Genomic DNA, 229,608 nt, shown 5'->3' with positions numbered 1-229,608 from the left:
GGCCAAGCGGTTGGTTGAGGGAGAGGTCTTCCGCTACCTGGGGCGGACGTACCGGCTGGCGATCGTGCCGGACTCACCCGTTCACGGTGGGGTCCGGCTGATCGCGGGGCGCCTCGTCATGGGCCGGGACGAGGCCGAGGACCCGGCCCGTGGCCGGATGGCACTGGTCGACTGGTACTGCCGAGTGGGACGTGCCTGGACGGCGGGACGGCTCCAGCCGTGGGCAGCCAGAATGGGCGTGTCCGAACCCGCGCTGGAGGTCTGTGACCTCGGGCAGCACTGGGGGAAGTATCGGCCGGGCGGAGAGGGCCGTGAGCCGGGCCGGATGAGCTTGGGGTGGCCACTCTTCCAGCTCCCGATGCATTTGGTGGACTACGTCGTGGCGCACGAGCTTGCTCACGTGCGGATTTCGGGCCACCGCGGCGACTTCTGGCGGTTGTTGGGGCTCGCGCTGCCTGAGTACGAGGAGCGCCGCACAGAGCTCGATGAATTGGGCCGACGTATGTGGATGGGGCAGATCGAGTAACTCCCTTTCCGGGGGCGACTTACAAGTGGCGCAGCGCCAGCCACAGCTCCGTGCGTACGTCCATGTCGTCCAGGTCGGCGGCGAGCAGTGTCCCGCAGCGGGCGATGCGTTGGCGCACCGTGTTGCGGTGGACGCCGAGGGCGGTGGCGGTGCGGTCCCAACTGCCGTTCAGGGACAGCCAGTTGCGCAGGGTCGTGCGCAGTGGCTCGTTGAGCGGGGCGAGGAGGCCGCGGGCGTACGCGTCGGCCTCGTCCGGGTCGAGCAGCGCCGCGAACCCGGCCGGGCGGTGGCGGACCAGCGGAGCCCGGGTCGCCTCGGCCTGGGCCAGGGCGCGGGCGGCCTGGGTGTCGGCGACGGCCAGAGCGTCGAGCCCGGCCGGCGCGCTGATGCCCAGGGTCCAGCCGGAGTGCGGGGTGACCTCGCGGTCGGCGGGGACGAGGGCGCGTACGGTCGGCCCTGCCGTGTCGATCAGCGGGGTGCCCAGGTCGGGCGGGGTGCCCGTGCCCGAGGCGCGCACGACGACCCAGGGGCCCGCCCCGAGCAGCGCCCCGGTCTCCTCCGGCGCCCCGCCGAGCAGCATCCGCACCAGTGCGGCCGAGCGGGCGGCCTCGTCCGCGCCCGGCCGCTCGGCGGTGAGCAGGGAGAGCAGCACGGCCGCGACGCCCGCGATGGTGTGGTCGCCCGGCGCGCGGAGCGGGGTCGCCACGGCGAGGGCGAGGGGGCCGGTGAGGGCGTAGGCGGTGAGGTGGGTGCCGTCGGCGCTTGCGCTGGCGGTGAGGGGGTGCGCCTTGGGTGAGCTCTCCCCGCCCCGCCCCTTCCCGAAAGCCTCCGGCGGCCGGCCCGCGGCCCGCGCCCCGACGCCCACCCCAGAAACTCCGCCCTCGGGCCCCAGCTCCTCATGCGTCGGAGGGGCTGGCTGGCTCGGCCCGTGCGTGGTCCGCGTCCCGGCCCCCACCCCAGCTCCGCCCCCGGACCCCGGCTCCTCATGCGTCGGAGGGGCTGGCTGGCTCGGCCCGTGCGTGGTCCGCGTCCCGGTGGTCGTCCCAGGGACTCCGCCCCCGGACCCCGGTTCCTCGAACGCCGCAGGGGTCGACTCGCCCGCTCCCTCCTCCGGTGCGGGGCTCGGCCCTTCCGGTGAGGATGTCGGGCCGTCCGGCGTCAAAATCAGCCCCTCCGGCATTTGAGGAGCGGGGTCCGGGGCGGAGCCCCGTGGTCGACGGGCCGCGGTCGACGGAGCCGCGTCCCCCGCCGTATCCGCCGGAGGCTTTCCGTGGGGAAGACCCACCGAAGGCGCCACCACCCGCACCAGCCCCCGCACCCCCGCGAGGGACCCCGGCTCAGGCCCCGCCGCATCCACCACCGCCCCCTCCGGCGTCACCAGGGCCGCCCACCCCCCGAGCCGCCCCGCCAGCACCCGCAGCACCGCCGCGACCGGCGCGGAGCGCGACGACGCCGTGGCCAGCGCGCGCTGGGCCTCGCTCACGCGGCGCAGCTCGTCCTCGCGGGCCCGGGCCATCAGGAGCCACACCGCCCGCGCCACGCCGGAGAATGTCGTACGCGGCGGCACCTCAAGCAGCGGAAGCCCGTGCCGCGCACAGGCCGCCACCAGCGCGGGCGGCACCTCCTCGTGCACCGGCGCCACCCCGAACCCCAGCGCCGCCGCCCCCGCGGCCACGGCCCGCGCCACGTACACCCCGGGATCACTCAGCTGGACGCCCGCCGTCATCAGCAGCTCCCCGCCGAGGAGGTACGGGAAGGGGTCGGCCATCTCCGAGGTGTGCACCCAGCGGATGGACGCGTGCGGCGGCCCCGCGAGCTGCCGCAGGCCCAGATCGGTCCGGGCGAGCAGCGCGGCGAGGGGGATGGGCGGTGTGGGCGGCTCGGTCGGGTCCGGCATGGTGGACGATCCATCCATCGGCGGCATCAGAAGTGGAGGAAACGTACACTTCAGTGTGGCTGCCCGGCCACCTAAGGTCGTGCCGACCGGCGCACGCGGAGGCATCCGGGGGAACGGACAGGCTCCCCGCGCCGCCGGACCCGACACCGACCCGGCCCGTTCCGATCCGGTCCGGTCCGCGACACGCTCCGCCACACCCGGCGCGGCCCGCCGGCCCGTGGTGGCCACAACACGCTGAGAACGAAGGGCACTTCACATGAGCAGCAACGAAACGCCGCGCGGTCCGATCGACTCGTCCCGCATCCCGCGGTACGCCGGGCCTGCGACCTTCGCCCGGCTGCCCCGCCTCGACGAGGTCGGCACCGCCGATGTCGCCGTGGTCGGCGTGCCCTTCGACTCCGGCGTCTCCTACCGGCCCGGCGCCCGCTTCGGCGGCAACGCCATCCGCGAGGCCTCCCGCCTGCTGCGCCCGTACAACCCCGCGCAGGACGCCTCCCCCTTCGCGCTCGCCCAGGTCGCCGACGCCGGTGACATCGCGGCCAACCCGTTCAACATCAACGAGGCCGTCGACACCATCGAGGCCGCCGCCGACGACCTGCTCGGCACCGGCGCCCGCCTCATGACGCTCGGCGGCGACCACACCATCGCGCTGCCGCTGCTGCGCTCGGTCGCCAAGAAGCACGGCCCGGTCGCGCTGCTCCACTTCGACGCGCACCTGGACACCTGGGACACCTACTTCGGCGCCGAGTACACCCACGGCACCCCGTTCCGCCGGGCCGTCGAGGAGGGCATCCTCGACACCGAGGCGCTGTCCCACGTCGGCACGCGCGGCCCGCTGTACGGCAAGCAGGACCTGACCGACGACGAGAAGATGGGCTTCGGCATCGTCACCTCCGCCGACGTCTACCGGCGCGGCGCCGACGAGGTCGCCGACCAGCTCCGCCAGCGCATCGGCGACCGCCCGCTCTACATCTCCATCGACATCGACTGCCTCGACCCGGCCCACGCGCCCGGCACCGGCACCCCCGAGGCCGGCGGCATGACCTCGCGCGAGCTCCTGGAGATCCTGCGCGGCCTCGCCTCCTGCAACCTGGTCTCCGCCGACGTCGTCGAGGTCGCCCCGGCCTACGACCACGCCGAGATCACCAGCGTGGCCGCCTCGCACACCGCGTACGAGCTGACCACGATCATGTCCCGCCAGATCGCGGCGGGCCGCGCCTGAGGCGCGGGAGGGGCCGACAGAGGGCCGGGCTGACAGAGGACCCGGCCGACAGAGGACCAGGCGGACAGAGGACCCCGGTCCGCGACCCGGAACCGGCGGCGGGGCGATCCGCCGCCGGTTCCGGGCCCGGGCCAAGTGCCACAGGAGAGGACGCGATGACCCACGACCACCACGATGTCGAGCTGCGGCCCACACCGCGCCAGGTGGCGGCGGCCCTGAACCCTCCGCCCGGCCGCACCGGCGGTGACCTGGTCGTGGAGACGCTGGCGGGGCTCGGCGCGACCACCGTGTTCGGGCTGCCGGGCCAGCACGCGCTCGGCATGTTCGACGCCCTGCGCCGCTCCGACCTCACCCATATCGGGCTGCGCGTCGAGAACAACGCGGGCTTCGCGGCCGACGCGTACGGGCGGATCACCGGCGAGGCGGCCCCGCTGCTGCTCTCGACCGGGCCCGGCGCGCTGACGGCGCTCGCTGCCCTACAGGAGGCGGCGGCCGCGTCGTCACCGGTCCTCGCGATCTCAAGTCAGGTTCCCACCACGGGACTTGGCGGCAGGCGGCGCGGCCATCTGCACGAGCTGCGCGACCAGCAGGCCTCCTTCCGCGACATCGTGAAGTCCGTCCACCCCGTGCGCAGCCAGTCGCAGATCCCCTCGGCGATCGCGGCCGCCTGGGAGTCGGCGCTCACCGCGCCGCACGGCCCGGTGTGGGTGGAGATCCCGCAGGACGTGCTGGACGCCGACACGGCGCTGCCCGTCGTCACCGCGATGGACGCGTTCCCCGAAGACGTCCTTCCGCGCCCCGAACTGACCGCCGTGGCGGCCGAGTTGCTGGCTCGCGCGGCCCGACCGGTGATCATCGCGGGCGGCGGTGTCGTACGCGCCGACGCGGCGGGCAAGCTCCGCGCGCTCGCCGAACGCCTCGACGCGCCGGTCGTGACGACCTTCGGCGGCAAGGGCGCCTTCCCCTGGGAGCACCCGCTCTCGCTCCAGTCCTGGCTGGAGGACCGGCACACCACCGACTTCCTGGAGGACGCCGACGTCCTGCTGGTGGTCGGCTCCGGGCTCGGCGAACTCTCGTCGAACTACCACACGTTCACCCCGCGCGGCCGGATCGTCCAGATCGAGGCCGACCTCGGCAAACTGGAGTCCAACCACCCCGCGCTCGGCATCCACGCGGATGCCCGCATCGCCCTCCAGGCCCTGCTCGAAACGGTCCCGGAGCGTACGGATCCGACGGCGGCCGAGCGGGTACGTACCGTCCTCGGCAAGGTCCGCGCCCGTATCGACGCCCAGGACCTCGGCGAGGAGCGGCGCATCCTGGCCGCCGTGCGCGAGGCGCTGCCCACCGCGGCCCCCAGCTTCTGGGACATGACGATCCTCGCCTACTGGGCGTGGTCGGCGTGGCCCGGCGCGATGCACTCGGCCCAAGGCGCCGGTGGCCTGGGCTACGCGTTCCCCGCGGCGCTCGGCGCGGCCGTCGCCGACCCCGCCACCCCGGTCCTCGCGGTGTCCGGCGACGGCGGGGCCATGTACTCCCTCGCCGAGCTCGCCACCGCCCACCAGCACAGCCTGCCCGTCACCTGGCTGATCGTGGACGACGGCGGCTACGGCATCCTGCGTGAGTACATGACGGACGCCTACGGCGAGGCCACCGCCACCGAGCTCGCCCGCCCCGACTTCGTGGCCCTCGCCGAGTCCTTCGGCGTGCCTGCCGTGCGCACGAGCGCGGACACCCTGGCGGCCGACCTCGCCAAGGCGCTGGCCGCACCGGGCCCCTCGGTGGTGGTGCTGCCGGCCCGTCTGAAGATGTTCGCGCCGACCCACCTGTGACGCACACCCAGCTGCGAGGCGCACCCAGCTGCGACGCGCACCCACCCGTGACGCGCAAGCACCTGCGCCTCGCACCCAGCTGCGCCTCGCACCCACCTGCGAGGCGCACCCACCTCTGATGCTCACCGACCTCTGATGCTCACCCTTCTCTGACGCGCAGCCTCCTCTGACGCTCACCCTCCGAGGTGGGGCGCCCCCGGTGGCGGGCCGGTGCCGCCCCCGGCCCCACCTCCCGTATTTGTTGCGGCGGGATGAAATCCGCAGGCCCCCGTGTTGGGCCTTGCGGCAGGACAGGTACCAACGGGAGGAATCACGTGACGGAGGGTGCGCAACAGGGGTGGGGGCGCAGGCTGACCGGGTACGCCTGGCGGTACCGGCGCAATGTGATGCTGGCGCTCGGCTCCTCGCTCGGCGGCATGGCCGTCATGGCGCTCGTACCGCTGATCACCAAGGTGGTCATCGACGACGTCATAGGTGACCACACCCGCTCCCTCGCCGTGTGGACCGGACTGCTCATAGCCTGCGCCGTCGTGGTGTACGGGCTCACCTACATCCGGCGGTACTACGGAGGGCGCCTCGCCCTCGACGTCCAGCACGACCTGCGCACCGAGATGTACCGCACGATCACCCGGCTCGACGGGCGGCGCCAGGACGAGCTGTCCACCGGACAGGTCGTCGGCCGGGCCACCAGCGACCTCCAGCTGATCCAGGGCCTGCTCTTCATGCTGCCGATGACCATCGGCAACATCCTGCTCTTCGTCATCTCCGTCGTGATCATGGCGTGGCTCTCGCCGCTCCTGACCCTCGTCGCCCTCGCCGTCGCGCCGGCCCTGTGGTTCATCGCCAAGCGCAGCCGCACCCGCCTCTTCCCCGCCACCTGGTACGCCCAGGGCCAGGCCGCCGCCGTCGCCGGGGTCGTCGACGGCGCCGTGTCCGGGGTCCGGGTCGTCAAGGGCTTCGGCCAGGAGGACCAGGAGACCGGCAAGCTCCGCGAGGTCGGGCGCAGGCTCTTCGCCGGGCGCCTGCGCACCGTCAAATTGAACGCGCGCTACACCCCCGCCCTCCAGGCCGTCCCCGCGCTCGGGCAGGTGGCGATGCTGGCGCTCGGCGGCTGGCTCGCCACGCGCGGCCAGATCACGCTCGGCACGTTCGTCGCGTTCTCCACCTACCTCGCCCAGCTCGTCGGGCCCGTCCGCATGCTCGCGATGGTGCTCACCGTGGGCCAGCAGGCCCGGGCCGGCGTCGAGCGCGTCCTGGAGCTCATCGACACCGAACCGTCCATGCGGGACGGGATGAAGGAGCTGCCCGCCGACGCCCCCGCCACCGTCGAATTCGACGACGTGAGCTTCGGCTACGACGACGAGCGGCCCGTCCTGAACGGCTTCTCCCTCGACATCCGGCCCGGCGAGACCGTCGCCCTGGTCGGCGCGTCAGGCTCCGGCAAGTCGACCGTGTCGCTGCTGCTGCCCCGCTTCTACGACGTCTCGCACGGCGCCGTCCTCGTGGGCGGCCACGATGTGCGCGAGCTGACGCAGGCCTCGCTGCGCGCCGCCATCGGACTCGTACCGGAGGACTCCTTCCTCTTCTCCGACACCGTCCGCGCCAACATCGCCTACGGAAAGCCGGACGCCACCCAGGAGGAGATCGACCGGGCGGCTCGCGCGGCCCAGGCCGACCGGTTCATCGCCGAGCTTCCCAAGGGCTACGACACCACCGTCGGCGAGCACGGTCTGACCCTCTCCGGCGGCCAGCGCCAGCGCATCGCGCTGGCCCGCGCCATCCTCACCGACCCGCGCCTGCTCGTCCTGGACGACGCGACCTCGGCCGTCGACGCCCGCGTCGAGCACGAGATCCACGAGGCACTGGCGTCGGTCATGGCCGGCCGCACCACCCTCCTCATCGCGCACCGCCGCTCCACCCTCGGCCTCGCCGACCGCATCGCCGTGCTCGACGGCGGCCGGCTCGCCGCGATCGGCACCCACGACGAACTCCAGCGCGACAGCGCCCTCTACCGCCGCCTGCTGACCGACCCCGACGAGCTCGGCGCGGTGTCGCCCGGCCACGTCCCCGTCGCCCCGCTCGCGGAGGACGACGACCACTCCGTACGCGACGAACTGGACGCGGAGTACGACGTGGAGCGCGGCATCACGCCGCCGCTGTGGGTCCGCGAGGACAAGGCCGAGTCGGCGGCCCCCGGCGGCATGCCTTCCCCCAAGCTCTCGACTTCGTTCGAGCAGGGGAGGCCCCAATCCCCCGAACTGCTCGCCCAGGTCGAGGCGCTGCCGCCCGCCACCGATGTGCCCGCCATAGACGAGGCGAAGGCGGTCCAGGCCGAGGAGTCGTACGGCCTGCGCAGGCTCCTGCACGGCTTCGGCCTGCCCCTGCTCGTCTCGCTCCTCCTCGTGGCGATCGACGCCGGAGGCTCACTGATCCTGCCGGTCCTGATCCGGCACGGCATCGACCAGGGCGTCACCAAGCTGGCGCTCGGCGCGGTGTGGGCGGCGGCCGGGCTCGCGCTGCTGACCGTCGCCGTGCAGTGGCTCGCCCAGACCGGCGAGACCCGCATGACCGGACGCACCGGCGAACGCGTCCTGTACACCCTGCGCCTGAAGATCTTCGCGCAGCTCCAGCGGCTCGGACTCGACTACTACGAGCGGGAGTTGACCGGGCGGATCATGACCCGCATGACGACGGACGTGGACGCGCTGTCCACGTTCCTCCAGACGGGCCTGGTCACCGCGTTCGTCTCCGTCGTCACGTTCTTCGGCATCATGGTGGCGCTGCTCGTCATCGACATCCAGCTCGCCCTCGTCGTCTTCGCGACGCTCCCGCTGCTCGTCGTCGGCACGTACGTGTTCCGCAAGAAGAGCGTGCAGGCGTACGAACTGGCCCGCGAGCGGATCAGCGCCGTCAACGCCGACCTCCAGGAATCGGTGTCGGGCCTGCGCATCGTGCAGGCGTTCCGGCGCGAGCACGACGGCGCCGACCGGTTCGCCGAGCGCAGCGACCACTACCGCCAGGCCCGGGTGCGCGGCCAGTGGCTGATCTCGGTGTACTTCCCGTTCGTGCAGCTCCTGTCGTCGGTGGCGGCCGCTGCCGTACTGATCGTGGGCGCGCACCGGGTCGACGGCGGCACCCTCACCACCGGTGCGCTCGTCGCCTACCTCCTCTACATCGACCTGTTCTTCGCCCCTGTACAGCAGCTCTCGCAGGTCTTCGACGGCTACCAGCAGGCGGCGGTCTCGCTGAAGCGCATCCAGGAACTGCTCCAGGAGAAGACGTCCACCGCGGCGGTCGCCGAACCGCTCGGCGTCACCTCGCTGCGCGGCGAGATCGCCTTCGAGGACGTCGACTTCGCGTACGGCTCCGCGGACGAGCCCGAGGAAGCCCTCAGCGGGATCGAGCTGCGCATACCGGCCGGGCAGACCGTCGCCTTCGTCGGCGAGACCGGCGCGGGCAAGTCCACCCTCGTCAAGCTGGTGGCGCGCTTCTACGATCCGACGGGCGGCCGCGTCACGGCCGACGGCCAGGACCTGCGCGACCTGGACATCACCGCCTACCGGCACCGGCTCGGCGTCGTCCCCCAGGAGGCGTACCTCTTCGCCGGCACGGTCCGCGACGCCATCGCCTACGGCCGGCCCGGGGCGAGCGACGCCGAAGTGGAGGCGGCGGCGCGGGCGGTCGGCGCCCACGACATGATCGCGACGCTCGACGGCGGCTACCTCCACGAGGTCGCCGAACGCGGGCGCAACCTCTCCGCCGGGCAGCGACAGCTCATCGCGCTGGCCCGCGCCGAGCTCGTCGACCCGGACATCCTGCTGCTCGACGAGGCGACGGCGGCGCTCGACCTCGCCACCGAGGCCCAGGTCACCCAGGCCACCGAGCGGCTCGCCGGGCGGCGCACCACGCTCGTCGTCGCCCACCGGCTGACCACGGCGGCCCGGGCGGATCGGGTGGTCGTGATGGACGGGGGGCGGGTCGCGGAGGACGGTACGCACGACGAACTTCTCGCGCTGGACGGCACGTACGCCCGACTCTGGCGCACCTTCATCGGCGCCCCCGACCCTGCCCCCCTCCCTACGCCCTGAGACCCCGTACCCGGGGCTGCGCCGCCCCCGACCCCGGGGGTTTTCCCACCCACCCGCCCGTGCAGCGGGGTTGAACCGGCTGACCCCTGGGGCTGCGCCCCAGACCCCGGGCGGGGGCTCCGCCCCCTGCACCCCCGTTCGCGCCTTGGAGTTGGGTGATGTCTCGGCAGGATCTACTGTGTGCCCGCTGATCTCGTGCCTGATGACCTGGGGGAACGCGCTGGTCCGCTGCTACCGGTTCGTCCGCCCCGGCGGCACCGGTATCCCGGGCGGTTGCCGGTGGACGACCGTGACGCGCTTCGTCGAATCGTCCACGTACTGCTCAAGGGTGTGAGCTGGCGGGACGTTCCCGCGGAACAGATCGGCTGCAGCGGGGTGACGGCCTGGCGGCGCCTTCGGGACTGGACTGAAGCGGGGGTCTGGCCCCGCCTGCACGAGGCCTTGCCGGCGGAACTCCGCAAGTCCGGCCTGCTGGATATGCTGGATATGGATGATGCCGCGATCGACGGCTCACACGTCCGGGCACCCAAAGGGGGGCACACACGGGACCGTCGCCGGTCGACCGTGCCCGCCTCGGCAGCAAGCACCACATCATCGTCGACCGCTACGGAACCCCACTCGCTGTCTCTGTGACCAGCGGAAACCGCCACGACGTCACCCAGCTCATGCCGCTGCTCGACTCGATTCCCCACATCCGTGGCCTGCGCGGCCGGACACGCCACCGGCCCCGGCGACCGTTCGCCGACCGCGGCCACGACTTCGACAAGTACCGGCGCCTCATCCGCGCTCCAGGAATCACCCCGAAGATCGCCCGCCGAGCACACCACACGGCTCGGGCCTGGGCAAAACCCGCTGGGTGGTGGAGCTGACCTTCGCCTGGCTCCACCAGTTCAAACGACTCCGCATCCGCTACGAGATACACGGCGACCTCCACCTTGCACTCCTCCAACTCGCCTGCAGCATCATCTGCCTGAGACGACTCAGAACCTCATTCTGAAACGATCAGTAAGAGCACGGAGCCGGGGCGGCATGATGTCCAGCGTGACGAACAGTGCCGATCTCCATCCTGCCCGGATACCGGGTTACGACGGTGGGCCCCTCACGCACCAGACGGGGCTGCTGGATGAGCCCCTGTTCTGGCTGGGACACCTCTACTCGTGTGCCCAGAGCGAAGAGGCCGAAGAACTGCTGTCCGGCGCGGATTACGATGCAGCCGGCGACTTCCAGCGGCGGCTGTGGGAACGGGCCGAGTGGCCGACCTTCACGGTCCCCCTCGCCCATGGGCACCGTCTGCACGTGGTCTACCGCACGCTCACGGACGATGCCGGCACCGACTACCTCCTCCACCACCCCGACTGGGACCAGGCTGAACTCATCGCCCGCGACGACGGGCACTTCATGGGGCCGGGACTGTCCTGGCCCGAGCTCGTTGCGGCTGCGGACAACGCGCTGCCTGGCGGCAGCACCACTGATCCGCACGCCCGCCTGCTGCTCCTGCTGCCGGCGTTCGGGGACGACGCGGTACCCGACGATGCCGTTGACCGCCTAGCGAACGCGCTACGCGCCCGCACCGGTGTGGAAGACCCCAGGTCCCTCGCCGCTGTTCTCCTGGATGATCAAGGAGCTCCCGGCCCCGTGTGCTGGACGACAGCCGGGTCCGACATCTCCGTCAACGATGGCGAGTACTCCTTCCGAAACCCTGCCAACCGCTTCGCGCTGTCGGCCGGTCACCTGGCCCGGGTGGCCAACGCGCTGGCACCGTGACCCGCACGCACACCCTGCGGTCGGCCGCATCATCGGCCACCTCGGTCCGTTGCTCGCACTGCGATCCCGGCGCCGTTTCGCCCGAGGCTCGGTACTCATTGTCGATGGCACGCTGGTGCCCACCCGCGACCACTCGGTCGCCGAGCAGCCCAAGAACTATCGGTACTCCGCCAACCATCAGGTCGTCATCGACGCGGACAGCCGCTTGATCGTCGTGGTCGGCAAACCGCTTCCCGGCAACCGCAGCGACTGCAAGGCATGGGAGGAGTCCGGTGCCAAGGCCGCCGTCGGCAACACCATGACGATCGCCGACGGCGGCTACCCGGGCACCGGCCTCGTGATGCCCCATCGGCGCCGCAAAGGCGACGGCGTCCACCACGCCATGAACGGCATCGCCCGCCTTCACAATCTCGCTCTCACCGGGTAGACGAGAGAACCGGCCGACGGGCACTCGAAGATCAGTTACGGGACAAGCCCTGGCCCGACGGCAGCCGGTACGCGAGGTCCCCGGTCAACTGCCGGGCCTCGTACAGGTCGTCGTCCTGAACGGCCTTGTCGGCCATGGCCTGGAGTAGCCGCACAATGTCCGGCGCCGCCACCAACGTGATCAACGGCTCGCGCGGAGCATCGGAATACGTGCCCGTCACGGGAGCAGCGATGTCGTCCATGGCCGGTCGACTCCCGCACGGCCCACAGGGTTACGTTCCTTGGACCCGCGCGCCGCCGCTGCTGAAGTACCGGGCGGGGCGAATCACTCGCCGTCCACTGCCTTCATGTGCTCGGCGAGGGCCGCCCGAACCTCCTCAAAGCCCCCGCCGGCGGGGATCACCCACTCGCTGTCGTCCCCACCCTCCAGTGCCGGCTCGCTGCTGAAACGGACGAGATCAGGGCGAGGCGCGAGTCCACTGCGCAGCCACAACGCGAAGTGCGCGGCCTCTGTGACCGTCGCACCGACCACCGTGATCACGGCACTGTTCTCCACCGGAGTACTGGCAACGCCCTCCACCCATACCTGCGGCAGGACTTCGGCCTCGAAGTCCACGACAGAGTTCCCGCGGAGGCTGCTGGTGCGGTACTTCGTAAACGCCCCAGGAAATGCCCGGGACAGTGCGTGTGCGAACCCGTCGACTGTCATCTGCCAGGCGCCGGCATCGTCAACGGGCGGGTAGAACATGAACATATACCTGAGGTCGTCTGCCTCACTCACCTCTTGCTTCTCCTTCATGGCACATACCGTGCCGTTCCAGTGACCCGATCTGCGCATTGCGTGGATCGGACATCGCGGCCTTGGAACGCTTCAACTCGCGCTCGTCTCCCGCATACATGCCATCGATCAACGGGATACCGGTGCCGCCGGGGCGGAAGAACCGGTAGCAGCGGACCAACGCGTTCCCACAGGTCATCAGGCACGAGATCAGCAGGCACACAGTAGATCCTGCCGACACATCCCCCAACTCACAGCCCACCAGGCAAAGTTCATTCTGAAACGATCAGTTAAGGGCGCTCGTCCTCAATCGCCGGACAGGCTGAGGATGCCCGAGCAGACCGGCACGGCCCCTGCACCAGTGCCGCCGGGGGCGCGGGGAACTGCGCGAGAAGCGACCACCGCCCGCAGGGGACGACGAAGTTAGGAGCGCGGGGAACTGCGCGACCAGCCACGCACGGCGCGCGCCCGCGCCCGCGAGGAGCACCCCGGGCCGCCCGGGACGGAACCGGCTCCGCCACCCCCGCGTCCCCCATCGCACCCGCATGATCCTCGTCGCAGAAGGACCCCACCCATGACCCGCACCGCCGCCCGTTACCTCTACCTCACCCGCCACGCAGAGGCCTCCCCGGACGAAAGCGACCTCACCGACGCCGGCCGCAGGCAAGCCGTGCTGCTGGGGCAGCGGCTGCGCGCGGCCCCGCTGGCCGCGATCCACCACGGCCCCCTGGCCCGCGCCGAGCAGACCGCACGGCTGATCGGCGACCAGCTCGACGGCGTCCCCCTGCACCGCTCCGAAGAGGCCGGCGACTACATCCCGTACGCGCCGGCCCGCGACGAACTGCCGGAGGAGATGGCCGACGCGTTCACGAAGTTCCTGGACCAGTTCCCGCAGGAGGAGCGCGAACAGGGCGCCCGGCTCGCGGCGACAGCGCTGGCCGAGTTCACCGGCCCCGTCGCGGGCGACGAACCACGCCACGACCTGCTGGTCACCCATAACTTCCTCGCGGGCTGGCTCATACGCGCCGCCTTCGACGCACCCAGCCGGCGATGGATCGGCATCAACCACGCCAACGCGGCCCTGACCGTCATCCGTTACGCACCCGGACGCCCCCCGGCAGTCCTCCTCTTCAACGACATGGCCCACCTCCCCACCGAGCTGCGCTGGACCGGCTTCCCGCAGGAACTCCACATCTGAGATACCGGCCCGAGGCCGCCTGCGGGAGTGCGCTAGAAGTCTGGGGGGACCAGGCGGCCAGCTCCCCCACCCCGACGAACGGAAGAGGGACGACCGGAAGAGGGAAGAGGGGAGAAGAAGGGAGAAGAGGGGGAGGAGAGGGGAGGAGAGGGGAGAGGTGTCCAAACACAGGGGGAGCGCAATGAGTCTGGGAACAGTCGCGATAACAGGAGCGGCCGGCACCATCGGTTCCGTGGTGCGTGAGGCGCTGCGGCCCGACGCGGCACGTCTGGTGCTGCTCGATCGCGTACCGATCCGCCCGGAGGCCGAGAACGAAGACGTGCACACGGTGGACCTGCGGGACGCCGCCGCGGTGGAATCGGCCCTCGCCGGAGCCGACCGCGTGCTCCACTTGGGCGGCGTGCCCGACGAGGCTCCTCTCCCGGACCTGCTCGAAGCCAATGTGCTGGGCACGCACCATGTCCTGGAGGCGGCGCGGCGCATGGCCATCGAGCGGGTGGTGCTGGCGAGCAGCAACCGTGTGACCGGCTTCTACCCCATCGGACATCTCACCGGCCCACAGGAGCCGGCCCGCCCTGACGGCCTCTACGGGGTGAGCAAGGTGGCCGTCGAGGCCCTGGGGCAGTTGTACGCCGACAAGTTCGGCCTGTCGGTGATCTGCCTGCGCATCGGCAGCTTCGAGCTCAGGCCCACCGAGCCCAGGCACCTGGCGACCTGGCTGAGCCCGCGCGATGCCGTCGGCTACATCCGGGCCGCCCTGACGGCACCGTCCTCCACCCGCTTCGCCACGGCGTACGCCGTCTCCGCCAACAGCCGCCGCTTCTGGAAACTCCCCGACGTGACGGAACTGCCGTACGCCCCCGCCGACAACGCCGAAGCCCACGCCGCGGACATTGCCGCGGACGTTCCCGGGGATCTCTCAGCCGATCCGACGGCAGCCCAGGCCGGTCCCTATGCCGAGCCCGAGTTCACCCTCAAGCACCTTCGGCCCTGACTCACGTCGCACGTGGGCCGGGGTGAGAACCGTCGGGCGACTTCTCGCGTCCCTCCCCCCGTACGCGCAAGTGGCGGAAGGGTGCAAGCGTGTTCGGTGCGAAGTTCGGTGCGAAGTTCGGTGCGATGTTCGGTGTGAAGCCCGGTGCGATGGTCGGCGGGGCGGGGAGCAGGGGGCTCCTCGGGCCGGCCCTCGCGGTGTTCGTGGCGGCCGGCGGCCTGGTCGTGTTCGGGCCGGCCGGCGGCAGCGCGGACGCGGCGGCCGCGTGCGCGGGGCGGCCCGTGAAGACGGCCGGGTTCAGCACGGGGGAGCTGCGCCTGTACAAGGGCAACGGGTACGCGTGCGCGGTCACCGTCGCCGACAATCCGGGCCCCCGGCGCCAGATGTCGGTGACCATCCAGGCCCGGGGCGGCGCCCCTGCGGGTGACTCGGGCGCCTATACGCAGCGGGCCGGCCCGATCACCGTGTACTCGGGCAACCGTTGCGTGCGTGCCACCGGCGCGATATCGGGAAGCTCGGCGGCGACGGGCTGGGTCTGCTGAACTCCGGGCGTGTAGAGGGAAGTTGCGGGGACATCGTCTACGCGCGAACGGCGGGCCGGGGCTGATGCGTCCGCGCGCCGACTTGCGTACCCCTTGTGAAGGTCAACTTCCGGGCTCAACCGGGTCTGGCGGGCCCGGTGTTGGCGCGGTTAGGTTCGCGGGGCCACGTTCCGAGCCCACAGGGGCCCCACAGGGGAGTGTGAATGCGCAAGGCGCTCAGATGGCTGTTGTCGCTGGTCGTGCTGATAGGCACGATATCCGCGACGGCGGCCACGGCAGGGGCGGCCACCGCCGCCGAGCCGGACATCAAGGACCGCATCCTGGCGATACCCGGGATGAGCCTCATCGAGGAGAAGCCGTACAGCGGCTACCGCTACTTCGTACTGAACTACACGCAGCCCGTCGACCACCGCAACCCGTACCGCCGGGCCACCTTCCAGCAGCGGATCACGATCCTGCACAAGGACACCGCCCGGCCGACGGTGATGTACACGAGCGGCTACGACGTCTCGACCACCCCCAGCCGCAGCGAACCGACGCAGATCGTGGACGGCAACCAGGTCTCCGTCGAGTACCGGTTCTTCCCGCAGTCGCGGCCCACGCCCACCGACTGGTCCAAGGACGACATCTGGCAGGCGGCCGGCGACCAGCACGCCATCTTCAAGGCCCTGAAGCCGCTCTACTCGAAGAACTGGCTGACCACCGGGGGCTCGAAGGGCGGCATGACGGCCACGTACTACAAGCGCTTCTACCCGCGTGACATGGACGGTGTGGTCGCCTACGTCGCCCCCAACGACGTGGTGAACAAGGAGGATTCGGCGTACGACCGGTTCCTGGCGAACGTCGGCACCAAGGAGTGCCGTGACCGTCTTGAGGGCGTACAGCGCGAGGCGCTGGTGCGGCGGGGCTCGCTGGAGAAGAAGTACCAGCAGTACGCGGCCGACAACGGCTACACCTTCACGACGGTCGGCTCCCTCGACAAGGCGTACGAGGCGGTCGTGCTCGACTACGTGTGGGGCTTCTGGCAGTACCACCTGATCGCCGAGTGCCCGACGATCCCGGCGGACGCGGCACACGCCAGCGACCAGGCGATCTGGGACTCCGTCGACACGATCTCCGGCTTCTCCTTCTACACCGACCAGGGTCTGGCCCCGTACACGGCGTACTACTACCAGGCCGGTACGCAGCTGGGCTCGCCCACCATCAAGCAGCCCTGGCTCGGCAACCTGAGCCGGTACGGGTACCAGCCGCCGCGCGACTTCGTGCCGCGGGACATCCCGATGCGCTTCCAGCCGTGGGCGATGCCGGACGTCGACTCGTGGGTCAAGCACCACGCGGACCACATGCTGTACGTGTACGGGCAGAACGACCCGTGGGGCGCCGAGCGGTTCTCCCTCGGCGCGGGGGCACGTGACTCCTACGTCTACACGGTGGCGGGCGGCAACCACGGCTCGAAGGTGGCCCTGCTGGCCGCCGACCAGAAGGCGAAGGCCACGGCCTCCATCCTCCGCTGGGCAGGCCTGAACCCCGCTCCGGCGAAGCCGGTGGCGAGCTTCGACGCGAAGCTGGACGCGCCGCAGCCGCAGAAGGAACTGGCCCTGCGCCCCTGACCCCGGGGCACCCGCCCCGGCCGGCCCGGGCACCCAGCCCGGCGGGCCGGGGTGGGCTCCGCCTCTTGGGCTGCGGGCCGTGCGTGGCCTGGTCGCGCGGTTCCCCGTGCCCCGGGCGGTGCAGGCGCCGGCCGGGGCACGGGCCGGGCTAGTACGACAGGCCGTGGCCGATCGGGTAGAGAGTCCGGGCCGGGTCGTCGGCGCGGGGGACGGGCACCGGGAGGCGGCCGCGCGGATCGGCTCGGCCCGCCAACACCCGCACCGCCGCCCGCAGTTCGACATCGGTCCAGGAGTACGTCGCGAGCGACGCCCCGAACCCGCTCAGGTACGCGATGTCGTACGGGTTGCGCAGGGCGATGTGGACCACCGGCACACCGCTCGCACCCAGGGCCGCCACCAGCCGGCTCTGCGCCCCGTCCGGCCCCGCGTTGTACGTGCCGACGATCACCGCGTCCTGCCCGGCGCAGGCTGCCACCGCCGCGTCGATCCGAGCGGGGGACGGCAGGGACCCGGTGCTCAACGCCGTTGCGCGGAAGCCCAGTTCGGTCAGTGCGGCGGCCAGGACGGCTGTGGGCGGACCCGTCGTGCCGGACGGGGAGTCCGGATCGGCGCCGACGACCAGCACGCGGCCGTGCCGCCGCCCCGACAGCGGGAGCAGCCCGCCCGGGTTGGCGAGCAGCGTCGTCGTGCGCTCCGCGATCGCGTCCGCCGCGCGCAGGTGCGCCCGCGTACCCACCACCCGGGCCACGCCCCGCGCGGACACGTACGGCCGGTCGAACAGTCCTCGCCGCTCCTTGAGCCGCAGGATGCGCAGCACCGACGCGTCGAGGCGGGCCTCGCTCAGCTCACCGCTCGCCACCGCCGCCCGCACCCCGCCGAACGCCACGTCCAGCTTCGGCGGATCCAGGAGTTGGTCCACGCCCGCCTTCAGGGCCAGCACCGGCACCCGGTCGTCCCCGTACTTGTCGCGTACGCCCTTCATGCCGAGCGAGTCCGTGATGACGACCCCGTCGTAGCCGAGCTGTTCGCGCAGGATGCCGGTGAGGATGGGACGGGAGAGCGTGGCGGGGTCGTTGCTCGGGTCGAGGGCCGGGAACTGGATGTGCGCCGTCATGATCGCGTCGATCCCGGCGGCGATCGCCGCCTTGAACGGCGGTGCGTCGAGCCGTTCCCATTCCTCCCTGGTGTGGGTGATCACCGGGATGCCGGTGTGGCTGTCGACGCTGGTGTCGCCGTGCCCGGGGAAGTGCTTGGCGGTGGCCGCCACCGAGGACTCCTGATAGCCCCGCACCTCGGCCGCGACCATGCGGGCCACGGCCGCCGGGTCCGCGCCGAAGGACCGTACGCCGATGACGGGGTTGGCGGGGTTGATGTTCACGTCGGCGTCGGGGGAGTAGTCCTGGCGGATGCCGATCGCGGCGAGCTCGGCGCCCGAGATCCGCCCGAGCGTACGGGCGTCCTCGGTCGAACCCCCGGCCCCCATCGCCATCGCGCCAGGGAAGAGCGTGGCGGGCTTCCCGACCCGGCACACGGTGCCGTGCTCCTGGTCGGTGGCGATGAGCAGCGGCACCGGCACGCGCTGGGCGAGCCCGGCGGCCTGGATGCCGTTGGAGAGGGCGGCGATCTGGTGCGGGTCGCGGGTGTTGTGCGCCCAGGTGAAGTAGATGATGCCGCCGACGTGGTACGTCGAGATGAGTTCGGCGGCGTCGCGCACCCCGATCTCGCGGAGGTTGGCGTCGATGTCCGCCTGGTCGGGCGCGGTCGCGGAGTCCCCGTAGATCCGCATCACGAAGAGCTGGCCGATCTTCTCCTCGACCGACATCCGGGCGATGATGGCGCGCAGTCGGCGGTCGACGGCCGAGCGTGTGCCGTCCATGGCCCACGCGGGGAGCCGGGACCCGAGTGCGGTCGCGGCGGCCACGGCTGCGGTGGTGGTCAGGAGGCTGCGTCTTGAGGTGCGGTGCTGCACGTGCGGCTCCTTCCGGCGAGGCGGTGCTGCCAGGGCGTGGCAGAAACTTCCACGTCCGCACCGTCGTCCGAAAGTAATTGCCGGTCAAGGTTCTGCGCACGACCCCCCACCCCGGCGCGCCGCGCCCACCCCGGGCCCGGGGGGTGCGGGGCCGCGGGATCCCCACCCCGCCCCTTCCCGAAACCCTCCGGGGGTGGGAGAGGGGCTGAGGTCCAGGCTTCTGGGGCTACGCCCCAGACCCCGTTCGCGCCTGAACGGCGTTCGTCCTCAAACTCCCCCAAGGCCTTAAGGGCCAGGGTGGACCCCCATGACAGGCTCGCTGTGCCCATGCCGCCCGGCATGGAGTGGTTGAGGGGCGCGGGGAACTGCGCGACCAGCCGCGTACGGCCCGCGCCCGAAAGAGGGGTTCCCGGGGCTCCGCTCCGGGCCGGACGGGCCGAAAATGTACATGCGGTCGCAAGGTCGCCGAACACTTCGCTGAGGCGCTGGAGTTCGAGCAGCAGGCCACGGTGATTCACCAGTACGCACCAAAGCTGGTGCCGGGGTTTTTGCAGACGGAAGCGTATGCGCACGACGTACTCAGCTCCGGCCACCCGCCCAAGAGTGACCAGGAGCGTGACCGGCTTCTCGAAGCGCGGCTGGAACGTGCCGGGGTCCTCCACAACTTCGACAAGCCGGTGGTGTGGACGATGCTCGACGAGGCGGTGTTGCGGCGACCTATCGGTGGGCCACGCGTGATGTGCCAACAGCTTCGGCACCTGCTGGCGCTCGGGGAAAGCCGTCGGATTCGCCTCCATGTACTCCCGTACGACGCGGGTGCGCACGCGTTGCTGGAGGGGCACCTCTCGCTGCTCTGGTTCAGCGACCTGCCGCCCATCGCGTATGTGGAGGGTCTTAAGAGCGGCAGACTGTGGGAACTTCCCTCCATCGTGCGCCAGTGCCAGGAGGTCTACGATCACGCTCTGGGCGACGCGTTGTCGCACCGAAGGTCCCTGGCGCTGATCCGGTCTGTGGCGGAGGATTACGAGAATGAAGCGCAGTGAGCACATCGTGCCCAACGCCTCGGCTCTGGCCGGTTGGCGGAAGTCCAGCTACAGCGGTGGCGACAGTGGCGAATGCCTGGAGTTCAGCGACGCCTGCTCCGGGTGCGTGCCCGTGCGGGACAGCAAGAACCCGACCGGGCCGGCCGTCGTGTTCGGGACGGGTGCGTGGACCTCGTTCGTGGATGCGGTGAAGGGCGAAGCGCTCAGCGGCTGACGCCGCCCACGCCTCCCGGAACGCTTGTCCCGCCGCCCTGACCCCGGGGCGGCGGCCTCACCCCCTTGCCTCTGCCAGGCCGGTCAGGAGGTCGTGGCCCGCCCGGAGCAGTCCGGGAAGGGGGGCCGCGCGGGGGTACCAGCGCTTCTCGTACTCCCAGCACAGCCAACTGTCCTGCGGGAGTTGGGCCACGCATGGGCCCAGGGGGAGTACGCCGGTTCCGAGGGCGAGCGGAGTGGTGTCCTCGGCGGATGCGATGTCCTTCACCTGGGTGTAGCCGAGGTGCGGGGAGAGGTACGTGAACGACTCCGCCGGGGTCTCGCCGCCGAGCCATGTGTGCATGACGTCCCAGAGCGCGCCGACGCCCTCGTGGCCCACGCGGTCCAGGACGCGGGCGGTGGCTCTGCCCGTGCGGTGGGAGTCGTGGGTTTCGAGGAGGAGGCGGATGCCGTTGCGGTGGGCCAGGGGGGCGGCCTCGGCGAGGCGGCGTACGGCGGTGTCGTCGTCGGCGGGGGTGTTGTTCCCGCCGGGGAACACGCGGATGTGGCGGGCGCCCAAGTCGGCTGCCAGCGCGATGAGTTCGGGGAGGTCCGTGGTGTCGGCGGGGTCTGCGACCCGGGCGTAGGCGGCCAGGGCCAGGATCTCGATGCGGGCGGCTTCGAAGCGGCGGGTGACGGCCTTGCGCTGGGCGGCGTCGAGGCCGGGATGGACGGGTTCTTCGGGGTGGGTACGGAGTTCCACGCCGTGGTAGCCGGATTGGGCGGCCAGGTCTGCGACGCGGGGGAGGCCGGTGCCGGGGAGGCCGAGGGTGGAGAGGGCGAGCTTCATGGGGCCGGGCCTTTCCGGTGGGGTTTCTTTTCGGGGGCGGGGTTCCGGAGTGCGGGGTTGCAGGGTGCGGGGTTGCAGGGTGCGGGGCTTCAGGGTGTGAGGTTTCAGGATGCGGGGTGGTGGGGGCGTTTGCGCAGTTCCCCGCGCCTCTGACTCCGGGTACGTGTGCGGATCGCGCTGGCGCGCGGGGTGGTGGGGGCGTTTGCGCAGTACCCCGCGCCCCTGACTCCGCATACGTCTGCGGACCGTGCTGGCGTCTCGCGCAGTTCCCCGCGCCCCTGAACTACTCGGTGCGGGGCGGCATGGGCATCTTCAGACTGTCATGGGGGTCCCCCCTGGCCCTTAAGGCCTTGGGGGAGTTTGAGGACGAGCGCCGTTCAGGCGCGAACGGGGTCTGGGGCGGAGCCCCAGGAGCCTGGACCTCAGCCCCTCTCCCGCCCCCGGAGGGTTTCGGGAAGGGGCGGGATGGGGCGACTCCCGGGGTCTGGGGCGAAGCCCCAGCAACCCCGCCGCCTTCAGGTGCGGACCGTGCGTGGCTGGTCGCGCAGTTCCCCGCGCCCCTGTAGGGCGCCCGGGGTGCCAGGGCCCGCGCCCCTGTAGGGCGCCCGGGGTGCCAGGGCCCGCGCCCCTGTAGGGCGCCCGGGGTGCGAGGGCTCGGCCCCTTGTAGGGCACCCGGGGTGCGAGGGCTCGGGTCACCGTAAGCACCCGGGGCGTCAAGGCTCGCCCCCCCCCGTAGGGCACCCCGGGTGCCAGGGCTCGGGTCACCGTAGGGCACCCCGGGGGGTGCCAAGGCCCGGCCCCCCGGGGTGCGGGTCATGCCAGGAGGGGCGTCGCGCGGCGGGCCGTGTCCTCCAGCAGCGCCACCCCGTCCCCCGCCCACAACCCGGCGTTGAACAACTCCACCTCCACCGGCCCCGCGTAACCCGCCGAGCCGAGCAGCCCGCACCACTCCGCGAGGTCCACGCAGCCCTCCCCCAACTGGCCCCGCCCGAGCAGCGCGCCCGCCGGCAACGGCGTGACCCAGTCCGCCAGTTGGAACGCGTGGATGCGGCCCGACGCGCCCGCGCGGGCCACCGCCGCCGGCGCCGCCTCGTCCCACCACACGTGGTACGTGTCGACCACCACCCCCACCTGGGACGCCGGGAAGCGTTCCGCGAGGGACAGCGCCTGGTCGAGCGTGGACACGACGCAACGGTCCGAGGCGAACACGGGATGCAGCGGCTCGATGGCCAGCCGTACGCCCCGAGAGGCCGCGTACGGCGCGAGGGCCGACAGCGCGTCGCCGACCCGCTCCCTCGCGGCGACCAGGTCCTTGGAGCCGGGCGGGAGGCCGCCCGAGACGAGTACGAGCGTGTCCGTGCCCAGGGCCGCCGCCTCGTCGATCGCCGCACGGTTGTCGGCCAGCGCCGCCGCCCGTTCGGCGGGGTCGATCGCCGTGAGGAAGCCGCCACGGCAGAGTGAGGTCACGTCAAGTCCCGTGCCACGGAAGAGTTTTGCCGATGCCTCAAGGCCGTACGCCGCCACCGGCTCGCGCCACAGCCCGACCCCCCGCACCCCGAGCCGTACGCACGCGTCGGCCAGCTCCGGCAGGGAGAGCTGCTTCACCGTCATCTGGTTGATGCTGAACCGGGCGGGAGGCGGGGGAACAAGGGTCACTGGGATACTCCGTACACCGTCAGGAGGGACCTCATGCGGGACTCGGCCCGCCCGGGGTCGGGGAACAGGCCGAGCCGGTCCGCCAGTTCGTACGCCCGCGCGAAGTGCGGCAGCGAGCGCGCCGACTGGAGACCGCCGACCATCGTGAAATGCGCCTGGTGCCCCGCGAGCCACGCCAGGAACACCACGCCCGTCTTGTAGAAGCGGGTCGGGGGCCGGAAGAGGTGGCGGGAGAGGGCGACCGTCGGATCGAGGGCGGCGCGGAAGGCGTCGGCGTCACCCTCGTCCAGGAGCCGGACCGCTTCTGCCGCCAGTGGGCCGAGCGGGTCGAAAATGCCCAACAGGGCGTGGCTGAAGCCCTGTTCGTCGCCCGCGATCAGCTCGGGGTAGTGGAAATCGTCGCCCGTGTAGCACCGTACGCCGTCGGGAAGGCGCCGCCTCAGCTCCACCTCCCGGCGGGCGTCCAGGAGGGACACCTTGATGCCGTCGACCTTGTCGGGGTGGGCGGCGATGACGGCGAGGAACGTCTCGGTGGCCGTATCGAGGTCGGTCGAGCCCCAGTAGCCGTCGAGCGCCGGGTCGAACATCGGGCCCAGCCAGTGCAGGATCACCGGCTCGCAGGCCTGGCGGAGCAGATGCCCGTACACGGCGGCGTAGTCCTCGGCGCTCCGGGCCGCCGCCGCCAGCGCGCGCGACGCCATCAGGATCGGCTGCGCCCCCGCTTCCTCGACGCAGGCCAGCTGCTCCTCATACGCCGCCCGCACCTGCGCGAGACCGCCGGAGCCGAGCTGATCGGTGCCCACGCCGCACGCGATCCGGCCCCCAACTGCTGTGGCTTCGGCGGCACTTCGCCGGATCAGCTCCGCGGCGGTCGGCCAGTCGAGACCCATGCCGCGCTGCGCGGTGTCCATTGCCTCCGCCACGCCGAGGCCGTGCGACCACAGGTGGTGGCGGAAGGCGAGCGTGGCGTCCCAGTCGAGGGCGGCGGCACCGTCGGGCGAGGTGTCCGCGTACGGGTCGGCGACGACATGGGCGGCCGAGAAGACCGTACGGGAGAGCGGGGCCGGTCCGGGTGTGAGCGAGAGCGGGCTCGCGCGGGGCTCGTACCGTACCGTCGTCCCGTCGGGGCGCGGCAGCAGCAGGCTCACAGCGCGATCTCCGGCACGTCCAGGCGGCGGCCCTCGGCGCAGGAACGCAGGCCGAGCTCGGCGAGCTGGACGCCGCGCGCGCCCGCGAGCAGGTCCCAGCGGTACGGCTCGTCCAGCGCCACATGCCGCAGGAACAGCTCCCACTGGGCCTTGAATCCGTTGTCGAACGTGTCGTTGTCGGGCACCTCCTGCCACTGTGCGCGGAACGACTCGGTGGCGGGGAGGTCCGGGTTCCACACCGGCTTCGGTGTCGAACTGCGATGCTGGACACGGCAGTTGCGCAGCCCGGCGACCGCAGACCCCTCGGTCCCGTCCACCTGGAACTCGACCAGTTCGTCACGGTTGACGCGGACCGCCCAGGAGGAGTTGATCTGCGCGACCGCGCCGCCCTCCAACTGGAAGATCCCGTACGCGGCGTCGTCGGCGGTCGCCGCGTACGGTTCGCCGTGCTCGTCCCAGCGCCGGGGGATGTGCGTGGCGGTCTGCGCGGTCACGGCGGTGACCCGGCCGAACAGTTCGTGCAGGACGTACTCCCAGTGCGGGAACATGTCCACGACGATGCCGCCACCGTCCTCGCGCCGGTAGTTCCAGGACGGCCGCTGCGCGCTCTGCCAGTCGCCCTCGAACACCCAGTAGCCGAACTCGCCCCGCACGGACAGGATCCGGCCGAAGAAGCCGCCGTCGATCAGGCGCTTCAGCTTCAGCAGGCCCGGCAGGAACAGCTTGTCCTGGACGACGCCGTGCTTGACGCCGGCCGCGCGGGCGCGCCGGGCCAGGTCGAGCGCGCCGGCCAGACCGGTGGCGGTGGGTTTCTCGGTGTAGACGTGCTTGCCCGCCGCGATCGCCTTGCCGATCGCCTCCTCGCGGGCGGACGTCACCTGCGCGTCGAAGTAGAGGTCGACGCTCGGGTCGGCGAGGACCGCGTCCAGGTCCGTCGACCACTCGGTGAGACCGTGCCGGTCGGCCATCGCCTTCAGCGCGTGGTCCCGGCGGCCGACCAGAACCGGCTCGGGCCACAGCGCGGTGCCGTCGCCGAGATCGAGGCCGCCCTGCTCGCGGATGGCGAGGAGGGAACGTACGAGGTGCTGGCGGTAACCCATGCGTCCGGTGACGCCGTTCATGGCGATGCGCATAGTCCTGCGTTCCGGCATGTGATCCCTCCGGGGCTGAGACGTGGGCTGAAACGTGGGCTGGTACGGGGTGGGGCGGGCGGCGCGGCGCATGCGGCCGGGCGTGCCGAAGGGGAGGCGCCCGACAGCGCACCCCGCCGTGAGATGCCGAATGCTGAACAGCAAGCGCTTTCTACAGGACGGGACGCTAGCCTGCGCACAGCGCCTGCGACAAGAGGCCGAAGGCTTGAACGGCGTGATCATGGCCCGACCGTTTCGGAGGCAGAGATGACAGCGACCCTGGCGGATGTGGCGGCCCGGGCCCAGGTGTCCCCGGCGACCGTCTCGCGGGTTCTCAACGGCAACTACCCGGTGGCGGCGGCCACTCGGGAACGGGTGCTGCGCGCGGTCGACGAGCTGGATTACGTCCTGAACGGGCCGGCCAGTTCGCTCGCCGCGGCCACCTCCGACCTGGTCGGCATCCTCGTCAACGACATCGCCGACCCCTTCTTCGGCATCATGGCGGGCGCGGCCCAGGCCGCGATCGGCGAGGAGCGCGGGGCGCGCGAGAAGCTGTCCGTCATCTGCAACACCGGCGGCTCGCCGGAACGCGAACTCACCTATCTGACGCTGCTCCAGCGTCAGCGCGCGGCGGCCGTCATCGTGACGGGCGGTGCGCTTGAGGACCCCGAGCACCAGGCGGCCGTCGGCGCGAAGCTCGCGCGGCTCGCCGACGCGGGCACCCGGATCGTGCTGTGCGGCCGGCCGCCGCTGCCCGGCGACAGCGTCTGCGCGACCCTCGCCTTCGACAACCGGGGTGGCGGCAGGCGCCTGGCGGAACACCTCATCGAGCTCGGCCACCGCCGGATCGGCTACATCGCGGGGCCCCCCGAGCGCACGACGACCCGGCACCGCCTCGAAGGCCACGAGGCCGCGCTCGAAGCGGCCGGGCTGCGGTTGGACGATCTGGTGGTGCACGGCTCGTACGACCGCCGTTCCGGCTATGAAGCGGCGCTCGAACTCCTGCGCAGGGAGCCGGAGTTGACGGCCATCGCGGCGGCGAACGACACGGTGGCGCTGGGTGCGTGTGCGGCGCTGCGGGACCAGGGGCTCTCCGTCCCCGAGGACGTCTCGGTGGCGGGCTTCGTGGACCTCCCCTTCAGCGCGGATGCCGTCCCGGCGCTGACGACGGTACGGCTTCCGCTGTATGCGGCGGGGGAGCGGGCGGGACGCCTCGCACTCGGCCTCGACCCGGCTCCGCCGGGGGGGATTGCCGCGGTGCGGGGGGAGTTGGTGGTGCGGGGGTCGACGGCGGGGGTGCGGGGGGTGTGACCCCGGCCCATGATGCGCACCCCGGCCCCATGATGCGCCGTTCCCCGCGCCCCGGGGTGGATGCCTACCCGTGGGCCGTGCGGGTTTCGCGCAGTTCCCCGCGCCCCTGAGAGGGATGTCCATCCGCGGGCCGTGCGGGTTGGTTGCGCAGTTCCCCGCGCCCCTTGAGGGACCGGCTTTCGGGTGCGGGTTGTGGTCGCTTCTCGCGCCGTTCCTCGCGCCCCCCAAGCCCCCTCTCGGCTGCGGGTCGTGGTCGCCTCTCGCGCAGTTCCCCGCGCCCCTTAAAGGCTGGCCTTCGGCCGCGGGTCGTGGTCGCTTCTCGCGCAGTTCCTCGCGCCCCTGGCTACTCGATGTGGGCCGGCGCGGACATCTTCAGCCTGTCCGGCGATTGAGGACGAGCGCCGTTCAGGCGCGAACGGGGGTGCAGGGGGCGGAGCCCCCGCTCGGGGTCTGGGGCGGAGCCCCAGGGCGCTGCACCTTCAAGTAGCCGCACGGGCGGGTGGGTGGGGAAACCCGCCCGGGGTCTGGGGCGGAGCCCCAGGGAGCCGCACCCTTCGGCATCCGTCACGGGCGGGTGGGTGGGCGAATCCCCTGGGGTCTGGGGCGGAGCCCCGGGGGCCGCACTCTCAAGTAGCCGCACGGGATGGGGGTCCCCCCTGCTCCTTAAGAGCTTGGGGGAGGGTGGGAAAACCCCCGGGGGCCGGCCCCGGCGCCGAGGGCTAGCGGGGCGCCGGCAAGAGGGACGTGCAGGCCCGCAACGTGGCCAGCCGATCCGTGACCGCCTTCGCCGCCGCCCCCGCCTGGGGCATGGGGACACCCCGCCCGTCCACCACCGCCGCAGTGAAGCCCTGCTTCACCACCTTGCCCCGGGCGATCGTCAGCGTAGCGATCCCACTGTCGTCGGAGCGCGGGTACGGCGACGTCCCGTACCAAAGCAGGTTGCCCAGCCCGTAGTTGACGTACGTCGGTCCCAGCATCCCCGACCCCAGCATGACGTGCGCGTGCGTACCGACCACCGCCGTCGCCCCCGCCGCCGACAGCTTCGCGGCGATGGACTTCTGCTCGGCGCCCGGGCAGCTCTGCCCCTCCGTGCCCCAGTGCAGGTACACCACGACCACGTCGGCCTTCGCCTTCGCCCGCTTCACCGCCGCGACCAGCTTCGTCGGGTCGAGCGCGGAGGCTATGCCCGGCTTCTTCGGGCCGGCCCGGAACTTGTCGTTGGTCAGATCCATGACCTGGCTCGCCGCGACGACCGCCAGTTTCACCCCGCGGATGTCCTTCACGTACGGCTTGTACGCCTCCGCCTCGTTCGCCCCGATGCCCAGCACCGGTATGGGGGCGTGGTGCACGGCGTCGAGCGTGTCGGTCAGGCCCGCGGGACCGTAGTCGACGGCATGGTTGTTGGCCATCGACACCGCGTCCACGCCCGACTTCTGGAGCGCGGTCAGGGCGCTGGGCGGCGTACGGAAGTGGTACAGCTTGGGCTCCTCGGAGCCCCGCGTGGTGATCGCCGTCTCCAGGTTGACCATCGCGAAGTCGGCGCTCGCGACGGTCCTGGATATCGGGCCGAGGGCGGGGTCGGCGGGGGTCCCGTTCAGCCGGACCGCGGTCCGCTCGGTGAAGTGGACGTCGCCGCCGAACGCGAGCGTGATGGTGCCGGGCGGAAGCGAAGGCGTAGGCCCGGCGGTCACGTCGGCCCCCGCGCCGGGGCTCGCGGCGGCGGACTTCCCGGCCCCGGGCCGTACGGCGGCGGGGGCCGCGGACGGCGAGCCCGAGCACCCGGCGCACGCCAGCAGGGCGCCGACGGCCAGCAGGGAGGCCTGGGCGGCGACGGAGTGACGCGAGCGGGGGCGGGTACCGGCGGGCGGGATCATGCGGGCCAGAGTATTCGCGCGGGCGTACGAGTCTCGGCCAGGGTCTCGCCCACGCACCGCTTGCCGCGTCGGCGGCCAGGGTCTCGCCCCCGCACCGCTTGCCGCGTCGGCGTCCAGGCGCCTCCCCCGCACCGCCTGCCGCGTCGGCGGCCAGGGTCGCCCCCGCACTGCCCGCCGCACCGCCCAGTGCGTCCGGTTCCTGGTCCATCTGCACGCATACGGGAGCATGTGCGGCGCGAAGGGGGGAAGTGATGCCGAAGACGGGGCACGATCACGAACGGAGGCGGACAGTCATGGCAGGTTTTCTCGACCGGGCCAAGGAGCAGGCGCAGAGCGCCATGCAGCAGGGCAAGCAGAAGGTGGACGAGGTCCAGCAGCAGCGCGCCGGGAACGATCTCCTGAAGCGGCTCGGCGCGGCGTACTACGCGGAGCGCAACGGCAGCGGGTCGGCGGCGGCCACGCAGCAGGCCCTGACCGCTCTGGAGGTGCACATCGCCGCCCACGGCGACGCCTTCCTGCGCAGCGGCGCCTGATTCGGCCCGGAGCACGGCCTCGGCACGGCCTCGGCACGGCCTCGGCACGGCCTGCTCTCGGCGCGGCCCGGGCGGAGTTCGGATTACTGCCCGCAGTCGTGCAACCCTTCCGGCGTGACGGATGTCTAAGGAAGCGTCGGTGTTTCAGGGGAGGGATCCGGGGGGATTTCGGGAAGCGCCGACGGGGAGGGAAATCAAGGGGCCCGGTCGACGGACCGGGCCCCCTTGAATTGTCCCGCGCACCGCGCCGCCCCCTCGGCCCGCCAGCCCCGGCCCCCGGCCCGCCACCCCGGCCCGCCACCCCGGCCCCCCGGCCCGCCACTTCCGGCCCCCGGGCCCGCTCGGACTCCCTTGCTACGCAACCGTGTTGTCCGCTGATACGGAACCGTGTTGTCCGCGTTGTCAGTGCGGGGCGGTAGCGTCGGGGCATGTCCAGTCTCACGGGTATGGCGGTGGTGGAGGGGGTCCTTGAGCGGATCACGTATGCCAACGAGGAGAGTGGGTACACCGTCGCCCGCGTCGACACCGGCCGTGGCGGCAACGATCTCCTCACCGTGGTCGGCTCGCTGCTGGGCGCGCAGCCCGGGGAGTCGCTGCGCATGGAGGGCCGCTGGGGCTCACACCCGCAGTACGGCAAGCAGTTCACCGTGGAGAACTACACGACCGTCCTGCCCGCCACCATCCAGGGCATCCGCCGCTACCTCGGCTCCGGTCTCATCAAGGGCATCGGCCCCGTCTTCGCCGACCGCATCACCCGTCACTTCGGCGCCGACACCCTCGACATCATCGAGCAGGAACCCAAGCGGCTCATCGAGGTGCCGGGCCTCGGCCCCAAGCGGACGAAGAAGATCGCGGCCGCCTGGGAGGAGCAGAAGGCCATCAAGGAGGTCATGGTCTTCCTCCAGGGCGTCGGTGTCTCCACCTCCATCGCGGTGCGCATCTACAAGAAGTACGAGGACGCGTCGATCTCGGTGGTGAAGAACCAGCCCTACCGGCTGGCGGCCGACGTCTGGGGCATCGGGTTCCTCACCGCCGACCGCATCGCGCAGGCCGTCGGCATCCCGCACGACAGTCCGGAGCGGGTGAAGGCGGGCTTGCAGTACGCGCTGTCGCAGTCCACCGACCAGGGCCACTGCTTCCTGCCCGAGGAGCGCCTGATCGCCGACTCGGTCAAGCTCCTCCAGGTCGACACGGGGCTGGTCATCGAGTGTCTGGCCGAGCTCGTCGCCGAGGAGGGCGCCGTACGGGAAAAGGTGCCGGGGCCCGACGGGGGCGAGCCCGTCACCGCCCTCTACCTCGTGCCGTTCCACCGCGCCGAGCTCTCGCTGGCCGCCCAGGTGGGCCGCCTGCTGCGGACCGGCGAGGACCGCATGCCGGGGTTCTCCGGCGTCGATTGGGACAAGGCGCTCGGCTGGCTCGCCGGGCGCACCGGCGCCGAGCTCGCGCCCGAGCAGCAGGAAGCCGTGAAGCTGGCCCTGACCAGCAAGGTCGCGGTGCTCACGGGCGGCCCGGGCTGCGGGAAGTCCTTCACCGTCCGCTCGATCGTGGAGCTGGCCCGTGCCAGGAAGGCCAAGGTGGTGCTGGCCGCGCCGACCGGCCGGGCCGCCAAGCGCCTGGCCGAGCTGACCGGCGCCGAGGCCTCCACGGTGCACCGCCTGCTCGAACTGAAACCGGGCGGCGATGCGGCGTACGACAAGGACCGGCCGCTGGATGCCGATCTGGTCGTCGTCGACGAGGCGTCCATGCTCGATCTGCTGCTCGCCAACAAGCTCGTCAAGGCGGTGGCGCCCGGCGCCCATCTGCTGATGGTCGGGGATGTGGATCAGCTGCCCTCGGTCGGCGCAGGCGAGGTGCTGCGCGATCTGCTCGCCGAGGGCGGTCCCGTGCCGAGTGTGCGGCTGACCCGGATCTTCCGGCAGGCCCAGCAGTCCGGCGTCGTCACCAACGCCCACCGCATCAACTCCGGTGCGCATCCCATCACTTCGGGCCTTGACGATTTCTTCCTCTTCGTCGAGGACGAGACGGAGGACGCGGGGCGGCTCACCGTCGACGTCGCCGCACGCCGCATCCCCGCGAAGTTCGGGCTCGACCCGCGCCGCGACATTCAGGTGCTCGCGCCGATGCACCGGGGCCCGGCCGGCGCCGGCACCCTCAACGGCCTGCTCCAGCAGGCCATCACCCCGGCCCGGCCCGACCTTCCGGAGAAAAGGTTCGGTGGAAGGGTCTTCCGGGTCGGCGACAAGGTCACCCAGATTCGCAACAATTACGACAAGGGGCAGAACGGCGTCTTCAACGGCACCGTCGGCGTGGTCACCTCGCTCAACCTGGACGACCAGTGCCTGACGGTCCTGACGGATGAGGACGAGGAGGTTCCGTACGACTTCGACGAGCTGGACGAGCTGGCCCACGCGTACGCCGTGACGATCCACCGCTCCCAGGGCAGCGAGTACCCGGCCGTCGTCATCCCGGTCACCACCGGTGCCTGGATGATGCTCCAGCGCAATCTGCTGTACACGGCGGTGACCCGCGCCAAGAAGCTCGTCGTCCTGGTGGGGTCCCGCAAGGCGATCGGTCAGGCGGTGCGCACCGTTTCGGCGGGAAGACGCTTCACCGCACTGGCTCACCGGCTGGCAGGGGGCACTTTGGTGGGAAACGTCCCGGATGATCGGCCCAGGACTTTCCTAACCGGGGCGAACGGGGCAGGATGAGCAGGTTGACGGCACTGAGTGCCGTGAATAAGCCCAATGGGCGACCCCGAGTGCACTCTGCTGAGCCAAATGGGGGATGGTAGAGACAGTCAGGGCACCTCGAAGAAGAGGCACTACGTCGGTGAGGGATGACGTGAGCGAGAACGCGAACAACGCTGTAGTACTGCGGTTCGGCGATGGCGAGTACACCTACCCGGTGATCGACAGCACCGTCGGCGACAAGGGCTTCGACATCGGGAAGCTCCGAGCCCAGACCGGGCTGGTCACCCTCGACAGCGGATACGGCAACACAGCCGCCTATAAATCCGCCATTACCTACCTGGACGGTGAGCAGGGCATCCTGCGCTACCGCGGGTACCCGATCGAGCAGCTGGCGGAGCGCTCGACCTTCGTCGAGGTCGCCTACCTGCTGATCAACGGCGAGCTGCCGACCGTCGACCAGCTCTCCAGCTTCAAGAGCGAGATCACCGGGCACACGCTGCTCCACGAGGACGTGAAGCGGTTCTTCGACGGCTTCCCGCGTGACGCCCACCCGATGGCCATGCTGTCGTCGGTGGTCTCCGCGCTGTCCACGTTCTACCAGGACAGCCACAACCCGTTCGACGAGACGCAGCGCAACCTGTCCACGATCCGGCTGCTGGCCAAGCTCCCGACGATCGCGGCGTACGCGTACAAGAAGTCGATCGGCCACCCCTTCGTCTACCCGCGCAACGACCTCGGCTACGTCGAGAACTTCCTGCGCATGACGTTCTCGGTGCCGGCCCAGGAGTACGAGCTGGACCCGGTCGTCGTCTCGGCCCTGGACAAGCTGCTCATCCTGCACGCGGACCACGAGCAGAACTGCTCGACCTCCACCGTGCGTCTGGTGGGCTCCTCGCAGGCCAACATGTTCGCGTCGATCTCGGCCGGCATCTCGGCCCTGTGGGGCCCCCTGCACGGCGGCGCCAACCAGTCCGTCCTGGAGATGCTGGAAGGCATCCAGGCCAACGGCGGCGACGTGGACTCCTTCATCCGCAAGGTGAAGAACAAGGAGGACGGCGTCCGCCTGATGGGCTTCGGCCACCGGGTGTACAAGTCCTTCGACCCGCGCGCGAAGATCATCAAGGCCGCCGCGCACGACGTCCTCTCCGCGCTCGGCAAGTCCGACGAGCTGCTGGACATCGCGCTGAAGCTCGAAGAGCACGCGCTGAGCGACGACTACTTCGTCTCGCGCAACCTGTACCCGAACGTGGACTTCTACACGGGTCTGATCTACCGCGCCATGGGCTTCCCGACCGAGATGTTCACGGTCCTGTTCGCCCTCGGCCGCCTTCCGGGCTGGATCGCCCAGTGGCACGAGATGATCAAGGAGCCCGGTTCGCGCATCGGCCGCCCGCGTCAGATCTACACGGGCGAAGTGCTGCGGGACTTCGTGCCGGTCGAGGGTCGCTGAGGCCGACTGCCGACTGCGGAGGGTCTGGGGGTCCGGGGGTCGTCCCCCGCACCCCGCCCCGCACATCGGAAAAGCGCCCCGCTGCCAATCCCCCCACGGGTTGGCAGTCGGGGCGCTTCCCTGTTTCCCGGTGCGGATTCCCCCCACGGGATCCGAGCCGGGGGTCTAGGCGGTCCGCCGGGGTACGTACCTGTCGGTGGGCCGCTCAAAGCTCCCGACGTACGTGCCCCGGCCAACGCGTTGCCTGGAACGTCCCCCAAGACATTCCATGGACGTCCCCCAAGACATCCGTGGCATCGCCCACTTAGACTCCCGACCCCTCCCGATGGTTACCTCAAAACCTCTGTGATCTAGATCTCTTTGTGGAGGTCAGGTGAAGGAACGCAACCGTAGGCTGTTGGTTACCACGAATACCGACGAGAACGCCATAGCCGCGCCCGCGATCATCGGATTCAGCAGGCCGGCGGCGGCCAGCGGGATCGCGGCCACGTTGTAGCCGAATGCCCAGAAAAGGTTGCCTTTGATGGTGGCAAGGGTGCGCCGCGACAACCGGATCGCATCGGCGGCAACCCGCAGGTCACCCCGTACGAGTGTGAGGTCGCCCGCCGCGATGGCGGCGTCCGTGCCGGTGCCCATGGCCAGTCCCAGATCGGCGGTGGCCAGCGCGGCCGCGTCATTGACGCCGTCCCCGACCATGGCGACCGTGCGGCCCTGCTCCTGAAGACGCGTGATCACGGCGGCCTTGTCCTCGGGAAGGACCTCCGCGTGCACATCGTCGCCAGGAATGCCGACCTCCGCGGCCACCGCCGCCGCCACCGCGCGGTTGTCCCCGGTGAGCAGGACGGGGGTCAGGCCAAGCGCCCGCAGCCGGGCCACGGCCTCGGCGCTGGTCGCCTTCACGGTGTCCGACACGGTGAGCACGCCGCGGGCCACCCCGTCCCACGCCACGACGACGGCCGTACGCCCCCGCTCCTCGGCGGCGCTCTTCGCCGCGGCCAGCTCCGGCGGGAGCTCCAACGCGGCATCCCGGCCCACGAACACCCGGTGGCCCTCGACCGTGCCCGCCACACCACGGCCCGCGAACGAGCGGAAGTCCTCGGCGGGAGGCAACGTCCCGGCCCGGTCCTCGGCGCCCGAGGCGATCGCGCGGGCGATGGGGTGCTCCGAGGCGTGTTCCAGCGCGCCGGCCAGACGCAGGAGCTGCTTCTCGTCGGTGTCCCCGGCCGGGTGCGCCTCGTGCAGGCTCATGCGTCCCGTCGTCACCGTGCCCGTCTTGTCCAGGACGACGGTGTCCACGCGGCGGGTCGACTCAAGCACCTCCGGGCCCTTGATCAGGATGCCGAGCTGCGCGCCACGGCCGGTGCCGACCATGAGGGCGGTCGGGGTGGCCAGGCCCAGGGCGCAGGGGCAGGCGATGATCAGTACGGCGACGGCGGACGTGAAGGCGGCGGTGGCGTCGCCGGTGAGCAGGAGCCAGGCGCCCGCGGTGGCCGACGCGATCACGAGCACCACCGGCACGAAGACGCCCGCGACACGGTCCGCGAGGCGCTGCACCGCGGCCTTGCCGTTCTGGGCGTCCTCCACCAGGCGGGCCATCCGGGCGAGCCGGGTGTCCGCGCCGACGCGGGTGGCCTCGACGACGAGGCGGCCGCCGGCGTTCACGGTCGCTCCGGTGACCGGGTCGCCCACGCCCACGTCCACCGGCACGGATTCGCCGGTCAGCATCGACGCGTCGAGCGCGGAGGCGCCCTCGACGACCGTGCCGTCCGTGGCGACCTTCTCGCCGGGCCGCACGACGAACCGGTCGCCGGTACGCAACTGGCTTACGGGGACGCGTACTTCGGTGGCCCCGCGCAGTACGGCCACGTCCTTGGCGCCCAGTTGCATCAGCGCGCGCAGTGCGGCGCCGGACTTCCGCTTGGCGCGGGCCTCCAGGTACCGGCCGAGCAGGATGAACGTGACGACGCCCGCGGCGACTTCGAGGTAGATCGTCCCGGCGCCGTCGGCGCGGCCCACGGTGAGGTCGAAGCCGTGACGCATGCCGGGCCTGCCCGCCGTCCCGAAGAACAGCGCCCACAGGGACCAGCCGAACGCCGCGAGGGTGCCGGTCGACACCAGGGTGTCCATCGTCGCGGCGCCGTGCCGCAGGTTGGTCCACGCGGCGCGGTGGAAGGGGAGGCCGCCCCAGAGGACGGCGGGGGTGGCGAGGGTGAGGGCCAGCCACTGCCAGTTGTCGAACTGGAGCGGGGGGATCATCGTCAGCGCGATGACGGGGGCGGCGAGGAGGGCGGTTGCGGTGAGGCGCGTCTTGAGGGGGGTTGGGGGGTGGTCCTGCGTCGTGCGGCTTGGTGTCGGTGGTGTCGGAGGCGTCGGTGACGGCGGTGGTGTCGGGGGCGTCGGTGTCGGTGACATTGGCGGGTGCGGGCCGGTGGTCGTTCCCGGGGCTCCGCCCCGGACCCCGTTCGCGCCTGAAGGGCGCTTGTCCTCAAGCGCCGGACGGGCTGGGGTGGTGTGCGCTTGCTCTGGGTTGCTCGGCTGCGGGCCGGTGGTCGTTCCCGGGGCTCCGCCCCGGACCCCGTTCGCGCCTGAAGGGCGCTTGTCCTCAAGCGCCGGACGGGCTGGGCTGGCCGGGGTTGGGTCGGCTGAGGTCGCCGGGCCGGGTGGGGCGGCCGGGGTTGGGTCGGCTGGGGTCGGGTTGGCCGTGTAGCCCGTTTTCACCACCGTCGCGACGAGGTCTGCCACCTCCACGTCCTCACCGAAGGCGACCCGCGCCTTCTCGGTGGCGTAGTTGACCGTCGCCTCGACGCCCGGCATCCGGTTCAGCTTCTTCTCGACGCGGGCCGCGCACGACGCGCAGGTCATGCCGCCGATGGTCAGTTCCACCCGGCGGGCGGCGGTATCGGGGGATTGCACGAGGGGCTCCAGGAAGCGGGCCGGGCCGCACCGGGCCGGCGTGGAGAGCCGGCCGGGTACGGCCCGTGGGACAGACGGAAGGGTGCCCTGCGGGTCAGGCCCGGCCGACCAGCTCGTAGCCCGCCTCGTCGACGGCGGCGCGGACGGCCTCCTCGTCGAGCGGGGTGGCCGAGATCACGGTGACCTCGCCCGTCGCGGCGACGGCCTTCACCGAGCCGACCCCCTCGATCTCGGAGATCTCGGCGGACACCGCACCCTCGCAGTGGCCGCAGGTCATGCCGGAGACCTTGTAGACGGTGGTGACGGCGCCCACCTGGACGTCGCTCGCTCCGCCGCCGTGGCAGGCACCGGCGGGCGAGCAGCAGGAACCGGTCGCGGCAGCGGGGGTCTCGGTCTCGGCGGTCATGGCGTTCTCCTCTTCACGGGCGGTACGGATCCATGGTGCATCAAGGCGTCAGGGCAACAGGGGCCACGGGGACACCGCGGATGCCCTCACGCAGGAAACAGGTTATACCCCTAGGGGGTATTGTGCGAGCGCGGCGCGCACGCCCGGCCCACCGCCTCCACCGCCTCCACCCGGCCCCGCCTCCGCCCGGCGCCGTCGACGAGGGCGACCGGGTCCTGGCCGCCCGCGGGGCCGGGTGCGCCGGAGCTCAGCCGTCGCGGCGTCCGCGATTGCCGGGGCGGCGGGCGACCCAGGTGCGGATCGTGTCCGCGAACCAGAAGGGCTTTCCGTTCTCCACGAGGTCCGGGGCCGGAAGGAGCCCGTGTTTGCGGTAGGAGCGCACGGTGTCCGGCTGCACCCGGATGTGCGCGGCGATCTCTTTGTAGGACCAGAGCCTTCGGTCGGTCATGTAACGGCACCTCCCTGCGTCGCCGCAGCGGCGGCCGGAAGGCCGTCGGGGGAGCTGCGGCGGGAACGCTTGGCGATCAACTCAGCCTGTGCCCGTTGAACGACGCAGAGTGAGCTCAGGGGAGCTCCTGTCGACCGCCTGTGACGCAAGACCCGCGTAATCGAGACATGTGTGACGGGAAGGAGATCCTTGTAACGGACGTGATGAAGAGGGCTGTTGGGGCAAATGGGTGAGCGCGGGTACGGTGCGCGGGCACGGCGCGCGGGCACGGCGCGCGGTGCGGCGCCCAGGCGTGGGGCGTCGGCGTGGGTCGTGTCGGGCGTCGGCGTGGGGCTGCCGTGTCCCGGGGTCCCGCCATCCCCGTGTTCGGCGCCGGCGGGTGCGCGGGCTGCGGTGGGCTACGCGTACAGGGCCGGGCGGTCCGCCAGTTGTACGGGGATCCGTTCGCCGGACCGCTGGGCGCGCACCCCCGCCTCGCAGACCTCCGCCGCCGCGTAGCCGTCCCACGCGCTCGCTCCCGTGACGCGGCCCTGCCGGGTCGCGTCCACCCACGCCTGCACCTCGCGGTCGTAGGCGTCGGCGAAGCGCACCGTGAAGTCCTGCGGGATCGCGCGGCCCGCCCGCCCCGCCGAGCGGGTGACCGGGCCGTCGGCGCCACCGATCGAGGCGGTGCCGCGCTCGCCCACCGCCTCACAGCGCACCTCGTACCCGAAGCCGCAGTTGACGAAGATCTCGACGTCCACCACCGCGCCGCCGGACGTCTCGAACAGGACCAGTTGCGGATCGCCGAGCCCCTGGGGCGCGAGCGAGGAGGGCCGCGGGCGCAGGACCTGTACGGAGGTGATCTCCTGGCCGAGCAGCCAGCGGGTGGCGTCCGCCTCGTGCACCACCGAGTCACGGATCAGCATCTCGGTGGTGAAGAAGGATGGCGACGAGGCGTTGCGGTGGCGGCAGTGCAGCAGGAGGGGGTGGCCCAAAGTGCCGTTTTCCAGGAGGAGTTGGAGCTGTTGGTACTCCCTGTCGTGCCGGCGCATGAAGCCCACCTGAACGAGCCGGCGGCCCAGCCGTCGCTCGGCCTCCAGGACGCGCAGGGCGGCCGCCGGGTCCGGGGTCAGCGGCTTCTCGCACAGCACCGGCAGGCGGTGTGCGAGCGCTTCGAGCAGGGCCGGCTCGTGGGCCGGGCCCGAGGACGCGATGAGGACCGCGTCCACGCCGGGCGCGGCCATCGCGGCGGCCGGGTCGGTGTGGACGGAGCACCCCTCGATGCCCGCCGCCACGGCGTTCGCGCGGTCCGCGTCCAGATCGGCGACGGCGGCGACGCGGGCGCCGCCGATGACGGAGTCGATGCGGCGCACATGGTCGGCGCCCATGCGTCCGGTGCCGATGACGGCGACGCCGAGCGTCATGTCAGGCCCCGCAGGAACGCAGGAAGGCGCGGGTGCGCTGGGCGATGGGGAAGGGCTTGTCCGGATCGCACGGGTACATGTCCTGCTCGACGATCGCGAAGAGGTCGACGTCCAGGGCCCGGGCCGCGGCCAGAACCGGTTCGAGCGCGGGCACGCCGCGCGGCGGCTCGCACATCACGCCCTGCGCGACGGCGGGCCCGAACGGCGTTCCGGCGGACCGGACTTGGGCCAGGATGTCCGGGTCCACCTGCTTGAGGTGGAGGTAGCCGATCCGCTCCCCGTACGTCTCGATCAGCTTGACGCTGTCACCGCCGCAGTACGCGTAGTGCCCCGTGTCCAGGCACAGCGAGACTAGGTCCGGGTCGGTGGCGTCGAGGAAGCGGGCCACGTTCTCTGCGCTGTCGATGTGGGTGTCGGCGTGCGGGTGCACGACGACGCGCAGGCCGTGACGGTCCCGCACCTCGCGGGCGAGCCGTTCGGTCTGACCGGCGAGATCACGCCACTGTGCCGCCGTCAGGGTGGCGTCCTCCAGGACCTCGCCGCTCTTGTCGTCGCGCCAGAACGACGGGATGACGACGAGATGCCGCGCGCCGGCCGCCTGCGCCAGCGCGGCGACCTGCGAGACGTGCGCCCACGTCCGCTCCCACACCGCCGGGCCGTGGTGCAGCCCCGTGAAGACGGTCCCGGCCGAGACCCGCAGGTCGCGCGCTGCGGTCTCCTCGGCGAGGCGCGCCGGATCGGTGGGGAGATAGCCGTACGGTCCTAGTTCGATCCAGCGGTAGCCCGCGCCTGCGACCTCGTCGAGGAAGCGCCGCCAGGGGACTTGGCGGGGGTCGTCGGGGAACCACACGCCCCAGGAGTCGGGGGCCGAACCGATCCGGATGCGGGTCTTCGCCGTCGTCATGGGGCCAGCCTTTCGGGGGCGCGGGAGGCGTGTCAAGGTAACGTCCGAATGTAAGGACAAAGGATTGACAGGGGTGGGCGGCGACGGCTAGACCTGGGGCATCGGCGACCTGGCGAACCGAGGGGACGTGCATGGACGAGGCTCCGTACGGCACCGATGGGGCGAGCGGGCTGGACTCCGTGCCCGCGCCCGGCTCCCGGCGGGGCTCCGAGCGTGGCCTGGAGCGCGGCCCCGAGCGCGGCCCCGAGCGCGGCCCCGAGCGCGGCCCCGAGACCGGCCCCGAGCGAGGCCCCGAGGGCGACGCCGCGCGGGACGGTGCGTACGACGTGATCACGATGGGGCGGATCGGCGTCGACCTCTACCCGTTGCAGACCGGGGTGTCGCTGGCGGAGGTCACCTCGTTCGGCAAGTTCCTCGGCGGCTCGCCCTCCAACGTGGCGGTCGCCGCGGCACGCCTCGGGCGGCGGGCGGCTGTGATCACCCGTACGGGGCGCGACCCCTTCGGGCAGTATCTGCGTGCCGCGCTGGGTGAGTTCGGGGTGGATGCGCGGTGGGCGACCCCTGTGGACGGGCTGCCCACGCCGGTCACCTTCTGCGAGGTGTTCCCGCCTGACGACTTCCCGCTGTACTTCTACCGGCTGCCCAAGGCGCCCGATCTGGAGCTGCGGGCGGAGGAGTTGGATCTCGCGGCGATCCGGGCGGCGCGGATCTTCTGGGTGACGGGGACGGGGCTGTGTGCGGAGCCCAGCCGGGCGGCGACGCTGGCCGCGTTGGGGGCTCGGGGCGGGTCCTTCCCCACCCCGCCCCTTCCCGAAACCCTCCGGGGGAGTGGGTCGGGTGCGGCCCGGTGGTCGCCCGGGGCTCCGCCCCCGGACCCCCGCTCCTCAAACGCCGGAGGGGCTGGAATGCCCCTCCGGAACGCCGGACGGGCTGGGGTGCGCCCGGGGGACGTCGGAGGGGATGAAGCGTTTTCCGGGGACGCCGGAGGGGGCGGGGCGCCTGCCGGGCCCGAAACCCTCCGGGGGAGTGGGTCGGGTGCGGCCCGGTGGTCGCCTGGGGCTCCGCCCCCGGACCCCCGCTCCTCAAACGCCGGAGGGGCTGGGATGCGCCCCGGGCCCGAAGGAGCTGGAATGTACCCCGGGGACGCCGGACCGGCTGGGATGCGCCACGGCCATGCCAGAGGAGCTGAGGTGCCCCTCGGGCACGCCGAAGGGGCTGGGATGCGCCCCGGGCACGCCGGACGGGCTGAGGTGTCCCTCGGGCACGCCGAAGGGGCTCGGGTGGCTGCCGGGCGCGCCGAAGGGGGTTGGGCTGGTGCTCGGGGGGTTGGCTCGTTCCGCAGGGTCACCGTGTTCGATCTCGACTGGCGGCCCATGTTCTGGGACGCGCCCGAGACCGCTCGTGCCCTCTACCGCGAGGCCCTGGCCCGCGCCACCGTCGCCGTCGGCAATCTCGACGAGTGCGAGGTCGCGACCGGCACACGTGAACCCCGGGCCGCCGCCGAGGCGTTGCTCGGCGCCGGGGTCGAGCTCGCCGTCGTCAAGCAGGGGCCCAAGGGCGTGCTCGCCGTGCACCGGGACGGCACGGTCGTCGAGGTGGCGCCGGTGCCGGTCGACGTGGTCAACGGGCTCGGCGCGGGCGACGCGTTCGGCGGGGCGCTCTGCCACGGGCTGCTCGCCGGGTGGGAGCTGGAACGCGTGATGCGGTACGCCAACGCTGCTGGGGCCATCGTCGCCTCCCGGCTCGCCTGCTCCTCCGCCATGCCCTTCCCCGACGAGGTCGAGCGCGTCCTGGAAGGCGGCCGGGCATGAGGGTCGACGGGGGGCCTGGCGGGCTCGCCCGCCTCCGGGCCCGCCACCCCGAAGCCGTGGCCGAGGCCGCCGCCCGCCGCAGGCGCAGACCGTTGCTGCGGGGCGATCGCGCGCGGCTCATGGTGATTGCCGCCGATCACCCCGCCCGTGGCGCGCTCGGCGTCGGCGCCGACGCGCTCGCCATGGCCGACCGGGGCGACCTGCTCGACCGGCTGTGCCTCGCCCTGTCGCGGCCCGGCGTCGACGGGGTGCTGGCCGGCGCCGACGTCCTGGAGGACCTGCTGCTGCTCGGCGCCCTCGACGACAAGGTCGTGATCGGCTCCATGAACCGCGGGGGCCTCGCCGGGGCCGCCTTCGAACTCGACGACCGCTTCACCGGGCACCGTGCCCAGGACCTGGCCCGGCTCGGCTTCGACGCGGGGAAACTGCTGCTGCGGATCGACTACCAGGACCCGGGCTCGCTCGACACGCTGTACGCCGCCGCGCGCGCGGTCGACGACATGGCCGAGCGTCAACTCCCGGTGTTCGTCGAGCCGTTCATCTGCCACCGTCGGGACGGAAAGGTCCGTAACGACCTGTCCGCCGACGCCGTGACCCGTTCCATCGCCATCGCGTCGGGCCTGGCCGGCACGTCCGCGTACACCTGGCTGAAGGTGCCCGTCACCGAGAACCCCGACGACATGGCCGAGGTCATGGCCGCCAGCACCCTGCCCGCCGTGCTGCTCGGCGGCGACATAGGGGACGACCAGGACGCCGCCTTCGAGAAGTGGCGCGGCGCGCTGCGGCTGCCCACCGTGCAGGGCCTGGTCGCCGGGCGCTCCCTGCTCTATCCGGCCGACGGCGATGTGGCCGCCGCCGTCGACACCGCCGTCGCACTGCTGTAGGGGGTAGGGATCGGACATGGATCACCGGAAACTGCTGGTGCGGGCGGGCGAGACGGCCCGTGCCCCGTACGCCCTCGACATCGACCCGGAGCGGGCCGGCTGGGCCCACTGCTCCCTGCGGGTGCTCGACCTGCCGCCCGGCGGCTCGCACCGGCTCGACGCCGGGGACAGCGAATGGCTCGTGGTGCCGCTCAGCGGCGGCGCCACGGTACGCGTCGACGGCCTGGAGCTCCACCTGGCGGGCCGCGAGCGCGTCTTCGACGGGCCCACCGACTTCGTCTACGTCCCGCGTGCCACGCACGCCCAGATCTCCTCCGGTGCGGGAGGCCGGTTCGCGCTGACAGGAGCGCGGTGCGAGCGACGACTCCCCGCTCGCCACGCCCCCGCACCGGAGGTACCCGTCGAAGCGCGCGGTTCGGGGAACACCGCCCGTACCGTACGCAACTTCGCGGCGGCCGACGCCTTCGTCTGCGACCGCCTGATCGCCGTCGAGGTGATCACCCCCGGCGGCCACTGGTCCTCGTACCCGCCGCACAAGCACGACGAGCACCGGCCGGGCCGCGAGAGTGAACTGGAGGAGATCTACTACTTCGCGTTCGAACGCCCCGACGGCTACGGCTACCAGCGGATCTCGCCGTCCCGCCCCGGCGGCGCCGACCTGCTCGCCGAGGTGCGCTCCGGGGACGCCGTCCTCGTGCCGGACGGCTGGCACGGGCCGTCGATCGCCCAGCCCGGCAACGCCATGTACTACCTGAACGTCATGGCGGGCCCGGGGCAGGAACGGGAGTGGAAGATCTCCTTCCACCCCGATCACGTGGAGGGATACCAGTGACCGGTACGACGCGCCGCCTCACCACCGCCCAGGCGCTGATCGCGTTCCTGGCCCGCCAGTACACGGCGTGCGACGGCGTCAACCAGCGTCTGATCGGCGCCACTTGGGGCATCTTCGGGCACGGCAACGTCGCCGGGATCGGGCAGGCGCTGCTGGAATCCGGGCCGGAGGTCATGCCGTTCCACCAGGGCCGCAACGAGCAGACGATGGTCCATGCCGCCGTCGGGTACGCCCGCCAGTCGGGCCGGCTCTCCGCGCACGCGGTGACCACCTCGATCGGGCCCGGCGCCACCAACCTGGTCACCGGCGCGGCCCTCGCCACCGTGAACCACCTGCCGGTGCTCCTGCTGCCCGGCGACACCTTCGCCACCCGCCCCGCCGACCCGGTCCTGCAACAGCTCGAAGTCCCCTACGCGGGCGATGTGTCGGTCAACGACTGCCTGCGGCCCGTCTCGCGCTACTTCGACCGCGTCGCCCGCCCCGAGGCGCTGATCCCGGCCGCCCTGAACGCGATGAGCGTCCTCGCCGACCCCGCGAACACGGGCGCGGTCACGCTCGCGCTGCCGCAGGACGTGCAGGCGGAGGCGTACGACTGGCCCGATGAGTTCTTCCGCGAGCGGGTGTGGCCGGTACGGGCCCCTGCCGTGGACCGGGATCAACTAGCCGACGCGGCGCAGGAGTTGAGGCGGGCGCGGCGGCCGCTCATTGTCGTGGGCGGCGGGGTGCGGCACGCCCGCGCCCAGGACGTGCTCGGCGCGCTCGCCGAGCACACCGGCATCCCGGTCGCGAGCACCCAGGCCGGCAAGGGCGCGCTGCCCCACGACCACCCGCAGGACGTCGGAGGCATCGGCCACACCGGGACGGCCACCGCCGACGCGCTGGCCCGCACCGCCGATGTGGTGCTCGGCGTCGGCACCCGCTGGACCGACTTCACCACCGCGTCCGCCACCCTCTTCGCCGACCCGGACGTCCGCTTCGTCAACCTCAACATCCGGCCCGCCGACGCACACAAGATGGGCGGCCGCCAACTCGTCGGCGACGCCCGCACCGGTCTTGCCGCGCTGGGCGACGCGCTGAAGGGGCATCGCGTACCGGCGGATTACGAGGCCGAGTACGCGCACCTGAAGGGGGAGTGGGAGCGCCGGGTCGACGTCGCGTACACCCCCGCCTCCGACGCGGCGCGCCCCACGCAGGCCCAAGTCCTCGGCGTACTCGACACGTTGGTCACCGGGGACGACATCCTGATCAACGCGGCGGGCTCGCTCCCCGGCGACCTCCACCAGCTGTGGCGGGCCCGCTCGCGCGACCAGTACCACGTCGAATACGGCTACTCGTGCATGGGCTACGAGATCCCCGCGGCCATCGGCGTCGCCCTCGCGGCGCCCGGCCGGCCGGTCTGGGCACTGGTCGGCGACGGTACGTATCTGATGAATCCCACCGAAATCGTCACCGCGGTGCAGGAGAACATCCCCATCAAGGTGGTGATCCTCGACAACCATGGGTACGCCTCGATCGGCGGGCTCTCGGAGGCGGTGGGGGGTGAGCGGTTCGGCACGGCGTACCGGTTCCGCGCGCCGGACGGCGCCTGTGACGGCGCGCCCCTGCCGGTGGACCTCGCGGCCAACGCGGCCTCGCTCGGGATGCGGGTGCGGCGTGCCGGAACCGTGCGTGACCTGCGAGAAGCCCTCGCATGGGCGCGCTCGGCTGACGGTCCCACATGTGTCTACGTGGAGACCGAAACGCCCGACACAGTGTCGGGCCCGCCCCCGTCCCAGGCGTGGTGGGATGTGCCCGTGGCCGAGACCGCGACGCGAGAGCCGGCGGTCACGGCCCGCGAGGAGTACGAACGGCACGTCACCGCCCGACGCCGCCATCTGTGAAGGAGCACTTGGACATGACGAAGACCGTCCACCACTGGATCGGTGGCAAGGCCGTCGAAGGCACGTCGGGCGAGTTCGGCCCCGTGACCGACCCGGCGACCGGCGCCGTCACCACCCAGGTCGCCTTCGCGTCCGCCGAGGAGGTGGACCGGGCGGTGGCCATCGCGCGAGCGGCGTACACGACCTGGGGCACGTCCTCGCTGGCGCAGCGCACCACCGTCCTGTTCAAGTTCCGGGCGCTGCTCGACGCCAACCGGGACGCCATCGCCGAGCTGATCACCGCCGAGCACGGCAAGGTGCACTCGGACGCGTTCGGCGAGGTCGCCCGCGGCCTGGAGATCGTCGACCTGGCCTGCGGCATCACCACCCAGCTCAAGGGCGAGCTGTCCACGCAGGTCTCCAGCCGGGTGGACGTGGCCTCCATCCGCCAGCCGCTGGGTGTCGTCGCGGGCATCACCCCGTTCAACTTCCCGGCGATGGTGCCGATGTGGATGTTCCCGCTCGCCATCGCGTGCGGCAACACCTTCATCCTGAAGCCGTCCGAGAAGGACCCGTCGGCGTCCATGAAGATCGCCGAACTGCTCGCGGAGGCGGGGCTGCCCGACGGCGTCTTCACTGTCCTGCACGGCGACAGGGTCGCGGTCGACGCGCTGCTCGCCCACCCCGACGTGGCCGCGGTCTCCTTCGTGGGCTCGACCCCCATCGCCCGCCACATCCACACCACCGCGTCCGCCAACGGCAAGCGGGTGCAGGCGCTCGGCGGCGCCAAGAACCACATGCTGGTCCTGCCGGACGCCGACCTCGACGCGGCCGCCGACGCCGCGGTCTCGGCCGCGTACGGTTCCGCCGGTGAGCGCTGCATGGCGATCTCCGCGGTCGTCGCGGTGGGCGCGATCGGCGACGAGCTGGTCGAGAAGATCCGCGAGCGCGCCGAGAAGATCAAGATCGGCCCCGGCAACGACCCGTCCTCCGAGATGGGCCCGCTGATCACGGCGGCCCACCGCGACAAGGTGGCGTCGTACGTGAAGGGCGCGGCGGCCCAGGGCTGCGAGGTCGTCCTGGACGGCACCGGCCTCACGGTCGAGGGCTTCGAGGACGGCCACTGGATCGGCCTGTCCCTCCTGGACCACGTGCCGACGTCTTCGGACGCGTACCGCGACGAGATCTTCGGCCCGGTCCTGTGCGTGCTGCGCGCCGAGACGTACGAGGAGGGGCTTGCGCTCATCAACGCGTCGCCCTTCGGCAACGGCACCGCGATCTTCACCCGCGACGGCGGCGCGGCCCGCCGCTTCCAGCTGGAGGTCGAGGCCGGCATGGTCGGCGTCAACGTGCCGATCCCGGTGCCGGTGGGCTACCACTCCTTCGGCGGCTGGAAGGACTCGCTCTTCGGCGACCACCACATCTACGGCAACGACGGCACGCACTTCTACACCCGCGGCAAGGTCGTCACCACCCGCTGGCCGGACCCGGCGGACGGCCCGTCGGGCGTCGACCTGGGCTTCCCGATGTCTCGATAACGCTGACGCCTGCCCCTCGTCCCCGGACACAGGACCCTCGGCCAACCTTCACCGGCCGGGGGTTCCTGCTGCCCTACTCAGGAGCTTGGCTGTACCGCTCCAAGGCCGCCTTCGACGTCGAGCGGTCCACGAGCCGCAGTTCCCACGGTCCCGTGTTCACGTCGAAGTCCTTGCCGAAGCCGACCCACTTCCCGGCCATCCGGCGGCCGGTCGGCTCGACCGGCAACTGAATTGCTCCGTGGTAGCGCGCCCCGTTGTAGTAGCCGTCCGAAGCGGTCTGCTCGATCCATGACCCGGTGACCACGTTTTGATCAACGGTGAGATCCAGCGTCAGCGGGCTGTCCGGGTTGCTCGACGCCCCGGGCAAGCTCTGAGCGGTAAGCCGGTTCCCGTGCTGGACGATCACTACGTAGTGCTTGCCCTCGTACGTCTCCGCGCGGCTGGATGAGTAGAACTCGTACCGGCTGAGCCAGATCCCGGAGAACGTCTGGTCAGCCGCCTGCATGGCGGTCTGTGCGCCTACAGAGGCGGAGGTGACTTTGCCTGCCCCTGCGTCCATGTCGTGCCCTCCTGACGTGTCTGTGCGGACTCTTGCCATCGGTACCGGCAGGGTGAACCCCAGCGCTTCGACTGGACGTCCCGTAACTCGAGCTAACGCCCGGGCGTACACGCTCCGTGGTGTCTTGCTCGTCCCGGACTCCCAGCGCTGTACCAGACGCTTCGAAGCCTCGTTCGGCTCTCCCAGCTCCTGTCCTGCCCGGCGGAGCGCCTTGGCAAAGTCGTCTTGGCTCATGCGCAGGCCGATGCGCACGGCCCGCAGCACATCATTCGGCACCACGGCGGTCGTCATCATGACGTCAAAGCTAGGCCGAACAGCCTTTCAATGACACCCAATTGACGCCCGGAGGGTGTCATTGACGCCCCTCCCGGTGACGCCCCGACGACGCCCCTTACGTCGTCGCTCCGACGTAGCACCGAGGGGGAGCATCGGTGCATCAAGGAGCGACGCGGCGAGAGGACGGCAAGGGGCGGAACGGCAGCGTCACCGACTGCAAGATCAAGATCCGTGACCATCCCCACGCGGAGGAGAAGCTCTCGTGAGCACGATCCTCCGCTTCATCCCCCCGGACCATCAGACACCCCGCGCACCAGCCGACTGCCGGTGCCAGGTGCCTGCGGGAACCCGGAACGATCACGCACGATCCGCAGGGACCGGCCACGGCCGTGCCCTTGACCAGGAAGGCACAACGTGACGACCACCCACCTGCACCCGCGCGAGGTACTCGACCTCATCAGCCCCGACCTGCGGGCCCAGCTCGTCAAGGACGTGCGCAAGGACTGGCCGGAGCTGACCGACGACCTCGGCGAGCGCGGCGTGAGCCAGATGGCCGCGTACCTCGCCGCCACCGTGACCACGGAGGAGCCGCTGACCCCCTCCCTGCGGGTGGACCGGTTCTGGCACGAGTTCCTCAAGCGGAGCGTGCCCTACCTCGCCTTCTCGCGGGCCCTCGGTGTGGACTACATCCACCATGTCCCCAACGAGGACGAGGGCGGATCGGACCCCGAGGCCGGCCGGGCCGCCATGGCTGTGACGACGACCGTGATCCGTGAGGCCGGGTTCACCGTCGACGCCGAGTTCTGGCCGAACGAGGGCGCGGCCGACTGTTCCCAGTGCCACGCTGGGTGCACCGACAGCCCCGTCGGCGGGAAGTAGCGCTTTCTGACCATCACAGCCGCCCGGTGACCCTGCCGGGCGGCTGCTCGCCGGTACCCGAAGGACGTGAAGTGTCAGACACCCGCAGTGCCGCGTGGGACGACTACTCGAAGACCAAGCCCCAGCGGCGTACGACGAACGCCGACGGCGAGACCACGTGGTTCAACTGGACTCAGTACGCCGACCACGGCCCGGGGGTTGAAGTGCTGGCGTTGCAGCCGGGTGACTGCGTGCTCGACCTCGGGTGCGGGTCCGGAGGGAACCTCGCTCACGTGGCCACCCTCGGCATGAAGGCCGTGGGTATCGACCTTTCCCCGAAGCAGCTGGCCAAGGCACACGAGCGCTGGCCCGACGTGGACGGGATGGAGCTGCACCAGGGCGACGCCCTCCAGTTCCTCGGCGACACGTTCACGATCTTTGATGCGGTCTACAGCGTGTTCGGCGCCGCATGGTTCACCGACCCCCGCCTACTCCTGCCGATCGTGCACGCCCGCCTCAAGCCCGGGGGAGTGTTCGGCTTCTCCCAGCGACCCCCTGTCGAAGGCTGCTATGGCTGCCAGGCTTCGTACATCCCGCGCGGCGACGACGAAGACCCCGCCGTCGTGAAGCGATGGGACTACCAGCCCGACATCTGGTCCTCCCTCCTCAAGGAATACGGCTTCCCCGAGGTGACGGCAACTGTCCTCCCCGCCTCCGAGGCGGACCAGCGAACCACGGGCACGCTCCTGGTCCGTGCCGTACGCGGAGTCCAACCGCAGCTGTTCTGAGTTGAGCCATGCCCCATCGCTTCTTCCGGACCGCCCTGAGCTCAGCCAGAGCTCGGATGATCTCCGGGGCGATGGCCAGGCGCGGCGCGATCACCGGAGCGGCTGAGCGGGTGGGTGGACGAGCGGGTGGGAGAGGTGCGGGCGGCTGTCGGGGCGGGTCGGCTGCGCGTGGCCGGGGTGGAGGGGCGCTTGGGCGCGGAGGCGGGCACGGAGGGCGAGCAAAGCGTCCGCACTGCGGAAAGTTGTCGACGAACTTCGATGCGGAAGCTACGGTTCCCGTACCGGTCGATCCTCGTGCCTTGACGCGCTCTTAACGCCGAAATGCGGCGTCCAGCGCGGCCGGATCTTCGGATTCCGCAGGTAACCCGCTATTGACCTGCGGTTCTGCGAAGGATTGCATAACGGCACCCCGGGAGCCCCGAACCACTTCACCACCCGCCTCTGGAGGCGATACCGCTCCCGGTGACCGGACTCCGCACCAGTCGATCGGAACCCGCACGATGACGGAAACGCTCAGCGCCCCCCAGGCGCTCGCCCCCGCGACCGGACCCACCCCGCAAAAGCTCAAGCGGTCCATCGGCGTCGTGGGCGGCACCCTGCTCACGCTGTCCTGCGTGACACCCGCCTCCACCCTGTTCGTCGTCGTGCCGGACCTCTTCTCCACCCTCGGCACCTACACCGCCCTCACCATCGCGATCGGCTCGCTGCTCTGTGTCGCCGTCGCGTTCTGCTACTCGGAGCTGGGCACCCTCATCCCCAGCGCGGGCGGCGAGTACGCCATGGTGTCGACGATGGCGGGACGGCTCGCGGGCTGGCTGGTGTTCGTGCTCTCGCTGCTCGTCGTGATGATCGTGCCGCCCGTCATCGCGATGGGCACCGCCGACTACCTCGCGCCGATCGTGCACATACCGGCCCCGGTCGCCGGCGGCGCGGTCATGCTGCTCGCCACCCTGGCCGGCCTGCTCGACCTGCGCGCCAACGCCTGGATCACCGGCATCTTCCTGGTGCTCGAAGTCATCGCGGCCGGTGTCGTCGCCGTCCTCGGCTTCGCCCACAGCCAACGCGGCGCCTCCGCCCTGGTGCACGGCACGGTCGCCGGCGACGGCCACACCGTCTCCACGGTCACCGCGATGATGGTGGTCTCCGGGCTCGCCATCGCCCTCTTCATCACCCAGGGCTTCTCCACCGCCGTCTACCTCTCCGAGGAGCTGGAGCACCCCCGGCGCAACGTCGCCCGCACCGTGCTCGCCACCCTCGCCATCTCAACCGCCGTGATCCTGGTGCCCGTTGTCGCCATCACGCTCGGCGCCCCCGACCTCGCGGCCCTCACCAGCGGCAACCTGAGCGACATGGTCAACGCCTGGTCGAACTCCGCGGTCGGCACCTTCGTGAGCCTCTGCGTCGCCCTCGCCATCATCAACGCGGGCATCGTCATGGTCATCCAGAACTCCCGCGTCCTGTTCGCCTCCGCCCGCGACAAGGCCTGGCCCGAACCCGTCAACCGCGGCCTGTCCCGGCTCGGCCGGTTCGGCTCCCCGTGGGTGGCCACCCTCCTCGTCGGCGTCCCCGGCGCGGCCCTGTGCTTCGTCAACCTCGACACCCTGTACGGCGTCACCGGGGTCTCCGTCACCGCGATGTACCTCCTGGTCGCCGTCGCCGCCCTGCTGTGCCGGCGCGGCGCGCACAAGCACGCCACCGCCTGGCGGATGCCGCTGTGGCCCGCGGTGCCGGTGCTGCTCATCGCCGTACTCGCCTACATCCTGACCCAGCAGGAGACCCAGTACCTGGTGTGGACCGGCGGCATCACCGCGGTCGCCACCCTGTACTGGGCGCTGTACCTGCGGCCGCGCCGCGACACCCGCTGGCTGGTCAGCATCCCCGAGGACGAGGTGGGCCTCCCCGAGGACGCACAGGCCCGAGGCGTTGCCTAAGGTGTCGCCATGACTCTTGATCATGCGACGTACTGCGACGAAATCCTGCGTGAGAGCGCCGAGTTGAGGTCCCAGCTCGCCGGCGCCGACCTCTCGGCGCCCGTGCCGACCTGCCCCGAGTGGACCCTGCGCGACCTCGCTGTGCACGTCGGCGGGGCCCAGCGCTGGGCCACCGAGATCGTCCGTACCCAGGCCACCGAGCCGTTCCCGCCCCAGCAGGTACCCGGTGCGGCCGGTCCCGACGGCGACGATCCGGCCGCCCTCGACGCCTGGCTCGCCGAAGGCGCCGAGAACTGCGCGAAGGTCCTGCGCGAGGCCGGGACCGACGTGCCGGTGTGGTCCTGGGCGGGCCCGACGACCAGCGCGTTCTGGGCCCGCCGGATGACGCACGAGACGATGGTGCACCGCGCCGACGCGGCCGGCGCGGTGGGCGCCGCCTTCACCGTGCCTGCCGAGGTCGCCGCCGACGCCATCGACGAATGGCTCGACGTCCTCACCTTCGCCCGGGCGTTCAGGACCTCCGACGCCACGCTCGGCGAGGCCGGCAAGACCCTGCACCTGCACGCCACGGACGTCCCCGACGCCGAGTGGTTCATCGTGCTCGGCGACGAGGGCTTCACCTGGAGCCGCGCCCACGAGAAGGCGACGGTCGCGCTGCGCGGTCCCCTCACCGACGTGCTGCGTGTCTTCTACCGCCGCCTTCCCACCGACACCCCGGCCGTCGAGATCATCGGCGACGCGGGCGTCCTGGAGGGGTGGCTGGCCAAGGCGTCGTTCTGAACCGCTACTTCGCCCTGCCCCCGCCAAGCCCTCGCTGAGCACAAGCCGGACCCGCGGGCCCGCCGGGTCCGGCACGCGTGCCGCGCCGCCCTACTCCCGACGCGGTACGGGAGCGGCCGGCCGTACTCCCCGAGTACCGCGGGCAGCTCCACCCGACGGCAGCTTCGGTTGTCGGTGCGGGCGCATACGGTTGGGGGATGGAGATCAGCATGCGCAGACGCCGGTGGCGGACGGCCGCGGCGGCGGCCGCCCTCGCCGCGCTGGCCGGCGCCGGCGTCTGGAGCGCCGCAGGCGCATCGGGCGCCCCCGCCGTGCACCGTGAGGACCGGGTGCTCGACGTGCCGGGAGCGAAGATCGACACCTCGTTCTTCACGGCGGGCAGCGCCAAGGACAAGCGCCCCGCCGTGCTGATCGGACACGGCTTCGGCGGCAGCAAGAACGAGGTGAAGGGTCAGGCCGAACAGCTCGCGCGCGACGGGTACGCGGTGATGACGTGGTCCGCGCGGGGCTTCGGCAGGTCGACCGGCCGGATCGGCCTGAACGACCCGCAGATGGAGGTCAAGGACGTCTCGCGCCTGATCGACTGGCTCGCAAGGAGGCCCGAGGTGCGGCTCGACGGCGCGGGCGACCCCCGCGTCGGCGTGACCGGGGTGTCCTACGGCGGGGCGGTCTCGCTGCTCGCCGCCGGATACGACAAGAGGGTCGACGCGATCGCCCCGGAGATGACGTACTGGAACCTGTCGGACGTCTTCTTCCCCAACGGCGTGTACAAGAAGCTCTGGGCCGGGATCTTCGTCTCCACCGCAGGGGGCTGCGAGAAGTTCGAGCCGCGGATCTGCGCGATGTACAACCGGGTCGCGACGGCGGGCGCACCCGACGAGGAGGCCGAAAAGCTCCTGGAGTCCAAGAGCCCTTCGGCCGTGGGCGACCGGATCAAGGTGCCCGCCCTCATCATGCAGGGCCAGACCGACTCGCTGTTCCCGCTCGGCCAGGCCGACGCCATGGCGAAGGCGATCGCCGCCAACGGCGCCCCGGTCTCCGTCGACTGGATCGCCGGCGGCCACGACGGCGGCGACCGCGAGAGCGGCCGCACCCAGGCCCGGGTCACCCAGTGGTTCGACCGCTACCTGAAGGGCGACAAGGGCGCCGCGGGCGGCAACGGCGACGGGGGCGACAGGGGCGCATCCACCGGCCCCGCCTTCCGTGTCACGCGCACCGGAGGCCTCAACTCCACCGACGGGTCACCCCAGTTGAGGGGCGCGTCAAGCGACAGCTACCCCGGCCTCGGAAGCGGACGGCAGCCGATCGCGCTGGCCGGGCGCGAGCAGAGCTTCGCCAACCCGCCCGGCGGCGCGCCGCCCGCGATCTCGGCGGTGCCCGGCCTCGGCTCCGGCCTCGCGGGCCTCTCCTCGCTCGGCGCCGGCCTCTCCCTCGACTTCCCCGGCCAGTACGCCGCCTTCGACTCGGCGCGGCTGGCCACCGGCGTCCACGTCACCGGCTCACCGACCGTCAAGCTCAAGGTCACGTCGAGCGATGACACCGCCGTGCTGTTCGGGAAGGTGTACGACGTCGGCCCCGACGGCAAGCAGCAGGTGCTGCCCTCCCAACTCGTCGCGCCCCTCCGGGTCGACGGCGCGAAGGACGGCAGGACCGTCGAGCTGACCCTGCCCGCCGTCGACCACAACGTCGAGGCCGGCCACCGGCTGCGTCTCGTCGTGGCCGCCACCGACCTCGGCTTCGCCTCCCCGGCCGCGCCCGCCACATACACCGTCGCCCTGGCCGGCGGCGGCCTGAGCGTGCCCACCGTGCCCGCCCTGCGGACCGCGTCGGCGGGCCTCGCCTGGTGGGTGTGGGGACTGCCGCTCGCCGGGGCCGTCATCGGCGCGGCGCTCCTGATCACCCGGCGCACCCACACCCCCGCCCCCGACCCGGAGCTGGCCGGGGTGCCGCTCCAGATCACCGGCCTCACCAAGAAGTACGCCAAGTCCAGCGGCAGATATGCCGTACGGGACCTGTCCTTCCGCGTCGAGCAGGGCCAGGTCCTCGGCCTGCTCGGACCCAACGGCGCCGGCAAGACCACCACCCTGCGCATGCTGATGGGCCTCATCCGGCCCGACGGCGGCGAGATCCGCGTGTTCGGCCACGCCATCCGGCCCGGCTCGCCCGTCCTGTCCCGGGTCGGCGCGTTCGTCGAGGGCGCGGGCTTCCTGCCGCACCTGTCGGGCCGCGAGAACCTGGAGCTGTACTGGGCGGCGACCGGCCGCCCCGCAGGCGACTCCCGCATCGAGGAGGCCCTGGAGATCGCAGGGCTCGGCGACGCCCTCCAGCGCGCGGTACGGACGTACTCGCAGGGCATGCGCCAGCGGCTCGCCATCGCCCAGGCCATGCTCGGCATGCCGGACCTGCTGATCCTCGACGAGCCCACCAACGGGCTCGACCCGCCCCAGATCCGCGAGATGCGCGACGTGATGATCCGGTACGCGCGGGGCGGCCGCACCGTGATCGTCTCCAGCCACCTCCTGTCCGAGGTCGAGCAGTCCTGTACGCATCTGGTGGTCATGGACCGCGGGCGGCTCGTCCAGGCGGGGCCCGTCGCGGAGATCACCGGCGCGAGCGACACGCTGCTCGTCACGACCGCGGAGCCGGTCCCCGAAGCGGTCGTCGACAAGGTGGCGGCTCTCGCGGGCATCGGCTCGGCGCTGCCCACCGACGAAGGCCTCCTGGTCCGTCTGGAGGGGGCGACCACGCCCGAGCTCATCGCCGAACTGCTGCGCCTTGACGTGCCGTTGACGGGCGTGGGCCCGCACCGCCGCCTGGAGGACGCCTTCCTCACCCTGATCGGAGGGTCCGCATGAGCACCCTGATGGAGTCCCCGGCCGGCGAGACGGCCCCCGGCTACCGGGCGGGGCGCACCCTGCCGCTGCGCGTCGAGGCCGTACGGCAGCTCAAGCGCCGGCGCACCCTGGTGATGGGGGCGGTGCTCGGCGCGCTGCCCTTCGTCCTGATCGTCGCGTTCGCCATCGGCGGCACCCCGAGCAGCCGGGGCGGCCGCATCACCTTGATGGACACCGCGACCGCGTCCGGCGCCAACTTCGCCGCGACCTGCCTGTTCGTCTCGGCGGGCTTCCTGCTGGTGGTGCCGGTGGCGCTGTTCTGCGGCGACACCGTGGCCTCGGAGGCGAGCTGGTCCTCACTGCGCTACCTGCTCGCGGCGCCGGTGCCACGGGCCAGGCTGCTGTGGTCCAAGCTGGCGGTGGCGCTCGGGTTCAGCGCCGCGGCGATCGTGCTGCTGCCCCTGGTGGCGCTGGCGGCGGGCACCGCGTTCTACGGCTGGGGTCCGCTGGAGATCCCGACCGGCGGCGCGCTCGGCGCGGGCCAGGCCATACCCCGCATCGCCGTCGCGGTCGCCTTCGTCTTCACGTCCCAACTGGTCACCGCGGCGCTGGCGTTCTGGCTCTCCACGCGCACGGACGCGCCGCTCGGCGCGGTCGGCGGCGCGGTCGGCCTGACCATCGTCGGCAACGTCCTGGACGCGGTGACCGCGCTCGGCCACTGGCGTGACTTCCTGCCCGCGCACTGGCAGTTCGCCTGGGCCGACGCGCTCCAGCCGCACCTGGAGTGGAGCGGCATGCTGAAGGGCTCGGCGGTCTCCGTCGCGTACGCCCTCGTCCTGTTCGCGCTGGCGTTCCGCGGGTTCGCCCGCAAGGACATCGTGTCGTAGGACCGGCGTCCTTGCGGGCGGCAGGACCGCGGGGCGGCCCGCTCGTTCGGGGCGCCGGTCAGGCCGCGCCCAGCTTCTCGTAGCCGACGAGCCGCACGCACGCGGTCAGCCCGAGGATCGCCTGCTCCAGCTCCGCGAGGCCCGGGTAGCTGGGCGCGATGCGGATGGTCGCGTCCTTCGGGTCGTCGCCGTACGGGTGCGTCGCGCCGGCCGGGGTCAGCACCACGCCCGCCGCGCCGGCCCGCGCCACGACCTCCTTCGCGCAGCCCTCGGGCACTTCGAGGGTGACGAAGTAGCCGCCCTTGGGGATCGTCCAGCTCGCGAGTCCCGTGCCGCCGAGCTCGCTCTGAAGGATCCGCTGGACCGTCTCGAACTTCGGCTGGAGCAGGGCGCGCTGGCGCTCCATGTGGGCCCGCACGCCGTCCGCGTCCCGCAGGAACAGCACGTGGCGCAGCTGGTTGACCTTGTCGGGGCCGATCGAGCGCTTGGAGTTGTTGGCGAGCAGCCACTGCACGTTGGCGGGCGAGGAGCCGAAGAAGGCGACACCGGCGCCCGCGGCCGTGATCTTCGAGGTGGAGCCGAAGACGAACGCCCGGTCGGCGTGACCCGCGGCCGCGCAGGCACCGAGCAGGTCGGCGATCTCGTCGGGCTCGTCGGTGAGGTGGTGCGCGGCGTACGCGTTGTCCCAGAAGATCCGGAAGTCGGGGGCCGCGGTCGGCATCCCGGCCAGCCGCGTCACCGTCTCGTCGCTGTAGGTGACACCGCTCGGGTTGCTGTACTTCGGCACGCACCAGATGCCCTTGATGCCCGCGTCCTCGGCGACCAGACGCTCCACGGCGTCCATGTCCGGGCCGCCGTCGGTCATCGGGACGGGGATCATCTCGATGCCGAACCGCTCGCACAGCGAGAAGTGCCGGTCGTAGCCGGGCACCGGGCACAGGAACGCCAGGCGCTCCTGGTCGGCCCAGCGGGACTCGGCGCCCGGCAGGACGCTCAGCAGCGCGTGCACCAGGCAGTCGTGCATGAGCTCCAGGCTGGAGTTGCCCGCGGCGAGCAGCTGCCCGGCCGGCACCTGGAGGACCCCGGCGAATATCTCCCGCAGCTCCATGAGGCCCTGGAGGCCGCCGTAGTTGCGTACGTCCGTGCCGTCGGCGGAGGTGTAGCGGCCGCCGGGGAGGCTGAGCAGGTCCTCCGAGAGGTCGAGCTGCTCGGGCGCGGGCTTGCCCCGGGTGAGGTCGAGCTTGAGCCCTCGGGCGGCCAGCGCCGCGTAGTCCTGCCTGGCCTGGTCGAGCAGCCCTGCGAGGGCGTCGGGGCTCAGCTCGGTGGTCATGGTGTTTCCTCTCGCGGGGCCGCGGGCGGGCCGGACGGCGTGGGTGGGGTGCGGGTGCGGGTGCGGTCTCGGGTGCGGGTGCGGGTGCGGGTGCGGTGCGGTGCGGGTCTGGGTGGGGTGCGGTGCGGGTTCGCTCCCGAGAATACAAAGAGCACCTGGACCCCCGGACGGCCAAGGGGGGCGTCCATGATGCGGGTGTGCCCCGGATCGGGTGGGGCGGGTGTGGCAGGGGAGGCGCCCCCACCTGCTCCTATAGGGTCGGGCCCCATGGCCCCGCAGGAGAACACCAAGACATCCCCGCCGCTGCGGCGCGACGCTTTGCGCAACCGGGACCTGCTGGTCGCGGCGGCCCGGGAACTCTTCGCCGAGCAGGGGCTCAACGTCCCGCTGGACGAGATCGCCAAGCGCGCGGGCGTGGGCAACGCCACCCTGTACCGGCGTTTCCCGGTCAGGGGCGACCTCGTCGAGGCGGTGTTCCACGAGGACCTGGCGGCGGTGATGGCTTTCGGGGAGCGGGCGCGCCTGATGCAGGACGCGTGGGGCGCGCTCACCGCGTACCTGGAGGTCGTCTGCGCGCTGCTGGCCCGGGACCGTGGCGTGAGCGACCTGATGACCACCCGTATCGAGGGCGTGCCGACCCTGGACGCGATCCACGCGCACAACCACGCGACCCTGAGCGGCCTGATGCGCCGGGCGGCGGCCGACGGCGAGCTGCGGACGGACGTGGTCACGGAGGACCTGCTGTTCGCCCTCGGCGCCCTTGGTGCGTCGCTGCCCGCGACGGAGACGGTCCGCCCCGGCTCGTGGCACCGTCACCTGGCCCTGCTCCTGGACGGCTTCCGTGCCACGGCCCAACGCCCGCTGCCCGAAAGGCCCCTGACCGCCGAGGAAACCAGAGACGTGCACCGCGAACTGGGCGGGGAGCCGCCGCAGTTGTGACCGGGCCGAGGGCGTCCCGTGACCGGGCCGGGGGCGTCCCGTGACCGGGCCGGGGGCGTACCCGTGACAGGGTCCGGGGGCGTACCCGCGACGGGGTCCGGGGGTGCTCGCGTGACGGGGTCCGGGGGCGCAGCCGCCCGTCCCGGCGCACCGGCCACGCCCGTCTAGCATCAAAGCTCCGTCGACCGCTGGAGTCTGCCGTCATGTCGTTGCCGCGTATCGGAGTCGTCATCGTGACCATGGGCATGCGCCCTCGGGAGCTGGCGGCGCTGCTCGCTTCGGTGCGCGCACAGGACGTGCCTGCGGCGCGGGTGGTGCTGGTCGGCAACGCGACGCCGCTCACCGGGATCCCGACGGACGCCACCAAGCTGCCCCTGAAGGAGAACCTGGGCTGCCCCGGAGGCCGTAACGTCGGGCTGACGGCGCTGCTCGACTCGGGCGAGGTCGATGTCGTCGTCGAACTGGACGACGACGGCCTGCTCATCGCGGATGACGTGTTCCGCAGGATCCGGGATCTGTTCGCCGCCGACTCGCGGTTGGGCGTCATCGGCTTCCGGGTCGCCGACGAACACGGTCACACGGAACGGCGGTGGGTCCCCCGGCTCCGGGCCGGCGACCCGATGCGCCGGGGACTGGTGACCGCTTCCCTGGGAGGCGGTCACGCCTTCTCGGTGCCCATGCTCCGGCAGATCGGCCTGTGGCCTGCGGAGTTCTTCTTCGGGCACGAGGAGTCCGATCTGGCGTGGCGTGCGCTCGATGGCGGATGGAAGATCCTCTACGAACCCGAGCTGGTCCTCCAGCACCCCAGGACGTCCCCCGCCCGGCACGCGGTCCACTACCGGTTCACCGCCCGCAACCGCGTCTGGCTGGCGCGGCGCAGGCTTCCGATCGCCCTGGTCCCGGTCTATCTGGGCGTATGGGTGCTCCTCTCCATGATCCGGATGCGGTCCCTGGGCGGCCTGCGAGCGTGGTGGGGCGGCTTCGTCGAGGGCGTGCGGAAGCCGTGCGGTCCGCGCGGGCCCATGGGGTGGGGCACGGTGTGGCGTATGACCCGCTTGGGGCGCCCGCCCGTTCTGTGACTGCGGAATGCGTCTTCGGCGCCCGTCGGTTCTGTGAGCGCGGACAGGCCCCGGGCCCCGGGCCCCACCCTCCGCCGTCGCGCCCGCCGCACCCCGGAGCAACGCCGTCACCGGGCGGGCCATGCGGTCATCGGGCGGACCGTGTCGTCATCGGGCGGGACATACGGTCATCGGGCGAGACATACGGTCCCGGGCGGGCCATGTCGTCATCGGGCGGGCCATGCGGCCGGCTCGTCCCAGTTGATGCGGTGGGAGTACTGCCAGGCCGCCCGCTTCGCGGGGTTGAGCAGTTTCATCAGCGGCGGCATCAAGAGGTCGCGCAGGACCCGGGCGACGGGCCCGGCCGCCTTGTCGTTGTTGATCCGGGCCGTCTCGGCGATGATCCGCTCAACGCGTGGCCGGCGCAGTTCCTCGTACGCCGCGAACGCCTGCCCGTACGGCAAGTCCCGCAGGCAGCGCGCGAGTTGGACGGCGCTCTCGGCGGCGAGCGAGGCGCCCTGGCCGGAGCTGGGTGAGGCGGCGTGTGCCGCGTCCCCGATCAGGACCATCCGGCCGCGGCTCCAGTGCGGCACCGTGAGCATGGCCTCGACGGGACCGGTGAACGCGAGGTCCGCGGGCTCGGTACGGGCCAGCAGTTCCCTGGCGGGTGTGCGGTCGCCGGCCACGAGGGCGCCGAGGTCGCTCAGCCACCGCTCGGCGCCGAGCTCCGCGGCGCGGCCCGCCGGGACAGGTTCCGCGCTCGGCACATTGACGAACCAGACACCCGAGGAGTCGTCGAAGACCTGGTAGCCGAAGAAGACGTGACGGCCGTACGTCATGTGCATGGAGCCGCCGCTGGAGGGGAGCCCGGTGTCCCGCACCCGGGCGCCGATGCCGACCAGGCCCGCGTAGGTGGGCCCGGGGGCGGTGGGATCGATCAGGGTGCGCACGGTGGAGCGGATGCCGTCGGCGCCGATCAGGAGGTCGGCGCTCGCGTGGGAGCCGTCGGCGAAGTGCGCGGTGACCGAGTCGGCCGACTCCCTCGCGCCGGTCAGCCGCTTGCCGTGGTGGACCCGTACACCCCGCCGGGCCGCCTCCTCGTACAGCGAGGCGTAGAGCTCGGCGCGCCAGACGAACCGGCTGGGCTCGCCGCCGGTGGCGAACTCGGCCAGCCTCCGGCCGTTCCCGCTGTGCACGACGATCGAGCGCACCGGGGTCCCGACGGACCGGACCACGTCACCCGCGCCGATCGCGTCGAGCGCGGCGACGCCGTTGGGGGCGATGCTCATCCCCGCGCCCACGCCGTCCGACCTGCTGTCGTGCGCCTCGTACACCTCGGCGTCGAGGCCCGCCCTGCGTAGGGCCATCGCGGCGATCGGGCCCGCGATGCCGCCGCCGACGACCAGCGCGGTGCGGGCGCGAGGAGCGGTGCTCATGACGTCCGCGCCTTCGTGGCCTCGTGGGCGCGGCGCATCGAGCGCAGGTGGGCGCGGTCGGTCATCGCGGCGAGGATCGCGATGCCCCCGCGGGCGACGCGGATCTCACCGCTGTCGACACAACCGGTGAGGGTGATACGGCGGTTGACGGTGGACGTCGCCGAACGAGCGGCGCTCTGCGCGTCCTTGACCCGGCCGCGGCCGGTCCAGCTCAGGTCCCAGTGCTCGACGGCCGTGTCGTCACCGACGAGCAACTTGACGGTGGCGCCGCGCAGTTCGAGGTGGACCGTGACCTCGGCGGGGAGCGCAGGGGAGCGCAGGTCGAGGACGGCGAGGCCGGAGCGCGCGCGGATCTCGAACCGGCCCGCGGTGGTCCAGTCGCCGATGTGCTTCACGAGCCGGTGGTCGGCGTGGACGCGCTCGACGCGCTCTACGCGTTCGTCGCGCTCGGAGTCCTTGGTGGGTGTGGTGGTGGTCATGACCGCCGCCTTCTTTCGGTGGGTGAGGTGATGCGCGGGACGAACGAGCCGGCCGAGGCGGTCGGCAGACTGCCCTGCCTCCCCGGCCCTTCAATAGTCGCATCGCAACTAGTCTCAGGTCAACTAGTTCCCCCGGGAGTAGAATGCGGACCATGACGTCCCTCCCCCGAAGCTCGCCGCTCGCCCTGACCGTCCTGGCCCTGCTGCACCACAAGCCGCTGCACCCGTACGGAATCCAGCGGCTGATCAAGGACTGGGGGAAGGAGCAGGTGGTGAACGTCGGTCAGCGCGCGAGCCTGTACCGGACCATCGAGCGGCTGCTGGAGGCCGGGCTCATCGCCGTGCGCGAGACGGAGCGCGACCAGCAGTACCCCGAACGCACCGTGTACGAGGTGACGGACGCGGGGCGGGAGGTCGCCCGGGGCTGGCTCGACGAGATGCTGGCGGCGCCCAGGGCGGAGTTCCCGCAGTTCCCGGCGGCCCTGTCGCACGCCCTGATGCTGGCCCCGGGCGAACTGCTCGACGCGCTGGAGCGCCGGCTGGCCGTGGTGGGTGCGACGCTGCAATCCCTGGAGGCGGGCCTCGCCGCCGAATCCGGGAGCGGGCTGCCCCGGATCGCGTCCCTGGAGAGCGAGTACCTGCGGGCGGTGACGGCCGCCGAGGTGTCCTGGCTGCGCGCGATCACCGACGACCTGCGCGAGGGGCGGCTGCGCTGGTCGGCGGCCGACCTGTTGGCGTTCGCCGCGCAGCAGAACGACGCCGCCGCGACCCGCAAGGACTGACACGCGGGCCCGGCGGGCCACCTCGCAGGGTGTGGCGCGCGGCCCTGCGGGCCACCTCGCAGGGAGTGCTGCGCCGGGTGGCCCGCCACCAAAGGCGTACGTCAGACGAGGAGGCGTACGCCGGAAGAGGAGGCGTACGTCAACGGAGCGGGTGACGTGACTCCATGACGTGCGACGCAGGGTGCCGGCCGGGCTGTTCTCGACCCGCCGCGGGCCGTCCGTGGTGACCGTCACCGGCCTCGACGACCTCACGCAAGCAGAAAGGCCCTCCCGAAGGAGGGTCGAACGCCCGTGGAGAAGGGCGCCCCCGGCAGGACTCGAACCTGCGGCCAAGCGCTTAGAAGGCACGTGCTCTATCCGCTGAGCTACGGGGGCTGACCTGCGTAAACGCAGTTCCCGGGTGCTGTCCCCCGGGCGGCGGGGGACGCATGGGGGAATCGTGGTTTCCCGGTGATCGGGGGGGCGTGGGCGCTCCCCGACCGGCCGTACGCAGGGTCTCACACTATCTTCACGTCCCCGAAGTCTCGCGCGGAAACAATCCCGCACCTCCTCGGTGTTGTTGATCTCCTAGCCGAGGAGGGGAAGGTGTCGGACCTGAAGCTGTTCCGCACGGACACGACGAATGGCGGCATGACTGAGGTCATGCCGCGTCTTGCTGAGATCGAGGCGGATGTGCAGGGTCTCGTCGAGACGCACATGGAGACGCTGTTGGGCGTCCGGTTCCTGGCGAGCGAGTACAGCACCGGACCCGTGCACGGGGGCCGGATCGACTCGCTCGGGCTGGACGAGAACGGATCGCCGGTCATCGTCGAGTACAAGCGCAGCACGGATGCCGGCGTGATCAACCAGGGCCTGTTCTACCTGGCCTGGCTGATGGATCACCGGGCTGAGTTCGAGCACCTGGTCCGCGACCGGCTCGGGGGGACGGCCGCGTCCCAGGTGCTGTGGAGCGGTCCGCGCCTCATCTGTATAGCCGGCGACTTCACTCGGTATGACGTGCACGCCGTACGCGAGCACCGGCGCTCGATCGACCTGGTCCGCTACCGGTACTTCGGCAGCGATCACTTCGGCCTTGAGACCGTGGCCTCCGTCACCGGGCATCCGGCACTGGTTGAGCGGGTACGCCGCCGTGGGGCTGGGGTGTCCCCGGTCCGGAAGCAGGGCGGGCAGATGGTCGAGCTTGCCGATGCGGTCGACGAGGTTCTGGTCGGACTCGGGGACGGCGTCACCCGGGTGCAGCGCAAGCAGTACCGCGCCTATCGACGGCTGCGGAACTTCGCCAGCCTCTGCCCGCCGCAGCAGACCAAGCTCCTCGTCTACCTCAAAGCCGACCCGAAGGAGGTCGACCTCGTCCCCGGCTTCACCCGGGACGTGACGGGACTCGGTCACCACGGCACCGGCGACCTGGAGCTGCAGCTGCGCACGGAGCGCGACCTGGAGCGCGCTGGAGACCTCCTCCGTCTCAGCTACGCCGCGGCATGAACTTTCTCGCCCGGGTGGGGCCAACTGAGGCGGAGTGAGGCGTTGTGGGCTGTCGTCGTGGTGGCCTTTCGACGTGACGGGCAGAGCGTGGCGGTGGACCACTAATGGTCCGGCGGATCCCCGGTTTTGCTAACCGGGGATCCGCCGTTATATTGCCGCGTTCACGTCGCTGGGTCGGTTGTCAGCGGAGCGGACTGCTGCTGAGCGTTGGTGGTGGTCTGCCTACAGGGGGACGGTATGGGCTGGAAGCGCACCCGGACCGAGCTGCTGCACGAGGGCCCCTTCGTCTCTCTGCGTCGGGATGATGTGATCCGTCCCGACGGCAGCCCGGGTACGTACGAGCACGTGTCTGTCGTCGACAGTGTGCGAGTGGTCGCCATCGATCGCGAGCAGCACGTGGCCCTCGTGGAGGACGATTTCTATCTGCAAGGTCGCCGCGTCCTGCACCTGCCGGGCGGCGGGACGGACGGTCAGGCCCCCCGTGTTGCGGCTGTGCGGGAGTTGGAGGAGGAGACGGGCCTGGCCGCCAACGTGGTGCGGGCCCTGGGCGTAGTCGACCCGCTGCCGGCGACCACGGCCGCGCGTACGTACCTGTTCCTGGCCACGGGGTTGGCGCCGGGCGCCGCGCATAGGGACGCCAGTAAGGCTGGTATGACGCTGGAGTGGAGGCCCCTGTCGGCCGTGCTCAACGCCGTCGAGAACGGTGAGATCACGGAAGCGGGGAGTGTGGTGGCATTGCTCCTGGCTGAGCGCCTTCTTCGCTCTAGGCCACCAGCAACGCTGATGCCGTGACGTCGCGACCGCAGAACTCGGCCAGCTCTGCTTGGAGTTGCGCGATGCTCGCGGTCGCCCGCCCGTGCGCGGCCTGTCCCTCGGCGAATCGTGGCCAGGCGCGCACGAGGTTCGCGGATACCCACTGGCGGGACATCTCACTTCGACTGTCGTCGGCGTCCTGGGCAAGGGCGAACGTGTCGTTGCAGTAGGTGATCCATGAAGGCCGTAGCACCAGCAGGCTGGATACCGCCGAGAGCGCGGCGACTGTCGACACGGCCGCAGGCCGGGTGGGATGGAGGCCATAGGCCAGCGTGGTGAGCGCCGCGTGGACTGCTTCGCTGTCGTACACCGACTCGCCGATCAGCGAATCTTGGTCGTCCTGCGGCGATGCTGCGACGGTAGGTGCGAATGGTGCGCAGATCGCGATGGATACCTGGGTCTGCCAGGCCAGATCGCGCTCCTGCTTGGGCCCGACGAGCATGGTGCCCTCCCCTCGTAGACAGCACATGCGGCGCACGGAATGTCTACCTGACTACGTGGCCTCCTCACAATGAGGGGAGGCGGGTCGAGCATGTTGCCTTGCTGTCCTACCGGCCGAAACTCAGTAACACGAAGAGCGCGCCCAGCAGGGCGAAGATCCCAGTGATGAGGACGCAGAAGAGGTGGCCGAACAGGGGCGACCAGGTGCCGCCGCGGCCCATGATTGTGGCGGACCGTGCGGGGTTGTTGGGCCGGTACCGCACGGTGACGGTGTCGCCCGGTTCGAGGAGCACAGCGTCCTCCTCGAACTCGACGTGCTGCCCGTCGAGGGTGGTGAAGGCATGGACGTGGTGCCAGGAGGTGTTGCCTTCGCTGCTGTCTGACGAGTATCGGCGGATGCAACGGCCTTCGACAGCGATGCCGCTCGTGACGGAGCGCAGGCGGCCGATGAGCTGCCGCGACAGGCAGAAGCAAAGGACCCCGAAGACGGCAAGGACGGCGAGGCCCACCCAGAACATCGTCGTCTGCTCCGGGTAGAGGCTCACCGGCTACGCCCGGAAGGCTGCGCTGCGGGTGGCGCTCCTGCCACCGGAATGGCAGCGTGTGCGAACCGGAGCTCTGGCCCGCCAACTACTGGCTGCACGAGACGGTTTACTTGCCCTTCGGTCATCTCGAAGGTGATGTTCTGCATCAACGCCGTCGGTGCGTGCGCCGACAACTGGAGCGCCCAGGTGGGCTGGTGGACGGCGTTGCCGCCCCAGACGGTCCATGCGGGACGGATGCCGTCGGGGTCCTGGGAGGCGAAGGCGTCGAACTGTACGCCCCCCGTGTAGGCGCCGGGGGCCTCCCAGGCGATGAAGCGTCCGTCGATGGATCGCTTCCAGCCCGCATTTGTGAGCGGACCGGTCGCCTCTGCGATGGCAGCCTCGGTAACACGGATGGACGGGCTGCGGCCCCCCGCATTATGGCTGGCAAGCGTGTCCAGCAGGGCGCCGATGATCGCGGCTGGTGTGGAGGCGGTGACCGTGGCGTGCCACAGGCGGTCACTCACCGGGGTTTCGTAGGCAGCGACGGTCCAGCTGATGTCACGCGGCCCGGCCTCGTGCACGAACTCCATGCGCAAGGTGAGGGATTCGTGGCTAACGATGGTGGTCTCGTCGTACGGGCGGTATTTCTCCCAGGTCGGTTGGGAGTTGAGGAAGTCCTTGAGGAGGGTCTCGTGGTCCCCGGGGTCGGCGGCGTACACGGGCACCCACTCCGCCTTCGCCGCCTGCGGTTCCGCTGGCGCGTCAGCGGCCAGGGCCGCCTCCGACGTCGATACACCGGTGAGAGCTTCGGCAGCCTGCCGTTCTGTGTCGGTGGGCGGCGGCGGACCGGGACGGACGGCGTCGCCGTACAGGCGCTCGAAGTCGGCGATGGCTTCGCTCGGTGTGTCGTAGGAGCTGCTGACGACCCGCGCGTGGTCCTCGCCATGGAGATGGACGCTGTCGGCATGCCGGTAGCTCCCGACCGCGACCGTGGTGTGGCCGTCGTGGGCGTGGAGGTGAACGGTCAGCAACCCGGATCGAATGTCGTCGTGGATCTTCTGAGCGTCTGCGGAGACGAGCCGGATCTCATCCCGGTTGAGCCAGGTCATCGGGTGGCTCGCCCAGGTCCACTCGGTCTCGATCTCCTCCCGCAGCTGCTCGGTGATGTCCACGGGGACGCCGGCGTCGCGCAGGAGACCCGCTGTGATGTTGGCGTAGTAGGACTCCTCGTGATCGATCCGGACGAGGACCATCGTGGTCTCGGTGACCGGTTGGAAGCCCTCTGAAGCGAGGGTGGCGCGGGCGGTGTGGAGCGGGCTGCCGGCGAGGGTGGCGACGACGGCGCTGGGGTGCTGAGGGTGGAGGGCGAGATGAACGTGAGCGGCAGGTGCGGTGTCGGGCATGCGTGGGGTCTCGTTTCACCGGTCCAGGGACGATGGGGAGATCGAGCCCGCACCGGGGGTTCTAGCGGGCGGCTCGTACGGGAGGTGGGACGGTGCGTGGTGGTGGCGGCCCGGCCCACGGGGCAGCCGGGGTTCGGGCCGGCCGAGCCATGTGGGGTGCGGCTGTGCGGATGGCCTGGTGCCAGCGGGAGCGCACGGTGGTTAGTTCCGCCAGTGCCCGTCGGCTTCCGGTGATCAGCTGGTGGGGGCTGTTGGCCGGGTCGTCGGTGAAGGCGGCGATGCGGTCGGCGACGGTGTGTGCGCGGGCGAGCAGGGCGCGCTCAAGGACCTGCTCGCCCCAGTGTTCGGGGGAGCCTGCCGAAGTGGAGAGCAGGGCCAGCAGGTCGGCGGGGGCGGTGTCGTGGGTGAGGACACCGCGGTGCTGGGCTTCCCAGAGCACGGTGATCGGGTCGACCGGGTCGCCGCGGTGCGTGAGCGCGGTTAGGCACTGCCACAGAGCCGCGTGCATCGGCAGGGCGAAGTCCTCCGGCACGAGCCAGCGCATCTGGCCGACCGTGGCAGGGTGGGCGGTGGCGGTCGCGAGCAGCAGACGTTCCTCGTCGAGAGCTTCTTCGCTGGTGTCGCGGGCAGGCGCCGGCGGGAGGGATGTGCGCGGCAGGGACCCGGCGTGCGCGGCGAAGAGGCCGGAGAGACCGTCCAGGAAGTCGGCGAGGGCGTCGGCCTGCTGGACGGTGGCCTTCGCCCGGTGGGGCAGGGTGCTGTCTGCGGCGGTCTGGGCCAGGCGCCCCGCGTGGAGGCGCAGGCTGCGGCGGGCATGGTCGGCGCGGATCATGCGGGCATACGTGGCCGCGTGGCCAGGCCAGGGACAGACCTGGATGAGGGCATGCAGGTAGACGGCGGTCAAGACGCGGGCATGGGGGCGGGCCGCGTCCAGGACGGCGTTCAGCCACGCGGGGCTGGAGCGGTGCTGCTCGATGTCGGGGGGCGGCGCCGTGCGCATGGCGCGGAACAGTTCGGCGTGGGCGGGATGGGAGAAGTGTCCTGGCTCCAGCGGGCCGGTCTCGTCGAGGCGGTAGGGCTCCAGGAGGAGGGCGCCGAGCAGGGCCTGTTCGACGTAGTGCACGGCGGACGGCGGCGCCAGGCCGTCCAAGTTAACGCCCTCGTAGGGGATTTCGGGGTGGGGCATCAAGCGGCCAGGGTGAAGTCGTCGGGTGTGAGGGTCTTGCCGAGGTGGGGGGCGAGCAGGTGGGCTGCGAGGCGGGGCGGGACGGCGTTGCCGACCTGGCTGAAGATCTGGCCCTTGTTGCCCTGCCAGGGGTAGTCGGCGGGGAAGGTCTGAAGGATGCCGGCCTCGGCGGCGGTTATCCGGATCGGATCCGGGGTGGGGGCTGTGTCCGGCGCGGCGGGCGTGACCGGTTCGGCCTGCCACACGCATTCGTTGACGCGGTGGCCGAAGAACAGGGTTCCGGCCGGCTGGTCGAGGGTGCGGGTCGTGGCGTTGGCCTGGCTGTTGCTGCGCAGACTCCAGCGCCACGCCGGCGCCGTGCCCGCGGCAGGGTGAGGCAGACGGTCGGTCTTCTCCACCGGACAATGCGCCTCGGATTTGGCGGAGTTGGCGGGCGGGGGCGGTTTCCAGGTGCCGCGGTCGCGAGCGTCGCTGAGGGTCTTGCGGGAGCCGGAGGGAAACGGCTCGGGCCCGCCGCCGGGACCGCCGCCGGCACACACGGTGGGGACGGGGCGGTCGGTTGCGCCCCAGCCGAGGGCTTCGGCCATGGAGATCCATCGGGCGCGGCCCGGTCCGAACAGCGAGTCGGGCTCGGCGAGTTTGGCGTGGGTGGGCGCCGGCGGCGCGGCGGTGTGGGTGCGGGAGGCGAGCAGGATTGCCCGCCGCCTGGTCTGCGGGACCCCATAGTCGGCGGCGTTCAAGATGCCGGTCCATACCGAGTACCCCCAGGTCCGCAGGATTGCGGCGTACTGGCGCCACAGCGGAAGGACGTCGGGGACCTCCTCCATCGCGACCCATTCCGGCTGGCCGTGCTGGTGGAAGGCATGCAGGTAGCGCATGGGTTCGGCGGCGAGCAGACTCCGCGGATCCTGGCAGGCGGCCAGGAGCTTGGCACGGGTGTCGAAGCCCCGGGCGAGGTCGGCGACGGCCTGGTGGACCAGGGGCTGGTCGAGGAGCCCGAGGCGTTTGCCGGCCATCGACCATGCCTGACAGGGCGGTGAAGCGATCAGCCCGGTGATCCGGCCCAGGAACGGCCACAACGGATAGGCCGCGACATCGGTTTGAATCGTCAACTGCCCTGCCGCTGCACGCGTTTTGCACGCCCATGCGTCCCATTCCAGGCCCACGTCCCGTGCGCCGAGCACGGTCAGGGCCTGGCTCCATCCGCCCGGTCCGGCGAACAGATCAAGTATCAAGAGGCCAGTCCGAAGTCGTCCTGAACCGGCTCGACTTCACCGCGGCAGGCCCACGGGGAACAGCCGTCGATCACGCCGCCCTCCAGCTTCTGGGCGTCGGCTTCGCTGGCGCCGAGTTCCTGCTGCATGGCAGCCCATTCGGCGGCGGTGACGTGGTCGATCGGCGCTTGGTCGAGCGGCACGCGTGAGCGGTGCAGGAATGCCTCGCCCAGCAGCCGGTTGCCGCTCGCGTTGGCGCGTGCGTTGCCCTTCCGGATGGCCGCATCGAAGGCCACCACGTCCTCCCACTCCTGCGGCGAGGAGTCCCGGATGGATCTCCACTGCGCGTTTCCGTGGAAAGGGCATCCCAGGCAGCTCGATTTGGGTGTATCCGCCAGGCCGAGTGACGTCAGGTATTTGATGCAGTCGGCCCTCGACCAGCCCATATCGATGAGAGGGTGCCGGTTGCGCATGTATTTGACGTCCGAATCCTTGGCTCGGTGGAATTCGTCCGTCGAAATGCCGACCCACTGCTCCACGAAGACGTCTCTCGGGATGCGCGCGGGATAGGGGTATCCGAGGAGTTCGCGCACCTGCTTCTTCAATGGCTTTATTTTGTACTCGCCAGTACATTGCCGCCTGGTCATCCCAGGTTTGCCATCCTGGTTAAGGATGTACAAAGGCATGGACGCGAAGCGGTGGTGCGGGTCGAGTGCGTCCTGTCGAATGTTGCCGGAAGAGACGCGCAGGATGGGGATTCCGGCGGGTGCGGCTATGTCCCGCTCCAGCCGGTCCAGATGCCGGTAAACAGCCTGCGGCTCCCATCCTGTATCGGCGAATATCGCGTAATCGACTTTGGGGAGGGCGCCCTTGGCGGACAGGGCGAGCATGGCGCTGGACTGCACTCCAGCACCGAGTGAAATTGCGGTGAATGCGGGGGTTGCGGAAATGGGTGAATCCTTGCGGCGGGGGCGTGTGTAGGCGAGTCAGCGCAGTGTTCGGCCCGCGTCGCGAGGTGACGCAGCGGTCATGCGGGGCAGCGGGCGCGGCGTGGGTGCGGTGCGGGCGGGACTGGGCCGGCGGGCCTGTGTGGTGACTGCGATGTAGTGGGGGATGAGGCGGTCGGTGATGCGCCAGGCAGCCCGCGCCGCTTCGGCGGGCACGGCCACGGACGGTGGGGCGCTCATCCGGTCGGTGATGTCCTCGTGGAGGTCGTCCGGGATCAGGGGGCAGATCAGAATGCGGTTGGTGCGGTGGCCCAGGAGGTAGAGGCGGAGCCCGTCCGGGCCGGTGAGCACGGCATCCTCCAGGCGGTGGAAGGCGGCGAGGGACGGTCGGTCGCTGCTGGGCGTCCAGACACGGGCAGTGCGTTCGAACCGGGCGGTGATGGCGTTGTGTTGCTGGACGTCTGCGGCCCAGTGGCCGGGCAGCCTGGCCGCCAGGTTGCTGGAGAAGTCGGCAAGGTCAGGGATGGGATGCCTCTCTTCAAGCGGGCATGCGGGGGCTTCGGTGGATGTACGGGGGAGCGCGGGCAACCGTGTGGAAGTCGCTCGGCGTGGGGGGCAGTTGTACGGCGGTGTCGGCACAGAGTCCCCAGGGAAGGGGGGCTTCAGGAGACGGGCCGCGCGAGGAAACCGGGCAACAAAGCCGTCCGGGAGAGCCTCCTGTTGCTGCTCGCCGTGTGGGTGAGGCACCACAGCCGCAGAGCGGCCAGATCGTTCGACGGCGGATCGCGATCCGTAGTTCGGTTGTGTGACCGGGTGCTATGCGGCGGTGTCGAAGTCGGACTGCTGCGGGGCGGCCTTGGCGACGGCTCGCTCGGTGATGCCCTTCGAAGCGCGGGCGGAGGCGGCGGACAGCTCGTCGGCACCGGGTTCGAGATACCAGGGGCGCAGGTCGAGCATGGCGGCACGCAGGCCGGTGGCGAAGCAGAGCGCGGTGCCCTTGGGCAGGGCGCGGATGGCGTCGGCGGCCAGGATCCGCTCCTGGCGCATGGAGACGGAGGTGCTCTTGCCGGAGTCGGAGTGCGAGGTGGAGGTGGTCTCGACGTCGTGGTCGCCGATCAGACGGGAGAGCTTGTCGGCGAAGTCGGGATCGTCGATGCCGGACCCGATGACCTTGATGGTGGAGGCGGACCACATGGCGTCCATGCCCGCGTCCCCCCAGACCTTCTGCCCCTGGCGATAGGACTGCAGGATCGTGATGGGGATGATCCCGCGACTGCCGAGGTGGGAGTACAGGTCCGGCAGGTCACTGATCTTGCACACGTTCGCGGCCTCGTCCAGGATCGCGAGCATCGGCGGGTCGAGGCGTCCGCCGGCGCGTTCGGCCTGGGTGGTCGCCGCCCGCATCACGGAGTCCGCGCACGCGGCGATCAGGGCGCTGGCTCCGCCGCCGCCGTCTTTGGAGAGCAGGTACAGGGTGTCGGTCGAGGTGACGAACGCCTCCGGCCGGAACTCCTCGGCGTCCTTCTGCGGGGTCACCCACGCGGCGATCTCCGAGTTCAACAGTGCGGAGGCGTACTGCCTCGCGGTCTCGTAGATGCCGTCCCTCGTTTCGGGCGGACCCTCCACGGTGCCCTTGAGCTGGGCGGCGACCGCGGTGAAGCCGTGGTCGCGCAGGATGTCGAGAGGGGTGCGGTCGGCGGGGAAGGCCAGCCACTGCATCACGTCGGTGATGGGGCGCTCGTCCAGGGCTGCGGCGAGGAACAGCTGGGAGAGGATGTTGGATCCGGCCTTGGACCAGAAGTCGCCCTGCTGGCTCGCGTCCACGCTCGCGGCGAGGAAGTGGCCGGCGAGCCTGCCTGCCCCGTCGAGGGTTTTGGCGGTGGCCAGGGGATTCCACCACATCACGCGTTGGGCGTGGGCGATCTGCTGCGGGTCCATCGACCAGGTCCGTCCGACCGCCGCCCGCGCGTCGAGCGTGGCGGTGAAGGCGTCGCCCGCCGCCTTGTTCGAGGTGAGTATGACTGGGCCGGGCGCGCTGAGGATGGAGGGGATTGCCAGGGAGGTGGTCTTGCCGGAGCGCGGCGCCATGATGGCGACGGCGACGTCCTCGTACCCCATGCGTACCTCGTACTTGGTGCCCTGGAGATTGCCGAGGAGGATGCCGGTGTCACGGGCTTCGATGTGCTTGGCGTTCTTCAGGCTCGGGCGCAGCGAGCGGGCTTTGGAGGCGATGGCCTTGGCCATCAGCGGCTCGATGTCCGTGTGCTTGGCCATGCCGTCGATGCGCTTCCTGCGCCCGCCGCTGCCGGCCTTGTACCGCTTGTAGAGCACGGCGGCGGTGATACCGAGGGCGAGCAGGACGGCGCCGGGCAGGACGCGCGTGCCGAACAGCAGGGACGTTTCTCCCAGGTCGGGCCAGAGCTGGGCGGGGTGCAGGAGGGCCTGCACGGGCTGGTAGGGGGCGCCGGGCCCGGAGTCGGTGGCCCAGGTGGTGATCTGCCCGCCGACCCAGGCGAGGTTGGACAGGGGAACACCGACGGCGAGCGCTCCGAAAAGAATTTTGAACGCGATGTCGGTCGCGTCGGTGGACTTGGTGGAGGGCTGGGGCAAGAGGGCGGTTCCAGTGGGGAGTTGGGGCGCCTGCGGGTCAGCGGGGCCGACGGGGCTTGGGCATCCTCGGCGAGGAGGGTCCCGTGGCCGGTGGCGGAGGGGTGCGCCGCTTGGCGAGGGCGGTGGTGCGGCGTTCCAGCGCGAAGGCGAAGGTTTCGGCACTGATCCGGCTGGGGCTGGTGCGACCGTGGGAGGCGGCCAGGTGAGATACGCGGTGCGGTTCGCGGACCAGGGGCGTCGTGTCGGCCAGCGCGCCGAAGAGCGCCGCGACCAAGTGGGGCGGGGTGTCGCCGTCCACGTATCCGCGCCAGATGGAGGGGAGGTCGTGGACGGAGGTCTCGACGATCCAGCTGGCGGTGCGGCCATCCTCGTGGACGGTGGCGTCGACGCGGGCCAGACCGTCGGGCGCGGTCATGCCCTGGGGGGAGGTGTGACCGTCGTGGTGGCGGGGAGCGTGCCAGCCCGCCGCGCGCAGCGGCTCGTACGGGTCGCCCGCCACCATCGGCCGCGGGCCGGGGGCGGTGAGGGCGTCGGTGACCGCGGCGATGATCTCGACCGGAGTGCAGGCGTCGAAGGCCATCGACCAGGCCCGCTGCCCACCGTCGTGCGCATGGCGCAGGGTCCACCACGGCTCGGCCGGGTCCGGGTCCGGGGTGATACGCAACTGGGCGAGCTGGTCGGGGCTGGTCAAAATGACCCGCGGGACCAGCGGGTCCCCGGCGGTGCTCCACCCACTGGCACGGTGGAGCGGGACGGTGACCCAGGCCGGGTCGCCGGGGCCGGCGAGGTAGCGGGGCGCGACCAGGACCACGTCGATGTCGTGCGGCACGCCGGTCACCTCCGGGCCACGGAGGATGGCGCTGCGGCGGGAGCCACCGGGCGTGCGTGCGTTGTGGCTGGGGCCAGAGCCGGTGAGCGCGGCTGGAGGTCCTGGGCGGCGGCGTGGATCTCCAGGAGCGCCTTGCCGTGGGTGGACCAGTCGTCGAGGTAGGACCAGGCTTCATCGTTGCGTTCGGCGACCGCGTCGTCGTACGCGAAGGTGCCCGGCCGGGCGGTAGGGGGCAGCGCGTCCCGGGTTTCGAGCCAATCCTGCTCAAGCGCGCCGAGCTGCGTCAGGGCCCCATCGAGAACACTTAGCTGCCAGGGCCAGCGGGATTGGAGGTGGGCGGCGTTGAGCTGCTGCACCTGGGCTTCAGCGGTGGCGACCAGTTCCTTGGCGAAGGCGCGGACGCGGTGGAAGGACCGCCAGGTGTCTGCGTCGCGTTTGACGGCACGACGGCTGTGCTCGTCGTCGTCGAGGGGCCAGCCGTCAAGATCACTGTGCTCCTCTCGCCAGGCATCGAAGTCGGCGAGGATCTGCTCGCTTTCGCGCAGGAAGACAGCGAGCTGATTCAAGCGCTCGCGTTGGATTTCATCGGGGGCAGGGGCAGTTGGGGACAAGAACGCTCTCAGAGACGGAAGCGGGAAGAGGGGGCGAGCCGGGCGGGGGCGCCGCCCGGCTCATCAGTGGGTCCGGCCGGGGGAGGGAGTGGCCGAGGTGACGAGGGGCGTCGGGGGAGAAGTGGTGAGCGCGGCGGCTGTGCGGCGGGCCTTGCGCGCCACGGCACGCATCGTCTTGAGCCGCGCCTCGTGCGCGGCGGCGAGCTGCTCGCCCTGCCAGCCGTGCTGCTCTTGGGTGACCAGGTGGGTGTGCGGAACGTCGTCCATGCCGCGTTGGACGGGCTCGCCGTCGGCCAGTGCGGTGGTGAATGCGGCGATCAGGTGGGGCGGCATCTGTTCGTCGAGGTAGGCGTGCCAGATGCGTCGGAAGCCACCGCCGCCGTTGGGCAGGGCGGCCTGGGCCCGCCAGTGAAAGGTCTCGCCAGGCTCGACGGCCCACCGTTCCAGGCTGAGGATGTTGTCGGGGTGGCGGGCGATCTCGTTGCCGCGTTCGTCGCGCTCGTAGGACCAGCCCGCCGCCGTCAGGGGCGACCAGACGGGGGGAGCATGTTCGGGGATGGGTTCGAGCAGCGCGTCGGTGAGGTGGGCGAGGATCTCCACGGGGGTGTGCGCGCCGAACTCGGTGTACCAGCGCCGACCGTCCTGTTCCTGCCCGCGGATACGCCACCATGCCCCGTACGGCTCGGGTTCGGGCTCCAGCACCACGGTGTGCCGGTAGTCGGGGCTGACCAGCAGGACGTGGGGGAAGTCCGGATCGGAGCGGTTGGCCCAGCCTGCGGCCCGCAGCGCCTGGGTGATGTGCCGGGGATCTCCGCCCCCGGCGAGATGGCGAGGCTGGGTCTCGAACCAGATGGTGCCGTGCGGGGAGTTGGCGCGACTGGCGACGTAGGGGGTGCTCACAGTGCGGCTGGCGCCTCGGCGGGGAGGTCGAACTCATGACTGCCCAGGCGGCGGACGTCTTGGTGCAGCGCATGGCAGTCGGTCACTTCGGGGGCGGCGGCTCGCATCCGGGCGATGATGTGACGGATCTCGACGGGCCATGGCCCGAGTGCGTATCCCTCGATGAGGCCGGCGGTGGAGCGCAGGATGTTGCCCAGGGCCATGGGTACCCCGCCCTCCTCGTCGAGGACCTGGGCCAGGACCCTGCGGGCTTCGCCGAGTGACGAGGGCTGACGGAGATAGTCGTCGACCTCGTCCAGGACGTGGAGTGCCTCGGAGATCTCCTCGGCGCTCGGCGCGCGACTGGCGGGGCTCATCGGCCGCTCACCGCAGCGGTGTGGCCGGTGTGCTGGGCGTTCAGGCGCTGTACGTCCCAGTGCAGGATGTGCCAGTCCGTGAACTCCTGGGAGGCTTCGCGGAAAGATTCCATGATCTGGCGGGTCGTGTCGGGCATGGGGAACTCGGCCTGGCGGCCGATGAGGTGCCCGGTGCAGCGCAGCGCCTCGCCGAGCAGGATCGGGACGCCGTCGTCCTCGTCGAGCAGCGGCACGAGCAGCGGCAGTACGTCGCCCAGCGGGGGATGAGTGCGCAGATAGGCCGCGAGGTCGGCGAGCGTGCCCGTGGCCTGACGGACCTGGTCGGGGGTGGGTGCTGCGGGGAGAGCGTGGGGCAAGAGGGAGGCTTTCTGTAGGGGAGGCGGGGTGGTCGGCCGGTCAGCGGCGGCCTCGGGTGCCCGCCTGGGCGTACGGGCCGGCGGTGGGTGTCTGGCGTCGTGGCCGGGTGGTGGCCCACGAGTTGCGGGCCCAGGTAGCGGCGCGTGCGGCCCGGATGCGGGCCTGCTGCCACGCGGACAGCTCCTCGGGCCGCACGGACACCGAGGTGGTGCGGATGCGGGTGGAGGGCGGCACATGGCCGCGCGGACGCATGACCTGCTGCGGGTCGGACAGGGCGGTACTGAACGCCTGGACGAGGTGCATCGGCGTGGTGGCGGTGAAGTGGGCGTCCCAGACGCGACCGTGTTCGTTGCGGGCGCCGGCCCACCAGTGCGCTTCGCCGGGCTTGGACTGGTGGAACTGCATCCAGGCGCCGCCGTCGGGGCTCATGGCGGTGACGTGCTGGCCCTTTTCGGTCGTCCAGTGCTGCTCTTGCAGGGGCGCCCACATGTTGGGTGCGTGCGCGGTGCGGGGGCGGGTGAGGGCGTCGGTGAACCCGGCGACGATCTCCACGGGCATCTGACGGGTGAAGGTCGCATGCCACGCTTCCTGGCCGGGGGTGGCCCTCCCGGAGATCGTCCACCCGCCGGGCTGGGTGAACGGGTCGTATCCGAGGCGGACGGACTTGTCCGGGCTGTCGAAGACCAGCGGCCCGCCGGTCTTGGACTTGTCATTCCAGCCGGAGGCACGCAGGAACTCGCTGACGTAGCGGATGTCGCCGCCCCCGGCGAGGTAACGGGGCTCGACCAGGTAGTGCTGTTCGGCCTGTTGGGTGCCGGGGCCCCAGCCGGTCCACTGCTGCTGCTTCACCGGCTCCTCCTGACGACCATGGCGGAGGCGACGGGGCTGGGCGGCAGGGTGCTTGCCGTGGTGGGCGTCGCCCCGAGCTGCTTGATCGGGTCGGCATGGTCGTCAAGGTCCATGGCGACGCTGTGGAGTTCGTTGGAGGCCCGCCCCATGGCGAGCCATACCTCGGGCGGGAGCATCCCGCGGTGGGCCTGGCTCTGGGCGAACCGGGTGCCGGTCTCCACCAGGTCGGTGACCCGGGTCAGGACGCCGTCCTCGGGGTCGAGGACTTTGCCGAGGATTCGGGCCGCTTGGTGAGGGGTGGCCTGGTCGAGGTAGTCGTCCAGGGTCTTGATGAGGCCGGCGATGTCCTCGGCGAGGCGTATGGGATAGGACGACAGGTCGGTCATGGGCCTCCTGGGGGCGAAGGGAAGGGGGGTCAGCTGCGTCGGCCGAGGCGGCGGGCTTCACTGAGGGCGGCCTCTGGCCGGGCGCCGGCCAGAGGGAGGGGCCGCTCTGGGCTGCCGACAGCGACGGCGCGCAGGTAGCGGCGGAACAGGGCTGCGGCCAGGCGTGGGTTTCTGCTGGTGGCGATGGGCGGCGGAGTGCGGTCGGGCGTGGGGATGGGGGTCTCTCTCGAATGACGGGCCGACCCCCGGCAAGGGGCCGGCCGGTGGACGGTTACGGGGAGCGGCGGGAGGAGCGGCTGTCCGCTGAGGGCGGTGTTGCCGGGCGCTGGGCGGGGTGGGCGCGGCCGGGGCTCTTGGGCGCGGGCTGGGCGGCGGCCGGGGGCACGACGGCGGGACGGCTGGGGTTGCGGATGACCGCGACCGCTTCCTGGTAGGCGGTGGGGTCGAAGAGGTCGTCGGGGATGTTGACCACGTATCCGGCCAGGAGGAGTGCGGGGATGGCCCGGGTAGCGGCCTTCTTCTGCTCGTCCTCGTTGAGGTGGCTCGGGACTTCGTGCCAGACGTAGACGGGTCCGGCCGTCACCGAGGTCTTGCGTTCCAGGCCGAGCGTGTCGAGCAGAGCCAGCAGATGCTCGGGCGCCGCGGTGCGCGTCTCGGCGTAGATCGTGTTGGCCAGGGGCTTGCGGTAGATCTCGACGTCGCTGCCGTACTCGTCGGCACGGTTACCCATAGGGGCCTTCTCCGTTCTGATGGGGTTATCGCCGCCGGACAGGCGACTTGGACGGGGCCGTGACCGCAGCGGTCTCCAAGGGCGGCTTGGTCTGCGCAAGCCGCACGCTGACGCCGATACCGAGCCGGTCCAGCTGTGCTGCCGCGCGCTGGATCGCCTGGGCCTGTACGGCGGTGTCCTCACCGGACAGCACGAACGCGTCCAAGTCCTGGTCGTAGACACAGCCGTTGTCGGTGAGGATCTGTGCGGCGTCCGCCCGTTCGGGCTTGGCGACGTGGAAGTCGCGGCCCGCCAGCGTGATCACCACAAGCTCCGGCGGCGCAGGCGCAGTGAGACGGCCAGCGTGGTCGTGGACCTCGGCGAGGGCCTTGTCGTAGCGGGGCAGCAGGTCGGTGGTGATGTCGGCCGCCGCCTTGACCGGGTCGTCGGGGACGACGATGCCGTCGGGCTCGCGTACGGTGCGGAAGGCTTCCGCGGGGATGCCGGCAGGAGCAACGGCGCCGACGAGGAACTCCTCGCCGCTGCGGGGGCGCGCGATGACGTACAGGCGGGTGCCGTTGCCGTCCTCGCGGGTGAGGACCGCATCCTGGTCCAAGACGTGCTCGGCAATCGCGTGGGCGAGAAGGTTCATGTCCCACACGTGTTCCGCGCGGGCGAACTGGTCGGGGTACTGCGCATGCGTCTGGTGCTCGCTGATCCAGTTGCCGGGGAGTTCATCGGCGAGGGCGATGGCGAAGGACGCAAGATCAGGGGTGGGGTTGTGGTCGGGCATGGGTTCCTCGGGGAGGGGGATCAGCGCCGCCGTCCGGTCAGAGCCGTGAGTGCGGGCGGCGGGCTGGGCGTAGTGGTCCGCGGTGGGGGCGGGCAGCTGCACACGACGGACACTTCGTGCTCGGCGGGGCCGACTTCGGCGCTGCACACGCTGCGCTGCGGGTGGGGTTCGTGCCGGTCGGCGAGGTCGGCGCGTACGGCGGCCAGGTCGGCGCGGATGGCGTCCAGGTGGCCTTCGGCGAGGTGGCGCAGCCGGGCGGCGGTGGCGATGTCGGCTGGTCCGCCGAGGCCCAGGTGGAACTCGGCCGTGGCCGTGAGGATCTCGTCGAGGGCGGCAAGGACGCCGTCGTGGGAGGCGGTGAGTTCGGTCAGCGCGTCCGCGGCTTCCTCGGTGGTGGTCGCCTGGCGGATGAGTTCGGCCTGGTGGGCGACGGAGGCGCCGAGGGGGAGGTAGTGAGCCTCGCGCAGGTCGGTCTCGAACGCTGTGTCGCAGGCGACGTGGTACTGGACGGCGCGCAGACGTGCCACGGCCCGGGTCGCCAGGCGTACCTCCTCGGCTTCGTCGAGGCCGGTGGGTAGTCGGTGGTAGCTCTCGTGGACGCGGACGACGGGGACGAAGCCGGTGCGCTGAAGGATGCTGTGCGCTTCCGGGTCGCCCCCACGGGCGAGGACTTCGCCTGAGTGCACGTCGCGTTGCAGGGTCAGGTAGCGGTTGGCAAGGGCCAAGGGCGTTGCTTTCTCCGGGTGTTCAGCGGGAATGACGTGGGGGAGTGGAGCGAGGTGCGGGCGGTGTGACGGAGCGCGCTGTGGCGCGCTGGCTTGCTCCGGGCAGGTCAGCGGTGGTGGCGTCGAGGTCCTGCTGGATGCCGTACAGGCGGCCGGCGATCCACCCCAGCTGGTGGGCCACGTGGGGCCCGTAGGCGTGGGGCAGGTCATCGAGGCGGTGGGCGGCCTGTTCGATCAGACCGCGTACCGAGGCGATGGGTCCGTTGGCCTCGTCGGCGAGCTGGTGCATCAGCGTGGCGACCTGGGCCGCCATCGCAGGCGGCGACTGATCCGGCGTTGGGCGCGGCAGCGCCGGGCGTTGCGCCGGCAGACGGGCGGTCGACGGGCGTCCGCCGTGGCTCTGCGTTGGCACCAGGCCCAGGTCGGTTTCGATGCGCCGGCACTCTTCACTCAGCGTCCGCGCGAGTAGGCGGGGCTGCTGGGCCCAGGCGCCGTCACCTCGGATGCGATTGGCAATCACGTCGAGTCGGCCGGGACGGGCCTGAAGCGCGACCCACCGGCATGCGTGCTCATCTCCGGTGGGTGCGAGACCGGCGACGTGAGTCAGCCGTTGGGCGATTCGTTGCCACTCCGGCCGCCGCAGTGCCCGGTCGGCGGGGTGCAGCCGGACCGCCATGTGGAAGATCTCCGGCTCCATCCCGGTCGGTCCGTCTGCGTGCGGATGGAGATCCCGCGGTGCCTGCAAGTAATCCTCCCAGTCGGCGAACATCCACTCCTGGGGGCCGCCCTCGGCGACGGTGGGGTCCAGGGGCGCGTGGGCCACCACGGCATCGCCCAGCACGTCCTGCTCGGCGACCGGGATGCCCATCGCCGACGACAGCGCGATGGCAGGGAAGAGCTGTTCTCCAACGATGTGCGGGATCACCTGACACCCTCTGCATCCAGGACGTGCACGAGCTGATTGAGCGCGGTGACCGAGTACCAACCGCAGTCGATCAAAGAGGCCGCGTGGGCGAACTTCGGGATCAGGTAGTCCTCCAGAGCACGCAGGTAAATCAGGCAATCGGGGCAGCGCCGCGAGAGATGGACCAGATACCGGGGATGACCGGTGACGAAGGTCTGCTGCCCGCCGTTGGGGTCGCGCAGCCGCCACCCGTCCTCGTCGGTGGGCGTATGCCATGACGGCGCCACCACCGTCATGGCATCGCCCCACAGCTCGCCGCCTGCGACGCCCTTGAGGACGACAACCTGGTCGCCAGGCCGGAAGTGGCCATGAGACATGTCCCTCTCAGGCGTGAGGGTGTCGGCAGGGACATATGGCGGACGAACAGCTTCGGGCACAGCGGGGGCTTCCTTCCACGAACGGCACAGGGTGGCGGTGGGAAGGACAATGGTCCGGAGGATCCCCGGTTTTGCTAACCGGGGAACGTGGGGTACAAGGCATGCCCCGGTGACGCCGCCGGCCCCTTAGCGGAACGGATTTTCGTTGCCCCGGTCGGCTTCTGTGGCGGCGTCGAGAAGCTCGGGGAGGTCGTTTCCCTCGGCATCGCGCTGGTCGATCCACCACCCGGCGCGAGTGATCGTGCGGATCGTCTCTTCGAGCGCGGACCAGTCCGCCTCGTCCCAGGTGCCTTCGGTGACCAGCGCGGTGTAGGCGGCGGTGACCAGTTGGTGGCGCGTGCGTTCGCCCCACTCCAGAGCGCGGTCGGGGCCTTCGAGCGCGGGCATGTCGAACTGGGCGGCCCAGTCGGCAGCCGCCTGCTGTTCGGCGGCGCGACGGGCGGCAATCCATTCCTCCTTGCCGGCGCTGTCGTTGTCGCGCGCGGCCTTCCAGCAGTCGGTGCAGTCCTTGGAGGCGAGCCAGCGTGCGAAGGCGGCCCGCTTGTCGGCGGGTCGGTCGGACAGGTTGTGGGTTATGGCGTGTCCACAGGTGTGGACAACTTCATAGGACGTTCGGATTGCCAAGTGGTTGTTCCTGCTTTCTGTCTTCTGTGGTGTCTCAGCGTGTCCTGCGGATGGCGTCTGTGGCCGCCGTGGCGATGGCGGCGGGAGCGCTGGAGGGCCGGGGCAGGTGCAACAAGGTGGTCCCCGGCAAGTGGAGGGACCGCGGAGTGAGGGTGAGTTGGAGTACGGCGCAGCCGGCGGTTGTGAGCTGCTTGACGCGGGGGACGGCTTGGGCGGTTTCGTCGCTGTTGTACTGGGCGTCGGTGACGATCACGAGGAGGCGGCCGGCGCCGGGGCGGCTGAGGTCGAGGCCGTGGTCGAGTGCGTCGATGGCGTCACCGAGGTTGTGGTGGCCGCCGTTGGCATTGAACGTCGTCACACGCTCTGGTGCTCGGTGGGTGGGTCGGGTCAGTGCGGTCAGGTGCTGGTCGTAGGCGATGGTGGCGGTGCGGGAGTCGGGGTCGGTCAGGGCTGCTGCGCGTGCCACGATCCAGGCAGCGGACGCGACGGGCGCGCAGGCGGCACGCATGGAGCCGGAGACGTCGACGGCGATACCCACCCGCAGCGGTGGGGTGGGCGAGCTGCGGCGGCGGGTGTGGGTGAACGGTTCCGCGGTGGGGACCGACCCGGCCGCGCGCTGAGCGTCGCGGGCGAGGGCCGCGCGCATGTTGAGGCGGCCGGGCGGGGTGGGGCTGGTGGTCCGCTCCTCGGTCCGCTCACGGTAGGCGGCGGCACGCAGGGCGCGGCTCAGGCGAGCTGCGGCACTCTGCTCGGCGGCAGTGGGCCTGCGGGTGCCGGTGACGGGGTTACTGGAGGGCGCGGGTGTGCCGTCGGGGTTGACGGTGCCGCCGCCGGAGTTGAAGACGGACCTCGCGGTGGCGGCGGCCTGGCGTCGCCGACTGGCCTGCTGGGCACGGTCGTTGGCCTGTGCCCTTGACCGGGTGGCCATGGCGGTGGTCGCTGCGGCCTGTGCCGCGAGGTCGGCGGCGTCGGCGGCTGCCGCGCTGTCCATGACCACTGCCACCGCGCCGGACAGCAGATCGGCGAGGTTCTCCGGCACGGGCAGGGTAGGGGCCGCGGTGGCCAGGGCGTCGCACCATTCTTGACCGTGCGCGAGCATGGTCGTGGCGTCGTGGTCGGCGCACTGGTGAGCTGCGCTCCAGATGCGGGTGAGCGTGGCCAGCAGGTCTGCGCCCAGCACCTTTTCGCATAGATCGGCGACGGCCCGGGTCTCGCCGGCGTCCAGGATGCCGACGTCACGGCGGCCGAGGATCAGGGCCGCCACTCCGGCGGCGTGCTCGATGCCCTGGAGGGTGGGGTGGGCGATATCGGGCATGACCAGGGTTCGGGCACTGGTGCGCAGGTACGTGCGGTCCGTGGGCCGCGCGATGAGGTGTGCGCCTTCGACCCGGCTCTCCTCCAGCAGGAGCGCGGCCTCGACGACACGGGGGTCCGCTCCGGCAGGCTCCGTCCAGACGGAGTGGGCCGCGTGCGCTGCTTCGTGGACGAACACTCCCCAGGCGGCGGGATACCGCTCCTCGTCGCCCACGATCCGCGGATGGATCTCGTGGGGCTTAAGCGGGGCGAACAGGCCGGCGTCGAACTCGACCTCGCCCCGGCTGGGGAAATAGGCAGCCGGTGCGCCGCTGCGGGTGCCGGGGCGGCAGGTGACGAGGAGGTCCTGGCGGCCGGAAAGGGCGACCAGTCGATCGCCGAGTTCGGCTCCCACGCGCAGCCACGCGGCCGGGGAGGAACGGGGTTGCGCGGGGGGCGCGCCGTCGTCGTCCCATCGCGCGAGCGCGGCAGCGTCGTCTGGCGTGGACTGGACGTGGCGGTGGGCGCTCATCGCGACCGTCCCCGGTGCGCGGAGACGGTGCTGTTCGCGGGCTGCCGGACGGCCGAGGCGGAAAGCTGCTTGCCGAGGGTGAGGGGGCGGATCTCCTTGACGCCGGCAGCCTTGATGACGGCGGCAGCGACGGCGTCGCGATCCTCCACAGGGGCGATGCCGACCAGGTTTGCGAGGGCTGCTTTGGTGCCGAGGACGGCCTCGGTCTTCTGGTAGCTGAGCAGCTCGCGCAGCTGGGGGGCCCAGCCCAGCTCGCCGAGTTCGACCTGGCGCGAGAGGTGCCGGGCGACCCGGACCACCCGCGCATCGATCCTCAGCGCCAGCGCGAGGTCATAGTCCGTGCCGATTTGGATCTGCACGCTGAACCGGCTCGCGAGCGCCTCCGTCAAAACCGCCCCGTGGACGCCGGGATTGTGGCCCGCCACCACGTAGAAGCCAGGCTCGGCCTTGATGGTCTCGCCCTTGTGGGCCTTGACCTGGATCTGCCTGCGCCCGTCCATCGCGGGATACAGCGCCGCGAGGACCTTCGGTGAGATCAAGGTGGCATCGTCGATCAGCAGGGCGCGGCCCTCGGTCATCGCGGTGACCAGCGGACCGTACTGGAAGACGTAGGCTCCCGCGTCGTCCTGTGTGTACTCGCCGATCAAGTCGCCGACCGTGGTGTCGCCGTCACCGGCGACGGTGAGCAGGTCCGGGAACGCCGCCTCGACCAGACTCGTCTTGCCGGTGCCCGGAGGGCCGTAGAGCAGCACCGGCACGTCGGCGTCGCGCAAGCGGTTCAACGCCTCGACGTCGGGCAGATCGGCCAGCTCCCGGGGGTGGTAGAGCTGGCCCCCCGCGCGGCGGATCGGGCCGGTCTGCCTGGGCGTGGCTGCTGCGGGAATGGTCGTGCGGGCCGTGGCCGCCTGGACGCGGGGAGAGTGGGTGCCCGGTGGGCTGATCACAGCGGTCTGCGCGGCTGCGGCGGTCTTCGCGTTCGCGCGGAACTCCGGTTGCCCCGCTCCACCTTGGTCGGCCTCGCCACGTCGCACCAGGGTGAGGGCGGCGTTGCGGACGGCGCCATGGGAGTGGCCCAGCTGCCTGGCCATGTGCCCGATGGTGAGCGTGTCCGCCGGCCGGTCGGCCAGCAGTCGGGCCACTTTGGCCCGCAGTTCGCCGCCCTTGGTGCGCGCTGGACCGGTAGGCGTTCCGGGTGTGGTCAAAACGAAGATCCTTCAACAAGTGCGGGTGCGAGTGGGGTTGGCGATGCGCCGGAGAGGCTGGCCGGTCTCGGAGCGGATCACGGACTGTGCCGACAGCGATGACCGGGCCCGGCGCGTACCGTCAGCGCTCACCGGCCGACCGGGGGCTCGGTCCAGGGGCACGGGGTGGTCGGCGACGAGCAGCTCGCTGGCTGCCGAGCAGGCCCGGGAGTCTGTTCCGTCGCCCGGCAGGTGCAGGCTGGCGCCTCTTCGAAGCCGTCCTGGAGCAGGATCCGCCGGGCGGCGGCGTTGTAGCCGGTGGTGGTGATCTCGCCGGTGATGGCGTGCCGGATCGTCATGAAGGGCTCTGCTGGCGCTTCGGGCAAGGCGGATCTCCTATCGGTGGTGGCGGGAAAGCGGTGGGGGGTGTTGGGCGAAGACGAGGCGGCCCGGAGGTTCCAGCACATCGACGGTGCGTGGCTGGACCACGAACGATGGCAATGGCTGCCGACATGCTCCAGGGCGGGCCTCACTGGCCCGCAGCTACCTGACTCGCCTTTCCGCACGTTCCAACAGCCGGGTGCACCAACGACGGCCGGAGACGAATCTCCGTGTAAGTAGACGGAGTTCAGCGGGCCGCGTGTGCCGGGGTGCGGCGGTGCCGGCCGCGGCGGCGTGTGCCCGCGCCGGGAACAGTGAGGTGGCGGTGGGCGGCGAGCAGGACGATCAGAGTGAGGCCAGCGCCGGCCGCGGGGAGGCCCGCACCGACGTGGGGCCGCTCGGCGAGCGCGCCGGCCACGGCGGTCCCGGCGGCCTGGCCGGTGCCGACGGCGGCGATCAGCCAGGCGTACGCCTCGGTCGTGGTGCCGGCCGGGGCCAGGGCGTCCACGGTCAGGAACGCCGAGGTGATCACGGCGGTCAGCAACAGGCCCGGGACTGCCGCCAGCGTCACGGCCGAGACGGGGCCGGTGGCCGCTACCAAAGGCACCCAGCCGACGGCGAACAGGAAAGCTGACACGAGGAGTTGTCCGGTGAGCGTGCCCGGCCAAACCCGGCGCCCGTACAGGAAGCCGCCGGCGAGGCTGCCGGTGGACAGCGCGGCGGGGATCAGTCCGGACAGCAGATCCATGCCGAGGGTGTCGGCGAGCGAGACGGCCCACACGTTCATCGCGCCCAGGGCGAAACCCACCCCGCTCACCGCGACGAAAAGCCCCCGCAGCCCTGCATGGGCCAGGGGCCCGACCGTCCCGGTGCGGTGGGCCTTGGGGGCGGGGCGCCAGTGGCGGGAAGGCGCGGCGCTCAGCACCACTGCGGCACCGACCAGCCCCAGCGCGGCGCTCACCACCATCGCGGTGCGGGGCCCGGTCGTCGTGGACAGCACGGCGACCAGCGGGGGCCCGGTGACGTAGATCAGCCCCTGGGCGCCGGTATCGAGGGCGAGCGCGGCCCGACGGCGTGCCTCGTCGGGCAGGACCACGGGCCACAGGGCACGCAACCCCGCCTCCAGCGGCGGAGTGCTCATCCCGGCGAGCGCGACGAGAGCGGCCGCGGGGCCCGGCCGGGCCGCCACCTCCACCACCGACAGGCCCAACAGGCAGACCGTGGTGAGCAGGACCGCGGTGCCGGTGACCAGACTCTGTCCACGCCGGTCGACCATGCGGCCCAGGACCGGCTGCCCAACGGCGGACGCCAGTCCGTACAGCGCGCACAGCAGCCCGCCTGCCTTCAACGAGCCGCCCTGGTCGGTGACGAGCAGGAGGATCGCGACGGGCGCCATGCCGCTCGGCAGGCGGCCGATCAATGTGCCGAGAAGCAGCCGGGCCACGTGACGTTGCGCGAGCAGCGGTCCTGAGCCGGTGGTGGAGGTCAACGCGTGCTTTCTGGGGTGAGGCACCCCGGTGGTGCGGGGGCGCTAACGACGGCGGGCAGCGCCAGGGGGCGGGGGCGCGGCAGGGCCCGTGAGCCCGGGTGGCGCAGGCGTCCGGGGCAGGGGAGAGAGATGGAACAGAGGGCGTGGTGTGCGGTGGGGTGGCAGAACGCCGGCCCCCAGTCCCTCGGCCACGGACTCGATCTCTTCTCGCAGCGCGCCCAGCTGCCGCGCGAGGACGGACAGGCGGGCGGCTGAGCGCTGCCCCTGCTTCGTCTCCAGCGCGTCGGCGAACGATGCTGCCCGGTCCAGCAGTTCGGTCAGGCGGGGCAGCGGGCCGCGGGAGCGGCCGGAGGTGTCGACGGCGTCGAGCAGCGCCATGGAGACGTCCCCGGTGTGCCGTGCCTCGTCGACCTGCCGCACAAGCTTCGCGACCGATACCTCCGCTGCGGGAGGCTGGGGTGCGAAGGGTGCGAAGTTCGGGTTCAGGACGCCGGCGGGCACCGCGGGTGGGGATGCCTGGACCGCCTCGTTCAGAGTGTCGTAGTGGCCAAGGACCCGCATCTGCGCGCTGCCGGGCTCACCGGCCAGTACCACCACGGTCGGCTCACCGTGCTCGACGAGATGAGCCACCGTAATCAGCTCGTTGTCGGCGCTGTACCAAACGTCGTCGGCATCCAAGTCGCCGCGGCGCCATGCCGCCTGAACCCGGTCCGTCCAGAACTGTTGCTCCTCGGATGCCAGCGCCTGGCCAGCGGGGCGGTGCTGCTCGGCGAGCTCGCTGATAATGAAGGAGCGTTCGGCCCAGGCAAGGACGTAGGGCCATAGCTGGAGGTGACGTACGCGGGAGGCTTCGGGCTCGGGATGGACGGTGGGCTCGGACCGGATGCGGTGGATCTGGCTGGCGGCGTGGGCCATGTCGTCGATCAGCTCGCGCCAGGTGGCATGGTGCCTAGCCGGCGGCATGGCATCCACGGCGCTGCGCGCGGCGGACAGCAGCGTGTTCGCGTGCGGCGCCACATAATGCTTGAACGCCTCGGCGCCCTCTCGCCGCCGGCCCTGTGCAATGACTGCGGCGGCCTGTGAGGCATCCGCGGCCGACGCTTGGGACCATGCGCGCTCATAGCGCGCATGGATTAGGGCCAACTGCGTTTGGTAGCGGTGCAGTTCGTCGAGGGCGGTGCGAAGTTCTTCGGCGGGGATGTCGGAAATGAGGTGCTCCGGGGGCGGGGGTCAGCGGCGCGGGCCGGGGGTGGTTACGGCCACGGCCGGCGGGGGCAGCACGACGGTGGGGGCGGCGCCGGCATCGAAGGTGACGTACGTGGCGGCCACCCGTTCACGGGTGAGCGATGGCCGGCGGCGGGGAGCAGGCTCGGGTCGAGATCGACGTGATAGCCCGCCGCGCTGAGCATCCGCGCGGCATGGGTGGCCTGCTGGTTCTCGTGCTCCTGGCCGGTGTCGAAGTGCAGCCGGATCCACATGCCGCGCAGGGTCGGACGGAAGATGAAGCCGGCACGGTCGAGGATCCGGGACGCGAACTCGTCGACGGGGCCCTCGACCTCGACTTCGCCCCCGCTCTTGCGGGCGATGCGGATGGGCTCGGCGTCCATGCTCATCGTCCCCGTGCCGACGCGGGGCCAGGGGAGCGAGCGACCGTCACGGCGGCCGGGTGCGCCGAAGGACGTGCAGAGGTGGTGGCCAGCGTGGGGGTGCGCTGCGGTGAGGCCGCGGCGGCGGCTCGGGCGATGCGCTGGCGACGCTCCAGCAGCCCGTTACGGACGTACGGGTGGGCGGGCTCAGGAGTGATCGCGGGGTCGAGCGAGTAGTCGGCCTGGACGGTGAATCCGTGTCGTCGCAGGTCCTGTACGGCCTGGCGGGTGCGGCGCCGGCCGTCCTGTTCGGGTTGGGTGATCCGGTACAGACCCGGGAGGTCGGGGACAGGCTCGAACTGCTCGCGGGTGAGGAACCACTCGGCCAGATGCTCGGTGACCGCCGAAGTGGAGGCGGCAACGAAGCCGTGTTCAGGGTGGACGGCGAAGTGGAAATGGTCTGACAGGTGGCGGTCCTTTCTGCGGGGGTCAGCGTGCAGTCCGCGACACGGAGCCCGTGACTGCGGGGGATGAGGGCTGAGCGGGCCGAGGTGCCATGAGCGTGGCCAGCCGAGGCGGTTGAGCCCTGCCGCCGGCCTCCGTATGGAGCTGTGCGGCCGTGGCGACCAACTGGGTCCGGGCCGCGTTGCACTTCTCGGCCGCGATGATTCGCAGCGCCTTGGGGTCGCCTCTCAGGTGCGAGGTCGCCAGCTCAGGGATGGCTTCGCAGTAGAAGCCAGTGGACGCGCAGGTGAGGGCTTCGGTGAGGTGGCCCATGGCGCGGGTGACAGCGGCCATCGCCTCGGCGAGCCGCACCAGGGTGTGGCGCTCGGGCAGATGCACTGTCTCGGGTGCGGCGAAGCGTTCCTCGGTGCGTTCGCCGACGTAGGTGAGGTGATGGGCCAGCAGGGCGATGTCGTCGGTGAGCGTCCTGGGGTCCACATCCGAGTGGGTGGTGGGCAGTTGCGAGGCTATGTCGTTGAGCTGCCGGGCGAGATGGTCCAACGTCGCCTGGGTGACGCCGGAAGTCATCAGACGGCCAGCTCAAGAGCGGGGCGGCGGGAACGTCTCAGGGCGGTCCGCAGTGCCTGGCCGTGCCGGAAGGCGAACTCACGGGAAGGCCCCTCCAGATCGAGGAACGCCGTGCCGCCGGCGGTCATCTGGGCGGGGTGCTGTCGGTAGTAGTAGACGACGTGCGGCAGCAGCTCGCCTGCTGCGAGGTTGGTGACACCGTTGACCATGACGAAGTCCTCGCCCTGGGGCAGTCCTCCGTGCCCGCCGACGGCAACGACCAATTCGGTGCGGGCCAGGAGCATGGTCTGGCCGAGCGGGATCTGGGCTTCGGGACTGGTCCAGTACCCGGTCACGTCACCGGGCTGGTGCACGCCGGGTGGCGTCGGGCAGCGCCAGATCGTCGTGGAGCCGTCGGGATGCAGGTCGGCGCTCCAGCCCGCGACCCAGCCCAGACCGGTCTCGGTGATCCTCCGGTGCCGCACGGCGAGGCTGTCGTCCGGCACGAGATCGTCGTCGTCCATGTAACACACCAGGGGGGTGCGGACGGTGCGCAGGCCCAGATTGCGGGCGGCGGCAGCGCCGACCGGGCGGGGCAGTTCGACCACGCGGATGCGGGCATCGGCGGCCAGCGGTTCGGGCAGGAGCGCGCGATCGGCTCCGTCAAGGACGAGGACGGCCTCCCACGGAACGGTCTGCCGCATCAGGCTGGCGTGCAGTTCGGTGAGGTAGCCCAGGCGTTCGGGCCGCAGACGGGTGGCGATGACGACCGTGATGTCGGGGCGGGAGTGCGAGGACAGGACATTCTCCAGGGCGAGGGTGCGAAGTCAGCGGTGGGTGGCGGGCCGTGCGGCCGGGAGGCTGGGGCCGGCGCGGCAGGGGGGGTGGGGCAACGATGTGTGTGGGGCTTGCGCCGCGTAGGGGGCGAGACGGGGTCGGGCGTCGGCTGTGGGGACGCGGCCGGGGTGGGGCGACGGTGAGGTGGGCGGCGCCTGCGGGTCAGTGCTCGGGGTGGCCGGCGGCTGCGAGCCCATGTGCGGTCAGTTCGCCGAAGCCCGCGACGGCGAGGACAGCCGTGATACCGACGACGCCGGACAGGGCCATGTGCGGGGTGCCGAGGAGCGATGCCATGAGGTGAATCCCGGCCAGGGCAACGCAGGTGGCCCACATCGCGAACCGGGGCGCCGGGGATGTACGGCCGGTGGCAGGGATGAGCCGGCTGATGAGATAGGGCCCTGCTGAGAGCAGAGCGATGAGGGCGAAAATGAACGCGGTCCCGAAGGCGCCGGATTCGTCCCACGGCCGCGCGGTGCTGAGCGCGACGGTCATCGAAGTCGTGTAGAGGGCTGCGGACAGGAGTGCGCAACCGCCGCTGAGCCAGAGGGCCAGTTCGTTCAGGGGGACCAAGGGACTGGTGGCTGGTTCCGCTGGGGGGTTCGCATTGCCGCTGTCGGGGTGTGCGGTCGTCACTGCGTACGGTGGTCCTTCGGGTGGGGTCTAGGAGCGTGCGCGCTACACGCTGGGCAGGGACGCGGAGTTCACCGGCGGGCCGGAGGCATCGGTGCGGGCGCAGGTGTAGCCCACGAGTGTGGATGGGCCGGCCTTCGCGGGGACGGTGGCAGCGTCGTTGCAGACGAACTCGTACCGGATGCTCGTGCGTGGGATGTCGTGCAGCCAGGCCCGGTCGTCCTTGCCGGGGTTGAGCTGCAGCCCGTGGTGGGTGACCGCGTCGGTCTGGGTGTGAGTGTGGGAGAAGAAGACCAGCGCGCCACCGTCGGTGGTCTTGAGCGCGTAGGCGTCGCCGTACCGGTTGGTGGCGCCGGCGAACGTGCTGGTGCCCTGACTGCCGTACTGGGTGACGGTTTCGTCGTGGACCTTGATTTGCAGGCTGCTCGCCTTGCTCTCGTTGAAGGTCTTCTTCCCGGAGTTCTGCCCGCCGGTGGTGAAGTTGTCCAGGACGCCCTCCCTGAGCTGATCGGCCCCGACGGCGAGGTCCTTGTTGCTGTTGGCCGCGACGGCGGTGGCGTATCCGTCAGCATCCAGCACGATCTTGGGCAGGTCGGTGCCGTACAGATCGGCGGCTGCAACCATCTCCCACTGCTTGTGCTGAGGCTGTTCGGCGAAAACGGCGAGCCGACTGGGGGCCTTGCCCGGGGTGGCGGAGAGTGCGGCGGCGAACCAGCGGGGCTGGCCGGGCGCGATCCGCGGGATGTACAGCTGGGCGCTCTGCGTGTCGTACGCCCACGGCTTGTATGGCTTGCGTTCGGAGGCGGTCAGACCCTCGGACTCCTTGAACTCGGAGACTGACATGGCATACATCGGACCGTCCTCGACGGAATCGAGCAGGGCGCGGTCGTTGTCGGCGTTGGCCTTGTTGTTGACCTGCGAGTACCGGTCGATCGCGGCCAGAGCCTGTTGCTTGGTGAGCGCGGGCAGCAGCTCCCGCTGCGTGTCGGCACTGGCGGACGGTGCGGGGCTCTTGGCTTCGGGGCTGTTGTTGCCACTGCCGCTGCCGCTGCCGCAGGCGGTTGCGGCCAGCGCCACGCAACCAGCGGCGATGGACAGAGGGAGTCGGTGGAGGATGCGGCGAATGAGGTTCTCCTGGGGAAGGGGGGTAGGTGATTCGCCTCTAGGGTCCGGGCAATCCCCGGTTTTGCTAACCGGGGATTGCCCGCTATGTTTCGCCCCCTGGCTGGTGACGCAGGGGCGAAGCTGGCCCGCAGCGGGTCGGCGCATGATCTCCCCCAGGTCAGCGGAGGGTTCTGGAGGAGTTGGGCGATACCGGCGGAGACACGGGCGCCGCGTCGGGCGGCCAAGTCCGGTGAACGGGAGAAGGAAGCCCTGCACGGCCTGTGCCGCTGGCCGCGGCAACGAGCAGGTCGGCGTTCCGGTGCAGGGTGCTGGCCGCGCCGGTCAGGTGCCGGTGAGCGCTCTGGAGCCGTTCGTCGAGGTCCGCGCGTGCGCGGCTGAGTGCCTTGGTCCGCTCCGGCGTACGTGGGCCGGCGCTCATCTCATGGAGGCGACCGATCTGAACGACGGCCTCGCCCAGCTTGGCCAGGGCCCAGCCGAGCGGATCGGCCGCGCGGGTCATCAGGACGACCTTGTGGTGGACCAGGGCGTCCGGTGCGCCGCGATGCCGCTTCGGCGCCCGGCCATGGACGGCGGCTTCATGCGCGAGCGAGGAGAAGATGCTGGCGACGACGCGGACTTGGTCCTCTACCTCCTCGCTGATGCTGGCGAGCGAGTGCGCGGATTCCGGAGCAGGCAGATCGTCGGCGGCATGATGGATGCGCTCGGCCAGCGAGTGCAGGTGCGCTGCCTGGTCCAGGCCGGTGAGCGGACCGGGCAGCTCGGGCGGCGTCACCGGGTGCGACCAGCTGGGGGCGCCACCGCCGCCGGCAGGCCGACGCCGAAACCGGCCCCAGCCACGCTGGCCGTCTGGCGCGATGGAGGGCGGGGGGCCAGGGCGCGCATGCGGTCGACGGCGACGTGCAGATCTTCGCCGAGCTCGCGCAAAGTGGACGCGGCGTCCTCCAGGTCGTAGTGGAGGTCGAAAGCGTCGTCGTGGTCGGACTCTCTGACCTTCTCGGCTGCCGCTTCGAAGAACTCAGCGAGCCGCTCCAGCAGGCCGTCGGTCGGCTCCAGGACCTGTTCGGCGAGGTCTGCGGCGTGCTCGTAGGACGTCGTGCCGTTGAGCAGGTCGGTGAGCGCGAGTACCTGACGGCCGTACACGTAACGGGCGTTGGGGTCGGTGGATGTGGTGAAACCCGGGGTGGGGATTGAGGGGGTGGACAGGTGGGATCTCCTGACAGCGGGGCGGGCAGCTAGACCCGGTGCGGTGCGACGTCGGTGGGCGGACTGCTGTAGAGCGGTTCCATCAACGTGAGGGCTCCAGAGGGGAAGGGAATGACGCGGCCGTTCGGGAAAGTCCTTGAGCGGGCGATGCTTGTGAATGTGGCAATACGCCTTAGTGCCGACGCGTGTTGGGTCGGGTCGGTGGTGCCGCCGGGTTCTGCTGTCGGGCTGACGCGGGGAAGAACCGGTGGAAGTCGAGGTGGGCGTCGAGTTCGTTCGACGCGTTGCGAAGCGATTCCGAGGCGCGTCGCAGGTAGGCGCGGGCGGTGGCGTGGTCAATGACCATGCGATTCCCCAGGTGCTCCTGGGCAGCCTCGCTGGAGGTCCGGGGCAGGGCAAGGGCGCTCTCGGCGGTCTCGGCGAAGTACGGCGCCGCGTGGGTCGACATGGCGGCTGCCGTCGCGAGATGGGCGAGGACAGCACTGCCGGCACGGTTCGTGCTGTAGGTGCTCCTGGCGAAGTCGGCAGTTAGCTGGAGGACATCGCGGGAGAGGGCTTGTGCCCCCACGGCGTGCTGTAGGAGGTCCGCATAGGACGGGGCGGATGGCACATGGCCGGTCTCGTCCAGCAGCTGCGATTGCTCAGCGGCAGCCATGAGTTTGGTCTTCATGGCGTCGAGCGTGTCGAGAAGGTGGAGGGTGGTGTTGCGGGGGATCAGTTCGCGCTGCACATCGAAATTCATGGAACTCCCGGGCGGTCAATGCATTCGGGCATCCGTATCGAATAGGGCCAATTCATGTGGATGTAGTTGGTGTTGCACGATGAAGGATCTGCCCGCGACTTTCCAGAGACCCCTTCCGCGGTTGAGGTGGGAAATGGCGTCGCTCTCCACGGAGGTAAGGCCCAGCAGGACTGCTGCGGCGTGCAGTTGGTCGGTTTCCTGGCGGTAGATGATGCGGGTGGAACAGTCAGCGAGCAGGCCCTCGGCCAGAGCGCGCCCGCGGGATCCTGCGTCTCCGGCGGTGAGCAGGTCGGACAACCGGTGGATGACCATCAGGTTGGCGATGCCCAGGCCGCGGGACAGCTTCCACTGGGACTGCATGCGCTGGAGCAGGCCGGGGTGGCGCATCAGGCGCCATGCCTCGTCGTAGACGATCCAACGCCTCCCGCCGTTGGGGTCGGAGAGTGCGGACTCCATCCAGGCGGAGGCGCAGGTCATGGCGAGGACGAGTGCGGTGTCGTCGCCGGAACCGCCTAGGCGGGACAGGTCGATGGTGAGCATCGGGCTGTTGGGGTCGAACATCACGGTCGAGGGGGCGTCGAACATGCCGGCCAGGTCGCCGTGGACGAGCCTTCGCATGGCGTGGGCCAGGTCGCGGGAGGCATCGCCGAGACGGCCGGACATCAGGCCGCCGGCGACGTCGAGGTCGTCGGGGTTGTTGAGCATGGTGGCGATGTCGCCGAGCAGCGGGGTGCGGCCGGTGGCTGTGGCGCGGGTGACGACGGCGTCCAGGGCGACGTCGAGTCCGGTGTGTTCCATGGGCAGCAGGTCCCGTCCGAGGACGGTGCGGGCCAGGGAGCCGAGGAGCAGCAGGCGCCGTTTGCGGATCTCGTTTGCCCAGTCCGTTTCGGAGACCGACGGCGGGCGTGGGGCTGCGTCCAGGGGGTTGAGCTTGCCGGGCAGTCCGGGGCCGAGCGCGATGGAGGTGCCGCCGAGGGCTGCGGCCACGGGGGTCCATTCGCCCTTGGGGTCGCACGGGACGTAGACCCGGTAGCCGAAGGCCACGGACCGCAGTGCGAAGGACTTCGCCAGGGCGCTCTTGCCCTGGCCGATGACCCCGGCGAGCAGGACGTTGGGGTTGGTGAAGCCTTCGATCTTCCCGTACAGCGCGAACGGGTCAAAACAGAAACTCGCCTCGGCATGCATGTCCCGGCCGATGTAGATGCCCTCGGCGCCGAGCCCGCCTTCGGCGAGGAAGGGATAGGCGCCCGCGACGGTGGCGGTGGTCATGCGGTGCGCGGGCAGCTTGAGCTTGCTGCCGCGTGCGGAGGCGGGTCCGGGCCGGCCGCCGGGTGGGAACAGGGCGGGCGGCGTCTGCTGCTCACCCTGTTCGGGGCTGGCGGGGTGCAGTGCGGCTTCGGCGCGGGCCTTGGCGGCGGCCTCGGCGAGCTGTTTGCGGGCGGCCTTGCGGCTGGCGCGGTCGGTGCCGTTCGGGGTGAAGAGGGGGCTGGCAGAGGCGCGGCGAGCGCGGCGGGCGGGCCGGTGGGTCACAGGTGGTGCTCGATTCGGCGGGGCTTGCTCATATGGCGCAGCCGGTGGTGCGGGTGTGGCCGTGGAGCGGGGCATTGAGGTCGGTGGGGGTGGTCTTGCGGCGGATCGCGTGGCCGGAGATGAGGTGGCGCTGGCAGATGGTCAGCACCGGCGGCCCTTCCGGTAGCCGATCGGGCTCACACGGGGTGCCGCCGGCGTCGTCGGGCGAGGTGGGCAGTACGTGGAAGGCGTCGTGGATGGCGGCGGTGGCCTGCCAGAGCCGCAGGTGTGCGGTGCTCAGGTGGCGGCCCGCGGTGGGGTGCGCGGGGCGGCTCGCCTCAGCGAGGTGGTCGAGGAGGCGGTGCAGGGCGGTGAGATGGGCGTGCAGCGCATCCAGGTGGACACGGTCGGCCGCAACGGCCGGGGTTGTTTGGGTGAGGGTGCGAGTGTGGTGGCGCAGTCCTGTGGAGGCGGCACGCAGGTACGGGTGTGCGTCAGCGACGTACGGAGTCGAGGTCAACGAGGAAGTCCTTCCTGCCCGCGGGCAGGGATGAGAAGAGGTCACCGGAGGCGACCGGGGCCCATGGCGGGCGGGCCGGGCGGTAGTGAAGTGTGGTGCGAGGTACGGGCGGAGTGGCCCGGGGCCTGCTCGGCGCGCAGGTCGATGTACGAGCCGGAAGCGCACACACCGGGATGGCTCTCGGCGGGCAGGTAGGTGCCGGAGCCGTCGGCTGCGCCCACGATGTCGTACTCCTCCAGCCAACGACGGAGACCGGGCAGTTCGAGCAGAGGGCGATAGGCGTCGTCGAGGTCGCGGTCGTTGGCGACGAAGAGCGTGGACCGCGCGCCCTCCTTGAGGCTAGGACTGCGCAGTGCGATGGTGAAGGCGCGGGAGGGCCGCGGGGTCAACACGAGCTCCAACTGCGCCGCCAGAGAGTCCAGGGCATCGGCGGCTTCGACCGCAGTCTCGTAGCGCACGTCCTCGTAGGCGGCGTACTCGCCTTCGAGTACCGCACCGTCGGCGTCGCGGTGGACGTCGAGGCGCTGCCGGTGGCGCCGTTGCATCTCCTTGACGGACGCGAGCAGCGCGACCAGATCGTCGTACCCCGCTGATGCGAGCGCGTCCGGAGCGGGCCGGGCCGTCACAGGGCGGTCCTGGCAAGGGGGAGGGCTGCGAGAGTGAAGGCGTCGGGCTGCTGGTAGTAGAGGCGGCGCAGGTCGACCTGGGCGGTGACGGCGGCGGTCTCGATCTGCGCGCACGCAGCATCCAGCGCCGCGTCGGTCCCGGCGGAGACGGTGAGCAGGCCGGTCAGGGCGACGTCGGCATGGCCGGCGATGAGCTGGCGTTCGCGGGCCTTGACGTCGGCGTACTCGACGCTGTCGGCCTCGCTGTCGACCTGCCCGCGGCGGGAGCGCTCGGCGGCATCCGAGATGATCGCCGCCTTCTTCCTCTGGACATCGCGCATCGCCGACTCCAGCCCCTGGGGCACGTAAATAAGGGACAGGCTGCGCCGGACCCCGGCGGTGAACATCAGCCCGTGCAGGAATCCGGCACCGGTCTCCGTGCGCGGCCAGTCCTCGACCCAGTACGTGGCATGCCGGGCGGAGTCGGTGGCGAGGCGGTCGTACTCCTCGACCTGGACGACCGGTCCGGCAGCGGCCGGGTCGGCTTCGGCGCGCCCGCTCGGGGACCACTGCTGCAAGGCGGAGAGTGCCTTGGGATCGTAGGCCGTGCGGATGACGGCGGCGATCTCCCGTGCGCTAAGCCAGCCGGTCACCATCAGTCCCGCGCTGCGGGCGGCCTGGGCGATGGCGCTGGTGGTCTGTTCCATGACCGTGAACGCACCTGGGAGGCCGCCACCGGCCTGGGAGATGAGGCGCTTGGCGGCTTTGAGGTCGAGGGAGATGGCCAGATACGCCTCGTGTGGGGCGGCGGCCGGCCCGGCGGAAGCGACCAGGTCGGAGTACACCTGCCCGGCGACCGGGGCGTTGGGGTAGCCCTGCTGGGTCCAGTGACGGGCGAGGGTGTCGCCGCTGTCGGGCACGGTGCGCTCCAGCACCTGTACGGAGGCTACGTGGCCGGTCCGTGCGATGCCCGCGAGCGCTCGTCCCCACCCGCTGACGTTGTGGTTCTGGGTGGCGGGGTCGAGCAGGGCGAAGGCCCGGCTGGAGACGCGGGCGACGGCGGTCAAGGTCTGGTGGTGCGGGTCGTGGACGGCGGCGGCGCCGTTGGCCGAGTCCGAGGGCGTGACGACGCGTAGGGAGGCGGCGGTGCCCGGCAGGTGGAGGGTGCCGTCGTGGCGAGGGCGGGTGACCGGGCGGGCGAGCCACAGGGTCTGCCCGCTGCGGCGGCGTCGGGTGAAGCGGACGACGATCGGCGCCCAGTCGATCAGTGACTTTCCTTCTCGGCGGATGGCGACCAGGGCGGTGACTGCGGCCCACAGCGGGGCGAGCACGATCGCGCCGAGCAGCCCGGTGCTGACGAAGGTGGCCAGCAGCAGTGCCAACGCCAAAGACACCAGGGTGAGTTGGGGGAGGGTGAGGCCGAGCAGGATGCCGCGCTTGGACCTGTGGGGGAATTTGACCGTGAGGGGAGTGATCGAGAGTTCAGACAAGGGCCGTTCCGGTGGTGCGCGGGCCGGGCCGGAGCAGCGCACACGAAGTGCATCGTGTGCGCCGCTCCGGCATGAGCGGGTCGGGGTCAGATGCCAGTGGGCGGAGGCGGGGGCGCTCCGGCGCCGCCGGCACCCAGCGAGGATGCGGAGTTCGGGGCCGGGGGCGCGCCCTGGGGCGGGGGCATGGTGGAGCCTGCCGGGTTCGACATGAACCCGCCGCCGGACGGGGAGCCTGAGCCGGGCCTGCCCTGGCCGGGACCGCCGCCGAACTGGCCACTGGTGTCATCAGTGGCGCGCGTGGGCGGAGGCTGGACGGCCTTCTCCAGACCGCCCTTCATGCCCTGGCCGCCCGAGCCGCCGCTGTCCTGGCCGCTGCCACCGGACGGGTTGGAGGCGATATCGCCGGGGAAGCCGCCGGGCACCGCGTCAGGTCCCTGCGGGGCGGCGCCCGCTCCGGCTGCCGCGCCGCCGGTTCCGGCGGTGGCCGACATCGCGGCGGCCTTCCGGCCCGCGCGTTCGGTGTGCTGACGGGCGAGCTGCGCGCCGGCACCACCCGCACGGTGGATCGTTTCGCCGTCCGAGCCCTCTGCGGCCCAGTGCACGAACTTGAACGTGGCGTACGGGCACAACAGGACCAGCACCATGATGACGATGCCGGACATGACGTCGGCGAGTGCGTCCAGGCCGTCCGCGGCCTGGGTCTTGCCCATGGCGGAGATGCCAAGCACGAAGATCACAGTCATCAGGAGCTTCGAGACGACCAGGGTCGCGGTCGCTTCGATCCAGCCGCGCCGCCAGCGGCGGGCGGCCTCCCAGCCGCCGCCGGCACCGGCGAACACGGCCAGGGTGACCATGACGAGGATGCCGACCTTGCGGACCATCATCACGCACCAGTAGAGGAACGCTCCGATGGCGGCTCCGACGGCGGCGAAGACCGCGACGAGCCAGCCCATCCCGTTCAGCGCGGGAATCGCGCTCACCTTCACGATGCGCCGGACCGCCGATTCGATCGACAGGTGGGAGGCTTTGAACAGACCGTCGGAGAGGGCGTCGACCACTTCGATGGCGACCGTGGTCAGGGCGATGGCACTGAAGGCGAAGATCACGCCGGATGCTGTGCCGGTGAATGCCTGGGTCAGGGCCTGGCCGTCGCGTTTCATCGCGGCGCGGACCAGCTGGGCGCAGAAGGTGGCGACGAGGATGATCAGGCCGATCGGCAGCAGCAGCTCGTAGTTGGACCGGAACCAGCCTGCGTTGAGATCGACGCGGGTGGTGGCGTTGACGGCCTTGGCGGCGAGATCGGCTGCTGCGGAGGCGAGTTCGCCGGCGGACTTGGCCATCCAGTCGCCGATGACCTTGCCCGGATCGGTGGCGAAGTCGACCGCGCCCTTGGTGGCGCCGGCCAGGCCGCACATTTTCTCGGCGAGGGGTATATCGCAGAAACCCACGGGGAGTTGGTCTCCTTTCGTGTGTCAGGCGCGGGTCACTGCGTGACGCTCGGGGCGATGGCGGCCAGGGTGCAGTCCTGGCCGGGGCGGCACTGGACGGCCAGGGTCACGGCGCGGTCCTCGGCTCCTGCGCCGCCCTTGTTCCAGGCGATCTGCTGCTTGCCGTTGACGGTGACGACGTAGATGTACGCCTTGGTGATCGCGGACGGGTCCTCGGTCAGGGCCGCCTTGAACGCGGAGGGGAAGTGGCCTTCGGTGACCGTCGCGCTGGCGTGCTGGGCGTTGTCGGCCATGCGCGACCACAGCGTCGGATCCGGAACCTGAGCGGTGACCGACGTCCAGTCGGCGTACGTGACTTCCTTGGTCATCCACGCGTTCATGCCGGCGAGCTGCTGGTCGCGCGTCGTGTTGCGGGTGTCGTAGGACCAGAGCATCTGGGCGGCGGCCTTGGCGTAGGCCACCGGCTCGGCGACCTGCGGCGGCTTGGGCACCGACCCCGTCCCCGTGCCCGGCTTCGGCGCCTGCTCGGAGGGCGAGGCGCTGCTCGTCGAGGACGGCGTACCGGCTCCGGCTTCTGGGCCACTGCTGTCGTGGCCGGCGAAGAGCGCGACGGCTGCGGCGAGCGCCAGCAGGACGGTGAGGGTGATCGCGATGATCGCGATGCGGCGGTTGGCCGACCAGCCGACGCCGTAGGAGGACAGGGAGAGAGAGGGGAAACGTTTCATCAGTGGACCTGCGATCCCAGGGCGCTGAAGAACGCGACAATGCCATTGGCCGCGCCCAAGCCGAGGGCTGCGCCGGCGGAGACGAGTGCGCCCTTCTTGCCGTTGGCCTCGGCTTGGTGGCCGCCGGTGTGGTGGCCCCAGGCCCACACGCCGAGCGAGACGGCCAGGGCCCCGACGACGGCGATGATCCCGAACATGTTGATCGAGTTGACGACGTTCTTCAGCACGCTCAGGCCGGGAAGGCCGCCGCCCTGGGGGGAGATGCCGGGGTCGTAGGCGAGCCGGATGAAATGGTCTGACAGAGGCAGGGGCATGGGTGTGGCGGGACTCCTTGCGTGCGCAGGCCGCGTGCGGCCCGGCGAAGAGGGGAAGAGGCGAGAGGGGAAGTCGCGCGGACGGCGCCGAGAAGCGGCTGGCCAGGCCCGTGCGGTGCTTCCTGGCTGGTGGGCGGCGTCAGGTGACGCGGCGGGCGGCAAGAATCGCCCAGTCCTTCAGCGGGGTGATGCGGACCGGTTTACCGGTGCGGGGTGCCTCGATGACGAGGCCGGCCCCCATAAACATCCCGACGTGTTCGGGTACGGCGGCACTGCCGCGGCTGAAGATCAGGTCGCCAGGCCGTAGCTTGTCGGGCGAGACGGCTTTGCCCTCGTTGACCTGCGTGTACGTGGTGCGGGACAGGTTGATACCGGCCTTGGCGTACGCCTGCTGCGTGAGGCTGCTGCAGTCGCAGCGGCCCATCGGGTCGGGACCGTGCGCGGCCGTGCAGCTGCCGCCCCACTGGTACATCGTGCCGAGCTGGTGCATCGCCCAGTCGATGGCCGTACGCGCTTTAGGATCGGCGTCCTTCGGGATCGTGTAGCCCTTGGGCACGCTGCCCTCGGGGATGCGTCCGTAGGCGGATCCGTCCTGAGCCGGTCCGCAGCCGGGCGCTGGGGCCTTGGTGTCCTTCGCCGTGTCGCCGTCCTTGGCGGGCTGGTCCTTCTCCCCGCCGGGGAACGTGGCGGCGATGGCCTTCTGCAAGGCAGTGGCCAGCGGCTCCCACTGCGCGTACGCGTCCGGGAAGCCCGACTTCTGCACGGCCTGGGCGGCCTGGGTGACGGTCATCTGTTGCCACCCCTTGACCTCCAGCAGCGCCTTGTAGAACCGCTCGCTGGCGTAGACCGGGTCGCGGATCTGCTGGGCGGTGCCCCAGCCCATGCTGGGACGCTGCTGGAACAGCCCGAGGCTGTCGCGGTCGCCGGAGTCGAGGTTGCGCAGACGTGATTCCTGCACCGCGGTGGCGAGCGCGACGATCTGCCCGCGCTGGGGCACATCGAGCGAGCGGCCGGTGGCAACGATGGTCCGCGCGTTGGGGACCTGCTCGGCGGGCAGGGACAGGCCCTCGACCTTCACGTCCGTGCCGGACGCACCGTCGAGGATCTTTGTCACCTGCTGGGTGACGGCGTCCGTGTCGACGTCTCCCAGGCAGTTGCTGAATGAGCTGGTGGTTTCGGCGGCTTCGCTGGAGGCGGCGGCCACCATCATGGCCGTGCCGGCGAGCAGCATGGGGGAGAGGAAGACGACGCCGATGCCGGCGGCTATCGCCTTCAATCCAGCACGCCTCCCGGCGGCGGAGTGTCAGGCAGGGGAGGGGAGAGAGGTGTCACGAGGCGTCCTTGAAGGGTGAAGTCCTGTCCGCGCGGGCGTGCTTGGGCAGGGCCGCTGCGGCCGGAGGGGGGAGATCCGAGGTCCGGCGCACGCGGCGAGTTGCACCTCGCGATGCGTGCGGCGGTCAGGCTCAGGCGGAGCTGGGCATGGTGGACTTCGGTTCGGGGGGCGGGGGAAAGAGCCGTCGACAATGGCTGCCGGGCTCCAAAACCGTAGCCACAGATCCCCGGTGAGCGGCATAACGCTCTGTCAGGAAACAATTTCCCGGGAATTTCGCCCAACGGCACCGCTCCACCGGGAATCGTGCCCTACGGTTTGGGCTCCTCCCTCGCACACTCCGCATCGCGGACCGCGGGCATCACCGTGCCCGCGTCCTACCGCCGGGTTTCGTGTGCGAGCCGGAGCAATTCAGCCCACTCTCACCCGAGCCGATTTGGGGTATCTCTTTGTCTTTTTCCCTGCACCAGGGCGACGCGCTGAGCGTCCTTGCGACACTGCCGGACCAGTGTGTGGACTCCGTCATCACCGACCCGCCGTACAACTCCGGCGGGCGGACGGCCAAGGAGCGCACCAGCCGCAGCGCGAAGCAGAAGTACACCTCGGCTGACGCGCAGCATGCACTGCCGGACTTCACCGGCGAGAACATGGACCAGCGCTCCTACGGCTTCTGGCTCACCCAGATCATGACCGAGGCACACCGGCTGACGAAGCCGGGCGGCACCGCTCTGCTGTTCACCGACTGGCGCCAGATGCCGACGACGACGGACGCGTTGCAGGCGGCCGGCTGGCTGTGGCGCGGCGTGCTGGCGTGGCACAAGCCGCAGGCCAGGCCGCAGAAGGGCCGTTTCACCCAGAACTGCGAGTTCATCATCTGGGGCTCGAAGGGTGCCATCGACGGGTCCCGTAACCCGGTCTACCTGCCCGGCCTTTACTCCGCCTCCCAGCCCAGCGGCAAGAACCGCCAGCACATCACCCAGAAGCCAGTGGAGGTGATGCGGGAGCTGGTCAAGATCTGTCCCGAGGCCGGCACCGTCCTGGACTTCACCGCCGGATCCGGGTCCACCGGTGTCGCAGCCCTGCTGGAAGGCCGCTCGTTCATCGGGGTGGAGAAGACCCGCGAATACGCCGAGATCGCAGCCGACCGGCTGACCCAGACCGTGCAACAGAACCTGTCCCAGGACGACTTCGACCTGTCCGCCTAGGGCTTTACCGCCGCCCGGCACGGGCGATAGCGGACTGATGCCCCCGTCTGGCCCCGTGCCGCGCGATGCGTTGTAGCACCGGATCCCCGGTTAGCGAAACCGGGGGTTCTCCGGATCGTGGAGCCGTCATTCACACACCAACGGCTGCGGCTTCAAGGAGACCCCTTTCGTGCCCGAATCCATAAACACCCCTGACGACGGGGAAATGGAACCCGTCCGGCTGCCGGACTCGAATCTGGAGAGCGTCGAGGCCACCGTCCGCAAGCTCATGGAGCAGCAGGCCGAGCAGGCCCGCCAGCTCGACAGCCTTTCCGCCCCTCCGGACCCCGCGGCCTTCGCCGCGTTCGGCCTGCCCAGCCTGCCTGGGATGCCGGGAACACCGCTCCAGGCGCCGCCCGAGCCGCGCCCGATCCTGGAACTGGAGGGCGAGGAGTACGAGGACGAACTGGACGCACTGACGGACTGGGTCGACGGCTTCCTCATCGACACCTACGGCGCGGAGGTCACCACCGCCGCCCCGTGGTGCAAGCAGTGGCAGGAACACGACGACGTCGTCGCCTGGCTGCACGCCCTGTGGATGGCCTACCTGCAGCACAAAGACCCCGAGGCCGGGCCGTCCGGGATGTTCGTGTGGCACCGCGACTTCCTCACCCACTGCCTGGCCCACGTACGGGCGGCGGGCGGACCGCTCTCGGCCTGCCAGACCGACCCCGACCGCGACGCACACCGCCTGCTGCCCGGCCCCGCCTCCTCTCACCGCACCGTCCGTGCCGCCGCCGGCGACCGGCCGGAGCCCGGCAAGCCGGACCAGGCCGCCGGATGAGCGGGCCCGAGCACCAGCCCGCCTTCGGTCTCTCCTTCGACCCGCGCGCCCTGACCGACCTCCTGGCCGCCCCAGGCGACATCCGCGACCTGGCCCTTGCCCAGATCCAGGACGTGGTCAACGCCCAGCGGTTCGGCCCCAAACTGCTCGGCGAACTCGCCGACTACCGCAAGCTGTACGTCGACAGCCGCAAAGCCTGGCGCATCGTCTACGCCCAGCGCCCGGCCCCGCCCACCTCGGCGCACCGCACCGAGATCCATGTGGTGGCCGTACGCCCGCGTGACCGCCACGAGGTGTACACCGTCGCCCGCAAACGCCTGGGCATCACCCGGCGCCCCACCAGTGCGCTCGCTCACGCCGCCCGAACGAGCTCTCCGCAACTGGAGGCCCGCCGCGCACTGCCCAAGCCGGGTCCGCCGCCCTCCGCAGTGCCTGGTCTGCCCCGCCCCGCCCAGCTCTCGACCCCGAAGGACCGCACTCTTTGACGACCCCCTTCCCCTCCGTCCCCAACGACCGCACGGCCGCACCCACCGGATTCGGCATCCCCCAGGACAACCCGCACCACCGGACCATCACGCACCCCCGACGCCGCGGCAGGCAACTAGACGTGCAGATGCTCCCCGTGGCCGGCGTTGAGCCGACCCGCTACCGGGCGGGGAAGCGTGAGCAGTTCACCGACGTCTTCCTCCTGCGGGCTCCCGCCGGCGACGAGCTGTAGGAGGTCTGCAAGTGCCCCGCAACACATCCGTGCCAAAGGCTCTCACCCAGCTGGACCTCCGGATCGAGGCGGCTGTCGGCCACAGCATCGACCGCCTGTGGCAGCACCGCGACCGCGACCTCCTCGACGAACCGCACACGCGCCTCGTCGACGCACACCGCGCCCTCGTCCAGGCCGAGCTGAGCGTGACCGTCTACCGGTCCCAGCTCAACAGCCTCTCCTCCGGTGAGTACCCGGTGGACAGCAAATGGTTCGAGCGCATCGACCGAACGATTGACCTGCTGGAAGAGGCGGCCCGCACCCGGGATGAGCGGCAGGCGCATGCTGTTGCCGCGCTTGAGCCCGTCGAAGCCGCCGCCCGCGACAAGGCTCCCCGCAAGGTGCCCGACCTGCCCGCACCCGACGTTGCCGCACTGCTGGCCATCACCCAGGGCGCCAAACTCCACCGGAACCTCCTGACACAGCAGATGTACGTCGTCACCGCATCCGGCACCCGCATTCCCTACAGCCAGATGCAGCGCCTCGAAGAACACGGCCTGGTGGACCGCGACACCTCCCACCACGTCACGGCAGGCCAGCCCGTCACGCTGACCGACACCGGCCGCGCGGCCCTGACCGCCCCGCGCTCGACGTCGGCACCGGGAGCCGCTCCCGTGCCTAGGCCCGGAGCCTGGCCCGCGGCTGCTCCCGCCCGCCGCTGAACACGCACACCCCGCCGGCCCCTCCTCCCCCCGAAAGCCCTATGCCCTCATCTCCTGACTTTCGCCTCGACGGCTACAACGCCGTCAACGACCGTGTCGCCGAGCGGTTCTGGCAGCACATCGAGATCGAAGAAGGCGACCTCTCCGTGCTCGCCGAGCACCACACCGACGACCAGCGTCACAGCTACTACGTCATGCACAACGGGGCGGTGACCTGGGGCATCCCCGGCGAACCGCAGCTGGTGGCCCTTCACCTTCAGCGCGACGTTGAGGCCGCCACCTTCCGATTCCAGCACGAGCAACTGCCCTTGGTGGCCATGGCCCAGAGCTGGCTGATCGCCCGCGGCTGCCCGGAGGAGGCCATGGCCCTGCGCCCGGGAATCGGTGCGGACCCCGCTGACGAGGCCACCAGGGCGCTGGAGGCTCGCCTCACCTCGGACGGCGACCATTTCGCCCTGGTCACCAGCTACACCTCGGACGATCCAGACCGTACGCAGATCACGGCGCTCCTGGCCGCCATCGACGAGAACGCGCCGCAGCGCTTTCGGGTCCTGCTGGAAGATGTCGACACGGAGAACTGGACGCGCACCCTGCGCGAAGGCAGCTTCTCGACCTACGAGGAGGCCACCGCCTGGTGGCAGGCCCACTGGTCCAGCGACGGCGTCCCCCTGCCGACCGCCCAGACAGCGGCCCGGCCCAGCGCACCGTCCGCGATGCCCGGTCTTCCTGCGGCTCCCACGTCGCGCACAGGCCCAACTCGCTGACACCACAGCCGACTTCCCTCGGAGGCAGCACCTTTTCGTGAGGACTCCGAGAGGCGCCGGCGGGCGGCGAAGCGCGAAACATAGCAGCACATCCCCGGTTAGCAAAACCGGGGATTCTCCGGACTCTTGAACCACTGCCCGCACGGCGCCAGCCGCGGGCGTGTATCCGCGTCCCTTCACTCTTTCCTGGAGGTCAATTCCTCATGCGCTCATCCCGCATAGCCGTTTCTGCTGCCGTTCTCGGCGCACTGGCCCTGCCGCTCGTCGGTGCCACGTCCGCGAGCGCCGCACCCGTCCAGGCGCCGGCATCCGCACCGACCAGCCGCGCGTGTGACCGGCCCGGACCGTGGGCCGTGCACACGCAGGCGGTGACGATCCGCTCCCAGGCGAGCGCGAAGTCCACAGCCGTCGGCGTGCTCTACCGCAGCCACACGTTCACGGTCCACAAGACCAGCGGCAACTGGCACTACATCACCGACAGGAGCACGGGCGTAAAGGGCTGGGTCTCGGGCTCGTATGTCTACCGCGACGCCTACATGTGCCTCGACTAGTCGTCCGGACAAGCGAGTTCACCGAACTGCCAGCACCACTCTTCTGCCTTTGTCGGTGAACAGCGAATGCAGCGCCGTTGATTTGCCCCACGGATTTCCGAGGAAAGGAGCAGTGCCGTGCCCGAAGACGCCGACGATGTGATGGGCGTCATCACCCATCAGATCGAGGCCCGCTTCCAGATGCCGCTGGCCGACCTGCGACGGGCGGTGGCCGCCGCCCCCCGCGCCAGCGACGACGCGACGGTCGTCGTGAAGTGGTACGGAATGCTTGCCGAGGCCCAGGAAGCACTGAACAAAGCCGAGGACGCCCTCGTCGCGGCCCTCGACGCCGCCCCGGGTGACGTGCTGGACGATCCGGTCATGGCGCTGGCCCACCAGGTCAACGCCGCCGTCGCGGTACGTGACGGGCGGGCGATGGTGGTTCGCCACTACACCGACCCGAACTCCCCGGGCCGCCGGGGGCCCGGAGCATGGCGGGGGGCCGAAACTGCCCCCCGGCGTGGTCCGGCCCTGACGACGGCCCCGGCGCCGATCATGCCTGCGCCGGCCGTCTCTGTGCGAGGAGCGCAGAGGTGAGCGTCGTACACAAAATCACCAGCCAGGACGAGGTCCTGGTCCGCGCCTTCGGTGCCTCGTTGAGCGAGTTGTACACACAGGCCGCCGGCCCCGAGGCATCTGCCGCTCTCACGCGCGCCGTGGAGCTGCGCTCCTGGCTGGCGGTGGCCGAAGAACAGGTCGCCCGGGTCCGCGACCGCATCCACGACGCCACGGCCGCCGACCGCGACATGGGCGAACTGTCCGCCGAAGACCTTCGCTTCGACGCGCAGTGGCTCGAGGCGGCCCTGTCCGCCCGCGACGGATACGCCACCGCCCTGACCGGTCTGCTGAACACCATGCCGACGCCCGGAAACCGCCCCGAACGACCGGTGCAGCTCGCCCAGCCCAGGCTCCACACCACGCTTCCGCCCGCCCCGGCACCCGCCCATGTCGGGGCGGTGCGGGCCCGCCGCCCCTGAAAGCCCCGCCGATTGCCCCACAACCTCTCCCAGACCATCGCCGAACGCATCGAGGACCTGTACGGCCAGCCGATAGCCGCCCTCGAAGCCCAGGCCGACACCCATCCACGCGGCAGCATGCTCGCCGCCCTAACGAACAGCTACAGCGATGTGCAGCTCGCCGAGCGGAACATCGCCTTTCAGCTCCAGCGCTTGCGTGAATTCGCCCAACCAGAGCGCGAGATAGGCAAGTTCGAAGCGGGCCACCTGCTCGACTGCGCGCGCCGGATCGCAGAATCCGTCGCCACCCGGGACGCCCACGCCAAGACAGCCAGCGCCGTCCTCGCCGGCCTGCACCGCGTCCCGGCCACACCCTCCCCGCCGTCCGCGGCACCCGCGTCCGCTCCAGCGACCGCTGCCACCCGCACCCGCTGATCCGCCCGTCCCGCCCTAGGAGTTACCCCCTTGGCCACCACCGGTCTGCCCCGCTCCACCCAGGTTGACGTCGCCCGCGTCACCGAGTCGCTGGAGATGATCGCCCCGCTGTGGAGCGTGTGGATCCTGATGACTCTTTCCGCTCAGCCCCTGCGCTACGCGGAGATCAAGCCGCGCCTGCCCTGGCTGAATGACGGCACCCTCCACCCCAAGCTGCGCCGTCTCGCCGACGCCGGACTGGTCGAGCGCACCGAAGTCTCCCAGGGCCACGTCACCTACGGCCTGACCGCACGCGGCACCGACCTGATGCCTGTCCTGACCGTGATCGCGGCCTGGGGCGAGACGTACCTGGAAAAGCCGGTGGTGAAGAACAAGGACACCGGAAAGCTGGAGCCGCTCGCCACGGTCGCGCCGGCGCAGAACATCGAGGATGCCCTCGCGCTGATCGGTCCCCGGCACGCCACGCCGATCCTGTGGGTGCTCAAGGACCGCGGCGCCTCCAGCGCCAAGGCGCTCTCAGCCGCGGCGATGCCGGGCTACCGGCTCAGCAACGTCTACCCCCAGGTGGACCGCCTGGTCGGGGACGGCCTGGTCCGCAAGAACGGCCGGGCCTACGAGCTGACCGCCACCGGCCACGCGCTCGCCCCGGTCTACCGGGCTCTGAGTGCCTGGGCCGCGGGACGCCCGCTCGACGACGCCGACACCCACCCCCTGTGGGGCACGGCCCCCGTCCCGGTGGTGACGCAAGCGGCGTCCGGTCCCTGGCTGACGACCCAGCCCCGCGTATCGGCACCTGCCACTGCCGTGACCCCAGCCGCGCACCCCGCCGCGCTCGCCATTCAGCCTGCGGCCTCATCGGCCACGGCCTGGAAGGGCGGCGACCTGTTCTCGCACCAGATACCGGCACGCCCCATCGCCCTCCCGCAGACGCAGGGGCCGCGCCGATGACCCACATCATCCTCGCCGACCAGCCGCAGGCACGCCGCGCGATCCGGGCATTGTCGCTGCCCGCACTGGTCCGCCTGGTCACCGAGATTGACGACAACGGCCCCATCAGCCGACGCCGCGGCAGCCTGCAGAGCGCCTTTGACGACCTCAGTGCCCACCAACTGCGCCACGCCATCGACCGGGCTCGCGAGTTCGGCCTCGTCTACGGCGACGAGGACGAACGAGTCCGCTACCGGCTCACCGACCGCGGCGAGGAACTGGCCGAGGTGTACGACACGGCCGCCCGTTGGGCCCGTGCCCACCAATTCCCCACGGCGGCCACGGACTTCGTCACCCGGGTCCAGCACACCCTCGACCTGCTCAGCCACACTGAGGCACTCGCACACGCCACTGCCCGGTCCGGTGACGCGAGCGGCATGCTCACCCCTGGGGGAGCAGTCCTTGGCCGTGACGCCATCGTCGCCCTCGATGGCCCGCAGAGCGCCTTGGGCGCCTGGCTCAAGTCACATGCGTACGCCCTGCACCACACGGCCCTCCACTCCTCCCTCGCGGCGGATGAGTGGGAGATCGCTGCGTGAGACCCAGTGCCGGGCCCCGGCATGCACGCCGACCGGCCCCCACCCTGCTGCGGGGCATCTACCTGCCCCGCAGCATGGATGCCGGCGCCTTCGCGATGACGACGTACGGGATCCCACTGCTGGTGCTCGCCACCACCAACTCCGCTTCCCTGACAGGACTGGCGTTCGCGCTTGAGTGGGTGCCGCGCCTGGGCGCGTTCGCCGTCGCCGGAGCGATAGTCGACCGCCACGGCACCACCCGCGTACTGCGCACGGCTTCCTTCCTGCGGGCCTTGGTAGTGGTGGCCGCCGCCTTCGCCCTGCCACAGATGGCGGCCGGGGTAGCCACCACCGCCGCTGTCATGCTGCTCGCCGCCACGAGCGGCGTGCTCACGGAGTTCTCCTACATCGCCGCCGAGACGGCGGGAGGCATCGCCAGCCGCCAGGCCGGCGAGCGCGCCCACCGGGTGCAGTCGGTGCTCCTGGGCATTGATCAGGTCGGCACTCTGGCCGGACCGGCTGTCGCCGGCCTGCTGCTGGAGCGGGCGGGGGCCGCCGGAATGCTCGTCACGATCGCTGTCTTCTCGCTCCTGGCGTGCGCCTTCGCCCCCCGGCAGTACACCACCCGGGCCGAGAAGCCGCAGCCGGTCCTGGCGGGGCTTCGCACCGGATGGACGACCTTGCGCGCGCTGCCCGCGCTGGGCTGGCTGGTGTGCGGACTGACCCTCTCTAACCTCGCGGTCGGTCTGCTTCAGGCCGCAGCCCCGGTGATCGTGGTGAAGGAGCTCGGGCACTCCAGCGCCGACGTGGGCCTCATCTGGTCGGTGGCCGCCATCGCCTCCCTGCTCACGGTCACCCTGTGCCGCCGCGCGATCGACCGTTTCGGCCTGTGGCCGGTCGGTGCGCTGTCCGCCACCGTCGCGGCCAGTGCGTGCCTGGCGGTCTCCCTCGCTCAGACCTACACCGCGTATCTCGTGCTCATCGCGGTGCTCATGGCCGGCGAGGGCGGCATGACAGTGGTGCTGCGCACCCTGCGCTCCCACCTCATCCCGCAGCAGGTGTTCGGCGCCACCCTCTCGATGACGATCCTGCTGCTCCTGCTGCCGTTTCCGCTGGCCGGTGTCCTGGTCGCATCGGTGCCGCCCGCCCTGCTCGGCCACGTGATCACCGCCTGCGCGGTTCTACAGGCCCTGGGCCTGCTCACGGCCTTCTCCCGGCTGCGCACCCTCCCTGTACTGCGCGCCTCGCCTGACCTCACCCCACCCCTGCTGTCCGCTCTCCCGGAGACCAACCCGATGCCCATGCCCGCCACCCAGGCCCTCATACCCGTCGCCCGCCCCTCCTTTCGCGCGGGATCCAGGCCCACGATCACCGATCAGTTCCTCGCTTTCGACGCCGCTCATCCCTACGTCTACCGGGCCCTGGAAAAGCTGACGGCTGAGCGGATGGCTGCCGGTGCCACCCGCATCGGGCTGAAGGAGTTGTTCGAGGCCCTGCGCTGGCGTCTCCCGCAGGGGCTGCGCGGGCTCAACAACAACTACACCGCGCTGTATGCGCGGCAGCTGGTCGCGGACCACCCCGAGTGGGCCCACGCCTTCGAACTGCGCCGCCGGCGCACCCCCTGAACCGCCACGCCGTAACCGAACTGCCCTCTACATGAACCTATTTGGAGCGTTCTTGCCCACGATCCTCGTCGTTGCCACCACGGGCCCGGAGGCTCAGGACTACCGCGGGTACTGCCTCGAAGCCGTCGCCCAGCGGTACGACATCGTCCTGATCACTCCCGCCGAACCCACGTGGGAGCGAGAGTTCATCATCGACTTCGAGATCGCCGATCCCGACAACGCCCAGGCATTGGTTGACGCAGGCCAGGCCCTCGCCGAGCGCCACGACCTGGCGGGGGTGGTGACGTGGACCGAGTGGTACTTGGCCCAAACCGCGCGTCTTGCCCGGCGTCTGGGCCTGCCGTCGAGCGGACCCGAGGTGATGGAGGGCGCCCGCAACAAGGCAGTGGCCCGCTCCCTCTTCGCCCGCCACGGCGTGCCCTCCGCAGCCTCGATGACCGCACATTCTCTGCTGGAGGCGGCGCTCGCCGCCGAGACGATCGGCTACCCCATCGTGCTCAAGCCCGCCGCCCGTGCGGCCAGCATCGGCGTCATCCGCGTCGACCGCGTCGAAGAACTCCCCGACGGCTTCGCGTTCGCCGCCGCCGGCGCACGCGACGGCATCGAAAGCACCAAGGTCCTGGTGGAGGAGTACCTCGACGGCCCCGAAGTCTCCGTCGAATGCGTCACCCACCGTGGCCACACCACCGCCGTCGCCGTCACCCGCAAGACCCTCGGAGCCCCACCGTTCTTCGAGGAGATCGCCCACAGCGTGGACGCCGCCGATCCGCTGCTCGACCAGGTCGCGCCCGTCGCCGCCGCGGCCATCAAGGCGCTCGGCATCACCGACGGCGTAAGCCACGTCGAGATGCGCCTCGTGAACGGCCGCTCCCGCCTGATCGAGGTCAACGCCCGCATCGGCGGCGACATGATCGGCCACCTCGTGCAGCTGGCCACCGGTGTGGACCTGGCCTGCGCCGCCGCCGACACCGCCTGCGGCCAGACCCCCGACCTCGCCCGCACCCGGCACAGCGCCGCCGCAATACGGCTGCTCTACCCGAACACGTCCGGCACCCTCACCCACTGCCACCTCGACGACGACTTCGCCACAGACGCGCCCTGGCTGGACCAGATCACCTTCCAGCGCACGCTCGGAGACACGGTCGCCCTGCCGCCCGACGGCGGCGACATGTTCAGCGCCCGCGTCGGATTCCTCATCACCACGGCGGCCACCGCGGCAGAGGCCCAAGAACGCGCCCGGACCGTGGAGGAACATCTCGACCTCACCACCGAGCCGCACATTCCCGGCGCGCGGTCCGCCCGCACGGGACACGCATGAGCGGCGGCCGTGACTACCCCTTCTTGGGCCTGCACCCCTTCGTACCGGCCGACGCCGCGTCCCGGCAGCAGTACGACGTACTGATCTCCCTCGGCGACCGATATCAAGTCCGGGAGACCCTCAGCACCCAGGACGCCCACCACACGTACGCCCTGCTGCTGGACAAGGCCGGACGCTGGGGCCTGGCGGGCGGCAGCCCGATCGTGGCCGTCCACGTGCTGCGCAACACCATCGCCGGGACCTTCCGTATCGAGCGCGCCGAATTGCCAACCCTCGCTGCGGCACAGGACTGGTTCGAGCAACGTGAGATGGGCAACCACCGGATCCTGAGCGATAGCTATGGCAGGCGGCCGGCCGACGGCCTTACCGAGGCCATTGACCATGAACGCGGCCGACACCACCCGCAGTACGACCTGACCAAGGACACGCTCACAGGTCCCGACCCGAGCGACACCTACTTCCTGTTCGAGCCCTCGGGAGCCGCCACTACGGAAGTGCACTGGCTCATCCAGCACAGCCAACTGGGTGACGGCTTCTTCAGGTTGCGCGACGTCCTCCTGCCCAGCGCCCTGGCCACGCACCACTGGCTTACCGACCACGGCATCATCCGCACGCCACCGCGGCGCTCCCGAGCCAGACTCGCCACAGCGCCCAGCGCCGCGCAGTCGACAGCGCGCCGGACTGCCGCACGCCGCTGAGCCGCCGAAGGCCGCACACCTGCTCACACCCTCACGACCGCACCCGCCCGCTCGGCACGCCAAGCGTCCCGCGCTGGAGCGCGGCCATCCGACCGGCCCTGCCCAGCCCGCCGCTGGCCCTGCCCGGCCTGCGCCGATGACGCCGGGCGCCATCCCTATCGGAGCCACCTCGTGTTGATGCATGCCCCCAAATTCTTCGCAGAACTGTGCCTCCCCTTCGCGCACAGCACCGTTATCGGCAACACCTACTACGCCACCCCCGTTTCGGGGGCACCGCTGAGGCTGAGGATCAGCTTCACGCAGACCGTCCACGCGGACACGTACGGCGGCCTGCGCCTGGCGATCGTCCATGCGGACCGAGGCGAGATCGACGCCGTGGCGCTCAACTTCGTGGACCACGGCACCTTCCACCGCCGAGACGAAGCCCAGAACACCCCCGAACGCAGCAAGCAGTACGGCACGTTCGGCCCGTACGGACCCGTCGGCCGCCCGCCCTGGGAGGGCGCCGTCACCGGCGGGCTCCGCGACGCCATCGAGCAGTGCACCGCCGTCTGGTTCCCCGGCGCATGGCAAGCGCCCGCGCCCCACCGCACCGAGGGCCGTACCGCCCACTCCACCCCCGCTCCGCCACCCACACGCGGCGCCGCCCGTGCCGGCTGAACCTCTCCTCACCCCCGACAGACCCGCATCAACCTGGAGTTCCTCCTTGCCTACTTGCTCCGCGCGTTCTCTCTCCGCTGTCGCCTTCACCGTCGCCACTACCGTGACCGGCACGCTGGCCTGGGTCCCTGCCGCTTCGGCCCATGCCCCCGAGCCCACCCCGTCCGCCCCGGCCACGGCCGCCCCGAGGAGCATGGTCGAGTACGGCGGCATCAAGATCCTCAAGAAGGATCCCGGCGGTGACCTGATGGCCGGCGCCGTCTTCGCTCTCCTCAACTCCTCCGGCAAGGAGGTGGCCGACGGTAAGACCGACGCGGCTGGCCAGCTGGTCTTCAAGGACCTCGCCGCAGGCGTCTACCGCCTCAAGGAGACCAGCAGCGGCAGCCCAATGCACAACACCGTCGCCGACCAGGACGTCATCGTCACCCCCGGCAACGGCACACCCCTGACCGTCATCGATCCCTTCAAGCCCGCCGACTTCACCGTCACCAAGACCGACAAGGACAGCGGCAGGCCGCTGCCCGGCGCCGTGATCAACATCATTCCGGCGGGCAATGGCGGCGACCCGGTGACTCTGACTACCGGCAAGGACGGCACCGCGAAGGCCCAGCTCCCGGTCGCCTCCCGCAACGGCACCGCCTACACCGCCACCGAGACCAAGGCCCCCGAGGGCTACCAGCTCGACTCCGCGCCGCAGAAGTTCACGGCCAAGCCCGGCTCACCCATTGCCATCACCCTCACTGACACCAAGAAGGAGAAGCCCACCCCGCCTCCCACCGTCCCGCCGACGGTGCCGCCCACGAAGCCGCCGGTTACCCCGACGGACAAGCCGACGCCGCACACCACACCCTCACCGTCCGCGCCGGCATCCCACACGCCGACTCCGGACGAGACCCCTGCGGCCCCCGAGACCCCGGCCCCGGAGGGCTCCCTCGCCCACACCGGTGCTGACGCCACTCCGTGGCTGCTCGGCGGGGCCGCGGTTCTCCTCGCTGCCGGCGCAGGTGCCGTCCTGGTCGCTCGCCGACGCCGGTCGGACGACTCCGACCACGACGGCTCCACGGAGAGCTAACACCCGCCCCCTTCGAACACAGCCCCCGGAATTCGCCTCGCGAATCCGGGGGCTTCGTCGTGCCCGGGGCACGCATCGGCAGGCCGTGACCTGCGCACGGTCCGTCCCTCCAGGGTGATTAGGCTGCGGCGGTGACCGAACCCTCGCCGCTCCCTGGCGACCCCACCGAGCTGCACCTGCGTTTCGTCTACGCCGACATGCTCAGCGACACCCCGCACGCGGACACCCTCGAAGAGTGGCGCGTCGAGGTCCTCCACCGGCGCCGCACGCACGACAACAGCCGTTGTCCGACCGCGCCCGGTGAGTGCGAAGCGGACCATTGTCCGGCGCACACCTTGAGCGACAGCGCCGTCGGTTCTATGACCTTCTTCCGCGTGCACTTGGACCGCGGTCGCAACGCGTACGCCGCGCTGGCAGATGAATCGGAAGACCTGAACGAGATTGCACAGGTCCTCCTCGACCCCGTCACCGGCTACTTCACTGACGAGGTCAGCGAACTGCTGGAATACAGCGGATCAGCCTTGCTCGTCATGGACCGGGTCACTCTGCGCGAGGAGTGGCGTGGGCAGGGCCTGGGCACGGTCCTCGCCTCGGAAGCCATCTTCCGGCTCATGCCCGGGTGCCGGGCCGTCGCCTGCGCGCCCGGCGTCACCGACCTCGGCAGCCGGAGCTTGAAGAATCGAGCTGAATGGGATCGCGTGAACACCAAGATCAGCCATGGGTGGAAGAGCATCGGGTTCCGCCTCTACCGCGACAACATTTATCTCCTCTCACCCGTCTCCGAGGACGTGGAGGAGCAGCGTGGCGCACTGCGCGGACGGCTCGTGGAGCTGGCCGTATCTTGGCGTACGGCCGTCTCTTGACGGGCCCGCCGCTACGACCAGGACCCCTAATTGCCCTCGCCGTGAGCTGTGCCCGTTCACCGAATGGAACGGGCACCCACGGGACAGTCGGTGCTCACTACTTCCTACGGAACACGAGACCTGCCGCGCTCGAGCCAGCGGTCGACCCACGTGGGCACAGAGAGGGCAAGGCGCTGTTGGGCAGCGTAGGTCGCTGGGCGCCGGTCCCGAATTTGTTTCAGGCGGTCGCCGCAGCGCTGGATGGCGCGAACTTCCAGCACTCCGCGCCACTCGGCCTGGCCGACGGTGACGGTGGTGCACTGGTCGCTGTAGCCGGGCGGCAGATAGCAGGCGCAGTGTTCGTCCAAGGGGGTAAGGGGCAGGCCCCAGCCGGGCGCCGCGAGCAGTGCCATCAGCCGCCGGTGGCCGGTGGCGCCGGCGCCTTCCGCGAACGTGGGGTCAATGATCCAGCGTTCGCCGCCGTTGCGTTCGTGGTGACCGAGCCAGCCGGTCACGGCCAGCGGCGTGCCCAGGGTACGGATCAGGCCGATCCGGCGTAGCAGCCCGCTGGTCAGCCAGGCCGATGCCGCGGCGCCTCGGCGGCCCGGCCGACGGTAGGGACGCTCGGCCTGGTGCCACCGTGCTGGCTGGTCGCGGTGGCACGGGGTCATGCCGTAGGCGCCCAGTTGCCGATCCTGGACGTCGACGGCGCGCAGCCAGTCGTCGGGGTCCAGACCCAGCAGAGTGACGGAGGCGGATGTGTCCAGCACGCGCAAGACCACCTGACCGCCCTCGACGTGGGTACGGGCCCCTGGCACCCCGTTGACGTCGCCATACTCGTCGGCGCGCGGCAGTAGTGCCTCAGCCAGGTCCAGGGCCTGGGTCTCGTCTGGGTCGGACCGCTCGACAGGGTCAGCCTCGAAGCGGATCAGGAGGCGGTCGGGTCGCGGATCAACGTATTCGATGCCCCAGGGGTGCAGCGTGGTGATCCGACGCCAGGCCAGTGCGGCCATCACCCGGGCCTCCAGCAGCAACTGGTCCGCTCCCGGTTGCGGGATGAGCAAAGAGCCGGGCGAGGCGGCTTCAACCCGGCGCCGGGCGGATTGCCAGGGCAGACCGGTGTACAGACGCAGCAGTTCGGCGCGTCGTTCGACGGCGGTTGTCTTCATAACTCGAAGCCCCTCAACACCGCGCGGCTGTCCCGACACAGCCCGCGGCACAGAGCCACGAGGAACAACCGGACCATGCAGCGGTACCGGCCGAGTTGGCTTCTCCACGGCGTGCTCGATGTCGGGTCAAGCACAGGGCACGGACCCCGCCGGGCCCATGGAAATTCGACCACATCGGGCGAGGGCCGGGTCCCGTCACGGGCATGGCGCGCCGTCTCGTCACTCCAATGCCGCCCTACACGTGTCCAAGGGGCAGTTCGCCGGGGGCAGACAGGAAAGGGCACGAAAAGACTGGTGCAAGCCGCCAGGGGCATGTCAACGTAGACGACCTTCCCCGAAAAAACACCAGGTCAGAGAGGTGATGCCTGTGACCGTGGATGCGTCCACCCCTGGATTCTCCATCACCACCGAGGCCCTGCGTCTGCGTTCGTGGCAGTTGGGCCCAGGCCAGCCGACGCTGGTCACCGACCTATTCAGCGCCGAGTTCTTCCACCTCGTCGTGGACGATCGGGCCGATGTCCACGTCAGCAGCGAGGACGGGCGTTTCTACCTCGGATGGTTCCCGCTGGGGCGCCCTGGCTCCGACGGCGACGGCTGGGCCCTCGCCGTCACCGGCACTGCCACAACCCCCGGCTACCGGATCCGTTTCGACACGGAGACGCCGGCGGAGATCGTCGCGGCCACGGTGCAGCGCGTGCTGGCCACGTCCCGGCCGCTGTGACCCCGCTGCCACCGCGCGGCTCGGATCTGCTGCTCGGCCACGGCACGTACCCTGCCCTCGTCCCCTGGTGGGGCGCCCATTACTGCAAGGAGATGCATCTTGGCCCCGGAGCTGACCGTCGGCGTCCTGCTGGCCCGCCTGTCCGCCAGCGACCGTGACACGGTGGTCCGTCTGCGGATCAACCCCTTCGCCCCCACGGTGCGTCGGCACGGCGGCGTGGTCCCCACCCGTGACGACGCCGACCGGCCGGTGGTGTTCATCGCCGAGGCCAAGGACGCCGAGCCGCTCGGCGCATTGCCCGAGCCGACCGTCGGCGACCTGCTCGACCAGCTTTCCGCCTGCGACCGCAACGCCGTCGTGCAGTTCGCCCTCAACCCCGACTTTCCGATGGCCCACCGTGCGGGCCCCGTCGCGGCTGCAAGTGACGAGAAGGGCCGCCCCGTGCTGTTCCTCACCGAGCCGGACGCGGATGAGGCCGAACAGTTCGGCCCGCTGCTGCCCCACGTCGCGGTCGCGCTGGGATGGCACGAGCCGACCGAGGCCCCGCCGCGCCGCCGGCGCGGCACGCGCCCCAGCGGCGGACAGTGAACCAACCACGAGCCCACGGAGGCGCCCCTGCACCCGCACCATCCCTCTGACTCCTCCTTCCCAGCCGCCTCGCCGGACCCGGTGCACTGGGTCACCCCGCGCCATCTGGCCGGCGACGATGACGTGCTCGCCGAGCGGGTCGGCGACACCCTGACCGGGCTGGGCTGGCGCATGTGGCCGACCTCCCGCGACACCCTGCTCTATGTGAGCCCGGACGAGCTGCGCGGCGCCGAATGGATCCTGGCCAGCAGCCCGTTCACGCTCGGCGGCCTGCGCGTTGCCCTGCAGATCTCTGCTCGCCCGGACGGCAGCAGCGCGCTGGTGCAGTGGAACGCCTACTTCACCACCGGCGTGCCGCCCGAGGCACTGCACGACTTCCTCGTCGCGCTCGATGCCAGCTCGGTGCCCGATACCGGCTTCGAGGAGCCCGAGGCGGTGGTGGCGGCACTCAGTGCGCAGGGCTGGATCCGTGACGTGGACCGCCCTCGCACCGCCGCCACGGACCCCGGCTTCGCCTCGCACGTCTCCCTTGAGATGCTGCCGGACCTGATCGCGGACGCCGATCTGCGGGAGGACCTGATGGGCTGGCAGGCATGGGCCGAGCCCACCTTCGGGGCTCCCTACCTGTGGTGCGCGAACTTCAGCCCGAGCGTCCCCCACGAGCTGGTCGCCGTGTTCGCTTCCTCGCTAGCCTCGCCGGCCCCGGTGGCACGCCACCGGCTGCCACACGGTGCGGAAGAGCGCCTCACGATCGTCCGCCGCAGCTGACACCGGGACCCGGCCAACAACACCGGCCGGGCCCTGTCGTCTGCGTGCCGCGTTCCCACGCGCCCAGCGCCACTATGTGGCCGAGATCCTCGGCCGCCGGTACGCCGGCCACTCGTCGTACACCTCGACGGCGAGGACCGCCTTGCCGAGGTCTGTCTTCGCCGTGAGCGCCTGATCTCCGTTAAACGCCCCGATCTCCGGACGCCGGGCCTGACGCCCGAACTCTGAGCGCGTGAGCCAACTGCCCCAGCCCGTTGCTCGGCAGGCCCTGTGGCCTGCCGAGCCGTTCGCGTATGTCGGGTGATGTGCGCCCTTGGAAGCACGGCCACCGTGGTGGTCAGATGGACTCATGATCACGCCGCACCGCAATGGCCCTGTCGAGGAGACGGCTTGGCCCGGTCCGCGTCCCTCGCTCTGCAGTCTGCTGAAGTGGATGGCATCTGACACCCACCACTGGCTCCGTGACGGATACGGTCAGCACGCTCCGCCGCCCGGCGAGGAGACCTTCACGGACGTCCATATCCGGCACCTGCGGCAAGCCATGGGCAGCCGCTTGAAGATCATCCAGTTCACCAAGAGGCAGGAGACTCTTAACGGGGCCGACTGGGAACTCTGGATCCACAACAAGACCCACGGAATCGGGCTGCGCATTCAGGCCAAGAAGCAAGACCGAAGAGGCCAATACGGATTCTGGTATTGGCCGAAGGGCAGCCCTGCTCTGCAGTGCGACATGCTCATCCACCACGCACTCGCCACCCAGTGCGTTCCCGTATATCTCCTGTACAACTACCGCCAGCCTTGGCCCATCGATCAGGGCTGGGCGAGCGTGTTGTGCGGGCATACGGCACCAGACCGCTCGCACTACGGATGCTCGCTGTTGTCCGCCTTTCACGTGCAGGCGTCCCTCTTCCGGTTCGTTATCGGCTTTGACGTGCACGACAACTACCGTCAGATATCCCATCAGCGGCTGAGAGGGCTCTCTACGCCGTGGAATCAGGTGCTGTGCGACCTGCAGACATCCAAAGAGAAACGGAGGTCTCGCGGTGTTGCCGTGCTGACGGATATACAGAAGCGGGCTGAGACGTTGGAACGCTCTGGGCTGGCTGCGCTGGGGCATGTTGACACCGAAGGGTTCCCCACCCCGAGCCACGTGCGGCGATCCAGGCACGGGCGAGACGTGCCAGACCTTCGAACCCGGTTGGGCGAGACGCCCACCGAGCAGCCCAGCGAGGTAGCGCTCAGGCCGCTTCCCGAGCGTGTACTCCGCCTGCTGGAGGCGGACCCAGCACGTCCGCCGGAGCAGGAGATCCCCACCCGCGCGGTGGTGCTGTACGACGTGACAGACGCCGGGGAACTCGCAGCGCAGCCAGGCCAGGCATAAATGCGCTGCGATTAGCGGGCGCCGACATGGCAATGCCCCTGGTGCCGGTGAACAGCATCGCCAGGGGCACATACGCGGAGAGGGCTATCGGGACTGAGCCTTGGCGAGGGCCTTGGTGAGATGGGCGTTGACGAGGGCCGGCGAGCCAGAGATGATGACCACTACGTTCCCGGTGCGGATCGCCGTCTGCTTGACGACGCTGCGCTGCCCCGCGGCGGAGTAGGTGAGCATCTGGCTCCACCGCTCGTCGCCGAGGTCAGGAACGGCCGTCTTCTGGGTGGTTACGTCGATGGCGGTGCTGCCCGAGACGACCTGATACGTCGGGCAGGACGTCATCGCGTCGAAGATCTGGCCGACGCCGTCGGACAGCTTCTGCGCGGTGTCGCTGTAGAGCTCCTCGCTCACCTCGGAGGTGCTGCTCGCGCTGTAGGTGAAGGCGACCTTCGCCTTGCGCGGGAAGCCGAGGCTTCCTCCCGTGGCTGCGTCGCCTCCCAGCTTGTCCAGCTCTGGGCAGCCGATCACGGTGACGTCGTCCGTGTTCTGGGCGCGCTCCGCCTTGCGCGCATATCCCTCGCCTAGGTCCTTCTCGGTCAGCAGCCGCGTGCTCAGCACGGCCGAGGACAGCGGCGTCGCCGCGCTGCCTGCGCTACGAGACGCAGAGGATGCAGACGGCGAGGTGCTGGCGGAGCTGGAGCTGGCGTCGGAGCAGCCCGCGGTAACGAGTCCGACGAGCGTGGTCAAGACGAGAACGGCGGTGGTGCAGCGACGCATACGGAACCCCTGGAGTGTATGGAGCGGACGGTCCGACTTGGGCCGACAGACGATCCGCTGCCGGCGAGTAGGGGTCGCGGGTGGTCAGTGGCCCAGGTAGCGCAGGCCGTCGTCCAGCGTGGGGTGGAAGTGGTCCACGGGACCGGAGTTGCGGTTGTACCAGGCCGGGTCCAGGCGCGGCTCGGCGGTGTTGTGGCCGGCGCGGCAGCGCAGCCAGATCGTGTCGTCGCGCATGCTGAAGACGATCCAGTCCCGGTATGCGCCGCACTGCGGGCACGCACGGACCTCGCCGTCGATGACGAGCGGCTGCTCCCAGCGCATCATCAGTCCCTCGACCTCGTGGCGGGAGGGCACGCGAAGGTCCGCCGGCGGGAAGTCGGGCACCTCCTCGATGCCTCCGCCGTGGGCGGGAGGCGCCGGCTCGGCGGCCGGGCCGGCGAAGTCAGGCGCTGGCCAGGTTGCGTGCATCTGCAGCAGCGCCTGGCCGGCGCGCTGGGCGTCACGGAACTCGCGGTCCGCGCGGCGTCGAAACATATGTCCCCCTCTTCGTCGTTCATCGGCCACACGGAGAGTGCCCCAGGTCTCTGACCTGCTGCAACTTGCCCATTCGGGAATCATCTCGCCTTCGGTGGACGGGTATTGCGGCCGGTGGCGGGCCGCTTCGGGTGCCCAGCGCTCTGCGGTGTGGCGGTACCCGGCTCGGGCATGGCGGAGGCGTCGGCGGGCAGGTCGGCCAAGCGTCGTAGCCGCCAGATCAGGACGTCGCTGACCGACTCGGCGGTGTCGAGTTCGCGGCGGGCGACGGCCTCGGCGAGCAGGGCGCCGGGTTCGTGGCCGGCGGCTTCGACGTCGGCGAGGGTGGCGGCGAGCGCGTGCCAGCCGGGCTCGGCCAGGATCTGCTCGGCCAGCTCCGGCACTCCTTGGTGCAGGTGGGCCGCCTGGCGGCGCTGGAGCGGCTGGGAAAGGCACTGGCCACGGTGGCGCAGGACGGCCATCGGGTGCTGGGCGGCGGACTGGTAGGCGGTGCGCAGGTGTTCGGCGGCCTGGTGGGCGGCAGCGGCCTGCTGGGCGTGGTTCTTCCGGCCGTGCCAGTTGGCCGCGGCGATGACCAGGAAGGCGACCATGTCGATCACCATGGCGGTGGTGGCGCCGTCCTCGCCGCGTCCCAGAGCGGGGCCGCCGTAGACGAGGTCGCGGGCGGCCTGGCGCAGCGCGCGGTCGTGGCCCCGCTCGGCGCGTACGTGGGAACGCGAGGCCCGCTCGAAAGCCCCTGCAGCCTCTTGGAGTTGCTTGCGCGTGTGGGCGCCGGAGGTCTTGGCGAGGGCGTCGAGGACCTCCCCGGTTGCCGCGATGTGCGCGGCCACCTGGTGGTCGTCGACGTGGTCGATGACCAGGAGCGCCTGCCAGGCAGCGGCTGCTGCGCGGCGCCGTGCCCAGGCCGGACCGCTCGGTGCCCCGGCACGGACCTCACGGGGAGTGGCGGGGTCTTGCTGCGTGGCGGACCAGCGCTCGCGGATGCGCGGCAAGGAGAGGTCGGGGGCGAGTTTGGAGCCGGGATAGAACACGGGCTCGCCGTCCTTGTTGTGGTCGCCGGGCAGCGCGACCGTGTAGCCGAGCAGATCGCCGGAGGGCGCGATGCGTCGGCGGATCAAGAGGCCGGCGGCAGCCAGACGGTCGAAGAACTCTGGTTCGCTTTCGGCGCCGGCGACCGCGCGGCGCACGGCTTCGCGGAGTTCCTCACGGGCGGTCCGCACTCGGCCTTGGCGTTCAGCCTTGTGGCGTTCGGCGCTGGTGGGCCGTTTGGCTGCTGTGCCGTCGCCCTTGTTGAGGACGCGCAGTCCCAACTTGGTCTCCAGCAGACGGGCTTCGGCCTGGACACGGGCGGCGTCGAAGTTGAGGTCGGGCTTGTAGCCGTCTTCACGCACGAGGGTGGCGACGATGTGGATGTGATCGTCCGCGTGGCGCACGGCCGCCCAGCGGCAGCCCGACTCTTCCTGTGGGGCCTCGATGCCGGCGGCAGCGACCATGCGGCGTGCGATGTCGCCCCATTCCTCATCCGTGAGGATCCGGTCTGCGGCGTCGTTGCGTACGGACATGTGCCAGACATGCTTCTTCGGGCGGTCGGCCTCGTCGACGTTCTCGACGGGCTGGTCGAGCAGGTGCTGGAGCTGCTTGAGGGTGGCGTTCGGATCGCGGCCGGGATCAGGGGCGCTGTTGTCCCACGAGGCGACCAGATGCGGATCGATGTGCTCCTCGAATTTGCCCGGCCCATACAGGTAGTACAGGAGGCCGATGGTGCGCTTCCCGCGCTTCTGAATCCTGGGAATCATGCCGGTCTGGTTGTCAGTTCTGCTGGAGGAGCTGGTCAGTGGCGTCCTGGACGCGCTGGACTGCCCGCTGGGTGGCGGCGAGGACGGCGTCGAGTTCGGCCGGCCAGGCACCGGAGTTGATGGCTCGGGCGACCTGGTTGAGGTTGTTGCCGACCTGGCGGAGGTGGCGACGGGCGGCGAACAGCTCGGAGACGGTCTCCCGGCGTCCGGCGATGGCTGCGGCAGTGTTGTCGAGATCGTGCGCGGCGGCGAGACCGCTGCGGGCGAGAAAGGCAGGCAGGCTCGTACGGGCGGCGGTCGCGGCGGCGGTGAGCACGGTCTTCTCGCTGTCGTTGAGCCGGACGTAGATGACACGGACGCGCTTGTCGGCGCCGGACTTCGGCGAGCGCTTGCGCGCGGTCGTCTTCGGAGCGCTGCGCTTGCGGCGCGGCGACTGCTTCTCCGGCTGCGATCCGCCCTCGGTCGCTGCCTCCCGGACCTGCACCCCCTGGTGCTGGTCCGCTCCCGCCACCCCCGGGGCGGGCGTCGCCGAGGCCGCCTTCCCCAACGGGGAAGACGGTCTTGGCGGATAACTTGCTCCACGCGAGAGCGAGTTGATGCCCGGCTTGACGGAGGTGTCGGGCCGGGGTTCGTTCGGGTTCGTCATCGGATGCGGTTCCTCGTGGTGCGGGTGTGGTGCTGGATCTGCGCGGCGAGTTCGACCATGGCGGCGGCTCCGTCCAGGACGCGGACGCTGTCCTGGGGCGCGTGCTGCACGAGCCACTGCCCGTTCGGGACCAGGACGGCGGTGTGCAGGAGGCGGTGGCGGACCAGGACCTCGGCCCAGGCGCCGGCTTCGGCTGCGGTCGGGATCGTCGTACGGGAGTGGATGGCGGGGCCTCCAGGGTCGGGGCGGTGGTCCGGCGCCGGCCCGGACCACCGATTCACAGAGATGACATAGGCCCTTTGACCTGCGGTTATCGTCTGGTCATCCGCAGATCGGGCAGGCTGCGAAGTGCCGGCCGAGGGCTTTGGCCATGCGGGACTTCACCGCTAGGGCGTTGGTCGCGCTCGTCTTCGCCGCCTTTGTGTCCGCGCTGCGCTGCGAGTGGTTGCGCAGGTAGGTGATGTCCTGCTCGTAGCCGCTCTTGATGCGCGCGAAGCGCTCGCAGGTCTTCATCGCGATCTCCTGGTGTCTCGGGGCAGGTGGGCGAGCGCAGGGTCTGCGTACAGCTGGTCCTGAAGGACACGGAAGTGCTCGTTGCTGACGGTGATGTTGGCGTTGCGCAGGTGAGGGCGGATGGCCCGTCGGGTCATCCGGCCTTCTTCGAGGGCGGCTTTGCGCGCGACCTCGACCTTCGCTTCCCACGGGACCTCATCCTGGTCCGCAGGCTTGGTCTGCGAATCCGGCGCCGAGGCGTCGCGGTCCGTGGTCCGGGCACCGTGCGGTCCGCCCGCGGAGCCGCCCTCTTCCTGGTCCGCCGAGGGGGCAGCGTCCTGGACTGCTCTGTGGTCCGGCTGGTGCGGGGTGGGGGTGGTCTGCTGGTCCGCGGGGGTGGAGTCGGCCGCTTGGTCCGTGGTCCGCGTGTCGTGGTCCGCGGTCTCCGGGTGCTCGCGGTCCGGCATCTGGTCTGCCGGGGCTCCTTGGTCCGTGCCCGACGGACCGGGTCCTTCGGCCGGACCGTGTGCGTGGTCCGCCCGGTCGTGGTCCGTCGGGCACGGACCACGACCGGGCGGACCAGGAGCTTCTTGACCTGCGGCGTTGCTGGTCCGGCCCTCGCTACGCGCTGTTTCCGGGCCAGCTGTGGGCTGCCGGTCCGCAGGGCGCTCACCGGGGCCCATGACCTGGTCCGCGTGGTCCGGTCCGGGGTCGGTCCGCTGGTCCGCGGGGGTCGAGTCGGCCGGTCGATCTGTGGTCCGCGTGTCGTGGCCTGCGGCATCAGAGTGCTCGCGGTCCGGCGTTTGGCCCGCCAGGCCACCCTGGTCCGCCCCCACCGGACCAGACCCTTCCGGCGTACCAGGGTGGGTTGCTCGTCCGTCACCGTGGTCCACCCCGGCGTGGTCCGCGCGCAGGTGCCCGGCGGACCCCGTCGCCTCCATCCGGACCGCCGGGTGGTCCGTCGGGACCTCGACAGGGTCCTGGTCGGCTGGGTGGTAGCGAGTGATGAGGATGTACAGGTGAACCGCACCGGCCAGCGCGAGTGGGGCGAGGGTGGAGAGCACGGCGACGACCGTGTCGCCCAGCTGCAAACCGGTGCGGACCGTCTGCTGGTTGAGGCGGACCGCGTGCAGGGCGTTGGCCCAGATGCTTGCTGCGGTGGCTGTACCGAAGAGGACCCAGACGTAGAGCCGGGCGCGCAGCGGCGCCTCGGAGAGGACCAGCAGGGCCCGCACCCCGTAGGCGATGAAGCCGTCGATCACGAGCGGGAAGAGGTAGGTGAGGAATCCGCGGATGTGGATGGCGACGGCCATCTGCTGCAGGGCGTCGTAGCTGAGGGCGCATCCGGCCAGGCCCAGGACCACGATGGCCAGGCGGTCCCAGAAGCCGACGGGCGCGACGGCGGGGTGTGCTGAGGTGCGATGGGTCATGCGGCCTTTCCGAGCGAGGAGATCAGGGCGTGGGACTGCACCTCGCGACCGTGCGTCGCCATGTGCTGCTCGTCCGGGTCGTCGGGGTGAGGCTCGCGGAGCTTGCCGTCGTGTTCCTCCACGAGGTCCCAGTACAGGTCGCGGGTCTCGATGGCGCGGGCGGCTTCGCGCATCAGGTCGCGGGTCCAGTCGAGGTCGGCGTTCATCCGGTGGGCTACGCGCTCCGGGCTCCAGCCGCGCAGGCACAGTTGGTGGATGACGGTGCTGCGCTCCGCGGTGCTCAGCGGCACGTCGCGGCCCTGGAGGGTGGCGCGGACGCGGTCGTAGTCCAGGCGTTCACTGCGCTTCCTCAGCCACTGCTGGCGTTCCTTGTCGGTCAGGCCGCCCCAGATGCCGAAGATGACCTGGTGGTCGATCGCGTAGTTGAAGCAGTCCTTCTTCACCGGGCAGGTGGCGCACATCCGCTTGGCCTCGGCGATGGACCGGCGGTCGCGGATCGTGTGGAAGAACAGCTTGTCGGCGCGGGCAGGGTCCATGCCGTGGCAGGCGCCCCGGGCGTGCCAGCTGTGGTCGCCGGTTCCCCGCAGGCCCGGTGCGGGGGAGTCGTTGGTGGTCTTGTAGCGCATGGGAGTCTCCGAGGTCGCCTCGCGGGAAGGCGGGCAGGCAGCACCGCGGTGTGGCGGTGTGCGGCGAGGCGGGACAGGGTGCGGCAGACGGGGCCGCACGTGTGATCGGTGGCGCGGGGGCAGGTCAGGGGCGCTGGAAACGGCGGTCGGGCCCGGTGAACTCGACGGCGGTGCACATGCCGGACAGGCGGGAGAGCACGCGGTCGCCGACCTTGTCGCGCAGCACTGCCTGGCGCGCGGGCATCCGGTCGGTGCGCACGGGCGGCATGTTGCTGGTGAAGATCGTCGGCAGCCGGTTCTGGCAGCGCCAGTTGACCAGCCGGAAGGTGATCTCCTCGGTCCACTCGCTCGGCTTGGCCGCACCGAGGTCGTCGAGCAGCAGCACCGGGACCCGCATGATCCGCCGCAGCAGGTACTCGGAGTCCACTCCGGCGCGCGGGCGCAGATCGGCGTACAGGTCGGCAGCCGTGGTGGCGTGCCAGAGCACGCCGCACCCGGCAGCGGTCAGCGCGCGGATCGCACCGAATGCCTCGTGTGTCTTGCCGGCGCCGGTGGGGCCCCACAGCAGCAGGCTGGGCCCGTGGGTGATCTCCCTGCGCCCGGCGGTGCCGTAGTGCGGGTTGGTCCCCTCGGCGTTCGGCACCCTGGCGTTGCCGGCGATGGTATTCACCCAGGCGGCGACGTCCGGGTCCTCGGGCAGGGCCGCACGGTAGTCGACCGGGATGCGGGCCTGGGCGGCTTCCAGGGCCGGGATCGGCTCCGGGGTGTCCGGCAGGGGACGCTCTAGGCACGGGTCCAGGCCGCGCTCGGCGAGCTTTGCCTCCAGGCGCTCACGCAGCCGCTCGGAGATCGCGGGCTGCGGGGTGGCGTAGCGGGCGCGGGTCACAGGCGGCCTCCAAACGTCGTCGGCTCGGCGGTGGGGTTGAGGTACGGCGTGTAGGCGTTGCCGGTGCTGGCCCAGGGCCCCGCGCCGGAGGCGGACGACAGTGCGGCGGCCGACTGCGGTGCGGCGTTGACGACCTCGTTCACCAGGCTCGGCAGGACGCTGGGGTTGAGCCCCTTGGCCCGCAGCTTGTCGAGCGCGGCGCGGATATCGTCGGCCTCGAACCGCTCGTTGAGCAGGGTGTTGACCTTCCGGCCGAGATGCCCGAGGAAGTCCTCCGGAGGGCGCCGGTTGCAGCCCCGGACGTACTCGGCCACCAGATGCTTGGCTGAGACCTTCACCGAGGGGGCGTCGGGCGCGGGCGCCTCGCGCCCCGTAAGGAAAGATCCAGGATCCAAGATCCTAGATCCAGGACGTGACTCCTCCCGTGGTCCTCCCGTAGTCCTCCGGGAGGATTCCGCCATCGGGGTCTGACCTGCGGCTTTACCTGTAGGTATGGAGTCGGCGTCCTCAGCGCTGCCGAGCGTTGCTGCCTCGTGTGCCGCAGCCCCCTCCGAAGCGTCGGAGGTGCGGACGGCAGAGCTGGGGAGGGCACCGGGAGTGTTCCGGGAGTCGTCCGGGAGTCGTTCAGGAGGAGCCAGAGCCACCGTCGCGGGCGTCTCTTCCCGAGTGCTGCTGGAGCAGGCCGCACCCTGGCACTTGCCGCAGTGCTGGCGCGCCTGGTGACTGGGGCATCGCGGCAGACGGGAAGCAGTCGCCTTGTTGATCTTCTGATGCTGGTCCCAGGTCACGATGTGCAGCCAAGTCCGACCGTCGCATCCGGTGTAGCGGCACAGCAGCCCGGCGGAGGCGAGCTCGTCCAGGTCGCGGGCGACGTGGGTGGCGGTGTGCTCTGGACGCAGGGCCCACAGCCGACCGGCGATGATGGCGGGGTGGTCGCGGTGCCGGCCAGAGTCGTCGGCCTGGGTCAGGAGCCCGAAGAAGGTCCGCTCGGCGGTGATGCTGACCGAGGCCAGATCCTCCGACTCGAATGCCTCCGGCTTGATCGTGCGGATGCGTGCCATCAGGCCACACCTCCGGCGCTCTGCCGGAGCGGATTCCGTCGGCCTCGTCCGCGGGCGCGGGCGGTGGACAGGGGGCAGCCTGCCGCGCTGGCCGGGCGAACCGACCTTTTGCGCAGGGCAGCGCGCATGCAACACTCTCCTCTGAAGTGAGAGCCGCTCCGGGGCGTGTTAGGGAATTGGCCCGGCGCGGTGAAGGTGGGTAAATCTCCGGCCCTTGCACGGGCAGGAGTGTCATATGGCGGTCGGCGTCCGGGAGTTGCACCTCTCGGGCGCCGCCGCTGTTTCCGGGCTACTTTGCCCGGATGGCTCGTGGGAACCGCATGCCGCTCCTTTTGGCGTCTGACGCCGGGCGGAAGCCCGGCGAGGGACGACGAACATATGCGGGCCCCGCCACAAGATCCAGACTTAGCTAAAGGCTGCGGTACAAGTCGCAGAGGGAGGGCGCCGGCACTTGCGCCTGCGGGTGGAGGCCGCTGGTCGTGACGCCGACGGCCGTCGGAGCCCTCCGAGCATGCCGGAGATGGTCTGCACTGCGCCCCCCTCGGGCCTCTGCCACAACGTGTTGAACCGGCTGGTCAGGAGGATTTAAGCCAAGCCGCATGAGGGGAGTCAACGATGATCTTTTGCCCGATTTACGCGCATAGATCATGTGGCGAATGCGTGGCCCGTCGATTGGCCTGAGAAGCCGCAAGTTGCTTGGTCCGCAAGGGGAATGGGCCGATGTTCTGCGGTGCGCTGCGAATTGTGGGAGCTGGTCTAGACCGGCTGCCGGGAGGGTGAACGAAAACCGGCAATCTTTTGCCGGTTTCACGAATTGATCATGAATCCGGCACGAGGATGCCCGATTCGGCAGGGAATGTCGCCCGGCGGGCTGAGTTCCGTTCAGGAGTAAACAACCATTCGGAGCGATATGTGCGCGAGGTCACACGTGGTCAAGATCGACTAAATCTGCGCGTATGGTCGTATATGGGGAGACGACAGGGTGGGGGTCAGCCATCGCGTTGGCTCCCCTTTTTCATGCCCGAAATCAGGTGTCTCCGGCCCGTACGGATGAGGAAGGATCTCAATGCTCGCGAACGAACCGGACCAGCCCAACACCAACGGTGCTGCGGAAGAGGAGGCGTCCGGCACAGACGCAGAGCAGCACCTCGAAGGGGCCCGTGCTGAGGCGAAAGCCGTGCCCGCACGACCCGCCGGCCAGTTCATAGGCTTCGGCGCGATGCTCAAGCGCTGGAGGAAGGCCGCCGGCGTCACGCAGCAACGTGCCGCGCGCACCCTGGGAATCAGCGAGCGCAAGCTGCGCGGCATCGAGTCGGGTGCCACGCCACGCTTCACACAGGAACAGTGCGACGCTCTGGTCGACCTGTTGGAGCTCGACTCAGAGGACCGCCGTGCGCTGTTGCTCCACAACATCGGCACCTATCTGCGCTCCGCTGAAGGGCAGCCTGAGGTGGGGCCCGCTCTGCGCCTGCTCATCGACCAGCAGATGCCCAGTCCCACGTACCTCAGCGACAGGAACTGGAACATCCTCGCCTATAACCAGGCGATGGCCGAGACCTGGCCGTGGGTTATGGAGCCGAAGGCCAACCTGATCCGCTGGGCCCTGACCACGGCCGAGGGACGCGCGACCTATCACGACTGGCACAAGCACGCCACTGTCTTCGTGCGGATGCTCCGCTTCGCGGACAGCACCCACGGTGACGATCCCGATCTTCGAGAACTGATCGCGGATGTCAAGAAGAACCCCGAGATCCGCCGCCTCTGGGACGCGGATGAGGACTTTGTGGAGCACCGCGACGGTCACGTATTTCTCGCCACCGTGCCGACTCTCGACTACCGAACGATCGAGATCGTCAGCCACGTCGCATATCCGGCGATCATGCCCGATTGCCGATTCGTCGTCATGACATGGGTCGAAGCCGGCGCCGAAGTGGCGCCGGACGCCCAACGGGACGCCCTGGGCGGCGTCCGCGGCGCCTGGGCGAACGAGACGCACAACGGCGCGTTGGAGCGGGACCGGGCCCAGGACCGCATAGCCGAGGCAGACCGCCTCCGTGCCGAAGACCTGGGCACGGCCCGACGCATGGTCAGCAGCGCAGCGCAAGCTGCAGCCCAGGCGGGCAAGGACCGCATGCCTCTTCCGGCGCTCAGCCACCTCATGGGCCCCGACGCCCAGCTGACGCTCTCGCCCTCCAAGCGCAGCGTGTTCTGGGCCGTGGAGGAGAGCGCTGGCCGGTGGGGTGTTACCGAGGTGGCACCCACGACGGTGATCGCACGCGTCCCGCGTGACGGGCTGTCGGGCGCGAGGCTCAAGGAGATGAAGCAGCTCGTACGGGCGGGCCTGCCCGCCGACCCTCGTGCAGCCGCGGCACGCATTGAGCAGCTGCTCGAGGAGCGTGACGTCGAGCAGCGCGTGCTCCGCGACATTCTGGCCGAGCTGCCGTTGCAAGACAACGACCCGTCGAACCCACACGACGAAGCCAGCTAGGTCTCGGCTGACGAATCGCCGGAACGGTTCGGCGGGCGTGATTGCAGCCCCGCCTGCCGCAGCTCCGCCCTTCTTTCCGAAAGAATCCACACGTGCACAGGTACACCTACCCTTGCCCGCTGCGCTGGGCCGACGCCGACGCATACGGGCACGTCAACAACGCGCTGTACCTCCGCTTCATGGAGGAGGCGCGCACGCGTATGTTTCAGGAGGTGCTGCCCGCGAACGATGCGGACCGTCGCCTGAATGCGTTCGTCGTGAGCCGTGCCAGCCTCGAATTCCGAGCCCCCCTGCACTACCGCGAAGACCCGGTCGACGTGCACGTCTGGGTGACGCATAGTCGCGCAGTCTCATTCGAGCTGGCGTACGAGATTCGGGATGCCGACCAGATGTACGCCGAAGGTGCGACCACCATCGCCGCGTACGACCTGGTCACTAGTCGCCCTCGTCGTCTGTCCGCCGTTGAGCGTGCATTCCTGTCGCACTACGAGGGGTCCTCTTCATCCGCCTGAACATCAGTGAACGGACAACTCACGCTAGTCCGGGACGGGCGAACTTCGATGCTCGTCCGCTGAAGTCGTGCGGAGCCAATGGCGAGTTGGCCACTTCGCATCCGCGCCCCTGCACGTTCTAGCTACGGTGGGGACCATGGTGGGGGCGGTCGAGGCGTGGGACGGGCAGCATCAGGTCGCGTACGGTAAGTGCGCGTGGGAGCGTGCCGCCGAAATGGGCGACTACCTGCACTGCTGGCATGTGGAGCGCACCCTGGGCCTTGTCGACGGCCGTGCTCGCAAGCGGTACGAGAAGAAGAACAAGGGCTTCCAAGACGCGTGGCGGACCGAGCGCAGTGTGCTCGCCCTCCTCTTGTGGCGCACCGCCCTGAAATATGACGTCCTGGTCGACCGCGTGCTGCTTACGGACACTCTCTCCCGTACCGAACAGAACCTGTTTGCCGCAGAGTTGCCCACCGCCCCATTCGGTATCACTCCCGTGCCCAACAGCACCATCGACCTCAACGTTTTCGAACGCTCTTCCCAGTGGTTGACAGACCTGGGCCACAACTACGAAAAGCCGGACGTCCCGATCGTGCCGAGCATCGGACACCTGGTCCGCGACCTGCGTGCAACCCCAGGTTGGACGTTCGGAGATTGGGCGGGGACCCTCGACCGCGCTCGTAACCACATCGACCTCGCCAGGACTTTCAGCACCACGGTTGGCGCCGGCGACCGGGCTGCGATCAAACGTGCCGGGCTCGACCAAGAGCCGTCCTATGACTACCCGGCCGCTACCGAGCCCTTCGACGATTTGCATCCGTCCTGGTTGCAGCGCGCCTACCGCCTGATCACGCTCGCCGCCACTCTGCGTACCGTCACGACTGCCGCACCGCCGGGCGGCCACTTCGTCAGTGAAGTGCTCGCCGTGGCGTTCACGAGCAACGCCGACGCCTACGAGGCGCTGGCGGAAACGGTGCAGGAACTGGAGCAGGAGCGGGCAGCGCAGGCACTGGTCCCTGACGAGACACCGACCCCGTACGGTGATTGGCAGACCCAGACCGTTTCCAGTGCCATGTGGAAGCAGGTTGAGGCGCTGGAGAGTCTCGCGCGTGACCTGGTCTCGTTCCTTAGCCAACTCGAAACGGCCGCGTAGACCATGGCACGACAGGCAGAGGAGACAGATGTGGGGTGGGCGTGGAGGGTCGCCGAAGCCGAGCTCGGCCAGTCGCTGCCCCGGCGCTGGGCCCATTCGCAAGGCGTCGCACGAGCAGCAACCAGCCTCGTCAAAGTAGTGAACGATGACGCTGCCTTGCTCGTATCGGCCGCGGTGCTGCATGACGTGGGCTACGCCCCGAGACTGGCGGCGACGGGCTTCCATCCACTCGACGGGGCCCGGTACCTTCGGGACGTCCACCACGCCGATGTTCGGTTGCTACGTCTGGTAGCCAACCACTCGTTCGCCCTGCTGGAAGCCGAAGAACGAGGCTTGCGCGAGGCCCTTGAGGCGGAGTTCCCGCTCCTGGAAGACCAGCTGCTGGTGGATGCGCTGGTGTGGTGCGACATGACCACAACCCCCGACGGTTGCCGCACCACCGCCGAGGACCGCATCGCGGAGATCGTCAGTCGCTATGGGGGAGACAGTCTCGTGGGCAGATTTATTCGCAAGGCGTCACCTGAGATCTTCGCGGCCGTATCCCGTGTGGAGGAAGCGCGGGCGGCTCAGCCCAGGTAGGGGTAGGTGCCGGCCAGGTAGTCGCCGATCTGCTGGCGCATGCTGGGGTGGATGTCGTAGTCACCGAGCTCGGCGGGTTGCACGAAGCGGACGCCGTCTGCCTCATCGTTGATCGTCGGTTCCCCGCCGACTGGGCGGCCGATGTAGGCGTTTTCGTATTGTTGGCGGATCTCGCCGTCGGTGTAGGCGACGATGTGGTGGGGGTTGGTGTAGACGCCGAGGAATCCGGTGATTTCGGCGATGATGCCGGTTTCCTCCAGGCATTCCCGAACAGCGCATTGAGCTGCGGTCTCGCCGATGTCCTGGGCTCCGCCTGGGAGTGCCCACTGGCCGGTGTCGCGGCGTCGTTGCAGCAGGATGGCGCCCCGGTCGTCAACGACGAGCAGGTTGCTGGCCGGGATGAGAGTGTTGGCCTTGGGCGCCTTCGGGTCGTTGTAGTACTCAGTCCTGCCCATGGGCGGCACGCTCCTCCTGATCGGGTGTCCAGGGCCGCGAGCTGGCCCAGACGGTGTCGAAGCTGTCGGCGTAGGTATCGAACCAGCCTTCGGAGCCTGCTCTTTTGAGATGGAGCAGCGGGTTGGCGCTGGCGGGCTGGCCGTAGACGTGAGGGTTGACCAGCAGGGTGTCGTCGTAGCGGAACAGTGAGGTGTACAGGGTCGTGTCGTGCAGACGCACCTCGCAGCTGGGGTGGGGCAGCAGCGGCCGGTAGTAGGTGAGGGATGCGCGGATCTTGGCGGCGAGGGTGTCGCCGATGCCTTCCTCCCGGCCGCGTACAGCAACGGCCTGGCCGGTCGGGTCACCGAAGCAGAGTCTCACCCGCACTCCGTCGTCGGCGCGTGCAGAAAGCATCTTGGCGACGTGCGGGTTGGACTGGGCGAAGAAGGTGCCGGAGAAGACCAACACGTCAATGGCGGTCTCAGCCTCGTGTAAGAGGGAAAGCCATGTCTCTCGCGGGACACTGGCCCGGTTCTGGTAGGTGCCGACCAGATCGGATCCGACTCCGCCGGGCCGCTGCGGTCTGCGTTGCGGGGCGGGCCACAGGAAGTTCTCCTCGACGCGCAGATGCTGGGCGACGTTGAAGCGGTGCCGTGCATGCGGTACCCGCCCACCGAGCCAGCGTCCGACCGTCTTTGGGTCGACTTCGCAGGCTTCCGCGAGCGACTCGGGGGAGACGCCGCGCTGGGCGAGCACGGAGTGAAGCCGCTCATTCACAAGGGTCATCCAAGCCGAGTTCTCCGCGGGCACGCAAGGCAGGCTTTGTAGCTGTTGGGGTACGTGGCTGGTACTGAACGGTGCTTACGCTGACGGTATGCCGCTCATCGTCCTGTGGGACATCGACCACACGCTCATCGACAACGCCGGTGTAAGCAAGGAGATTTACGCCGCCGCATACGCCGCTCTGGCTGGAATCCCACCGGTCAGGCCAGCGTCGACCGGGGGCCGTACCGACCGCTTGATCATGCGAGACATGTTCCTGGAGCACGGCCGTCCGGAACCCGAGTGGGCTGCTATCGAGGAGGCCCTAGCCTGGGCGGGAGAGCAGCGACTCGACGAACTCCGTAAGCGCGGAGCGGCTCTGCCAGGCGTACGTGAGGCGCTCCAGACCGTCTCGGTGCAGGACGGTTGGGTGTCCTCGGTACTCACCGGCAACATCATGCCCAACGCCCGGGTCAAGCTGTCCGCATTTGACCTCGATCCGCTGTTGGACATGCCCGTCGGGGCCTACGGGGCTGATGCTATGGAGCGGCCGGCGCTGGTGGATGTTGCCCGGCAGCGCATTCGCGACCGGCGCGGGCTGTCGGCCGAGACGCCGGTCGTCCTCGTCGGGGACACGCCACGGGACGTGGAAGCAGCCCTCATGTCTGGGGCCGAGATCATCGCGGTCGCCACCGGCATCCACAGCCAAGCCGAACTCGCCGCAGCGGGAGCTCACATGATTCTGCCCGACCTCACAGACGCCTCGGGCCTTCTTGAGCTGCTGAAGACACTCGCGGAGCAGCGAAAGCGTCCTAGGACGTCCCAGGACGGTCCCCGTATGCGGTGACGCTGTCCCCACATCCTCAGCCAGCATCGGAGCTCCCACCGGGCAACTGGCCACGGGGGCTCACATGATCATCAGCGTCGGCATCCAGCAAATTCGGATGCCGTGCGCACTGTTCGGCGCGGAGTTCATGATGCTCTCGAAGAGCACCATCACCTCATCTAGCACTACACCTCACCCGAGAAGATCAGCCGCCACTTCGCCGATAACTGGAACATTCAGATGACGCGGCGGACGAACGAAATTCACCGAACGCGCCCACGTTCACCAACTCCAGGACCACCGGCACCGCATGGGCCTGGTGCTCGCGGCCACGCCTCCAAGTGACAGCGCAAGAATCGAAGAAGGAGAGTATGAAGAACGAGTACGAGGCCAAGTTCCTGTCCGTCGACGTCGCCGACCTCCAGGCCAAGCTGGCCAAACTCGGGGCCGTTCAGGCGTTCCCCCGTACCCTTCTCACCCGCAAGATTTTCGAGAACGACAACCTCGATTCCGGCGCGTGGGTCCGCCTGCGCGACGAAGGCACCCGCTCGACCCTCACCCTCAAGCAGGTCGCGGACGCCACCACGATCGACGGCACCACCGAAATCGAAACCGAGGTCACCGACCTCCAGGCCATGGCCGAAATCCTCCACCACGTCGGGCTGCGGGAAGTCCGCTATCAAGAGAACTATCGCGAAGAATGGTGCCTAGGAGAAGTCGCCTTCGACTTCGACACCTGGCCCGACCTTCCCACCTTCATCGAGATCGAAGGACCCGACGAACCCTCCGTCCGCCACGCCGCCGCCCTCCTCGAACTCGACTACTCGCAGGCGAGGTACGGCAGCGTAGACGAGATTTACAAGAGCGAGGCTGGCCGCGACATCCTCGCCGAACCCACGCTGCTGTTCTCCATCGAGCTCGAACCGCACTGAGCTGGCACGAAGTTCGCGTAGGCACGCTTCGTGTCACACCATGCTTCACCCTCACATATGTGCGCGGAAGGCGTTCTCGTCCTGTCCGCCATGCGTGAGGGCAGGGTTGGCTCAAACTCCACTACGTTGTTCTACGGGACAGGGTGAGCTCTTTGTATCGTTCTCTCGCCCAGGGGCGCAGGGCGCTGCGGTGGCCTCTAGGGTTGCGGCATGGCTACGCATCCCCTTGCTGACCTGGCCGCCAGCCTTCGCTCCAGGACTCTTGCTTTCTTGCGTGCCCCGCTGGCGCGCGAGTTCTACGGCATGCTCGCCGACCACGGGCACACCTTCGTGATGCCGGCCGCGTGGTCGGCTCTGCCCCGCTCTCGTCAGATCGAGGGGGTGCTCGCCGCGGAGGGGAAGCGGGTCGCGGAGGGCACGACGTTCGCGATGGCCGCCGACCTTGTGCGGGCAGCCCGCGAGGTCGGCCAGGACCAGTCGGCCCCGCTCCCGTTCACCCCGGACGTACTGCCCGCACCGTCGGGCATGCTCGTCTTCTCCGCCGGCGAGCCGCTTGCGCATACCCTCTCGGGGGAGCCGGTGGTCGCGGTCACCTGGGGCCCGCCCATGGAGGGCTTCTCCCCGGGAGTGCACCTGACGTGGTGGGCCTCGATGCGCGAGGACGAGCAGGAGAAGGACGCCGCCGCCCGGGGCCGAGTGATCCCGATCGTGCCGGACTTCGACCTCCACCTGTCCTTCCTCCCGCTCTTCGACACCCGCCTACACCAGAAGCAACTGCCCTCCGGGCTGATCTACTCGGCGGTCCCGCTGCGCAGCGTGGTGGCCGCCTGGTACGCCCTCACCGCGGACAGCACCACGCTGCGCGAGGAACGGCCCCAGGCCACCCTCACGCAGGCACTGAGGGAGCAGAAGGCCAAGAAGCGCGGCGTCCAAGTCGCCACCACCAGCGGAGACGACACCGCCCGCCGGGGCATCACCGAACGCGCCGCTCGAAAGATGGCTGAGCTGAGCGAGGCCAATGTCTTCGAGCCTGAGCCGGAGCTCGCCGCCACCCCACGAAGGGCCGATCACGGGGTGTTCGACCCAGCCCTCGACCACCAGCTCGACGCCGCCCACCGACGCCTCGCCCACGTTTACCGCGAAGCGGCCGACCACTGGCACCGCCTGGAGATGCAGGTCACCCAGCGGTACCCCGGAATCTTCGAGGCCCTGGAAGAATTGCGTGCGAGCGAGGGATCGCAGTGGCAGCCGTGGTGCTGGATGCCGAGCATCCGCGTATCCGCGTGGCTGATGAATATGTACAACGCCCCCATCGAACAAGCCTCGTGGGACGGTCCTCGGATCGCCGCGCTGGGGGCTTGGCGCAGCGGAGGCCGCCACAGTGTCTTGACCACCCTTCCGCTATCGGCCACGGCCAGCGACCGTGTCCCCGCAGAACTGACCGAGACGATGCCCGCCCCCGGGGTGGGACTGGTCATCGACGACAACGGCACCGTCCACCTGATTCTGGCATTCCTCGACGAGGTCGGGGACCACGGCACCGTGGACGCCGAACTCGTGCTCATCTCCAACTACGGTGAGCCGAACCACATGATCGAGGACATCACCAAGCTCACCGTCTTCCTCACCGGAAGCGACCTCCTCAATGCAGTGAAGATCACGCAGTCGTATTACGACCACGCCGCGGTCCAAAACGGCACGGAAACCCATCCCGCCGATGAAGCGCTGTACGTCGAACATGCCTACGCCCTTGGCCTGTTCACCGGGCTGCTGGCCAGTATCTGTAACCCGGGGGCTGAATTGCAGGACGCCGGGGCGCTGACCGGACGCAAACTGCCCGCGCCGTGGCCGCCGGAGCCGAACGTGCTCTCCGAGACAACGCTCTGGCTGCTGACCGACACGCCCGCGGCACTCTGAGATGAAGCATTTGAGCTAGGCGGGACCCGGTGCCGGTTTCGGCCCCTGACGTGGGGGAGAGGCGGGGTGCATTAGCGTGGGGAGCTGGACTCGAACGGACACTGGGATCATCCATCGGGGTGCGTTCGTCGAGCTGCACCGTGATGCGGTGGTGAGACCGGACGGCAGCACCGGAACCTATGAGCATGTCATGGTCGACGACACCGTGCGCGTGGTCGCGCTCGACAAAGACGGCCAGGTCGTGCTCGTCGAAGACGCGTTCTACCTCCAGCGGGGCCGCGTCCTGCACCTGCCCGGCGGCGGCACCGGCGGCCAGACCCCACTTACCGCTGCCCGACGGGAACTGGAGGGAGGAGACCGGACTGAGCGCCTCCGCCCTCCAGTTGCTGGGCGTCATTGACCCGCTCCCCGGGATGACGGCGGCACGCACCCACCTCGTCCTCGCCACGGGACTGCGTCCCGGCGAACACGAGCGCGAGCCCACGGAAGTAGGGATGAGGGTCGTGCGGTGGCCGCTGGACCAGGCCGTGGACGCCGTGCAATCGGGCAGCATCACCGACGCGGGCAGCGTCAGCGCACTCCTCCTCGCCCACCTCGCGCGGTGGACGGGCCAGCCGCCCCCGCCCGCTGCCCCACAGCAGGGCGATCTGGCCGGCTGACTACGCTGCCACGCTGGTGCCCGGGCTGGCGGACCGGAGGATTTCAGAGTGCGGTGAGGTCGGTGAGGTCCGCCCCCGAAAGGGGGGTGAGCGCCTGGCAGAGCCGTTCGAGCAGCGGCATCACGGCGATTACCAGGCTGACGGCCTCCTCCTCGTGCTCCCAGTGCTCCAGGAGGAGCCCACCGAAATCGAGGTCGATGGCGAGCCGGTGCGCGTGCCGCGGCGTCCCAGCCGCGCGCGCAGCCTCGCTCTTCAGCACTGCCATCCAACCGGTCTGGAGAGGGAGGAGCGGCCTCAGCGCGCCCTGGGTCTGATGAAGGATGTCCGCGAGCGCCGGCTCGGGGGCCAGTTTCAGGACGGCATGGATGGCGCCGGTCAACCGGTCCGCTTGGGAGAGCAGCGGCCCGGCAATCACCCGCAACGCCTCCGGGCCGCGCCACTGGTGCGGTCCTCGGTGGCTGGTTTCCTGCCAGGCGGCTGTCCACGCGCTGTAGCCCGCGTTGGTGCCGATTACCCACTGGAGCTTGTAGGCCGCGCTCGGCAACGCCTCAGCCTGGCATCCCTGTCGCCGCATCTGGCCCACCCTGTTCAGCACGTAACCCGGGCCTCAGAGTACGGCCCGCTGGCCTTGCCAGGTCAAACAGCTCCGAAGAACCCACTGGAACACAAGACCATAGAGATAGCGCGGCATGATCCGCCCCACCTGGTCACGTGCGGGGAACCAGGTGGTTGCACCGTCATCGACCGTGCGCGACGGGTCAGCGCGCGCTCCGGTAACTGCGGGCAGCCTGGTCGAAGGCGGCGGAGACGCGGTCTCGCTGCGCTGCGGGACCGGTAACGAGGAGGATGTGGAAGCGGCCGTCGACGATCGTCACGCGGTTGCGGATGTACTGTGCGGCCCCTTCGGCCCCGGCGCAGGTGTACTGGGCCACAGCCACGGGCTGATTCGCTCCAATAGTGATCTGCTGGACCCCGGTGGCCGTGGCACGGGGATCGCTGCGGCAGTCGGCCAGCTCAGGTTCGCCGGCCTGATAGGCGAGCGGGTCGTCCCCCTGGCCGGGGGCACGATCGCGGCCGGCGACAACGAGCAGTGTGAACTCACCGTGGGCGTAGCGGATTTGGCGGGAGGGTGTCACCGGCTGGCGTATCCAGCCTGTAGGGACGATGAGCTGGAAGCCTGCCGCGTCCTGCTGGCGCGAGAAACCTGCCGGAACGCCAGGTGCCTCAGACGAGGAAGTGCCAGGCACACGGGATGCAGATGAACGAGGCAGGGGCGGGCTCTGACCCGCTGCACGGGACGGTGGTGCGCTGCTGGCTGTCGACGGCCGTGGATGGCCCTGCCCGGTGCCGGTCTGTGTCGCGTAGACGGTGATGGCGGACAGTGCCGCAATCACGGCCGGCAGCACGATGCGCCCGAGCCACCGCGGCGGGTGTGACTTTCGGTGCCTACCGGGTGCCTGCGCCGCCGGGGTGCGCTGGATGAGGACCAGTTCGCCGCGGCGGCGCAGGACGGGCAGCAGCCGAGCGGCAGGAACCGGATCAGCGGGTTCGGACGGTGGGGCTGGTTCGGGGGCGGTGCGGAGTAAGGAGTCCAGCCAGATGGCGAGTTCCTCGCCGTCGCACCGCTCGGCGGGATCGGGGCGCAGCAGCGATTCGATCACCGGGCGCAACGGTCCGTAGTGCGCGTCGAAGACGGGCGGCTCGGTGCACACCGACTTGACCAGCTCGGCCACGTCCTGTTCCGGGTAGGGAGCATGGCCCTGGACGATACGGAGCAACAGCGCGCCAAGCGCCCACAGATCGGTGGCGGGCGAGACAGGCGGGTACAGCAGCCACGTTGTGCCGATGGGGGCGGCTTGTTCGGGTGCCCACCGATCGGTGACCGCGCCGATCGCGGCGATGCGGGCCTGGCGGGCCCGTTCGGCGGCGACGGCGGTAGCGGGCCCCCGGACACTGGCTGTCCCCGGCGCCGGTGTCGGAGTCGGGGCAGTGGGTGGGCTGGGTGATGCAGGGGCAGCCCGGACGGTGTGGCGCAGGGCGTCGGCGCGCAGAGCCTCGGCAGCCATCCCGGCCAGCGGCCGACTGGTCGCCGCGTTTGCCGGGCTCCGGGGCGCGTCGATCCTGGGCGTGACAGCGGCGTCCGGGACGGGCCGGGGCGCGCGCGGCTCGACAGCATCATCCCCGGTGTCCGTCGGGGCAGGGACGCGGGTGTAACCGCACAGGGTGTCCTGGGCCAGACCCGTGGCAAGACCGGTCAGGATGGCCCGCCCGTCGTCACAGATCAGTACGGTCCGGACGGTGACGTTGCCGTGAGCCCAGCCTGATCGGTGCAGCACGCGCATCCCGTCCAGGACATCGGCGCCGATCTCGGCCGCTCGGAAAGCACCGAGCGGCCCCTCGGCGAGCACGGCAGACAGCGGACGGGCCTCGACCCGTTCACTGACGACCCATAGTGACCCGTCGGCCACCAGGACGTCGAAGACCTGCTCCAGCCGGGGATGATCCGGCAGACGCATGGCCGCCCGCACGGCCTCCGTGGCTTGCTCCGCGACGGCATCCGCCCCGTCCGCCCCCTGGGCGGCGCCAGGTAGGGGGGTGAGCGGGTCGTTGCCGAGAAACTCGGCGTCCACGAAGTCGGGTAGCAGCACCTCGTAGAGCATGACCGGCTGCTCGCTGTAGGTGTCGAAACCCGGCCCGCAGACCGGGCCGTCCGCGCGGGTACCCGGCGAAGGGAGCCGATAGCGGCTGCCCAGCAGCTGCTCCGTACCGCTCTCCATCACACCTCCAAGGCCAGGCCCGCCGACCCGGCCACACTGTTGGTCACGCACACACCAAAGGGGGCTGTGTGTCAGGTTCCGGTGGTCAGGGCGTTGTGCGCGGCTCGGACGGGATGGTGCGCCGGTGCTGAGCGCTCAGGATCTTCTCGCACAGCGGAAGCGTGGCGGCGGTGAACGTGGGTGCCTCCGGGTGGCCGGCGGCTTGAAGGAACTCGGTGAGGTCGGCACGGAGCATCACGGTGTGCGGATGGTCGGTGCCCAGGACCTGTTCGCGGAGGATGAGGACTTCCCGAGCCCGTACCTCGGCCTGCTCCCATCGCTTCCTGCTCCGCGCAACGGTCACCTGCAGGTGGCGGGCAGAGAGCGTCTGTGGGTGCTCCCAGCCGTGCAGGGTGGCCAGGTCATACATGACGTGCACGATCAGGCGGGCCGCAGCCTCCCACTGCTCCAGTCGGGCCCAGCACCATGCCTGGGTGAGCCGGGCCGCAACGGCGGCCTCGTGATCGTGCCCGATCGCTTCGCCGAGTGCGACAGTCTCCAACGCGAGCGGGGAAGCTTCCTCCCAGCGGCCCTGCTCGCCCAGAGCCTCGACCAGGCGGGCCTGGGCGGTGATCACCAGCGGATGGAAGGGCCCGGCGGCTTCCTTGCGTATGGCCAGGACCTGGCGCAGCAGCGCCGCGCTGTCGGCGTACCGCTGCTGCCCGTAGCGGCACATCGCCAGATCGAACCGGGTCTCTTCGACGTTCAGTACGTCGGCGCAGGGATCGCTCTCCTGTCGGGTGAGGGCCTGTTCGTACAGGGCGGCGGCCTCGTCGAAGATCCCGGCGTCCAGGGCGCAGCGGGCCGAGACGAGCTGATCAGCAGGACTCAGGACGGTGGTCACGGCATGCTCCTTGAAGGCGGCAGATGCGGGCACGGCGGTGCCGGCACGGGGCGGGCTGATACGGGCGCCTGGGGGCGTTGCGTCACGGCGTAGCGGGGATCAGCGCGATGGTGTGGAGGGGGGTGAAAGTGAAGTCCCAGGCCGGCGTGAGGGGCGTCTCGATGAGGGTGAAGGTGACGTCCACGAGCACGACGCGGTTCACTGTGAACTCGGCGTGGCTGGGGCTGATGGCACGCAGCGCCGACTGCAACGGATCCGAGTCGGCTTCCGCGTAGCTGTAGCCCAGCCCGCAGTGGGGCCGGCCGACTGAGTAGATGACGGCGCCGGGGCCGCGCACCTTCCGGACCGCTGAACGGACCGTTTGCTGGAGCGAGTTGAGATTGTCGTCGGGCCAGCAGTCCAGAAAGACCCCGGACTTGTTCGCGACGGGTGACCCGGCGAGGACCGTGAACGACGGAATGTCGGCGAGCGAGGTCTCCAGGGCTGCGATGAGGTCGGCGCGTTCCGCGGAACTGACCGCCTCTGATGCAGAGTCCGCGACCATCTCCAGAGTGATATGGAGCAGGTCATCGCGCAGCGCCAGGATCGGGAACGGCTTCATCGCACGGCGGCATGCCTCAACCAGCGTTCCCAGGCCGGTGTCGAGGGCCAGGTTGGGGACGGCGTAGATGTGCAGGGCTGACAGCGCCGTCCCCACCGGCAGACCGTCGACGGGGCGGCCGGGCAGACGTGGTTCGAATCGTTTCATGAAGGGCTCCAGCACAGTGATCAGCAGCTCCGGACAGGGGGCTTTGCATGTTCGTGCGAGGTTCCTGGGGCGGTCCGGCGGTCAGCCGGCGGCTTGCACCAGCAGCCACATGAGGCCGCCCCACGCTGCGACGATCAACAGGACGGCCAGCGTGAAGAGAAGGACGGCCGTCGGCGCCAGGGGCTCATCAGGCTCGGGATCTTCCGGCAGCGGGTGACCGGCGGCGTGCGCTCCGGCCAGGCACAGAGGGCAGTTCGGATTGTGTGTCACCGTTCCCCCCTACGCCGGTGCGAGGAGGCGTGACCCGGTCTTCCCGGGACTGGTCGAGGGGTATACGGGGCGGGTGCGGCGGTCACGACAGGGTCCGATCCCGTACGCCGGGTATGCCGCCGAGGTGGACTTGGCGGACTCGTTCGAAGCTGTACCGGGCCTCGCGCGGATGCTGGCGTTCCCACACCAGCCACACGGAGTCGACGGTGACGGTGAGGTGACGCCGCACTCGGTGCACCAAAGCGGAGGCGAGGCGGTCCGAGCGGTCTCCTAACTGCCGGCTAGAGGTGTCAACTCGTCCATAGGCAGAGGTGAGGTGGCCCCAATGGGACTCGGACGCCGCAGCCATGCCCAGGCCGGCGGCGGACAGTCCAGCCCGGACCTGCCGGCTGAGGCCAGTCGCCGGATCCGGCACCGCCGCCTCGCAGACCGGCACGATCCGGGTGATGACTGCCGAACGGCTGGCAGCGGCCGGACCGAGATAGATCTCGAATGGGGCCACCGTGTCGAGCTGCTCCTGGAGGTGCTTCGCGGCGGCTTCCATCCGGTCGCCGTCGATGCGCCGGCCGTCGGCAGCGTGCGCGCGGGCGGCCTGGATGGTCCAGTGCCACTCCGCCTCCGCGACCGGCGCCACGATATCCGCGTACGGGGTGACCACCTCGGCGATCTCGTGGAGGTAGGCCACAACGTGGGGTTGGTCCTGTGGCAGCCATAGCACGTGAGGCCGGATCCACTCCTGTGCCGGGCTGTCCTTGGCCGCCCACAGCCGGTTCGAGTCCATGAATTGGTGCATGTCAAACCTCCTCGGTGAGCATCTCGGTCGAAATGCCTACTGAGATGGGAAGGTGGTCCGAGGCGGCCCGAGCGGCCACGCTGCGGTGGGTCTGGTAGGAGACCAACGCCGGGGCGACAGGACGGCTCGCGAGGACGAGGTCGATCCTGCGCTCGCCCCACGGATCTGGGTCACCCTTGCCGTTCTCCCAGTGTCCGACCGTCGCCTCCCACGGCGCTCCCAGATGGGCAGCCGCATCGACCATGAAACCGCCACGCAGCAGTGCCCGGGTCTGACGGCGGTCGGCCAGCTGCTCGCCCCCGATGGTCTCGGGGATCACCTGGTATTCGAGGTCGTCGTGGTCCTGGTCGCGGTAACACTCGGGATCGTAGTACCGCTCCTGCCCACTCTGATCCGAAAGGACCGCCGCCGAAAGGGCGTTGAAGTCGCCGAGGACGACCGACTTCTTGACGCCGCCGACGGTGCGGCAGATGCCCTTCAGACGCAGTGCCTCGTTGGCCCGGAAGTCCGGACGGAAGGGGTCGCCGTGATAGGAGATCACCGTGAGTGGATCACCGGTGCCGAGGCTGAAGCTCGCGGTGGTCACTCCGTGCCAGAAGTCTGGTGCCCCGTACGGCCGGTAGCTTTCGGGAACGTAGGTGACGGTTGCGGGGTTCCATACGAGCGCGGTGAACCAGGGCCGGTGGCTGTTGGAGGCCATCGCGATGCCGTCCAGGTATCCGGCCGTTTCCTCGACCTCGGCGGTCAGCTGGCAGTCCGCCGCGAACGCGCGGACCGTGCGGGCCGCCACTTCTTCCCACCGGTCTTTGCCCGTACGGGCTTCGTCGACGACGATCTCCTGCAATGCCAGGACATCAGGCGCGATCTCCCGGACCGTTTGGACTCGGGCCCGCCAGGCGGCTGTCCCTCGGTCAGCCAGGCGGAGCTTGTACGTGTTGAGGTTGGCGAGTCGTACGGTGGACACAGTCATTTTCTTCATCTCCCGAACGGGGTTTCATGGGCGGCGGGTTGGGGGTGGGACAAGGTGTTGCCTGCGCGTGCACCACTCCTCCTGATGCTGCGGCGAAGGGTTCGGAGTGGCCGGTCATGGCCAGAGGGTGCCGTCGTGCAGTTCCAGCGGTCCGCTGCCGTGCCGCCACGCCGTCATGCACGCGGCGACCCGCTCCCGCAGTGGGGCCTCGACCAGGTGAACCAGTTCGTCTTCGGCGACCATCTGCCAGGCCCGGATCTCCCTTGGAGGGATGCGGATGCGGGCGAGATCGGACTCGCCGAGCACCGGGCCGCTGAAGGTGAAGCCGACCCGGCTCGGGTGTGGGGTGCCGTTCGCCCAGTTCACGGCAAGCAGACGGCCCAACGGCAAATTCAAGCCGAGCTCTTCGCGTAGTTCGCGGCGGGCGGCCGTGCGCGGACTCTCACCGGCGTCGCTGTCGATACCGCCGCCGGGCAACTGCCACCGATTATCCGCGTGGTAGGCGGGCTGGACCAGCAGCACCCGATGGGCCGAGTCGGTGAGTAGCACGGTGGCGGCGCAGATCACCTTCGGGCGGACCGCCCGGTAGGACGCCGGATCCAAGGCATTCGCCTCCTCCAGCGAGGCGCGCTCAACGGGGGAGAGCCCGACGGCCGAGCCCGGCTGGACGATCCCTGCGACCAAGTGGGCCACGGACCCCGCCCACCAGGCGGCCATCGCCGCCCGTACCTGCCCGGCCAGGTGCGGAGCAAGCAGATGGGTGGCGATCTCGGGAGCCTCCCACCGGACCCTGCCCGAAGCCGTCCAGCGGGGCGTGACCGGGAGAGTGGTGAGGGGACCGGCGAAGTGCAGGTGCACCACGGTGTCCGGCTCGTCCTCGGCGGCCGGAAGCGAGTCGACGGCCAGCAGGCGGCCGACCGGAATCGGTGCGCCGAACTGCGCCGTCAGGTGCCGGGCCAGTGCCGCCTCGGGGCTCTCTCCACCACACACGACACCGCCCAGTAGGGTCGCGGCTCCCTCGCGTTCCAGGAGCCCGATCCGCCCCTTCGCGTCCATCGCCAGCGCGGTCACGCGCAGGACCGGCGAGCGCGTCATGATGCCGTTCGAAGTGGACGAAGCTAATGGCAAGGAGTAGCGGGTCTGCACGGCGGGCTCCAAGAACGTCCAGGAGAATTCGAGTTGGGTGAGCTGGGCCGCCCGGGGTGTTCTGGCGGCCACGCGCACGAGGTCGTCGAGGCTGGAGATCGCACGAGGGAGGGCGGCGGTCCTCGTCAACAGGCGGTTGAAGAGCGCGGCGGTGACCGTGACGTCATCCATCGCCCGGTGCCGACGGGGCGGCTGCGCAATGTCCTCGTGGCCGAGGAACGCATCGAGGCTGTACGAGGAAAGGCCGGGCAAGACGTGCCGGGCGAGGAGCCGGGTGTCCATGACCGGAATATGGGCGAGGCGGGGGCAGGAGGCGCGGTAGCGGAAGAGAATGCCCGCCTCGACCGGCGCGTGGTGGGCCACCAGCAGCACCGGCGCTCCAGGCAGCCCCTCGTCCAGAGACCCCAGGACCGTTTGGGCGGGCAGGGCGCCGGCCAGGTCGCTGGCGATGATGCCGGTCTGCGCGGTATCCGCAGCGGTGAGGGGCGCGTGCGGGGGCGGATTGATGAACGCCTCGAAGGAGAAGCCGCTGGCCACCGGACCCCGTCCCGGCACATGGCGAAGCCCGAGGGCGGCGACCTCGATCGGCTCCGGCGAATACCCCTTCGGGGTGGTTCCCTCGAAGTCGATCACCACGAAGTGCGTGGCCTGGAACCCGGGATCGTCGGCCAGCCCGCAGACACCTCTGTTCACCGGCCCGTGCACGGGTGGACCCCCACGGCCGGTGCTTCCTCGACGGGGCCACACCGCGTTAGCCACGCCGCCCACCGGCCCCACCCCCGGTCGCGGCCCGGAGGTGCTCGGTGTGCAGATTACGGAGCATGGTGTGGGCCTCGTCCACCGAGGCGAGGTCTTGGTGCTCCAGGCCGTAGCGCAGCAGGCTCATCGCATCCAGCGCCCCGTACATGGTGACTGCGTGCCGTTCGGCCTCGCAAAGCTTCCGGCCGAGGCCATGAAAGAACGACGCCTCAAGATCGGGGCGGCCATAGAGGATGCGGTAGGAGAGGCGGGGCAGATCGCGCTGGGCGGAGGGCCGGATGTCCGCCCGCTCGAAGTCGATGATCCGCAGCACCTGTTCGGCGGGATCCCACAGCCAGTTCCGCGGCATGAAGTCGCCGTGCGACACCACCGCCGGCAGGTCGGCGGGCCGCTCGCAGGTCAGGGCGCGCAGGACCTTCAGGTCTTCCGGTGTCGCATACAACCGGGCAGAGCGGAGCATCTGCTCCACCTCCGCATCCCAGTCGACCGTGCTGGACACAGGAAGCTGGCCGTGGGCAGGGGCGGCGGCGAGGCGGGCGAGGAGCTGCCCGGCCTGGCGGTAGACCTCGCGCTCCTGCTCGGCCGTCAGCCGCTGTCCGCGCACCGGGCGGCCGGGGACGGCCGTGACCACGAGGCCCTGGGCATCCATGTCGTGGGCAGCCAGCAGTGGAGCCCGGCCCGGTCCCAGAGATGCGGCCCAGCCCGACTCGTAGGCCGCCACCTCACGCCGGAACAGCTTGGGGCCGGGGTTGTGCTTAGCGAACCACTTACAGCCGTGCCGGTCCTCGACCTCCCAGGTGCGGGGTCGGCCGATCCCCGGCGAGGAGTGATCGGCGACCACGCGGAACGTTCCGCTCACCGAGGTCACCAGGCGGACCATCGCCTCGGGCATGTCGGTCACAGTCGTACTTCCTTCTTCCTGTACGGCTTTGCGAAACCAGCGTCAACACTCGTCGTGATCACGCGGACACGGATGGTGCCCGCGTGGGCGTGTAGCGTGCCAGGCGGCACTGACAACGTGCCTCGGCCAGGTCATGTGATGTGGTGGCCGCCCGTGCCGCGCGAGGTGTTGAGCACGCCGTAGCGCCAGCCGAGTGTGATCAGGTGGGGATCGTTCTGGGCGCCCCAGCGTGAGCGCAGGGCGTGGATCTTCTGCTTCATGATGTCGAGCGACGACAGGCCGCAGTTGTGGGTGATCTGCAGGTAGGTGTCGTCGAGCGCCAGCCGCCAGAGGATCTGGACCTCATCGGCATCGGTGCCGCCCGGGGGCGGCGCGGTATCGGGCCGCGGGACCAGGTCGAGGACGTAGCAGGCGTGGACGAGAGCGTGCCGGTGACGTACCCCAATGCGCCGGTGGGCGCTCGTCAGCGCGGCGCTGACCGTGCCGACCGCCCGGGACAGCTCGACGGCCGCCTTGGCCGTGCTCATTCCCTCGGCCATCTTGGCGATGACCCTTATCTGAGCGGGAGTTGGAAGCATCCTGTCTGTTGGCCGGGCGGGCATGGCGGAGTGACCTTTCATGAGGTGACGAATTCCGCTTCGAAGCGGGGAGGGGTCGTACCACCCCGGCCGAGAGCAGAAAGCGTCGCGCCCGGCCAGGGGCGAGGCGTGCGGGTCAGGCGCGGGTGAACCAGCGCTCCTGCTCGGCGTCGGTGACGACGGTGCGGTGGTGGTCGAGTTCGATCTGCGCGAGGCGGGCGAAGTGCTCCACCACGTCCACCCCGAAGGCGGCCCGGGCGATGGGACTGTGGCGGAACGCGGAGCGCGCCCGGTCGAGGGTGACCGGCACCGAGACCGCGTCCGCTGATTCGTACGCATTGGAGGGGCAGGCCGGCGGCAAGTCGGGACTCTTGTCCAGTCCGTGGGTGATGGATGCGACCACGGCAGACACAGCGTTATACGGGTTCGCATCAGCGCCGGCAAGGCGCACTTCGAGGTGCAGCCCATCGCCGTGGCCGACCACCCGCACCGCACACGTGCGGTTGTCGAAGCCCCATGTCATGCGGGTGGGGGCGAACGAGCCGGGCATGTACCGCTTGTAGGAGTTGACATTCGGCGCGTACAGCGGGGCCAGGCCCGGCAGCGCGGATAGCAGCCCGGCGACCGCCTGCTTCCCCATCAGCGACAGCTGCCCATCTGGCGTGGGGAGCATCGCGTTGCCGCTGCGGGTCAGGGAGATGTGTACGTGCAGGCCGCTGGCGACACCGGTTTCTGGGGCTGCCATGAACGTCGCGGTCATTCCCGCCAGCGCGCGCACCGCATGCTTGAACACGAGATGCCGGTCGCAGGCGGACAGGGCCCCGCCGTAGGGGAAGGTGATCTCCACCTGCCCCGAGGCGCCTTCCGTCTTGATCGCTTCCACCGGCATCCCGGCCCTCGACAGTGCGCTCTGAAGACGGCGGAAGTACCGGTCCATCGCCGGGGAATGATCGAGGGCATAGTCCAGGTTGTCCTCGGACGTTGGCCGCAGCCCCCCGGCCCCGACGCGCATGGCCTTCGTATAGGCCCCGCGGTAGAGGACGAACTCGGTCTCCAGACCCACCTGGGCGTGCAGGCCGTGAGCGGCGAGCTGGGTGAGCTGGTCGCGCAGGATCTGCCGCGGGGCTACGTCGACCGGCTGCCCGTTCGGGCCGAATGCATCTCCGAGGACGAGCGCGGTTCGGGGCAGCCACGGCACCATGCGCAGGGACGCGAGGTCCGGCACGACAGCTACGTCCTCGTAGCCGGTCTCCCAGGATGTGAGGTCGAAGCCGTCGACGGGAGTCATGTCGATGTCGGTGGCGAGGATGTACTTGCACATCTCCGCGCTGCCGTTGGCGACCCGGTCGATGAAGTGCCGGGCTCCATAGCGTTTGCCCTTCAGCTGACCTTGAAGGTTCGGCAGCGCGAGGACCACCGTGTCGACCCAACCAGCCTTGACTGCGCTCCGCAGTTCGTCGAGACCGAGTCTCCCCTTGGGAAGCTGCTGGGCCGATGACGGATCTTGGATCGATTGTACGGACGGCGTGGTGAGGCGGGGGAGTTTCTTGAAGGAGGGAGGCGTGGCGGTCATCAGACGACCCCGTCCTGGATCTTGGCCATCTCGGTATCGGCGGCCACGGCCGGTATCTCGTAGTCGCGTCCGGCGATCCGCCACCACACGGTGGCCAGTGCCAGCACGGCTACCAGGGCGATGGGGGCGTAGTTGAAGGTGTCCACGGAGACCCATCCGCCGGTCTCGGGCCGGGTCTGGGGCAGGCAGAACAGAACCGTTACGAACGCCACCCAGGCCACCGCGACCACGCCGACCGGAACACCCCAGCGGCCCAGGTTCCACGGACCGGGGGCGAAGGAGTTCCGATTGCGGATGCGCAGGTAGATGGGGATTGCATAGGCGGGGGTGATCCCGATGACGTTGATCGCGACGACCGCGTTGTACGCGGTGGGACTGTAGAGAGACGGCAGCGCGAGGACCGCGGCGACCGTGACCGACAGCCACACCGCAGCGCGAGGTGTGCCGGTGCGCGCATCGACCTTGCGCCACAGGTGCGAACCGGGCAGCGCGCCGTCACGGGAGAACGCGAACACCATCCGCGAGCAGGCGGCTGTCTCCGCGTTCCCGCAGAACAGCTGCGCGATGATCACGACCAGCAGCAGCGCCTTCGCTCCTGCCGGACCCAGCGCGTCGAGGAAGATCTGTGCCGGCGGCACACCAGTTGAACTTGCCTGTACGCCCGCGTAGTCGCGGATGGCGAAGGTCAGGCCGACCAGCAGGACGAAGCCCGCAGCCCATGACCAGGTGATGGCGCGCATGATGCCGCGCGGCGCCGCAACGGAGGCGTTGGTGGTCTCCTCCGACAGGTGGGCGGAGGCGTCGTAGCCGCTGAACGTGTACTGCGCCAGCAGCAAGCCGATCAGCACCACGTACCAGTGGGCCGACCAGCCGGTGTCGTTGACGAACGTGGTGAACACGAAGCGGGCGGACTGGTGATGGGAGGGCACGATCGTCAGGGCCGTGACGATGACGGCCACCCCCGCCAGGTGCCACCACACGGAGACCGAGTTCAGGACGGAAACCAGGCGGACACCGAACAGGTTCAGGACGGCATGCAGGGCGAGGATCACCAGGAAGATCACGATGGTCTTCTGCGGCGTGGGTTCGAAGCCGAACTGCAAGTTCAAGAACGCCCCGGTGAAGGCAGCGGCGCCGTAATCGATACCCGCGATGGCACCCAGCAGCCCCAACAGGTTCAACCAGCCGGTGTACCAGCCGGCCTTCTTGCCGCCGAGTCTGTCCGCCATGAAGTACAAGGCACCGGACGTCGGGTAGGCGCTGGTGACCTCGGCCAGCCCGGCGCCGACGAACAGCACCATGAACCCGACGATCACCCAGCCCCACAGCATCACCGCCGGGCCGCCGGTCACCAGGCCGAACCCGTACATGGTCATGCAGCCCGACAGGACAGAGATCACGGAGAAGGAGATCGCGGCATTCCCGAAGCCGCTCATCCGGCGCGTCAGGACCGGCTTGTACCCGAGGTCGCGCAGCCGTTCATCATCGTGCTGCGGGCCCTGTAATGGCCGGTTCGTAAAGGACATCGAAGTGCCTCCAAGGCGAGTTGAGAAGTCATGCAGGACGGGGACGGCGGCCAGTGCCGCCGGCGGTGTGAGATCGGGCGGGACTGAGACATTCGGAGCGGGCCCGTACGAACTCACGGACAGCGAGCCCCGCACTGGCCGGGTTGTCAGTGACGTACGCCCAGGGCAGCCGGGTGGCGTAGCGGTCCAGGGCACGGAACACCTTCGCCGCGTCGACGTACTGGTGCGCCGCCCACAACGCGTGCGCCAGGTAATTGAGATCCCCGACCGAGGTGCCCGGTCCAGAATCAGCCGTCCAGCCCTTGAAGGCTCGATGAACGTCCCAGATCACCGGCTCCCTCGACCACTGGCGATGCGACAGCGGGTCCGCAGTGCCGTCCTCGCGGTGGCGCCGGTAGTTCTCCGTCCACGAGTACAGCGGAAGGATCCGCAGCGGTGAACCTTCCGGCGCCCAGGAGGTCACCCACTGGGCGAACCCGAGCGCATCCGCGTTCGACGTGTGGGGGCACGCATACAAGAACTGGTGCATCCGGTGGTAAGCCTCACGGTTTCCCCAGTCACGTTCGTGAACCGCGCGAAGCAAGCCCCAGGGGCCCGCTGGCAGCATCGGCTCCCAGGGAGTCCGCCAGTTCCACGGATACTCCAACCGTGCATCCGCCTGCGCCAGCGCCAGCAGAGCGATCCACGGAACCGGATCAGCTGACGACGACCCCTTGATCGCCAAGTCGCACGCCTGCTGCGCTTCCTGGAGCAACGCGGGCGTTCCAGGGTGACCGCTCCGATGTGCCTGGAGGGTCCGTTCCACGGACACCCGGGCCAGCATCAGCAGCGCGTCCGGGTTGTGAGGTTCCTCGCGAAGCCATGCCTCGATGACATCCGAGCGGCCGGCTGCGGCAGCGAGGACCTGCGTACGTGATGTTCTCAGTGCCCAGTCGGCGCCCGTGTGCGCCAACAGTTCTCTCATCGCCCGCCAACGTCGGGCCTGTACATCCTCCAGGGCACCCCGCAGCTCTGCGTCAAAACCGGCGGGATGATAGATCGGTGTGAACTCGCGCAGCTGTCCGGAATCGCCCCGCATCAGCCGAGCCCGTCACGCCGAGTCGACAACTCTCGGCTCGTCACAGGACATCTCCACGGGGCGGCCATGCCCATGACCAGTTCAGGCTGTGGGATGCCGGGGTCATGCGGAGCAATGGTCAGGCAAGTCATTGGAGTCCTTGGCTAAGGATTCGAAGGCGAGGGGCGGGGAACCTGGCGCGCGGTCGAGGCAGTTCCGCGCTGAGGGCGATCCTGGAAATCAGAACTTGATTCCGCCAATCACATTGGCGAGGCTCATGGTGAGACGGCTGATCGTGGGCGCGATCGATGAACTGGCCAGGTAGAACCCGAGCAGGATGCACGCGGCGGCATGACCACCCTTGAGTCCGCCGTTTCTGATGAGCAGGAACACAATGGTCGCCAGAAGGACAACCGCGGAGATGCTAATCGCCATGACGCACGGCTCCGGCAGGCCAACGGCGACACAGTCTGCGCTTCAATGCGGGTCTGCGGATCAAGGAAGGGTTGGCTGCGGTGTACTTCGGAAATGCATCGGGACTCCCTCGCATCGATCCCTCTGTGGTCAGGTTTGGTGACGAGCTGACATGAAAATGAATGGCGTTAAGGCATCACGCCCCCGGGCGAGACATGAGCTTCGCTCCTGAAGCCAGGACGCCGTAACCGCCCGCCCGGACATCGCTGGGACGTCCCAGGACGTCCCAGCGAGCAGAGGCGTCCTCCTCGTTGCTGAGCAATGGAAGTAGCTGACGCCCACCGCTTCGGTGAAGCGTGTCGTGGGTCCTCAACCACGCGCCCGAGGTCGCAGTTGTGGCAGAACCGCCCCTTGCTGAGTCGCCCATCCTGCCTGAGACCTGCAGGCTGGTTCCGTCCGCTTCATGGGTAGCCATCGCCGGCGCAGACTGTGCGTGAGGCCCAATCAAAGACCAGTCGCGCGTGCGGCTTTGCCAGGACTCGTCCGGTGAGAGGCGCTGGACCGAGACCCGTCGTGGAGTGCACTGCGATCAGAGGACCGCTGCTGCTACGTAAGTTGCGGTCCCAGGAGACGATCTGTTGCGCCATGTCCTGGGCGAGCGAGGCGGCGCGTGGACCGAAGGCATGGACACCGAACTCACGGGTGGTGGCTCCGGCTGTATCCGTGTGGACGTTGCGGCTGAGGAGATAGGCGAGGGAGGAGTCTCGGACAATCGCGGCGGCATCCCATCCCTCGCGGCGGGCGACGGGGCCCGTCTCCGGGTTCGGGTCCACACTAAGGCGGCAGAATCCGCCGAGCGTGGTGGCAAGCCACAACAGCAGCCTGTCGGCCGAGGACGTGCCGGGGATGGTGATGCCGGTCCACCGCTCGTGACGAGGCATCCGCAGAGCCTCTTCTAGACCGCTGGTGCGGGCTGGCTGACCCTCGGCGAAACGGATCCGGATTTCACCACCGCGCAGCTCGCTCGTGACGTCATTGTGGGCTCCAGCCCCTTGCATGGGCACGAACTGGCAGACCTTGAGGGAGCGGCTGACGAGGAGACCCTGCTGTTTTTCGAAGCCGATCACCCAGGTATAGCCGTGGATGCGTAACGGCACCACGAGCCGTCCGCCTTCGGCGAGATGGTCGATCCAGACTGGCGGGATGTCGTGTGCTTCGACAGTAACGATGATCGCGTCGACCTGACCGTGGGGGACCTCCCAGGTCCCTTGCCCGCCGTCGCCTAGAACGACGGATACGCCCTTGTATCCGGTGTCGACCAGGAACCGCGCGGCCCGGTCGGTGACGAAGGGATCGATGTCGACCGTGACGATGCGGCCGCGGGAGCCGACGAGTTCCGCCATATAGGCCGCATTGCAGCCGCCGGAGCCGATCTCGATGACGGTTTGGCCGGGCCTGAGAGCCGCCTCGGCGAGCATGTGGGCTTGAAGCCACGGCGCTGATACGGCGCTGGTGCTGCTGCCGTCCGCGTCCCTCTTCGTGATCACCTGAGCATCGCGGTAGGCGGCTTCCAAAGTGGCCTCGGGCATGAAGCGATGGCGCGGGACGCACCGGAACGCGTCCTCGATCGCCGGATCCCTGATCCACCCTTCCGTGATCAGCTGGTCGATCAGGGCTTGACGAAGTCGGTTTGCCTCGTCATGGAGTGTGGGATTCACCGGGATTGCTCCTCGCGTTCGGGCAGAAGGGGCACGTCCTACTTGTTTCTGCCGTTCTTGATTGCCCCGCGGTAGTGCACTCCGTATGCTGCTGAGCAACGCGTTGACGGAGACGAGTAGCCCAGGGATCACGCGAGCCAAGAGAGCTGCCGGAAGCTGTGAAGGCGGTCTCGCACCCCAAGGCGAAGACCCTCCCGAGCGCGGGGAGGAAAGACCCCCACCCCGGGTCCAATGCCCCGCCGGCTGGCCCCCGTCACTGGGCCCGAATGAGGCCGTCACATAGTGGCGGTGAAAGTGCGGTGGCACCGCGAGTTGCCCTTCTCGCCCGCACTCCCAAGGGATCATGACGACGTCCTTCGGAGGACCGAAATGATCCACAGCCGCGTACACATCTCTGACCTGCGAGAACACGTCGGCCGTACCGTTACCGTCTGCGGGTGGGTAAACACCCTCCGCTTGCAGCGCAAGATGCAGTTCGTCATCGTGCGGGACAGCACCGGCATGGTGCAGGTGACCCACCAGCGAGACGACGGGCCGCTGGAAGCCCAGCTCGAAGCCCTCACCGCCGAATCCGCCGTCCGCATTACCGGTCGTGTCGTCGACGCCGCCCAAGTCAAGCTCGGCGGCCTGGAGATCGTCCCCGAGCAGGTGGAGGTCCTGAACCTGGCCGCTACGCCGCTGCCGATCGACGAGCACACCAACCTGGAGCAGCGACTGGACTGGCGCTTCCTGGACGTACGACGCCGTCCTGCCACTCAGTTGCTGTTCGCTGTGCAGACCACCCTGGAGCAGGGCATGCGTGAGTACGCGTATGCGCAGGGTGCCACGGAGATGCACACCCCCAAGCTCATGGGCACTGCCTCGGAGTCCGGGGCGGAGGTCTTCAAGCTCGGCTACTTCGACCGCTCCGCCTACCTGGCGCAGTCGCCGCAGTTCTACAAGCAGATGGCGATCTCGGCTGGGATCGACAAGGTCTTCGAGATCGGTCCGGTCTTCCGTGCCGAGCCGTCGTTCACCTCCCGGCACGCCACCGAGTTCACGGGCGTCGATGTGGAGCTGGCCTGGATCGACAGTGTCGAGGACGTGATGGTCTTCGAAGAGCAGATGCTCGCGCACGCGATCAGCAAGGTCGCCGAAGCGCACGGTGAGGCGATCGCCGAGCACTTCGCGGTCGAGGTCACCGTCCCCGCGACGCCGTTCCCCCGCATCACCATGGCCGAGGCGCACGAGATTCTGCGCAAGGGCGGCTGGGACCCGGAGGGCGTCAAGGAGGACCTGGACCCGGAGGGTGAGCGGAGTATCTCGGCGCACATCAAGGAGGCCACCGGGCACGAGTTCGTGTTCATCACGCACTACCCGGTGGGCATCCGGCCCTTCTATCACATGCGGCCCGCTGGCGACCCGGCCGTGACCTTGAGCTTCGATCTGCTGTGGAAGGGGCTGGAGGTCACCACCGGCGCCCAGCGTGAGCACCGGTACGACGTGCTGCTGAAGCAGGCCGCCGAGAAGGGCATGAGTCCGGAGCCGCTGCAGGACTACCTGAACGCATTCCGGTACGGGTGCCCGCCGCACGGCGGACTCGGCATGGGGCTCGGCCGGGTGCTGATGGTGATGCTCGGCCTGGACTCGATCCGCGAGGCTACGTTCCTGTTCCGCGGGCCGAACCGGCTCACCCCGTAACCGGGCGTTGACTGCGTCCCACGACACGGGCGAGCACCTCGTGTCGTGGGACGCGGTCTCAGTAGCGGACATTGCGCAGGTCATGCGTCCACGCCTCATCGGGGTTCTTGTCCCAGTAGGCTCGCAGCGCCAACTCCCGCTCGCTGAAGCGGCCTTGGTGGCACAGGCCGCCGTGGGAAAGGGTGACGCTCATGGCGAGCGGTGATTGGGCGGTGACCCAGTGCGGGGTCAGGGCGTGGCTCCACAGCTGGTCGCCGGGGCGCATGATGACGGACTGGCGGTCGGCCTCATCGTGCGCCGGCGGGTCCTCGCTGGTGGTCTCACCGATGACCGCCGCGTCGGCCGACAGGTGTTTGTCGGGGTCGAGGTAGCTGTGGAAGGTCTTGACGCCATCGACCTGCCAGACCAGGCCGTGCGAGTTGTCGTTGTGGTACGTCGATGAGGCGCCCTTGGTTGAGAGGAACAGGATCGGTGCCAGGCGCTGCCAGGTGAAGCCTCGGGCGGCCAGATGCGTGCGCCAGGGGATCATTACCTCCTCCTGGAAACTGCCCAGGAGGCCGTTGTAGAAGCGGCCAAGGTTGAAGTGCACCAGCCGGAACGGCCAAGTGACGATCTCCTCGATCGGTGCGGTGCGGAACGTGGCAGTCCGGTCCATGCGCACCTGCCAGTCGTCGTCCCCGAGGATCGTGAACCGGACCTCCTCGTCCCGACGCACGTGGTCGAGGACGTCGACGGCGGCCAGGAACGTGTAGTCGAACGGGATCTCCAAGGGGAAGTTCGGCGGCTGCCGCCACCGCTGGGTAAAGTCGTCGGGAGTTGTGATCTTCATTGAGGGGTCCATCGGGTCGTGGGTGTCAGCTGCCTTCACACGGGGGCGGGGCACGTCGTACTGCGGTTGTCGGACGTGGCAGCGGTGCGGCAGATGGCGGCGCAGTCCGGAGTCACCTGGTCCTGTGGGGCAGAGGTCAGGAACTGCCTGATTTCGGAGCGAGGAGCATGGGCGCTGACTGATGCACGGCCGTAGGGGCAGCGCCTGATGTGACCGTCGGCGGAGACGTACGCGGTCGCCGAACGGCATGACCACCGTTCACCACCGGCCCCGGGCAGTTGCAGGGCCCGCAGTTCGCCGAGGTAGGCCCGATAACGGTCAGACAGATTGAAGTGCCGGTCCAGCAGGTCAGCGTCGAGCTGCTGCTGTGCCAGGTAGTCCTGGACCGACTTGCCGTCGCGGCTCAGGGTGCGTTCGTCGAGGACAACGGGGCTGAACTGGACCTCTACCCCTGCTGCGGCCACGAGGTCGGCCAGGTCCTGGCACTCCCCGTCGGTCAGGTTCCAGCAGGTGATGTGCAGGATCTTCGTCTCGGTGCTGATGGCGCGCAGGGTGCTGATGCCCGAGGCCGCTGTGCGGGTGGTGCGCCCTATCAGCATGGCGCCCTGCGAGTCGGCGGAAACGGTCACGTTGGCCAGCAGGTGCGCGACCTGGGAGAGGGCGAGGCTCTCGGCCGCGGTGCGGGCTGACGTCACCATCGACACCGACATGCCGAACTGATTGGCCAGCCGGACGAGTTGCGGGAGCTCCGGGTGATGGGTCGGTTCGCCACCGGTCAGGCACACCCCCTCCACGCCCGTCTCCTTCAGCCGCGACAGGGTGCGGGTGTAGGTCGCGGTGTCCAGGAAGCCGTGGGCTCGGTCGGCGCGGAAGCAGAACCCGCAGGCCACCTTGCAGTGCCCGGCCGTGGAGATCAGCGCCGTACGCACGGGGGTGCTCATTGCACCCCCGTGTTGTCCCACACCGCGATTTCCACGGTGCTCGTGTAGAACGCGCACATCTCGGGGTCCGGGGTGCCGCCGCCGATGAGGGCTTGTTCGTTGCGGGACGGCCCGCCGCAGATGGCGAGCGCCGGGCAGGTGCCGCACTCGGGTACTGGGGCGACCTTCTTCGCCACGCCGGCCAGGAGGCCGGGGTCGGCGCGCAGTTGGTCGAGTGTGTGGAGGAACGTTGGCTCGGTGAAGTTGATGTCGCACAGGCTGACCCGGTTGCCGGGCAGGAGCGCGGCGTTCAGGCTGCGGTCGCCCTGCATGTGGTCGAACAGCATCGGCCGGCGGGTGTCGAGCCCTTGGAAGGCGCGGTCCAAGACGGAGAACAGCATGCCGCCCCGCCCCAGGGCAGCCACGCGGGCCTCGTACAACTCCCGAGCCAGATCCGTCCCGTTGACCATCCAACGGCCTGCGGTCGGGATGGGCGTGTTGACGTAGATGAACTTCAGCCCGAGGTCGTCGATGATCCACTGAACGGTCTCAGCGAGGCGTCCGATGTTCGCGGCCGTAGGCGTGAGGTTGCAGCCCACGTGCAGCCCCTCGGCCGCCACGAATCGGGCGACGTTGCGGCGGATCCGGTCGTCGGCGGGCTGGCCGCCGAGCAGGAGCCGGTTCGCGGAGTTGATGCCCGGCGGGCCGTCGATGGAAATGCCGACCCCGTACTCGTAGGCGACAAAGTGGTCGAGGGCCTCGTCCGTCAGCCGGGCGCCGTTGGTGACGACCGTGCGCCGCACCCTGGCCACGTCGTACCGGTCGGCGAACGTGTCGGCGAGGTGGTCGCCGTACTGCATGAGGTCGAAGCGGATGGTCGGCTCGCCGCCGAACCACTGGATGGACACCTCGTCCTGCCCGGCGTTCTGCTGGAACAGGAACTCCAGCCCGTCCGAGAGTTCTTCCTTCGTCATGTCCGGCTTGCCGGAGTTCGTGTCGACGAAGCAGTAGGTGCAGGCCATATTGCAGCGATCGGTCAGGACCACACGCAGGCCGCTGATGCGGCGAGGGGCGGCATCGAGGCCGAGGAGTCGAAGGCGGTCATGGAGTGCTTCACGCCGGTCGGCGACAGGGCCGCCGGGGGTGAAGCCGAGCCCTGCGAGGGCTTCATGGGTCGCGGTCGGGGGGACCCCGGCGAGGTCATGGACCTCGCCGGAGTCGATGAACACACTGTCCAGGCCGACCGGGTCGAGGAGAACCGCTTCCCCGTCCCGCTCGTACTGGAAGTACTTCCCCCACAGCATTTGGGGGACGGCCATGGTGGTCAGGCCGCCGCTTCCTCTTCGGCGATCCCGAGTTCACCCATGACCGCGCGCACCTGCTCCTCGGCAGCCGATTGGAGCTTCGCGGACGTGGCCGGAGAGCCACCGTCGGCGAGGACGATCACGCCGGGCAGCGACGGGTTCGGCGCGATGACCGTGATGCCGGCCGGGTCGGCGCTGATGACCATCACCGCGTCCTTCAGCTCAACCCAGTCCGTCTGCTCCTTGAGTGCCTCGATGATGCGGCCCTGCTTCTCCTGGAAGGAGGCACGCTCACCCATCCACACGCCCGCCTTGGACTTGGAGTCCACGACGTCCGCGTAGATCAAGTGATCCTTCTTCTCTCGCCTGGCTTGCGGCATGACAGATCCCCTTCTTCTCTTCGCTGGATGTGCTGGCACAACTACTTGCACCCACCTGGCCCGGACGGTCACACCGTCCCGCTCGGCGGCTTGAGCGTGGCGGCAACGACCGGGACGCCGTAACCGCCGCGGCGGACATCGGCGGGACGTCCCGGGACGTTCTGCCGGACGACCGGACATTGCACAGGCCCATGCGTCAGAGCCTCGCGCTGTTCGCTGAGATGGCCGCGGGGTGGGCTACTCCGGTGCTACGGTCGCCCGCATGATGCTCTCGGCACCTTCGGCGCGCGCCGTGGACTTGCGAGTTGAATCGGTGGACAACGTTCTCGATCATGTCGAGCGATCCCTTCAAGTCGAGCTGGACCGGGACACGGTGGTACGCAAACGCCGCTCGGTCGGAGCGCGGACCGACCGGCGGACCTGGATCCGTATCGAGAGGCGCGGGCTCGACAAGATCGGCGTGCAGGGCTGGAACGGCACCGAGTGCGCAGCGCGCCTTGAAGACATCGCCCAGCCCGTCTGGCGGGGGTGTGTGGTCTGGCAGGACGCGGACGAACCGGTCATGTGGCGGGCCGATGAGACCGAGCTCTTGCCGAGTGCGCCCATCGGCAACGCGATCCTCAGCGAGGACCCGAAGCTGCCGGATGCCTGGTGGCAGGTGTTCAATGCCTCGCTGGACGCGCTTGCCGCCCAGGACACGCAGCGCGTCGCCACCCCGGACACCGTCACCATTACGCAGGCCCTTGTCACCGAAGCCGTCCGCAGCATCGCCCCCACCGCCGACTTCGATACGACCGTCGAGTGGTGGGTGCCGGCCCACGCGGATCTGAACTGGGCCAACATGACCGCGCCGACGTTCTCCCTCTTCGACTGGGAGGACTGGGGCAACGCGCCACGCGGACTGGACTCCGCCTCGTTGTGGGGCAGCTCCCTTGCCGTCCCGGCGCTGGCCAATCGCGTACGACACGAACGACGCCACGACTTCGAGAGCCGGGATGGCATGCTGATGACGCTCTTCGCGTGCTCGAAGATCCTCGGGCCCGAGGCGCACCCGCAGGACCCCCGGCTGGAGCCCGCACGCCGCATGGCAGACCAGGTCATCGCGGAGCTTCACGCGGGCTGACCACGCGCTCGGGCCCGGATGAGGTCCCGGTACTCGCGGACGGCCCGCTCATCAACCTGGCCGGCCAGAGCGCCCAACAGCTGGCCCAGGTGGTCGGGCTCGTCCGTGCCCACCGCCATGGTGCCGACCCGCGGAAGGTAGTACGCCGTGCGGAAAGCCGCCTGCGTACGGGAGAGCCGGTCGTCGTCCTCAAGGAATACACCGGGGTTGATCCTGCCCCACACCGGAGCGCAGGTATTGCCCCCGAAGGGACTCATCCCCCAGACCCGGTCGCTACCGAGCCCCCATGCCGCGGCGACGGCATCCGCAGCGTCGAGGGTCCCGGTCCCGACCAGGAGGCCGGCACGGACCATGAGAACCGAGGGCTGTGGCAGGCCCACGTCGATCAGGCCCACCAGCGGCGAGGGATCCCAGGACGCGACGCCCCAGCCTCCGCACAGCCCCTTTGCCGCTGCTATGTCGAGAGCGGCACACGCATGGGCCAGTACGTCCCGCTCGTGGGCCCCGGCTCCTTCGAGGGTGTGTTCCGGGTTGTGCAGGAAGACCAGGTCCGGCTCCCGCCCGAGTTCCTTGACCGCCTGTTCCACAGCTGCGAATAGCCGCGCCGGGGCGAGGGAGTGCTCTGCCCTGTCCGGCGTGGGGAAGTAGCCCACCTTGGTGGACAGCGTGAAGTTCGGCAGCAGATCGCCAGCCACCCGCGCCAGAACCTCGTGCGAGCGGAAGCCGAGATAGTTGGAGCTGGTGTCGAGCGCGGTGACGCCGAGATCCAGCGCGCTGGTCAGGAGACGGCGTTCGTGACGAGACCGGTGTAGCCCGAGGACAACTCGGGGGTCAGCACGGCGCACATCTCCTCCTTCACCAGGATCTCGGCGACGTCGACCACTTCGGCACCGACGACGGCGGCCGCCTGGTGGAGCGGGACCGGCCCGCCGCTCAGCAGCAGACGCAGTGCGGGCAGGGCCTTGGCCGTGAGGGTGAGCTTCTTGCCCGAGGCCAGGACGTCGACGGTGTCACCGTTCTCCTGGATCTGGGGGCGGAAGCGGGTGGTGCAGACCGCGGCGTCCAGCGGCCCTAGGATGTCGAGGTAGGGCACGTGGCGAGGAAGCGTGGTCTGCTGCTCGTAGGCGGCCAGGAAGTCGGCCGGTGTGCGCTCGCCGATCAGTTGGACGGCGGACTCGGTCAGAGCGTCGCTGCTGGCCCCGGGGCCGCGGTCGAGGTCGTGCCGGAAGACCTCCCGCTCACGGCACCAGTCGGCCAGCCATCCCACCCAGCTCGCCCCTGTGCGCTGGGTGATGCCGAACGTCACGTGCAGGCTCTTCCCCGAGCCGCTGCCGGTTCGGGTGGCCTGGTGCCAGTGGCCCCGGGGGATGTGCATGATGTCGCCGGTCCGCATGACGCCGGACCAGACGATCTCCTCGCTCGGGGTGGTGTTTGGGTCGGCGTCCCGATAGAGGGGGACCGCGCGGGACGTCCCGCGTACCTCCCACTCCTTCTCGCCCGCGAGCTGGACGATCACCACGTCGTGGTCGTCCCAGTGCAGCGGAAAGCCGGCGGCGTCATTCGTCGTCAGGTAGGCGTTGACCTGCACCCGCTCACGGGACCACCACTGCAAGGCGCGGCAGGCGACCTCCATGGTTGGGTCGAAAATGTTGAGCTGGTCGAGGATCAGCGTGGCGCCTTCTCCCAGCAGCCCGCCCAGGCTCCGCATGTTGACCGTGGGGATGCTCTGGCCGCGAGGGCTGACCACATCGGTGTAGTAGATGGCCGGGTGGACTTCCTCGCCCTTCTGGAAGCACCGGAACTGCGGGCGGTTCAAACTCCTGCGCATCACGGTGTCGAGCAGGCGGTTCGGGGTGAGGATGCGGGCGGCAAGGGCAGGGTCGCTCATGCTTCCCCGCGCGAATCCTTTGCCGAGTTCGTCCGGCCCCTCCCACCCGAGCGCCGTCTCGATGGCGTTGATCAACTGGTGTTCCATTACTGCCTCCTCATGAGTTCGACCATGTGGTGCAGGCGCGGCAGGGGCGAGCACAAAAGCGTCGTCCTCGCCCCTGCCGCCTCGTGCTACGCGACGTCGGTCAGGTTGCCGTCACCACCCGGCCATGGGGCATCTCCAGAGCTGCCCTGGTTGTCGGACCGGAGGCTGTCGTACCGGTCATGGACGGCGGTCAGCTCTTCCACCGCCACCAGGAGGCCGCTCCGGGTAGGAGGCGGTGCTGTGGTCTCGGCCACCTCGTGCTCCTTCCTCTTTGGTGCCCTCGCCAGGGCTCCGGCGAGGATTCAAGAGCCGCCCCCACGTCCGTGAAAGATGTGGGTGCCCGTGGGGGCGGCGGTCAGTGGGCAGCCAGAAGCTGAGGCGCGACGCGTCATGCACAGGCAGACGCCGACGGCTCCGCTCGGGGCTGGATAGGTCTGGACGTTTTGGGTAGGGCGCTGTTCAGACGGCCGCCAGGGCCAGTGGCTGGATCGTGGGCCCGGCCTCACACCCCGAGCGGAGCGCGAAGGACCTGCGGAGAACCGCCGCCCGTATGGCCGGCGGTGGCTTTGGAAGTTCGATCTCCGCCCACACACGCTTGCCGTGCGTGAGGAGCTCCCAGCCGAAGTCCAGCGCGAAGTGGGCAACCAAGGTGAGACCACGCCCGTTCTCGTCGCCAGCCCCCGGGCAACTTGCCACCGGGGCCGTCTGGTCACGGTCAGACACGACGATCACCAGCTTGCCGGCGCCGTGGTAGAGCACCACGGTGATGGGCCCAGCTCCGTGGATCACCGCATTGCTGATGAGCTCGGACGCGACCAGCCGGATCGCGTCAGTCGTTTCGGCATCCAGGGGAAGGCCCCATGTCCGTGCGCTCTCAACGACCTTGCGCCGAGCTGGAGATACGTCTTCTTCCACTCCGGCGATGGCAAAGCGCGTGATGAGCGTGGGCATGGCGGACGCCTCCGGAAGGGTGGGGAGCGGCTCCATCTCCGACGGGGGACGGTGATGGAGCCGCCGTTGGGCGACCGTGCGGGAGCGGCGTCTTTCGCAGCTCCGGTGCGGCTGTCACAGTCAACTGCCGTGGTGTGCAGGCCCGGAACGTTTCTTGGGTGTTTCTCTTGGGGACGCCCTTCCGCGGGCCTGTGCGCGCAGTAGCCTCCGAACCACGCTGTGAGGGGATGAGGGGAGTGATGACGTGCCCGGTGAGCCGTTAGCAGTGCACCCACTGACCTTCGTGCGCCAGTCGCACGGATGGGGGAAGGCCGAGTTCGCCCGGCTCATGAAGACACACGGGGGGTTGCTCGGTATTCCTCTGGCGACCAACCGGACGACGGTGTGGAAGTGGGAACAAGGGCAGGCACCGGATGCAGATGCTCAGCGTGTGCTCGCCGACCTTCTTCGCGTCCCGTACGCGCAGGTCCAGGCGCAGCGATGGCCGCAATGGCTCCCCGTATGGGAAGTGACAGGGCTTACCGCCCCGTGGACCGAGGCCGGAACCGTCGAGGCACTGGCCGATCTGGTCGGCAGTGGACGGTTGGATCGTCGAGGATTTCTCACCATCACCGGTGCCGCGCTGACAGGACTCGCCGCTAGCTGGGTCGAGGCACCGTCCGCATTCGCCTCAGCCCTCAACGGGGATCGCGTCACCGACAAGATGGTCTCGACGATCGAGCAGCGGATCAGCACACTCCGCACCCTCGATGACCAGCTCGGAGGCGCCCGACTTCTTGAACAGGCCCGCGGCGACCTTGACTTGATCGCTGGTCTCCTCAGCACGGGCCGATACACGGACAGGATCCGCGTCCGGCTGTATGCACTGGCGGCTCGGGTATCGCACCTTTCCGGCTGGATGGCCTACGACGCGGGGCTGCGGTCCGCCGGGCAGCGGTACTACATCGGGGCTCTGCGCAGCGCCCGTACGGCCGGAGACGACGCCTTCGGCGCCTTCATCCTGGCGGAGATGGGAGTGCACGTCTCCGAGGCCGGCAGGACTGCCGAGCGAGTCGACCTCATCTCGACCGCCCTCGACAACGCCCCTCGAACGCTGACACCCGACTCCCGGTCCTTCCTCTACCTGCACAAGGCCGAAGCCCTCTCCCGCGACGGTGATCACCAGAAGGCCGGCACGGCATTGAACCGCGCCGTTTGCCTCTGGGAGCGCCACACGATGGAGGAAAACCCGGAGTGGCTCGACTGGTTCGGCGAGGCACAGCTGAAGTCGACCGAAGGGAAGGTTCTGCTGCGCTCGGGCCAAGTGGAACGCGCCACGAGCTCCCTGGAAGTCTCCATCAAGCAGGCGGCCCCGCGGGACAAGGCAGTACGGTCCAGCCGTCTGGCCGAGGCCCGGCTCGCCAGTGGTGACCTGGAGGGGGCGCTCGACGCCGCGAACTACGGGGCGGGCCTCCTCGAAGACAAGGTCAGCTCAGCGCGGGCCCTGGACCGCCTCAAGGAATTCTCCGCCCGCCTCGAACCACACAAGTCAGTATCAGCCACCCGCGACTTCCGCGAGCGCCTGCACGCACTGCGCGACGCAGCCTGACCGGGAACGTCGAATGCAGCGAGAGCGAGCCCGCTTCTCAGACTGGGCAACCCAGGTGCCACGATGGCGGCATGACGACGATCGACGGATTGGTCGCGGCCGGATTCGAGGCTGTACGCGAGGCGTTCGCGGCGAACTTCGCGCAGCACGGGGACATCGGCGCGGCGGTGTGCGTGTACCAGGACGGCCGACCGGTGGTGGACCTATGGGGTGGACTCGCCGACCCCAGCGTCGATCGTCCGTGGCAGCGCGACACGCTGCAACTGGTCTACTCGGCGACAAAGGGGGCGACTGCGAGCGCAGCGCATCTGCTGGTGCAGCGTGGTGAGTTGGACTTGGATGCTCCGGTGGCGAAGTACTGGCCGGAGTTCGCCGCGAACGGCAAGGCGGACATCCCGGTGCGCTGGCTCCTGTCCCACCAGGCCGGCCTGGTCACGCTGGACCGACCAGTGCCGCTGGCCGAGGCGTTGACCTGGAACCCGATGGCGGCCGCACTGGCAGCTCAACGTCCAGTGTGGACGCCAGGTACCGCGCACGGCTATCACGGACGGACCTGGGGCTGGCTAGTCGGCGAGGTAATCCGCCGGGTGTCCGGCCGCACGCCGGGCCGCTTCTTCGCCGACGAAATCGCCGCCCCCCTGGGGTTGGACTTCTTCATTGGACTGCCCACGAGCGAACGCAACCGGGTCAGCCGCATGGTGCACCGGAAGCCCGACATGGACCTCACCACCCTGCCCCCAGAGTCGATCCCCGAGGAACTCCGCGACCAAGTCGCCGCCTGGCGCGACCCGAACTCCTTCAGCAACAGGGCATACGCGGTCACCGACCCAGCCGAGATCGACTTCGACTCTCTTGCGGTCCAGGCCGCGGAACTTCCGGCCTCCAACGGCATCGCCACCGCACGCGGACTAGCGCGCATGTACGCGGCGCTGATCGGCGAGGTGAATGGCGTGCGCCTGCTCACCCCGCAGACCCTCGCAGCGGCCACCGAGGAACAAGCCAACGGGACGGACCAAGTGCTGGTGGCGCCCAGCCGGTTCAGTTCCGGATACATGCTGCCCACCGAGGACAACCCCATGACCGGGCCGTACTCCTTCGGCCACACTGGCCGAGGCGGCTCACTCGGCTTCGCCGACCGGGAACACGGCATCGCCTTCGGCTACGTGATGAACCACATCATCAGCGGCCCCGACGATATGCGTGCGACATCGCTCGTCGACGCAGTGCGTAGGTCACTGCGACATGACTGATCGAAATCGATACGGCGCTCGCCGAGCTCCACGACCGCCTGCTGGCCAACGATCTGCCCCAGCGGGGCCGGTACGGCCTTCGGCCGTATCGAGTCGTTATGGCCTCCCCCTAGTCAGCGCGCGAGTCGCCCCAGGGCAGCGTCTAGCCGCCTGAGCGTCTGCTCCCGGCCCAGGACCTCAACGGGCTCGAACAGCGGTAAGCAGTTGCCGCGGTGCTCATAGACCTGGCCGACGGTGCGGCCGGTACTGGCCCAGTACGCCCGAGTCAGGCACGACTGGTGATGGTCAGTTCCTGGCGGTTCCTGCCCGGTCTTGAGTCGGTCGAGGTGGCAGAACACCGTTCTGGCGATGCCCTTCCCACAAGCGACCGCCGGCCGGTGCCATCACCTCGTCCACCAGACTGACCAGTGTCCTGGTATCGCCAGCAAGCGCGACCCGAACCCCGGCGTCCAGCCGCTCCACGAACCCGAGCCGTGAGGCTTCCAACCGGCGCGCCAGCCACTTCCCGCCACCCAACCACCCTCCGTCGAGCAACAGCACCAGTTCCCCCGTGCGCTGCGCGATTTCGCAGACGATACAGAGCCGCTCACCAGCTTCGGTACATCCTGCGAGATCATCGAGCAGATCCGTCAGGGAGTACCGACGGTCCTCCAACTCCGCAGCAGAGGCGGCCGGTGGTCCAGCAACCACGAGTTCCTTGGCGTACGCCCCCAGCCGCTGTCCGACCCCATCGTGGTCGAAGAGCAGAAATCCGGATGCGCACATGAACAACAGAGGCGACCGTCGCCTGGTGACCTCCCGCTCCACATAGCCCCGCCAACTGGCTTCCGTGTGAACGAAGAGCTCTACCGGCCAGTCGGCATACCGGAAGCTCTCCCGATAAGGGACAGCGTCTTCACCCAGAAGCACCACGATGTCGAGATCCGAGAAGGCCGTACGGCGCTCGGTCAGCACACTGCCACCCAGGAACGCCGCCCGCGCCTCTGGATGACGATCGGATACCACCGCACGAGCGGCCTCGACGGGCTCCATGATGTTCATGCCGACCACTCTCGCCCGTAGCCCCGAAGTACGCACCCCGGTTTCGCCGGATCGTCAAGTCCGGGAACGCGCTTCAGGACGTGCAGAGGGTGCAAGAACATCTCGACGACGCAGCGGGCGCTCCGCAATCTCGGTAGCGCTGCCCCGGACTGGCCCCGCACCCTGGCGGAATGCCGAACATCATCACGCCACGCCTGAACTACACCTCTACCGCTGTACGTCCCGATTGGGGAGAGCTGCCCGAGCGCATTCGCCGTCTGGTCGCTCGGCAGGTGGGAGGTGGTACGACATCTGGCCCGAGCGCCGGCAGCGGGTTCACGCGCGGCTTCGCCGCCATCGTCTCTTCAGACAGGGGCTGGCAGTTCGTGAAGGCGGCCAACAGCGCCGACTCTGCACACATCGCGGACTGCTACCGGCGCGAGGCAGTCATCAACCTCGCGCTGCCCGACGAAGTGCCCGCACCCCGACTGCGATGGCACGAGGAACAGGACGGATGGATCGTCCTCGGCTTCGACGCGATCACCGGGGGCCACATGCCGCGCGAGCCCTGGCAGCTTGAGGAACTGGCTGCCGCTCTGGCAGCCTGGGCCAGCGCCTCCGAAGCCCTCGCCGTACCGTCCGAGCCCCTTCTGCTCACCGGGCTCCACCCGGTGGGCGATAGCGGGGACTTCGCCGACTGGCGCGCCTTGGCCGCCGGCACCACCACGACGGAACTGCTGCCCAACTGGGCGCCAATCCGCCTCCTGGATACCCTGGCGAACCTGGAAGCCGGGTGGCGCGAGGCCACCAAGGGCGACGCGGTTCTCCACCATGACCTGCGCCAGGACAACATCCTGCTCGACACCGCCGGATCGGCATGGATCTGCGACTGGAACTGGCCCTGCCTAGGCGCGAGCTGGTTCGACCTCGTGCTGCTCCTGGCCACCGCACACGCCGACGGACACGACGCCACAGCCCTCTTCGCCGCTCACCCCACAGCCCGGGACGTGGCGGACGAGCAGCTTGATGCCGCCCTGGCCGCCCTCTCGGGGTTCTTTCTCCTCTCCGGCTCCCGTCCACCGCACGCTTTCGGCTCCCCGTACCTTCGCCAGCATCAGACCTGGAGCGGCGAGGTCACCCTGCGATGGCTGGCCGAGCGGCGTGGCTGGACTTTCTGACGGCCGACACCGTCCACGCTGTTCAGGCCCATGGCGGAGGCTCGTCGCCGCAGTCGCCGACCGGACCATCGCGCAGGTTCCGCAGGGTGCGGGGTAGAAGGCCGCTGACCGCGCCTTGCGGGGCTTCAGAGCCCGTCTCCGAGCGCAGTCGGTGATCGAGTTCCTAGAGCGCCGTGCGCAAGAAGCGCCAGCGCAATGCCTGCCGCGCCGCCTCGAAGCCGAACCACTCGTATGTGGTGTGCTCGCCGGCTCGGTCGCGCCAGTGCGCACAGTTGTCGGCTGTTGGCACAGAGCGGCTCGTGCGGCCACGCAGCCGGTTGCTCGGCATCGAAGGGCTGGAGGCCCCCTGCCGGTTCGTGGCAGAGCAACTGGTGATCATTCCGCGTACCCGGGCGGCATCCACCGGATAGCCTGCCTGAACTACTCGTGAGACCGCGCTCGGCGGTGTCCGGGCAGGGGAGCAGGGGAAATGGCGGAGTCGGTCAGGAACGCGGCGCTCTTCTCCCTCGGCGGCACCATCGCCATGACCATCGATCCACCACCGGAGCCGTCGTACCCGCGCTCTCGGCGCAGGAACTCCTCGCCGCAGTACCCCACCTTGCCCGGCGCTGACGGTCCGGACAACCTCCGCGGCGCCGTCCTGGCCGCTGCCGATGCCGGCCTGCGGGGCGCCGGCTGCCTCGTCGTACTCGGCGACGAGATCCACTCCGCACGGACCGTCCGCAAATCGCCCACCACCAGTCCCGCCGCCTTCACCTCACCAGCGTGCGGCCCGGTCGCGCGCATCGCGGAGAACCAGGTGCGCAGGGTGGGCGGCCTGCCGCCCCGTGGGCCGCTGGTCGGTGCCCCCGACCGTGTGGCGCGCGTCGGGCCCTACACCGTCACTCTCGGCGACGACGGAGCCCTGCTCGACCTGTGGGACGGACACTGCGATGGGCTCTTGGTCGTGGTCTTCGGCGTGGGCCACGTCCCGGAGCGTCTGGTTCAAGGACTCACCAAGCTCGTGTCTCGCATTCCTGTGGTCCTCGCCTCTCGCATCGGCAACGGACCGGTTCTCTCGGGTACGTACGGCATCTCCGGCTCCGAGAAGGACTCCTCGACCGAGGACTCATCGGTGCCGGAGACCTCGGTCCGTACCAGGCGCGGCTTCTGCTACAGGCCCTCCTTGCCCAGGACGCCGACGCGGCCACGGTTCGCGAGACCTTCACCGCTGCCTCCGCCCGCTGATCCCGCCTCATCAGGAGACATCTCCACGCGTGCTCACGAGCTGACCGGCGGCCGTACCTTCGGCATCACCTTCGACCACGAGGAGGACTTCTTCGAGGCGCTGTCCACCTTCTGCCGAGATAACGGCCTACGGCAGGGCTACATCCCCTCGTTCATCGGAGCTTTTGCGGAGGCCGAGATCGTGGGCGCCTGCGAGAAGCTCGCAGACCCGGACGCACCGGTCTGGGCGAAGACGTACGTCACTAATCGAGGCGTTCGGCGCCGGCACCCTCGCCCACGACCGGGCTAGCGGCGGAATACTTCCGCACATCCACGTCTCGGCCGGCCTGAAGGCCCAGTCGGCTGACGGCAGAACGAGCCGCCTCCGCAGCGCCAGGGTCCAGTTCCTCAGCGAGCTGCTGATCGTGGAGGTCACGTCCGCCCGCCGTGACCCGGCCCCGGAACTCCGACCTCTACGACGTACCGCTTCTCACGTTCGGCTGACCGGAAGGAGGCGGCGAAGCCAGGGGTGGTTGGGCGCGATCAAGGCGATCGCGTCTGCCAGCCAGGCGCGTGCCGGAGCATCGAGCAGCGGCAGCACCGCCTCGAAGTCGGTCTCGTCCTTGTCCCGGGTGGCCTTTGCCTTGTAGAAGAGTTGCACCTTGGGCGCGAGATATGGGATGCCCGCCGCGCTCGTGTGCCCGAGCTGGTCGATCGGGAGCCGGATCTCCGAGGTGCGCCGCGAGACCCACTGGGTGCCTTCGGCCTCGTCAAGCATGAGCTGCAACGACCAGGGCGCCTCGGATGTGCGGCGGCACCAGATGTCGTGAAGGGGTGGTTGAAGGAACTCCCCAGGACGCCACGGTCGCAGTTCCCCCTGGCCGGGTGGGTCTGCGACGTACACTTCCCAGTTGGCCAGGAGCTCGTGTACGAGGACTTGGTCGCGGCGGAGGACGAGGACGTCGAGATCACCGTGGGGTCGCAGTTCACGGCCGACCGCGAGTTCGATCGCATAGCCACCGGCGATCCACCACGGGAAGTCCCCTTTTGCGAACACAGCGGCCACATTCTCGGGAGGATCCGGAACCCAGCGTCCCGACACGTCAGCATCCACCGACCCATCCTCCCGGTGCTTACTGCCTAGTTAGAGCCGGGCTCACCGGCGCAACAGCTAGGTTGAGGCGATCGTCGCAGCCGCGAGTCTGCTGGTGCCCCGGCCGTCACCATCGCGGTGACGGCCCAACCTGCCCCCCAACCACATCAGCGGGGCATTGGCAGATGCCTCCACGCGGCGCAGCCGCCTGCGCGGCAGGTGAGCCTTCCCGCTCCCGTGGCTGCCTGGGCAGACCTGGACTGCCCGGTACGACAGCGGACCGCTCATTCTGCGCAGGGGCCACCAGATCCTGACAGCGGAACTACGGAGTGCGGGCGACTGGCCGGGGCCTTGATCATGCCGGGTACCGCGCGACCGCTTCACTGTCAGCACGCCCTGCGTGAATCGTTCAGGTCATGCACCAACCAGAGTCACAACCGCTGTCCTCTGTCTCCTCTGTTGTTGCATCAGCCGGGGCGCGGATAGCCTCCGCGAGCGGTCGCCCGTAGCGGGTGAGGTAGACAGGGTCTCGGCCCATGGCGGCGCGACTCCTGTTCACCGTCGCTTCCAGCTGTATTGACCTAGCGAAAAGGTCGGGGTCTTCGCTTCGCAGTTGGTGCCAGGCGCCGACGGTTCGGAAGGGGCAGAAGAAGCATGCGCTCTTGGGCGGCACTGGGAGGCCGGCGCTTTCGATGATCTTCTCGCAGTCGTCTCTCCGCAGGCACAGGTCGAGCAGAGGGTATTCGACCTGTTCATGAGGTTCGCTGCGGCGCCTGTTTGCTCTGTGGATCTCGTCGACGGAGATGCCGATCCCGACCACGGCCGGATCGTGCGCCGTGGCGCCGTGCTCGCGAAGCCACCGTCCGACAACTTTGATTTTGAAGTCCGACGTGCAGGACCTCCGCCCGGGTGCTCCGTTCGCCATCCTGACAGGGATAGGGATCGATCGGGTGCCCGGCCTATTCAATCGCTCCATCAGCGTCTCGGTGGTGCCGTCGCGCCGTGTGCGACGGAGGTGGTGGAGCTGGAGCCCGGCGTTTGATGCGAACGGCACGGCGATGTCGCGGATGTAGGCGAGGGTCGCTGGGTGCTCGCTGTCATCGCCCACGTTGGCGAACAGGAATGTGGAATAGTCGATTCGCCCTTGGGCCGCGAGGACGAGCAGCGCGGTGGACTGAACTCCGCCACCGTAAGAGATCACCTTCACGAGCAGTTTCCCTCACGGTGACGAAGTGTCAGCTCGCTGGTGGTAGCTGGCCTCGGGGCAGTGCGGGTATGGCGTGGCATGAGAGCTCCCTGTGGGGCAGTCCGTTCCTGGCCTGGGAGACTCTATGGATGTACGCTAGCCAGATCAACTGTTTACTCCACTGGAGGTCGTGGGTATGGGGCTGGACACAGTTGTCTGTCAGGCTGTGGCGCGGAGGGGCGTGGTCTTACCGAGTAGGCCGGATGGTCACGCCGTGGCCGGCGGAGAAGGTCTCGGTGACAAAGGCGAGGACTTCGTCGTACTCCGAACTCGTGAAGCTCCGCGCTGCCGGGAGGGGCTGCTTGGCCGGTTGGGGAGGGGCTGTTTTCCGGCGCCCACGAGATTTTTGGGATGCTCGCTCGCCGGACCGGAGGCGTTCGAGCTCATCAGGCACGATGGCGCGTCCACGCTCTTGGGCGTCTGCTTCGATTGTTGTGAGCATCCAGAGGGGGGACCCAGAGAGAACAAGGTCGGCTTCGGCGATTCGCTTGCGGTTTCGCCAACGGGACACGCCTCGCTGGTCGGTGCCGAGAAGCTGTGCGACTTCCTTGATCCCTACGATGACCGGGAGGGCTCTGGGGTCGTCGACGCGGTATCCGCCGCGGATGCCCGCTTGGTACTGCTCAAGGCGTTGCGCGGTGGCTTGGCGACCAGCGTGGCCGTCGAGGCGGAGCACGGTGTCCAGCAACCAGTAGGGGTTGCCGGAGGCGACCACGTCAGGGGTGGCCAATGTGCCGTCGACACGCCATTTCTGTGAGGTCTGGCGCGCGACGCCGAACAGGTCGGCAATTTCGGCATGGCCCAGGAGGTACGGAGTCCGCGCCGCCGCCATGTCCCGGTACCTTCTCTATTTTGCGCAACATGATGATGCCCTGGTTGGTGACAGGGCGGAACCAAGATATCGCGCTCGCCTCGCCCGTGCTGGGTCGCGGCGCCGGGCGCTGCGCGACCAGAGGGCCGCATGCGGAGCGATGGAGGACCGCAGGCCGCAGGCCGCCCAGCGGAAGGAGTATGTGGTGGGAGCGGGCTACGTGAGTTCTCTACCCTGCCGGATCTCCCAGGGGCCGACCGGAACAAGGTGGACCTCGTCGAAGTAGCTCAGCCAGGCTGCGATGGTCTCGACTGTGCGCTTCCCTTGCTCGGCGGTGCATCGCTCCGTTGCCACCAGTTCGGCTTGGGCGTCGGCCAGATTCATGCGGCCCGCTTCGGTTAGCGCTTGGAGCTCGGGCATGGCGTGCAGACGGGCCAGGACAGCTGTGCCGAACGCCTGCTCAGCGAGTCCGGGGCCGATGTCGAGGTGCGCGAGATCACGGAGTACGCCGGCGAGGATGTCGCTTCCAATGTGTTGGTGATGTCCGTTGTATACGCGGTAAAGGCGTTCGGGGTTGCGGGTCTCAGGAAGCCATCGTGTGGGCTGTTCGTCCTGGCCCGGGACGACAACCCGGGGGCTGTCCTCGTCTGCCAGCATGAGGTTCGCTTGGTCGCGCATCTGCTGAGCCAGCTCAATTGTCCCCGGCACGGAGCCCGCCGCGAGCTCGGCGAGCACGCGTTGCACCTCGGGGTGTGCGGCGTCCACTTCCACCAGGAGTTCAATGTTGGCTGCACTCACGCGCCCCGTGGCCTTTCCTGTGAGGTTGGCGGATCCCACGAGGCAGCGCTCGTCGGCTGCGAAAAGCTTGGCGTGCAGGCTGTGGCAGAGCAGGATGGAGGTGCGTCCGTCCTGCTCTGCCAGTTCGGCGATCTCAGGGTCAGAAACGCCGGCGGCAATCTCCGGCACGGACCACCGGGTGACGCACGTGATGTCCTGGACGGTGACCGGGATTGCGCTGAGTGCTGCCCGGAAGACCTCCTTCTTGATGAAGGGGGCGATCAGGACCGCTCGGTGCGTCGCTGTCGTGAGGAGTCGCTCGATTTGCTGCCAGACGTGGTCGTTCGTCACTCGTCGTCCTCGTCATCAGCGTCGCTTGCTCCGAGGAATTCGCTGGCGAAGCGCCCCCAGTCCTGCCGCATCCGCTTGGCACGCTCGCGGGGCTTCTCCGGTTGCTCGTCCTCGAATCGTGCCCACGAGATGAGCAGGAGCTTGAAGGCGTTGGCAGCAGCTGACAAACGTGCCGCGAGCTCGTCGCGGCTGGCTCCGTCGATGTCCTGGTCGAGAACCGCGATCAAGTCACTGTAGACCGGGTGGTCCATGTTGAGGGCAACTTGAAGCATGCCGGGGATGTACTCGACATTGAAGAAGGCTGGGGAGTCAGGGTTGCGGCTGGTCAGCAACCGGATGTGCTTGCCCTGAGACATGGTCTCTTCGATGATGCGCTGGGCATCTGCCGGGCTGTAACGATGCGTCTCGACCAGGCTCTCGTACTGGAGCTGTTTGCTTTCGGCCTCGGTGCTCTCTGCTGCGAGTTTGTCGGTCAGGCTCGGAGGACCTTCCGAACGACGTCGCTTGACCGCTTCCTCGGCCTGCACCTCGGCGACCTCATGCCGCTTGCGGCTCGTACCGGTGCCCCGAGTCTGGTCTTCCAAATCAGAGCGCAGTTTGCCGAGAAGCTTCTCGCGGATGTGGTAGACGATCTCGATGAGCGGCAGGCGCCGGTCGCCCTCCTCACGAAGCGTCTCCCGGAATTCCTCGTACGACAACCCGGCCGCTTCTTCGCGCCAGTTGAAGTGAGCCAGCTCGGAAAAAATCGTTGCGGACTGCTTGTTGTTCGTGACGCCGAAGACCTCGTCGAGGGCGGGGGGAAAGTCGATTTCTACCCCCCACCAGCGCTCCTGTGGCTCATAGGAGTTGACCCACCCGGTGTCGAGATCAAGCTCGCGGTCTGCGCGAATCAACGAGATGCCCAGGTTCTTGGAGGCGTGCTTACCCCAAGGGGTATCACCGGGCTTCAAGCTTGGTGACACGTTCCTGGGCCACGGCTCGCCCGGGATATCGGTGCGACGGGCGGCCTCAACCGCGATCGACGATCGGACCAGGACGGGATATTCATTACCGTCCGCGCCCGCGACCATGAACCGCTCCTCGCCGATCTGGCCAGTGTTGCCGGCTCCATGGGCTCGGAACATTGGCTTGGCGTCGAAGGGGGGCGGGGTGGAACTCGGAGTCATGAGGTAAAGCGGGTCGTTCGGACGGGTGTCGCGGACGCCGGGCAGCTGTGCCCAGCCGCGCACTGGCACTAGCTTGATCCGTTTTCCCTTGGTGATGAGACGTCGGTAGACGCGCCCGATCAGGTGCTCGGTATTTGTGACGGTGGTCTCGGCCCCGCGCCACTGGACGCGCGCGAGCTCGGTCCACTGCACGAGTGTGCCCGAACTTCCGAGCCCTTCAGCAAGTGCCTGCCATTCAGTTGGCAGCGCGTCGAGCTTGGGCTCTGGAACCTCTTCGAGGCCCTGGGCGATCTCCTTGAGGTCGAGGTAAGTGTGCAGGGCGTTGTCTGGACCATTGGTCCAGGACCAGACGTCGACACGATCACACTGCGAGATGCTGGAGTTGGGCAGACCGACGCCGAAGCGCCCAATACCCTTGCGTTCCTGCCGGGTGCCGGCGCCGAAGCGCAGAGACTGCCGAAGGGTCTCTGGGTCCATCCCGTCCCCATTGTCCAGGACGGCGATTTTCTCGACACGGTAGCGGGCCCGGTGCGTAGGGCGATCCGTCGACTCGACGACAAAGAGCTCGACAAGATCAGCATTGGCTTCGAGGCCGTTGTCGATGAGTTCCGCGATGGCATGGGCCGTCGACTTGTAGCCGCTGTCCTGCAGGGCTTTGACGGTCAGGTCAGAGGTGACGATCGAGTACTTGGATGTCATCGGGTCTTCCACACGTCCTCCCAGTTCATGAATGCTTCCGCTACGTCCCCGAAGCCTGGGAGTTCAGGATCGATGACGGTGACGATGTCGCAGGTGGCGGTTCCGCTGGCCTTCGGTCCGCGGATGACCCGTCCAACCATCTGGCTGTAGAGCACCAAGGACTGGGTGGGGCGGGCGATTACGGCAGCGCTTGCCGCTGGGGCGTCGAACCCAGTGGTCAGAACGCCATAGTTCGAAAGGATCATGGGCCGGGTGCCAGGCCCCTTGAAGCGGGCGATGGCCCGGTCACGCTGGCGTGCGGGGGACTCGGCCGTCACTTGGTCCGTGTCGAGTCCCAGGACCGAAAGGATCGCGACCAGTAGCCGGCTGTGCTCGACGGAGGCGGCGAAGAGCAGAATCCGGCGATGGCGCTCGCTGAGGTCGAGCACTGTCCGTACGACCTGCAGGTTCCACTGCACGTTGTTTGCGAGCCGCGCCATCAAAGCGTCGGGGATGTCGAAGCTCGCGGCCAGGGCCTGCTGGTCCCGGACGCTGAGGATCGTGCCGGAGTCAGCGGCCACAGTACGGAAGGTCGGGCGGGCGAGATACCCCTGTTCGATGAGTGCCGTAACAGGGTTGTCGTGTCCGTCGATCTCCAGCATCACCTTCTGGCGGGCGAAGAAGTCCGACAGTCTCTCGTCCTCGGCGATGTTGGCCCACGTGCGGCCGGGGGTCGCGGTCAGACCCAACAGACTTGAGTCACTGCGCAGTGTGAGCGCGTCGACGACTCTGCGGTAAGTCGGAGCGATGGCCTGGTGGGCTTCGTCGAAGGTGGTGAGCGTTGTGTGCAGGCCGAGGCGGTCGAGGAAGGTATGGTCCGCGTTCGCGGCGGCGCTGGCTTTGTCGAGCCCGAGGATCACGATTCCGTCCTTGACGGCGTCGAGGTCTGTCGGGGCGTCGCCCCACATCCGTGTCACGGCCACTTCGCGATTGCCGAGCACGGTCCAAGCCTGTTCGAACTCCACCGCCGCCTGTTCCAGCAGCTCCCGGCCTCTTGCCAGCCACACCACGACGGTCGGCTCATGCTGGCGCAGGTGGTCGCAGATGATGTTCATGGCCGTTCGGGTCTTGCCGACACCAGTCGGCAGGTGCAGCACCACCCGGCGCTCTCCGGAGTAGAGCATGCGTTGTGCGCGGCCTGCAGCGAGTCGCTGGTGAGGGAACATCCCGTATTGCGGCGTGGTGAAGCTGCGGAAGGTGGCAGGTACCTCGGGGGCCCTATCGACGACAAGGCCGAGAAAACCGAGAAGCGCGCGGCGCTGCTCAAGTGACCAGGGCAGGGCCTCGAGGAAGTTGCGAGCACTCGTAGGGCCTTCGTGGCCAAGGCGCTGTGCGAGTTCTACTTGCTTCCCCTCTGGCATGCACTGCAGGAACTGTGTCCGCTCCATCGGATCGCCGATGAGTCGCTCCGGCGAGACCGCCGAGGCTGCGACCTGGCGCAGCGTCTCGTCCGTGTCTAGCCCTTGCTGCAGAAGTTCCAACAGGTCACAGGCGTGCTCGCCGAGAAGGCCGCGTACGTAGGAAAGTGGTGCTCCGCTCAGGACGGCCGCGAAGGAGATGCCAGGGGAGCCGGTCATGACGTGGCCTGGCCAGTCCGCATTGCGACGGCACCGCTATGTTCTTCGACTCCCACCCTCAGCCCCTGATCCTCTACCCGCCCGCTGGAGCCGCAGCGCACCCAGCTCGCACTGCACTATGTGATCAAACCCTAGCCCCGCCCGCCCGCTGCGGGGGCCGGTCTCCCGGAACCGCTGCCTGCTGGCTCCCGAGTTGTACGGAGGGCGGGACCTTTGGCGCCGAACTCGCGCGTCACGCAGGGGGGTTCACCCCGCAGGAAGATCCCTTGAGGGGCGGGAACATCTGTTCTATTTTGATCGGCGAGAGCTATTTTAGGGGCTCCGAAGTTCATGCCGCCGCTTCGCTTCCCTCCCGCTCCGGTTAGGATCTCCACGTACTCCTGGTGGATGATCTCGCGGCGAACGGGGATCGCCACCAGTTCGTGAACGGTGACTGACCACAGTGAAACGGGGTGGAGGGTGATGTATCAGACATCTGGCCCGGATCTGTCCTACCTCGATTACAATGCGACCGCGCCGACCCGACCTGAAGCGCTCGAGGCGGCCCTCGCCGCGATGCGCACCGTTGGAAACGCTTCTAGCACGCACCGCTCTGGACGGGACGCCTCTGACCGCGTCGATCTTGCCCGCCGTCAGGTGAGCGACCTCCTGAACTGCTCCCATGGCGAGATCGTCTTCACTTCCGGGGCGACGGAAGCCAACAACCTGGCTCTTCGGGCGGCGTTCGCAGCCGGAGGCAGGCTCGTGACGAGCGTGGTGGAGCACCCGGCTGTGCTGGAGACGGCCAAGGCCCTTACAGCCGAGCAGCCCGACTCTCTGGTGTTGCTGCCCGTCGATAGGGACGGCCTCGTGGACCTGGGTGCATTCCGGGCGGCTCTAGCGACAAACGACGTGGCGATCGTCTCGTTGATGGCAGCCAACAACGAGACCGGTGTGCTTACGGACCTCGCTCCTATCGTCGAGGCCGCCCATGAGCGAGGGGTGCTCGTCCACACGGACGCGACGCAGCTTGTTGGCCGTCTTCCGATCGATCTCGCTGAGACGGATGTTGATCTCCTCTCCCTCTCCGCACACAAATTCGGTGGCCCGCAAGGAGTGGGCGCACTATTCGTGCGCCGCGGCATCCCATTGCCGTACCGTCCATTGCTCTTCGGTGGCGGTCAGGAGCGGGGCTGGCGGGCAGGGACCTTGAACGTTGCAGGCATCGCAGGTGCAGGGGCGGCAGCCGAGGCGGCGCGGAGAGCCCTGGCCGCCGAGGCGTCACGAATCACACAGCTGCGTGACGCACTGGAAGGATCGCTCGTTGAGCAGGTCGGCGACTGCCAGATCAACGGGGCGCTTGGCCAGCGACTGCCCGGAGTAACCAGCATCACCTTCCGAGGAGCCCCGGCAGACGCGGTACTCGCTGCCATGCCGGACGTGGCTGCGTCAGAGGGCAGTGCGTGCTCGTCCGGCGCGCCTAGCCCCAGCCACGTACTCCTCGCGATGGGGCGCAGCCGGGAAGAGGCCGACTCCACAGTCCGGTTCTCCCTTGGGTACGCCACGACCGCGCACGACATCGACCGCGCTGCTTCATCAGCGGTCCGAGCCGTCCGGCAAGTGCGATCCGCTCTCGCGGTTCCGCAGTAATTACGGCCCCCGGCCGAAAGACCATCCACGCAATGACGGACACGGAGAAAGCCTCGCATGTCAGACAGCCGGCTCGCGGAAGCCGCCCATTCCTCCTTCGCGCGCCACGAGACGTTTGCGCCGCGGTTCGGGTGGCTCCATAAGGCATACATGCAGGTGAAGGAGCGCCCGGATACGTTCCTCTCGGACGACGCCCCGGTCCTCCTGGGAGTCGGTAAGAACATGGCCAACTCGATGCGCTATTGGTCGCGGGCCTTCAAGTTGACACGCGAGTTCTACGGCGACGATGGCAACTCCCGCGCGATGTTCTCGTATCCCACGTGGGAAGCTCGGTGGCTGCTCGACGAGGACGGGGCTGATCCGTATCTCGAGGAGCACGGCAGCCTATGGCTGCTGCACTGGTGGCTGTTGTGCTCGCGCCCGGGCGCTAAGAGTTGGGCGCCGTCTTGGTACGTCGCCTTCCAACTCGCTCCCTTCGCCCGCTTCACCGCGTCGGATCTCACCCAGTTGATCGTGCGGCACGTGAACCTGTCCTACGCCGAAGCGCCGGTTGGGGCATCCGTGGCGAAGGACGTCGACTGCATCACTAAAATGTATGTTCCTGCGAAGCGGGCTAAGGGCGGTGCGCCCGGCGCGTTCGAGGACCTGCTGGCGTGCCCGTTCCGCGAGTTGGGTCTGATGGAAGCAGTTGATCACCCAACATCAGGCCGCGCCGAGTGGGAATTCACGACGGGCTCACGTATCTCCCTTCCCGACCGGGTGGTGGCGTACGCCTGCCTGGATTACGCCGCCCGTGCTACCCGCGACGCCGGTTCGATTTCTCTGGCCCGGCTTGCCAACGAGCACGGAGCCCCTGGGCGGGCCTTCCGCGTACGTGAACCCGACATTGCCGCAGCCCTGGAGAGAGTCGCCGCCACCACCCCGGGGCTGCAGGTAGTCGAGGCTGTTGGTCAGCGCAGTCTGGCCTTCACCTCTGACCCCTTCGAGCTGGCCTGGGACGTCCTGGACGCTCAGTACGACAACGTCCGTAAGCGCCCAGGCTTCCCCACGCGGGAGGAATGGGCACGCGCCTACCCCAAACTCGCCGAAGCTGAGGCGCGCGAACTCAAGCTTCAGGACGCCGTCGAGCAGCAGCTCACTCTGACCGAGGAGACCCAGTGACCACCGAGACCCCCACGCGGCCCAGCGCCGCCCGCAAAGCCTCGGGTGGACCTCAGTTTCCTGCCGGCGTTGAGCTGATCGGCTCCCGCATGCGCTCCACCAATGTGGAGCGAGACGTGCTGGACGAACTGCATTCTCCCTACATCGGCGCGCGAGCCGTCGATGTATTCGATCGCTTGGCCAACGCTCTCAGCGACCTGCGCCGCCCCCGGTCGTGGTCGTTCACGGGTCCTTACGGCTCTGGGAAGTCCACGCTGGCCAACCTCATTGACGCGGTCCTCGGACACGATGACAATCGCCGCGGTGAGGCCGAGGCCGTGCTTGCAGAGGTCAGCCCCGGCCTGGCTCTGCGGCTTGCTGCCTCCCGTGACCAACTAGCGCCGACTGGCTTCCTGGGCGCGGTCGCGATGGCCCATCGCGAGCCCCTCGTCGCGACCCTGTCACGGGCCTTGCACACAGCGGCTCGGCGCCGCTGGCCGAACAGGATGCCCAAAGCGGTCTCGACCGCGCTGGCGCGGTGCGCTGACCCTTCCACTGCCGAGCCCGAGGACGTCGTTGCTGCCGTCACCGCGCTCTGCGCACAGCAGCCCCTGCTGCTGATCATCGATGAGTTCGGCAAGACTCTTGAACACCTTGCCGGGCACAGTGAGTTCCGCAGTGCCAAGGCAGATCTCTTCCTGCTGCAGGACCTTGCGGAGAAGAGTGCCGGCGAACGTGGCCTGCCGCTCTTCATGATGACGTTGCAGCACCTCTCATTTATGGACTACGCCGCTCAATCCAGCGAGCTGCAGACCCGGGAATGGGCGAAGATTCAGGGCCGTTTCGAAGACATCACCTTCGCGCCCCACCTGGGTGATGCGGTCCAGTTGATGCGCCGTCGGCTTGACCAGTCAGCCGTGACGGAGCCAGGCCGTAAGCTGATCCAGACCTATGCCGAGGCAGCCGCGAAGGCTTGGCTTAACCACGGTCTCAACGATGTCGTAGAGCTCAATGCACAGCATTTCGCGGACCTGTACCCCCTGCATCCGCTCACCGCGGTAGCGGCCCCATTCCTCGCGGCGCAGATCGGTCAGCATGACCGGAGCCTGTCCGGGTTCCTCAACAACGACGAGCCACATACGGTTCGCCGCTCGCTCGCATCCTTCTCGGCTGCCAAGCCCCGCCGAGCCACGACCATCCAACTCCCTCAGCTGTACGACTTCTTCCTCGACTCCGGCCGGACTTCGCTTCTCGCTTCGAGCAACGCCAGCCGCTGGATCGAGATTGAATCCCGGGTCACCGAGGCCAACGGCCTATCCGATGCGGAGCAGAACCTTCTGCGGACCATCGGCATGTTGAACCTCATCGACTCCGATGGCGCGCTGCGAGCGACCGCCGCCATGATCTACTTCGCGCTGCACGAACCAGCCGATGCCGCGGACCCCAAGGCTTTTGCCGCTCTGGAGGAGCAGCTCAACGGCCTGGTAGAGCGTGGCTTCCTGGTGCACCGCGTGTTCAACGGTGAGTACAGGGTGTGGCGCGGCAGCAATGTCGACATTGACACACGTCTCAAAGAGGCACTTGGCCACCTTGATGAGGCTGCCGTCCTCCAACGGCTCGGCGACTACCTCCCACTGGCTGTCGCGGCCGGTCGACACAGCCAGGTCACCGGCATGCTCCGCGCCCTGTTCGTGAAAATCACCGGTGCGCAGACGAAATCCGTAGAAGGTCCTGACGAGCTCAACGACCAGGCCGACGGCCTAGTCGTCTTCCACCTCGGCACCATTGAGGACCGGCCACTCGTCGATTCGGCGTTGCCCGTGGTCCTTGGCGTGACGGAGGAGCCGGACCTGGTCCTGCGAGCTGCTTTCCATCTCGTGGCGCTGGAGGAACTGCAGCGCGACAGGTCCCTGGACCCTGTGGCCCAGCGAGAGATCTCCGAACGTACATCGGCGGCCAAGCGAGAACTGCTTGAGTTGCTCAGCGCAGCGTTCTTCCCTCTCACCCAGAGGGCCACTTGGCGCCTATGGCGATCAGGTATCACGGCTGACGCCGGCGACGGCGAGGTAATCGAGAGCCGCAGCCTCAGTGGCCTCGCGTCCATCGCCTGCGACCGAGTCTTCCCCGCGACCCCGCATATCCGTAACGAGATGCTCGGCCGCCATGAGCTGACCAGCCAGGGTGCCAAATCTCGCCGCGAGCTGTTGACCGCCATGCTGACCAAGTCCGGCGAACGCCACCTCGGCATCGACAAGTATCCGGCTGAACGCGCCATGTACAGCGGCGCTCTGGAGTACATGGGATTGCACCGGGCAAACAGTGCCGAGGCGGACGACTCCGCGACGTCTCTGATGCCCTACGGCTTCTCACGGCCTGGCCCCTCGCACCCTCACGCGCTGGCCGTTTGGGATGCTCTGGAGACAGCACTCTCGAATGCCCACAAGCGCACTGGCCTCGACACGATCCACCGGGCCATCATGGTGCCGCCCTACGGCGTCAAGGCTGGCGTAGTGCCGCTTCTGGTAGTGACCGCGCTCATCCTACGCAGCCAAGATGTCGCCCTGTTCGAAGAAGGCTCATACCTGCCCCGCTTGACGACCGATGTGGTCGAGCGGATGGTCAAAGCCCCCGGGCGCTTCTCGGTGAAGGCAACGCCCCTCGGGGATGGCCTGCGACAGAGCGTCGTCCAGAAGCTCTCCCTGGCGCTCGACGTTGAGCCGCCCCGCTCGCAGACGCTGCGCAACCCGGCCCTCCTCGCCGTCACCCGGGCTCTGATCGAGCGGGTCATGGTGCTGACGCCCTATGCTCGCCGCACGCAGCGGATCAGCAAGGATGCCGTCGCCGTCCGTGCAGCACTCTCCACTGCCCAGGACCCTGACGAGCTGCTCTTCCATGCCCTCCCGCAGGCCCTTGGATTGGATCCGATCGGTCCCGAGGCCCGCAAGAGCACCAGCGGCAACAAGGGTTACGCTGAGCGACTCGCCGCTGCGGTCGAAGAGATTTCCGGTGCGGACCGGGCCCTGCGCGCCGAGGTCGTCGAAACCATCAGCCAGGAGTTCCGACTGCCCTCCTCGCTGCCGGAGCTGCGACGGGCTCTGTCTGCCCGCCTCCAGGGGTTCGCTGATGTTTCCCTCAGTCTGGAGCTGCGCGGATTCGTCGCCATAGCGCTGAACGAGGGTCTGTCGGATTCAGACTGGCTCGACCCGATGATCGTGCGGCTGTCTCATTCCGCCCTCGGAGACTGGACCGATAACGACGTCTCCCTGTTCGCCAGGCGCGTCAAGGAGATGGCCACCGCTCTCGACCGTGTCAGCCACCTGTATAAGAACGGCGGACCCTCCGGCCAGGCCGATGCGGAGCTTGAAGCCCGGTTGCTTACCTTGACGGACAAGGACGGCGCCGAGCAGCGAACGCTGATCTACCTGCCCGAGCAGTCCAGGCAGGAGGCGGAAAACCTGGCTGTCAGTGTCGTGGTGCAGGCTGAGAAGATGCTCGGCCCCGATGGCGCACGCATCCTGCTGGCTGCCCTTGCACAACGGGTGTCCGAGCCTGTTGCCGTTACTGCACCTGAGAGGACGGAGTGACCATGACCGACGCAACCACCCCAGCGAAGAAGGTTCGGCACGTCCTGGGCCTGTCCGGCGGGAAGGACTCCTCCGCGCTCGCCATCTACATGCGTGATCGCGTGCCGGAGATGGAGTACTTCTTCTGCGACACCGGCGCCGAGCTGCCGGAGACCTACGAATACCTCAACAAGCTCGAAGCTGCCGTCGGAAAGCCGATCACGCGGCTCAACACCGACCGGGACTTCGACCACTGGCTCGAGGTATATCAAGGCACGCTGCCGAGTCCTCAGATGCGCTGGTGCACTAAGAACCTGAAGATCAAGCCACTTGAGGAGTGGGTCGGTGACGATGAAGTCATCTCCTACGTGGCCATCCGGGCGGACGAAAACCGGCTCGGCTACGTAAGTACCAAGCCGAACATCACCGCGGTCTTCCCCTTCCGAGAGGATGGGATCGACCGCGAGGGCGTGGGTCGCATCCTTGACGAGGCCGGCACCGGCCTGCCGGGATACTACGAGTGGCGCACCCGCTCAGGCTGCTACTTCTGCTTCTTCCAGCGTAAGCACGAATGGGTCGGGCTCAAGGACCGTCACCCCGATCTCTTCGAGAAGGCCGTGGCCTACGAGGAGAAGGTCCGTCATCAGGACACCGCCATGCAGGGCCGTGACTACACCTGGTCCCAGGGGGAGTCCCTGCATCAGCTGATAGAGCGTCGGGAAGCCATTCAGGCCAAGCACGAGGCCAACCTTGAGCGCGCCGCCAAGCGGGTCAAGCCCAACAGGCCACTACTGGAGGTCCTTTCCGACGCGCTCGACGCTGACGACGACGAGGCCGGCTGCGCCGTCTGTCACCTCTGACAGACCTGTTCCTCGAATGGGGTCCGGTTGGTGACGAATCGTCACCAACCGGACCCCTTTTCGTCTCATAGTGCTCGTTGTCAGTGCTGCGTGTAAGGATGTGTGCGCTCATCACACATCGTCACCCACACGGAGCACACCAGGAATGGCGACACCAGACACAGTCGCGCGGGCGGTCATCCGTCATCGCCTGGACGCCAGCCCTGCCCTGGACATACAGCTCGGAATCACTCCGATGCTGGATGTGCCGGCGCATCGGCTCTTACAGGACGACCTGAAGCGCCACGCCTCCCCGTGGGAGACACTCACCGCGGTTGAGAGCATCGCCAGTTCGATTCCTGACGAGCCGGGCCTCTACATGTTTGTCTGGCGACCGGCGATCAAGCTCGTCATGGCAGACCGGTCCGAGGGCAGCTTCCACCAGGTGCTCTACATCGGACACGCTGGCGGCGCCGGCGAGTTGGGTAACACCCTGAGGAACAGATTCAAAGACTACAAGAAGCACTTGCGGGGCAATCCGGAGGATCTCTGGATCAGGGAGCCGCCGACTACCCGTGAAGGCAGGCTGACCCACTACCTGGCCCTGCACCCCCTCGAATTCTGGTTCGCCACCGTAGACGATCGATCGATGATCAAAAACCTCGAAGATCGCCTGATTCACTTGTATAACCCACCAATCAACATCCAAGGCGGGCCGAAACTGCGCGGTCGGCTCAGCAGCACCCCCAAGCCGGCACTCCGCTCCTAGCTGCTACCCGCTCCCTGACATCGAGGTACCTCATGCCGTCCAAGACGTTCGTTCCCGCCTTCGAAGCCAAGGTGGGCAACTGGACTTACTACTCCTGCCTGATGAGCTACGCCCAAGTGGCTCGCGAGATCAACTTCGCGCACGAGCTCGGGGGGAACCGCGACCTTGGCACCATGATTCAGCGTGGCGTCGGCGCCCGCACGGAGAAGATCACCGACTACCTGCTCACCAACGAGAACCGCTTCCTCGGGGCGATCATCATCGCAGTGTGGGGAGGAGACCCTAACTACCTCTCGGTGGAGATGGATTCGGAAAATCAGGCTGTCCTCCAGGGACTCGACCGGAACTTCGGCGTCCTCACCTTCGACGGCACCCAGCAATTCTTCGCCCTCGACGGACAGCACCGTCTCAAGGCCATCAAGGACGCGATCAAGCAGAACCCCGACCTGGGCAGCGAGGACATCAACGTCATCGTCGTGCCCCACTTCGACACCCCGGACGGACGGCGTCGAACCCGTCGGCTTTTCACCAACATCAACCGGAACGCGAAGAGCACGAACCCTCAGGAAAACATCGCCCTCGACGAGGACGACAGTTTCGCCATCCTCACTCGTCGCCTCCTTGACGATCACCCGTTCCTGAGCCGCGACAAGGCCGTCCTCGTCTTCAGCAAGGTTGGCCAGGACGGTGAACTAGTCCTGGCACAGCGCTCCATTACCGCAACCAGCCCCGCATGGAGCACCATCGGTGTGCTGTACGACATCACTAAGGAGATCGGCTTCGACCTTCCTTGCGCCAGCGAACAGTCGACGCAACGAGTCACGGATGAGCTCCTCGACCAGAGCTTCGAGGCCCTCTCTGCCCGCATCCTGGAGCTTCTCGATGCGTGTGGTGATCTGCGACAGCGATACCTCGCTTCCGTCTCACCCAAGGACCTCCGGGCCCCGAAGGGGCGAGACGGTGCCGGACACCCGTTCATGCGACCTGCTATCCAGGTTCAGGTGGCGCGGGTCGTGCGACACATCCTCGAGCAGGGATCCTTGACGTGGCCCGAGGTCATGAAGCGCCTGGCGGCGCTCGACTGGAAGATGACCTCAGCACCGTTCTCCTCCATGTGGATTGAGACGCCCGAGGGCACAAAGGCGAAGGGGAAGATGGCCAGTGGCAACGCGCAGCTTCTTTACGACCTCCTTCTCGTGCACCTCGCCCCGCGCTCCAAGGCCCAGATCGGCAGGGCGTTGCGCGCATATGCCGACGTGATGAAGAGCAAGTACCCGGTGCCGGCCGAGGAGCTGTTCGAGCTGCTTCCGGTCGATGCTGACTGAACACAATCCGCAGCATCTGGCCCGTCAATCTTTGCAGCGTGCGTGCGTCGGCCGTGCAAACCGGCGCACGCTACCTCGTATCCAAAATGACCTATCTCAGCAGGTCAGCGCGATAAGCCGGTAGAGCGGGTCTGGCCTGGCTACGTCCTGGTCTGGCAACGAGGACAGGTCCCTGCACAGGTCGGCGATCTGTGCAGGGCTAGCTTCCCTGGACCAGGGAACGCGGCCCGCAATGATCTGCTCACACCACTGGCGTGGGGTGCGACCTTGGCCGATCCCGGTGAACAGCGTGTCGCCGACCATGCTCAGCCCGAGGCTGGCTCCAAGCGCAACCACGCGCTCGAAATGGTCAGTTGCGCGTGTGGTGTGCTGACGCCTCATGGGAGCTGTCATCGCGGCGACATCACTCGCAGCGTGGAAGGCTCCTTCTTCTTTATCCACGGTGGTGACGAGGACGCCTCCGGCCCGCAGGACGCGGGCGCCCTCTGCGAACACTGGTGCCGCACCATCGAGGAGGTGAAGCAACCAGATGAACAACACAGCGTCCACGTTGCCAGACTTGATCGGTAGGCGCGTCGCATCACCGCGTACTACACGGTGGGGCAGTCGGCCCGAGGCCAGCGCAAGCATGCCTTGTGAGCGGTCAACTCCAAGGATCGTTCGCCCGGGGCGACTCAGTCGTCTCGTCACGATTCCCGTACCGCACGCGACATCTACCAGGGCGCATGTCTCTGCTGGCAGCAGTTGCTCAACGGCCTCAGCCGTGGCAGCGGCCCGTGCTTCTCCGCCTCGGGAGGCGTCGTAGCCGCCAGCTTCGCCGTCGTAGTCGATCACGGCCACACCCTACTGATCGCCCACACCTTGCCGTGGTCGCAGACGACCGTCTCCGGAACGATCACCAGGCTCGCTGCCGCATGCTTCAGCCGTTCGTCCAAGGCCAACAGCCGCCGGTGCGGCCACACTGACCGGGACATGCTCAGCGACTGTGGCCAGCCCGGACGCGTCATCTCCGGTGTGAGGCTGCGGGCCACCAGCGCGCGGAGGCATCGGCTGCCCTCATCGTCGGCCGCAGCACCGCCGCAGGGATCGACCTGGATGCGATATCGACCAGCGCGGTCAGCTCGACCATCTCCGCGATGCCGTCGTCGAGGCGCACCAGGACGTCCAGCGGACTTGAGTCGATTTGGGCACCTTGGCTCGTTCGGGTTCGGCCAGCGAGTGCAGCCGAGGATCGAACTCCGGTCGCGGCACAGCCCCTTGGGGAGCATCCTGCGGCAGACCGTGCAGCACCTCCAGGAGTGGCTCTCCCACCCACGGGCCTGGTCAGCGGCCAGCTTGGGGAACTCTGTGATCCGGGCAGTCGGCGGAACCCGCCGCCCATCATCCTTGATCCGGCACCCCCGCGGGACAGGCGCACGGCCGTGCGTGGGCCCAGCAACTCGACCGCCGTCCCCTCGGCGGACAGTTCCTGGCGCCACAACAGGTGGAATAACACGGGCAGCGTCGCGAGTCGGTCACCCGCCCCATCAGCCCCCAAAAAACAGCGGTCCGGGTCGTGCGAAGACCTCCATCAGTCGGCCAGCGACATGGCGCTGTCAGCAGCGGGGGCGCCCGTAGCGCGACAGCCCCCGCACGTTCGCCAGCAGCACCGCCTCCGCCCCCCCCAACTCGAAACCCCACCCGGCCTCGGGACAGGCCCTGCGTGTCACGCCGAACGCTGCGGCATCGCGCGCGCGATCCAATCATGCATGCCGGCGCTCTCGCGTCCCGTCATGCCAATGCAGCCAGAACAGATGGGAGGCGGCCCCGCCACAGCGGGATCGAAGTCCATGAGCACGAGACGGTCCAGCTCCAGGCACGACTCAAAACCGACGTGCTGCCCGGTCGTCGCCGCCCAGTACCAGCCGGGGAAATAACGCCCGCCCGGCGGCCACCGAAAAGGCCGTACCGGACGAGCGTCCTCGAACCTGACCGACACAGGCCAACAGCGGACGCCGTCGACGCTCGCGCCTGCCCTCCACGCACGACACCTCGACGTACGGCATGGGCCCGTACGCCCCAGCCGGCACGGCCATCCAACACTCCCAGCTCGCTCACCCTCACGAGTAGATTCACTCTCAAAGAGGCCAAAACGACTGGATTCACTGTCAAAAGACTTGATTGGATGACAAAGCGACTGACTTTGTCAAAGGACGCAGATCGCCCACGGCAGACAAGGAAAGGTCCCAAAAGACTGGAACCTCCGCCGGGGGCATGTCAACGTACAACGTCTTGGAAAACACCAGGTCAGGGAAGGGATGTGGGCTCCTGGCAGGCGGCGGCGCGCCACGCTACGGCAGCCCGCAACCCGTGCCACTCGGTCTCGCGACTGAATACCGACTTCACGGAGGTTCACCTGTCGAACGCTGCTGTTATCCGATCTGCCCGCTTCACGGCCCCCGCCCTCCTGGCGCTCGGCGCCATGAACGCGTGGGCGGCCCAACAGACTGAGGACTACGGATCACTGTCCACGGCGCTGTGTCTGTGCGTCTGTGCTGCCGGCCTGTTTGGCGAGGATCTGCTGCAACGTGGGTACCGGCGTGAGCGAGCGGTCCTCGCCCACGTCGCGGGACGCCCCGGAGCGCTGACTCGCCATGTGGCCCGAGCCGTCGGAGCCCCCGAGCGTGTCGTCGCCCGAAACCTCGACCGCCTCACCGACGAAGGGCTGTTGGTGCTCGTCACTGACGGCGCGACTCCTGCGCTGCGGTCCTACCGACTGGCGTCGTGACTGACGCCGGAGCAGAGGGTAAGGGACACCCCCTCGTGGCGCAGGGAGATACATAGCAGACGATCCCCGGTTAGCAAAACCGGGGACCCTGCGGACCATTGATCTCGTTCGCACTCGGCTGCGCTTGGCGGTGGAGCCGTGTCGGATGCAGTTGACCGTGCCGTGAACAGGAAAGGAGACAATGCGCGGCTCGCGGTGACTGCTGCCCTGAAACGCAGCGCCTGTTCGCCAAAGACAGCGATGCCTCTCCGACTCGGTGAGGAACCCGGCGTTGTTGATTCCACTCTGCTGCTCTGCCGCTCTGCGCGCTTCTTCGCAAGGACCCCGCTTCATGTACCGATCCGCGATACCCCCTGCCCTTTTTCGCCTCGATGTGTCAGGCCGATCCGTCGGTGACACCAGCCGCGCCAGCGGGGTGGCGTCGTGGCAGTAGCAGCGCGTCCCGGTACGAAGCTGACCGTCGATGACGTGTGCGACGAGCTGAGGATCGCTCGATCCACCTTCTACGACTGGCGGCAGAAGGGGCGAGGGCCACGGTGCATCCGACTTCCCAACGGAAGCCTCCGGATACGGCGTAGTGATCTCGAAAATTGGCTTAGTGATTGTGAGGACGCATCTTGATCGACGGCACGTTTGACGTACGGATCTACAGCATCGAGCGCCGGACGCGGGCGAACGGATACACCTACAAGGTGGTCTGGAAGGTTGGGGTGAAGAAACACAGTAAGACCTACCCGACCAAGGCACTCGCGGATGCCCAGCGCTCTGATCTGTTGACCGCAGTCAAGCGTGGTGAGCCCTTCAGTACCGAGACCGGCCTGCCGATCTCGTACTCCAGCAAGGCTGCGGATACCAACTGGTACGACTTTGCAGTCGAGTTCGTTGACAAGACGTGGCCGCACGTCTCCGCCAACCAGAGGAAGAACGTGGCCAAGGCCATGACCTCCGTCACCATCGCCTTGCTGCGGACACCTCCGAAGCAGTTCGACTCGGTCAAGGTGCGGACCGCTTTGCGCGAGTGGGCCTTCAACTACAAACGTCGGACCAACCCCGAAGAGCCGATACCCGACGAGGTTCGCCTCATCCTCGACTGGATTCAGCGCAACACGCTGTCGATGGCAGCGTGGGAGCAGTCGGACCGAGTCGACACCGTCGTCTCCGCTCTCGGAACGCTGCTGGACGGCACTGCCGCGGCGGCCAGCTCCGTGTCCCGCAACCGGCGGATCATGAACCTGGCCATGGAGTACGCCGTCCGCCACGGCATCCTCCGCCAGAATCCGCTGCCAAAGGGCAAGGGCAGTGGAGGGGGTGCCCCCAAGGTCGCCCAGGCCATCGACAAGCGTTCCCTGCTGAACCCGGAGCAGGTCACCGAGCTCCTCGACTGGATCGGCGAGCGGCCCCTGCGACGTGGGCCCCTCTATCGGGCCTTCTTCGCGACCCTCTGCTACGCCGGCCTCCGCCCGGAGGAAGCCGTCGCGCTTCATGTGAGCGACGCCACACTGCCCGAAGGGGGTTGGGGCGAATTCATCGTCCACAGCGCCCGGCCAGAGGTCGGCAGCTACTGGACCGACAGCGGAGAAACCCACGATGACCGTGACCTGAAGGGGCGAGCGGAGGGCGACACCCGGACTGTGCCCATCCACCCCGACCTCGTCGCCTTCCTCCGCGAGGTCATCGTCCGATACAGGCTCAAGCCCACCGATCTCCTCTTCCCAGGAGAGTTCGGCGGCCGGCTGTCTGGCTCGGTGTTCCGACGGGTCTGGGACAAGGCCCGAGAGGAGGTGCTTCAGCCTCACGAGTACGAGTCGCCCGCGGGCAAGCGCGTGTACGACTGCCGCCACACCTGCCTCACGGCATGGCTCAACCAGGGCATACCCCCGGCCCAGGTCGCTGAATGGGCCGGGAACAGCGTGCCTGTGCTCCTGGCCATCTATGCGCGCTGCATCGTCGGTCAGCGGGACAACTACCTGAAGCAGATCTACGACGTCAGGTATGTGCGCAAGACCGACTAGGGCGGATGCGAGAGGGGCGGTGCGGGACCCGTTGAACGGGGCACACACCGCCCTTCGGCGTTTCTCGGCGGAGGCTTTCAGGCGTATCTGTGCGGTAGAGACTGGGGGACGCATGGGGGACAGACACCCGTAGAGACCCAGTTTCGGCCGGTGATAGCCGGACTCCCACGCCTTTCGGCGAGCTGGCGTACGCTGGAGATATGCGGAGTTCAGACAGCGTCTGACCAGGCAAAACACGGGCCATCTGGCGTGATGCCAGTGGCGCCCCCGGCAGGACTCGAACCTGCGGCCAAGCGCTTAGAAGGCGCCTGCTCTATCCACTGAGCTACGGGGGCCGGAATGGGGCCTCGGTGGCCTGGAGCCCCCGGCGGGCAGGGGTCCGGGTCCCGGACGGGTCCCGGGCCGGTGACCTTGCCGGGGACAAGGATAGGGCTCCTGTCACCTCGTCCCGGTTGCTTCACCTGCGTGGCACGATGTGGAGGTTCGGTGAAGCGAACCGATAATCGCAGGCAGGTGCGAATCATGCAGCGCTTTTGACGCTCGCGGCGCAGGGTGTTGTGCACTCGTTATGCCTGCGCCCCACTCGTCCTGTGTGTCCCATCTGTCCGTTCGGCGGGTCTTGGTGGCGTACGGACGCGCGCGGAAAGTAGCCATACGCTTCAAAAAGCCGCCAAAATTGGGCATTCTTCGCATGTGGTGACCTTGGACGTACGGCCTCAGCTCATCGACGCACTCTCCGCCCTGCGCGACAGTGTCGCCGCCGTGCGCCTCCCGCTGCCCCTGCCGGGTGCCCCGCGCGCCCGGCAGACGCGCAGCGAGCTGCTCGCACAGCTCGACGACTATCTGCTGCCGAGGCTACGAGATCCCGAAGCCCCCCTGCTCGCCGTCATCGGCGGGTCGACCGGCGCCGGCAAGTCGACGCTCGTCAACTCCCTTGTGGGGCGCCGCGTCAGCGAGGCGGGGGTGCTGCGGCCCACCACGCGTACGCCCGTACTCGTCTGCCATCCCGACGACAGGGAGTGGTTCGCCGGGGTGCGGGTGCTGCCCGGCCTCACCCGCGTCTGGCTGCCGCAGCAGCACGAGGACTCCGGGAACGGCGGCCTGCCCGGCGGGGACGACGACGGATCCGTACGCGTCGAAACCGCCGACACCCTGCCGCGCGGACTCGCGCTGCTCGACGCGCCCGACATCGACTCACTCGTCGTCAGCAACCGCATCCTGGCCGCCGAACTCATCTGCGCCGCCGATGTCTGGGTCATGGTCACCACCGCATCGCGGTACGCCGACGCGGTGCCCTGGCACCTGCTGCGTACCGCGAAGGAGTACGACGCCACGCTCGTCACCGTGCTCGACCGGGTGCCGCACCAGGTGCTCGGCGAAGTGTCGCGGCAGTACGGGGCGTTGCTCACCCGGGCCGGGCTCGGGGATGTGCCGCGGTTCACCGTGCCCGAACTGCCCGAGTCCGCGGGCGCCTCGCACGGGCTGCTGCCCTCCACCGCCGTGGCCGCCCTGCGCACCTGGCTCACCCACCGCAGCCAGGACCCGGCCGCCCGTCAGCAGGCTGTCGCCCGTACCGCGTCCGGCGCCATCGAATCCCTCAACGCCCGCATGCCGGAGCTCGCTTCGGCCGTCGCCGCGCAGTACGCCGCCGCCGTACGCCTCACCGGCGCGGTCGAGGACGCGTACGCCAAGGAGGGCGCCCGGGTGCGGCGACGGTTGCAGGCCGGCGAGGTGCTGGCCGGGGACGCGCTCACCCGCTGGCGCGCCCACCCGGGCGGCGCCTCGTCCGCGGAGCTGCTTGACGCGCTCGTGGACAGCCTCGCCGAGCTCCTGCGCTGTGCGGCGGCCGCCGCCGACGAGCGCGTCAGGGACGCGTGGGCGCGCGAGCCGGCCGCGGGACGGTTCGCCGACGCGGTACGCGACCAGGACCCGGAGGACCGGATCGGGCTCGCGGTGCGGCGCTGGCGCCGGGTGCTCGAAGAGCTGGCCGAGGACGAAGTACGGGAAATGGAACGCTCGCTGGCGCCCGACCCCGAGACCGTGGCCGCGCTGCTCGCCGCCGCGCTGCTCGGCGGCCGTCGGGCCCGCAGGGCCGGGGAGCGGCTGGCCGAACGGATCGGCGCCCACGGCGCACTGCGGCTGCGCGACAAGGGCGGCGAACTCGTCGCCACCTACATCGACCAGGTGCTCGGCGCCGAGCGCGACCGGCGGCTCGCGCCACTGGACGCGCTGGACGTGACGCCCGAGCCGCAGGCCGGTCTCATCGCCGCGCTGTCCGTGGTGCAGAAGGAGAGGAAAGCGGCATGACGCAGGAGGTCGAGGACTGCTGGGCCGACGGGCTGATCGCGCGGCGCGCCGCCGAGCCCGGCGAGATGTCACCGCCCGTGAAGGAAGGGCAGGAGCCGCAGGACGCCCCGTACGAGCCGATCGGCGGGCCCTACGTCGGGGCGGTGCGCGGGCGCCTCGACGCGCTGCGCGAACTGGTCGGACTCTCCCGCGCCCGGCTCGACGCGCAGGCGCTCGCCGAGGCGGGGCGGGTGCTCGACGAGGCGTCCGCACGCCAGCGGCTGTCCTCGCGGCACACCGTCGTCGCCGTCGCGGGCGCCACCGGAAGCGGAAAGTCCACGCTCTTCAACGCCCTTGCCGGGAGCCAGATCTCGGACACCGGGCTGCGCAGGCCGACCACCGGGGCGCCCATCGCGTGCAGCTGGACCGACGGCGCCGCCGGCCTCCTCGACCGGCTCGGCATCCCGGGACGCCTGCGCCGGCGCCCCCTGGACAGCGCGGGCGGCGACCTGGAGGGCCTGGTCCTGGTCGACCTGCCCGATGTGGACTCGGCGGTCGTCTCGCACCGGCACGCCGCGGACCGGGTGCTTGCCCTGGTCGACGCGGTCGTGTGGGTCGTGGACCCCGAGAAGTACGCCGACGCCGTCCTTCACGAACGCTATCTGCGCCCCCTGGCCGGCCACGCGGAGGTCAGCTTCATCGTCCTCAACCAGGTGGACCGGCTCCCCGGGGACGCCGCCGACCAGGTGCTCGACGATCTGCGCCGGCTGCTCGACGAGGACGGCATGGCGCTCGGCGAACACGGCGAGCCCGGTGCCTGCGTACTCGCGCTGTCCGCGCTGACCGGCCAGGGCCTTGGCGAACTGCGCGAACAGCTCGGCCGGTTCGTCCAGGAGCGCGGCGCCGCGGCCCGCAGGCTGGCCGCCGACGTGGACGCGGCCGCCGCCGAGCTGCGCCCGCTGTACGTCGCGGATGGCCGGCCCGGGCTCGGCGAACGGGCCCGCGAGGAGTTCGCTGACCGCCTGGCCGCGGCCGTCGGGGCCACCGCGGCAGGCGAGGCCGCCGAACGTGAATGGCGGCGCAACGCCCAGCGGGCGTGCGGCACTCCCTGGTTGCGGCTGTGGCGCTGGTACGACCGGATCCGTGTCCCGGCTCTGCAACGGCCGCGCTCCGATGCCCGTATCGAGGAGCAGGTCACCGCACGCCAACGGGTCGAGCAGGCGGTCCGTACGGTCGCCGACCACGCCACCGCGGGGCTTCCCGCGCCCTGGGCGGCGGCGGTGCGCGAGGCGGCGGTACGGGGCGCCGATGGGCTTCCCGAGGCGCTGGACGAACTCGCGGCGCGCGAGGAGCTGGAGCGCGGCGCCTCGCCCCGGCCCCGCTGGTGGCCGGCCGCCGTGCTGGCCCAGATGGCCATGACGGCCATTCAGGTCGTGGGCGGGCTCTGGCTGCTGGGGCAGATCGTCGGCGTCCTCCAGCCGGGCCTCGTGGTGCCCGCGCTCGTGATGCTGGGCGGTGTCGTGGGCGGGCCGCTGGTGGAGTGGGCGTGCGCGGTGGCGGCGCGCGGCCCGGGGCGGCGCTACGGGCAGGAGGCCGAACGCAGACTCCGGGAGGCGGCGGCGGCCTGCGGCCGGGCCAAGGTCCTTGACCCGCTGGCGGCCGAACTGCTGCGGTACCGCGAGGTGCGCGAGCAGTACGCGGCGGTGGTGGGGGCGGGGGCCGGGGGAGTGGGCTGAGCCGGAGTCCACGGGGTCCGCGGGGGCCGGGTGAGCGGGTTGTCCACAATGGGCCGGCTGTCCACAGGCCCGTGCACGAGCTCCCCGTCCGGTCCAGCATGGAGATCGACAGCGCAAGGGTTCGATCGACGGCTGGACCGGGCGGGGTTCTTTCTTCTCTGCCGCCACGGTTCTGCCGCCACGGTCGGCCCACGGGGTCGTGGCCAACGGGTTGCGCACGTACGGGTACGGGGGTTGAGGGCAGTGAACGAGACGATGGTGACGCTGGTCGGCAATGTGGCCACGCAGGTGGAGTGGCGGGATTCGGCGACGGGCGGGGCGGCGAGGTTCCGGCTGGCGGTGACCGCGCGCCGCTTCGACCGGGAGAAACAGTCCTGGGTCGACGGGGCCACCAGCTTCTACACGGTGTGGGCGGCGCGGACGCTCGGGAAGAACCTGACGGGCTCGGTCGCGATCGGTGAACCGATCGTCGTGCACGGCCGGTTGAAGGTGCGTGACGAGGAGCGCCAGGACGGCTCGCGCTGGTTCTCGGCGGATGTCGACGCGGTGACGATCGGGCACGACATGACACGGGGGACCTCCGCGTTCCGGCGCGTGTTCAAGGGGGAAGCGGTTCCTGTCGAACGGACGGACCACGAGGGGAAGGCGGTCGTCGAGAGCGCGGCGGGCTCGGCCGACAGAGGCACGGCGGTGGTATGGGAGTCGGTTTCGGCCAGAGTTTCGGACACGGCTTCGACGGGCGCCCGGGCGGCGGCACTTGGGTGACCGGCCACCGGGGGCGACGAGTGGCGGGGCGCTGGCCAGGGAGCGCCGGAGCAACGGCGGATCGGGAGTGATGCCCCGAAACTCCCCATCTGTGACGGGGATTTGTCGACTCAGCGGGTTGGCACACGTGTTCCGCGATAACGATTGCGAATCGGAATGGTTATCTGATGTCATCACCGCCAAACGGCGCCTTCTGAATCCCTAGGATTCCGGCGTACTCACGGGGCACTTGAGTCTGCCGGCGAGGCACTTCCCCCACGCGCACCTTCGTGCACGCGCACCACATGCGAAAGCGCCTCGCCCGAAGGGGAATTCTGTGTTTTCAGCCGTTCACGGGCCTACCGCCCGCAAGCGGGGTGCTCTGCGCCTCGCCACCGTCACAGCCGTATCGGGTCTCGTCGCGGTCGGCGCGATAGCCACCGCCGGCTCGGCCGTCGCGGATGGCAAGCCCGCCGCCTCGTCGTCCGGCGCGCACGCCACCCTGGAGGACGCCCACGTCAAGGTGGGTGCCACGGTCGACATCGTCGACAGCCACGGCGTGAAGTCGTCCCCCGTGGGCGGCCTCTTCGAGCTCAAGGTCGACAACGCGGGCGTCATCCAGACGTACTGCATCGACCTGAACCACCACACGGTGGAGAACTCCACCTACAAGGAAGTCACCTGGGCGGAGTCCTCGCTGGCGGGCAAGGCCGAGGCGGCCGGGAAGATCAACTGGATCCTCCAGCACTCCTACCCGAGCGTGGTCCCGGACAAGCTCGGCGCGGGCCTCACCAAGGAGACCGCCGCCGCCGCCACCCAGGCCGCGATCTGGACGCTCTCCGACGGCGTCACGGCCATGCCCGAGGACGCGGCCGCGGCCAAGCTGACCAAGCAGCTGCTCAAGGACGCGACGGCCGCCAAGGAGCCCAAGGCGTCCCTGGCGTTCGACAAGGACGCGGTCTCCGGTCTCGCCGGTGGCGAGGTCGGTCCCCTCACGCTCCACACCAACGCCACCAAGGCCGCCCTGGCCCTGGCGCCGGGCGCCCCGGCCGGTGTGCAGCTCACCGACAAGAGCGGCAAGGTCATCACCTCCGCCACCGACGGCACCGAGGTCTACTTCAAGGTGCCCGCGGGCACCCCTGACGGCGCCGTCAAGGTGACCGCGAGCGCACAGACCAAGGTTCCGGTCGGCCGTGCCTTCATCAGCGACGGCAAGATCAAGAGCCAGACGTTCATCCTGGCCAGCACCAGCGACGTGCCGGTGAACGCGGTCGCCACGGCCAAGTGGGGCACCGCCCCGGCCGTCACGGTCAAGAACGACTGCGCCAAGGGCGGCCTGGACATCGCGGTCAGCAACAAGGGCAGCAAGCCGTTCGAGGTGGTCGTGCTCGGCAAGAAGCTGGGCAAGGTCCCCGCGGGCGACACCAAGTCCCTGTTCCTGCCGCTCGCCGAGGACACCACCTACGCCTTCGACCTCGCCGGCCAGCACTTCTCCGGCGTCCTGGACTGCAAGACGGCCGGCAGCGGTACGCCGACCCCGGCCGCGTCCACCCCGGCGTCGAAGCCCAGCCCCGCCTCGGCCGGTGGCAGCTCGACCGGTACCAACGGCAACGGCGGCACCAACCTGGCCGAGACCGGCAGCTCAAGCTCCACCCCGATGATCGCCGGTGCGGCGGTCGCCCTGGTGGTGCTCGGTGGCGGCGCGGTGTTCTTCCTCCGCAAGAAGAAGACGGCCGGCCAGTAAGCACGTGGCACCAGGCACCCAGCAGTGAGCTCACGGTGAGCGCCCGGTGACGGGCAGCGGCCCCGGTATGCGATGCGTACCGGGGCCGTTTCCGTCCCGGCCCCGCGTCCCCGCCTGAATGCGCCACCGCCCGTGACGGGCCGACCACGCAACGACCCCGTGAACCGCCAGGTCACGGCCCCCGGACGGAACCCGTTTCCTCCCAGGGGTGGACCCCTGGCAAGATGGGGTGTATCTGCCCACACATCGATCTGCCGGACGGTTTCTCTTGGCTGAGTTCATCTACACCATGCGCAAGACGCGCAAGGCGCACGGCGACAAGGTGATCCTTGATGACGTCACCTTGAACTTCCTTCCCGGCGCGAAGATCGGTGTGGTCGGCCCGAACGGTGCCGGTAAGTCCACCGTTCTCAAGATCATGGCGGGCCTTGAGCAGCCCTCCAACGGCGACGCCTTCCTGTCGCCCGGGTACAGCGTCGGCATCCTCATGCAGGAGCCCAAGCTCGACGAGTCCAAGACCGTCCTCCAGAACGTCCAGGACGGCGCGGCCGAGCTCATGGGCAAGCTCCAGCGCTTCAACGAGGTCGCCGAGCTCATGGCGACCGACTACTCGGACGCGCTCCTCGAAGAGATGGGCAAGCTCCAGGAGGACCTGGACCACGCCAACGCCTGGGACCTGGACGCCCAGCTGGAGCAGGCCATGGATGCCCTGGGCTGCCCGCCCGGCGACTGGCCGGTCACCAACCTCTCCGGCGGCGAGAAGCGCCGCGTGGCGCTCTGCAAGCTGCTCATCGAGGCCCCGGACCTGCTCCTCCTCGACGAGCCCACCAACCACCTCGACGCCGAGTCGGTGAACTGGCTGGAGCAGCACCTCTCGAAGTACTCCGGCGCCGTCGTCGCGGTCACCCACGACCGGTACTTCCTGAACAACGTGGCCGAGTGGATCCTGGAGCTCGACCGCGGCCGGGCCATCCCCTACGAGGGCAACTACTCGACCTACCTCGACAAGAAGGCCACCCGCCTCAAGGTCGAGGGCAAGAAGGACGAGAAGCGCGCCAAGCGCCTCAAGGAAGAGCTGGAGTGGGTGCGGTCCAACGCCAAGGGGCGTCAGACCAAGTCCAAGGCGCGTCTGGCCCGTTACGAGGAGATGGCCGCCGAAGCCGACAAGATGCGGAAGCTGGACTTCGAGGAGATCCAGATCCCGCCGGGCCCGCGTCTGGGCTCCATCGTCGTCGAGGTCAACAACCTCTCGAAGGCGTTCGGCGACAAGGTCCTCATCGACGACCTCAGCTTCACCCTGCCGCGCAACGGCATCGTCGGCGTCATCGGCCCCAACGGCGCCGGCAAGACCACGCTGTTCAAGATGATCCAGGGTCTTGAGACGCCGGACAACGGCTCCATCAAGGTCGGCGAGACCGTCAAGATCTCCTACGTCGACCAGAGCCGCGCCAACATCGACCCCAAGAAGACGCTGTGGGCCGTCGTCTCCGACGAGCTCGACTACATCAACGTCGGCCAGGTCGAGATGCCGTCGCGCGCGTACGTCAGCGCCTTCGGCTTCAAGGGCCCGGACCAGCAGAAGCCCGCGGGCGTGCTCTCCGGTGGTGAGCGCAACCGCCTCAACCTGGCGCTCACGCTCAAGGAGGGCGGCAACCTGCTGCTCCTCGACGAGCCCACCAACGACCTCGACGTCGAGACGCTGTCCTCCCTGGAGAACGCGCTCCTTGAGTTCCCCGGTGCCGCCGTCGTGATCTCCCACGACCGCTGGTTCCTGGACCGAGTGGCCACCCACATCCTCGCCTACGAGGGCGAGTCCAAGTGGTACTGGTTCGAGGGCAACTTCGAGTCGTACGAGAAGAACAAGGTCGAGCGCCTCGGCGCGGACGCGTCCCGCCCGCACCGCGCCACGTACAAGAAGCTCACGCGAGGCTGAGTCACGTGAGCCGTCATATCTACCGCTGCCCGCTGCGCTGGTCGGACATGGATGCCTTCGGGCACGTCAACAACGCGGTCTTCGTCCGGTACTTGGAGGAAGCCCGCATCGACTTCATGTTCCGGCTGGCGCCGGGTGACGGGTCGCCGTCGTTCCAGGGCGGGTCCGTCGTGGCCCGGCACGAGATCGACTACAAGCGGCCCCTGGTGCACCGGCACGAGCCGGTGACCATCGAGTCGTGGGTGACGAAGATCGGCGCGGCGTCACTGACCATCGCGTACGAGATCAAGGAGCCCGAGGACGGCGGGCAGGTGTATGTCACCGCGTCCACCGTCGTCGTGCCCTTCGATCTCGCGGCCGGCCGTCCTCGGCGGATCACCGCCGAGGAGAAGGCCTTCCTGAACGAGTACCTGGACGACGGCTCGCCCGTCGGCGGCCCCGAGCGCGCTGCCCGCGCAGGCGGGCAGGAACGGCAGGAACGGCAGGAGCGGGCCGCGGCATGAACGCCGTGCTGGGGTTCGACGACGCGCGGGAGGTGGCGGATCTCGCCGCCTTCCTCGGCCGGCTCATCCACTACGACCGGGCCGCGGCGGTCCGCCTCCAGGCGGGCGGCGGGGCGCTGGCCGTCTTCGGCCGGCCGCCGTCCTTCGAGGTGCTGGCGATCCGCACGGCGCGACTGGTCGATGAGTCGGTCACGCTCGACGTGACCGTCTCCGCGGGTGAACTCCTGGAATCCCTCGACGAGTCGGCGTCCAGCACGCGTGTGCCCGCGGCCGTCACCGGGCCGCCGTGGGTCGGGGTGCTGCCGCCGCGCGGTGGCTGGCAGCCGGTGCCGGGACTGCCGGATCCGGAAGGGATGCGGGGTGCGGTCGTGGCCGCCGTCGCCGAATTCCGTTCCCGGGACGAGGCGTTGCCCGAGCAGCGGCGTACGCGCGCCGAGCGCGAGCTGATCGGGCGCGACATCTGGTCCCGCACCCTCGGCTCCACCGAACTGCCGCTGCGGGCCGTGCACGCGGCGCAGTCGCTGGGCTTCCTGCGGCCCGTCCGCGCGCTCGCCGCGGCGGGCGCGCCGTCCGTGCCCGATCCGGTGGCCCTGTTCGCCTCCGGCCCATGGCTGCGGCTTCGTACGCCGTACGGATCCGTCGCGCTGCGCAGGGCCGGCGGCGCCGGCGGCCTGAGCGTCAGCCCGGCGTAAGCGTCAGCCCGGCCCGGACGTCACGCCGGCCTGAGCAGCATGCCGGTCTGCGCGTCAGCCCCGCGTGAGCGTCAGCCGGCTCGGGCGTCACGCTGGTCTGAGCGTCAGCTCCGCCTGAGCGTCAGCCCAGACCGGGCGTCAGACCAGACCGGGCGTCATGCCGGCCCGCGGGCCCCGCGCAGGGCCGGCCGGGTGCCGAAGTGGTGTCCGTCCGGCGCCAGTTACTGCTCGTCCGGCCAGATCTGGATGTGGTCGGGCTCCAGTTCCAGGGCCACCCGGTGCTCCATGTCCAGGGCGCGGATGTACTCCGCCGGGAGTTGCAGCCGTCCCGCCCGGTCGAGCATGGCGTACTCGCGGGCCACCAGGGACTCCTCACCGGTCGCCGCGTCCACCTGGGTGCGGCGCAGGACCTCCGTCGAGGTGCGGCCGTCGCGGATGGCCACCGTGCGGCGGACCTCGCTCGCCACGGCCTGGTCGTGCGTGACGATCACGATCGTCGTGCCCAGCTCCTCGTTGGCCCGGCGGAACGCCGCGAAGATCTGCTCGCCGGTCGCCGAGTCCAGCTCGCCCGTCGGCTCGTCCGCCAGCAGCACCGAGGGGCCGTTGGCCAGGGCCACCGCGATCGCGACGCGCTGCTGTTCACCGCCCGACATCTGGTGCGGCCTGCGGTCGCGGCAGTGGGCGACCTCCAGCATCGTCAGGAGCGCGTCGGCCCGCTCGGCCTTCTTCCGCTTGGCGAGCCTGCCGCGCAGCTGCATCGGCAGGGCCACGTTCTGCACCGCCGTCAGGTACGGCAGCAGGTTGCGGGCGGTCTGCTGCCAGACGAAGCCCACCACGTCGCGCCGGTAGCCGAGCCGGGCGCCCGCGTCCATCGAGAGCAGGTCCCGCCCGGCCACCCTGGCCGCTCCCGCCGTGGGCACGTCCAGGCCCGCCAGAATGTTCATCAGCGTCGACTTGCCGCTGCCTGACGCCCCCACCAGAGCCATCAACTCGCCCTCGGTGACCAGGAGATCGAGCCCCTGGAGTGCCTGGACCTCCACGCCGTCGGTGGTGAAGACCCGCACGAGCCGGTCGCAGGCGATCAGCGCGTCGTGACCGTAGGCGGGCCGGTCGCGGTGGGCCGTCGCCCGGCGCTCCAGGTCTTCGAGCGATGTGGTCATCGAGCGTCTCCTGCCCTGAGTTCGGTGATGGATCCACGGCGGCCGCTCCACCAGGCCTGTGCGGCGGCCACGCCCGTCGCGAGCAGCAGCACGCACGCGGCGGGCAGCACCAACGACACCGGGTCGGCGCGCAGTTGGACGTCGACAGGGGCCAGGCCGCCCGTGGTGGCGAGGGCGAGGCCCGCGAGGTCGATGCCCGGCGCGAGCAGGGCGATCGACGCCCAGCCCGTGAGGGCGCCGCCCACCGCCGCGAGGGCGGCCGACGGCAGCGACTCCAGGATGAGCAGCGCGCGGCCCTGGCGCCGGGTGAGGCCCATGGTGCGCAGCCGGGCGAGCAGTGCGGCGCGTTCGGGTGTCCCGCGCAGCAGCGACAGCAGCAGCGCGAGGGCGGCGTAGCCCGCGCCCGCCGCGACGGCCGCGCCGTAGACGCGTCCTGCGCCGGTCTGGAGCGGCGAGTCGGTCAACTCCTGCCGCGCCTCGGCCCGCAGCCGCACCGTCGCCCGGCCCTGCTGGGCGGTGGCGCGCAGCGCCTTCGCGTCGAGAAAGCTCCCGCCGACGAGCAGCGCCGTCGGGTCCTTCGTGGCCAGGCCCGCGCGGTCGACCAGCAGGTACTCGGTCTCGGGCACCGCCGCCGACCATTTCTGGGCGGCGCTCACGCGGACCGTCACATCATGCCCCGCGATCCGCAGCGTGACCGGGTCCTTGCCGAGGCGCTGGGCCACCGCGGGCGAGGCGAGGGCGGGCAGCGCCGCCGTACCCGGTGCGCCCGGCGGGGCCTTGAGCCGGGCGGCGTCCACGCCGAGCGCGGTGCCCGAGGTCAGCCGGGCGTACGAGTCGGGGTCCACCCCGGCAACCGCCGCCTTGGCGCCGCCGGGCAGCGCCACCGCGTACTCGATGTGCACCGGTGACACGCTCTGGACGCCCGGCACCCGCGCCACCCTCCCGGCCAGGTCCTTCGGCAGGACGACGCCGTCGACGCGGGCGTCCGTGCCCGTCGCGTACAGGGCCGCCCGGTCGCGTGCGTCGTCGGTGCCCGCCAGGACCGAACCCCCGAACGCGGCCGTCGACAGCGCCGTGAGCAGGGCGAGCAGAGGCAGCGCCCCACCGGCCGACGCCCGTCCTGCGCGGGCGAGCGCCAGGAAGCCGAGGGCGCCGCGCAGCCGGGCCGCCGGACGGGCCGCCCAGCGCAGCGGCAGCGGATGGAGCCGGATCAGGACCAGCGCGGCGATCACCCCGATGAGTACCGGCGCCGCGCTGGGCAGCCAGTCGGTGGCGCCGCCCGTGGTGCCGCGGCGGCGCAGCGCGAACACCGCGCCCGCCGCGAGCACGAACAGCGTCAGCTCGGCCACGGTGCGCCGCGCCGAGGGCTTCTCCCGTACGAGATCGGTGCGTTCGGCGGCCGAGCGGACCGTGCGGTGGGCCAGTGCGGCACGCACCGGCAGCGCGAGACAGCCCAGCACCGCGACCCCGCAGGCCCCGGCGACCGCCGGGCCGAGCCGGCCGTTCGGCACGGCAAGCACCGCGAGGAGCAGACCGAGAAGCGCGGCCGGGAGAACCACGACGGCGCTCTCCGCGCACAGCCGTCCGGCGATCTGGCGCAGCGAGCCGCCGCGGGCCCGCAGCAGGGTGAGTTCGGCGGCGCGGCGGCCCGCGGCAAGGCCGCCCGCCATCAGCAGCACCACGGCCGCGACGGTCGCGGTGCCGAAGCCCGCCACCGCGACCACCGGGCTGATCGAGTCGCGTGCCGTCCCGTACGCGAGGAGCACCTGGTCGAGCTCGGTGAAGGCGTCGGTGGAGGAGGAGAACCCCGTGCGGATGTCTGCGAGCGCGGGCCCTGCCTTGAGGGCGGCGACCGCGCCCGTCAGGTCGTCGAGCCGGCGGGCGTGCAACGGGGAGGTCAGCGGGCTGAGTTGGGCGTACATCTCGGGGTTGCCGTTGGTGGCGAGCAGCGCGGGTGCGGCGTCCGGAGCCAGCAGCAGCGCACCGTGCCAGTACTTCGGCGGCTCGGGGCCCGAGGAGGGCACGGGCTCCAGCTGGGGTGTGCGCAGGACCGGCTGGACCGACCAGTAGCCGGCCCCCGGCAGCAGCGGCTCCAGGATGCCGGTGACCTTCAGGGCGAGCGGTGACCGGTTGACCCGCGCCACGTGCAGCACCGAACCGGTCGTGATGTTCAGGGCCTTGGCGGTGGCCGCGGTGACGGCGGCCTCGGCTTCGGCCGACTCCTGGTCGGCCCGCCCTGTCGGCAGCCGCCCCGACACCAGGCGGGCGTGGGTGGCCAGGTCCGAAGGGGCGTCCAGGGTGAACCGCGCCGGCAGCCCGCTGGGCCGCGGCAGAAACGGCTCGTCGGACTCCAGGCTCTGGCCGGTCCGCAGCCCGTACGCCGACTGGGAGCGGTCGACCGAGAGCGGCGCGGGCACGTTCCGTACGACCGCCTCGAAGCGCTGTTTCAGCTGGGCGGGCGCCACCATCGGGGCCCGCTGTTCCTCGTTTTTGGCGTACCCCGGCGCGCCCGCGCTGAACTGGAGCGCGGTGCGGGCCGGGGCGGCCGTGGCCAGGGTGCGGCGCAGCCCGTCGTCCTCGTACGTGTCGACGCCGCGCGGGTAGGCGGCGGCGAGCCACGCGGTCAGCAGGACCAGGAGCGCGAGCGCGGCGACGGCGCCCGGCGCGGTCCGCAGCCGGGTGCGCACCCAGGGTGCGACGGCCTTGCCGGTCATGTCAGTTGCCCCCTTGGCCGCGGAGTGTGGCGACGGGATCGGTGCGGCGCAGCGCGATCGCCGCGACGATCAGGAGCGGCACCGCGGCGACCGCCGCGAGCAGCAGGGCCACGCGTCCCGCGGGCAGCTCGACCAGGACGCCCGGCACCGGCTGGGCGGCCTGGTCGGTCAGCACGATCAACGGCACGACCGCTCTGGTGAGTACGTCGCCGAGGCCGAGCCCGGCCAGCAGCGCGATCGCGATGAGTACGCCCTGTTCGGCGGCGATCAGGCGGGCGAGCTGGCGGCGCGGGGTGCCGAGCGCGCGCAGCACGCCGAACTCGTGGCCCCGCTCGCGCAGCGACCCGGCGGCGCTCACCGAGAAGCCGACCGCCGCGAGGGCCGCCGCCACCAGGGACACCGCGGCGAGCGCGGACTGGGGGCCCGCGCCCAGCGGGTCGTCGGCGAGGCGGCGCGCGATGTCCGCGCGGGACACGATCTGCGCCGGGTCGGTGTCGGGGCGTGCCGTGAGGGCCGCGGCGGCGTCGGCCGAGCGGCCCGGCGCGGTGGTCAGCCACCACTCCCCGGCGGACAGGCCCGTGGCGGCGTCGTCGGCCTGGAGCACCCGGTTGGCGGCCCGCAGGTCGAGCAGCAGCCCACCGCCGTCGGCTGCGGTGGTGACCGGGGGCGCACCGGCCGGGCCGACGGCGCCGCTGCCGGTGGTCGGCAGCTGCTTGAGCCGGGCCACGATCCGCACCTTCACGGTCCGGCCTGCCAGCGGTACGTCGATGATCTGGCCGACCTTGCTGCCGCTCGACTCCAGAAACCGGTCGTCGGCCACGGCGGCGGGCACGGGCGGGGCGGCCTGCGGCGCGGTCGTCCGGAGCGTGCGGGTGGTGGGGCCGGGGCCGTCCGTGTCCCAGCTCGGTTCGGCCTGTGCGTCCCGGCTGTCCGTGTGCCATCCGGCGGGCGGTGGCACGGCGACCGCGGTGTCCTTGTTGCCGGGCCCGGCGGCGTGCAGCCCGTCGAGGGTGATGCCGCTCGGCCCTTCGGAGCCGGGCGGGACGAGAAGGACCACGTCGAGTCCGGTCAGCCGAAGGGGACCCGCCGGGCGTCCCGCGGGCGCGCCCGCAAGAAAGGACACGTCGAGGCCGAGGCTGTGGGTGCGGCCGTCGGCGGGCAGCGTGCCGAGGGGGAACGCGTACCGCATGCCGTAGCGGTCCTCAAGGGTCGCCGTCACCGCGCCGGGCGCCGCGCTCGCGGCGGACGGGCCGGGCAGCCGCAGGTCGAGACGGATGCGCTCGGTGTCCTTGGGGAACACGGCGCCGGCCGGGGTGTCCCGCGCCGGTGCGAGCAGGGCGAGCACGTCCTTGCCCGAGCGGCCCGCGAGGTCTTCGCGCAGCAGGAATCCGTCGGCGTGCCGGGTGTCGAGGGCGAGCACGGTTCCCGTGCGCCCGCCGCTCATCGGCACCGGCCCGCGGGCGGCCGGCGCGACGGCGCTGACGCCGGGGACCGTGTCGTAGGAGCCGCCCTGGCCGAAGGGGCTGGTGGTGGAGCCGAGCACGCGGATGTCGGTGCCCGCGCGGAAGTCGGCCTGGTCGCTCTGCGAACGGTTCCAGGTCGCCGACTGGCCGAGCGTGAGCAGGCCCATCGCGACCGCGAGGATCAGGAGCAGCACCGGGCCCGCGCCGCGCAGCGGCCGACGGCTGAACTGCCAGCCGGCGAGCGCCATGGGCAGTCCGCGCCCGCCCGCGGCCCATCGTTCGGCGAGCCGGGCGGCGGGCGGCAGCAGCCGCAGGACGAGTACGGTCCCGGCGAGCAGGGCCAGTGCGGGCGCCGCCACCAGCAGCGGGTCGACGCCGAGGCTGCCCGAGGCGTCGGTGTCGACCGCGCCCGAGCCGGAGGTCTGCCGGTCGAGCTGCCAGTACGCCACGCCTGCGATCACCAGGAGCCCGATGTCGGCGCCGGCGCGGACCGGCGCGGGCAGTGCCCCGGCCCGGCCGCCGCGCCGCAGCGGGCCCGCCGGGAGCGCGGGGGCCACCACCGCGACGGCGCAGCCGAGCGCGACGAGCACGGCGACCAGCCACACCGTGGCGGTGACCGAGGTGTCCAGGTGCAGCCCGGCCCGTGCGAGCGCCCCCTGCCCGGCGAGCAGCCGGGTCAACGGGCCCGCGAGCAGCGGCGCGACCAGCGCGGCCGGCACCGCGAGCAGCAGGGCCTCGGCTGCGGCGAGCCAGGCGATCTGGCGCCGCGAGCCGCCCCGGGCGCGCAGGAGTTCCGTCTCGCCGGACCGCTCGCTGCTCAGCAGCCGCGCGACCAGGAGCAGCGCGTACCCGGCGAGCAGCACCAGTTGGAGCGCGACGATCAGCAGGGTCGAGCGGGACACCAGGAGGGAGCGGTCGGCCCGGTCGAGGATCGCGGGCAGCGAGGTCTCCGCGGTGGCGCTGCCCCCGAACACGGGCTGTTTCACCAGGGACTTGGGCCCTTCGGCCGCGGCCGCGCGGAGCGCGCCGATCCGGCCGACGGTGACCGAGGAGAAGTCGGCGGAGGCCAGCCAGGCGCTCGGTCCCGCGCTGACCCGGCCGCCGGCGAGCACCGAGGCGTCGGCGAGCAGCGGGCCGTACGTGGTGAAGTCGAGCGTACGGATGCCGCGGCCGCCGAGGTCGTCGAGGCGCCAGTACGCGTCGGACATGTCGGCCGGCCGGTAGACGCCGGTGATCCGGACGGTCACGCCCGGGCCGCCGGTCCGGTCGGTGAGGGCGAGCGTGGTGCCGGGGCGCACCCCGAGCCGTGCGGCGGCGGACTCGGGCAGGGCGGCCGGGATCTCGGCGCCGGGGGCGGCGGCCGGAGCGGTCGGCCAGGCGCCCGCGGTGAGCCGGACCCGCGAGCGGTCCATCGCGGCGAACAGGGTGAGGTCCGGGTTGTCGGCGTGGGCGTCGGCCTGCTGGAGCGAGCGCGGCAGGGCGTAGGGCCCGGACCGCGTCAACTCCCTTGTGGTGACCGGCAGTCCGTCGAAGGTGGCGCGGGCCGCGGCGCGCACCGCGTCCGCCGCGGCCCGCCGCTGGTCCGGCTTCACCTCGGAGGTGACGGTCAGGGCGGCGGGCGCGGCGGAACGGGTGGCCAGCAGGTGGCGCAGCGCCGCGTCCGACACCGAACCCGAGAACGCGGCGAGCGTGGCGAGGACCGAGGTCGTGAGCAGCACGGCGAGCAGCGCCGCCGTGAGCAGCAGGCGGTGTGCGCGCACGCGCAGAAAGACGAACCCCGGCACGCGGCCCCCCTTGGGCTTTTAGGTCATCCCCCCGGAAATGTGTCCAGATGCTTTCAGGGGGCGCGGGGTCGTGGAAACCGCTTGCCAGGCGTTCTTGCCCGATCGTGATCGGAATGCGACCACGGACGCCCGCATTCCGGCCGCGAGGGCATCATTTGCAGGTGCTTTTGGGCAACCGCGGGTTTCTGGGCGGCCGGGCTGCCGCGCAGTCGGTCGGTCGGTCAGCTGGGCTGCCGCTCGGTCGGTCGCTCTGCCGGGCTGCCGCTCGGCCGGTCGGTCAGCCGTCAGGCAGGTCGCCGCGCGGCCAGTCGGTCGGTCAGCCGGGGCGCCGCGCAGCCGGTCGGTCGCTCAGTCCGTCGACTGGGCTGGTCGCAACGGGCCGGCTCAACGGGCCGGCCGCTCAGTCCTCGGAGTTGACCATCGAGGCGGCCGCGTACGTCAGGTAGTTCCAGAGCGTCTGCTCGTGCTCGGGGGGCAGGCCCAACTCGTCGACGGCGGTGCGCATATGACGCAGCCAGGCGTCGTGCGCGGACCGGTCGACCGTGAACGGCGCGTGCCGCATGCGCAGCCGCGGGTGGCCCCGGCCGTCGCTGTAGGTGCGCGGGCCGCCCCAGTACTGCATCAGGAACAGCGCGAGCCGTTCCTCGGCGGGACCCAGGTCCTGCTCCGGGTACATCGGGCGCAGCAGCGGGTCGTCGGCGACGCCCCGGTAGAAGAGGTGCACGAGCCGGCGGAAGGTCTGCTCGCCGCCGACCTGCTCGTAGAAGGTCTGCTCCTGGAGCGTGCCGCGCGGAATCTCGGTCACGTTGAACACCCTCGCAATGTCAGTCGGGCCTGCTCCGGGACGCCGCCCGGAGTCCAGGGGCCGTCCCCCGGCAGATGCGGCACGCCTCCATGGTCTCAGACCGGCCGGCCGAGGACCGGCGACGTAGGACCCGCTCGCCTCCCCGGCTCCCGCGCAGCACAGTGGAGCTATGAGTGCGGACCTGGCATTGAGGCGGGCCCTGGTGCGGGACATCGCGGCGGGCGGGGCGCTCGCCGACCCGGCACTGCGGGCCGCCTTCGACGACGTGCCGCGCCACCTGTTCGTGCCGTACTACTACGAGGGCGTCCCGGGCGGCCACGTCAGGCTGTGGGGCGAGGACCCCGACCCCGCCCGGCGAGAACGCTGGCTCACCGGGGTCTACGCGGATGTGCCGCTGGCCACCCGGCTGCGCGACGGCGACCTGGTCTCCTCCAGCAGCCAGCCCTCCTTGATGGCGCGCATGCTGGAGGCCCTGGAGCTGCGGGACGGCGACCGTGTCCTGGAGATCGGCGCGGGCACCGGATACAACGCGGCGCTGCTGTGCCACCGGCTCGGCGAGGCGAACGTGACCACCGTCGACCTGGACCCCGAGATCACCGACTCCGCGCGGGCGCACCTGGCCGTCGCCGGGTACCGGCCCGCCGTGCTCACCGGGGACGGCGCGCGCGGCGCTCCCGCCCGAGCGCCCTTCGACAAGATCATGGCGACCTGCACGGTGGGCTCGGTGCCCCACGACTGGCCCGCCCAGTGCCGGGCCGACGCACTGATCCTGGCCCCGCTCGCGACCGGTCTCATCCGGCTGCGCGTGACGCGCCCGGGCCGCGCCGAGGGCCGCTTCCTGCACACCCCGGCCTATTTCGTGCCCCTGCGCGGCACCGGTTCGTACGCACGGCCGCTGCCGCCCGCGGGCGGCCTGGCGCGCGAGGCCGTGGCGAACGAGCTGTTCCGCTTCCTTCTGGAGCTGACGGCGGGCAGCCTCGACCCGTACGAGGCGTACGAGCTGTGGCGCCGCGCGGGACGGCCCCGGCGGGAGCGGTTCGGGGTGACCGTGGAGCCCGGCGCCCAGTGGGCGTGGCTGGACGATCCGCAGGGGCCGCACACCTGGCCCCTGCGGGGAGCGGCGTTCAGCCCCGGCGCACGGTGATGGTCGTCCAGGCACCCACGTGCACCCGGTCGCCGTCCTGGAGCGGCACCGGAACGTAGGGCTGGATCGGCTCGCTCGCGCCGTTGACCGTGGTGCCGTTCGTCGAGTTCTGGTCGACGACCGCCCATGTGCCGTCCGGCTGCTGCACCAGCACCGCGTGCTGGTGCGAGACGCCCGGGTCCTCCGGCGGCACCGACAGGTCGATGTCGGGTGCCTCGCCGGTGGAGTGGCGGCGCCGGCCGATGGTGATCTGGTTGCCGGACAGCGGGCGCTGCTGCTCGGGCGAGTACGCGGGCAGGTTGAGGCCCGCGGCCTCGGGCCCGCTGCGCTGCATCATCGCCAGGAAGTAGTCCCGGTCGGGGCCGACCGTGATCGACCAGCCGGCGGGCGCGGGCGGCGTCACGGCCTGCGGCCAGTCGTCACCGCGCTCGGAAGCGGCGGCGACGGGCGGGGCGGGCTGCGGCGGTGCCTGCGGGGCCGCCTGAGGAGTGGCCTGCGGGCCCGCCTGCGACGTGGCCTGCGGCCAGTCGTCGCCGGCTCGCTCCGGGGTGGCGCGCTCGGGGGTCGCCTGCGGCCAGTCGTCGCCGGCTCGCTCCGGGGTGGCCCGCTCCGGGGTGGCCCGGGGCCAGTCGTCGGCGCCACGCTCAGGAGTGGGCTGCGGCCAGTCGTCGCCCCGGTCGGGGGCGGGCTGCTGCCGGGTGCCGGGGCCGGCCTGGGACGGCGGCGGCAGCATCCAGTCGTCGTCGGCCTGCGGCTGCCGGTTCCGCGGCTCGTGGGCCTGCGGCGGCACCGGCGGACCCTGCTGCTGGAAGGCGGGCGGCGGAGGCCCGCCCTGGGGGCCACCGAAGGGCGGCTGAGGCGGACCACCCTGAGGCCCGTTGAAGGACGGCGGCTGGGGTGGCCCACCCTGGGGTCCGCCCTGGGGAGGCCCGCTGTAAGGCTGCTGACCAGGCGCGGGCGGCTGCTGCTGGAACGGGTTGGGCGGCAGCTGCTGCCCCGAGTGCCCCGAGTGCCCCGAAGGCTCGGCGGCCAGGGGCTCCGCGGGCCGGTTCATCTGCGAGGGCCGCGAGCTCTGGTACTCGTACGGGTCGCGCGGCGCGGGCGGCGGGCCCTGCTGGAAAGCGGGCGGCAGGTTCAGACCCGGGCCGGGGCCGGGCCCTTGCGCGGGACCGGAACCGCCCATGGGGCCGGGGCCGCCCGTGGGGCCCGTGCCCTGCGGCGGCATGGGCTGCTGCGGGGCGAGCGGGGTGTACGAGGTCGCCGTGTTGGTGAGGAAGTTCCAACGGCACTCTTCGCAGAAGGGCGCACCGGCCTCGCGCGGGGTGCGGCACTGCGGGCAGAGCTCTGCCTGCGCGGTGGCGTTCGGGTCCCGGGGGCCCGCGTACGCGGGCGGCGGCGGGGGAGGCGGCGGCACGGCGCCCATGCGATGGCCGCAGATCTCGCACCAGTCGTCGGAACCCGACTGGTGTCCGTTCGGGCAGGTCGGCATGGAGTCGCTTCCCCCTCTCCTTGTCCGGCCCGGTGGGCCGCGGTGTTTCGTCGTCGTTCCCGGTACTTCTGGGTACTTCTGGGTACTTCGGGTATTGCCAGTACTTCTGGACGCTTTTCGGGCGTCATCGCGTGATACGGAACGCGACTGCCTTTTGTTCGCTTCGTGCTACTTCTTGACGCGAACGGTCTTGGTTGAGCGCGTTTCGAGGGTCATCTCGTCCGCTTCCGCGACCTTCGCCTTCAGTCGCACAGTACCCGTCGCCTCGTCCACGACGTCCACCACCTTCGCGAGCAGTTTCGCGGTATCGGCGTTCCCGGAGAACGCGGCCAGCTGTACCGCACGGCCCAGCTTCGCCGTCGCGCCGTCCACATCGCCCGACTTGCGGGCGTCCAGACCCTGCTGGATGACCTGGGCCAGTTCGGCCTGGCCCGTGTAGTGGGCGACCTGGGGGTTGATGGAGGTGGAGGCCGCCATGTCGTCGGTCCACACCGCGCGTACCAGGCCCTGCGAAAGCACCTGCGGCGTGCCGCCCTCGCGGTCGGGCACGAGCAGCGAGACGCGGGCCGCCAGCATCTCCTGGCCGATATTGGCCTGGGGCACCTGGACGCACACGTGGTAGTCGCGGGACTCGTCGCCCCAGGACCCGGTCGGGTAGTCCCCGGCGCGCGGGCCCGCCTCGGTACGACGGCCCGTCAACTCCTCGACGGTGGGCGCAACTTGCTTGACGAACTTGATCTCCACGCCGACCGGCGTCCACAGCCGAAGGGCCACGTCCGCGACCTCCTTGCCCATCGCGTTCTCCATCATCTGCGTGAAGTCCGCGGCCAGGTTGGCCGGATCGGCGACGATGTCCGCGGTGCCGAGCAGCGCGGAGGCGATCGAGGTGACCTCCTTGACCTCCCAGTCGGTCCCCACACCCCGGGCGTCGCAGGTGAACCGGCCGGCGCACCAGGCCAGCGCCGAACGCAGATCCTCCGGCGACTCGTGCTCGTTGCGCCCGTCGGTGAGCAGGATGCCGTGCCGGATCGGCACGTCCACCGTCGCCAGCAGCCGGTCGGCCAGCCGCAGCCAGGTGCCGATCGCGGTGCCGCCGCCCGCGCTCAGCTTGCGCAGCGCCTCCTTGGCCTGCGCGCGGGTCTGGCTGTCGGCGGTGGCGAGGCGGCCATTGCCGGGGTAGACCTCACGCGCGATGTGCGTACCGTCGACGACGGCGAAGGCGACCCCGTCGCGCAGGGTGTCGATCGCGGCGGCCGTCGCGTCCCTGGCGTTGCGCATCTTGGTGGGCGGGTAGTCCATGGAGCCCGAGCAGTCCACCATGACCACCACGGCCGCGCCGGGTGCCTGGCCGGGTATGTGGGCGGGCGATGCCGTGGCCGTCAGGGGCGCGCCGCCCAGGGTGCCGCCGCCGGTGGAGGCCACGGTGACGATGGCGTTGACCTCACGCCCGCCCTCCGGCAGAAACTCGTTCTGGTACACCTCGACGGAGAACTGCGGCACGTTGGACTTCGAGAAGTTGGCCATCGAAAGGGGCTCCTTGAGGCTCCATGGACCTGAAGTGAAAAAGGCGGGGGCGGGGAAGAAGCGGGCGAAGCGGCGACGCGAGGGACGCAAGGGACGGAGCGGTGCAATGGGGACGAGGGCCTACGGGTAGGCGGATCCTGCCCCTTGCTGCTCCACCGCGAACGGCAGCACCGCCACTGTTACGTTGTCGTGGCCCCCGCGGTCCAGGGCGTGCCCGACGAGTACTTGGGCACTGTGCAGGGGCCGCGCCGCCGCGTCCACCGGAACGACCCGGGCCATTTCCTCCGCAGCCTCGGCGTAGTTCCACAGGCCGTCCGTGCAGACCACCACCACGCCCGAACGGTCCGGCTTGAACGAGGCGGTGTGCGGGTCGAGATCGTACGCGTCGGCGCCGAGCCACCCCGTGATGGCGTGGGCCCGCTCGTCGGCGTAGGCGTCCGCCTCGCTCATCAGACGGGCCGCCACCATCTGCGCGGCCCACGAGTCGTCCTCGGTGAGCCGGGCCGGCGCCGTCGTCCGGTCGTCCGGCACCCAGTACGCACGGCTGTCGCCGACCCAGCCGACCACGAGCAGACCGGCCGCAGAGATCGCGCCCACCAGGGTGCAGGCCGGCGCGTTCTGGTGCCGGTGGGATTCGTGCGGGGAACCCTGGGCGGGCTCCGCGGCAAGGGAGTTGACCGCGTCGGCCGCGGCCAGGATCGCGTCGTGCATCGCCTGCTGCGGGTGGGTGCCCTGGGGCAGCGCCGCCAGCAGCGACTCGTTGGCGGCGACGGCCGCAGCGGCGGACGCCTCGTCGGGGCGGGTCGCCGACGACACCCCGTCGCAGACGATGGCCACGACGGCGGGCGAGCCGTCGGGCAGCGCGGTCGATGACAGCGCGAAGGAGTCCTCGTTGCGGTGGTGGCGCAGTCCTCGGTCGCTCACCGCGGAGACCGCGCCGAGCTCCTGCTCCATGTGGTCGCGCTCACGCGGCTGGGCGTGCCCGCAGTTCTCGCAGTAGCCGTCGCCGTCGACCCGGCCGGCCCGGCAGGCCACGCACACCGTGGCGCCGGACGCCGGTGGCCGCGCCACATGGGTGTCGGGGGCGGGCTCGGCGGCGCGCGGGTCGGGCGCGGGCAGCGGGTACTCGTCGGGCCCGCCGTCCACCGCCGGACCGTCCACCGCCTGACCCGCGGCTTGACCCGCCACCGCGTGGCCCGACACCGCGTGGCCCGCCGTCGGCTCGTCCGGCCTTGCCGGGCGCGGCAGTTGGGGGTCGTGCTGCGCGGGGACGGGGGACGCCATCTCGATGGTCGGATGGTCGAGCGGCGGCGCGGGCACGGCCGAGAGGTCGTACCCACAGGCCCCGCAGAACAGGTCGCCCGTCTCCAGCGGCTCTTCGCAGCCGGGGCAGGCGGCGAGCTGATGCGTCTGCGACATCGTCACACCCAGGTCCGGGGGCGGAATCGGTTGGCCCGTTCCACCAGGTCGATCCTTTCCTCGCCACGCTGTGCCAGCCGGGCGAGCATCCGGTACGAACGTTCCAGACCGAAGCGCAGGCCCCGCTCGTCGACTTCGCTGCCGAGCAGGACGGTCCTTCCCTGCCCGGCGCCGGTGCTCCCCGACAGTACCCAGTCCAGGGCGGTGCCCAGGACCTCGGTCGCCAGTTGTTCACGTCGCACCGCGTCGAGTCCGAACGCGTCGAGCGCTTCGACCTGGGCCGCGGCCGCCAACAGGTCGTCGAGCAGCGGGTCGTGCGGGGATCTGCTGCGCAGCCGCGCCCGGACCGCCGCGACCCGCGCCGCCGTGTAGTGGATGGAGGCCTCGGGCACGGATTCCAGGGTGCGGACGGCGCCCACGCGGTCCCCGGTGGCGAGCTGCACCCGGGCCAGACCGAACGCGGCGCTGACATAACCCGGGTCCGTCGCCCAGACCAGGCGGTAGTACTCGGCGGCGTTGTCGAGCTGGCCAAGGACCTCCGCGCACACGCCGAGGGCCAGCTTGGGGGCGGGCTCGCCGGGGAACGCGTCGTAGATCGCGTCGAAGGACAGCGCCGCGTTCTCGTTGTCGCCTGCGGCCAGCGAGGCGAGCCCCCGGTACCAGACCACCCGCCAGTCGTCCGGGTGGTCGGCCTCAAGGGCGCTCAGGGCCTGGCCGGCCAGGGCCCGCTCGTCCATGTCGAGCCGGGCCCGCAGCTCGCGCAGCCTGCGCTCGATGGACTGGGCGGGCGCGGAGCGCAGCGCGGTGATCAGCTCGGCGGGCGCGGCCGCCATCAGACCGGCGAGGAACCCCGCGTTGGGATCGCCCGGGTCCACGTGCGGCACGGGCAGCGCGAGCGAGGTGCCGCGCGGGTCGAGGGGCGCGAGCAGCGGCGAGCCGTGGCCGCCGCCGGTGGCGCCCTCGGCGCGTGGCACGGGGGCGGCGCCCTGCGTCGCCGGGTGGGCCGGCCCCGGGGCGCCCGGTGCGACGGCCGGCACGGGCGGGGCGCCCGCCGGAACGGCGACCGGCACAGGGGCCGGGGCCGGGGCCGGCGTCGGCAGGGCCGTGGGCGCCTTGCGGCCCCGGCGGCCCACCGGGGCCACCCGCGCACCCAGACGCGACACGTCGCCGCTCGGCCGGGCGAACAACTTGGTGTCCGTGACGCGCAGTTCGGTGCCGAACAGCGTCGAGAGCGCGGGCCGTGGCCGGCCCGTCTGGAGCGCCACGACCTCGCGCAGGACTCCCGTCAGCTGCTCCGCCATCTCCTGCGCGGAGGCGAACCGGCGGGCCGGATCGGGATCGGTGGCCCGCACGAGGAACCGGTAGAACGACTCGTACGCGCGGAAAACGTCGATGTTGTCCGGGTCCGGCAGGCTGTCCGCGTAGACGTTGGTGTAGCCCTGGAAGTCGAAGGTGAGCACGGCCAGGGTGCGCGCCACGGTGTACAGGTCGGAGGCGACCGAGGGACCGGCCTCGGCGACCTCGGGCGCCTGGTAGCCGACCGTGCCGTAGATCGCCGACTCGTCGTCGTCCATGCGGCGCACCGCGCCCATGTCGATCAGCTTCAGCTGGTCCTCGGTCTGGATCGCGTTGTCGACCTTGAAGTCGCAGTACAGCAGGTTGCGGCTGTGCAGATGCCCCAGCGCCTCCAGCGCCTCGATGCCGAACGCGCACGCCTGCTCGACGGGCAGCGGGTCGCGCTTGCCGGTGGGCGTGCGCCGCTCGTTGGCTATTTCCTTGAGCGACTTGCCGCCGACGTACTCCATGACGATGTAGCCGTCGAGCGAACCGGTGCGCTGGTCGAGGTGTTCCACGAAGTTGTAGATCCGCACGATGTTGGAGTGCTCGATCTCGGCGAGGAAGCGCCGCTCGGAGATCGCCGCCGCCATCGCGTCCTGGTCGCCCGTGTCGAGCAGGCCCTTGAGGACCACCCAGCGGTCGGAGACCGCGCGGTCCACGGCGAGGTAGACCCAGCCGAGCCCGCCGTGCGCCAGGCAGCCCATCACCTCGTACTGGCCGTGCACGACGTCGCCGGTGCGCAGCTTCGGCACGAAGGAGTACGGGTGGCCGCACTTGGTGCAGAAACCCTCCGTGCGCCCGGGGCGATCGCCGCGCGAACGGCCCACCTGCGCCCCGCAGTCCGAGCGCGAACAGAACCGCTTGCGCTCGGGGACCTCGGGGTTGGCCATCACCGCCGAGCGCGGGTCGGGGCGCGGCACCCCCGGCACCGTCACCAGACCCGCGCCGAGCCGGCTGCGGGCCGACGAGCTCGCCGCGGCGCCCGAGCTGCGCACCGAGACCGAACGCGAGGTGCTGGTGCCGCTCAGCGACGACAGACGCCCCGAGACCGAGCGCCGTGAGGTCGAGGACCGCGACGAACGGGCGGAGGCGCGCGAGGAGGAGCGCGACGACTGGGAGGCCGAGCGGTGGCCGCCGCCGGTGATCCCGGTCGGCGGCGACGACAGGGTGCCGGTGGGCGACACGACGGGGGCGAGGCCGCAGGTGTCGCAGTACAGCTCGCCGCCGCCCATGTCCTCGTACGTACCGGCGCAACCGGGGCGCTGGCACTGCGTGTTCTCGCTCACGAATCCCCCCTCACATCGTGTGGCCCGGACTGTCTCGGGACCAGTACCTCCGCCGCCGCCCGCTGGTAGCGCAGCACCGCCTGCTCGGCGACCCGCAGGTCGCAGGGGGCGGACCACAGCATCCGGCGGGCCGCGTCGTACCGCTCGATCAGGAGCGGGTCCTCGGCCATGCCGTGCCGGGCGACCTTCGCCTTGTACGCGTCGAGCCGCCCGCGCAGCTCGGCGCGGACCGCCAGCGGCGCGGTCACCGCGGTCAACGACTCGCGGGCGCGCAGCAGTTCGTCCTCGGCCTCGCGCTCAAGGGACTCCAGGAGCGGCGAGAGGCGGTGCCACTGCGCGTGCCTGCGGTACTCGGCGGCGCTCGCGAGCTGTTCCTGGAGCACGATGGAGGGCCCGCTCACGGCGGGCACCTCACTGGCGGCGATCTTCGCAAGGACCTCGCCGCGCGCCGAGCGGGCCTCCGCAAGGGTGCGGTCCGCGCGCGACAGCACGTCACGCAGCCGCGCCAGGCGCTGCTCGGCATCCTGACGGACCGTCAGTACGGCGTCGATCTCGCGGCGTACGTCCTCAAGGGCGCGCGCCGCCCGGTCGTAGCGTGCGGTGTCGGGCCGGCCCCCGCCCGGCGCCGAACTGCCCGGCGCGGGCACCCAGAACGCGAGCGGGTCGGAGATCACCCGGGAGCGCAGCTCGGCCAGTTCGGCCGTGATCGACTCCAGGTCGTCGCCCGAGGGATGCTCGCCCGGCCGTACGCCCACCGAGTGCGCGAGGCCCCGGGTGCGGTGCAGCTCGGCGGCCAGGAGGTCTATCCGGGCGGGCAGCGCGGACCACACCGCGTCGGCGGCCACGACCAGGTCGAGCGAGCGGGCGTACAGCTCGTTCATCCGGTGCACGAGATCGGCGAGCGAGAAGCGTTCCGTCAGCTTCGCCGGGCCGCCGGCCAGGGTCGGCGCGCCGTGCAGGGCGGCCCCCGAGAGCGTGACGGACTCGCCGCGCAGCCGGTCGGTCAGCTCCACCAGATCGTCCCGGTTCGGCCAGCGCCGCCGGGCGCGCAGCTCCCGCGCGGATGCCAGTGCCGAGCTGTACGCGTCGAAGTACGCCCACAGCAGGGAGATGGACTGCTCGGTGGCCGCCCAGCGCTCCTTGGTGACGCCGGTGAGGCCGGCCCCTTCGAGGAGCCGGCGCCCGGCATGGTCCTGGAGGGCGAGCAGCGAGCTCTCCACGGCCTCGTGCTCGGCGTCGAGGCGCGCCAGGGCACGGTCCGCCTCGTCCCGGTCCATGACCGGCCCGACCGGCTCGGGGGGCCTTCCGGTGGAGCTGGGGGAGGATCCCGCGCCCATCGATCACCTCTCCGCTCTGTGGTACGAAGCCGCTCCGCGGTGCGAAGCGGGTGTCAACGCGCTCATCCCGTCCGGTACTTGGGCGCGGGCGGCGCGGTTATGCCGGGCAGGTCGGCGGCGAGCCATGTGCGGTACGCGTTCATCCACGGGCTGTTGTTCCCGCCGCTGCGGTAGTCCACCAGGACCTGGTTGATCCGCTGCACCAGGTCGGTGTTGCCGAGCTTGACGGCGACACCGTAGTACTCGGTGGTGAACGGGCTGCCCTTCAGCTGGACCGCCGGGTCCTGGGCGGCCTGGCCGGCGGCGAGCGCGTTGTCGGTGACGACGGCGTCCACCAGGTTCTGCTGGAGGCGCACCAGGCAGTCCAGCTGGTTGGGGACCGTGAAGTCCTGGTAGTTCGCGCCGTGCGGGTTGGCCTTGAGCGCGTCGAAGGCGGTGGAGCCCGCCGCGACACAGACCCGCTTGCCCTTGAGCGAGTCGTCGAAGCCCTTGATGTCGGAGGACTTGGGGGCGAGCACCTGCTGGCCCGCCTCGAAGTACGCGGTGGAGAACGAGGCCTGCTTGATGCGGGTGCAGTTGACCGTCATGGTCCGTACGACCACGTCGACCGTGCCGTTCTGGAGCGCGGGGATGCGCTGGCTGGTGGGGATGGCGCGGTAGATGACCGCGTTCTCGTCGCCCAGGATGTTCTTCGCGATGGCCTTCACCAGGTCGATGTCGAAACCTTCGAGGCTGCGCGTGGCCGGATTGCGGTAGCCCCAGCGGAAGCTGTTCTGGTCGACGCCCGCGACCAGCTTGCCGCGCCGCTTGATGGCGTCGATGTTCGGCCCGTCCGCCGACGAGGCGGGCAGGCTCGCCTCGGGGTCCTTGCAGTCGTCGGCCTTGGCCTGCACGGCGCGCGCGGTGCCGGGGCCCGCGAAGGCCGCCGCGCCCCTCTCGCCGCCGTGCCGGGTCAGCGGGATCAGGGTGCCGGCCGCGACCGCGAGCGCCACGGCCATCCCGGCCACCCCGCCCCAGCCGCGCAGCCGCCCGGCCGCGCGCCGCCCGGTGCGCCGGGCGCGGCCCGGTGTGCCGGTGCCGGGGGCGGTCGGGTGGACCGGATCCGCCGAGCTCTTCGCGCCGCTCATCGCGACCCCTCTCGCCCATCCACCGCTGCCTGCCCGCCCGTTGCCGCTGTCCATGCCGCTCACCTGTACTCCGCGAGCCGGCGGCTGATGCCGACGCCCGCTCCCGCCGCCGCGAGCACCGCGAGCACCGCCGCGCCCACCGGCAGACCCGCCAGGGCGCCGCGGCCGTCGGAGGCGGCCGCGGTGAACTGGCGCTGCTCGTGGGCGATCGCCGAGTCGAGCTGCTGGTCCACCTGGTCGAAGCACTCGCCGGTGGAGCCCTTCGCGGCGATGACCTGGCTCAGCGCGCCGTCGTAGTCACCGCTGTCGTCCGTCCTGCGGGCCGCCGTGTGGCGTTTTTGCCAGGCGTCCATGTCGGCCTTGGCCGCCGTCACCGGTTCCTTGCCCGCGGTGTCGTCGGCGAGGTCCTTGGCGGCGCCGAGCCTGCTCGCGAGCGTCGACATGTCCCGGGTGAACGACGCCTCGTACAGATCCTTGCCGTCCTTGGTGAGCACCGCGCCCCGGGCCACCAGCGTCAGGTTCTCGTTGGCGCGGGCCTGGAGCGAGCTGATCCGGGCGTCGTTGAGGACCTTCAGGGACTCCTGACCGTGCGCGCGCGAGGCCGACAGGTCGGACGCGGCCACCGCGTGCCCCACCACCAGCCACAGCATGACCACGGTGGAGGCGGCCGTCGCGGCCAGCAGGCCGTGGTTGAACACCCGGTTGGTGCGCAGGTAGTTGCGGCGCTGGACCCATACGAGGCCGCCGAGCGCCACGAGCCCGAGCACGGTCGCCGCGTACGGCCAGGTGTCCGCCTGGTCGTAGTCGTCGTAGAGCCGCCCGGTCTCCGCCTCGTACAGCTTCTGCGCCGCGGGCAGCAGGCTGGTGCTCATCTTCTGGTTGGCGAAGCGCAGATAGGCGCCGCCGACCGGGAAGCCCTGCCGGTTGTTGGCGCGCGCCTGCTCCACGAGGCCGTTGTACAGCGGAAGCTGTTCGTTCAGAGTGGCTATCTGCTGTGTCGACTCGGCCGAACCCGTCGTGTTCGCGGCCGCCTTCACCAGCAGCCGGGACGCCGTCGCGATGTCCGTGTCGTACCGCTTGCGGACGTCCAGGGGCTCCTGGCCGCCCGCGAGGAACCCGCCGGCCGCCGCCGTGTCGGCGTCCGCGAGGGAGCGGTAGATGGACGCCGCGTCGGCGCTCAGCGGCTGGCTGCGGCTCACCACGTCGTCGGCGGCGGCCGCGCGGTCGGAGACCTCCCAGGCGGTGACGGCGCCGAAGGCGACCACGAGCACCGCCACGACCGTACCGACGATCCACAGGCGGCCGGGTTCGGTCGTCGCGACGGCGCGCACCCGCTCCCGGGCCTCGGCCAGGCCCCGGCGTGTGCCGGGTCGCGGCTGCGCCGCGGACCGGGCCGCGGACTCCCGCACCTCCGGTTCGCGCACGTTCGGCGGATTCGCCACCTGACCTCCCCCTCGGTCGCTGCCTAGGCAGTATGGCCGCAGGGACCGACAACCATCCAGGGTTGTCTGGATCTTGTTACCTGCCGCTGTGCGTCCCGCGCCCCCGCGCCCCCTGCCTCACGTTCCCCCCCCATGTATACGCGGCGCCGGTCCAATCGGTTCCCCGGGGCCCCACGACCGGCGCCGCGCGCGGGCGGCCACGCCCGGCGGCGGCTACGCCCGGCGGCGGCTACGTGTACTGGGCCCGCAACCGCGCGTACGCCTCGTCCGGCGCCGCCACCCGGTCCAGGCCCAGCAGCCCCGCGCCGAGCACCGGCGACGACGTCACCACCAGAGGCACCGCCTTGGGCGCACGGACCGCGAGCAGTTCGCGTACGCCGTCGTCCAGTTGGGGGTGGCGGGCCGCGAGCACGCCGCCGCCGAGCAGCACCGGCGTCTCGACCTCAAGGAGGCCGAGCCGGTCGAGCGCGACCGTCGCGAGCGTCACGATCTCCTCGGCCTGCCGCGTCACGAGGGAGCGCGCCACCGCGTCCCCGGCCGCCGCGACCTCGAAGAGCACCGGGCTCAGCTCGTGCCGGCGGGCGAGCGGGATCTCCTCCAGGTGCAGCGCCTCGATCAGTTCGTACATCGAGGCGAGGCCGAAGTGGGCGGGCAGTGCGGCCGCGAGCGCGGTGGGCTCCCCGCGGCCGTCCTCGGCGCGTGCCGCGAAGAACAGCGCCTCCTCGGCGAGCCCGCCGCCCCCGCCCCAGTCGCCGGAGATCTTCCCGAGGGCGGGGAAGCGCGCGGTGCGCCCGTCCGCCGTCATCCCCACGCAGTTGATGCCCGCCCCGCACACCACCGCGACGCCGCTCGGGTCGGCGCCGCCGGGCAGCCCGGCGCGCAGGATCGCGAAGGTGTCGTTGTACACGCGGACGGAGTCGCCCCAGCCGCGGGCGCCGATGGCCGCCGTCAACTGGCGCTCCTCGATGGGCAGATCGGCGTTGGCCAGACACGCCGACACATGCCCGGCCCGCGGTGGTTCGGTGCCGCGCGAGGAGAGACAGGCCTCCTCCACGAGGGTGGCCAGCAGGTGCATGGCCGCCTCGACACCCACCGACGGCGGCCGGAAGCCGCCGCCCCTCGCGCTGCCGAGCACCGTGCCGTCCGCCCCGATCAGAGCCACATCGGTCTTGCTGTTGCCGGCGTCGATCGCCAGCACACTCATGCCCACGCGAAATGCTCCCGGTTGTGCGCGATCAGCCGGTCGGTGAGTCCGTCGGCGTAGTCGTACTGCCCGACCAGCGGGTGGGCGAGCAGCGCCCGGAACACCCGGTCGCGCCCACCGCGCAGGGCGGCTTCGAGCGCCAGGTCTTCATAGGCGCTGACATGGGCGATCAACCCGGCGTACAGCGGGTCGAGTTCGGGCACCGCGAGCGGCACGGCGCCGTCGCGGTCCACCCGGGCCGGCACCTCGATGACGGCGTCGTCGGCGAGGAAGGGCAGCGTGCCGTTGTTGTACGTGTTGACGACCTGCACGGGGCTGCCCCCGTCGCCGAGCAGCGATGCCGCGAGGTCGACGGCCGCCTCCGAGTAGAAGGCGCCACCGCGCTTGGCGAGCAGTTCGGGCTTCTCCTCAAGCGCCGGGTCGCCGTACATCGCCAGCAACTCGCGCTCCATCGCGGCCACTTCGGCGGCGCGGGACGGTTTGGTGCCGAGCTCGCGCACCACCTCGTCGTGGGCGTAGAAGTAGCGCAGGTAGTAGGAGGGGACCACGCCGAGCCGGTCGAGTACCTGGCGCGGCAGGCGCAGGTCGTCGGCGATGGCGTCGCCGTGCTCGGCGAGCAGCCTGGGCAGCACGTTGTCGCCGGCCGGCCCGCCGAGGCGCACCCCGAGCTCCCAGCTGAGGTGGTTGAGGCCGACGTGGTCCAGGTGGACCTCGCCGGGCCGCACGTCGAGCAGCTTGGCGAACTTGCGCTGGAGCCCGATGGCCACGTTGCACAGGCCGACCGCCTTGTGCCCGGCCTGGAGCAGGGCCCGGGTCACGATGCCGACGGGGTTGGTGAAGTCGATGATCCAGGCGTCCGGGTTGGTGCGGCGTACGCGCTCGGCGATGTCGAGGACCACCGGCACGGTCCGCATCGCCTTGGCGAGGCCGCCCGCGCCCGTCGTCTCCTGGCCCACACAGCCGCATTCCAGCGGCCATGTCTCGTCCTGCTGCCGCGCCGCCTGGCCGCCGACGCGCAGCTGGAGCAGCACGGCGTCCGCGCCCTCGACACCCGCGTCCAGGTCGGACGTGGTGACGATCCGGCCGGGGTGGCCCTGCTTGGCGAAGATGCGCCGGGCGAGCCCGCCGACCAGTTCCAGGCGGTCGGCCGCGGGGTCGACCAGGACGAGCTCACTGATCGCCAGGGTGTCCCGCAACCGGGCGAAGCCGTCGATGAGTTCGGGGGTGTAGGTGGACCCGCCCCCCACTACTGCGAGCTTCATTCTTGGTCAGCCCTTCACTCCGGTCAGTGTGACGCCCTCGACGAATGCCTTCTGCGCGAAGAAGAAGACGAGGATCACAGGGGCCATGACCAGTACGGTCGCGGCCATGGTCAGGTTCCAGTCGGTATGGTGCGCGCCCTTGAAGGATTCAAGGCCATAGCTCAGCGTCCAGGACGCCGGCGTGTCGGACGCGTAGATCTGCGGTCCGAAGTAGTCGTTCCAGGCGTAGAAGAACTGGAACAGCGCGACGGCGGCGATGCCCGGACGGGCCATCGGCAGCACCACCTTGACCAGCGTGCGCAGCTCCCCGCACCCGTCGACCTTCGCGGCGTCCAGGTACTCGTTGGGGATCGTCAGCAGGAACTGCCGCAGCAGGAAGATGGTGAACGCGTCGCCGAACGCCAGCGGGATGATCAGCGGCCACAGCGTGCCCGACAGGTCCAGCTGTTTCGCCCAGAACAGGTACATCGGGATGATGACGACCTGCGGCGGCAGCATCATCATCGAGATGACCAGCATCAGCGACAGATTGCGCCCGCGGAAGCGGAACTTGGCGAGCGCGTAGGCCACCGGCACGGACGACACCACGCTGAGCACGGTGCCGAGCCCCGCGTACAACAGGGTGTTCTTCCACCACGTCAAGAAGCCCGGGGTGTTGAACACCTGGCGGTAGTTGGACCATGCCCAGTGGTGCGGGATCAGGTCCCGGGTGAGGGTCTGGTGGTCGTCCATCAGCGAGGTGAGCAGCAGGAAGACGAACGGCAGCACGAAGAACAGGGCGGCCGCGACGCCGAGGGTGTGCACGGCGATCCAGTGCAGCGCGGCCTTGCGCCGGGCGACCCTGGCCGCCGGGGTCGCCACCGGAGCCTCAAGGGCGTACGTCATGTCACTCACCTGCCTGGATGAGCCCGCCGCGGCGCTTCATGAGCAGCGCGGTGAAGGCCATGGAGAGGGCGAACAGGACCAGCGCGACCACACACGCCGAGCCGTAGTCGAAACGCTGGAAGCCCAGGTTGTAGACGAGCTGGGGCAGGGTCAGCGTCGACTTGTCGGGGTAGCCGGGCTCGAACTGCTGGCCCGAGTTGGCGAGCTGCCCGGAGGCGACCTTTCCCGCCACCAGCGGCTGGGTGTAGCTCTGCATCGCCTGGATGACGCCGGTGACCACCGCGAACATCACGATCGGCGAGATGTTCGGCAGGGTGACGAAGCGGAACCGCTGCCAGGCGGACGCCCCGTCGAGCTCGGCGGCCTCGTACTGCTCCTTGGGCACGTCGAGCAGCGCGGCCATGAAGATGACCATGAGGTCGCCGACGCCCCACACCGCGAGCAGCGTGAGCGCGGGCTTGGACCACGAGGGGTCGTTGAACCAGTTCGGGGCCGGGATGCCGAGGCCGTCCAGGAGTGAGTTGACCGGCCCGGTCCCGGGGTTGAGCAGGAAGACGAACCCGAGGGTCGCGGCGACCGGCGGCGCGAGGTAGGGCAGGTAGAACAGCGTGCGGAAGACGCCGACGCCCGTCTTGATCTTGGTGATCAGCAGGCCGATGCCGAGCCCGAACACCACCCGGCAGGCGACCATCACGACCACCAGCCACAGGGTGTTGCGCAGCGCCGGCCAGAACAGCGGGTAGTCGTTGAGGACGTACGACCAGTTCTTGAGGCCGTCGAAGGTGGCCGCGCCGAAGCCGTCGTAGTGGGTGAAGGAGAAGTAGACCGCGGAGGCCAGCGGGTAGGCGAAGAAGACGCAGAACCCGATCAGCCAGGGCGAGAGGAACGCCAGGGTGCGCAGCGCCGAGCGGCGGTGCTTGGCGCGCAGTGTGTACGTCGAACTCATGGCAGGGCTACTTCGCCTGCGCGATCGCGGCGTCGATCTCCTGGGCGGTCTTTGCGAGCCCCGCCTTGATGTCGCCCTGCTTGCCGCTCTCCACGTCGTAGCCGAGGTTCTGGAGCGACACGATGTACTGGCCGCCGTTGACGGAGGCCGGGGTGGTGGTGGAGTGCGGGTTCTGCGCGATGTCCAGGAAGGTCTTGAAGCGCGGGTCGGCCTGGAGCTTGGGCGACTTGAGGGCGTCGAAGGTGGACGGCACGTTGTGGATGGCGTTGGCGAAGTCCACCACCGCATCGGTGTTCGTGGTCAGGAACTTGACCAGCTCCCAGGCGGCGTTCTGCTTCTTCGAGGTCGAGGCGATGCCCGCGATGGTCCCGGTCAGATAGCCCTTGCCGTAGGTGTCCTTCTGGTCGTCGGGCACGGGCAGCGGAGCCACCCCGATGTCGAACTTCGGCTTGCTGTCCAGGGCCATGCCGAGGCGCCACTCGCCGTCCATCGCCATCGCGAGCTGGCCGGTGTTGAACGGGTTCGTCTCGCCGTACTCCTCACCGAAGGAGGAGCGGTACTTCTCCAGTTTGGTGAAGCCCCCGAGGTCGTCGACGAGCTGCTTCTGGAGAGCGAGGCCCTTCTCGAAGGCCGGGTCCTTGGCGATGTTCGACGAGCCGCTCGCGTCGAAGTACGTCGGAGACCACTGCGCGAGGTAGTGCTCGGTCGTCGTCTCGTAGCCGTGGTAGTCCGGCATGAAGCCCAGCTGCTCGTACGAGTCGCCCTTGGGCTTGGTCAGGAGCTTGGCGTCCGCCTCGAACTCCGACCAGGTCGTGGGAGGAGCGTCGATCCCGGCGGCCTTGAAGGCGTCCTTGTTGTAGTAGAGCGCGTAGGAATCACCGAGCAGCGGCAGCGTGCAGCGCTTGCCGTCGAACTGGGTGTACTCGTTCATGGTCTTCGGGAACGTCTTCGCCGGGTCGATGCCGTCCTTCTTCAGGAACGGGGCGAGGTCGGCGAAGGCGTTGGACGAGCAGAACTTGCCGACGTTGTTCGTGCTGAACGACGACACCACGTCCGGGGAGTTGGAACCTCCCGCGCGCAGCGACTGGTTGATCTTGTCGTCATTGAGGCCGCCGACGACCTTGACGTGGATGGTGGGGTGCGCCTTCTGGAAGGCGTCCACGTCGGCCTGGATGGCCGCGACCTCTTTGGGGGAGTTCCACCCGTGCCAGAAGGTGATCGTCGTGTCCTTGGACGCGTCGTCCCCGGCGCCGGCGCCGCTCTGGCCCGTACAGGCGGAGGCGAACAGGGCTATGGAGGCGGTCGCGGCCAGTGCGACGGCCGACTTCCTGCGGAGGGTGGGCATGACGGTGTCTCCCGGAGGGGTGAGGGACGGGCGGGGGATGGGACACGGGGGCGGGCCGGGCTCGGTGCGCCGAGGGGCCCGCCGCGTGCGACGGCGGGGATACGGATCGGTTCAGCGTGCGGTGTCGAAGACCTCGTCGCGCGTGGTGGCCAGGGCGGCCTCCAACGCGCCGCGCAGTACGGGGAGTTGGGTGACCTCGCCGATGACGAGCCGGGGCCGGGAGGCGGCCAGTTCGCCGAGTTCGGCCGCCACGAGCTCACGCAACGGCTCGCCCCCGGCGGTGATCAACGAGCCGGACAGGACGACGAGCCCCGGATCGAGCACGGCGACCATCGAGGCGAGACCGGTCGCGAGCCCGGTGGCGAAGGCATGGAAAAGTGCGCGCTCTGGACCTGGGCCTGCCTCGGCGCCGCGCGCGATCAAGGCGGCGGCGACCTCGTTGGCCGTGGGCCCGCCGGGGATGGCGTCGACGCCGAGTTCACGGGCCAGCCGGGGCAGCGCCTGCCCACCGGCCAGCTCCTGGAAGCCGCCCGAGTTCGCCTTCGTGACATGGCGTACGAGGGGGGCGCCCGGCACCGGCAGGAAGCCGACCTCGCCCGCGCCGCCGGTGAAGCCCCGGTGCAGCCGGCCGCCGATGACGAGCGCGGCACCGAGCCCGCCCTCGTTCCAGAGCAGCACGAAGTCGTCGTGGCCGCGGGCCGCGCCCAGGCGCTGTTCGGCGACGGCGGCGAGGTTGACGTCGTTCTCGTACTCGACGGGCATCGGCAGCGCGGCGGCGAGCTCGTCGAGCAGGGTGGGGGAGTGCCAGCCCGGCAGGTGGGAGGCGTAACGCAGCCGCCCGGTGCCGGGGTCGAAGGCGCCGGGGGTGCCGATGACGACGCGGTGCAGATCGCCCCGCACGAGCCCGGCGGCCTTGACGGCCCCGTCGAGCGCGCCGGTGACCTGCCGCACCACGGACTCGCCGCGCCGCGCCGGGGTCGCCACCTCGAACTGGCCGACGACGTGGCCCGCCACATCGGCGACGGCGGCGCGGATCCGCGCGGGGGTCACATCGAACCCGGCCACATGGGCGGCGTGCGCGTTGACCGCGTACAGCTGGGCGTTGGGCCCCGGCCGCCCCTCGGTGGTCCCGGTCGCGACGACGAGCCCGGCCGCCTCAAGCCGGGCGAGCAGCTGCGAGGCGGTGGGCTTGGAGAGCCCGGTGAGCTTGCCGATCCGCGTGCGCGAGAGGGGGCCGTGCTCCAGAAGCAGATCGAGCGCGGCCCGGTCGTTCATCGCGCGGAGTACGCGCGGGGTTCCCGGGGTAGTACCGGCCACGACGAATCCACCTCCCCCTTCGCGTCCGCTTCCCTGACTGTTAGGAAAGTTTCCTATTCGATAGGGAGGAAGGTAGGGGTCGGGCCGGGGGCACGTCAATACCTGCGGTGCGGGGGGACCTGCGGTGCGGGGTGCGGGGGACCTGCGGTGCGGGGTGCGGGGTGACCCGCGGTGGGGCGGGGTGCGGGGCTCGGCGGGTCGTGGCTCAGCTGTGCGGGTCGCCTCCGCACCCACCCCCGCCCACGACCCCGGCCCCGCCGACGCCCCCGGCCGTGAAGGCCGCCCAGGCGGCGGGGGTGAGCCGGAGCATGGCCCCGCCGAAGGACTCGGACTCCTGGACGGCGGCGGTGCCGGGGGTGTTGAGGGCGACTTCCCTGCACTCGCCGGCGGATCTCACGGCGGCCGTGCCCTGCCTCGATGGTGCGGTGTTGCATCGGGATCTGCTGCCAGGGCAGGCGGCACAACTGCCCCGGCTGCTCATGCCGCGGTGAACCGCTCGGCGGCATCCCAGAGTTCGCCTTCGCGCCGCGGGTCGTAGGACTCCTGCGACGAGCGGTCCGCATGGCCGCGGTCGACGTAGGAACCGGTCGGCGCCCGGGTCGTGCCGAGGACGACGTCGGCGAGGTGGCGCCCCGCGGCGCTGCGGCCGGTGGCGAACGGGGTGAGGGCCATCGCCGGCAGGATGCGGCGCATCGCGAACCGGGAGACGCGGTCGGCATTGCGGGCGAGGCCGGTGCCGGGTACGAAGCCGGGGTTGTAGGCGACGGCGTCGATTCCGGCCGGCAGGCGGCGCGCGTACTCGTGCACGAGGTAGATGGCGGCCAGCTTGCTCGTCGAGTACGCGGTGCGCCCGGCGACGGCGGTGTCCGGCTTGGGGAAGGCGCCCGTGCGGGCGAGGACGTCCGGGGACTTCCAGGCCGGGCCGGGCACCATGCCCATATTGTGCTTGAAGTCGCCGAAGTGGGTGTCGCTTGCGGTGATCACGATCCGGGCGGGAGCTGTGAAGCGGTCCTGGAGCAGGCGGACGAACAGGTGGTTGGCGAGCACGTTGACCGTGAAGGTGGACTCGAACCCGTCGGGTCCCTCGGTGAGCGCGTTCGTGTACTGAACGCCCGCGTTGCCCACGAAGCCGCGCAGCGGCGGCAGGTCACCGCGGTCGAGCCGGTCGCGGATCTCGGTGGCGGCCGAGCGGACGCTGTCCAGCGAGCCGAGGTCCGCCGGGATGTGCGAGACCGTGTTCCCGCCCGTGGCGAGTTCCGCAGCGAGCTGTGCGCCCGAGGATCCGCGGGCGACGACGAGAAGGTGCACATCCGGCGACCGGCGCAGGATGTGCTCCGCGGCGACGCGGCCGATCCCGCGGCTCGCGCCCGTCATCACGATGGTGTGCTTCATGGAAGGCTCCTTCACTGGTCGGCCGAGGGCGCCCGGCTTGGGCACAGCCCCACGTTCGCCGCTTGCGCCACCGCCAACCAGTGCCGCCCCCGTCACTAGGACCGGCAGTACCCAGGCTGATGCGGCGCCGCGCGGCGAGAATGAACCCATGGCTGCCTCCCGCTCCGATTTCGCCGCACTCCTGCGCGCCTGGCGCGACCGGCTCTCCCCGGCCGACGCCGGCTTCACCGTGACGGACGGCCGTCGGGCCCCGGGACTGCGCCGCGAGGAGCTGGCGCAACTGGCCGGGCTTTCCGTCGACTACGTCCTGCGTCTGGAACAGGGACGCGCGACCAGCCCCTCGGCCCAGGTCGTCGGCGCCCTCGCCCGGGCCCTTCAGCTCTCCCGCGCCGAGCGCGACCAGCTGTACCGAAGTGCCAGGCTGCTGCCGCCACGGGACGGGACGGTCAGCACCCACGTGCCCCCGGGGATCCAACGGCTCGCCGCACGCCTCGGCGACGTCCCGATCGGCGTGTTCACCGCCGACTGGACCCTGGTGTGGTGGAACACCATGTGGAGCGCCCTGCACGGCGACCCCGCCGTCCTCCCGACCGCCGAACGCAACCTTGCCCGCGCACTCTTCGGCAACGGCGCCGCCCGCGCCTCGATGCTTCCCATCCGGTCCGAGCGCGGACCGGACGCCTTCGAGTCATCGATCGTCGCCGACCTCAAGGACGCCGTGTCCCGCTATCCCGCGGACGCCCAGCTCGATCGTCTCGTGCGGGAACTACGAGCAATATCGGAGGCCTTCACTCATCACTGGGCCACGCAGACGACCGCCGTCCCCCACACGACTGACCGCAAGACGATCCGGCATCCGGAGACCGGCGACATCCTGCTCGACTGCGACGTCCTCATCGTCCCCGGCGCGGACCTGCGCATGGTCACCTACACGGCAGCGACCGGAAGCAGCGACGCGGGGAAACTGGACCTTCTTCGCGTCACAGGTGGCCGCCGTACCGCCACCGCACTCCCCTGACCGGCGGGTGCTGGACGTCTTCGCCAAACCGACTGCGCGAACCTCGCCGGCCACTACCGCTCACGGACCGAACACGCGCTCGCCGCGCGTCCGAGCCCGGTGGTGAACGCGACCCAGGCTGCCGGGGTGAGCCGCAGCGTGGGCCCGCCCGGGGATTTGGAGTCCTGGACGGCGACGGTGCGGGGGATGTTGAGGGCGACTTCTAGGCACTCGCCGGCCTGGGTGCTGTAACTGGACTTCACGAAGCGGAACTCGGTCATGGTCACGACTCCTTGCGGATGGCGTCGATAGGTGTGGCGGAGCTGCGCTGGCCCGGGCCGCGCGTGGCGCTATTGACTTGCTCGCGCCGCGCGTCCGAGCCCGGTGGTGAACGCGACCCAGGTGGCGGGGGTGAGCCGGAGCGTGGGCCCGCCGGGGGATTTGGAGTCCTGGACGGCGACGGTGCGGGGGATGTTGAGGGCGACTTCTAGGCACTCGCCGGCCTGGGTGCTGTAACTGGACTTCACGAAG

General features: G+C 70.1%; 213 protein-coding genes, 2 tRNA genes and 5 pseudogenes (1 of these 220 cut by a window edge). 91 read left to right on the top strand and 129 right to left on the bottom strand.

Going from position 1 to position 229,608, the window contains the following annotated elements; genetic code table 11:
• Positions 1–526: the 3' portion of a M48 family metallopeptidase gene (locus tag ACGFW5_RS01925; RefSeq protein WP_393832174.1), read on the top strand. The gene continues 257 nt to the left of window position 1, outside the view; the window shows 526 of its 783 coding nt (coding positions 258–783); its start codon lies off the left edge, out of view; its stop codon occupies positions 524–526.
• A 19-nt stretch (positions 527–545) separates the two neighbouring features.
• Here ACGFW5_RS01925 and ACGFW5_RS01920 read toward each other — a convergent pair whose 3' ends face one another.
• A complete protein-coding gene (locus tag ACGFW5_RS01920; RefSeq protein ID WP_393832173.1) occupies positions 546–2,423 on the bottom strand; it encodes a PucR family transcriptional regulator ligand-binding domain-containing protein in 1,878 nt (625 codons plus the stop codon).
• Between the two features lie 256 nt (positions 2,424–2,679).
• Here ACGFW5_RS01920 and speB point away from each other — a divergent pair, with 256 nt between their 5' ends.
• The 6 genes and pseudogenes from speB to ACGFW5_RS01890 form a co-directional block, all read left to right on the top strand.
• Positions 2,680–3,645, top strand: coding sequence for an agmatinase (gene speB / locus ACGFW5_RS01915; RefSeq protein ID WP_388455435.1), 966 nt, complete (start codon positions 2,680–2,682; stop codon positions 3,643–3,645).
• 155 nt (positions 3,646–3,800) lie between these two features.
• Entirely contained in the window at positions 3,801–5,474 is a 1,674-nt protein-coding gene (locus ACGFW5_RS01910; protein WP_393832172.1) for a thiamine pyrophosphate-binding protein, read from the top strand.
• A gap of 314 nt (positions 5,475–5,788) precedes the next feature.
• Positions 5,789–9,562 carry an ABC transporter ATP-binding protein gene (locus tag ACGFW5_RS01905; RefSeq protein ID WP_393832171.1) on the top strand — a complete coding sequence of 1,258 codons (3,774 nt, stop codon included), beginning with the start codon at positions 5,789–5,791 and terminating at the stop codon, positions 9,560–9,562.
• Between the two features lie 180 nt (positions 9,563–9,742).
• A pseudogene (locus tag ACGFW5_RS01900) lies at positions 9,743–10,559 on the top strand (IS5 family transposase).
• Between the two features lie 44 nt (positions 10,560–10,603).
• Positions 10,604–11,326 carry a hypothetical protein gene (locus tag ACGFW5_RS01895; protein WP_393832170.1) on the top strand — a complete coding sequence of 241 codons (723 nt, stop codon included), beginning with the start codon at positions 10,604–10,606 and terminating at the stop codon, positions 11,324–11,326.
• Positions 11,327–11,342: 16 nt separating this feature from the next.
• A pseudogene (locus tag ACGFW5_RS01890) lies at positions 11,343–11,753 on the top strand (transposase); the annotation flags it as partial.
• A 31-nt stretch (positions 11,754–11,784) separates the two neighbouring features.
• Here ACGFW5_RS01890 and ACGFW5_RS01885 read toward each other — a convergent pair.
• The 3 genes from ACGFW5_RS01885 to ACGFW5_RS01875 all read right to left on the bottom strand — a co-directional run bounded on the left by ACGFW5_RS01885 (position 11,785) and on the right by ACGFW5_RS01875 (position 12,753).
• Complete coding sequence (locus ACGFW5_RS01885; RefSeq protein ID WP_393832169.1) at positions 11,785–11,994, bottom strand: hypothetical protein; 210 nt, start codon at positions 11,992–11,994, stop codon at positions 11,785–11,787.
• A gap of 83 nt (positions 11,995–12,077) precedes the next feature.
• Positions 12,078–12,551: a hypothetical protein gene (locus tag ACGFW5_RS01880; RefSeq protein WP_393832168.1), complete on the bottom strand. Its 474-nt coding sequence runs from the start codon at positions 12,549–12,551 to the stop codon at positions 12,078–12,080.
• The gene (locus tag ACGFW5_RS01875) at positions 12,526–12,753 is read right to left on the bottom strand and encodes a hypothetical protein (protein WP_393832167.1); all 228 of its coding nucleotides are present in this window, start codon (positions 12,751–12,753) and stop codon (positions 12,526–12,528) included. Before ACGFW5_RS01875 ends, ACGFW5_RS01880 begins: the two co-directional genes overlap by 26 nt.
• A 351-nt stretch (positions 12,754–13,104) precedes the next feature.
• Here ACGFW5_RS01875 and ACGFW5_RS01870 point away from each other — a divergent pair, with 351 nt between their 5' ends.
• The 4 genes from ACGFW5_RS01870 (at position 13,105) to ACGFW5_RS01855 (ending at position 16,874) form a co-directional block, all read left to right on the top strand.
• A complete protein-coding gene (locus ACGFW5_RS01870) occupies positions 13,105–13,728 on the top strand; it encodes a histidine phosphatase family protein (RefSeq protein ID WP_393832166.1) in 624 nt (207 codons plus the stop codon).
• A gap of 181 nt (positions 13,729–13,909) precedes the next feature.
• The gene (locus ACGFW5_RS01865; RefSeq protein ID WP_393832165.1) at positions 13,910–14,722 is read left to right on the top strand and encodes an NAD-dependent epimerase/dehydratase family protein; all 813 of its coding nucleotides are present in this window, start codon (positions 13,910–13,912) and stop codon (positions 14,720–14,722) included.
• An 89-nt stretch (positions 14,723–14,811) separates the two neighbouring features.
• The gene (locus tag ACGFW5_RS01860; RefSeq protein WP_393832164.1) at positions 14,812–15,264 is read left to right on the top strand and encodes a hypothetical protein; all 453 of its coding nucleotides are present in this window, start codon (positions 14,812–14,814) and stop codon (positions 15,262–15,264) included.
• 203 nt (positions 15,265–15,467) lie between these two features.
• Positions 15,468–16,874, top strand: a complete 1,407-nt coding sequence (locus ACGFW5_RS01855) for a S28 family serine protease (protein ID WP_393832163.1) — start codon at positions 15,468–15,470, stop codon at positions 16,872–16,874.
• 148 nt (positions 16,875–17,022) lie between these two features.
• Here the strand turns inward: ACGFW5_RS01855 and ACGFW5_RS01850 are convergent, their stop codons facing one another.
• Entirely contained in the window at positions 17,023–18,843 is a 1,821-nt protein-coding gene (locus ACGFW5_RS01850; protein ID WP_393832162.1) for a glycoside hydrolase family 3 protein, read from the bottom strand.
• Positions 18,844–19,187: 344 nt separating this feature from the next.
• On the opposite strand from ACGFW5_RS01850, the gene ACGFW5_RS01845 reads away from it, so the two are divergent.
• Positions 19,188–19,886, top strand: a complete 699-nt coding sequence (locus ACGFW5_RS01845; protein ID WP_393832161.1) for a DUF5753 domain-containing protein — start codon at positions 19,188–19,190, stop codon at positions 19,884–19,886.
• On the top strand, positions 19,873–20,100 hold the full coding sequence (locus tag ACGFW5_RS01840; protein ID WP_393832160.1) for a DUF397 domain-containing protein: 228 nt from the start codon (positions 19,873–19,875) through the stop codon (positions 20,098–20,100). Before ACGFW5_RS01845 ends, ACGFW5_RS01840 begins: the two co-directional genes overlap by 14 nt.
• A gap of 57 nt (positions 20,101–20,157) precedes the next feature.
• On the opposite strand, the gene ACGFW5_RS01835 is transcribed toward ACGFW5_RS01840, so the two are convergent.
• The 4 genes from ACGFW5_RS01835 to ACGFW5_RS01820 form a co-directional block, all read right to left on the bottom strand.
• Positions 20,158–20,928, bottom strand: coding sequence for a sugar phosphate isomerase/epimerase family protein (locus ACGFW5_RS01835; protein ID WP_393832159.1), 771 nt, complete (start codon positions 20,926–20,928; stop codon positions 20,158–20,160).
• 814 nt (positions 20,929–21,742) lie between these two features.
• A complete protein-coding gene (locus tag ACGFW5_RS01830; RefSeq protein ID WP_393832158.1) occupies positions 21,743–22,540 on the bottom strand; it encodes a sugar phosphate isomerase/epimerase family protein in 798 nt (265 codons plus the stop codon).
• A gap of 41 nt (positions 22,541–22,581) precedes the next feature.
• Complete coding sequence (locus ACGFW5_RS01825; protein ID WP_393832157.1) at positions 22,582–23,733, bottom strand: dihydrodipicolinate synthase family protein; 1,152 nt, start codon at positions 23,731–23,733, stop codon at positions 22,582–22,584.
• On the bottom strand, positions 23,730–24,884 hold the full coding sequence (locus ACGFW5_RS01820; protein WP_393832156.1) for a Gfo/Idh/MocA family protein: 1,155 nt from the start codon (positions 24,882–24,884) through the stop codon (positions 23,730–23,732). Before ACGFW5_RS01820 ends, ACGFW5_RS01825 begins: the two co-directional genes overlap by 4 nt.
• A 246-nt stretch (positions 24,885–25,130) precedes the next feature.
• Between ACGFW5_RS01820 and ACGFW5_RS01815 the strand changes: the two genes are divergently transcribed.
• Positions 25,131–26,174 (top strand): LacI family DNA-binding transcriptional regulator, encoded by a 1,044-nt coding sequence (locus tag ACGFW5_RS01815; RefSeq protein ID WP_393832155.1) that lies wholly within the window; start codon positions 25,131–25,133, stop codon positions 26,172–26,174.
• A gap of 719 nt (positions 26,175–26,893) precedes the next feature.
• Here ACGFW5_RS01815 and ACGFW5_RS01810 read toward each other — a convergent pair.
• Positions 26,894–28,048 (bottom strand): CapA family protein, encoded by a 1,155-nt coding sequence (locus tag ACGFW5_RS01810; RefSeq protein WP_393832154.1) that lies wholly within the window; start codon positions 28,046–28,048, stop codon positions 26,894–26,896.
• A gap of 293 nt (positions 28,049–28,341) precedes the next feature.
• Between ACGFW5_RS01810 and ACGFW5_RS01805 the strand changes: the two genes are divergently transcribed.
• The 3 genes from ACGFW5_RS01805 (at position 28,342) to ACGFW5_RS01795 (ending at position 32,721) form a co-directional block, all read left to right on the top strand.
• Positions 28,342–28,581, top strand: coding sequence for a hypothetical protein (locus ACGFW5_RS01805; RefSeq protein WP_393832153.1), 240 nt, complete (start codon positions 28,342–28,344; stop codon positions 28,579–28,581).
• A 428-nt stretch (positions 28,582–29,009) separates the two neighbouring features.
• Positions 29,010–31,289, top strand: coding sequence for an ATP-dependent RecD-like DNA helicase (locus ACGFW5_RS01800; protein WP_393832152.1), 2,280 nt, complete (start codon positions 29,010–29,012; stop codon positions 31,287–31,289).
• A gap of 133 nt (positions 31,290–31,422) precedes the next feature.
• On the top strand, positions 31,423–32,721 hold the full coding sequence (locus tag ACGFW5_RS01795) for a citrate synthase (protein WP_393832151.1): 1,299 nt from the start codon (positions 31,423–31,425) through the stop codon (positions 32,719–32,721).
• Positions 32,722–33,090: 369 nt separating this feature from the next.
• On the opposite strand, the gene ACGFW5_RS01790 is transcribed toward ACGFW5_RS01795, so the two are convergent.
• From ACGFW5_RS01790 to ACGFW5_RS01770, 5 genes are all read right to left on the bottom strand, one after another.
• Complete coding sequence (locus ACGFW5_RS01790) at positions 33,091–35,634, bottom strand: heavy metal translocating P-type ATPase (protein ID WP_393832150.1); 2,544 nt, start codon at positions 35,632–35,634, stop codon at positions 33,091–33,093.
• A gap of 94 nt (positions 35,635–35,728) precedes the next feature.
• Positions 35,729–36,040 carry a heavy-metal-associated domain-containing protein gene (locus tag ACGFW5_RS01785; protein WP_393832149.1) on the bottom strand — a complete coding sequence of 104 codons (312 nt, stop codon included), beginning with the start codon at positions 36,038–36,040 and terminating at the stop codon, positions 35,729–35,731.
• Between the two features lie 247 nt (positions 36,041–36,287).
• On the bottom strand, positions 36,288–36,488 hold the full coding sequence (locus ACGFW5_RS01780; RefSeq protein ID WP_393832148.1) for a helix-turn-helix transcriptional regulator: 201 nt from the start codon (positions 36,486–36,488) through the stop codon (positions 36,288–36,290).
• A gap of 398 nt (positions 36,489–36,886) precedes the next feature.
• Positions 36,887–37,894 (bottom strand): Gfo/Idh/MocA family protein, encoded by a 1,008-nt coding sequence (locus ACGFW5_RS01775; protein ID WP_393832147.1) that lies wholly within the window; start codon positions 37,892–37,894, stop codon positions 36,887–36,889.
• A 1-nt stretch (position 37,895) separates the two neighbouring features.
• Complete coding sequence (locus ACGFW5_RS01770) at positions 37,896–38,798, bottom strand: sugar phosphate isomerase/epimerase family protein (protein ID WP_393832146.1); 903 nt, start codon at positions 38,796–38,798, stop codon at positions 37,896–37,898.
• Between the two features lie 335 nt (positions 38,799–39,133).
• Here ACGFW5_RS01770 and ACGFW5_RS01765 point away from each other — a divergent pair.
• The 6 genes and pseudogenes from ACGFW5_RS01765 to ACGFW5_RS01740 all read left to right on the top strand — a co-directional run.
• Positions 39,134–39,581, top strand: a pseudogene (locus ACGFW5_RS01765) (PfkB family carbohydrate kinase); the annotation flags it as partial.
• Positions 39,582–40,141: 560 nt separating this feature from the next.
• Positions 40,142–40,609, top strand: a pseudogene (locus ACGFW5_RS01760) (PfkB family carbohydrate kinase); the annotation flags it as partial.
• Positions 40,606–41,493, top strand: coding sequence for a deoxyribose-phosphate aldolase (locus ACGFW5_RS01755; protein ID WP_393832145.1), 888 nt, complete (start codon positions 40,606–40,608; stop codon positions 41,491–41,493). The pseudogene ACGFW5_RS01760 and the gene ACGFW5_RS01755, both read left to right, overlap by 4 nt.
• 16 nt (positions 41,494–41,509) lie before the next feature.
• Positions 41,510–42,325 (top strand): 5-deoxy-glucuronate isomerase, encoded by an 816-nt coding sequence (gene iolB / locus ACGFW5_RS01750; RefSeq protein ID WP_393832144.1) that lies wholly within the window; start codon positions 41,510–41,512, stop codon positions 42,323–42,325.
• The gene (iolD, locus tag ACGFW5_RS01745) at positions 42,316–44,205 is read left to right on the top strand and encodes a 3D-(3,5/4)-trihydroxycyclohexane-1,2-dione acylhydrolase (decyclizing) (protein ID WP_393832351.1); all 1,890 of its coding nucleotides are present in this window, start codon (positions 42,316–42,318) and stop codon (positions 44,203–44,205) included. The genes iolB and iolD overlap by 10 nt, the downstream gene beginning before the upstream one ends.
• A gap of 14 nt (positions 44,206–44,219) precedes the next feature.
• Positions 44,220–45,722, top strand: coding sequence for a CoA-acylating methylmalonate-semialdehyde dehydrogenase (locus ACGFW5_RS01740; RefSeq protein ID WP_393832143.1), 1,503 nt, complete (start codon positions 44,220–44,222; stop codon positions 45,720–45,722).
• Positions 45,723–45,795: 73 nt separating this feature from the next.
• Here ACGFW5_RS01740 and ACGFW5_RS01735 read toward each other — a convergent pair whose 3' ends face one another.
• Positions 45,796–46,575 (bottom strand): helix-turn-helix domain-containing protein, encoded by a 780-nt coding sequence (locus tag ACGFW5_RS01735; protein ID WP_393832142.1) that lies wholly within the window; start codon positions 46,573–46,575, stop codon positions 45,796–45,798.
• A gap of 396 nt (positions 46,576–46,971) precedes the next feature.
• On the opposite strand from ACGFW5_RS01735, the gene ACGFW5_RS01730 reads away from it, so the two are divergent.
• The 6 genes from ACGFW5_RS01730 to ACGFW5_RS01705 all read left to right on the top strand — a co-directional run bounded on the left by ACGFW5_RS01730 (position 46,972) and on the right by ACGFW5_RS01705 (position 54,635).
• Positions 46,972–47,436 (top strand): hypothetical protein, encoded by a 465-nt coding sequence (locus tag ACGFW5_RS01730; RefSeq protein ID WP_393832141.1) that lies wholly within the window; start codon positions 46,972–46,974, stop codon positions 47,434–47,436.
• A 71-nt stretch (positions 47,437–47,507) separates the two neighbouring features.
• Positions 47,508–48,203, top strand: a complete 696-nt coding sequence (locus ACGFW5_RS01725) for a class I SAM-dependent methyltransferase (protein ID WP_393832140.1) — start codon at positions 47,508–47,510, stop codon at positions 48,201–48,203.
• A 500-nt stretch (positions 48,204–48,703) separates the two neighbouring features.
• Positions 48,704–50,134, top strand: coding sequence for an APC family permease (locus ACGFW5_RS01720; RefSeq protein ID WP_393832139.1), 1,431 nt, complete (start codon positions 48,704–48,706; stop codon positions 50,132–50,134).
• 9 nt (positions 50,135–50,143) lie between these two features.
• Positions 50,144–50,914, top strand: coding sequence for a maleylpyruvate isomerase family mycothiol-dependent enzyme (locus ACGFW5_RS01715; protein ID WP_393832138.1), 771 nt, complete (start codon positions 50,144–50,146; stop codon positions 50,912–50,914).
• Between the two features lie 209 nt (positions 50,915–51,123).
• Positions 51,124–53,769 carry an alpha/beta fold hydrolase gene (locus tag ACGFW5_RS01710; protein WP_393832350.1) on the top strand — a complete coding sequence of 882 codons (2,646 nt, stop codon included), beginning with the start codon at positions 51,124–51,126 and terminating at the stop codon, positions 53,767–53,769.
• Positions 53,766–54,635, top strand: a complete 870-nt coding sequence (locus tag ACGFW5_RS01705; RefSeq protein ID WP_393832137.1) for an ABC transporter permease — start codon at positions 53,766–53,768, stop codon at positions 54,633–54,635. The genes ACGFW5_RS01710 and ACGFW5_RS01705 overlap by 4 nt, the downstream gene beginning before the upstream one ends.
• A 58-nt stretch (positions 54,636–54,693) precedes the next feature.
• On the opposite strand, the gene ACGFW5_RS01700 is transcribed toward ACGFW5_RS01705, so the two are convergent.
• Positions 54,694–55,965 (bottom strand): aminotransferase class I/II-fold pyridoxal phosphate-dependent enzyme, encoded by a 1,272-nt coding sequence (locus ACGFW5_RS01700; protein ID WP_393832136.1) that lies wholly within the window; start codon positions 55,963–55,965, stop codon positions 54,694–54,696.
• 267 nt (positions 55,966–56,232) lie between these two features.
• Between ACGFW5_RS01700 and ACGFW5_RS01695 the strand changes: the two genes are divergently transcribed.
• Positions 56,233–56,904, top strand: a complete 672-nt coding sequence (locus ACGFW5_RS01695) for a TetR/AcrR family transcriptional regulator (RefSeq protein WP_393832135.1) — start codon at positions 56,233–56,235, stop codon at positions 56,902–56,904.
• A 203-nt stretch (positions 56,905–57,107) separates the two neighbouring features.
• Positions 57,108–57,983 (top strand): glycosyltransferase family 2 protein, encoded by an 876-nt coding sequence (locus ACGFW5_RS01690; RefSeq protein ID WP_393832134.1) that lies wholly within the window; start codon positions 57,108–57,110, stop codon positions 57,981–57,983.
• Positions 57,984–58,189: 206 nt separating this feature from the next.
• On the opposite strand, the gene ACGFW5_RS01685 is transcribed toward ACGFW5_RS01690, so the two are convergent.
• Together ACGFW5_RS01685 and ACGFW5_RS01680 are read right to left on the bottom strand one after the other, a co-directional pair.
• Complete coding sequence (locus ACGFW5_RS01685) at positions 58,190–59,398, bottom strand: FAD-dependent oxidoreductase (protein ID WP_393832133.1); 1,209 nt, start codon at positions 59,396–59,398, stop codon at positions 58,190–58,192.
• A complete protein-coding gene (locus ACGFW5_RS01680) occupies positions 59,395–59,877 on the bottom strand; it encodes a hypothetical protein (RefSeq protein ID WP_393832132.1) in 483 nt (160 codons plus the stop codon). The genes ACGFW5_RS01685 and ACGFW5_RS01680 overlap by 4 nt, the downstream gene beginning before the upstream one ends.
• 152 nt (positions 59,878–60,029) lie before the next feature.
• On the opposite strand from ACGFW5_RS01680, the gene ACGFW5_RS01675 reads away from it, so the two are divergent.
• On the top strand, positions 60,030–60,659 hold the full coding sequence (locus ACGFW5_RS01675) for a PadR family transcriptional regulator (RefSeq protein ID WP_393832131.1): 630 nt from the start codon (positions 60,030–60,032) through the stop codon (positions 60,657–60,659).
• A 302-nt stretch (positions 60,660–60,961) separates the two neighbouring features.
• Here the strand turns inward: ACGFW5_RS01675 and ACGFW5_RS01670 are convergent.
• Positions 60,962–61,034, bottom strand: a tRNA-Arg gene (locus ACGFW5_RS01670).
• Between the two features lie 210 nt (positions 61,035–61,244).
• Between ACGFW5_RS01670 and ACGFW5_RS01665 the strand changes: the two genes are divergently transcribed.
• Complete coding sequence (locus ACGFW5_RS01665) at positions 61,245–62,141, top strand: DUF5655 domain-containing protein (RefSeq protein WP_331447556.1); 897 nt, start codon at positions 61,245–61,247, stop codon at positions 62,139–62,141.
• Positions 62,142–62,378: 237 nt separating this feature from the next.
• Entirely contained in the window at positions 62,379–62,933 is a 555-nt protein-coding gene (locus ACGFW5_RS01660) for an NUDIX domain-containing protein (protein WP_393832130.1), read from the top strand.
• On the opposite strand, the gene ACGFW5_RS01655 is transcribed toward ACGFW5_RS01660, so the two are convergent.
• The 27 genes from ACGFW5_RS01655 to ACGFW5_RS01525 form a co-directional block, all read right to left on the bottom strand.
• Positions 62,905–63,396 carry a hypothetical protein gene (locus ACGFW5_RS01655; RefSeq protein ID WP_393832129.1) on the bottom strand — a complete coding sequence of 164 codons (492 nt, stop codon included), beginning with the start codon at positions 63,394–63,396 and terminating at the stop codon, positions 62,905–62,907. The two genes, ACGFW5_RS01660 and ACGFW5_RS01655, sit on opposite strands and share 29 nt — an antisense overlap.
• A gap of 106 nt (positions 63,397–63,502) precedes the next feature.
• Positions 63,503–63,940: a DUF3592 domain-containing protein gene (locus ACGFW5_RS01650; protein WP_393832128.1), complete on the bottom strand. Its 438-nt coding sequence runs from the start codon at positions 63,938–63,940 to the stop codon at positions 63,503–63,505.
• Positions 63,937–65,325 (bottom strand): DUF317 domain-containing protein, encoded by a 1,389-nt coding sequence (locus ACGFW5_RS01645; protein WP_393832127.1) that lies wholly within the window; start codon positions 65,323–65,325, stop codon positions 63,937–63,939. Before ACGFW5_RS01645 ends, ACGFW5_RS01650 begins: the two co-directional genes overlap by 4 nt.
• Before the next feature lie 61 nt (positions 65,326–65,386).
• A complete protein-coding gene (locus ACGFW5_RS01640; protein ID WP_393832126.1) occupies positions 65,387–66,511 on the bottom strand; it encodes a DnaB-like helicase N-terminal domain-containing protein in 1,125 nt (374 codons plus the stop codon).
• Positions 66,511–67,746 (bottom strand): DNA cytosine methyltransferase, encoded by a 1,236-nt coding sequence (locus tag ACGFW5_RS01635; RefSeq protein WP_393832125.1) that lies wholly within the window; start codon positions 67,744–67,746, stop codon positions 66,511–66,513. The genes ACGFW5_RS01640 and ACGFW5_RS01635 overlap by 1 nt, the downstream gene beginning before the upstream one ends.
• Positions 67,743–68,615, bottom strand: a complete 873-nt coding sequence (locus ACGFW5_RS01630) for a hypothetical protein (protein WP_393832124.1) — start codon at positions 68,613–68,615, stop codon at positions 67,743–67,745. The genes ACGFW5_RS01635 and ACGFW5_RS01630 overlap by 4 nt, the downstream gene beginning before the upstream one ends.
• A 96-nt stretch (positions 68,616–68,711) precedes the next feature.
• On the bottom strand, positions 68,712–69,260 hold the full coding sequence (locus tag ACGFW5_RS01625) for a hypothetical protein (RefSeq protein ID WP_393832123.1): 549 nt from the start codon (positions 69,258–69,260) through the stop codon (positions 68,712–68,714).
• 228 nt (positions 69,261–69,488) lie between these two features.
• On the bottom strand, positions 69,489–71,282 hold the full coding sequence (locus tag ACGFW5_RS01620; RefSeq protein WP_393832122.1) for a TraM recognition domain-containing protein: 1,794 nt from the start codon (positions 71,280–71,282) through the stop codon (positions 69,489–69,491).
• A 37-nt stretch (positions 71,283–71,319) separates the two neighbouring features.
• The gene (locus tag ACGFW5_RS01615; protein ID WP_393832121.1) at positions 71,320–72,111 is read right to left on the bottom strand and encodes a DUF317 domain-containing protein; all 792 of its coding nucleotides are present in this window, start codon (positions 72,109–72,111) and stop codon (positions 71,320–71,322) included.
• 5 nt (positions 72,112–72,116) lie between these two features.
• A complete protein-coding gene (locus ACGFW5_RS01610; RefSeq protein ID WP_393832120.1) occupies positions 72,117–72,677 on the bottom strand; it encodes a hypothetical protein in 561 nt (186 codons plus the stop codon).
• Between the two features lie 108 nt (positions 72,678–72,785).
• Entirely contained in the window at positions 72,786–73,622 is an 837-nt protein-coding gene (locus tag ACGFW5_RS01605; protein ID WP_393832119.1) for a DUF317 domain-containing protein, read from the bottom strand.
• A complete protein-coding gene (locus ACGFW5_RS01600; RefSeq protein ID WP_393832118.1) occupies positions 73,619–73,978 on the bottom strand; it encodes a hypothetical protein in 360 nt (119 codons plus the stop codon). Before ACGFW5_RS01600 ends, ACGFW5_RS01605 begins: the two co-directional genes overlap by 4 nt.
• Positions 73,975–74,334: a hypothetical protein gene (locus ACGFW5_RS01595; protein WP_393832117.1), complete on the bottom strand. Its 360-nt coding sequence runs from the start codon at positions 74,332–74,334 to the stop codon at positions 73,975–73,977. The genes ACGFW5_RS01600 and ACGFW5_RS01595 overlap by 4 nt, the downstream gene beginning before the upstream one ends.
• Before the next feature lie 40 nt (positions 74,335–74,374).
• The gene (locus ACGFW5_RS01590; RefSeq protein WP_393832116.1) at positions 74,375–75,184 is read right to left on the bottom strand and encodes a DUF317 domain-containing protein; all 810 of its coding nucleotides are present in this window, start codon (positions 75,182–75,184) and stop codon (positions 74,375–74,377) included.
• Positions 75,181–75,570, bottom strand: coding sequence for a hypothetical protein (locus ACGFW5_RS01585; RefSeq protein ID WP_393832115.1), 390 nt, complete (start codon positions 75,568–75,570; stop codon positions 75,181–75,183). Before ACGFW5_RS01585 ends, ACGFW5_RS01590 begins: the two co-directional genes overlap by 4 nt.
• A gap of 271 nt (positions 75,571–75,841) precedes the next feature.
• Positions 75,842–76,300 carry a hypothetical protein gene (locus ACGFW5_RS01580; RefSeq protein ID WP_393832114.1) on the bottom strand — a complete coding sequence of 153 codons (459 nt, stop codon included), beginning with the start codon at positions 76,298–76,300 and terminating at the stop codon, positions 75,842–75,844.
• A 25-nt stretch (positions 76,301–76,325) separates the two neighbouring features.
• Positions 76,326–77,072 carry a hypothetical protein gene (locus ACGFW5_RS01575; RefSeq protein WP_393832113.1) on the bottom strand — a complete coding sequence of 249 codons (747 nt, stop codon included), beginning with the start codon at positions 77,070–77,072 and terminating at the stop codon, positions 76,326–76,328.
• A 20-nt stretch (positions 77,073–77,092) separates the two neighbouring features.
• Positions 77,093–77,797, bottom strand: a complete 705-nt coding sequence (locus ACGFW5_RS01570; protein WP_393832112.1) for a hypothetical protein — start codon at positions 77,795–77,797, stop codon at positions 77,093–77,095.
• A 22-nt stretch (positions 77,798–77,819) separates the two neighbouring features.
• The gene (locus ACGFW5_RS01565) at positions 77,820–78,722 is read right to left on the bottom strand and encodes a hypothetical protein (protein WP_393832111.1); all 903 of its coding nucleotides are present in this window, start codon (positions 78,720–78,722) and stop codon (positions 77,820–77,822) included.
• A complete protein-coding gene (locus tag ACGFW5_RS01560; RefSeq protein WP_364131069.1) occupies positions 78,719–79,078 on the bottom strand; it encodes a hypothetical protein in 360 nt (119 codons plus the stop codon). The genes ACGFW5_RS01565 and ACGFW5_RS01560 overlap by 4 nt, the downstream gene beginning before the upstream one ends.
• 186 nt (positions 79,079–79,264) lie before the next feature.
• Positions 79,265–79,762 (bottom strand): hypothetical protein, encoded by a 498-nt coding sequence (locus tag ACGFW5_RS01555; protein WP_393832110.1) that lies wholly within the window; start codon positions 79,760–79,762, stop codon positions 79,265–79,267.
• A gap of 34 nt (positions 79,763–79,796) precedes the next feature.
• Positions 79,797–81,587: a hypothetical protein gene (locus ACGFW5_RS01550; protein ID WP_393832109.1), complete on the bottom strand. Its 1,791-nt coding sequence runs from the start codon at positions 81,585–81,587 to the stop codon at positions 79,797–79,799.
• On the bottom strand, positions 81,584–82,726 hold the full coding sequence (locus ACGFW5_RS01545; RefSeq protein WP_393832349.1) for an AAA family ATPase: 1,143 nt from the start codon (positions 82,724–82,726) through the stop codon (positions 81,584–81,586). Before ACGFW5_RS01545 ends, ACGFW5_RS01550 begins: the two co-directional genes overlap by 4 nt.
• Before the next feature lie 191 nt (positions 82,727–82,917).
• Positions 82,918–83,127 carry a hypothetical protein gene (locus tag ACGFW5_RS01540; protein ID WP_393832348.1) on the bottom strand — a complete coding sequence of 70 codons (210 nt, stop codon included), beginning with the start codon at positions 83,125–83,127 and terminating at the stop codon, positions 82,918–82,920.
• 269 nt (positions 83,128–83,396) lie between these two features.
• Positions 83,397–84,638, bottom strand: coding sequence for an MFS transporter (locus tag ACGFW5_RS01535; RefSeq protein ID WP_393832108.1), 1,242 nt, complete (start codon positions 84,636–84,638; stop codon positions 83,397–83,399).
• A 42-nt stretch (positions 84,639–84,680) separates the two neighbouring features.
• Positions 84,681–85,781: a hypothetical protein gene (locus ACGFW5_RS01530; RefSeq protein ID WP_393832107.1), complete on the bottom strand. Its 1,101-nt coding sequence runs from the start codon at positions 85,779–85,781 to the stop codon at positions 84,681–84,683.
• A 110-nt stretch (positions 85,782–85,891) separates the two neighbouring features.
• The gene (locus tag ACGFW5_RS01525; protein WP_393832106.1) at positions 85,892–86,245 is read right to left on the bottom strand and encodes a hypothetical protein; all 354 of its coding nucleotides are present in this window, start codon (positions 86,243–86,245) and stop codon (positions 85,892–85,894) included.
• 236 nt (positions 86,246–86,481) lie between these two features.
• Between ACGFW5_RS01525 and ACGFW5_RS01520 the strand changes: the two genes are divergently transcribed.
• On the top strand, positions 86,482–86,688 hold the full coding sequence (locus ACGFW5_RS01520) for a hypothetical protein (protein WP_393832105.1): 207 nt from the start codon (positions 86,482–86,484) through the stop codon (positions 86,686–86,688).
• 25 nt (positions 86,689–86,713) lie between these two features.
• On the opposite strand, the gene ACGFW5_RS01515 is transcribed toward ACGFW5_RS01520, so the two are convergent.
• From ACGFW5_RS01515 to ACGFW5_RS01445, 15 genes are all read right to left on the bottom strand, one after another.
• Positions 86,714–87,256, bottom strand: a complete 543-nt coding sequence (locus ACGFW5_RS01515; protein WP_393832104.1) for a hypothetical protein — start codon at positions 87,254–87,256, stop codon at positions 86,714–86,716.
• Positions 87,256–87,999 carry a glycosyltransferase gene (locus ACGFW5_RS01510; RefSeq protein ID WP_393832347.1) on the bottom strand — a complete coding sequence of 248 codons (744 nt, stop codon included), beginning with the start codon at positions 87,997–87,999 and terminating at the stop codon, positions 87,256–87,258. Before ACGFW5_RS01510 ends, ACGFW5_RS01515 begins: the two co-directional genes overlap by 1 nt.
• Positions 88,000–88,234: 235 nt before the next feature.
• A complete protein-coding gene (locus ACGFW5_RS01505; RefSeq protein WP_393832103.1) occupies positions 88,235–88,564 on the bottom strand; it encodes a hypothetical protein in 330 nt (109 codons plus the stop codon).
• A gap of 183 nt (positions 88,565–88,747) precedes the next feature.
• Entirely contained in the window at positions 88,748–89,779 is a 1,032-nt protein-coding gene (locus ACGFW5_RS01500; RefSeq protein ID WP_393832102.1) for a hypothetical protein, read from the bottom strand.
• A 205-nt stretch (positions 89,780–89,984) separates the two neighbouring features.
• Positions 89,985–90,599, bottom strand: coding sequence for a hypothetical protein (locus ACGFW5_RS01495; protein ID WP_393832101.1), 615 nt, complete (start codon positions 90,597–90,599; stop codon positions 89,985–89,987).
• The gene (locus tag ACGFW5_RS01490; protein WP_393832100.1) at positions 90,596–90,967 is read right to left on the bottom strand and encodes a hypothetical protein; all 372 of its coding nucleotides are present in this window, start codon (positions 90,965–90,967) and stop codon (positions 90,596–90,598) included. Before ACGFW5_RS01490 ends, ACGFW5_RS01495 begins: the two co-directional genes overlap by 4 nt.
• 235 nt (positions 90,968–91,202) lie before the next feature.
• Positions 91,203–91,772 carry a hypothetical protein gene (locus ACGFW5_RS01485; RefSeq protein WP_393832099.1) on the bottom strand — a complete coding sequence of 190 codons (570 nt, stop codon included), beginning with the start codon at positions 91,770–91,772 and terminating at the stop codon, positions 91,203–91,205.
• A gap of 15 nt (positions 91,773–91,787) precedes the next feature.
• A complete protein-coding gene (locus tag ACGFW5_RS01480) occupies positions 91,788–93,302 on the bottom strand; it encodes a VirB4 family type IV secretion system protein (RefSeq protein ID WP_393832098.1) in 1,515 nt (504 codons plus the stop codon).
• Between the two features lie 28 nt (positions 93,303–93,330).
• Positions 93,331–93,801, bottom strand: coding sequence for a DUF6238 family protein (locus ACGFW5_RS01475; protein ID WP_393832097.1), 471 nt, complete (start codon positions 93,799–93,801; stop codon positions 93,331–93,333).
• Between the two features lie 41 nt (positions 93,802–93,842).
• Positions 93,843–94,427 (bottom strand): hypothetical protein, encoded by a 585-nt coding sequence (locus ACGFW5_RS01470; protein ID WP_393832096.1) that lies wholly within the window; start codon positions 94,425–94,427, stop codon positions 93,843–93,845.
• Entirely contained in the window at positions 94,424–95,896 is a 1,473-nt protein-coding gene (locus ACGFW5_RS01465; RefSeq protein ID WP_393832095.1) for an SCO6880 family protein, read from the bottom strand. Before ACGFW5_RS01465 ends, ACGFW5_RS01470 begins: the two co-directional genes overlap by 4 nt.
• An 86-nt stretch (positions 95,897–95,982) precedes the next feature.
• The gene (locus ACGFW5_RS01460; RefSeq protein WP_393832094.1) at positions 95,983–97,344 is read right to left on the bottom strand and encodes an ATP-binding protein; all 1,362 of its coding nucleotides are present in this window, start codon (positions 97,342–97,344) and stop codon (positions 95,983–95,985) included.
• Between the two features lie 35 nt (positions 97,345–97,379).
• Entirely contained in the window at positions 97,380–98,072 is a 693-nt protein-coding gene (locus tag ACGFW5_RS01455; protein WP_393832346.1) for a hypothetical protein, read from the bottom strand.
• Positions 98,069–98,383, bottom strand: coding sequence for a DUF6112 family protein (locus ACGFW5_RS01450; RefSeq protein WP_364130696.1), 315 nt, complete (start codon positions 98,381–98,383; stop codon positions 98,069–98,071). Before ACGFW5_RS01450 ends, ACGFW5_RS01455 begins: the two co-directional genes overlap by 4 nt.
• Positions 98,384–98,522: 139 nt before the next feature.
• Positions 98,523–99,659 carry a C40 family peptidase gene (locus ACGFW5_RS01445; protein ID WP_393832093.1) on the bottom strand — a complete coding sequence of 379 codons (1,137 nt, stop codon included), beginning with the start codon at positions 99,657–99,659 and terminating at the stop codon, positions 98,523–98,525.
• A gap of 503 nt (positions 99,660–100,162) precedes the next feature.
• Here ACGFW5_RS01445 and ACGFW5_RS01440 point away from each other — a divergent pair.
• The 19 genes and pseudogenes from ACGFW5_RS01440 to ACGFW5_RS01350 all read left to right on the top strand — a co-directional run bounded on the left by ACGFW5_RS01440 (position 100,163) and on the right by ACGFW5_RS01350 (position 113,646).
• Positions 100,163–100,918, top strand: coding sequence for a DNA-methyltransferase (locus ACGFW5_RS01440; RefSeq protein ID WP_393832092.1), 756 nt, complete (start codon positions 100,163–100,165; stop codon positions 100,916–100,918).
• Between the two features lie 205 nt (positions 100,919–101,123).
• On the top strand, positions 101,124–101,741 hold the full coding sequence (locus ACGFW5_RS01435; RefSeq protein WP_393832345.1) for a DUF4913 domain-containing protein: 618 nt from the start codon (positions 101,124–101,126) through the stop codon (positions 101,739–101,741).
• Entirely contained in the window at positions 101,738–102,226 is a 489-nt protein-coding gene (locus ACGFW5_RS01430; RefSeq protein ID WP_359830838.1) for a hypothetical protein, read from the top strand. Before ACGFW5_RS01435 ends, ACGFW5_RS01430 begins: the two co-directional genes overlap by 4 nt.
• Positions 102,223–102,459 (top strand): hypothetical protein, encoded by a 237-nt coding sequence (locus tag ACGFW5_RS01425; RefSeq protein ID WP_393832091.1) that lies wholly within the window; start codon positions 102,223–102,225, stop codon positions 102,457–102,459. Before ACGFW5_RS01430 ends, ACGFW5_RS01425 begins: the two co-directional genes overlap by 4 nt.
• Before the next feature lie 11 nt (positions 102,460–102,470).
• The gene (locus ACGFW5_RS01420; RefSeq protein WP_393832090.1) at positions 102,471–103,160 is read left to right on the top strand and encodes a hypothetical protein; all 690 of its coding nucleotides are present in this window, start codon (positions 102,471–102,473) and stop codon (positions 103,158–103,160) included.
• A 41-nt stretch (positions 103,161–103,201) separates the two neighbouring features.
• On the top strand, positions 103,202–103,924 hold the full coding sequence (locus ACGFW5_RS01415; protein WP_393832089.1) for a hypothetical protein: 723 nt from the start codon (positions 103,202–103,204) through the stop codon (positions 103,922–103,924).
• Between the two features lie 203 nt (positions 103,925–104,127).
• Complete coding sequence (locus tag ACGFW5_RS01410) at positions 104,128–104,475, top strand: SH3 domain-containing protein (RefSeq protein WP_359830850.1); 348 nt, start codon at positions 104,128–104,130, stop codon at positions 104,473–104,475.
• Positions 104,476–104,592: 117 nt separating this feature from the next.
• Entirely contained in the window at positions 104,593–105,051 is a 459-nt protein-coding gene (locus ACGFW5_RS01405) for a hypothetical protein (RefSeq protein WP_393832088.1), read from the top strand.
• On the top strand, positions 105,048–105,491 hold the full coding sequence (locus ACGFW5_RS01400) for a hypothetical protein (RefSeq protein WP_393832087.1): 444 nt from the start codon (positions 105,048–105,050) through the stop codon (positions 105,489–105,491). The genes ACGFW5_RS01405 and ACGFW5_RS01400 overlap by 4 nt, the downstream gene beginning before the upstream one ends.
• A 12-nt stretch (positions 105,492–105,503) precedes the next feature.
• Complete coding sequence (locus ACGFW5_RS01395) at positions 105,504–105,905, top strand: hypothetical protein (protein WP_393832086.1); 402 nt, start codon at positions 105,504–105,506, stop codon at positions 105,903–105,905.
• A 30-nt stretch (positions 105,906–105,935) separates the two neighbouring features.
• Positions 105,936–106,853, top strand: coding sequence for a winged helix-turn-helix transcriptional regulator (locus ACGFW5_RS01390; protein WP_393832085.1), 918 nt, complete (start codon positions 105,936–105,938; stop codon positions 106,851–106,853).
• Positions 106,850–107,431, top strand: coding sequence for a regulator (locus tag ACGFW5_RS01385; protein ID WP_393832084.1), 582 nt, complete (start codon positions 106,850–106,852; stop codon positions 107,429–107,431). The genes ACGFW5_RS01390 and ACGFW5_RS01385 overlap by 4 nt, the downstream gene beginning before the upstream one ends.
• A pseudogene (locus tag ACGFW5_RS01380) lies at positions 107,428–108,654 on the top strand (MFS transporter); the annotation flags it as partial. The gene ACGFW5_RS01385 and the pseudogene ACGFW5_RS01380, both read left to right, overlap by 4 nt.
• Before the next feature lie 57 nt (positions 108,655–108,711).
• Positions 108,712–109,035 (top strand): hypothetical protein, encoded by a 324-nt coding sequence (locus ACGFW5_RS01375; RefSeq protein WP_393832344.1) that lies wholly within the window; start codon positions 108,712–108,714, stop codon positions 109,033–109,035.
• Positions 109,036–109,087: 52 nt separating this feature from the next.
• Positions 109,088–110,353 carry an acetyl-CoA carboxylase biotin carboxylase subunit family protein gene (locus tag ACGFW5_RS01370; RefSeq protein ID WP_393832083.1) on the top strand — a complete coding sequence of 422 codons (1,266 nt, stop codon included), beginning with the start codon at positions 109,088–109,090 and terminating at the stop codon, positions 110,351–110,353.
• Entirely contained in the window at positions 110,350–111,051 is a 702-nt protein-coding gene (locus ACGFW5_RS01365; RefSeq protein WP_393832082.1) for a hypothetical protein, read from the top strand. Before ACGFW5_RS01370 ends, ACGFW5_RS01365 begins: the two co-directional genes overlap by 4 nt.
• Positions 111,052–111,228: 177 nt before the next feature.
• Positions 111,229–111,711, top strand: a complete 483-nt coding sequence (locus tag ACGFW5_RS01360) for a hypothetical protein (protein WP_393832081.1) — start codon at positions 111,229–111,231, stop codon at positions 111,709–111,711.
• A gap of 103 nt (positions 111,712–111,814) precedes the next feature.
• The gene (locus ACGFW5_RS01355) at positions 111,815–112,783 is read left to right on the top strand and encodes a collagen binding domain-containing protein (RefSeq protein ID WP_393832080.1); all 969 of its coding nucleotides are present in this window, start codon (positions 111,815–111,817) and stop codon (positions 112,781–112,783) included.
• A 131-nt stretch (positions 112,784–112,914) separates the two neighbouring features.
• Positions 112,915–113,646, top strand: a complete 732-nt coding sequence (locus ACGFW5_RS01350) for a hypothetical protein (RefSeq protein ID WP_393832079.1) — start codon at positions 112,915–112,917, stop codon at positions 113,644–113,646.
• Between the two features lie 104 nt (positions 113,647–113,750).
• On the opposite strand, the gene ACGFW5_RS01345 is transcribed toward ACGFW5_RS01350, so the two are convergent.
• Complete coding sequence (locus tag ACGFW5_RS01345) at positions 113,751–114,794, bottom strand: hypothetical protein (protein ID WP_393832078.1); 1,044 nt, start codon at positions 114,792–114,794, stop codon at positions 113,751–113,753.
• A gap of 361 nt (positions 114,795–115,155) precedes the next feature.
• On the opposite strand from ACGFW5_RS01345, the gene ACGFW5_RS01340 reads away from it, so the two are divergent.
• From ACGFW5_RS01340 to ACGFW5_RS01325, 4 genes are all read left to right on the top strand, one after another.
• On the top strand, positions 115,156–115,515 hold the full coding sequence (locus tag ACGFW5_RS01340; protein ID WP_393832077.1) for a DUF317 domain-containing protein: 360 nt from the start codon (positions 115,156–115,158) through the stop codon (positions 115,513–115,515).
• A gap of 99 nt (positions 115,516–115,614) precedes the next feature.
• Positions 115,615–116,103, top strand: a complete 489-nt coding sequence (locus tag ACGFW5_RS01335; RefSeq protein WP_393832076.1) for a hypothetical protein — start codon at positions 115,615–115,617, stop codon at positions 116,101–116,103.
• Positions 116,104–116,184: 81 nt separating this feature from the next.
• Entirely contained in the window at positions 116,185–116,871 is a 687-nt protein-coding gene (locus ACGFW5_RS01330; protein WP_393832075.1) for a DUF317 domain-containing protein, read from the top strand.
• 433 nt (positions 116,872–117,304) lie between these two features.
• Positions 117,305–118,252, top strand: coding sequence for a DUF6615 family protein (locus ACGFW5_RS01325; RefSeq protein ID WP_393832074.1), 948 nt, complete (start codon positions 117,305–117,307; stop codon positions 118,250–118,252).
• A gap of 84 nt (positions 118,253–118,336) precedes the next feature.
• Here ACGFW5_RS01325 and ACGFW5_RS01320 read toward each other — a convergent pair whose 3' ends face one another.
• From ACGFW5_RS01320 to ACGFW5_RS01275, 10 genes are all read right to left on the bottom strand, one after another.
• A complete protein-coding gene (locus ACGFW5_RS01320) occupies positions 118,337–118,864 on the bottom strand; it encodes a hypothetical protein (protein WP_393832073.1) in 528 nt (175 codons plus the stop codon).
• A 243-nt stretch (positions 118,865–119,107) separates the two neighbouring features.
• Complete coding sequence (locus ACGFW5_RS01315) at positions 119,108–119,557, bottom strand: hypothetical protein (RefSeq protein ID WP_393832072.1); 450 nt, start codon at positions 119,555–119,557, stop codon at positions 119,108–119,110.
• Positions 119,558–119,637: 80 nt separating this feature from the next.
• Positions 119,638–121,353, bottom strand: coding sequence for a relaxase/mobilization nuclease domain-containing protein (locus ACGFW5_RS01310; RefSeq protein WP_393832071.1), 1,716 nt, complete (start codon positions 121,351–121,353; stop codon positions 119,638–119,640).
• Between the two features lie 13 nt (positions 121,354–121,366).
• A complete protein-coding gene (locus ACGFW5_RS01305; protein ID WP_393832070.1) occupies positions 121,367–121,999 on the bottom strand; it encodes a MobC family plasmid mobilization relaxosome protein in 633 nt (210 codons plus the stop codon).
• Positions 121,996–122,280 (bottom strand): hypothetical protein, encoded by a 285-nt coding sequence (locus tag ACGFW5_RS01300; protein WP_393832069.1) that lies wholly within the window; start codon positions 122,278–122,280, stop codon positions 121,996–121,998. The genes ACGFW5_RS01305 and ACGFW5_RS01300 overlap by 4 nt, the downstream gene beginning before the upstream one ends.
• 40 nt (positions 122,281–122,320) lie before the next feature.
• Positions 122,321–122,512: a hypothetical protein gene (locus ACGFW5_RS01295; protein ID WP_393832068.1), complete on the bottom strand. Its 192-nt coding sequence runs from the start codon at positions 122,510–122,512 to the stop codon at positions 122,321–122,323.
• Positions 122,509–123,921: a DUF2637 domain-containing protein gene (locus ACGFW5_RS01290; RefSeq protein WP_393832067.1), complete on the bottom strand. Its 1,413-nt coding sequence runs from the start codon at positions 123,919–123,921 to the stop codon at positions 122,509–122,511. Before ACGFW5_RS01290 ends, ACGFW5_RS01295 begins: the two co-directional genes overlap by 4 nt.
• Positions 123,918–124,547 carry a WhiB family transcriptional regulator gene (locus ACGFW5_RS01285; protein ID WP_393832066.1) on the bottom strand — a complete coding sequence of 210 codons (630 nt, stop codon included), beginning with the start codon at positions 124,545–124,547 and terminating at the stop codon, positions 123,918–123,920. Before ACGFW5_RS01285 ends, ACGFW5_RS01290 begins: the two co-directional genes overlap by 4 nt.
• A 124-nt stretch (positions 124,548–124,671) precedes the next feature.
• Positions 124,672–125,433 (bottom strand): ATP-binding protein, encoded by a 762-nt coding sequence (locus ACGFW5_RS01280; protein ID WP_393832065.1) that lies wholly within the window; start codon positions 125,431–125,433, stop codon positions 124,672–124,674.
• A complete protein-coding gene (locus ACGFW5_RS01275; RefSeq protein WP_393832064.1) occupies positions 125,430–126,494 on the bottom strand; it encodes a hypothetical protein in 1,065 nt (354 codons plus the stop codon). The genes ACGFW5_RS01280 and ACGFW5_RS01275 overlap by 4 nt, the downstream gene beginning before the upstream one ends.
• Positions 126,495–127,560: 1,066 nt before the next feature.
• Between ACGFW5_RS01275 and ACGFW5_RS01270 the strand changes: the two genes are divergently transcribed.
• From ACGFW5_RS01270 to ACGFW5_RS01255, 4 genes are all read left to right on the top strand, one after another.
• Positions 127,561–128,982 (top strand): helix-turn-helix transcriptional regulator, encoded by a 1,422-nt coding sequence (locus ACGFW5_RS01270; RefSeq protein ID WP_393832063.1) that lies wholly within the window; start codon positions 127,561–127,563, stop codon positions 128,980–128,982.
• A 92-nt stretch (positions 128,983–129,074) separates the two neighbouring features.
• Positions 129,075–129,494 carry an acyl-CoA thioesterase gene (locus tag ACGFW5_RS01265; RefSeq protein ID WP_393832062.1) on the top strand — a complete coding sequence of 140 codons (420 nt, stop codon included), beginning with the start codon at positions 129,075–129,077 and terminating at the stop codon, positions 129,492–129,494.
• A 136-nt stretch (positions 129,495–129,630) separates the two neighbouring features.
• The gene (locus tag ACGFW5_RS01260) at positions 129,631–130,629 is read left to right on the top strand and encodes a hypothetical protein (protein ID WP_393832061.1); all 999 of its coding nucleotides are present in this window, start codon (positions 129,631–129,633) and stop codon (positions 130,627–130,629) included.
• Between the two features lie 3 nt (positions 130,630–130,632).
• Positions 130,633–131,208: an HD domain-containing protein gene (locus tag ACGFW5_RS01255; protein ID WP_393832060.1), complete on the top strand. Its 576-nt coding sequence runs from the start codon at positions 130,633–130,635 to the stop codon at positions 131,206–131,208.
• Here ACGFW5_RS01255 and ACGFW5_RS01250 read toward each other — a convergent pair.
• Together ACGFW5_RS01250 and ACGFW5_RS01245 are read right to left on the bottom strand one after the other, a co-directional pair.
• Complete coding sequence (locus ACGFW5_RS01250) at positions 131,196–131,663, bottom strand: NUDIX hydrolase (protein ID WP_393832059.1); 468 nt, start codon at positions 131,661–131,663, stop codon at positions 131,196–131,198. The genes ACGFW5_RS01255 and ACGFW5_RS01250 overlap by 13 nt on opposite strands.
• Positions 131,650–132,420: an XRE family transcriptional regulator gene (locus ACGFW5_RS01245; RefSeq protein WP_393832058.1), complete on the bottom strand. Its 771-nt coding sequence runs from the start codon at positions 132,418–132,420 to the stop codon at positions 131,650–131,652. The genes ACGFW5_RS01250 and ACGFW5_RS01245 overlap by 14 nt, the downstream gene beginning before the upstream one ends.
• Before the next feature lie 97 nt (positions 132,421–132,517).
• On the opposite strand from ACGFW5_RS01245, the gene ACGFW5_RS01240 reads away from it, so the two are divergent.
• The 5 genes from ACGFW5_RS01240 to ACGFW5_RS01220 all read left to right on the top strand — a co-directional run bounded on the left by ACGFW5_RS01240 (position 132,518) and on the right by ACGFW5_RS01220 (position 136,739).
• On the top strand, positions 132,518–133,252 hold the full coding sequence (locus ACGFW5_RS01240) for an HAD family hydrolase (RefSeq protein WP_393832057.1): 735 nt from the start codon (positions 132,518–132,520) through the stop codon (positions 133,250–133,252).
• A gap of 350 nt (positions 133,253–133,602) precedes the next feature.
• Positions 133,603–134,163: a class IV adenylate cyclase gene (locus ACGFW5_RS01235; protein ID WP_393832056.1), complete on the top strand. Its 561-nt coding sequence runs from the start codon at positions 133,603–133,605 to the stop codon at positions 134,161–134,163.
• A gap of 210 nt (positions 134,164–134,373) precedes the next feature.
• Positions 134,374–136,080: a hypothetical protein gene (locus ACGFW5_RS01230; RefSeq protein ID WP_393832055.1), complete on the top strand. Its 1,707-nt coding sequence runs from the start codon at positions 134,374–134,376 to the stop codon at positions 136,078–136,080.
• Between the two features lie 190 nt (positions 136,081–136,270).
• Complete coding sequence (locus ACGFW5_RS01225) at positions 136,271–136,480, top strand: NUDIX domain-containing protein (RefSeq protein ID WP_393832054.1); 210 nt, start codon at positions 136,271–136,273, stop codon at positions 136,478–136,480.
• A gap of 13 nt (positions 136,481–136,493) precedes the next feature.
• The gene (locus ACGFW5_RS01220) at positions 136,494–136,739 is read left to right on the top strand and encodes a hypothetical protein (protein WP_393832053.1); all 246 of its coding nucleotides are present in this window, start codon (positions 136,494–136,496) and stop codon (positions 136,737–136,739) included.
• A gap of 43 nt (positions 136,740–136,782) precedes the next feature.
• Here the strand turns inward: ACGFW5_RS01220 and ACGFW5_RS01215 are convergent, their stop codons facing one another.
• The 15 genes from ACGFW5_RS01215 to fxlM all read right to left on the bottom strand — a co-directional run bounded on the left by ACGFW5_RS01215 (position 136,783) and on the right by fxlM (position 152,852).
• Positions 136,783–137,313 carry a hypothetical protein gene (locus ACGFW5_RS01215; protein ID WP_393832052.1) on the bottom strand — a complete coding sequence of 177 codons (531 nt, stop codon included), beginning with the start codon at positions 137,311–137,313 and terminating at the stop codon, positions 136,783–136,785.
• A 184-nt stretch (positions 137,314–137,497) separates the two neighbouring features.
• Positions 137,498–139,516: a hypothetical protein gene (locus ACGFW5_RS01210; RefSeq protein WP_393832051.1), complete on the bottom strand. Its 2,019-nt coding sequence runs from the start codon at positions 139,514–139,516 to the stop codon at positions 137,498–137,500.
• 85 nt (positions 139,517–139,601) lie between these two features.
• Entirely contained in the window at positions 139,602–140,399 is a 798-nt protein-coding gene (locus ACGFW5_RS01205; protein WP_393832050.1) for a tetratricopeptide repeat protein, read from the bottom strand.
• An 82-nt stretch (positions 140,400–140,481) separates the two neighbouring features.
• The gene (locus ACGFW5_RS01200) at positions 140,482–141,147 is read right to left on the bottom strand and encodes a 2'-5' RNA ligase family protein (RefSeq protein ID WP_393832049.1); all 666 of its coding nucleotides are present in this window, start codon (positions 141,145–141,147) and stop codon (positions 140,482–140,484) included.
• 81 nt (positions 141,148–141,228) lie between these two features.
• A complete protein-coding gene (locus ACGFW5_RS01195) occupies positions 141,229–141,417 on the bottom strand; it encodes a hypothetical protein (RefSeq protein WP_393832048.1) in 189 nt (62 codons plus the stop codon).
• Between the two features lie 82 nt (positions 141,418–141,499).
• The gene (locus tag ACGFW5_RS01190) at positions 141,500–142,210 is read right to left on the bottom strand and encodes a hypothetical protein (protein ID WP_393832047.1); all 711 of its coding nucleotides are present in this window, start codon (positions 142,208–142,210) and stop codon (positions 141,500–141,502) included.
• A 1-nt stretch (position 142,211) separates the two neighbouring features.
• Positions 142,212–143,180 carry an endonuclease/exonuclease/phosphatase family protein gene (locus ACGFW5_RS01185; RefSeq protein WP_393832046.1) on the bottom strand — a complete coding sequence of 323 codons (969 nt, stop codon included), beginning with the start codon at positions 143,178–143,180 and terminating at the stop codon, positions 142,212–142,214.
• Between the two features lie 114 nt (positions 143,181–143,294).
• Complete coding sequence (locus ACGFW5_RS01180; RefSeq protein WP_393832045.1) at positions 143,295–145,019, bottom strand: NUDIX domain-containing protein; 1,725 nt, start codon at positions 145,017–145,019, stop codon at positions 143,295–143,297.
• 58 nt (positions 145,020–145,077) lie between these two features.
• Positions 145,078–145,977, bottom strand: a complete 900-nt coding sequence (locus ACGFW5_RS01175) for an aminoglycoside phosphotransferase family protein (protein ID WP_393832343.1) — start codon at positions 145,975–145,977, stop codon at positions 145,078–145,080.
• A gap of 140 nt (positions 145,978–146,117) precedes the next feature.
• A complete protein-coding gene (locus ACGFW5_RS01170) occupies positions 146,118–146,513 on the bottom strand; it encodes a hypothetical protein (RefSeq protein WP_393832044.1) in 396 nt (131 codons plus the stop codon).
• Positions 146,514–146,700: 187 nt separating this feature from the next.
• Entirely contained in the window at positions 146,701–148,137 is a 1,437-nt protein-coding gene (locus ACGFW5_RS01165) for a glutamine synthetase family protein (protein ID WP_393832043.1), read from the bottom strand.
• Entirely contained in the window at positions 148,137–149,663 is a 1,527-nt protein-coding gene (locus ACGFW5_RS01160; protein ID WP_393832042.1) for an amino acid permease, read from the bottom strand. The genes ACGFW5_RS01165 and ACGFW5_RS01160 overlap by 1 nt, the downstream gene beginning before the upstream one ends.
• 28 nt (positions 149,664–149,691) lie before the next feature.
• Positions 149,692–150,741: a hypothetical protein gene (locus ACGFW5_RS01155; protein WP_393832041.1), complete on the bottom strand. Its 1,050-nt coding sequence runs from the start codon at positions 150,739–150,741 to the stop codon at positions 149,692–149,694.
• Positions 150,742–150,960: 219 nt separating this feature from the next.
• The gene (locus ACGFW5_RS01150) at positions 150,961–151,155 is read right to left on the bottom strand and encodes a hypothetical protein (protein ID WP_393832040.1); all 195 of its coding nucleotides are present in this window, start codon (positions 151,153–151,155) and stop codon (positions 150,961–150,963) included.
• Between the two features lie 440 nt (positions 151,156–151,595).
• Positions 151,596–152,852, bottom strand: a complete 1,257-nt coding sequence (gene fxlM / locus ACGFW5_RS01145) for a methyltransferase, FxLD system (RefSeq protein WP_393832039.1) — start codon at positions 152,850–152,852, stop codon at positions 151,596–151,598.
• Between the two features lie 369 nt (positions 152,853–153,221).
• Here fxlM and aspS point away from each other — a divergent pair, with 369 nt between their 5' ends.
• The gene (gene aspS / locus ACGFW5_RS01140) at positions 153,222–154,532 is read left to right on the top strand and encodes an aspartate--tRNA(Asn) ligase (protein WP_393832038.1); all 1,311 of its coding nucleotides are present in this window, start codon (positions 153,222–153,224) and stop codon (positions 154,530–154,532) included.
• Positions 154,533–154,590: 58 nt separating this feature from the next.
• Here the strand turns inward: aspS and ACGFW5_RS01135 are convergent, their stop codons facing one another.
• Genes ACGFW5_RS01135 through ACGFW5_RS01120 form a run of 4 tightly spaced genes read right to left on the bottom strand, consistent with a single transcriptional unit; the run spans position 154,591 to position 157,965 of the window.
• On the bottom strand, positions 154,591–155,361 hold the full coding sequence (locus ACGFW5_RS01135; protein WP_393832037.1) for a hypothetical protein: 771 nt from the start codon (positions 155,359–155,361) through the stop codon (positions 154,591–154,593).
• Positions 155,362–155,396: 35 nt separating this feature from the next.
• Positions 155,397–156,302 (bottom strand): radical SAM protein, encoded by a 906-nt coding sequence (locus ACGFW5_RS01130; protein ID WP_393832036.1) that lies wholly within the window; start codon positions 156,300–156,302, stop codon positions 155,397–155,399.
• On the bottom strand, positions 156,299–157,600 hold the full coding sequence (locus ACGFW5_RS01125; protein ID WP_393832035.1) for a radical SAM protein: 1,302 nt from the start codon (positions 157,598–157,600) through the stop codon (positions 156,299–156,301). Before ACGFW5_RS01125 ends, ACGFW5_RS01130 begins: the two co-directional genes overlap by 4 nt.
• Positions 157,601–157,605: 5 nt before the next feature.
• Positions 157,606–157,965: a hypothetical protein gene (locus ACGFW5_RS01120; protein ID WP_393832034.1), complete on the bottom strand. Its 360-nt coding sequence runs from the start codon at positions 157,963–157,965 to the stop codon at positions 157,606–157,608.
• Between the two features lie 262 nt (positions 157,966–158,227).
• Here ACGFW5_RS01120 and ACGFW5_RS01115 point away from each other — a divergent pair, with 262 nt between their 5' ends.
• Entirely contained in the window at positions 158,228–159,088 is an 861-nt protein-coding gene (locus ACGFW5_RS01115) for a hypothetical protein (protein ID WP_393832033.1), read from the top strand.
• Here the strand turns inward: ACGFW5_RS01115 and ACGFW5_RS01110 are convergent.
• The 4 genes from ACGFW5_RS01110 to ACGFW5_RS01095 all read right to left on the bottom strand — a co-directional run bounded on the left by ACGFW5_RS01110 (position 159,076) and on the right by ACGFW5_RS01095 (position 162,014).
• Positions 159,076–159,933, bottom strand: a complete 858-nt coding sequence (locus ACGFW5_RS01110) for an aldo/keto reductase (RefSeq protein ID WP_393832032.1) — start codon at positions 159,931–159,933, stop codon at positions 159,076–159,078. The two genes, ACGFW5_RS01115 and ACGFW5_RS01110, sit on opposite strands and share 13 nt — an antisense overlap.
• Entirely contained in the window at positions 159,867–161,063 is a 1,197-nt protein-coding gene (locus tag ACGFW5_RS01105) for a JmjC domain-containing protein (RefSeq protein ID WP_393832031.1), read from the bottom strand. Before ACGFW5_RS01105 ends, ACGFW5_RS01110 begins: the two co-directional genes overlap by 67 nt.
• 86 nt (positions 161,064–161,149) lie before the next feature.
• Positions 161,150–161,317, bottom strand: a complete 168-nt coding sequence (locus ACGFW5_RS01100; RefSeq protein ID WP_382800963.1) for a hypothetical protein — start codon at positions 161,315–161,317, stop codon at positions 161,150–161,152.
• Positions 161,318–161,522: 205 nt separating this feature from the next.
• The gene (locus tag ACGFW5_RS01095) at positions 161,523–162,014 is read right to left on the bottom strand and encodes an ATP-binding protein (protein ID WP_393832030.1); all 492 of its coding nucleotides are present in this window, start codon (positions 162,012–162,014) and stop codon (positions 161,523–161,525) included.
• Positions 162,015–162,258: 244 nt separating this feature from the next.
• Here ACGFW5_RS01095 and ACGFW5_RS01090 point away from each other — a divergent pair, with 244 nt between their 5' ends.
• The gene (locus tag ACGFW5_RS01090; protein WP_393832029.1) at positions 162,259–163,602 is read left to right on the top strand and encodes a transcriptional regulator; all 1,344 of its coding nucleotides are present in this window, start codon (positions 162,259–162,261) and stop codon (positions 163,600–163,602) included.
• A gap of 71 nt (positions 163,603–163,673) precedes the next feature.
• Entirely contained in the window at positions 163,674–164,852 is a 1,179-nt protein-coding gene (locus ACGFW5_RS01085; protein WP_393832028.1) for a serine hydrolase domain-containing protein, read from the top strand.
• Between the two features lie 285 nt (positions 164,853–165,137).
• On the opposite strand, the gene ACGFW5_RS01080 is transcribed toward ACGFW5_RS01085, so the two are convergent.
• Positions 165,138–165,884: a nucleotidyltransferase domain-containing protein gene (locus tag ACGFW5_RS01080; RefSeq protein WP_393832342.1), complete on the bottom strand. Its 747-nt coding sequence runs from the start codon at positions 165,882–165,884 to the stop codon at positions 165,138–165,140.
• 179 nt (positions 165,885–166,063) lie between these two features.
• Between ACGFW5_RS01080 and ACGFW5_RS01075 the strand changes: the two genes are divergently transcribed.
• Together ACGFW5_RS01075 and ACGFW5_RS01070 are read left to right on the top strand one after the other, a co-directional pair.
• Positions 166,064–167,050 (top strand): phosphotransferase family protein, encoded by a 987-nt coding sequence (locus ACGFW5_RS01075; protein ID WP_393832027.1) that lies wholly within the window; start codon positions 166,064–166,066, stop codon positions 167,048–167,050.
• Positions 167,051–167,519: 469 nt separating this feature from the next.
• Positions 167,520–168,566, top strand: coding sequence for a PCC domain-containing protein (locus tag ACGFW5_RS01070; protein ID WP_393832026.1), 1,047 nt, complete (start codon positions 167,520–167,522; stop codon positions 168,564–168,566).
• 180 nt (positions 168,567–168,746) lie between these two features.
• On the opposite strand, the gene ACGFW5_RS01065 is transcribed toward ACGFW5_RS01070, so the two are convergent.
• From ACGFW5_RS01065 to ACGFW5_RS01040, 6 genes are all read right to left on the bottom strand, one after another.
• The gene (locus ACGFW5_RS01065) at positions 168,747–169,313 is read right to left on the bottom strand and encodes a nucleotidyltransferase domain-containing protein (RefSeq protein ID WP_393832025.1); all 567 of its coding nucleotides are present in this window, start codon (positions 169,311–169,313) and stop codon (positions 168,747–168,749) included.
• A 445-nt stretch (positions 169,314–169,758) separates the two neighbouring features.
• Positions 169,759–170,556, bottom strand: coding sequence for a phosphoadenosine phosphosulfate reductase (locus tag ACGFW5_RS01060; RefSeq protein WP_393832024.1), 798 nt, complete (start codon positions 170,554–170,556; stop codon positions 169,759–169,761).
• A gap of 226 nt (positions 170,557–170,782) precedes the next feature.
• On the bottom strand, positions 170,783–171,427 hold the full coding sequence (locus ACGFW5_RS01055) for a hypothetical protein (RefSeq protein ID WP_393832023.1): 645 nt from the start codon (positions 171,425–171,427) through the stop codon (positions 170,783–170,785).
• 195 nt (positions 171,428–171,622) lie between these two features.
• A complete protein-coding gene (locus ACGFW5_RS01050; protein WP_393832022.1) occupies positions 171,623–172,534 on the bottom strand; it encodes a phospholipase D family protein in 912 nt (303 codons plus the stop codon).
• Positions 172,531–174,399, bottom strand: a complete 1,869-nt coding sequence (locus tag ACGFW5_RS01045) for an ATP-binding protein (RefSeq protein WP_393832021.1) — start codon at positions 174,397–174,399, stop codon at positions 172,531–172,533. Before ACGFW5_RS01045 ends, ACGFW5_RS01050 begins: the two co-directional genes overlap by 4 nt.
• On the bottom strand, positions 174,396–176,015 hold the full coding sequence (locus ACGFW5_RS01040; RefSeq protein WP_393832020.1) for a DEAD/DEAH box helicase: 1,620 nt from the start codon (positions 176,013–176,015) through the stop codon (positions 174,396–174,398). Before ACGFW5_RS01040 ends, ACGFW5_RS01045 begins: the two co-directional genes overlap by 4 nt.
• 462 nt (positions 176,016–176,477) lie before the next feature.
• Here ACGFW5_RS01040 and ACGFW5_RS01035 point away from each other — a divergent pair, with 462 nt between their 5' ends.
• The 6 genes from ACGFW5_RS01035 to ACGFW5_RS01010 all read left to right on the top strand — a co-directional run bounded on the left by ACGFW5_RS01035 (position 176,478) and on the right by ACGFW5_RS01010 (position 185,280).
• Positions 176,478–177,644: a cysteine desulfurase family protein gene (locus ACGFW5_RS01035; RefSeq protein ID WP_393832019.1), complete on the top strand. Its 1,167-nt coding sequence runs from the start codon at positions 176,478–176,480 to the stop codon at positions 177,642–177,644.
• Positions 177,645–177,701: 57 nt separating this feature from the next.
• Positions 177,702–178,805 (top strand): DUF4007 family protein, encoded by a 1,104-nt coding sequence (locus ACGFW5_RS01030; RefSeq protein WP_393832018.1) that lies wholly within the window; start codon positions 177,702–177,704, stop codon positions 178,803–178,805.
• Positions 178,802–182,368: an ATP-binding protein gene (locus ACGFW5_RS01025; protein WP_393832017.1), complete on the top strand. Its 3,567-nt coding sequence runs from the start codon at positions 178,802–178,804 to the stop codon at positions 182,366–182,368. Before ACGFW5_RS01030 ends, ACGFW5_RS01025 begins: the two co-directional genes overlap by 4 nt.
• Before the next feature lie 2 nt (positions 182,369–182,370).
• The gene (locus tag ACGFW5_RS01020; RefSeq protein WP_393832016.1) at positions 182,371–183,207 is read left to right on the top strand and encodes a phosphoadenosine phosphosulfate reductase family protein; all 837 of its coding nucleotides are present in this window, start codon (positions 182,371–182,373) and stop codon (positions 183,205–183,207) included.
• 145 nt (positions 183,208–183,352) lie between these two features.
• Positions 183,353–183,955 (top strand): hypothetical protein, encoded by a 603-nt coding sequence (locus ACGFW5_RS01015; RefSeq protein WP_393832015.1) that lies wholly within the window; start codon positions 183,353–183,355, stop codon positions 183,953–183,955.
• A gap of 32 nt (positions 183,956–183,987) precedes the next feature.
• Complete coding sequence (locus ACGFW5_RS01010) at positions 183,988–185,280, top strand: DNA sulfur modification protein DndB (protein ID WP_393832014.1); 1,293 nt, start codon at positions 183,988–183,990, stop codon at positions 185,278–185,280.
• A 96-nt stretch (positions 185,281–185,376) separates the two neighbouring features.
• Here ACGFW5_RS01010 and ACGFW5_RS01005 read toward each other — a convergent pair whose 3' ends face one another.
• Entirely contained in the window at positions 185,377–186,114 is a 738-nt protein-coding gene (locus ACGFW5_RS01005; protein ID WP_393832013.1) for a class I SAM-dependent methyltransferase, read from the bottom strand.
• Positions 186,111–186,254, bottom strand: coding sequence for a hypothetical protein (locus tag ACGFW5_RS01000; protein ID WP_393832012.1), 144 nt, complete (start codon positions 186,252–186,254; stop codon positions 186,111–186,113). Before ACGFW5_RS01000 ends, ACGFW5_RS01005 begins: the two co-directional genes overlap by 4 nt.
• Positions 186,255–187,579: 1,325 nt before the next feature.
• On the opposite strand from ACGFW5_RS01000, the gene ACGFW5_RS00995 reads away from it, so the two are divergent.
• From ACGFW5_RS00995 to ACGFW5_RS00985, 3 genes are all read left to right on the top strand, one after another.
• Positions 187,580–188,047, top strand: coding sequence for a MarR family transcriptional regulator (locus ACGFW5_RS00995; protein WP_393832011.1), 468 nt, complete (start codon positions 187,580–187,582; stop codon positions 188,045–188,047).
• Positions 188,048–188,470: 423 nt separating this feature from the next.
• Positions 188,471–188,668 carry a helix-turn-helix domain-containing protein gene (locus ACGFW5_RS00990; protein WP_359831187.1) on the top strand — a complete coding sequence of 66 codons (198 nt, stop codon included), beginning with the start codon at positions 188,471–188,473 and terminating at the stop codon, positions 188,666–188,668.
• Positions 188,665–190,059 (top strand): tyrosine-type recombinase/integrase, encoded by a 1,395-nt coding sequence (locus ACGFW5_RS00985; RefSeq protein ID WP_393832010.1) that lies wholly within the window; start codon positions 188,665–188,667, stop codon positions 190,057–190,059. The genes ACGFW5_RS00990 and ACGFW5_RS00985 overlap by 4 nt, the downstream gene beginning before the upstream one ends.
• Before the next feature lie 259 nt (positions 190,060–190,318).
• Here the strand turns inward: ACGFW5_RS00985 and ACGFW5_RS00980 are convergent.
• A tRNA-Arg gene (locus ACGFW5_RS00980) sits at positions 190,319–190,394 on the bottom strand.
• A gap of 367 nt (positions 190,395–190,761) precedes the next feature.
• Between ACGFW5_RS00980 and ACGFW5_RS00975 the strand changes: the two genes are divergently transcribed.
• The 7 genes from ACGFW5_RS00975 to ACGFW5_RS00945 all read left to right on the top strand — a co-directional run bounded on the left by ACGFW5_RS00975 (position 190,762) and on the right by ACGFW5_RS00945 (position 199,697).
• A complete protein-coding gene (locus ACGFW5_RS00975; protein ID WP_393832341.1) occupies positions 190,762–192,366 on the top strand; it encodes a dynamin family protein in 1,605 nt (534 codons plus the stop codon).
• The gene (locus tag ACGFW5_RS00970; RefSeq protein WP_393832009.1) at positions 192,363–194,081 is read left to right on the top strand and encodes a GTPase; all 1,719 of its coding nucleotides are present in this window, start codon (positions 192,363–192,365) and stop codon (positions 194,079–194,081) included. Before ACGFW5_RS00975 ends, ACGFW5_RS00970 begins: the two co-directional genes overlap by 4 nt.
• 243 nt (positions 194,082–194,324) lie before the next feature.
• Entirely contained in the window at positions 194,325–194,846 is a 522-nt protein-coding gene (locus ACGFW5_RS00965; RefSeq protein ID WP_393832008.1) for a single-stranded DNA-binding protein, read from the top strand.
• Between the two features lie 316 nt (positions 194,847–195,162).
• Complete coding sequence (locus tag ACGFW5_RS00960) at positions 195,163–196,569, top strand: Cys-Gln thioester bond-forming surface protein (RefSeq protein WP_393832007.1); 1,407 nt, start codon at positions 195,163–195,165, stop codon at positions 196,567–196,569.
• Positions 196,570–196,837: 268 nt separating this feature from the next.
• Positions 196,838–198,502: an energy-dependent translational throttle protein EttA gene (gene ettA, locus ACGFW5_RS00955; protein WP_393832006.1), complete on the top strand. Its 1,665-nt coding sequence runs from the start codon at positions 196,838–196,840 to the stop codon at positions 198,500–198,502.
• A gap of 5 nt (positions 198,503–198,507) precedes the next feature.
• Positions 198,508–199,005 carry an acyl-CoA thioesterase gene (locus ACGFW5_RS00950; RefSeq protein ID WP_393832005.1) on the top strand — a complete coding sequence of 166 codons (498 nt, stop codon included), beginning with the start codon at positions 198,508–198,510 and terminating at the stop codon, positions 199,003–199,005.
• A complete protein-coding gene (locus ACGFW5_RS00945) occupies positions 199,002–199,697 on the top strand; it encodes a hypothetical protein (protein WP_393832004.1) in 696 nt (231 codons plus the stop codon). The genes ACGFW5_RS00950 and ACGFW5_RS00945 overlap by 4 nt, the downstream gene beginning before the upstream one ends.
• Before the next feature lie 221 nt (positions 199,698–199,918).
• Here the strand turns inward: ACGFW5_RS00945 and ACGFW5_RS00940 are convergent, their stop codons facing one another.
• The 4 genes from ACGFW5_RS00940 to ACGFW5_RS00925 all read right to left on the bottom strand — a co-directional run bounded on the left by ACGFW5_RS00940 (position 199,919) and on the right by ACGFW5_RS00925 (position 207,623).
• Positions 199,919–200,857, bottom strand: coding sequence for an ABC transporter ATP-binding protein (locus ACGFW5_RS00940; RefSeq protein ID WP_393832003.1), 939 nt, complete (start codon positions 200,855–200,857; stop codon positions 199,919–199,921).
• Positions 200,854–203,571 (bottom strand): ABC transporter permease, encoded by a 2,718-nt coding sequence (locus tag ACGFW5_RS00935; protein WP_393832002.1) that lies wholly within the window; start codon positions 203,569–203,571, stop codon positions 200,854–200,856. Before ACGFW5_RS00935 ends, ACGFW5_RS00940 begins: the two co-directional genes overlap by 4 nt.
• 1 nt (position 203,572) lies before the next feature.
• Complete coding sequence (locus tag ACGFW5_RS00930; RefSeq protein ID WP_393832001.1) at positions 203,573–206,818, bottom strand: FtsX-like permease family protein; 3,246 nt, start codon at positions 206,816–206,818, stop codon at positions 203,573–203,575.
• Between the two features lie 400 nt (positions 206,819–207,218).
• Positions 207,219–207,623 (bottom strand): globin, encoded by a 405-nt coding sequence (locus ACGFW5_RS00925; RefSeq protein WP_393832000.1) that lies wholly within the window; start codon positions 207,621–207,623, stop codon positions 207,219–207,221.
• A gap of 169 nt (positions 207,624–207,792) precedes the next feature.
• Between ACGFW5_RS00925 and ACGFW5_RS00920 the strand changes: the two genes are divergently transcribed.
• Entirely contained in the window at positions 207,793–208,767 is a 975-nt protein-coding gene (locus ACGFW5_RS00920; RefSeq protein ID WP_393831999.1) for a methyltransferase domain-containing protein, read from the top strand.
• Here ACGFW5_RS00920 and ACGFW5_RS00915 read toward each other — a convergent pair.
• The 15 genes from ACGFW5_RS00915 to ACGFW5_RS00845 all read right to left on the bottom strand — a co-directional run bounded on the left by ACGFW5_RS00915 (position 208,748) and on the right by ACGFW5_RS00845 (position 228,080).
• Complete coding sequence (locus ACGFW5_RS00915) at positions 208,748–210,256, bottom strand: FHA domain-containing protein (protein WP_393831998.1); 1,509 nt, start codon at positions 210,254–210,256, stop codon at positions 208,748–208,750. The two genes, ACGFW5_RS00920 and ACGFW5_RS00915, sit on opposite strands and share 20 nt — an antisense overlap.
• A 168-nt stretch (positions 210,257–210,424) precedes the next feature.
• Entirely contained in the window at positions 210,425–211,780 is a 1,356-nt protein-coding gene (locus ACGFW5_RS00910; RefSeq protein WP_393831997.1) for a VWA domain-containing protein, read from the bottom strand.
• 120 nt (positions 211,781–211,900) lie between these two features.
• The gene (locus ACGFW5_RS00905) at positions 211,901–213,205 is read right to left on the bottom strand and encodes a PP2C family protein-serine/threonine phosphatase (protein WP_393831996.1); all 1,305 of its coding nucleotides are present in this window, start codon (positions 213,203–213,205) and stop codon (positions 211,901–211,903) included.
• Entirely contained in the window at positions 213,202–215,769 is a 2,568-nt protein-coding gene (locus ACGFW5_RS00900; RefSeq protein ID WP_393832340.1) for a tetratricopeptide repeat protein, read from the bottom strand. Before ACGFW5_RS00900 ends, ACGFW5_RS00905 begins: the two co-directional genes overlap by 4 nt.
• A 50-nt stretch (positions 215,770–215,819) precedes the next feature.
• Positions 215,820–217,160: a hypothetical protein gene (locus ACGFW5_RS00895; protein WP_393831995.1), complete on the bottom strand. Its 1,341-nt coding sequence runs from the start codon at positions 217,158–217,160 to the stop codon at positions 215,820–215,822.
• Between the two features lie 62 nt (positions 217,161–217,222).
• Entirely contained in the window at positions 217,223–218,158 is a 936-nt protein-coding gene (locus ACGFW5_RS00890; protein ID WP_393832339.1) for a glutamate ABC transporter substrate-binding protein, read from the bottom strand.
• 188 nt (positions 218,159–218,346) lie between these two features.
• A complete protein-coding gene (locus tag ACGFW5_RS00885) occupies positions 218,347–219,729 on the bottom strand; it encodes a hypothetical protein (RefSeq protein WP_393831994.1) in 1,383 nt (460 codons plus the stop codon).
• A gap of 229 nt (positions 219,730–219,958) precedes the next feature.
• A complete protein-coding gene (locus ACGFW5_RS00880) occupies positions 219,959–220,933 on the bottom strand; it encodes an N-acetylglucosamine kinase (RefSeq protein WP_393831993.1) in 975 nt (324 codons plus the stop codon).
• Positions 220,930–222,195: a 6-phospho-beta-glucosidase gene (locus tag ACGFW5_RS00875; RefSeq protein ID WP_393831992.1), complete on the bottom strand. Its 1,266-nt coding sequence runs from the start codon at positions 222,193–222,195 to the stop codon at positions 220,930–220,932. The genes ACGFW5_RS00880 and ACGFW5_RS00875 overlap by 4 nt, the downstream gene beginning before the upstream one ends.
• A 6-nt stretch (positions 222,196–222,201) precedes the next feature.
• Entirely contained in the window at positions 222,202–223,080 is an 879-nt protein-coding gene (locus ACGFW5_RS00870; RefSeq protein ID WP_393831991.1) for a carbohydrate ABC transporter permease, read from the bottom strand.
• Between the two features lies 1 nt (position 223,081).
• Entirely contained in the window at positions 223,082–224,026 is a 945-nt protein-coding gene (locus ACGFW5_RS00865) for a carbohydrate ABC transporter permease (RefSeq protein ID WP_393831990.1), read from the bottom strand.
• 7 nt (positions 224,027–224,033) lie between these two features.
• Positions 224,034–225,371 carry an ABC transporter substrate-binding protein gene (locus ACGFW5_RS00860; RefSeq protein WP_393831989.1) on the bottom strand — a complete coding sequence of 446 codons (1,338 nt, stop codon included), beginning with the start codon at positions 225,369–225,371 and terminating at the stop codon, positions 224,034–224,036.
• A 111-nt stretch (positions 225,372–225,482) separates the two neighbouring features.
• The gene (locus ACGFW5_RS00855; RefSeq protein ID WP_393831988.1) at positions 225,483–226,688 is read right to left on the bottom strand and encodes an ROK family protein; all 1,206 of its coding nucleotides are present in this window, start codon (positions 226,686–226,688) and stop codon (positions 225,483–225,485) included.
• A 205-nt stretch (positions 226,689–226,893) separates the two neighbouring features.
• Positions 226,894–227,085, bottom strand: a complete 192-nt coding sequence (locus ACGFW5_RS00850) for a DUF397 domain-containing protein (protein WP_393831987.1) — start codon at positions 227,083–227,085, stop codon at positions 226,894–226,896.
• An 80-nt stretch (positions 227,086–227,165) separates the two neighbouring features.
• Positions 227,166–228,080 carry an SDR family NAD(P)-dependent oxidoreductase gene (locus ACGFW5_RS00845; RefSeq protein WP_393831986.1) on the bottom strand — a complete coding sequence of 305 codons (915 nt, stop codon included), beginning with the start codon at positions 228,078–228,080 and terminating at the stop codon, positions 227,166–227,168.
• A 148-nt stretch (positions 228,081–228,228) separates the two neighbouring features.
• Here ACGFW5_RS00845 and ACGFW5_RS00840 point away from each other — a divergent pair, with 148 nt between their 5' ends.
• Complete coding sequence (locus ACGFW5_RS00840; RefSeq protein WP_393831985.1) at positions 228,229–229,098, top strand: helix-turn-helix transcriptional regulator; 870 nt, start codon at positions 228,229–228,231, stop codon at positions 229,096–229,098.
• 53 nt (positions 229,099–229,151) lie between these two features.
• Here ACGFW5_RS00840 and ACGFW5_RS00835 read toward each other — a convergent pair whose 3' ends face one another.
• Together ACGFW5_RS00835 and ACGFW5_RS00830 are read right to left on the bottom strand one after the other, a co-directional pair.
• Positions 229,152–229,358: a DUF397 domain-containing protein gene (locus tag ACGFW5_RS00835; RefSeq protein WP_393831984.1), complete on the bottom strand. Its 207-nt coding sequence runs from the start codon at positions 229,356–229,358 to the stop codon at positions 229,152–229,154.
• A gap of 69 nt (positions 229,359–229,427) precedes the next feature.
• Positions 229,428–229,608 (bottom strand): DUF397 domain-containing protein (locus tag ACGFW5_RS00830; protein ID WP_393831983.1); only part of this gene is annotated, 181 nt, incomplete at its 5' end.

The sequence above is a fragment of the Streptomyces sp. NPDC048416 genome, assembly GCF_043200435.1.
GTDB lineage: Bacteria > Actinomycetota > Actinomycetes > Streptomycetales > Streptomycetaceae > Streptomyces.
Note: the sequence above shows the minus strand (reverse complement) of the source record. Positions and strands in the feature narration are given on the sequence as shown.

Coding starts and splice junctions, on each gene's coding strand:
- ACGFW5_RS01920 (WP_393832173.1), bottom strand. CDS start 2,423: ATGCCGGACCCGACCGAGCCGCCCACACCGCCCATCCCCCTCGCCGCG.
- speB (WP_388455435.1), top strand. CDS start 2,680: ATGAGCAGCAACGAAACGCCGCGCGGTCCGATCGACTCGTCCCGCATC.
- ACGFW5_RS01910 (WP_393832172.1), top strand. CDS start 3,801: ATGACCCACGACCACCACGATGTCGAGCTGCGGCCCACACCGCGCCAG.
- ACGFW5_RS01885 (WP_393832169.1), bottom strand. CDS start 11,994: ATGGACGACATCGCTGCTCCCGTGACGGGCACGTATTCCGATGCTCCG.
- ACGFW5_RS01880 (WP_393832168.1), bottom strand. CDS start 12,551: ATGAAGGAGAAGCAAGAGGTGAGTGAGGCAGACGACCTCAGGTATATG.
- ACGFW5_RS01870 (WP_393832166.1), top strand. CDS start 13,105: ATGACCCGCACCGCCGCCCGTTACCTCTACCTCACCCGCCACGCAGAG.
- ACGFW5_RS01865 (WP_393832165.1), top strand. CDS start 13,910: ATGAGTCTGGGAACAGTCGCGATAACAGGAGCGGCCGGCACCATCGGT.
- ACGFW5_RS01855 (WP_393832163.1), top strand. CDS start 15,468: ATGCGCAAGGCGCTCAGATGGCTGTTGTCGCTGGTCGTGCTGATAGGC.
- ACGFW5_RS01840 (WP_393832160.1), top strand. CDS start 19,873: ATGAAGCGCAGTGAGCACATCGTGCCCAACGCCTCGGCTCTGGCCGGT.
- ACGFW5_RS01835 (WP_393832159.1), bottom strand. CDS start 20,928: ATGAAGCTCGCCCTCTCCACCCTCGGCCTCCCCGGCACCGGCCTCCCC.
- ACGFW5_RS01830 (WP_393832158.1), bottom strand. CDS start 22,540: ATGACGGTGAAGCAGCTCTCCCTGCCGGAGCTGGCCGACGCGTGCGTA.
- ACGFW5_RS01820 (WP_393832156.1), bottom strand. CDS start 24,884: ATGCCGGAACGCAGGACTATGCGCATCGCCATGAACGGCGTCACCGGA.
- ACGFW5_RS01815 (WP_393832155.1), top strand. CDS start 25,131: ATGACAGCGACCCTGGCGGATGTGGCGGCCCGGGCCCAGGTGTCCCCG.
- ACGFW5_RS01810 (WP_393832154.1), bottom strand. CDS start 28,048: ATGATCCCGCCCGCCGGTACCCGCCCCCGCTCGCGTCACTCCGTCGCC.
- ACGFW5_RS01805 (WP_393832153.1), top strand. CDS start 28,342: ATGGCAGGTTTTCTCGACCGGGCCAAGGAGCAGGCGCAGAGCGCCATG.
- ACGFW5_RS01800 (WP_393832152.1), top strand. CDS start 29,010: ATGTCCAGTCTCACGGGTATGGCGGTGGTGGAGGGGGTCCTTGAGCGG.
- ACGFW5_RS01785 (WP_393832149.1), bottom strand. CDS start 36,040: ATGACCGCCGAGACCGAGACCCCCGCTGCCGCGACCGGTTCCTGCTGC.
- ACGFW5_RS01780 (WP_393832148.1), bottom strand. CDS start 36,488: ATGACCGACCGAAGGCTCTGGTCCTACAAAGAGATCGCCGCGCACATC.
- ACGFW5_RS01775 (WP_393832147.1), bottom strand. CDS start 37,894: ATGACGCTCGGCGTCGCCGTCATCGGCACCGGACGCATGGGCGCCGAC.
- ACGFW5_RS01770 (WP_393832146.1), bottom strand. CDS start 38,798: ATGACGACGGCGAAGACCCGCATCCGGATCGGTTCGGCCCCCGACTCC.
- ACGFW5_RS01755 (WP_393832145.1), top strand. CDS start 40,606: ATGAGGGTCGACGGGGGGCCTGGCGGGCTCGCCCGCCTCCGGGCCCGC.
- iolB (WP_393832144.1), top strand. CDS start 41,510: ATGGATCACCGGAAACTGCTGGTGCGGGCGGGCGAGACGGCCCGTGCC.
- ACGFW5_RS01740 (WP_393832143.1), top strand. CDS start 44,220: ATGACGAAGACCGTCCACCACTGGATCGGTGGCAAGGCCGTCGAAGGC.
- ACGFW5_RS01735 (WP_393832142.1), bottom strand. CDS start 46,575: ATGATGACGACCGCCGTGGTGCCGAATGATGTGCTGCGGGCCGTGCGC.
- ACGFW5_RS01720 (WP_393832139.1), top strand. CDS start 48,704: ATGACGGAAACGCTCAGCGCCCCCCAGGCGCTCGCCCCCGCGACCGGA.
- ACGFW5_RS01715 (WP_393832138.1), top strand. CDS start 50,144: ATGACTCTTGATCATGCGACGTACTGCGACGAAATCCTGCGTGAGAGC.
- ACGFW5_RS01710 (WP_393832350.1), top strand. CDS start 51,124: ATGCGCAGACGCCGGTGGCGGACGGCCGCGGCGGCGGCCGCCCTCGCC.
- ACGFW5_RS01705 (WP_393832137.1), top strand. CDS start 53,766: ATGAGCACCCTGATGGAGTCCCCGGCCGGCGAGACGGCCCCCGGCTAC.
- ACGFW5_RS01700 (WP_393832136.1), bottom strand. CDS start 55,965: ATGACCACCGAGCTGAGCCCCGACGCCCTCGCAGGGCTGCTCGACCAG.
- ACGFW5_RS01695 (WP_393832135.1), top strand. CDS start 56,233: ATGGCCCCGCAGGAGAACACCAAGACATCCCCGCCGCTGCGGCGCGAC.
- ACGFW5_RS01690 (WP_393832134.1), top strand. CDS start 57,108: ATGTCGTTGCCGCGTATCGGAGTCGTCATCGTGACCATGGGCATGCGC.
- ACGFW5_RS01685 (WP_393832133.1), bottom strand. CDS start 59,398: ATGAGCACCGCTCCTCGCGCCCGCACCGCGCTGGTCGTCGGCGGCGGC.
- ACGFW5_RS01680 (WP_393832132.1), bottom strand. CDS start 59,877: ATGACCACCACCACACCCACCAAGGACTCCGAGCGCGACGAACGCGTA.
- ACGFW5_RS01675 (WP_393832131.1), top strand. CDS start 60,030: ATGACGTCCCTCCCCCGAAGCTCGCCGCTCGCCCTGACCGTCCTGGCC.
- ACGFW5_RS01660 (WP_393832130.1), top strand. CDS start 62,379: ATGGGCTGGAAGCGCACCCGGACCGAGCTGCTGCACGAGGGCCCCTTC.
- ACGFW5_RS01655 (WP_393832129.1), bottom strand. CDS start 63,396: ATGCTCGTCGGGCCCAAGCAGGAGCGCGATCTGGCCTGGCAGACCCAG.
- ACGFW5_RS01645 (WP_393832127.1), bottom strand. CDS start 65,325: ATGCCCGACACCGCACCTGCCGCTCACGTTCATCTCGCCCTCCACCCT.
- ACGFW5_RS01640 (WP_393832126.1), bottom strand. CDS start 66,511: ATGCCCCACCCCGAAATCCCCTACGAGGGCGTTAACTTGGACGGCCTG.
- ACGFW5_RS01630 (WP_393832124.1), bottom strand. CDS start 68,615: ATGCTCGCCCTGTCCGCCAAGGGCGCCCTCCCCAAAGTCGATTACGCG.
- ACGFW5_RS01600 (WP_393832118.1), bottom strand. CDS start 73,978: ATGAGCCCCGCCAGTCGCGCGCCGAGCGCCGAGGAGATCTCCGAGGCA.
- ACGFW5_RS01585 (WP_393832115.1), bottom strand. CDS start 75,570: ATGACCGACCTGTCGTCCTATCCCATACGCCTCGCCGAGGACATCGCC.
- ACGFW5_RS01580 (WP_393832114.1), bottom strand. CDS start 76,300: ATGGGTAACCGTGCCGACGAGTACGGCAGCGACGTCGAGATCTACCGC.
- ACGFW5_RS01575 (WP_393832113.1), bottom strand. CDS start 77,072: ATGCCCGACCACAACCCCACCCCTGATCTTGCGTCCTTCGCCATCGCC.
- ACGFW5_RS01560 (WP_364131069.1), bottom strand. CDS start 79,078: ATGTCTCATGGCCACTTCCGGCCTGGCGACCAGGTTGTCGTCCTCAAG.
- ACGFW5_RS01550 (WP_393832109.1), bottom strand. CDS start 81,587: ATGAGCGCCCACCGCCACGTCCAGTCCACGCCAGACGACGCTGCCGCG.
- ACGFW5_RS01540 (WP_393832348.1), bottom strand. CDS start 83,127: ATGACGATCCGGCACGCCATCACCGGCGAGATCACCACCACCGGCTAC.
- ACGFW5_RS01525 (WP_393832106.1), bottom strand. CDS start 86,245: ATGGACGCCGAGCCCATCCGCATCGCCCGCAAGAGCGGGGGCGAAGTC.
- ACGFW5_RS01515 (WP_393832104.1), bottom strand. CDS start 87,256: ATGACTTCCGGCGTCACCCAGGCGACGTTGGACCATCTCGCCCGGCAG.
- ACGFW5_RS01505 (WP_393832103.1), bottom strand. CDS start 88,564: ATGACCGTCGCGCTCAGCACCGCGCGGCCGTGGGACGAATCCGGCGCC.
- ACGFW5_RS01485 (WP_393832099.1), bottom strand. CDS start 91,772: ATGAATTTCGATGTGCAGCGCGAACTGATCCCCCGCAACACCACCCTC.
- ACGFW5_RS01450 (WP_364130696.1), bottom strand. CDS start 98,383: ATGCCCCTGCCTCTGTCAGACCATTTCATCCGGCTCGCCTACGACCCC.
- ACGFW5_RS01435 (WP_393832345.1), top strand. CDS start 101,124: ATGGAACCCGTCCGGCTGCCGGACTCGAATCTGGAGAGCGTCGAGGCC.
- ACGFW5_RS01430 (WP_359830838.1), top strand. CDS start 101,738: ATGAGCGGGCCCGAGCACCAGCCCGCCTTCGGTCTCTCCTTCGACCCG.
- ACGFW5_RS01415 (WP_393832089.1), top strand. CDS start 103,202: ATGCCCTCATCTCCTGACTTTCGCCTCGACGGCTACAACGCCGTCAAC.
- ACGFW5_RS01410 (WP_359830850.1), top strand. CDS start 104,128: ATGCGCTCATCCCGCATAGCCGTTTCTGCTGCCGTTCTCGGCGCACTG.
- ACGFW5_RS01385 (WP_393832084.1), top strand. CDS start 106,850: ATGACCCACATCATCCTCGCCGACCAGCCGCAGGCACGCCGCGCGATC.
- ACGFW5_RS01375 (WP_393832344.1), top strand. CDS start 108,712: ATGCCCGCCACCCAGGCCCTCATACCCGTCGCCCGCCCCTCCTTTCGC.
- ACGFW5_RS01365 (WP_393832082.1), top strand. CDS start 110,350: ATGAGCGGCGGCCGTGACTACCCCTTCTTGGGCCTGCACCCCTTCGTA.
- ACGFW5_RS01360 (WP_393832081.1), top strand. CDS start 111,229: ATGCATGCCCCCAAATTCTTCGCAGAACTGTGCCTCCCCTTCGCGCAC.
- ACGFW5_RS01345 (WP_393832078.1), bottom strand. CDS start 114,794: ATGAAGACAACCGCCGTCGAACGACGCGCCGAACTGCTGCGTCTGTAC.
- ACGFW5_RS01340 (WP_393832077.1), top strand. CDS start 115,156: ATGCCTGTGACCGTGGATGCGTCCACCCCTGGATTCTCCATCACCACC.
- ACGFW5_RS01325 (WP_393832074.1), top strand. CDS start 117,305: ATGGCATCTGACACCCACCACTGGCTCCGTGACGGATACGGTCAGCAC.
- ACGFW5_RS01315 (WP_393832072.1), bottom strand. CDS start 119,557: ATGTTTCGACGCCGCGCGGACCGCGAGTTCCGTGACGCCCAGCGCGCC.
- ACGFW5_RS01310 (WP_393832071.1), bottom strand. CDS start 121,353: ATGATTCCCAGGATTCAGAAGCGCGGGAAGCGCACCATCGGCCTCCTG.
- ACGFW5_RS01305 (WP_393832070.1), bottom strand. CDS start 121,999: ATGACGAACCCGAACGAACCCCGGCCCGACACCTCCGTCAAGCCGGGC.
- ACGFW5_RS01295 (WP_393832068.1), bottom strand. CDS start 122,512: ATGAAGACCTGCGAGCGCTTCGCGCGCATCAAGAGCGGCTACGAGCAG.
- ACGFW5_RS01290 (WP_393832067.1), bottom strand. CDS start 123,921: ATGACCCATCGCACCTCAGCACACCCCGCCGTCGCGCCCGTCGGCTTC.
- ACGFW5_RS01285 (WP_393832066.1), bottom strand. CDS start 124,547: ATGCGCTACAAGACCACCAACGACTCCCCCGCACCGGGCCTGCGGGGA.
- ACGFW5_RS01275 (WP_393832064.1), bottom strand. CDS start 126,494: ATGGCACGCATCCGCACGATCAAGCCGGAGGCATTCGAGTCGGAGGAT.
- ACGFW5_RS01270 (WP_393832063.1), top strand. CDS start 127,561: ATGCTCGCGAACGAACCGGACCAGCCCAACACCAACGGTGCTGCGGAA.
- ACGFW5_RS01260 (WP_393832061.1), top strand. CDS start 129,631: ATGGTGGGGGCGGTCGAGGCGTGGGACGGGCAGCATCAGGTCGCGTAC.
- ACGFW5_RS01255 (WP_393832060.1), top strand. CDS start 130,633: ATGGCACGACAGGCAGAGGAGACAGATGTGGGGTGGGCGTGGAGGGTC.
- ACGFW5_RS01250 (WP_393832059.1), bottom strand. CDS start 131,663: ATGGGCAGGACTGAGTACTACAACGACCCGAAGGCGCCCAAGGCCAAC.
- ACGFW5_RS01240 (WP_393832057.1), top strand. CDS start 132,518: ATGCCGCTCATCGTCCTGTGGGACATCGACCACACGCTCATCGACAAC.
- ACGFW5_RS01235 (WP_393832056.1), top strand. CDS start 133,603: ATGAAGAACGAGTACGAGGCCAAGTTCCTGTCCGTCGACGTCGCCGAC.
- ACGFW5_RS01230 (WP_393832055.1), top strand. CDS start 134,374: ATGGCTACGCATCCCCTTGCTGACCTGGCCGCCAGCCTTCGCTCCAGG.
- ACGFW5_RS01225 (WP_393832054.1), top strand. CDS start 136,271: ATGGTCGACGACACCGTGCGCGTGGTCGCGCTCGACAAAGACGGCCAG.
- ACGFW5_RS01220 (WP_393832053.1), top strand. CDS start 136,494: ATGACGGCGGCACGCACCCACCTCGTCCTCGCCACGGGACTGCGTCCC.
- ACGFW5_RS01215 (WP_393832052.1), bottom strand. CDS start 137,313: ATGCGGCGACAGGGATGCCAGGCTGAGGCGTTGCCGAGCGCGGCCTAC.
- ACGFW5_RS01210 (WP_393832051.1), bottom strand. CDS start 139,516: ATGGAGAGCGGTACGGAGCAGCTGCTGGGCAGCCGCTATCGGCTCCCT.
- ACGFW5_RS01200 (WP_393832049.1), bottom strand. CDS start 141,147: ATGAAACGATTCGAACCACGTCTGCCCGGCCGCCCCGTCGACGGTCTG.
- ACGFW5_RS01190 (WP_393832047.1), bottom strand. CDS start 142,210: ATGCACCAATTCATGGACTCGAACCGGCTGTGGGCGGCCAAGGACAGC.
- ACGFW5_RS01185 (WP_393832046.1), bottom strand. CDS start 143,180: ATGACTGTGTCCACCGTACGACTCGCCAACCTCAACACGTACAAGCTC.
- ACGFW5_RS01175 (WP_393832343.1), bottom strand. CDS start 145,977: ATGCCCGAGGCGATGGTCCGCCTGGTGACCTCGGTGAGCGGAACGTTC.
- ACGFW5_RS01170 (WP_393832044.1), bottom strand. CDS start 146,513: ATGAGCACGGCCAAGGCGGCCGTCGAGCTGTCCCGGGCGGTCGGCACG.
- ACGFW5_RS01165 (WP_393832043.1), bottom strand. CDS start 148,137: ATGACCGCCACGCCTCCCTCCTTCAAGAAACTCCCCCGCCTCACCACG.
- ACGFW5_RS01160 (WP_393832042.1), bottom strand. CDS start 149,663: ATGTCCTTTACGAACCGGCCATTACAGGGCCCGCAGCACGATGATGAA.
- ACGFW5_RS01155 (WP_393832041.1), bottom strand. CDS start 150,741: ATGCGGGGCGATTCCGGACAGCTGCGCGAGTTCACACCGATCTATCAT.
- ACGFW5_RS01150 (WP_393832040.1), bottom strand. CDS start 151,155: ATGGCGATTAGCATCTCCGCGGTTGTCCTTCTGGCGACCATTGTGTTC.
- aspS (WP_393832038.1), top strand. CDS start 153,222: ATGATCCACAGCCGCGTACACATCTCTGACCTGCGAGAACACGTCGGC.
- ACGFW5_RS01135 (WP_393832037.1), bottom strand. CDS start 155,361: ATGAAGATCACAACTCCCGACGACTTTACCCAGCGGTGGCGGCAGCCG.
- ACGFW5_RS01130 (WP_393832036.1), bottom strand. CDS start 156,302: ATGAGCACCCCCGTGCGTACGGCGCTGATCTCCACGGCCGGGCACTGC.
- ACGFW5_RS01125 (WP_393832035.1), bottom strand. CDS start 157,600: ATGGCCGTCCCCCAAATGCTGTGGGGGAAGTACTTCCAGTACGAGCGG.
- ACGFW5_RS01120 (WP_393832034.1), bottom strand. CDS start 157,965: ATGCCGCAAGCCAGGCGAGAGAAGAAGGATCACTTGATCTACGCGGAC.
- ACGFW5_RS01115 (WP_393832033.1), top strand. CDS start 158,228: ATGATGCTCTCGGCACCTTCGGCGCGCGCCGTGGACTTGCGAGTTGAA.
- ACGFW5_RS01105 (WP_393832031.1), bottom strand. CDS start 161,063: ATGGAACACCAGTTGATCAACGCCATCGAGACGGCGCTCGGGTGGGAG.
- ACGFW5_RS01095 (WP_393832030.1), bottom strand. CDS start 162,014: ATGCCCACGCTCATCACGCGCTTTGCCATCGCCGGAGTGGAAGAAGAC.
- ACGFW5_RS01085 (WP_393832028.1), top strand. CDS start 163,674: ATGACGACGATCGACGGATTGGTCGCGGCCGGATTCGAGGCTGTACGC.
- ACGFW5_RS01080 (WP_393832342.1), bottom strand. CDS start 165,884: ATGGAGCCCGTCGAGGCCGCTCGTGCGGTGGTATCCGATCGTCATCCA.
- ACGFW5_RS01075 (WP_393832027.1), top strand. CDS start 166,064: ATGCCGAACATCATCACGCCACGCCTGAACTACACCTCTACCGCTGTA.
- ACGFW5_RS01070 (WP_393832026.1), top strand. CDS start 167,520: ATGGCGGAGTCGGTCAGGAACGCGGCGCTCTTCTCCCTCGGCGGCACC.
- ACGFW5_RS01055 (WP_393832023.1), bottom strand. CDS start 171,427: ATGGCGGCGGCGCGGACTCCGTACCTCCTGGGCCATGCCGAAATTGCC.
- ACGFW5_RS01045 (WP_393832021.1), bottom strand. CDS start 174,399: ATGACATCCAAGTACTCGATCGTCACCTCTGACCTGACCGTCAAAGCC.
- ACGFW5_RS01040 (WP_393832020.1), bottom strand. CDS start 176,015: ATGACCGGCTCCCCTGGCATCTCCTTCGCGGCCGTCCTGAGCGGAGCA.
- ACGFW5_RS01035 (WP_393832019.1), top strand. CDS start 176,478: ATGTATCAGACATCTGGCCCGGATCTGTCCTACCTCGATTACAATGCG.
- ACGFW5_RS01030 (WP_393832018.1), top strand. CDS start 177,702: ATGTCAGACAGCCGGCTCGCGGAAGCCGCCCATTCCTCCTTCGCGCGC.
- ACGFW5_RS01020 (WP_393832016.1), top strand. CDS start 182,371: ATGACCGACGCAACCACCCCAGCGAAGAAGGTTCGGCACGTCCTGGGC.
- ACGFW5_RS01015 (WP_393832015.1), top strand. CDS start 183,353: ATGGCGACACCAGACACAGTCGCGCGGGCGGTCATCCGTCATCGCCTG.
- ACGFW5_RS01010 (WP_393832014.1), top strand. CDS start 183,988: ATGCCGTCCAAGACGTTCGTTCCCGCCTTCGAAGCCAAGGTGGGCAAC.
- ACGFW5_RS01000 (WP_393832012.1), bottom strand. CDS start 186,254: ATGTCCCGGTCAGTGTGGCCGCACCGGCGGCTGTTGGCCTTGGACGAA.
- ACGFW5_RS00970 (WP_393832009.1), top strand. CDS start 192,363: ATGACGCAGGAGGTCGAGGACTGCTGGGCCGACGGGCTGATCGCGCGG.
- ACGFW5_RS00945 (WP_393832004.1), top strand. CDS start 199,002: ATGAACGCCGTGCTGGGGTTCGACGACGCGCGGGAGGTGGCGGATCTC.
- ACGFW5_RS00940 (WP_393832003.1), bottom strand. CDS start 200,857: ATGACCACATCGCTCGAAGACCTGGAGCGCCGGGCGACGGCCCACCGC.
- ACGFW5_RS00935 (WP_393832002.1), bottom strand. CDS start 203,571: ATGACCGGCAAGGCCGTCGCACCCTGGGTGCGCACCCGGCTGCGGACC.
- ACGFW5_RS00920 (WP_393831999.1), top strand. CDS start 207,793: ATGAGTGCGGACCTGGCATTGAGGCGGGCCCTGGTGCGGGACATCGCG.
- ACGFW5_RS00915 (WP_393831998.1), bottom strand. CDS start 210,256: ATGCCGACCTGCCCGAACGGACACCAGTCGGGTTCCGACGACTGGTGC.
- ACGFW5_RS00910 (WP_393831997.1), bottom strand. CDS start 211,780: ATGGCCAACTTCTCGAAGTCCAACGTGCCGCAGTTCTCCGTCGAGGTG.
- ACGFW5_RS00900 (WP_393832340.1), bottom strand. CDS start 215,769: ATGGGCGGCGGCGAGCTGTACTGCGACACCTGCGGCCTCGCCCCCGTC.
- ACGFW5_RS00895 (WP_393831995.1), bottom strand. CDS start 217,160: ATGGGCGCGGGATCCTCCCCCAGCTCCACCGGAAGGCCCCCCGAGCCG.
- ACGFW5_RS00890 (WP_393832339.1), bottom strand. CDS start 218,158: ATGGCCGTGGCGCTCGCGGTCGCGGCCGGCACCCTGATCCCGCTGACC.
- ACGFW5_RS00880 (WP_393831993.1), bottom strand. CDS start 220,933: ATGAGTGTGCTGGCGATCGACGCCGGCAACAGCAAGACCGATGTGGCT.
- ACGFW5_RS00875 (WP_393831992.1), bottom strand. CDS start 222,195: ATGAAGCTCGCAGTAGTGGGGGGCGGGTCCACCTACACCCCCGAACTC.
- ACGFW5_RS00870 (WP_393831991.1), bottom strand. CDS start 223,080: ATGACGTACGCCCTTGAGGCTCCGGTGGCGACCCCGGCGGCCAGGGTC.
- ACGFW5_RS00865 (WP_393831990.1), bottom strand. CDS start 224,026: ATGAGTTCGACGTACACACTGCGCGCCAAGCACCGCCGCTCGGCGCTG.
- ACGFW5_RS00860 (WP_393831989.1), bottom strand. CDS start 225,371: ATGCCCACCCTCCGCAGGAAGTCGGCCGTCGCACTGGCCGCGACCGCC.
- ACGFW5_RS00845 (WP_393831986.1), bottom strand. CDS start 228,080: ATGAAGCACACCATCGTGATGACGGGCGCGAGCCGCGGGATCGGCCGC.
- ACGFW5_RS00840 (WP_393831985.1), top strand. CDS start 228,229: ATGGCTGCCTCCCGCTCCGATTTCGCCGCACTCCTGCGCGCCTGGCGC.
- ACGFW5_RS00835 (WP_393831984.1), bottom strand. CDS start 229,358: ATGACCGAGTTCCGCTTCGTGAAGTCCAGTTACAGCACCCAGGCCGGC.